The organism is Bradyrhizobium rifense (genome assembly GCF_008123425.1).
GTDB classification, from domain to species: domain Bacteria; phylum Pseudomonadota; class Alphaproteobacteria; order Rhizobiales; family Xanthobacteraceae; genus Bradyrhizobium; species Bradyrhizobium rifense.
Map to the genome: position 1 here is coordinate 55,778 of NZ_VSSS01000032.1, position 223,271 is coordinate 279,048.

Genomic DNA, 223,271 nt, shown 5'->3' on the forward strand with positions numbered 1-223,271 from the left:
GAGCGCATCTGCGTGACCGCAAGCGAGTCCGCGCCGAGCGCAAAGACGTCCTGATCGACGCCTATTCTCGGAAGCTCCAGAAGGTTGGCCCAGATCTCCGCGATCTCGGTCTCCAGCACGTTGCGCGGCAGCTGCGTCTCGTCGTCGTCATCCGACGCCGAAATCAGCTCGGCCAGCGCGTTGCGCTTGACCTTGCCGCTGGCGCCCTTCGGCAGGGCCGCCACACTGCGGATCAGGCTTGGCACCTTGTAGGCGGCGAGACGTTTGTGCGCGAACTGGCGCAACTGGTCGGAGGTCGCCTCGGAATTTTCCCGCAGCACCACGACGGCGGCGACGTTCTCGCCGAGTTTTTCGTGGGGAATGGCGAAGACGCCGGCTTCGAGCACCGCGGGGTGCGCCAACAGCACCTCTTCCACCTCCAGCGGCGACACCTTCTGGCCGCCGCGGTTGATGACGTCCTTGATGCGACCGACGATGAACAAATAGCTGTCGGCATCGAGATAGCCGAGATCGCCGGTCCGGAACCAGCCGTCGCGAAATGCGGCCTGCGTCGCCGCCTCGTCATTATAATAGCCGCGGCTCATGTTCGGCCCGCGCAGCATGATTTCGCCACGCTCGCCGCTTGCAAGCGCGCGGCCGGTCTCGTCCATGATGGCGATCTCAGGGCCTGCGGCGCGGCCGACCGCCCCGATCTTGCGAAGCTCGAACGGATTGGCGGCTATCTGCGAGGCCGCTTCCGTCATGCCGTAGGTTTCCAGCACGGGCACGCCGAACATCGTCTCCAGTCCATTCAGGATCGCGGGCGCAAGCGAGGACGAGGCCGAGCGGATCACGCGCAGCGATGACGCGCGGGCGCGCTCCGGGTTGGCTTCCGCGGCCGTCAGCAGCGCGCGATGAATGGTCGGCACCGCCGTGTACCAGGTCGGCTGCAGATCCCGCATCCAGCCGAAGAAGGACGGTGCGTCGAAACCGCCGGTCACGATCACGCTGGAGCCGGCGGCCAGTGCCGTGAGCAGTCCGGAGATCAAACCATGGGCGTGAAACAACGGCAGGGCATTCAACAGGCGATCCTGCGATCTGAGCGACAGCACCCGGCCGGCATTTTGCGCGGAGAGGCACACATTGCGATGCGTCAGCGGCACCATTTTCGGCCGCGCCGCCGTGCCCGACGTCAGCAGGATGAAGGCATCATCCTCGGCACTCGCGGCGCCGCTCGTGTTCGCCGGACCGACCGTCGGGCCGATGAATTCACAGCCGCCGAGGTCCGTATCCGGCCCCGGCACGAAGTCGATCACCGCGATACCGAGCGTCCTGGCGACGTCACGACTTGGTGAGTTCATGTCGGCCCGGGTGATCAGCGCTGTCAGCTTCAATTCGCTGAAATAGCGTTGCAGTTCATCCGCCGTCAGGTCCGGGTTGACGGGGACGCAGGCACAGCTTGATGCGACCGCGATGAGAGCCAGCGCGCTGTCGGCCCCGCGCGGCAGCGCAACGGCAATCCGGTCGCTAGGTGCAATGCCAAGCCCGCGCAGCGTTTGGATGAGATGCGCCATCCTGGCGCCGAGCGCGCCATAGGTCAGCGGCGGCCGGCCGGGGCCGAGCAGGGCGGGCGCCGCCGGCATCGTGTGCGCGTGGAAGGCGAGAAGGCCGCCGATATCGGCAAACGTCTTGGTTTCGGCGCCCGCGCCTGCCGATCCCTCTCTCGCCCCGGATGCAATCTCCGACAACGCCATTCCCTTTTGATCTGATTGGGCTATTCTTCCCAAGAGTTAGGGAACGCGTCCAGTCTGAGGTGAAGTTTTGGCCCCAAAATCTGTGGTTGAGGGACCTTAAGCCTTTCGGCGGGGGGAGTGTCGGGCGGGATCACCATGCTGGAGAAAGAGCCGGGGACTGAAGTCGGGTTGAAGCGCTGGCTCGAAGGCGTCGGTCTTGGTCACTACACCGACCTGTTCGCGCAGCACCGCCTCGATCTCGACGTCGTGGGAGACCTGACCGAGGCTGATCTTGCCGAGCTCGGATTGCCGCTCGGCGATCGCAAGCGGCTGCAGCGGGCGATGGCCGCGCTATTCCAGGCCGAGACGGCGGAAGTGCCGGTCGCGCCGGCGCACCCGCCGACCCGCACCGAGGTCGGCGCCGAGCGGCGTCAGCTCACCACCATGTTCTGCGACATGGTCGATTCCACTGCGCTTTCTGCCCAGTTCGATCCGGAAGACGTGCGCGATATGATCGCGAGCTTCCGCGAGACCTGCGTGCGCGTGGTGAAGCATTACGAGGGCTTTGCCGCCCGCTTCGTCGGCGACGGCATTCTGGTTTATTTCGGCTACCCGACTGCGCATGAGGACGACGCCGAGCGCTCGGTGCGCGCCGGGCTCGAGATCGTGCGGGTGCTCTCGACGGCGCGGGCGATCGAGCCGCGCGGCGCGCTGAGCCATGCGCCCGCCGTCCGCATCGGGATCGCGACCGGCCTCGTCGTGGTTGGCGACCTCGTCGGCCAGGGCACCGAAGAGCGCGATTCCGCGGTCGGCGAGACCGTCAATCTGGCCGCGCGCCTGCAAGCACTGGCACCCCCCAACGGCGTGGTGATCTCCGCCTCGACGCAGTCGCTACTGAAGGGGAAGTTCGATTATCGCAATCTCGGCGCCCATGCGCTGAAGGGCATCTCTGACAAGGCCCAGGCCTGGCACGTGGTTCGCGCCACGCGCGTGGAGACCCGCTTTGCGGCTGCCATGGGCACGCGGCTGACCCCGCTCGTCAACCGCGAGGAGGAAATCGCGCTGCTGATGGGGCGCTGGCAGCAGGTCAAGGAGGGCGACGGCCAGGTCGTCGTCAAGTTCGGCGAGCCCGGCATCGGCAAGTCGCGCATCATCCAGGAAATCTTCGAGCGGATCGCAGGCGACCGGCACGGACAGGTTTCGTTCCAATGCTCGCCCTACTACACCTCCACCGCGTTCTATCCGTTCTCCGAGCAGCTCAAATTCTCCCTCGGTCTCGACCGCGAAGACACGTCCGCGCTGTCGCTGACCAGCCTGGAGAATGCGATTGCCGCCGCCCAAGGCGATATCGAGCAGGTGGCGCCACTATTTGCCGCGCTGTTGTCGATCCCGACGGGGGAGCGCTATCCGCCGCTCGATTTGTCGCCGCAGCAGCAGAAGGACGCGACGGTCGCGGCGCTGGTCAACCACTTCCTGGGCCTCTCGCGCGAGATGTCGCTGGTGATGGCCTTTGAGGATCTGCACTGGATCGATCCGACCTCCCGCGAGGTGGTCGATCTTCTGGTCGAACGGGTGCAGAACCGGCCGATCCTTGCCATCATCACCGCGCGCACCGAATTCCAGCCGAGCTGGAACGCACATTCACATATCACCACACTGGTGCTGAACCGGCTCAGCCGGCCGTTGCGCACCATGCTGGTCGAGCGCGTCGCGGGGCGCGAGCTACCCAAGGAGGTCGTCGAGGAGATCATCGTCAAGACCGACGGCGTGCCGCTGTTTCTGGAAGAGCTGACCAAGACGGTTCTCGAATCCAACCTCCTGACCGAGCGGCACGGACGGTACGTGCTGTCGGGCCCGTGGCGGCAACTGGCGATCCCGGCGACGCTGACGGACTCGCTGATGGCGCGTCTGGACCGGATGGGGCCGTTCAAGCGGATCGCGCAGATCGGCGCCACGATCGGCCGCGAGTTCTCCTACGAGACCCTGCACGCGGTCGCCAATACGCCGGCGGAGCAGATCGAGGCGGCGCTGACGCATCTGGAGGAGGCGGGCCTGATCATGCGGCGCGGCCATCCGCCCGACGCGCTCTACTCCTTCAAGCACGTGATGATCCAGAACGCGGCGCATGCCAGCCTGTTGCACAGCGAGCGGCGCAAGCTGCATGCCAGCATCGCCCAGGTGCTTGCCGAGATGTATCCGGAGAAGACCGAGCGCGAGCCGGAGCTGCTCGCCCACCATCTCACCGAATCCGGCCAAAGCGAGGGCGCGGCGAGCTTCTGGCTTAAGGCCGGCAAGCAGGCGGCCAAGAGCGGCGCCAATCTCGAGGCGATCGGCCATCTGCGCCGGGGCTTGAGCGTCGTGCAGGCCAATGCCCGCATGCAGGGCGCCGACGAGATGGAGCTCGAGCTGAGGATCGCGCTCGGCAACGCGCTGATCGCCGCCAAGGGCTATGCCGTGCAGGAGGTCGAAGAGAACTACATCCGCGCCCTCGAACTGGGCCAGCAGCTCGACGACGACGAAAAGGCATTTGCCGCGACGCGCGGGCTCTGGGTCTGCCATTTCATCCGCGCCGATCTCACCCGCGCGCATGATCTCAGCGTCGAGCTGCTGAAATTCGCCAAGCGCGAGCGGCTGAACGAGCAGGCGCAGCCTGCGCAGCAGACCGGCTATCTGATCGAGGCGCACCGCTCGATCGCGATGACCATGCTCTATCGCGGGCGCTTCGCCGCCGCGCAGCATCATCTGCACCGCTGCATCAATCTCTACAGCCCCGATCTGCACTCCGACCTGATGGAGCGGCACGGCACCGATCCCGGCGTCGTCTCGCTGTCCTATCTCGGCTATCTCCTCTGGTTCCTCGGCCAGCCCGACGCGGCGCGGCAGCACAGCGAGCAGGCGATCCTGCATGCGGAGAAGATCCGTCATCCTTTCTCGCTCGCCTTCGCGTTGGTGTTCGGCGCCTATCTCTGCCAGCACCTGCGCGATATCGAGGGCACGCGCGACCACGCCAACCGCGCCATGATCATCGCCACCGAGCACAATTTCCTGCACTGGAAGCAGCAGGCGGCGATCCTGCGCGGCTGGGCGCTGGCGCAGCTCGGTGAGGCCGACGAAGGCATCAGCCAGATGCGGTTCGGCCTCGACGAATACGAGGCGATGGATTCCTGGCTCGCCGGCTGCTGGTTCCGCTGCCTGCTCGCGGAGGCCTATGCCAAGGTCGGCATGCGTGATGCCGCCTTGCGCGCGCTGGACGGTGCGCTCGCGACCGCAAGACGGACCGGCGATCACTCCTACCTCGCCGAAGTCTATCGCCTGCAGGGCGAGATCACCTTGTCGGACGGCAATCCGGCCTCGGTGCAGGAGGCGGAGGATCTGTTCGGCCTGTCGCTGGAGACGGCGCGCAAGCAGGGAGCGCTGTCCTGGGAGCTCAGAACTGCCGTCAGCCTCGCAAGGCTGTCGCACGAAACCGGCAAACGTGAACATGCAAGTCTTTTGCTCGTGCCGATCATCGGCAAGTTCAACGAGGGATTTTTGACGCCGGACCTGAAGCAGGCCATGCAGCTGCTGCATGAGATCGGTGGCGACACACCGGCTCGTCCGCAGGTCTATCCGGTGAAATGAGCGATCTGTCCGCCGCGCGTGCGCGCTATGTCGAGTTGATTGCGAAGCGGGAACGCCTCTCCTCGTCGCGCCTGCTTGCAGCGCTCGCGGCGGTGCCGCGCGAAAATTTTCTGGCGAAGGGGCCCTGGCGTATCAAGAACGAGGCGGCGCGCGGCTATCGTCTGACGCCCGACGCCGACCCGGTCCATCTCTACGACAATGTGCTGGTTGCGATCGACGCACGCCGCAAGCTCGACACCGGATTGCCGAGCCTGTGGGCGCATTTCATCGATCTGCTCGGCGTCGGGGAGAAGGACCGCGTGGTCCAGATCGGTTGCGGGCTTGGCTATTTCTCGGCGATCCTGTCGGAGATCGTCGGTCCAAAGGGCAGGGTGCAGGCGATCGAATGCGACGAGCGGCTCGCGGTGCGTGCCGCGGCCTATCTTCGCGCCTATCGGAATGTCGAAATTATCAACGGCGATGGTTGCCTGGATGTCAGCGAGCCGGCTGACGTCATCATCGTGCACGCCGGATTCTCGCATCCGCATCCGCTCTGGCTCGAGTCGCTTCGCCCGCGCGGGCGGCTGCTGGTGCCATTGACGCAGCTGGACCGCGAAGGTGCCGCCCTCAAGATCACGCGCAAGGGCAAGGGGTTCGAGGCCGAGGCTGTGCAGCAGATCCGGATCTTCCCCGGCCGGGGCCGCGGGGTGACGGCGCTCGACGACCGTGTCGCCGATTGGTGGCAGCGGGCGTCGTCGCTCGCGCCGCTGCGCTTCCGCGGCATCGCGCAGGGGCTGCCGTCGGATTAGGGCTCGCCGGCTCAGCCCTCACGCGTCCTTCGTGAACCTGCTGATCACGTCCATGAACGGCTTCGGCTTGAACTCGCCGTCGAGCGGCAGCGGCCGGTTCGGCTGTTTGTCCTTGCGGGCGAAGGTGCCGTTGATCCAGCTGTAACGATCGGAAATGCCCCAGGTCAGGATCGAGCGCACCGGCCCGCTGGTCGCAATCGCCGTCAGCAGGTCGTCGACGCGCTTGGCGACGATGGCATCGCGCTCCGCCGGACTTCCCGTCAACTTCTGATCGTCGACGTCGAGCTCGGTGACGTAGACTTCGAGGCCCCACGCGCGGAGCTCGGTGACGAATTCCGCGAGCCCGTGGGTGTCGATCTCGAGCTCGGCATGCAGATGCGATTGCAGTCCGACCGCGTGCAGCGGCACGCCCTGGTCGAGCAGACTCATGATGAGGTTGCGGTAGGCGGCGCGCTTGGCGATGAACGAGTCCTTCGCCGACTCGATATCGTATTCGTTGATCGCGAGCTTGACGTACGGATCGGCCGCGGCCGCAGTGCGGAAGGCGAGCGGAATCCAGCGGTCGCCGAGATGCTGCGTCCAGAACGTGTCGCGTCGGTCGGTGACGCCTTTGGGATTGTCAGGGATAGGCTCGTTGACGACGTCCCACGAGGTCAGCTTGTCCTTGTAATAGGACACGACGGTGTTGATGTGATCGACATAGGCGCGCTCGACGCCTTTCGAATCCTTGATCTGCTTGGTCCAGTCCGGAATGTCGTGATACCAGGCGAGCGCGTGTCCGCGCATGGTCAGGTCGTTCTTTTCTGCGAAATCATAGATGGCGTCGGCGCGCTCGAAGGCGAAGGTGTGCGCGTCCGGCCGCAGCATCGGCCACTTCAATTCGAGCACCGGCACCACCTGGGTGCAGTAGGTGCTGATGGCCTCGCCGAGCCGCGGCTCGGCCTGCAGGTCCCAGAGCGTGGCGGCGGCGCCAAAGCCCGGACGGCGCTGCGCAAGTTTCGACGCCGGCAGTGCTGACGCCGATGCGCCCGCTGCGAGCGTTGCGGCGCTGCCGAGGAGAAATTCGCGTCTGTCGAGCTTCATCACGTGGCGGCCGTCCTTTCGGAACCAACGCGCCAATGTACCAAGCGGCGCCTTGCGACGCCGCGGTTTCCTGTTGTTGGGTTAACTTTCGCGAACGGCTGTGTCAGCGCGCCTGACGCTGCATCACCGCTTCAGCGATCCCGTAATAGTGAAGCGCGCCCTTTTCGAGCGTGAGATTGTCCATCACATAATCGCGAGGTACGAAGTCGCCCGCGCTGACTTGCGACCAGAAGTCGCTCCAGCCGGAGATGAAGCCGTTCGCGTCGATGAACGTGCGGCCGCAACGTGCGTCGAAATAGGGCACCGAGGACACGCCGCCTTCGTATTTCACCCTATCGGGAAAATACTCCGGATCCTGCCACGGCCCGCCGCGATTCCACGCGAACACGGGCACGCCGCTGGACAGCGCCTGCTGGCAGGCGATGCCCTGGCTCTCGTGCTCGCAGAGGAACACCATGCTGCGGCAGCGCGCCAGCGCCGCCTTGTAGTCGTTTTCCTTGTAATGGCCGTAGCGGATCACTTCGACCGAGCGGCCGCTCGCTTCGAGATGGCGGCGGATCGGTTCGATCAGCTCGCTCGCATAGCGCTCGTGCTCCCAGCGCACCTTGTCGTAGAGCAGCACGTCGACGCTCTTCTGCTCGGCCGGCGTTGGCGTCCACAAATCGGTTTCGATGCCGACCGGCCAGACCTCGACATGCGGCCAGTATGGCCGGCACATCTCCGCATACCAGTTGCAGGGCACCAGGATGGTCTTCTCGTGCAGGTCCTGGAGACGCTCGGGCACTTCAATCGGATGGTTGTACATGACGACGCCGAGCAGGAGCGGGTTCTTCCATGCGAAGCGGTCGAGCACGAACGGGCGCCCGATGATGCAGGCGAGCTCCTCCGGGTGCTTGCGGATGTAGCCGTAATCGTTGACGCGGTAAGGGACGTCGACCCGATCGAGTCCGGCGCAGAGATTGAGGAACACGCGGCGCTGGCCGCTGATCCAGGATTTGCCGAGCAGCATCCGCCGCACCAGCGGCCGGACGTGGCGATCGCCTGGAAACCAGCGGTCGTCACGCTCCTCGAAGAACAAATTGAGCGTCATCCGCTTGCCCCCGTCCGCAGGGGCCGCCGGGACCAGGGGCGCATCGGTCCCGCCATGGGGCAGGGATGCCGGGTTTGCCTGTATTCGCTCGGCAACGTCCATGTCAGTTACGTCCACGCATTAACCGAAGGTCGGGCGACGTCTTGAAATCATGGTTTCTTTTCGGTGATCGCGGCGACCCGTTCAAGGACAGGGCAAATTTAACGCTAACGCGCGAAACCGGTGGGCCCGCCCCATTCGGCGGCCGATCTGCAGACTTAAATGATTATGTTGGGAGATGCTGCGGCGCAGTCCGATCGCCAAGCCTTGAACGTCAAGCCAAGGTCCAACTGATTAACGGCCGTTCGATTTCAAGGCCGCCGGTCCCGTACACGCATGCTGAATCGCCACTTCTCCATCTATCTCGTCGCCCATATCCTGCCTGCGGCGGTGGGCTTCTTCGCGGTCACCGCCTACACGCGGCTGCTGACGCCGGCGGAGTATGGCGTCTATGTCGTCGGCACCAGCATTGCCGGCATTCTGGGGGCGATCTTCTTCGTCTGGATCAAGCTGTCGGTGTCTCGCTACCAGGCGATGTCGTCGGATGTCGATTTTCGCGGCACGGCGATGGTCGCCTTCGCGCTGACGGTCGTGGCCATGTGCGCCGCGACCCCGCTGGTGTTCCTGTTCCGCAGCGACGTCAGTGTCGAGCTGGTGCTCGCCAGCATGTTCGTCGCGATCATGTCGAATGCGGTCGATGTCGGCCAGGAGTTCGAGCGCGCCAAGCTGCGCCCCTATCGCTTCGCGGCGATCTCGATCGTGCGCAGCGTGTCGAGCGTCGGCTTCGGCCTGCTTGGGATCTGGCTCGGCTGGGGCGGCATGGGCCTGCTCGCGGCGTTCGGCCTGGGCTCGCTCACCGGCATCGTTCTCAATCTCGTCGGCGATCGGACCAGGATTGCGCGCTTTTCACGCAGCCAGTTCACGCAACTCGCGCGCTATGGCCTGCCGCTGACGCTGGCAGGCCTTTCCGTCGCGCTCTACTCGACCAGCGATCGGCTCATGGTCGCCTGGCTGCTCGGCAAGGATGCCGCCGGCATTTTCGGCGTCGCCGCCGACCTGCCGCGTCAGTTCATGGTCATGATCGCCGGCAGCGTTGCCGCAGCCACCGTGCCGCTGGTGTTCCGCTCGCTGTCGGAGAAGAACAACGAGACGACGCGGGAGCGGCTGACCGAGAGCCTCGAACTGCTGCTCGTCGTCGTAGCGCCCGTCGCGGTCTGGCTTGCGCTTGCGGCGGATCAGGTCGCCGGCACGCTTGTCGGTGTCGATTTCCGCGCTGGCGTGTCGGCGCTGCTGCCGACGCTGGTGCTCGCCCGCTTCTTCGGCATCGCCAATCAGTTCTACGTGCAGATCAGCTTTCAGCTCGCCGAGCGGCCCTTCATGTTGGCGGCGCAGTCGTTCCTCACGCTGGTCGTGAGCGTGGCGCTGATGTTCGCGCTGGTCGCGGGCTATGGCATCTACGGTGCGGCGCTGGCGACGCTCGCGACCGAGGTGATCGGCTTCGTCGTCGCCGTCGTGCTGATGCACCGTGCCCATCCCGTGCCGTTCGACGTCAACCGGCTCGCCGGCGTTGCCGCATCGGCGGCGGCGATGGCGGGCGCCATCCTTGTCGCGCGGTCGCAAGTCAACGGCACCGGGTTTGTGGCGCTGATCATCGTGAGCATTGCGGGCGGCCTCGCCTATGTCGCTGCCGCGTGGCTGTTGAACGTCGCGAACGTGCGGACGCTGTCGCTGCGCTTCCTGCGGACGTTCAACCGCAAGGCGCTGGGCGTTTAGAGGCGGTTCCCACCTCATTCCGCCCGGAACATCCGGCTGGCGGCAGGCGGAAAAACCGGGGAATCTGTTCCAGTGAGCAATACTGACCAGCAACTTCGGACCTGGAGGCGCATGCTCCCCTCATCACCGTCCTTTATCGGTATCTATCGGTGACTGAGAGCGCGGTAATGCTCCCGCCTGTGATCAGGGTGCATCGCATGCAGTTGCAATATTCTCACTCATCCGGTCGGTCACCTGCGCCAGTCCAGCATCCGCGCTGCCCCAAATGCGGCGCACACATGAGCTTGGTCAGAATCCCCGGCTCATCTGCGTTTGACATCGGAACGTTCGACTGCGCCTGCTGCCATCATATCCGCACTGCCACAGTCGAAACCGATCCGATGAAATCGGGTGCGGTTCTCTGGCTCGCCAGTCATGATTTGAGGCGACCGACCTGAGACAGGGCTCCAATGGAGGACCTGGAAGAATTCGTCCATGGTCAAAACCTGACAATCGTCAGAAGGCAGCTCGATCTGGCCAAAGATGACGTCCGACGGCAATGGCTCTTGGAGCGTCTGGCCGAAGAGGAAGTGAAAGTCCCGGTCGCAATGAGATGGATGACGACCCGCGCACCACCAAAGAGCTCTTGATGCGAGATGTGTCTTGAGCGGGTACATCATCAACAACAAGGGTGTCCGCGCTGGATTGCAGACGGGAACGGCAATCTTCGACCTTGCCGGCAGGAAAGTCTACGATCTCAAGGGAAACAACATCTATCGTCTCTCGGGCGAATTGGTCGGCCATCTGCTCGATGCGTCCGGCTCGGACAAGCGTCTGGATCGCGACAGCGAGCAGCTGCTTTCCGTTCGAGAGCGTCAGGAACCTGACAAGCCGGAGAAGCGTGCCGTCCCGATACGGCAGCCGTCGCCCAGCTTTGCGCAAGCGATACGTCTCCGCCGGATGGTCTCCGACACCCCGTCCGATCGTCGTAAGAGAGATTGATCGCGGAGCGTCAGTGCAGAGGAGATCTTGTCCTGGTCGCAGCGTCGTAGATCAGGACCTGCAACATGGGAAACCTGTCCAGCAGCTCGGCGCCGGCTTCCTGAGCCGCATTTTCGTTGTCGTAATGCGTTTTGAAGTGACCGTCGACCACCAGCGAGAAGCCGTCGGTCGGCGCCACGTCAGCCCTTTGCACGATTCTCGGCTCAATCTCGTCTGCTGGCATGATTGGTTTTTTCATTGAGTGCCTTCACATCGTTACAGAATGGATGTCACCGTTTCCGAGGCCGCTATCTCCGCATCGCGTCGTGAATTCCTCACGAAACTGACCGCGCCGTTGGCAACCGGACAGCGCGCTCGATGTTCCGCAATGCGCTCGAGCCGTTTCGATCCCTGCGCCCGAATGCCTCAGTCGTCGTTCCTCACGATCTCAGGCTTGTCGTACAAGACCGCGTTCAGGAGGGAGTTGTGAACCTCGATCTTGCCGTTGTAGCTAATGAAGCCGAGCTTGCGAAACTTGTTCATGAAGAAGCTGACCCGGGAGCGGGTTGTCCCGATCATCTCGGCGAGCGTCTCTTGGCTGATCTGCACTGCGATCGGCTGAGGGACGCCATCCTTTCCAAAATTTGCCAGGAGCAGCAGGAGACGCGCAAGACGCTTCTCGCTGGAATTGAATAGCTGGTCGATCAGGTCTTCTTCGATCCGGCTGTTTCGACCGAGAAGGTAGCTCATGAACAATTCGGAAAACCTCGGTTCGCTCTTGAGTGCCGCAAGCATCGCGGATTTCGCGATGGAGGTGATCACACATTGCTCCATCGCGACCGTTGTCGAAATTCGCAAGGGATGTCCGTTCAGGCAACCTTCGCCGAAAAATTGTCCGGGCTCCATGATTCCAACCACTGCTTCCTTGCCCTGCTCGGAGACGACGAGAACCTTGATCTTCCCCTTCTGGATATAGAAGACGGTATCTGCGGCGTCGCCCTGCGAAAACACGATTTGGCTCTTGTCGAATTTCAATATGGCCTTGCCGTCGCCGACCTTGGCGAGAAAGACTTTTGGATCAAATTTGCTTTTCGACGCTTTTGGCATGAAGTCGTGAAAGCCTTCTGCAGGATCACCTCAGTTTAGCAGGGCCGGCACCTGGTTGGTTAGCCAAATCTTGCGGCCGGTTTGCAATGCGGCACCCCTCTGCCCAATGCCGTGCGATCGTCCCATGCCGGTCCTTTATGAGTGCGGCATCAAGCTCTGCGATCCGGTTCGTCGTTTCAGATTGTGGGCGCCGTCACCGATTCTATCAGTGAGGTCGCGTCTCCGTTGAGCAGAATTGCTCAGCTTTGTCGGAGGAATGGACCGCAATCGGGGCGAGCCATGCGCCGCTCAAACGACCGGCATCTGAGCGGTTTTGCACATCATGCGCCGTCGCTCAGGTCTATTCTGGACGGTGGCGGAAGTTCCGCTGTTCGTTGGTGAGGACGTGAATATGAACATATCCGGTGAGAGCCTTCTCGTCATATTGGTTGTGGGCGTCGCGGCTGGCTGGCTGGCGGGGCAGATCGTCATGGGTACGGGCTTGGGTCTGGTCGGCGATCTCGTCGTCGGAATAGCGGGAGCTTTCGTTGCGAGCTGGATATTTCCGCAACTTGGATTCCATCTCGGCTCTGGGATCGTTTCGCAGATCGTTGACGCCGCGATCGGCGCAATGTTGCTGCTCCTGATCATCGGGCTCGTCCGCGGACGGAGCCGATGGGGCGGAAGCTGGGGCGGCGTTTGGCGGAAACGCTGGTAAGCGCGATTGGGAGACTAGAGCTTGGGCGCGCAACGACAAAGGGCGTGACTGAGCGGACTATCCACCGTGTCTCGTGTCACGGCCATTTGTGAGACTCTGCCTGGAACGAACGTAGCCGGGGTCGCTTGATGATGGCGACCGGGTATGATGCCCACTCATCATATTCGATGAATGGCGGCCCTGGTTCGCACCCCCGTGCCGGGGCCGCTTCCTTACGCGTTTCGATTCCGCTACTTGGCCGATGTCACCGGATCTTCAGCCGGTCGTCCGCAGACCTGACCGCAATTGGGGCATTCGAAGATTCGCAAGTCTGGGCCGATGCAACTTGATCCGATGCGGACCAGCATCATGCGGCGTTGGCACGTCGGGCAGAGTGGCCGGGGTATCGGAATCAGCGACGGTTCAGGACGAGCGTAGACCTCGGACATCTGAAGCTCCTGCCAATATTGCGGGGTATGCTTTACCCGAAGCCGCCGCCGCGGCCAGCCGATTCGCCGGCTGCGATGGAGTGAGCATGCCGCGCTGCCGTGCCGGCCACTGTTCAATATTGCACATAATCAGGAAAATTGCCTGCAGGTCAGGACGTATCCGACCCGAACCCTGACGACAGGCAGCCAGCAATCAGGGTGTGCCCTGCGGTCCGGGAAGTTCGGAAGTGATCGTTGAATCTTCGACTGTGCAATATTGCTCAGCAAAGCATCCGCATACGGATCAATATGAGAGTCTGCGGGGTGCGACCTCAGAGCCGCTGCCGAAGGCGTGCTTACGAGAGAACCGTGCCTGCTTGTGTGGGCATGTTCGGAAGCAAACCAGATATGAGCCAAAGGTTGGCGGAGATCCGCGCGTTGCCGCAATTGCTCGCGCGCTATCGCGAAGCCGATAGCGCGCGCGGTGCTTTCGAGCTGGTGATCACAGCAGTGCCGTTCCTGGTCATCTGGGCTTTGATCCAAAATGCTCTTGACCACGGCTATTGGCTGGGCCTGCTGCTTGAGGTACCCGCGGCGGGCTTGCTCGTGCGCCTCTTCATGATCCAGCACGATTGCGGACACGGCTCGTTCTTTCGCAGCCGCATTGCGAACGATTGGGTCGGCCGGGCCATCGGTGTCGTGACCCTGACGCCGTACGATTATTGGCGATATAACCATGCACGCCATCATGCGAACTCCGGCAATCTCGATCACAGGGGCCTGGGCGACATCGATACGTTGACCGTGCGGGAGTTTCTCGCGCAGTCGCGATGGCGTCGGATACTCTATCGTCTCTATCGGCATCCCATGGTGATGTTTGGCGTAGGTCCCACGTATTTGTTCGTCTTGAAGCATCGATTGCCGGTCGGGATGATGCGTGATGGCTGGAAGCCCTGGCTGAGTACAATGGGCACAAATGCTGCCATCGCGGCTCTCGTCGCCGCGGTGATCTGGCTGGTCGGCTATCGGCCATTCCTGCTTGTGCATCTGCCGATCACGGTTTTGGCGGCGTCGATTGGTGTCTGGCTGTTCTACGTCCAGCATCAATTCGAGGACACCTACTGGTCCCACGACGGAGACTGGAGTTTTCACGAAGCTGCGCTGCTTGGCAGCTCCCACTACCATTTGCCGGTTGTCCTGCGATGGTTCACGGCCAATATCGGCATCCACCACATCCATCATCTAAGCAGCAGAATTCCCTGCTATCGACTGCCGGATGTGTTGCGGGATCATCCGCGGCTCGCTGGCGTCGGACGAATAACTCTGCTCCGGAGTCTGCGGTCTGTGCCGCTGGTTTTGTGGGATGAGGAGCGCTTGCAGCTTGTCTCCTTTGCAGACGTACGAGCTCGGTCCACGCCCGATCTGCCCGCGACCGCGGACTTTTGTAACCTGTAGCTCGCGCCCACCGGCATGGCCGTACGAGGCCTATTTCTCATCACGGAAATTTCCGCAAACGCGATAGGTCACCGGCCTTTACATTTTGCGGTAGCGGCAGCCGGAGCCATGTCTTGCTGAGCTTGTCAATCAGAGCCCGTTCTGCTCAGTAGGGATTTGAAATTGCGCAATAATATGCGCATGCATCTATCGACTAAAGTTGAAATTCAGCGAGGAAACCAATAATGCGCAAGCTCACATTGGCCATTGCCGTGATCGCCCCGATGCTCGGTCATGCAGCGTCGGCCGAGGACACTCTGAAGATCGGCTACATCGATCCGCTCTCCGGCGGCGGCGCCAGTGTCGGCGAGGGTGGTTTGAAGACCTTCCAGTATCTGGCCGACGAGCTCAACGCCAAGGGCGGCATTCTCGGCCACAAGATCGAGATCCTGCCGCTGGACAACAAGACCAATCCGCAGGAGAGCCTGGTGCAGGCCCAGAAGGCGATCGACGCCGGGGTTCACTACATCACCCAGGGCAACGGCTCGTCGGTCGGCGCTGCGCTGTCGGACTTCGTCACCAAGAACAACTCGCGCAATCCCGGCAAGGAAGTGCTGTACTTCAACTACGCCGCCGTCGATCCGAGCCTGACCAACGAGAAGTGCAGCTACTGGCATTTCCGGTGGGATGCGAGCTCCGACATCAAGATGGAAGCACTCACCAACTACATGAAGGACACCGCCTCCATCAAGAAGGTGTACCTGATCAACCAGGACTATTCGTTCGGCCAGTCCGTTCGCACCGATGCGCGCAAGATGCTGGGAGCCAAGCGGTCCGACATCCAGATCGTCGGCGACGAGCTGCATCCGCTGCTCAAGGTCACGGACTTCTCGCCCTACATCGCCAAGATCAAGGCGTCCGGCGCCGATAGCGTCGTCACCGGCAATTGGGGCCAGGATTTTGCGCTGCTGCTCAAGGCTGCGGCCGATGCCGGGCTGAAGGTCAACTGGTACACTTATTATGCCGGCGGCGCCGGTGGCCCGACCGCGATCAAGCAGACCGGTCTCGATGGGCAGGTCTTCCAGATCACCGAAGGCTTCGCCAACTCCGGCAACAAGGGCGCGATGGACTACGAGAAGGCGTTCCGCGCCAAGGTCAATCTGTCGCTGTGGTATCCGCGTGCGGTCAACGAGATGCGCATGTTCAAGGCTGCGGCCGAGAAGGCCAATTCGATCGACCCCGTGAAGGTGGCGGCGGCGCTCGAGGACCTGAAGTTCGAGGTTCTCGACGGTGGCCAGGGCATCATGCGCAAGGATGATCACCAGTTCCTGCAGCCGATCTACATCTCCTCCTTCGGCAAGCTGACCGAGAGCGAGCCGTTCGACGAGGAGAGCACTGGTTGGGGCTGGCACCTGGTCTCCAGGATCGACACGCCGCAGGCCATGGTTTCCACGACCTGCAAGATGGCGCGGCCGTAATCACGACGTCTGTCGTTGCCCGCGGCCATCATGGGTCGCGGGAGAAGCGGCGACCGGACTATTTTTGATTGGGCGATGTTCACCGGGGCCATCAGGCCCCGGATATCCGTGAGTGCGCTGTGCTTGAACTCATTGTCATTTCGACCCTGAACGGTGTGCTGTTCGGCATGCTGCTCTTCCTGCTGTCGAGCGGGCTGACCGTCATCTTCAGCATGATGGGCGTGCTCAATTTCGCCCATGCCAGCTTCTACATGCTCGGCGCCTTCTTCGGCTTCCAGCTCACCAAGTGGATCGGCTTCTGGCCGGCGCTGGTGCTGGCGCCACTGCTGGTGGGCGCGATCGGCATGGCGGTGGAGCGCTACGGTTTGCGCAACACCCACAAGCACGGCCATGTCGCCGAGCTGCTGCTGACGTTTGGCTTGGCGTTTGCCATCGAAGAGATCGTCTCGATGATCTGGGGCAAGAGCCCGCTCGATTATCGCGTGCCGGCGTTGCTCGATTTCCCGGCCTTCACGATCTTCTCGACCAACTATCCCGCCTACAAGATCTTCATGCTGGCCGTGTCGGTCATCATTTTCGTGGTGCTCCTGATCGTGCTGAAACGTACCCGCGTCGGCCTCATCGTCCAGGCGGCGCTGACGCATCCGCACATGGTCGGGCATCTCGGCCATAATGTCGGGCGTGTCTTCATGGCGGTGTTCGGGGTCGGCAGCGCGCTCGCCGCTCTTGCCGGCGTGATTGCAGGTCCCGCCCTGGTGACCCAGTCCGACATGGCGGCCTCGCTCGGACCCATCCTGTTCGTGGTCATCGTGTTCGGCGGCCTCGGCTCCTTGCCGGGGGCCTTCATCGCGTCGCTCGTTATCGGATTGGTTCAGACCTTCGCGGTTGCGCTCGATGGCTCGCTGGCGAGCGCGTTCGGGCCGCTCGATCCGTCGGCGGGACCGTCGGTCCTCACCGATATCTGGAACGTGACGATCGCGCAGGTCGCGCCGATCGTTCCATACCTCCTGCTGGTGATCATTCTGATCGTACGCCCCATGGGCCTGATGGGGACGCGCGAATGATGAGCACGGCTATGACTTCGACCTCCAAGGTGCCGGCAGAGGCTGCCGGCGGAAGCCTGCGCTTCTATGGCGTCTGGCTGATCGGCATCATCGTGCTGATCGTGCTGCCGATGATCTTCTCGTCGGGCGGCTTGCTGACGTCGTTCAGCCTGATCGGCATCGCGATCGTGTTCGCGCTGTCCTACAACATCCTGCTCGGCCAGACCGGCCTGCTGTCATTCGGGCACGCCGTGCATTACGGTCTCGGCGGCTTCGCGGCCTGCCACATGATGAATGCGGTGGTGTCGCATGGCTGGCCGATCCCGCTGCCGTTCATTCCGCTGTTCGGCGGCATTGGCGGGCTCGTGTTTGCGATGATCATCGGCTGGGTCATGACCAAGCGCGCCGGCACGGTGTTCGCGATGATCTCGCTCGGCATCGGCGAATTGGTGGCGTCCTCGTCGCTGATCCTGCGCTCGGTGTTCGGCGGTGAGTCCGGCATCACCACGGACCGCACCGCCTTGCCGAAGCTGCTGGGCTGGTCGTTCGGGCCGCAGCTTCAGGTCTATTATCTCATCGCCTTCTGGCTGGTGCTGTCGGCGATCGCGATGTACGCACTGACTCGGACGCCGCTGGGACGGATCAGCAATGCCGTCCGCGACAATCCCGAGCGTGTCCAGTTCATCGGCTACGATCCTCACGTCGTCCGTTACATCGCCTATTGCTTTGCCGGGTTTTTCGCCGGCGTCGCCGGTGGCCTGACCGCGATCAATTTTGAGATCGCGAACTCTGCGCTGCTCGGTGCGATCCAGTCCGGTTTGGTGCTGTTCTCCACCTTTATCGGCGGTACCGCGTTTTTCTTCGGCCCGATCCTAGGTGCGATCCTCGTCACTTATCTCCAGCTCGGGCTGACCAATCTCACCACGGCCTGGCAGCTCTATTTCGGCATCATCTTCATCGGCATCGTGATGTATGCGCCGGGCGGCATTGCCGGCCTGTTGATGATGCATCGTCCGCTGATCCGCGCCGGCACGCTGTGGACGGTGATCCCGTCCTATTTCGTCGCGATCGTGCCGACCATTGCCCTGGCCTGCGGTGTGATCCTCGCAATCGAGACCGTCGCGCGTTTCTCCGGCGGCGACGCGATCAACCTGTTCGGCATTGCCTTCAATCCGACATCACCGGTGACATGGATCGCGGCTGCGGTTCTTGTCGTCGGCGGCGCGTTCGTCGCGCGGTTGACCTGGCGGCGGATTGCGGAGGCTTGGGACCGGGCGGCCACGGTGGCGCGTGACCGGGGGTATCTCGCATGACCGCAGCCATCGAAGTCCGCGCCGTCGAGAAACGCTTCGGCAATGTCGGCATCATCCGCGACCTCAATCTCAGCGTCGCCAGGGGTGAGCGCCACGCCATCATCGGCCCGAACGGCGCCGGCAAATCCACGACGTTCAACTTGATCAGCGGCCACATTGCGCCGACCTCGGGCGAGGTGAAGCTGAATGGCGACCTGATCTCGGGCCTGCGGCCATTCGAGATCAACCGTCGCGGCCTGTCGCGCTCGTTCCAGGTCACCAACGTGTTCGCGCGCATGACCGTCTGGGAGAACGTGCGCTGCGCGGTGCTGTGGGCCACGGGACATCGCTACGCGTTCTGGAAGAACGTCGACAGCCTGCCCGAGGTGCGCGAGCGCACGGCGCAGATCCTCGACGACATTCATCTGACGCACCGGCGCGACGTGCCGGCGGGTCTCTTGACCTATGCCGAGCAGCGCGAGCTCGAGATCGGCATCACCATCGCCAGCGGCGCCACGGTTGTCATGCTGGACGAGCCGACCGCGGGCATGAGCAACGCCGAGACCGAGCGCGCCGTAGCGCTGATCCGGCGGTTGACCGAGGGCAAGACGCTCGTGATCGTCGAGCACGACATGAGCGTCGTGTTCGGCCTCGCCGACCGCATCTCGGTGCTGGTCTACGGCCACATCATCGCCTCGGGCACGCCGGAAGAGATCCGGCGCGATCCGAAGGTCAAGGAAGCCTATCTCGGCGAGGAAGCGCACTGATGCTCGAGGTCAGGGATCTCCACGCCTATTACGGCAAGAGCCACATTCTTCAGGGTGTCGATCTCGACGTCGGCGCGGGCGAGGTCGTGAGCCTGCTCGGGCGCAACGGCGTCGGCCGTTCGACCACGGTCAAGGCGATCATGGGCGAGGTCGCCCCGCAAGGCACGATCCGTTTCAAGGGCAAGGACATTGCCGGCCTGCCCAGCTACAAGATCGCGCATCTCGGGCTCGGCTATGTGCCCGAGCATCGCGACATCTTCCCGAGCCTGACGGTGCGGCAGAATTTGCTGCTCGGCATCAAGGACACGCGCCGTCCCGGCAAATGGCGGCTCCAGGACATGCTCGACATGTTCCCAAATCTCGCCGCGCGCGCCGATACGGCCGCGGGCGTGCTATCCGGCGGCGAGAAGCAGATGCTTACGACGTGCCGGACGCTGATGGGCGATCCCGATCTGATCATGATCGACGAGCCCACCGAAGGCCTCGCGCCGCTGATCGTCCAGCAAGTCGGTGACCTCATCGCGCGGATCGCGCAGGCCGGCGTCGCCATCCTCCTCGTCGAGCAGAAACTGTCGATCGCGATGCGCATCTCCAAGCGCGTCTACATCATGGGCCACGGCCGCGTGGTGTTCGAAGGCACGCCGGACGCGCTCAAGGCGAATGCCGCCGTGCGGCAGGAATGGCTCGAGGTCTGACGGCTGCGGCCTGCGCATACGCATCTGTATTCTGCGCTACATCTCACGCCTGATAATCAAGGTATCGTCCCCGCCGCCGACATCGCGAGCGATGCGGCCGACGGTAACCAAGAACAGAAGTGGGGGACGTTGACCGCGGCCTTGCGAGCCCGTGCGTCGATGCGCTCTGCCAGGGAAGGAGATGCCGCACATGCCCGGCCACACATTCAAGTTCATCGGCGGAGCCGTCGCTCTGCTTGGCGTCCTGGGTGCTGCCTCCGCCGCTAAGGCCGGAAACTACGACACCGGCGCGACTGACACAGGCATCAAGCTCGGCCAGACCATGCCCTATTCGGGACCGGCGTCGGCCTATTCCGCGATCGGCCGCGCCGAGATCGCCTATTTCAAGATGCTCAACGACAAGGGCGGCATCAACGGCCGCAAGGTCGATCTTCTCAGCATGGACGACGCCTACTCGCCGGCGAAGACGGTGGAGCAGACGCGCCGGCTCGTCGAGAGCGACGAGGTTTTGGCAATGTTCTCGATGCTCGGCACCGGCCCGAACATCGCCGCGCAGAAATATCTCAACGTCAAGAAGGTCCCGCAGCTGTTCCCGTCGAGCGGCGCCAGCCGCTGGAACGATCCGCAGCATTTTCCCTGGACCACCGGTTCGCAACCGACCTACCGGACTGAAGGGCGAATCTACGCCAGGTGGATTCTGGGGAACAAGCCCGACGCCAAAATCGCGGTGATCACGCCGAACGAGGATCCCGGCCGCGATTATCTCGCCGGTTTCAAGGAAGGACTCGGCGAGCATGTCAAGCAGATCGTGTCGGAAGCGGTGTACGAGACGACGGACGCGACGGTCGACTCCCAGATCGTCAAGTTCAAGGCCGCCGGCGCCGACGTTCTCTTCAACGAATGCACGCCGAAATTCGCGGCGCAAGCGATCAAGAAGGTCGCCGAGCTCGGCTGGAAGCCGCAGATCATCGTTCCCGCCGTCTCCAACTCCGTCGGCTCCGTGCTGGCGCCGGCCGGGCTCGAGAATTCCGTCGGCATCGTCACCGGCGCCTTCCTGAAGGATCCCGGCGATCCGCGCTGGGAGAACGATGCCGGCATGAAAGCCTGGCGCGAATGGATGAAGACCTATAATTCCGGCGCAGATCCCGCCGACATCTTCAACGTCACCGGCTACACCATGGCGCAGATGATGGAGATGGTGCTGCAACGCGCCGGCAATGATCTCACGCGTGCCAATTTGATGAAGCAGGCGCAGTCCTTCAGGGATGTCGAGCTGCCGATGCTGCTGCCCGGCATCAAGCTCAACACCTCGGCCGAGCAGGTGACGCCGATCCGCCAGTTGCAGATGGCGCGGTTCAACGGAAAATCCTGGGAGCTGTTCGGCGACGTCCTCGGCGAATAGGCTCACCGTGATCGCTTCCTCCAACTGCAGTGAAGACATGACGACACCAACCGGCCCCCTCAGCGGCATCCGCGTTCTCGATCTGACGAGCGTGCTGTTCGGACCCTACGCCGCGCAGATGCTCGGCGATTGGGGCGCCGACGTCATCAAGATCGAGCCGCCGTCGGGCGACACCTGGCGCTACACCGGCGTGTTCCGGAACCGCGGCATGAGCGGCCAGTTCATGGCGGTCAACCGCAACAAGCGCAGCCTCGCGCTCGATCTGAAGCATCCGGACGGCAAGGCGGCACTGGCCAGGCTGATTCCGACGGTCGATGCGCTTGTCACCAATGTGCGCCCCGCCGCGATGGCGCGGCTCGGCTTCGGCTATGGGGACTGCGCGAAGCTCAATCCGCGGCTGATCTATGCCGCGGCCACCGGCTTCGGCCAGGACGGCCCGTGGGCGGCGCGGCCTGCCTTTGACGAGATCATCCAGGCGGCGTCGGGCCTGGCATCATCGATCGGATCGGACGAGGAGCCCGAATTCGTTCCGAGCCTGATCGGCGACAAGATCTGCGCCATGGCGATGGTCGGTGCGGTGTCGGCAGCCTTGTTCCGGCGCGAGCGCACCGGTCAGGGCCAGATGGTGGAGGTGCCGATGCTGGAGACGATCGCGGGCTTCAACAGCATCGAGATGCTCGGCGGACATGCGTTCGATCCGCCGATCGGTCCGACCGGCTACAAGCGTATGAAGAACCGGCGTCCGGTGAAGACCAAGGATGGTTGGCTGACGATGCTGCCCTATTCGGGCGACAATTGGTGCGCCTTCTTCGAGGCCGTCGGCCGCCCTGACTTGAGTGACGAGCTCGGCGTCCGCGATCCCGTGCTGCGCTCGCAGAACATCGACAAGGTCTACGACCGCATGAGCGAGATCGGGCCGACCCGCACCACGGCGGAGTGGGAGGAGCTGTTGCTGCGGCTGGACGTGCCGCACACCGCCTTTGCCCGGCTCACCGAGATCGGCGACCAGCCGCATCTTGCGGCCGTCGGCTTGTTCGCGGATATCGATCATCCCACGGAAGGGCGGATCCGCCAGGCCCGCCCCGCGACAAAGTTCTCCGAAAGCCCGGCCGGCATCCATCGTATGGCGCCGCGCCTTGGCGAGCATTCGCGCGAGGTGTTGCGTGAAGCAGGCCTGAGCGACGCGGAAATCGAGTCACTCGTTGCGAACAAGGCCGTCGGCGCGCCGTAAGCCTGGCGCGCCAACTGACGCTGAGCGCTATCGCTTGCCGCCGGCCGACGCGGTCATGGTCGCCGGTCCAAAGCTCTGCTGCCAGTACATTTCGACCTGCTGGACCAGGGTCTGCGGCAGCGGAACATAGTTGAGCGTTTCGGCCTGCATCTTGCCGCTCTCCAACGACCAGCGCACGAAGTCGATGGCCGCAGCCGACCGCTCTGGCGACTTCGGCTGCTTCGGCATCACCACGAACGTCGTGGCCGTGATCGGATAGGCATCCTCGCCCGGCGCGTTGGTGAGGACGAGATGGAAATCCCTGTCCGCCGTCCAGTCCGCGCTCGCCGCCGCCGCCTGGAACGATGCGGCGTCGGGGACGACGAAATTGCCGGCGCTGTTCTGCACCACGCTGAACGAGATCTTGTCGAGCCGTTGCAGCGCGTAGGCATATTCGAGGTAGCCGATCGAGCCGGGCACCAGGCCGACAAGCGAGGCGACACCGTCATTGCCGCGTCCGCCGAGGCCGACCGGCCATTCGATGGCAGTGCCTTCACCGACGGATGTCTTCCATTGCGGGCTGACCTTGGAGAGATAGTTCGACCAGTTGAACGTCGTGCCGGAGCCGTCGATGCGATGCACGACGGTGATCGGCGCGTTCGGCAACCTCACGTCAGGGTTGATGGCGCGAATGGCCGGATCGTTCCAGCTTTTGATCCTGCCGAGATAGATGCCCGCGAGCACCTCGCCCGAAAAATGCATCTGGCCGGGCTTGACACCGTCGATGTTGACGACCGGAACGACGCCCCCGATCACGATCGGAAACTGGATCATGCCGAGCTTCTCGAGTTCCTTGGGATCGAGCGGCATGTCGGTGGCGCCGAAATCGACGGTAGCCTTCTTGATCAAGCCGATGCCGATGCTCGATCCCACCGCCTGATAGGTCACGGTGTTGCCGGTCTTCGCCTTGTAGGCGTCGATCCATTTCGCCATCACGGGCGAAACGAAGGTTGAACCTGCGCCCGTGGTGTCGGCAGCGAAGCTCTGCGTTGCGACGACGAGGGCGGTGAGGACGATCGGCAGCCTGAGATGTTTCATCATGGGCGCGAAGCTAGCAGCGCGCCCGGCGAGCCTCTGTGGTTTATGTCACAAAAATGTAATGGAAATGAAAAGCATCTGGTTCGGCTGCAACGTGATGTGGAGCCCAGACCGCGAGGCTTTTAACCAGACTCCTGGTCGGGTTTTTGGAAAAGACGACGAAGCCGGTGGCGAGGAGCGCCAGCCCGGCCACGATCGCGGCAATCTGCGAGAGACTTGAGGACACCTGTTCATCCTCCGATGCGCTGTTTGGCGAGGATATCGCCGACGTTCCTGCGGCTTGACGCAATTCTCTGTGATTCCGGTCACATCCCGTCCCACCGCCTCCGAGGGCTGACATTCTGCCGCAGCGCGCCGGCCAGCTCCAGGCCAGCCCCGGCGGCGGACCGCCCTTCCGCCCGCGCGGGCCGTCGTATATGAGAGTTTCGTCGCCGGAACGGACCGAATATCGCCGGAAACGGAACAGATGGTGGCTGCGATTTCTTAATCCAAAGATCGCAATCTGATCGATGATCGACGCAAGTGCGGACACGCAACCGGGGAATGGCATGAAAGACCGACTGACGACGGCGCAATCCAAGGGAGTGATGCGGCGTTGGGGGGCTCCCGGAATTGTGATGTTCGCGGCGGCGGTCGCGCTGGCCGCTCCGAGCGTAGCCCTTGCCGCCAAGCAGCCGCGCCAGACCGCCGAGGCGGTGGCGCAGCGCGAAGCCGGCGAGCCGATCATGGCGATCGTGTCGATCAAGAGCCAGCAGGTCACGTTCTACGATTCCGAGGGCTGGATCCTCCGCGCGCCGGTCTCGACCGGCACGACCGGGCGCGAGACGCCCGCCGGCGTCTTCGCCGTCGTCGAAAAGGACAAGGACCACCACTCATCGATGTATGACGATGCCTGGATGCCGAACATGCAGCGCATCACCTGGAACGGCATCGCGCTGCATGGCGGGCCGCTGCCCGGCTATGCCGCCTCGCACGGCTGCGTACGCATGCCCTTCAACTTCGCCGAGGGCCTGTTCGAAAAGACCAATATCGGCATGCGGGTGATCATCTCGCCGAACGACGCCGCTCCGGTCGATTTCTCGCATCCCTCGCTGTTCGTGCCGAGCAAGGAGGCCATTGCGGCGGCGCCGAGCCGTGCCGACAAGCTCTCCGCCGAGGCGGAGGTGGCGGTGAGCGCGGCTGATGAAGCCAAGAAGGCCGCGGCAGCGGCCGCGAAGGACGCGCAATCGCTGCCGGCGTCGCTACGTAAGCTCGAGCAGCAGAAGGCCCGCGCCGACGCCGAGAACGCCTATGCCGACAAGTTGGTGGCGAACGCCAAGACCGATCAGGCCAAGGCAAAGGCCGACGAGCTGAAGCAGAAGGCCGCCACCAAGGCCGCGGATGCGGCAACCCAGTTGGACGCCGCCAAGGCCGCGGCGCAGCCGAAGCGCGACGCTGTTGCCGCGACCAAGGACGCCGCCAAGGCGGCAGTGGCCAAGAAGGCCGAAGCCGTGAAGGCTGCGACCGACGCAAAGCTCGCGTCCGAGCCGGTCTCGGTCTACATCAGCCGGTCGACACAGAAGCTCTATGTCCGGCGCAATACCCACAAGCCGGCGCCCGACGGCGGCGGGGAGGTGTTCGACACCAGCATCGAGGTTCCCGTCACCATCCTCAATCCCGACCAGCCGCTCGGTACGCACATCTTCACGGCGATGGCGAAGAGCGACACCGGCCTGCGCTGGAGCGTGGTCACCATCGACGAGGGCGACAACGCCAAGGACGCGCTCGACCGCGTCACCATCCCGCACGAGGTGTGGGATCGCATCGGGCCGACGGCATTGCCGCGTTCGTCGATCATCATCTCGGACGAGCCGCTGAGCGCCGAGACCAACTACCGCACCGAGTTCGTTGCGGTCCTGAGCAACCATCCGCAAGGCGGCTTCATCACCCGCAAGCCGACCGCGCCGCCGGTGGAAATGGCCAGCGACGATGGCTTTGGCGGCAACGGCTTTGGCGGCAATGGCTTCTTCTTCTTTGGACAGCGCGATCCCGCCCCGCAGCCGGTCAATCCGCGTCGCCGCGGCGGCCAGTACCAGTACTATCAATCGACCCAGCCGGTGCAGCGGAGCTTTTGGTAAGCGCGGGGCGGGAGCTGAGCGCTCCCGCCACTACGGCCGCGCGGTGATCACCAGGGCCTGAATCTTCGCCTCGACCGGTCCTGACCCGTGGCGTTTTCGGATCGCTTCAGCAACGGCGTCGGTCGCGGCCTGAAGCTTGCTCGCATCCCTGGCTTCGATCTCGCCGCGCAGCGGCGTTCCCTGGCAGTACGCGGTCGCCACATAGTCCGCCGAGGGCCCGCGGCTCATCGCTGTCAGCGTCTCGATCGATATGTCAGTGAAGCCCGCGCGTTCGAGGTCGGCCTTGATGACGGACTTGTCGTGATAGCCGTGCGGCGTCCGCGCCATGAACAGTGGCGGATTGTCGGGAAACATCTTGCCGAGCGTGATCGTCGCGTCATTCGCGAATACGTTGTCCTCGATACGGTCCCAGACGCTGAACAGGTACGTGCCATCAGGCTTCAACACCCGCTTCGTTTCCGCATAACCTTGGCTGCGATCCGGAAAGAACATGGCGCCGAACTGGCAGAAGACGACGTCGAAAGCAACGTCGTCGAAGGGCAGCGTCAGCGCATCGGCCTGACGCCAGGTCATGCGCGGGTCTTCGCCCTGATGCTGCTTGGCCACCGCGAGCATCGGCTCGTTGAGGTCGGTCGCGACATAGCGGACACCGGCAGGCAGCAGCGCCGCTACGGCCCGCGTGACGGCGCCGGTGCCTGCGGCGATCTCGAGCAGGTCCGAAGGCGATAGCGCAGCAATGCGCCTGGCAAGGTCGTCGGCATAGACCGAGAAGATCAGCGGCACCAGATATTCGTCGTAGAGCTTCGGGACCGAGCCGGCGAAAACCTTGTCGGTGCTGGACATGCTTGCCTCGCTGAAGGTTTGGCTGTCACGGGCAGGATAGCACGGATCGACCAGCACGGAACTACGTCGTCCAATCGGCGATCCGCAGCCCCGGATGGAGCGCACCTATCGCTCGGATGACAAAGCTCGCCCGATCAGATGGTCGAGCGAGACGCGACCCGGCCCGTAGGCCATAATGCCCAAGGCCATCGCTGCCCAGGTGATATGCACCGGCCAGCCGTCGGGCACTGTGAGTTCGACGATCACCGTCATGAACAGCAGTCCGAGCGCAGCGAACCGCGTGCCGAGGCCCAGCACCAGCAGGATTGGAAACATGATCTCGCCGCACCCGGACAGGAAGGCCATCACTGCCGGTGCGGGATAGTGATAGGGCCCCCCGGGCAGGTGCAACATGAATTCGTCGGTGAACAGGGTCACCGCGGTGTCGTTCAGCTTGAGGAAGCCGCCCCATTTGAGAATGCCGGAGCGCCAGAACGGAACGGCCAGCGCCAGCCGCAGCACGAGCTGGACCAGCGAGTGAGCGGCGATCGTCTGCACCAGCCGACTGGCTTTCTCGACGAGAAGCCCAAGCGGCGGCAGGCTTCCACCTGCCGGCATGCGTTGGTCCGTGATCATCATGCGTCTCCGAAGGCAATTGAGGTGAATGCGCCGGCCCCGATCAAGCCGGCAATGTTGGCGGCGATGTCGAAGTCGGATGATGCGTCCAGCGCGGATGCCGCGGCCTCGCCGAGCGGCCGACCCTCCGTCAGGCAGATCGCGAAGACGGCGCCGCCGGGAGGCAGGTGCTGCACGATGACGTCGAAACCGGGCCGCGTGATCAGCGCGTCTTCCGGCGTCGAGGCGTCGATGCGATTCACGGACGCGCCGTCACGGTTGGCGGCAAAGATCGTCCCCGCGGAAAAGTCGGAGCGCACGATTTGCGCTGCCGGGTGCGGTGTGAAGACCAGATCGGCCAGCCGCTCCGGCCCGATCGCTGCAAGTTGCGCCGGCGCCAGCGGCGCTGCATCGCGCGCGTGGTAGGCGTCGAGCCAGGCTCGCTCCAGCCGGGCGACATCGGCGAGCCATGGCATGGTCTGCGCGTGCTCGTAACGTGCAACGAAATCCGGAAAACCACGGCCATATTCGAACAGCAGCGGCGAGGTCGGCGGGTTCTCGCGAACATGGAAGCGCGCCATCGCGCGGAAGAAGTCAGCGCCGGTGATGCGCTGCACCGCCGGATAGATTGCGGCGAGCGCGTCGATCAGGCTCACCGTAACGTTGTTGCGATAGACATCGTAGCGCTTTCCCGCCGTCCTGCCGTTCGGGCCGGTCACGACCGTCGGCGCCGCACGCAGGGGATCCAGCAGCGCCGGTGCAAAGGCCGCGGCAAAGGAGAGTGGCTCAGGCGGCATGACGGTCCTCCGCAGCCGCGGCGGTTCCGCAGCGATCGAGGATGGCCTGTGCCGCGGCGGCCTCCGCCTGCAGGACCGGCCAATCGGGAATTTTGGAGTCCCATTCGATCAGCGTCGGCACCGGGCCGCGGCGCTGCACCACGATCTCGAACAGCTTCCACACGGCGTCCGCGACCGGGCCGTCATGGCTGTCGATCAGGAGTGGTTCGCCGTCGTCGTCCGCCTGCTCGTCGTGCCCTGCAAGATGAATCTCGCCAATGCGCGACAGCGGAAAATCGGCGAGATAGTCGAGCGCCGAAAAGCCGTGATTGGTCGCGGATACGAAGACATTGTTGACGTCGAGCAGCAAGCCGCATCCCGTGCGCTCCGCAACGCTGCGGATGAAGTCTGTCTCGCTGATCGTCGTTCCGGTGAAAGCCAGATAGGTCGACGGATTCTCCAGCAGGATCGGGCGCCGGATCACCTCCTGCATCTGGTCGATGTGATCGCAGACATGGCGCAGCGTCGCCTCGGTGTAAGGCAGCGGCAAAAGATCGTTGAAGAAGCTCGTCTCATGCGTCGACCAGGCGAGATGCTCGGACACCATGGCCGGCTGATAGCGCGCCACGAGGCTGCGGAAACGCGCCAGATGCGCCTTGTCGAGCGGCTGCGGTCCTCCGATCGACATACAGACGCCGTGTAGCGAGAGCGGATGGTCGCGGCGGATTGCTTCGAGCGCGCGGTGGGGCGGTCCGCCGGCGCCCATGTAATTCTCGGCATGGACCTCGAAGAAGCCTCGTTGCGGACCGGCGGCGAGGATGGCCGCAAGGTGCTCGTGCTTGAAGCTGGTGCCGGCGACGCCGCCGATTGGTAGCGAAAAGCGGAGCGGCACGACCGGCACGGCGGCTGGTTTGGTGGCCGTGATCATGATGCTGCTCCGCTTCCTTGGTGTGGGTGGTGTGTCGGCTCGAGTGCGTTAGACCGGCTTCAGCGAGCCCTTCTTGCCGTTGGGCAGGTCGATGCTGGCGCAGGTGCCGCCCTGCACGAACTTCCAGGCGTTGCCCTGGAAGTCGGTGGTCGAGGTGCCCTGGCAGGTGGTGCCCGGTCCGGCGGCGCAATCGTTCTGGCCCTTCAGCGCGACGCCGAAGCACTTTTCCTTCTTGGCGGCGACTGCGGCATCGGCCTCGGCCTTGGTCAGGGGAGCGGCGGCGGCAAGGGTCGCGAGTGCGGTCGAGAGGGCGCCGGCGAGAGCGAGTGACGTGACGACATGTTTGGCAGACATCGAGTTCTCCTTTTCAAGATTGCATCGCTTGGCAAAGCGAAGGCGCATTGTCCCGTTCGCCTCGCGGGCGGCCCGCGTTACCGATTGGGCGGCTCACGAGTCCGTGAGACAGTTAGGTCAGGCGCATACACTGATGCGCTCGGCCGGGACTAAAAGCGGCAAGAGCCGGCGCAAATCCAATGCCTGGGCGCTATCGAGACGTTAGCCGGAGGGCATTGGAGACGGCAGGCGATCCTTGCAGGCAGTAACGAAAGCGCCCGCGCGCCGTAGAGCTATCAAGCGACCAGCGACCTAGGGCGGAAACCACGATGAAGGGCTTACCCGGGCAGCAGCTTCAGGCGATCGCCAGATTGACGGTCAGCATTCGCCTCGCCGTGTCTGCATTGGTCCTGACGGCGATCCTGCTGACGGCCGCCCTTTCCAGCCTGTTGTGGTGGCGAACGGCGGAGGCGACCAGCCGGCAGCTCGCCTCCACCATCAACGAGCAGATCGTGGCGGCGGTCCGCAAGGAGGTTGCGGCCATCGTCGACGAGGCGCGCGCCGCGCACACCGCAATCCGCACACTGTTCCTCCAGAACGTGCTCGACACCCGCGAAGCGGACAAGCGCGAATTCGTGTTCCTGTCGCAACTGCAATCGCAGGCGACGATCTCCTGGGTGGCCTTTGGCTGGCCCGATGGCTCGTTCTTCGCCGCGCACAAGCTCGGCGACCGGCGCCTGGAGATGATGGAGATTTCTTTGACCGATCATCCGGGCGAGCGCCGCGTCGACGAATATGACGTCGTGCCCGGTGATATCGAATTCGCCAATCGCCGCTTCGAGCCGACGGAATTCCGCGTCGCCGATCAGGCCTGGTTCAAGGCCGGGCTCACCGCGGACGACCCGCAATGGTTCAGGGTCATGGATCATCCGACCGGGCCGCGGCCGTCGATCGCCTTTGCGGGCCCGATCGACGTCTATCAGGAGCGGCAGGGCGTTCTTGCGGTCATCATCGAATACACAAGGCTTGCGCGCTTCCTGTCGCAGCTCGAAGTCGGGCGCACGGGAACGGCTTTCATCATCGACGACAGCGGAGAGCTTGTCGCCGCACCGGACAGGGATGCCGATGAGCTGCATTCCGCCAAGGGCGACATTGCGCTGTTGCCGCTCGCGCGGATGGCGCGCGTGAAAGCAGGTGAGGTCGGCCGCAAGGAAGCCTGGCGAAGCCGGCTCACCTCGCAAGGCGCGGCCTATGAAGTCGCGCTCACGCCATTGCCGTTTCCCGGCTGGTCACTGGCAACGGTGATCCCCGAGGCCGAATTCCTCGGTCCGGTCGAGACCACGCTGCGGCACCTGATCCTCGGCCTTGCCATCGGCGCGGTGCTCGCGGCGCTGGTGTCGGCGGCGCTGGCCCGTTCGGTCATTGCCGCGCCTCTGTCGCGCGTGGTGGGCGAGCTTCGTCATGTCGAAGCCTTCGCGCTGGAGCTGGTCCGTCGTCATCCGTCGCGACTCAAGGAGATCGCGAGCCTGTCGGGCGCGATCGCCGAGATGGCGTCCGGACTGTCCGCCTTCCGCAAGTTCATCCCGGCCGATCTCGTCCGCGCCCTGCTGCGCCAGGGCGTGGAGGCAAAACCCGGCGGAAGCATCCAGGAGCTCAGCGTGATGTTCATCGACATCGCCGGCTTCACCGGATTGTCAGAGCGGCTCGGCGACCGGGTCGTGCCGCTGCTGTCGCGCTATCTCGACATCACCTCGGAGATCATCGTCGCCAATGGCGGCACCATCGACAAGTTCATCGGCGATGCCGTGATGGCGTTCTGGGGGGCGCCGCAGCCGCAGGCGGATCACGCGGTGCGGTGCTGCCGCGCGGCACTCGCCTGCCGCGGGGCGATCGGGCAGTCCGGCCTGGCCGACGATCTCGGCCAGCGGCTGCAGATCCGGATCGGCATCAATTCCGGCCGCATGCTGGTCGGCAATATCGGCTCCGAGCTGCGGCTGAACTACACCGTGATCGGCGATGCCGTGAACGTCGCGAGCCGGCTCGAAGGCGCCAACAAATCCTATGGAACGCAAATCCTGATCGGTGAGACAACCGAACGTCTGGCGCGCGGTGCGGTCGTCACGCGTGAGGTCGACAGTATCGCGGTTTACGGACGGGAGGAGGGGCTCTCCGTCCACGAGCTGATCGGCATCGCGAACGAAAGCGCAATCGACGGTGAGCCGATCGGCTGGATCGCGGACTACGCGCGCGGCCTTGCCAACTATCGCGCCCGCCGGTTTGCTGCCGCACTCGTCGATTTCGAAGCCGTGCTGGAGCAGCGCAGCCACGATCGCCCGGCCGAGCTGATGCGCGACCGTTGCCGGCAGCTCGCTGCGTCCGCGCCCGACGCCGCCTGGCGGCCGGTAGAGGCACTGACATCGAAATAGTGACGGCCCCCGCGTCGCGCATTCGCGCTCGCCGGTCATCCAGCGCGCGGGGGGAATTCCTGTTCGACGAACAAGGCCGTCCCGACGGCCTGATCGTTCTGATGGTCGATGTGACCGAGCAGCGGGCTCAACAGAATCTCATGCACATGAGGACGCAGCATCTACAGGTTGTGGCGAGGCTGGCGAGGGCAACGGTGACGACCGCGGCGGCGGACGGCAGGGTCACGGACGTCGTGCACCTGGGGGCGGCTCGCGCCGCCGGCGCGCACTTCGAGGTCCTGTTGCGTCTGTGCGATACCGAAAACCGGGTCGTGCCTCCCTCGGAATTCATGCCCTCTGCGGAGCGCTACGGCCTGATGCCGCTGGTGGATCGCTGGGTCGTCCGCAATTCGCTCAAGCTGCTTGGCAATCACCTCGCCGGCGGCGGGGCCCGTATCGCGAATTGCAGCATCAATCTCTCCGGCCAGACGCTTGGCGACGAAAGCTTCGTTGATTTCGTGCGCGACCAGATTCGCGCGTGCCGTATTCCGGGCGACATCGTTTGCTTCGAGATCACCGAGACGAACGCCATCGCCAACCTCGATAGTGCGAGACGTTCATCCTGGCGCTGAAATCCCCCGGTTGTCGTTTTGCGCTGGATGACTTTGGCAGCGGAATGTCCTCGTTCTCCTATCTGACGTCTCTCCCGGTCGACTACCTCAAGATCGACGGGGCCTTCGTGAAGGACATGCTCGATAACGACACGGACCGTATCATCGTTGAAATGGTCAACCGTCTCGGCAAGGCCATGGGCATCCGGACGATCGCCGAATTCGTAGGCAGCGAGGCATTGCTGGAGGCGGTGCGTCAGATCGGCGTGGACTACGCGCAGGGATTTGCGGTGGGAAAGCCGCGGCCGCTGTCCGAAGCCCTCCGCTCGCGCGACATGGTGCCTGCCGTGTCCGCCGTCCCGGCATAGGTTCCCAGGCGGAGCGGGGGCATCCATCCGTCGTGTGTCGCGGCTCAGCTGTTTCCGAGATTCACATTGCGCGGGCTAGCCATTCCCTCTAATTGTCTTGGACAAATGACCAAATAACATGGTCGCGCGCCGAAGGGCGCGTGTCAGGGACGGGAATCTCGGTATGTCGCAGGATGGTTTTGGGCTGGCGGGGATCATCGGCATGCCGGTCGCGCATTCGCGCTCGCCGGTCATACACAATTACTGGCTGAAGGCGCACGGCATCCGCGGCTCCTACGTCCCGCTTGCGGTGAAGCCCGAGCGGCTCGAGGATGCGCTCGACGGGCTGATCGCGCTCGGGTTCCGCGGTTGCAACGTCACCATGCCGCACAAGCAGACGGCGATGCCGATGCTCGACCGCGTCAACGAGACCGCCAAGCGCATCGGCGCCGTCAATACCATCGTCGTCGAGGCGGACGGCACGCTGTCCGGCTTCAACAATGACGGCAACGGTTTTGTCCAAAGCCTGCGCGACGCCAAGGCCGACTGGCGCGGTGATGCCGGGCCGATCCTGCTGCTCGGCGCGGGCGGCGCCTCGCGCGCGGTGGTCGTGGCGCTGCTTGAGAACGGCGCGCGCGAGATCCGCATCACCAACCGCACGGCGGAGAAGGCGCAGGCGATCGCGACCGAATTCGGCTCCGCCGTCAGCACCGTTCCGTGGGACGATCGCGCCGCGGCGCTGGGCGATGTCGCGCTGCTCGTCAACTGCACCGATCGCGGCATGGTCGGCAAAAGCGCGCTCGAGATCGACCTGTCGCGCTTGAGGTCCGAAACGCTCACCGCCGATCTCATCTACACGCCGCTCGAGACGCCGTTTCTGGCCGATGCCCGCGCGCGGGGCTGCGTCACCGTGAATGGGCTCGGCCTGTTGCTCAATCAGGCGCGGCTTGCCTTCAAGGCCTGGTTTGGCGTGATGCCCGATGTAACGCCCGAGCTGATCAAGGTCATCGAGGCGACGTTCTGAACCGCGCGGGGAGCTTTGCGCCATGACATTGCCGGCGGGCCCCAAGATCGACTGCCATATTCACGCGCTCGATCCCGTTCGCTTTCCCTACGGCGCCGATACGCCGTACCGGCCGAGCGGGCAGGAAATCGCGCCGGCGGCGCAGCTCATTCGCGTGTTCGACGCCTTTGATGTCCGTCACGGGCTCGTGGTTGCCACCAACACCGGCTATGGCAGCGACAGTCGCATCCTGCTTGATACGCTGAGGCAGGGCGGTGGCCGCTTCAGGGGCGTCGCCGTCGTTGAGAACGACGTCGATATCCGCGAGCTCGAGCGCTTGAAAGCTGCCGGTGTGATCGGCGTCGCCTTCAACGTGCCGTTCCACGGCGCCGACTATTATCGCAACACCGCGCCGCTGTTGGAGAAGCTGACGAGCCTCGACCTGTTCCTTCAGATCCAGATCGAGCAGGATCAATTGCTCGACCTGTTGCCGCTGATCGACAAATCGCCCGTGCGCCTGGTATTCGACCATTGCGGCCGGCCCTCGGTCGCGCAGGGCGTGCAAGGCAAGGCCTTCCAGGCGCTGCTAGCGATCGGTCGCGAACGCGACGCGCACGTAAAGCTCTCCGGCTATTACAAGTTCTCCGGGCTGCCGCACCCGTATGAGGACACCTGGCCCTTCATCGCCGCACTGGTCGAGGCCTTCACGCTCGATCGCTGCGTCTGGGGCTCGGACTATCCGTTCCTGCGCGCACCTGAACGGCTCGACTACGGGCCGCTGCTGGCGGTGCTGACAAAACTGTTTCCGGACTCCAGCGACCGGCATCGCCTGTTGTGGCGAACGCCGGCAAAGCTGCTCGGCTTCGACGGATCATAAAAAAGAAAGTAAGGGGAGGACATCATGAGGCATCTTGCAGGAACGCTCGTCATTGCCTTGGCGGCATCGCTTTCGACAGGCGCGGCCCGCGCGCAGAGCACCGTCTACATCCCCGATGTCATCGAGCTCTCGGGCCCCGGCGCCGTCTCCGGCACCAACTGGCGCGACGGCGTCGCGCTCGCGGTCGACGAGATCAACGCCGCCGGCGGCATTCTGGGCCGCAAAATCCAGACCGAGCATCTGGACACCCAGAGCAACCCCGGCATCTCGCGCGCGCAGGTGCAGAAGGTTTTGGACAAGGATCCCTATGTTGTGCTCGGGCCGATCTATTCCGGTTCGGTCAAGGTCAACATGGCGCTGACCCAACAAGCCGAGATCCCGCAGATCGTCGGCGCCGAAGCCGCCGACATCACGACGCAAGGTAATCCCTGGGTGTTCCGCACCGCCTTCGGCCAGCAATTCTCGATGCCGAAGATCGCCAACTATCTGCACGACAAGCTCAAGGTGAAGAGCGTCGCAGTGGTCTGGGTCAACAATGATTTCGGCAAGGGCGGCCACGACAATTTCGTGAAGGAGATGAAGACGCGCAACATCGAGATCGCGGCCGATATCTCCACCGAGCAGGGGCAGGTCGATTTCGGCTCCGACGTCATCAAGCTCAAGAGCGCTAAGGCGGACGCCGTGTTCGTCTACACCAACGAGGAGGAGAGCGCGCGCTTCCTGATCGAGTCCAAGCGGCAGGGCCTGTCGACGCCGCTGTTCGGCGAGACCACGCTGCTGAGCCAGAAGGTGGTCGAGCTCGCCGGCCCCGCCGCCAACGGCGTACGCGGCCATGTTGGCCTCAGTGCGGACGCGCCGGTGCCGGCGATTGACGCGTTCACCAAAAAGTTCAGCGACCGTTTCAAGTACCGGCCGGATCACAACGGCATCAAGGGCTACACCGCGGTCTATCTCGTCAAATACGTCACCGAAAAAATCGGCAAGTTCGACAGCAAGGCATTTGGCGCGGCGATGAAGGGACTGACACTGACGCCCGACAAGGCGCCGGGCATGCTGATGGAAGCAAGCTGGGACCAGAACGGCGACATCGATCGCGCCAGCTTCCTCGCCGAGATCGTCGACGGCAAGCAGAAGATCGTCGAGACGCTGCCGAAGCTGAACGGGGGCAAGAGCGAGTAAACGTGTAGCCCGGATTGCGCTGCGTTCCATCCGGGCTACGGACTGACGCAAGCCTCGACGTCAAGGGGTGAGGCGATTAATGATGGGCGGGTGAGCCACGACTGGACGCCCGCACCCCATGAAAACCACGCTGCTCAAATCCGAAGACTACACCCGCTCGCCGTGGAAGAACGGCGGCGGCATCTTTACCGATATCGCGGATGCGCATCGCACCGATGCGGCGGTGAAGGACTGGGAAAGCCTGCTGTGGCGCTTCGCCTCCACGCCGATTGTGGCGCCCGGGCCGTTCTCCCACATGCCCGGCATCGACCGCTTGCAGATGGTGATCGGCGGGCGCGGGCTGGTGCTGAAGGCGCCGGGGGAGGAATTCGACGAGCGCGAGCCGTTCACGACCGTGCGCTTCACCGGCGAAATGGAGATCGTCACCGAGCTCCAGGCCGGCCCGGTCGAGGTCGTCAACCTGATGGCGCGGCGCGGTGCGGCGGAGATCAAGCTTGTGGCACTGAAGGAGCCCGGCGATCAGCCATTGGTCACCGGAACGCATCTGGTTTACGCGGTTTCCGGCGATTGCAGCATTCGTCTCAATAGCGAGGAATTTGTCATCCCCCGTGGCAGCACGCTGAAGGTCGAGCTGAGCGGGATGTCCAGGCTGACGTTCGTCTCGGGGCTGGCCGTGTTGGGATCGATCCGGCTCGTCGGCTAGGCGGCGATCGTGCGAATGCGCACAATCCGTGCAACTGGCTAGGTTGACGCGGCCGCGCCGGACCACGATATGTTCGGAGATACAGACCGCGGCCCAGGGCAAGATATGAACGCGCCAGACAAGACACCCGCTGTCACGCAAGCCGACGCCGTCGTCGACTGGCTGACCAACGGCACGCACGACCAGCGCTTCATCGACAACATCTTTGCCGAGATGTGCATCCGCCTCCAGGAGGCCGGCATTCCGCTCAAGCGGTCGACGCTCCACGTCCGGATCCAGCATCCGCAATGGCTGGGGGCGCGTTTCATGTGGTCCGACGGCATGCGTGAGGCCGAGATCGGGCGGGTCGACTTCGATGTCATGGGACGTTCCGAATATATCGGCAGCCCGGCCAACGAAATGTTCGACGGGGCAACCGAAGTGCGTGAGAATCTCGAACGGGATCCTTCGCTCGGTCGCAAGCACGCGCTCTACGACGAGATGCGGGCCAAGGGTCTGACCGACTATGTGGCGTGGCCGCTCTATCATACGCTCGGCAAGCGCCATCTCATCACGTTCTCGACCGACCGCCGCGGCGGCTTCGACGACGCCCATGTCGCCGCGTTGAAGAAAGTGTTGCCGGTGCTGGCGCTGGTCAGCGAGATCCGCATCAAGAACCGCCTGGCGCGAACGCTGCTGGAGACCTATGTCGGCGCCCATGCCGGCGAGCTGATCCTCGCCGGCGCCACGCGTCGCGGCACCGGCACGACGGTGCGCGCCGCGATCATGATCTGCGACTTGCGCGATTTCACGAAAATCTCCGACAACTGGCCGCGCGACGACGTCATCGATCTCCTCAACGATTATTTCGACGCGATGTCCGAGCCGATTGCGCGGCATGGCGGCGAGATCCTGAAATTCATCGGCGACGGATTGCTCGCCATTTTTCCGCTGAGCCAGCCCAACGCCTGCGCCAATCTGCTGCGCGCGGTGACCGAGGCGCGCCAGGCCATGACGGCGCTGAACGAGCGCAACAAGGGCACGGGCCGCGCGCCGCTGAACTACGGCATCGGCGTCCATGTCGGCGATGTCATGTACGGCAATATCGGCTCGACCAGCCGGCTCGACTTCACCGTGATCGGTCCCGCCGTCAACATGGCCTCGCGCCTCGAGACGCTCACCAAGCAGATCGGCAAGCCGGTGCTGCTGTCGCGCGATTTTGCCGAGCTGGTGACTCCGGAGTTCGAGCTCGAACGAGTCGGCCAGCACACCGTGCGCGGCTTCAGCGAGCCGATCGAGTTGTTTGCGTTTCACGGATGAGGCGGATGGGGACTTGCCCCGCGCCTCTGCCGGCTCCGGCGATACATAAAATCCAATCGATCCGATTAGACGGACCTTAAGTCCGTCCCAACGTGACTGGGGAGGTTTTACCGCGCGTTGAAGTCTGTGGTGATGTTATGCGCCATTACTTCGAAGTCCCATTTCTGTCGTTTGATCGTTTTCAAGCTGCGAGCGCATCAATGGCTGTCACGGCGTCTTTTCTGGCTGAGTTGGACGAAGCAGTTGAGAGGGGAAATCCCGAGAGCTGTCTGCGCGCGCTGTGGCATGCGGCAGACATTCTGATCGCCGGCACCTATTCCGAGGAACAGATCTGGACTTTTGGCGAGGTCATCGGTCGTCTCGCGCAAGAGATCGAGACGAGCGCGCGCGCGAAGCTCGCCGGCAAGCTCGCCTGCAGCCCGAACGCCCCCATTGAGCTAACCCGGCAGATGGCCAGCGATGATTGCATCGACGTCGCATGGCCTGTCCTCAGTCAGTCGCAGCGCCTTGACACCGAGACATTGATCGCGTGCGCAAAGAGCAAGAGCCAGCAGCATTTGCTTGCCATCTCCAAACGGCAGGCGGTCCCGGAAGCGGTCACCGATGTGCTGGTGGTGCGCGGATCGCCCGAGGTCGTCACCTCGGTCGCATCGAACATCGGCGCGAATTTTTCAAGATCCGGGTTTCTCCATCTGGTGCGGCGGTCGGAAGGCGATTCGATCCTTGCGGAGTCGGTGGGATTTCGAAAGGACATTCCCCGACACCTGTTCCACCAGCTAATCGCCAAAGCCTCCGAAGAGGTGCGGCAGAAACTCCAGAAGGAACGCCCGGATATCGAAACCCAGATCCATAACGTCGTCGTCGATGTCACCGGGGCCATTCACGCCCGGTTTGGCCCGACATCGAAGGATTATTTTACGGCGAAACGTACGGTCGCGAAGCTGCACGAGAGAGGTGAGCTGACGGAAGACAAGATCTTCGAGCTTGCTCATTCTCTCAAGTTCAACGAGACGACAGTCGCGCTGTCGTTACTCTGCGGGTTGCCGACCGATGTCGCGGAACGGGCATTGATCGAGAAGGATCGCGAGCCGGCGTTGATTCTGGCCAAATCCCTCGATTTCTCGTGGCCGACCACGATGGCGCTACTGTTCCTGGGAGCGGCCAACTTCCGGATCACCGCGGGTGAGCTGGAGCGGTTGAAGCTCGATTTCCACCGGTTGACCGTCAAGGCCTGCCGCGAGGTCCTCACCATCTATCGAACGCGAAAGGAAGAGGCTTTTGGCGGCTCATTTCAACAGTCGCGGCGCTCGATCTAGGATCGGCTAGATAGCCAAGCGTCCGAAGGCGCACTCCTCTGTGGCAAGCCTTCGCTTGAGCAAGTCTTTGCTTGAGCAAGTCTTGGATCGGGAGTCCTGTTGCCAACATGGGAACGTCCAATTACGCTCCATCTCAGGTCCGCCCAGATGGTCCATCGATTGGCCGCTCGTTTCATGTCCAAATTTCTTCGCATCGGCCTGCATCAGTCGAACGTGTCCGGGTACACGTCGAAGGCGTGGTGCGTGCGGCGGGTTGGCTCGGCCGTGTTCCTGAAATGGGGCGCCGTGGAGGTGCAGGGCGTCGGCAAGGGACGCAAGGTCTACTGGACGCATCTGCCGCAGGAGAAAACGATCCGCTGCGGCACGGCCGTGCGTGCCCAAGACTACACTAAATCCGCGATCGCGCGGCGACGCAGCCATGACTACGAGCCGTTGACTGGCGCTATCGCGACCCGCCGCAAATCCACCAATGGCAGCGCCGAGCTCAAGCAGGCGCTGGCTACGATCCTGATCGTCGACATCGTCGGCTCCACGGCAAAGGCCGCAAAGCTCGGTGATGCGCGCTGGACCAAGGTGATGGGCCTCTATTACGCGGCGGTCCGGAAAGAGCTGAAATCTTCGCGCGGCAAGGAGGTCGTGACGACCGGCGACGGCGTGCTCGCGACCTTCAAGGCGCCGGCCGCCGGCATCAATTGCGCGACCGCAATCCGGGAGGCCGTGCGCACACTCGGGCTCGATATCAGGGTGGGCCTGCACGCGGGCGAATACACGATCAGCGGCGGCGAGATGGTCGGTATCGCCTTCCACATCTGCACCCGCGTCGCCGCCAAGGCGCGCGCCGGCGAAGTCCTGGTCTCGCGTGCGGTGAAGGATCTGCTCGCGGCGCAATCCCAGATCAGCCTCAGGGATCACGGCAGCCACCAGCTCAAGGGCGTGCCGGCGCGGTGGCGGCTGTATCGGGTCGAGAGTTAGAGCGCACTTGTTCTGGCGGCTGTCAGCGGTGTTGCCGATGCGGGATTGTGCTTTCTCAAATCGTCGGGCGTGCCGGTGATTGTCCGAGCGCCAGGAGAGCTGCGGCGAGTGCCGCTGCAGCCGTTTCGGGCCGCGCCCTCTCATAGATCGCGAATTCAAGGTCCGGCAGACGAGGCAGCCCTTCTTCCAATCCCAGAACGCGCAGGCCTGTGACGACTGCGCTCACTGGGAGCGGCGTGATCGCAAGACCCGCAAGCGAGGCCGCGCGCACGCCCGTCAGGCTGGGACTCGTATAGATGATGTCCCAGATCAGATCGCTTCGGTCGAGCGCAGCAAGCGCCGCTTCGCGCGAGACTGACTTCTCGCGATAAAGCGCGAGCGGCAATGTTGCGCCGGGAACGAGATCGAAACTCTCGGCCGCGACCCAGACCAGCGGCTCGCGCCACACCAGCCGTCCGCGCGACGTGCCGAGCGGGCGCTTGGCGAACACGACGTCGAGCCGGCCTGCATCGAGCTGCGCGATCAATTCCGCGCTGACCCCGATCTGCACCTCGAGCTTCACGCCGGGATGCAGCGCCGCGAAACGACCGAGTGCCGAAGGCAGCGAGCCGCCGGCAATTTCCTCGACCACGCCGAGACGCACCATTCCGGACAGGCGCGGTGTGGTCAGGCGATGGCGCGCAGCCTCCTCGAGTTGCAGCAGGCGGCGGGCATCGCCGAGCAGCATCTCGCCGTCGTCGGTCAGCGCTACGCTGCGGGTCGTGCGCCGGAACAGGGGACGCTTGGTTTCCTGCTCCAGTCGCTTGATCTGCTGACTGACGGTCGACTGCGTCAGATGCAGTTGCTCGGCGGCGCGATGGAAGCCGCCGCAATCGGCGACGGTGACAAAGGCACGCAGCAGTTCGAAGTCGAGCATTCGATTGATCCTATTTGTCGATCAATCATATTATAAAATATCGCTTATATAATCAATGTGCCGACCCTACCTTCTGTTGCGAAGAGAGCATTCAGGAGAAGGAGGTCGAACATGTCACTGAGGTCACAGGGAACGGATCGTGCGGCCCGGCTGGCACGGTTTCATCCTGGCAACGGCGCGCGGCTCGAGCGGATCAATTGGCTCGGCAACACAACTATTCGTGGGATCGGGAAATCCTTCGGCATCATGGTCAACCATCTCTATGACCACGACGGCATCGAGGCCAACCACGAGGTCTTTGCCCGCGACGTCACCATCGTCCGTTCGCCCGAGGTCGATGCCCTGCTGCAAGCCCATTGAGCCCGCACGCGACCGCACTTCCCATCCATGACCCCTCAACCAGGAGATCAGCCATGACCATCACCAGACGTACCTTTGCCACCATCCTCGCTGCCGGTGCGACAGCTTCGCTGATGTCGACACGCGCGTCCGCAGCCGTCGCCGCTCCCATCAAGGCACGCAACGTCGTGCTGGTGCACGGCTTGTTCGCCGACGGCTCCTGCTGGTCGGAGGTGATCCCCCGCCTGCAGGCGGCCGGGCTCAACGTCACAGCGGTGCAGAATCCGCTGACGACGCTGCCCGAGGCCGTCGCATCCGCCGAGCGCGTGCTGGCGCGGCAGGATGGCCCTACGGTCCTCGTCGGCCATTCCTTCTCCGGCATGATCGTGACCGAGGCCGGCGTGCATCCGAACGTGTCCGCTCTGGTTTATGTTGCGGCACGCGCGCCTGACGCAGGCGAGGATTATACGGCGCTCGCAAAGACCTTTCCGACGCCGCCGGCGAGCGCGGGCATCGTCTTCGACGGCGATGAGGGCCGCCTCTCCGAGGAAGCTTTCCTGCGCGACTTCGCCGGCGATCTGCCGGCCGCGAAAGCCAAGGTGCTCTACGCGGTGCAGGAGCCGTTCCACAAGGCGCTACTGGCGGGCAAGACCACCAATGCCGCCTGGCGGTCGAAGCCGAGCTATTACGCCGTTTCGACCGAAGACCGCACCATCAATCCCGACCTCGAGCGCTTCATGGCCAAGCGCATGGGGGCCAAGACAATCGAGGTAAAGGCGAGCCATCTCGCGCTGATCTCGCACCCCGAAGAGATCGCGGGTCTCATTCTCGAAGCCGCGGGACAATAAGCTACGATCACTCGGCAGGCAGGAGCAAAGACGGCTCCTGCCCCTGCCGCCACGCGGACACCAGAGCGTCCAGTTCGCGCCGAACGTTCTCCACGACACTGGCCCAGTCGCCTCGCTTCGGCTGCCTGAACAGGCGCATCGACTGATACCACGGGCTATCGTCGCGGTTGAGCAGCCAGCGCCAGTCAGGATTGAAGGGCAACATCGTCCAGACCGGTGCCCCGAGCCCGCCTGTGAGGTGAACCACGCTGGTGTCGACTGAGATCACCAGATCGAGACAGGACACCAGCGCCGCGGTGTCGCTGAAATCCGTCAGATGCTCCGTCAGATCGATGATGTCCTTGCGCTCGACGAGGAAAGCGCGGTCCTGATCCCGGACACTCTTTTGCAAGGAGACGAACTGGACGTCGCAATCCAGCAGCGGCGCAAGCGCGCGTAGCGCGATCGACCGGTTGTGATCGTTCTTGTGGCCCGGATCTCCCGACCAGACCAGTCCGACGCGGAAGCGCGTGCGGAGACCAAGCCGGTTCTCCCACGCCATCACGCGCGCCACCGGCGGTGCGGGCAGGAAGCTTTCCGCAAACGGAATCGTATCGAGCCTGGTCCTGAACGCCAGCGGCAGGCTGCCAAGGGGGCAGTGCAGGTCGAACGCCAGCGACGCCGCAGCTTCCCGGGTGGTGCATTCTGCGACCCCGGCGATACCAGCCAAAAGCTGCTGGATCGCAGGCCGGACACCCAGGATGACACGAGCCCCGAGCGCGGCCACCATCGGCACATAGCGCGCAAACTGGATGGAGTCGCCCAGTCCCTCGTCGCAATAGAGCAAGATGGTCTTGCCTTCGATCGGCTGCTCGCCACGCCAAAGCGGTTGGGCAAAGCCGAGATCGGCGAGGCCGAGAGACGACGCCTTCCAGCGGGCCTCGCGTCCCGCCCACCCGCGCTCGAAATCTCCGGTCAGCAGCTGAAGCAACGCGAAACTGAAAATCGTCGACGCACGGTTCGGGTCGATCGCGAGCGATCTGCGAAAGGCCGCGGACGCCTGATCCAGCAATTGCAGATCCAGCAGCATCCAGGCCTTGTTGGCAAAAGCTGCGGCAAAATCCGGACGAAGCGCGAGCGCGCGATCGATGCACGCAAACGCCTGATCGGTTCGGCCAAGCTTCCAATGCAGCAGGCCGAGATTGTTGTGCATTTCCGCGACGTCGGGTGCAAGCGCAATGGACCTCTCGAAGTCGGCCTCCGCCTCCGCGAGCCGGTTCGCCTCCTGGAGGCAAATGCCACGGATCCGATACAGGCTTGCGGAATTCGGATTGAATCTCTCGGCTGCGTCCAGATGGTCCAGGGCTTCTGCTGGCCTGCCGAGATCGAGCAGCAGCCTGCCGCAATTCTCCGCGGCCTCGAAATATCGCGGATTCAATTGCAGCGCTTGCTGGAAGTGCAGCAGAGCCTCGGCCGTGCGCTTGAGTTGCCAGAGCTGATCGCCGAGGTAGTTTGAGACGAGCGCATCCTCTTGCGCGAAGGATAGAGCCTCGCGCTGGTGCAGCCGTGTGTCCGACCGCCATGCGGATACCAGCGCCTCCAGCTCGCTGCGAACGTTGTCCACGACGCTGGCCCAGTCGTCTCGCGTCGGTTGCCTGAACAGCCGCATCGACGAATACCACGGGCTGTCGTCGCGATTGAGCAGCCAGCGCCAATCCGGGTTGAACGGCAGCATGGTCCAGACCGGCACGCCGAGCGCGCCCGTGAGGTGTACGACGCTGGTATCGACCGAAATCACCAGATCGAGCGAGGCAACCAGCGCCGCCGTCTCGCTGAAATCGGTGAGCTGCTCCGTCAGGTCGAGGATGTCCTCGCGTTCGCGGAGGAAGGCCCGGTCCTGATCCCTGATGCCCTTTTGCAAGGAGACGAACTGGACGTCGCAATCCAGCAGCGGCGCAAGCGCGCGTAGTGCTATCGACCGGTTATGATCGTTGTTGTGGCCGGGATCTCCCGACCAGACCAGACCGACGCGCAAGCGCGTGCGGGGACCAAGCCGCTCCTCCCACACTGCCATGCGCTCCGCCGGAGGCGCCGGAAGAAAACCTTGCGCGAACGGGATGGTGTCGAGCCGCGTCCCGAACGCCAGCGGCAGGCTGCCAAGCGGGCAGTGCAGGTCGAACGCCAGCGACGGCGTCGACGATCGATCGACGCAATGTGCGACGCCGGGCACGCCGGCCAGCAGCCGCTGGACCGCAGGCTTGACCTCCAGGATGACCTGGGCGCCAAGCGCGGCCACGAGGGGCACATAGCGTGCAAACTGGATGGAGTCGCCCAGCGCCTCGTCGGCATGAAGCAAAATGGTCTTGCCTTCGAGCGGCTGGTCACGCAGCCAAAGGGCTTGCGAGAATCCGCGATCGACGAGGCCGAGCGACGATGCCTTCCAGCGCGCCTCGCGTCCCGACAAGCCCCGCTCGAAATCTCCGGTCAGCATCTGCAGCAGCGCGAGATTCCAGATCGTGTCGGCATTGCCGGGCTCGAGGGCCTGCGATTGGTGAAGGGCCGCGAAAGCCTCGTCCAGCAATTGCAGGCTCCACAGCGCCCGCGCCTTTTCGTTGAGCGCTGCGGAAAAATTCGGACGAAGCGCGAGCGCGCGATCGAAGCTTGCAAAAGCCTGTTCCATCCGGCCAAACCGCGAATGAAGCGTGCCGAGGTTCTTGTGCGTCTCGGCCTCGCTGGGGTTCAGCGCAATCGACCTCTCGAAATCGGCCTGCGCCTCCTCCAACCGGCCCAGCCGCTGCAGACAAAGCCCGCGTGTCTGATACAGCGGCGCGACGTTCGGGTTGAATTTCGCGAATGCGTTGAAATAGTCCAGGGCTTCGGCATACCGGCCGAGATTGAACAGCGCCTGGCCCTGTTTCGCAGCCTCCAGACTTTTGGCCACCGCCAGATTTTGCGGCGCGACGGTCTGGGATTGTTTGGCCGCGGCCCGGCGTTCTTGGCGGTTCATGAAGGGACCAGAAAGGCTGTGCTTGAGGGGGCCACCGAGCGCGATCGGAGGGTCCCGTTGAGGCAGTTTCTGGTGCGAGGCTGGTGCGAAGCTGGCGCGGGGTGAACATTCCATGCTTCAAGCCGGAGCCCGCGAGCTCGCGTTTGACAAAGCCGACATGGCGCCGCTACCTTCGGTCGCTTGCAAAAAAGAAGCACGTTACGCAACTCGTGCATTGGCAAGCGGTTAACTGGTGTCATCGGCCGGGCCGTCACACGCGCCTTGATCGACACGAGGTCAGGGAGGACAAGTCATGAGCGGCTTTGCGCTTTCGCGTCGTTCATTGATCGGAGCCGGTATCGGCAGTGCAGCACTGGCTGGTCTCGGCGACTTGCCCGCTGTGGCGCGGGAGTTGCGGCTGCGCATGTTCTGGTGGGGCGCCAAGGAACGGGCGGAGCGCACCGACAAGGTCAATCAGCTCTATTTGAGCAGCCATCCGGACATGACGATCGCCGGCGAGTCGCTGGGCTGGACCGACTACTGGGCGCGGCTTGCGACGCAAACCGCCGGTCGCAATGCAGCCGACGTGCTGCAGATGGATTACCGCTACATCTTCGAATACGCCCGCCGGGGCGCCCTGTTGCCGCTCGACAGCTACGTGCCGAAAGCCCTCAACCTGACGGATTTCAGCCCGGCCGCGGTCGACAGCGGCAAGGTCGACGGCAAGATCTACGGCGTCAGCCTCGGCCTCAACTCAACGGCGATGGTCTATGACAAGGCGCTGATCCAGAGTCTTGGCCTGAAAGAGCCGATCTGGAACATGACATGGAGCGAGATTGGCGATCTCGCGGCCGAAATTACCAAGGCTGCCAAGCGCGACGGCTTTACCGGCATGGAGGACGGCGGTAGCAACGAGCCCGTCCTCGAAGTCTGGCTCACCCAACGCGGCAAGTCGCTATACACGGGTGAAGGCAAGGTCGGCTACGACGAAAAGGACATGACCGAGTGGTTTGCGTTCTGGAGTGAACTGCGAAAGCGCGGTGCCAGCGCCGCGCCGGATACCCAGGCGCTCGACCGCGGCGAGATCGACTCGAACCTGTTGTCGCTCGGCAAGGTTGCCATGGCCTTTGCCCACTCCAACCAGTTGGTCGGGTTCCAGGCCATCAACAAGAGCAAGCTCGGCCTCTCCACGTTTCCCGACGGCGGAAAAGGCGCGAAACCCGGGCAGTATCTGAAGCCGGCCATGATGTGGAGCGTCTCGGCGCAGTCGAAACAGGCCGAGGCGGCGGTTCAGCTGGTCAGCTACTTCGTTGCGGATACTGAGGCCGGCAAGCTCCTCGGTGTCGAGCGCGGCGTGCCGCCGTCGTCCGCGGTGCGCAACCTCTTGACGCCGACGCTCGATGACCTCGGCCGTGCCATGGTCGACTACATCAGCCTGATCAGCGACAAGGTTGGGTCATTGCCGCCTCCGCCGCCGCGGGGCGCCGGCGAGATCCAGAGCGTGCTGCGGCGTGTCAATGAGCAGGTCGGGTTCGGCCGCCTGACGCCCGCTGACGGTGCCAGGCAGTTTGTCGCCGATGCTTCCGCCGTGCTGGCCCGCGGATAGAAGCGGTGGCGGATACGCTGATCGACGCTACAACGCCCCGGCAGGCCCGGCCAGACGCACGAGCGCCTGAATTGTCCTGGCGTGAGAGTACGACGGGCTATCTGTTTCTCGCGCCCTGGCTCATCGGGTTTTTCGGGCTCACGCTGGGACCGGCGCTGGTCTCGCTGTATCTGTCGTTCACGGATTACGACCTGTTGAGCAACCCGCGCTGGGTCGGCGCCGCCAACTATGTGCGCATCGCGACCAGCGATCCCAAGTTCAGCGCGGCGATGCGCGTCACCTTCCTCTATGTGGCGCTGGCGGTGCCGCTCAAGCTCGCCTTCGCACTGTTGGTGGCCATGATGCTGAACCGCGGCCTCCGCGGCCTGCCGCTGTACCGGGCGATCTTCTATTTGCCGTCGCTGATCGGTGCCAGCGTTGCCGTCTCGGTGCTGTGGCGCCAGTTGTTCGCCGGCGACGGCCTGCTCAACCAGGCGCTGAAGCTCGTGGGCATTCATGGACCAAGCTGGATCTCCAATCCCGACACCGCCCTCTATACGCTGGTGGCGCTGAGCGTCTGGCAGTTCGGCTCGCCGATGATCATCTTTCTCGCCGGCCTGCGCCAGATTCCGAAGGACGTCTATGAGGCTGCCGAGATCGATGGCGCCAGCCGCAACCAGCAATTCTGGCGGATCACGCTGCCGCTGCTGACGCCGGTGGTGTTCTTCAACGTCGTCGTGCAGACCATCGACGCCTTCAAGGCGTTTACGCCGGCCTTCATCATCAGCGGGGGCACCGGCGGCCCGATCGACTCAACGCTGTTCTATACGCTCTATCTTTACCAGGAGGCCTTTGCCTATTTCCGCATGGGCTATGCCTCCGCGCTGGCCTGGGTGCTGGTGGTGATCATCGCGGCGTTCACCGCGCTGTCCTTCCTGTCATCGCGCTACTGGGTGCACTACGATGGTTGATCTCGCAACATCGGATGAGAGTCCGCCCCCTCGCGATCGAAGCGGCCGCGCGCTGATCTATCATGTCGTGCTGTGCCTCGCCTCGATCGCCATGCTGTATCCGCTGTTGTGGATGCTGGCGAGTTCGTTCAAGCCGGACAGCGATATCTTTGGCAACACCTCGCTGTGGCCACACAATTTCAGCCTCGCCGCCTACTGGCGCGGCTGGTCCGGGCTGCAGGTGACGTTCGGAAAGTTCTTCCTGAACTCGCTCGTGGTGTCGCTGTGCAGCGTGGTCGGCAACGTGATGTCGTGCTCGCTCGCGGCCTACGCGTTCGCCCGACTGAAATTCCGCGGCCAAAAATTCTGGTTCGCGCTGATGCTCGGCACCCTGATGCTGCCCTATCACGTGACGTTGATCCCGCAGTACATCCTGTTCCTCAATCTCGACTGGGTCGACACCTTCCTGCCGCTGATCGTGCCGAAATTCCTGGCAGTGGACGCCTTCTTCATTTTCCTTTTGGTGCAGTTCTTCCGCTCGATCCCGCGCGAGCTTGATGAGGCCGCGATGATCGACGGCTGCGGGCCGTGGCGCATCTACTGGATCGTGATCCTGCCGCTGTCGGTGCCGGCGCTTGCTACCGCCGCGGTCTTCACTTTCATCTGGACCTGGGACGATTTCTTCGGGCCGCTGATCTATCTCAACGACATGAATTCCTACACCGTGCAGCTCGGATTGCGCAGCTTCGTCGATTCCACCGGCAAATCCGACTGGAGCGCCCTGTTCGCCATGTCGACACTGACGCTGCTGCCGCTGTTCGTCTTCTTCCTGCTGTTCCAGCGTTTGCTGATCGACGGCATCGCCACCACCGGGTTGAAGGGCTGACGGCATCAACTGCTAACCAAGGAAGAAAAGTCATGAGCAAACTGCGTTTCGCCGCGATCGGCATCAATCACGCCCACATCTATGGTCAGGTCGATTGCCTGCTGCGCGCCGGCGCCGAGCTGGTCGGCTTTCATGCCGTCGAGGACGATTTGGCCCAGGCTTTCGCGGCGAAATATCCGCTAGTCCCGCGCGTGGCCGAGCGGGCGAGATTGCTCGAGGACAAGACCATCGCACTGATCCTCTCGTCCGGCATCCCCGCCGACCGCGCTCCGCTCGGCGTCGAGGTGATGCGCCACGGCAAGGACTATATGAGTGACAAGCCGGGCATGACCTCGCTGGAGCAATTGGCCGAGGTGCGCCGGGTCCAGGCCGAGACCAGGCGGATCTATTCGGTCTGCTACTCCGAGCATTTCGAGACCCGCTCCACCGTGAAAGCCGGCGAGCTGATTGCGGCCGGTGCCATCGGCAAGGTCATCAACACCGTCGGGCTCGGCCCGCACAAACTGAAAAATCTGCCGCGGCCCGATTGGTTCTATTCGCGCGAGCGCACCGGCGGCGTCTTGACCGACATCGCCTCGCATCAATGCGAACAGTTCCTGTTTTTCGCCGACGCGCTCGATGCCAAGGTCGTCAGCGCGACCGTCGCCAACCGCGCCAATCCGGACCGGCCGGAATTGCAGGATTTCGGCGAGATGCTGCTGCGGACCGGTGATGTCACCGGCTACGTCCGCGTCGATTGGTTCACCCCCGACGGCCTGCCCAATTGGGGCGACGGCCGGATCACCATTCTGGGCACCGAGGGCTACATGGAGCTGCGCAAATATATCGACGTCGCCGGGCAGCCCGGCATCGACCATCTCATCATGGTCGACCGCAAGGGTGTCCACCGGATCGACTGTTCCAATGTCGAATTGCCCTATGGCCGCCAGCTCATCGCCGACGTGCTCGATCGCACTGAGAGTGCAATTCCGCAGGCGCGCTGCTTCAAAGCCATGGAGCTGGCGCTCACCGCGCAGGCGATGGCGGAAGGAAGAGCGTAAGCCATGTCGAAACTCAGGACGGTCGCCGTGATCGGCTGCGGCATCGGCCGCAGCCATATCGCCGAGGGCTATGCGCGCTTGCGCGATCGGTTCGATGTGCAGGTGATCTGCGATCTCAGCGAGGCACGCCTTGCCACTGTCGGCGATGAATTCTCGGTGCCGCGCCGGACCACCTCGTTCGACGAGGTGCTTGCCATGGGCGACATCGACATCGTCGATATCTGCACGCCGCCAACGCTGCACTTTCCGCAAGTCATGGCGGCGCTTGCCGCCGGCAAGCAGGTGATCTGCGAAAAGCCGCTTGTCGGCTCGCTGCATGAGATCGACCAGCTCACCGCCACTGAAGCCGGGGCGCGCGGGCGCATCATGCCGGTGTTCCAATATCGCTTCGGCAACGGCCTGCAGAAGGCGCGGCGCATTATCGAGCTCGGCCTCGCCGGCAAGCCGTATCTCGCGACCGTCGAGACCGCCTGGCTGCGCGGCGCCAAATATTATTCGGTGCCGTGGCGCGGCCGCTTCGAGACCGAATTGGGCGGGGCGCTGCTCACCCATGCCATCCACGCCCACGACATCCTGACCTGGCTGATGGGCGACGTCGCCTCGGTGTTTGCGCGCACCGCAACGCGCGTTAATGAAATCGAAGTCGAAGATTGCGCGGTGGCGAGCCTCGTGATGGAAAGTGGCGCGCTGGCCTCGTTGGCCGCGACGCTGGGTTCGGCCCAGGAGATCAGCCGCCTTCGGCTGTGCTTCGAGCACGTCACCTTTGAGAGCTCGCTTGCGCCTTATGCCCCCGGCGACGATCCCTGGCAGATCATCGCGACCTCGCCGGAAGCCGAGGCGCGTATCGCCAAGGCGCTCGAAGGCTTCACGTTCGTGCCGTCGCGGTTCGAAGGCTTGATGGCGACCTATCATCAGGCGCTGGAAACCAACGGGCCGTTTCCGGTGACGCTCAAGGACGCGCGGCGTTCGCTGGAGCTGATCACCGCGCTCTATCACGCCGCAGAAACCGGCACGGCGGTGGCGCTGCCGATCGGCAAGGAGCATCCGAAATACCGCGGCTGGCGCCCGGGAGCGGCGACCGCGCCGCAGCGATGACGCGAAAGAAGATTCGCTATTTTCTGAGGCGGTCGCAGGCTATCCGTCGTCGCTTCCGCTGCGCGCCATGTATTCGCGCGGCTGCACGCGAGGCAGGGGCCGTCGCTATGGAGAAGCAATCCAATTGCGCAAACCGGCCACCGTCCGAAATCCGTCCGCTGCATAGCAGCGGATGGAGGGAGAGAAAGACTGCATCATCTCGGCCAGCGCATGTCCTGGACCGAGGTCCAGCACGCGATCGACCCCGAGCTCTGCGAGCGCCTCCAGCGTCGCCGCGCAGTCGATCGGGCGCGCGACCTGGCATGCGAGCTTCGCCGTCGCGTGGCTTGCGGAAAAGATGCGCTCGCCGTCGCCTCCGGCGAGCAAGACACGGTTGCTTGCGACGGGCGCGCGCGTGCTCGCCTCGATCGCCTGTTGCAGAGGCTCGCAGGCCGATTCTAGTTGCGACGTGTGCGAGGCGATCTTGACGGCGAGAAGACCGGTGCGCGCGGCGCCTTGTGTTGCCGCCTCATGGCAGAGATCGATGACATCCGGCTCGGCACCTCCGACGACGACAAGACGATCGGGGTTCCTGATTGCGATTTCGCAGCGATGCTTCGCGAGCAGGCGTTCGAGTATGGCCGGGTCGAGCCCGCGGACATAGCCAAGCCGGCCATCGGGCCCAGCCACGCTGTCCATCAGGCGCGCGCGAACAGCCGTCAGTCGCTGGGCTTCATCGGCGGTCCATATCCCAGCGATGCTCCAAGCGGTCATCTCGCCGGCGCTGTAGCCCGTGACGGCTGTCGTCTCGGTGAGGAGATCGGCAATGCAGGCGTAGATCGTGAGGGCCGATGCGACGGTCAGGATCTGGCTGACATGGTTGACGGATAATTCGTCGGCGTTCCGCATTCTGACGAGCTTCCGCGGGTCTTCGCCGAGACACGCGCTCGCCGCGGCAAAAACGGGCTCCGCGGCAGGCTGGTCCGCGACAAGATCGAAGATCTTGTCCGAAAGCGTACCTTGTCCGCCGCAGAGCAGGGCCAGCATCAGACCTCCAGCCGATCGACGAACAGGGTCATCGCGAGCAGATCGGCGGAGCCGCCGGGGCTGAGATTGCGCGCGACGAAGGCGTGATGAATGTCGGCGGCGCGCCTGCGCCATCCCGGGGATCCGACGCCTCCGGTGGCAAGGAATGCTGAGGCGCTGGCTTGCGCGAAGTGCAATCCCTCGGACCCGCCCCGATGCAGGAGATTGGTGTCGTTGACATCGGCGATCAGCGTCATGCAGGTTTGAATACGCACGGCTTCCTCATCATGTGGCGCAAGCTTGCGCGCTGCATGCAGTGCGGGCAGGGCGAGATCATAGACCGACGGAAAGCCATGGGCGGCTTCCCCCCTGGCGCCGCCGGCGCCGTAGCGCCGCGCCGCCACCGCGCCATGGCTGCGAAGCGATACGGGGCCTGACAGGATGTCTTCGCCCCAACGCTCGGAAACCAGCCTGCCGAGAGACTTGCGGATGCCGACGGCGTTGCGATATCCGGCCGCGGCGCAAAGCAGACCCAGTCCGAAGATCGCGCCCCGATGTGTGTTGACGCCAGAGGTCGCAGCCAACATCGCGCGCTCCGCGGCAACGCCGATGGCGCGCAACCGGTTCATGCCGGCGCCTTCGGCACCCGCGGCCGCGAGATCGCAGAAGAACGGCGTCAAGATGTTGGCGCTGCGGCACAAGAGGCCGGCGTCCATGTCGCGATGCGCGCCGTTGTCGACATGGCTGACAAGCCCCGGCTTCGGATAGGTCTCGACCTCGAGCTTCAGGCACAGCGATGCGAGATGACCGAGCTGTTCCGCATCGAGCGCGAGCCCAGGCAGTGATTGCCATCGGAGTGCAATGTTCATGACACGTAACCTGCGAGAAAGGCTGCGCGCGTCGCGCTGGTGACTCCGGTCAGGCCTTTCACAAGGACTTCGTCCTCGTCAGTGCCGGTCAGTTCTCGCCATTGAACGCCTCCTGCCGGACCGACGATCTCACCGTCCAGCCGCATCGGCGCCTGGCTCGCAATCTCTGCGATCCCGGACGGCAGGGCTCTGGCCTGCTCGGCCGACGACAGCGTCCAGAGCAGATCGAGGTCCGAACCATCCGTAAGATAGCGAAGCCCGGTGAGATGCTGCCAGGCCAGACTGCCGAACGTGCGCGTCTCCGGCAGAAGCTGAAGCAGCAGGTCGATCGTCTTCCGCCAGTGCGCAGGCGCCGCCCCGCCGGCATCGGCCAACAACGGCGGCGGGGCGGATGCGACGATATCGGTCGCGGCGAGCGAGACCGCAATGCGCCGTTTGCCATGGCTCGGCGGCAGTGGCAGACCGAGCGGAATCATTCCGGCGACGTCGCTGCATGTTGGCCGGCGAACGATGAGAGGACGGCCGGCCTGCGCCCAGCCTGCGACGATCGGTTCGCTGGCGAGCTCGGGATAGCGGCCCATCGCCGCGGCCCAACCGGCGGTCGAGACCTTCACCATGCTGTGGCGCACGAGAGGCTCAACCATGTTGCGCGTCCTGATGCGAGACCGTCGCGAGCGCGACAACGCGATCGGCGATCTCGGCCGCCTTGCGCCGGCCGCCGCGCTCGGCACCGAGCCGGCCGCGATCGTCCTGTCCTTGCGGCCGTTGCAGCACGGCGGCAAGCTGCGGCGCCAAAGGCGCATTGTTATCCCAGACGACGTGAATGCCGCCGGTCATCACCATGTTGTCGAGCCCGGGCGCGAACACCGGCGTCGCTTCGGCCTTGGCTTTCAGCACATCGATAGACAGCTTGGTGACCCGCGCCATCGACGGCAGATCCATCACCGCCGGCTGGGCGCCGGGCAGCGCGACCAGCGTGCCGGTGGCGAGCGCCGTTGCGATGAATGCGCCGGCCGCGCTGCCGCCGTAGAGGAGACCGACGGTGCGATGCCCTTCGGCCTCGGCCAGCAGCAGCGCCTTGGCGAGATGCGACAGATATTCGCTGAGACCCAGCAGCTCGTCGCGCTTGCTCATGCGCTGGCTGGCGGAATCCACCAATACCAGGATCGGCGTGCGATCGCCCGATTTGACGATCTCGATGACGCGTCCCGCGAGCACGATTGCTTCGTCCACGCCGAGCGGCTGTCCCTGGGTGATGCCGAGCACGTGGATCGGTCCACCGTCAGGCAGGATCGCCTGGCCCGAGATCATCGCGCCGGTGGTTTCGATCCTGCTACCGTTCGGGAACAGGCTGGCCAGAATGTCATCGAGCGTCATCGGCGTTCTCCCTGTCGTTGGCCGCGCGAAGGAATGCGCCCGTCGGAAGTGCGGGAACATCGGACGGATCGGCGATGCCAAGCGTCCGCCAGATATCGACGGCGTCCTCGGCCTCGCCGAAACGCTGAAGCCGTCGCTCCAGGCGCGCCTGCTCGGCTTCGAGAACGGCCATGTCGCATCGTCTGCCGTCCCTGAGCGCGTCGATCGCGGCCCCACGAAAAGCCAGCGCCTCGTCGTCGACGAACGCGTCGGCGCCGCCGATGAGGTAGCGGTGCTTGCCGCCCATGGTGCGCCAGACCAGTGCGCGGTCGCGCGAGTCGAATTCCTCGATGCCCTTGTTGGTCTCGATCACTTCGGGACCGCTGACGCTGAGCCGCCCCTGTTCGGAGATGATCAGGCGCGAGCAGGTGCCGGCGATCAGGCTGCCGCCGCCATAGCAGCCGGCGCGCCCGCCGATCAGGCCGACGACGTTGAGGCCAGCGCACCGCGCCTCGATGATCGCGCGCATGATCTCCGCGATGGCGAGCTCGCCGGCATTGGCTTCCTGAAGCCGCACGCCGCCGGTGTCGAACAGGATCAGAATGTCTTGCTTGAGCGCGAGCGCTGCGCGCAGCAGCCCGGTGAGCTTGGCGCCGTGGATTTCGCCGAAGGCGCCGCCCATGAAGCGTCCCTCCTGTGTGGCAACGAGCACCGGCGAGCCATCCAGCCGGCCGCGGCCGACGACGATGCCGTCGTCAAACTGCTCCGGCAAGTCGAAGATCGCCAGATGCGGGCTCATCTCGCGCAACTCGGGGCCGATGAATTCGGCAAAGCTGCCGGAATCGACCAGCGCGTCGATACGCTGCCGGGCGCTCGCCTCGTACCAGCTCAGCGAGATATTGTTGGCTGCGACCTCTGTCATCTCTCCGGCTCCTCGATCTTGCGGACCCCCTGCGCGAGGCGCAGTGCGACCGTGTCGGGCCGGGCGCCGCCGTCATTGATGGAGATGCGCAGGCCCCCGGCCGAGCGGCGAGCGACGAAGTCGCGGACCACGGCGTCCCACACCATGCCGAAGCCATGGGCCGCCGTTGCGATGTCGATGGTGCAGACATCCGCCGGGAGATTGCGTTCCAGCAGCACTTCAAGATTGCCGGAGGCGACGACGCCGACGATCGCCTGCGCGCGGCTGCCGCCGGCAGACCTGGGTGCGGTCAGTCTGAAGCTGAGCTTTTCCATGCAAGAACTCCTCACCAATTGCGGAAGCGGCTGGGCGGGCGGTAAAGGCCGCCGGAGGCCAGCATGAGATCCTTGATCGAGCGGGCCGCGAGCAGCCGCCGGTCGGCATCGAGCGGATCGATGCCGAGGTCCTCGGGGCGCCGGATCACGCCGCGCTGCCTGAGCTGCTCGACCAGCTTCGCGTCACGCGCGCGGCCGATCTCGGTGTATCCGGCAACGCCGCGGATCGCCTGCTCGCGCTCGTCCTTGCTCCGGCACATCAGGAGGTTGGCGATGCCTTCCTCGGTGACGATGTGGGTGACGTCGTCTGAGTAGACCATCACCGGGGCGAGATCGAGCTTGAGCGCGCGCGCCAGCTCGAGCGCATCGAGCCGCTCGACGAACAGCGGCGCGTTGCGATCGCCAAAGGTCTCGCCGATCTGCACCACCAGCTTGCGGCCGCGGCGCAGCGCCGCGTCCGCGTCGGGTGCGGCCTCGGCGCCGGCCTTGAGCCAGGGCTCGCTTGGATGACGACGGCCGCGTGGATCGGAGCCCATGTTGGGCGCGCCGCCGAAGCCGGCGATGCGGCTGGTCGTCACCGTCGAGCTGTGGCCTTCGAGATCGATCTGGAGCGTCGATCCGATGAACATGTCGCAGGCATAGAGGCCCGCCGTCTGGCAGAAGGCGCGGTTCGATCGCAGCGAGCCGTCGGGGCCGGTGAAGAACACGTCGGAACGCGCCGCGACGTAGTCCTCCATGCCGACTTCCGATCCAAAACAGTGGATCTGCTCGACCCAGCCGGATTCGATCGCGGGAATCATCGTGGGGTGCGGGTTCAGCGCGAAATGGGTGCAGACCTTGCCCTTGAGGCCGAGCTTCTCGCCATAGGTCGGCAGCAGCAGCTCGATCGCGGCCGTATTGAAACCGATGCCATGATTGAGCCGGCGCACGCCGTAGGGCGCGTAGATGCCCTTGATGGCCAGCATCGCCGTAAGGATCTGGGTCTCGGTGATGGCGGCGGGATCGCGCGTGAACAGCGGCTCGACATAGAAGGGGCGGCCGGCCTCGACCACGAAATGCACGAGGTCGCCGGGGATGTCCACGCGCGGCACCTTGTCGACGATCTCGGTGACCTGCGCCACGACGAGGCCGTTCTTGTAGCTCGTCGCCTCGACGACGGTCGGCGTGTCCTCGGTGTTCGGCCCCGTATAGAGATTGCCGTCCTTGTCGGCGCTGACCGCCGCGATCAGTGCGACGTTCGGCGTGAGGTCGATGAAGTAGCGCGCGAACAGCTCGAGATAGGTATGGACCGCCCCGAGCTCGATCTTGCGGCCGAACAGCATCTTCGCGATGCGCGCCGCCTGCGGGCCCGAATAGGAGAAGTCGAGCCGCCGCGCGATGCCCTTCTCGAAGATGTCGAGGTGGGACGGCAGCACCACGCCGGATTGCACCATGTGCAGGTCGTGCACGTCCTGGGGGTCGAGGTTGGCAAGCGCCGACGCGAGGATATCGGCCTGCTTCTGATTGTCGCCCTCCAGGCAGACCCGGTCGCCTGACCGGATCACCGCCGTCAGAAACGCGCCCAGGCTCGGGATCGGGACGACCTTTCCCCTGGCGTGCTGTCGGCCGGCCGCCAGACGCTCGCCGAGTGCGGCCTTTTGCATACCCCAATCGCTCATTCCGGCTCCTTGGCATGCGGAGTTGGCTATTGATCGGCTTAATGTATGCGTATTGCCTTCAAAAGTCAATTAGCGTATACACTAATCCATAAGCGATGGATATTCGCATACACAGGAGGGAATTTACGATGCGAATGCATGCAGATAGTCCAAATCCTGGGGATCGTGCTCCGCTCGCAGAGGGGAGGCGCCCGTGACCATTTCCGGCGTAGCGCTCCTCGCGATCTGCACGCTGCTGGGGAGCCTGCTTGGCGACCTGCTCGGCGTCGCCCTCGGTGTGAAGGCCAATGTCGGCGGCGTCGGCATTGCGATGATGTTCCTGATCGCGGCCCGGCTCTGGCTGGTACGGTGGGGCCTGCTCAGCCGCGGGCTCAATACCGGCGTCGAGTTCTGGGGCAGCTTCTACATTCCGATCGTGGTCGCCATGGCCGCGCAGCAGAACGTCGTCGCCGCGGCAAAAGGCGGTCCGATCGTCGTCATTGCGGGCGCCGGCGCGGTCGCGGTGTGTTTCGCGATGGTGGCTTTGATCGGCCGGTTCAGTGGCCCCGTCGAGACCATGGACGAGATCGAGGCCCGAGAGGCGCTCGAGGCGAGCGTGCCGCACTTCAAGTCCGGGAGGGTCGGGTGACCATGATATCTCACATTCTCGCTGCAAATTCGCTGATCACCGCCTTCGCCGCCGTCGGGATCCTGATGTGGATTTCCGGTGCGATCTCGAAATACCTCACCTTCGGACGCATCCACGGCTCGGCGATCGCGATCATGCTGGGTCTGGTGCTGGCCTTTTTCGGCGGCATCGCCACCGGCGGTGAAAAGGGCGTCGCCGATCTGCCGGCGCTGACCGGGATCGGCCTGATGGGAGGCGCGATGCTGCGGGACTTCGCCATCGTGGCCACGGCTTTCGAGGTCGATGTCGTCCATGCGCGCAAGGCCGGACTGATCGGTGCGGTCGCGCTGGGATTGGGGACGGTGGTCCCGTTCATTCTCGGCGTGTTCGTTGCCGCGGCGTTTGGCTACACTGATGCCGAATCATTGACGACGATCGGTGCCGGCGCGGTCACCTACATCGTGGGGCCGGTCACGGGAGCGGCAATCGGTGCATCCTCACCGGTCATTGCGCTCTCGATCGCGACCGGTGTGTTCAAGGCGGTGATCGTGATGATCGGCACGCCGTTCGTGGCGAAAATGATCGGCCTCGATAATCCGCGCAGCGCCATGGTGTTCGGTGGATTGATGGGGACAGTCAGCGGTGTTTCCGGAGGGCTTGCTGCGACCGACCGGCGGCTGGTGCCTTACGGGGCGTTGACTGCGACATTCCATACGGGATTAGGATGCCTGGTCGCACCATCCATCCTTTACTTCGCAGTGCGTGCGATCACAGGAGGCTAAATGGCGGGTTTGCTCAAGGTCGCAACTGATGCGGAAGATGATGGGGGACTGCTGTCCGATCGCATCCGCAACGCGCTGACCGACGAGATCGCCTCAGGCGCGCGCGTCGCCGGTTCCGCCCTGGAAGAGCAGCAGCTGGCCGATCTTTTCGGCGCTTCCCGCACGCCGGTGCGGGAGGCGCTTCGCCAGCTCGTGGTCAGCGGCCTCGTCGAGGTTCGTGGCCGCCGTGGCCTCGTCGTTGCGCGGATGACGCCGGAGCGGATCATGGACATGTTCGAGACCAGCGCCGAGGTCGAGGCGATGTGCGTCCGGCTCGCGACCTATCGGATGACCCCGCTCGAGCGCAGCCATCTCATCGAACTGCATGACGCTTCGCTGAAGATGGTCGAGGCCAATGACGTCGATGCCTATGATGCCTTCAACCGCCAGTTCCACGAAGGCATCTACAGCGCGACGCACAACTCGTTCATGGCCGAGCAGGCGCAGGATGTTCGCTCGCGGCTGAGCGCCTTCCGCCGCACCCAGTTGCGGCAGGGCGACCGCATTCGCAAATCCCGCGACGAGCATGATGCCATCATGCAGGCAATTGCCGAAGGGGATGGCGATACGGCCGCCCGCAGAATGCGTGCACACATGTTGAATGCCGCTGCGGCGCTCAGGCGCTACATCGATGATCGCGTCGGGGGACCGACCGACGGACCTGCGTCTGACAACGCCCGATAGCTCTGATTGGGTGGATCAGACGATGTGCCTTGCGGCATGCTGAAGTTCGAAAACAATTCGGAAGTAGCGGGCGCATTGTCGGCGTCACGCATCTTGCGGCGCGGCTGCGACGGCGGTCCGTCGGCGTGCCGGCAGGAAAAGCCCCGCAATCGCGCCGGCCAGCGACAGCGTTGCGGCAAGGCTCATCGCCGCGGCAAATCCGCTGTCGAAATGCGCGGCCGAGTAGGCCCCGCCGTGGCCTGAGAAGGTCGCCACCAGCGCGGCGATGCCGAACATGCCGCCGAGGAAGCGTCCCATGTTGAAGATGCCGGACGCCTTGCCCATTTCGGCCACCGCGACCGAGCTCAGGATGGCGTTCTGTGCTGCCGGCATCGCCATCGAGACGCCGACGCCGACCAGCACCAGCGGCGCGACCAGAGCGGAGTAGGCGACAGCGGGGCTCACGATCTCGGCGATCCAGCCGAGGCCGATCGCCTGCATCAGCAATCCCGTCACCACCAGCGGCCGCTCGCCGAACCTGTTGACGACTGAGCCTGCGATCGGGGCGGTGACGAACAGCGTCGCTGTCCAGGGGAGCAGGCGAAGTCCGGCGCCGAAGGCGTCGTAGCCCAGCGTGGTCTGCAGGAACTGCGGCAGCAGGAACAACACGCCATACATCGCGGCGTAGAACAGCACGCTTGCGGACATGCCGGAGGCAAGCGCGCGCGATGCAAACAGCCGCATCGGCACCATCGGCGCGGCCGCGCGCAATTCCCAGAGCACGAAGCCGGCGGTGAACACCAGGCCCGACATCAGCGTGGCCATGACCTCGGCGCTCGCCCACCCCACGGCGTTGCCGCGCAACAGGCTCCAGACCAGCGCAAGCGCCGCAAGCGCCACGAGCGATAGCCCAGGGATGTCCAATGCGGCAGCAGGTCCGAAGCTTTCGCGCAACCGTGCCAGCACCAGGGCGATCGCGATCAGGCCGATCGGCAGGTTGATCCAGAACACAAAGCGCCAGCCGAAATGTTCGGTGATGAAGCCGCCGATGGCGGGGCCGATGATCAGCGCGAAGCCGGTGATGCTGCTGAAAATGCCGAGCGCGCGGGCGCGCTCCTCGCGGCCGAACGTGCCGCTCAGGATCGCCATCGCCAGCGGCATCACCAGCGCGGCGCCGGCGCCCTGGAGCGCGCGGGCGGCGATCAGCGCGGTGGCATTGCCTGCGAGCGCACAGGCCGCCGATGCAACCACGAACAGGGCGATCCCGGCGGCGAACATGCGGCGGCGACCGAAGCGGTCGCCGAGCGCGGCGCCGGTCAGGAGCAGCACCGCGAAGGTCAGGTTGAAGGCGTTGACGGTCCATTGCAGCGTCTCGACCGGGCTGCCGAATTCGGCGCGGATGGCCGCGAATGCCGTCGTGATGATCATGGCGTCCAGCGCCATCATGAAGGATGCCAGCGCGGTGACGCCGAGCACCCAGTTCTGCGCGGCGCGGTTGGTCGGGGTCTGCATCGCCCTGTCTCCGTGTGTCGCGGCCGCCCTGTCGCGGCGCGTTCTACGGGTGAGACGAGGCCGGAGCGGCAAAGGATGCGCCCGAAAATAATTTGTTCCGGGCCGCATCCTTCGCCGGCCGGCGAACGTCCTTGGGTGATGCGGCCGTTTGCGCGACCTTGATCCGGACAAGCGGGGCACCGGTTTTCCGGCCAAGGTCGTGCTAAAATGGAAAGATGGCGCGCGATGTGCGAGCCAGGTCGCGACATGAGCAGGAGCGCGCGATGAGAAGGACGTTGATCAGGTACAAGACCAGGCCGGAGCTGGCCGACCGGAATGCCGAGCTGGTTTCGGCCGTATTTGCCGAATTGAAGGCGGCCGGGCCCGACGGCGTGCGCTATCTGACGCTGCGGCTGGAGGACGACACCTTCATCCATCTCGTCGAGGCCGCGGCCGAGGACGGCTCGAGCCCGATCCCGAAACTCAAGGCGTTTCAGGCGTTCCAGGACGGCATCCGGGACCGCTGCGCGGAGCCGCCGCTGGTTCGTGAAGTGAGGATCGTCGGCAACTATCGTATGCTGGACGAGTCCTGAACAGCCGAGGCGGAGAAGCAATGGCGCCAGACCCGCTGGCCACCGTCGATATCGAGGCCCTGCTGGCGCGGCTGCGACCGAAACTGCATCGCTACTGCGCCCGCATGGTCGGCTCGGCCATCGACGGTGAGGATGTGCTGCAGGATGCGCTGATCAAGGCGATGGAAGCGCTGCAATCGGCCGCGCCCATCGTCAATCCCGAGGGCTGGCTGTTCCGCATCGCGCACAACACCGCGCTGGATTTCCTGCGCCGCCGCAACCGGCAGGAGGCGCTGCATTCGGCTGAGGAGGTGGAGATGATTGCCGACCAGCTCGATGATGTCGAAAGCCGCCAGATCGCCGCGACCAGCCTGCGCACCTTCATGCGGCTGCCGGTGACGCAGCGGTCCAGCGTGATCCTGATGGACGTGCTCGGCTGCTCGCTGGCCGAGGTCTGCGACATCATGGATTTCAGCCTGCCTGCGGTGAAGGCCGCGCTGCATCGCGGGCGCGCGCAGCTGCGTGAGTTCGCCGGAGAGCCCGACGATGTGCCGCAGCCGGGCCTGTCGGACGCCGATCGCACGCGGCTCAACGCCTATGTCGGCCATTTCAATGCCCGCGACTTCGACGCGATCCGCGCCATGATCGCCGACGACGTCAGGCTCGAGCTCGTCAACCGCACCAGGCTGAAAGGCAGGGCCGAGGTGTCGACCTACTTCGGCAATTATTCGAAGATCAGCGACTGGCACCTGGTGACGGGGCAGGTCGAGGGACGTCCCGCGATCCTGGTGTTCGATCCGAATGAGCCAAACGGGCGGGCGAAATATTTCATGCTGCTGAACTGGTCCGCCGACAAGCTCGCCACCATCAGGGATTTTCGTCACGCAGCCTACGTCATCGATGGTGCCGAGTGCGTGGTGGATGGAGGGTGAGTGGGCCTTCCATCAGAGTTCATCAGCTCGACATCACCGCACTCCCGTGCCCTTGCAGCGCTGGCACTTCACCACCTTGTCGCCCTTCTTGAGCAAACCTTTGCCCTCACAATTCTTGCATTTCTGCTTCTTCTTGATGTTCGGGCCTTTTTCACTCACCATGAAATTCTCCTGCCGCGAGAGGGCGGTCAACTGGGGCTTTGTATGGATTGGGTTCGCTCAGCGGAACAACCGAGCGGCGTGGGGTAAGCCCTACACCTAAGCCGGCTTCGGCACCACCAACACCGGCACGCTCCCGTCCACCAGCACCTCGGACGTCTGGCTGCCCAAAAACAGCTTCCTGAGGCCGCGGCGCCCGTGAGAGGCCATGACGATCAAGTCGCATCCTCTCGACTTTGCCGTTTCGATGATCGCAGTGGCCGGGTGCGCATTCGGAACATGCAGGAATTCTGCGGGCGTGCCGATCTGCTCCGACATCGCGCGCGCTTCGTCAAGCACCTTGCCCGCACGGGCCTTGCAGGCGGCGTCAAAGCTGTCGACCTCCTCCTGCGTCGGAATCCATCCCGAGGTGTGTCCGCCCCCATAGTCGACCGGCAGCGCTTCCGTCACGGTGATGATGGTCAGCCTGGCGTTCAGGGCCTTCGCCAAGCCAATGCCATGCTCAACGCCTTTTCGTGCGACGTCCGATCCATCCGTGCTCAAGAGAATGTTGGTGTACATCCGGCGGCTCCTTTGCTCGTCGAACAAAGTGATGCCTGGGGAGTATGGGCTGATACGCACCGTGGGTCCATGCGCATGTGCTGGCCTCGATCGCACTGTCGCAGCCTCGAAAGACTGGCCTCGTGCGAATTGAACATGTTCTCGGCGAATTAAACTTTTCTTCATGTGGTAACAGGCCGCGTGGCAGGCGCGTCTAATTTAGTGGATCGGATCTCTCGCTTCGCGAGGGATCACCCCAACCGAAAGGATCCATGATGACTACATTCAGGAAATCTATCGGGCCAGTCCTGTCCAGGGCCTTGTTGGCCGGACTGGTCGTCACCGCAATCTTTACGACGCCGCTGCAGGCGCACGAGAGCCGCGCCGGCGATCGACAAGCCGAACAGAGCGTGGGGTCGACCATCCCTCGCATCGCGCGCGATCGGTCGATCGCGGCGCCAGCCCACCACGCGTTCGCGCCAGTGCCCTCGGATCAACCGGGTGGCGTTTGCGACCACGGCGATGACCCGATGATATGCTGAAGCGGAGCTCGCTGGGGCGCGATGATAATCCTCACGCGCCCCGCGCGAACGCAACTTCGTAAACGACCTACAGGTCGACCAGACCGCCGTCGACGAACAGTTCGGCGCCGGTGGTGTAGGTCGCATCGGCAGCAAGGTAGAGGGCGGCTGCGGCCACTTCCGCGACCGTACCGGTGCGGCCAAGCGGGATGCGCGTCTTGGCGCCTTCGATGAAGCTGTCCTTCTGGGCGGGGGTGAGGCCACCCTTGTCGAGGATCGGGGTGATGATCGGACCCGGGCTGATGGTGTTGACGCGAATGCCGCGCGGCGTCAGCTCCTTGGCGATGGTGCGACCGAACGAACGCAGCGCCGCCTTGGTCGAGCCGTAGATGGTGCTGCCTCCCAGGCCGCCGTTCGCGCCCGCGACCGATGCGGTCAGAATGATCGCGCCGCCGTTTGGAATGACCGGAATGGCATGCTTAATCAGGAAGAACGCGCCCTTCACATTGATGTTGAACTGGCTGTCGTAAAGCGCCTCGTCGACGTCCGCGATCGGCGCGAACTTGGCGATGCCGGCGTTGACGAACAGGACGTCGATGCGGCCGTGCTTGGCTTTGACCTGATCGACCAGAGCCTTCGTGGCCGCCACGTTGCCGGCGTCCGAGAGCAGCACCTCGATCCCGGGCAGCGCCGCCTTGGCGGCGTCCACCGAGCGCTCGCTGGAGCCGGTGACGACGACCGTCGCGCCCTCGGATTGAAAGAGTTTTGCGGTCTCAGCGCCGATGCCGGTGGTGCCTCCGCTGATGAGTGCGATCTTGCCGTCGAGCTTGGCCATGATGGGGGTCCTGGGTTGGGTGGTTGGTCTGGGCAGAGACATGGGGGCTTCTGTGACACGTGCAAGTGCCGGCACTAGTCCGCGCTTACTCCGCCGAGGTCGCGCTCGGCTGATGACCACGCCGTCTGCGACTGCGTCGATTGCCCGTGCGGCTAACCCGCGCGCGTCGCGAAACGGCAGAAATCCGTCGACTTTCGATCGCAGCAGGAACAGAGTGGCTTGCCATAGCTTGGATGTTATGGCTCAGATGTGCGCAATCCGCCGTGTCGAAGCGAAGGATGGACTAGTTTTTGACGACACCGTGTGATCAGTAAACGGCAATCGGCGCACACGCCAAGCTCGGTTTCATGGGCTCGGCTCGCATGACCGCGCTCTGGTGGCAGACATGCGTGATCTATCAGATCTACCCGCGCTCCTTTCAGGACAGCAACGACGACGGGATCGGCGACCTCAAGGGGATCGCGCAGCGGCTCGACTATCTTGTCGGCCTTGGGGTCGAAGCGATCTGGATCTCGCCGATTTACCCGTCGCCGATGGTCGATTTCGGCTATGACGTTGCCGATTATTGCGACATCGATCCATGCTTCGGCAATCTGGCGGATTTTGACGATTTGCTGATGCAGGCGCATCGGCGGGGGCTGAAGATCCTGCTCGACTTCGTGCCCAACCACACCTCCGACCAGCATCCATGGTTCGTCGAGAGCCGCGCTGCGAAGGACAATCAAAAAAGAGACTGGTACATCTGGCGCGATGCCGCCGCAGACGGCGGACCGCCCAACAACTGGATCAGCGATTTCGGCGGCTCGGCCTGGCAATGGGACGAGATCACCGGGCAATATTACTACCACGCCTTTCTGAAGGAGCAGCCGGACCTCAACTGGCGTCATCCGGATGTGCAGGCGGCGATGTTCGATGTGATGCGGTTCTGGTTCGACCGCGGCGTCGATGGCTTCCGGATCGATGTGCTGTGGCACATGCTGAAGGCGGCGGACTTCCCGGACAATCCACCCAACCCGGACTATCGGCTAGGCATGGGCGAAATGCACCGCCTGCTGCAACGCCATTCGACAGACCAGCCCGAGGTGCACGGCATCGCCGCCGCGATGCGCGACATCGCCGACAGCTACGGCGCCAGAGGACTGGGCGAGCGGGTTCTGATCGGCGAGATCTACCTGCCGGTCGACCGTCTGATGCACTATTACGGCCGGGAACGCCCGGGCGTGCATCTGCCCTTCAATTTCCAGCTCATCGACATGCCGTGGGACGCGCGCACGCTTGCTGCGGCAATTACCTTCTATGAGGCCGCACTTCCGGTCGCCGGCTGGCCAAACTGGGTGCTCGGCAACCACGACCGGCCGCGCGTTGCCACCCGGCTTGGTCAGGCTCAGGCTCGCGTCGCTTCCGTCTTGCTGCTGACGCTGCGCGGCACGCCCACACTCTATTACGGCGACGAGCTGGGTTTGAGCGATGTCATGATCGAACCCTCGCAAGTGAGGGACCCGCGCGAGTTGCGCGAGCCCGGCTTGGCGTTGGGCCGGGATCCCGTGCGCACGCCGATGCCGTGGGATGGCAGCGACAATGCGGGTTTCAGCGCGGCCAGGCCGTGGTTGCCGCTCCATGCCGACTGGCGGACGCGCAACGTGGCGCGGATGACGGAAGATCCTCGATCCATCCTGACACTTTATCGTCGCCTGCTTGCGCTCAGGCGCGATTGTCCGGCCTTGTCGATCGGCGACTTCGCTTTGGTGAATATCGAAGACGAGATCCTGGTCTACGAGCGCCGGCACGAGTCGGAGCGGCTGGTCGTGGCGCTGAACCTCGGGGGACGGCCGCATCGTCTGCAATTGCCGGATTGGGCGCGCGGGAGCCGGCTGCTCCTGTCCACGCACGAGGATACGGCGCTGGCCGAACACGGCGCTCTCCTGCTACGGTCGCATGAAGCCGTCGTGCTCGCGGCTGGATAGTACAAAGCAGAAGGAATCGTCGTTTGCGCATTGCCATGCTGGCGCCGATCTCCTGGCGGACACCGCCGCGCCATTACGGGCCCTGGGAACAGGTCACGAGTCTCCTGACGGAGGCGCTGGCGGCGCGCGGCGTTGACGTCACCCTGTTTGCCACGCTGGATAGCAGGACGTCAGCCCGTCTGGATGGGGTCTGCCCGGCGCCCTATTCCGAAGATCCCGCGATCGACGCGAAAGTGTGGGAGATGCTCCACGTCGCCCATGTCTTCGAACAGGCCGGCGCGTTCGACCTGATTCACAACCAGGCCGATTTCGTCCCGCACGCTTTCTCGCGGCTGGTCGGGACCCCGATCGTGACGACGATCCACGGGTTCTCGTCGGAACGCATTCTGCCTGCCTACAGGCGATACCAGGATCGCGTCCACTATGTCGCCATCAGCGAGGCCAATCGTCATCCAGACCTGCGCTATGCCGCAACGATCCACCACGGTATCCCGCTGGCGGATTTTCCATTTGATCCGCATGGCGGCGAAGACCTGCTGTTCTTCGGCCGCATTCATCCGGACAAGGGGGCCGCCGAGGCGATCATGGCGGCACGTCGTTCGGGACGGAAATTGATCATGGCCGGCATCGTCCAGGACCAGGAGTACCACAATGAGAGGATCGCCCCCGCGCTCGACGACCGGTCCGTGGTCTATCTCGGCCCGGTCGGTGGCGCGGCGCGCGCGAAAACGCTCGGGTCCGCGCGCGCGCTGCTCCACCTCATCAATTTCGATGAGCCGTTCGGCCTGTCGGTGGTCGAAGCGCTGGCGTGCGGAACGCCCGTCATTGCCTGCAACCGGGGATCGATGCCGGAGCTGATCGATGACGGCGTGACCGGGTTTCTGGTCGACAGTCTCGACGCGGCGGTCGATGCGATCGCCCGCATCGACCAGATCGACCGCGCGGCTTGCCGTGCCGCGGTCTCCGCGCGCTTCACGGTCGACCGCATGGCGGATCGATATTTGGGCTTGTACCGGGAGATCCTGGGGTGAGAGGCGACGGGCAATAAGTCTACGGTGATGGCAACCGCACTGTCACTGTAATTATCGTGTCTCACTTCAGGGGTGCAGTCCAGCCCTGTCGCCGTAATCTCCGGCCGTAATCCCCCGTAGTCCCTCGCCAGACTTCAGAACCTCGGCTAGGTCGTCCGGATCACTCCAGGGGGACTCATGTCTGAGTGCTGCTGCCGAGCTGGTGCGCTTGCGGCCGAGGGCGGAACTTGCAGCTCATGGCCGCGCAGGCCCAGGAACGCGATCAACACGACAGCCGTCAGAGCGACACCGCCGGCCGCGACTTCGGGCGCAGCGGCCGAGGACGCCGCCAAAATGCTTGCGCGGAGCGAGAGCTGGCGCGGGACTTGGAGCGGGACTTGGCGCACGAGGTCCCGCCCGCTCTCGTGGCGTATGTTGCCCGGACCTTCCGCGACCCGGCGCTGGCAAAGGAAGACGACGAGGAGCAGCAATGCCGTGCCGCCCGCGAGCGGCTCGATCGGGGTGGTCAAGGATGTGTAGGAGAGCGTGTGAGCGCCGGTATAGAGAAGGAGTGTGGCCGGCAAAGCCATGCTGCCGACAAGCGGTGCGAGCGCGGGACGATACCGGGCAGGCCTGTCGTCCCGATCGGCGAACACCGCGAAAAGTATGGCGATAATCATCAAATGACCTATGCCGTCCACCTTGCCAAAATCGAGAGTTGCGGCGGTCAGCACCAGCACCAGCGCGAGGGCGGCGAGACGCCGGACCAGCGGTGTCCAGAACAGCGCGAAGGCCAGGCCGAATTCCACGACCCCTGCGGCGGTCACGACAGTCGAGACATCGAAGCCCAGGGTCAGCTCTGGATGAGCGACCGCGATCGGCGCGACCCAGGCCGGGTACACAAATTTTTCCATCGCCGGCCATAACAGGGACAGGGCGACAGTCCAGCGCAGGAAATCAGATCGAAAAGCAAGCAGCTTCGCATTGCGCGACAAGGACAGCGCGAACCAGACCCCGAGTCCTGGAAAGACCGGGTAGTCCAGCATGTGGAACAGGCCATAGCTGGCGGCACCATAGACATAGAGCAGCACGATGCCGGCCCCTGCTGCCGGGAGCGTGGCACGCGCGCCCAAGAAAAGCGGGATCAGCAACTGAATGGCCGAGAGCCAGACACTGTTTGCTTCGAGTTCCGGGGTGAGAATGAGCCCTCCATGAGCCCACAGCAAAGCAAAGAACACCGCAGCGGCCGCACGCAAAAGGTCCTCGACGCGATGGCGCAGAGGCTCGGTCAATTGATCCAGAAATTTCGAGACCATGGCGCCGAACCTGGTCTGCTCGGCCGCGCAAGCGAGATAGAACAGCGCAAGGAACAGCGCCAGGAACAGAAAGAACGTCGTCGTCAATACCGCCCGAACGGGCAGCGGATCGTCGGAGACGACGCATGGCACGAACCACTTCACATGAGCCGATGCGACGCCGGTCATCGAGATGAAGTTGACCACCAGACACCCGGAGAAAATCAGCCCTTTCGTGACTCTTGATCCAGCGCGTCCAGCGTTGGAGATGGTCGAAAAGTCATTGCGGTTGGCTACGCGATCGATGCTCATGGGCTCACCAGAATAATTTCGTCCAAGCATTCTTCCCCCTCCGACGAGAGTGGTTGATAGACAGAAGAATACGTTCACCGATTTAGCCGACGCTCGGGCTTTTTGGATGTGAGGTGGCTTACTGGCGTCAGGTCACACGTTCGTTAGGGGAACGTGACGCGCTGTGTGACAGCGCTGCTTCCGCATCGCATTCAGGAACTGAGTCAGATTTGCTTCGCCGGCGGCAAACCGCTCCGACGCGGCGCTTGATTGCGAGAAGTACCGCGGCTCGACTACGGAAGTCCTTTTGTCATCGTAAAGGGATTGAAGCCACGTTCCGCGAGGGCAGCCCACGAAGCTGCGCCAAGATGTGACAATCGGAAATAGAGTCGCGGCTTGGTCGGGTCGGTGTCCAACACGAACCCAGTCGGTAACTCGCGGACAGTCGTGGCATAGAAACCACCATCGGGCGACCTCTGGGATTCGATGACAGCGATCAACGACTCTGCCCTCCCAGTCCTGCCGAGCAATTTCATCAAGAGAGCCATTTGGCCCGTCCCTTCGGTCCACACACCGTCCCGGTCTTCACCGTAAGAAAAGCCCCCGCCGACACTCATTCGCTGTTCGGCGGTCGTCATTGCCGATGCAAATTTCCCGGCCGCTCCGTGAAGCGCTGTTAAAGGCCAGATCTGAGCATCCAGAGCCAAAATCGGATTGTGCGTGATGCCGTCTTCGGCGGTCCCTGCGGCGAAACAGGCGCATGCCGGATCCCACATCGAATTTACGAAGTGCTCCGCAACCGTTGCCTTATCGCCCCAGCGCGAATCGCCTGTACGGATCGCAAGAAGGCCAAACGCGGCGGCGAGGTCAGTATTATGTTCAGTCGATTTCCACGTCCGCACTTCCGGCTTCGGTTCGTGCCCAAACGTACCGCCCGTGAAACCGCCAGTGCCGCGCGTATCGGCCCATTGCGCGACCCAGGCGCCAAGCCGTGCTGCACCATCGCGGAACCGAGAGCCGGCGTTCCCATCATCCATCGACAGCAACGCCAGCACGGCCCACGCCATGTTACCGTTATCGCTGCCCACCTGATATCGATCCTCTAACCATTTGTTCTGCGTATTGTCCCACCACCCTGGAAGTTTGACGAGGCCATTCGCGACCACACCCGTAGCGTAAGCGTTGCGGAGCCGACCATCATGCCAGGTGCGGTCGTTATCGATGGCCAAGAGAAACGCCGAGCCAATCCGATACGCTTTGTCTCGCTCACCGCAACCGACCAATGCGATGGCGGCTACCGCATTGTCATAGAGGTAGGCGGCGCCATGCAGAGGCCCCGATTCGACGGTCGGATAGCTGGGCAGAAACAACGGCCCTGATGGCGGTGCCTTATCAATTAGACCAGCGAGGTATCCGCACGCTGACGTTTTTGGTGTTGTTGAAGCCTGCAGTGGAGCGGAGGCCATCATGATTACGAAAGTCGCGACGACCCAAGTGTGAAGGCAGAGCCCGCGACAACGGTAGAAGCAATAAGTGATTGGTGCCGGTAGCATTTCGCTGCCTCTCGCGTCTTTTCAGCCAAGATAGACTTTAGGACATCGGGAAGAAAGCCGGTCAGGATCGAGTAAAAAAATGTGCCTTCGTCTTCAATGGCAGCTTATGTGTTACGGTGACCGTAATTCCGAAGGCTTTAAACGGCTAACGACGGTCGTGGGATTAGGTCTGTCGCTCCATTTCCTGTCCGAAGCCTTTAGAGCGAAGGTCAATCCCGTTCACTTCAAGGCTAAGACGTTCTATGTCTATTCATCAGCAGATTTGAACCCACTAATCGATGTCAAGAACGACTTGCTGGGGCGGTATCCCTTTCGTCAGCCGGAGGGTCTTGTGCCGGAGGAGGAGGCAAACACTTATAGGATTAAGAAGGCTATCTACGATGCGTTCCTCGCTGACGATACTGGGGCGATCATTGCGATCGCCAATCAGTTGTCATACGTAACAAATTCGGCCAGCGTGTCCTATGACATCTACTTCGATGATTACGTCCATGCGTCTTACACCAATTTTTATGTTGGCGAGATTGTCGACGCTCTCGACACGACCGTCCTACTGACGGCTTATCTGTTCGACCGTCTCAATTTGCGGAGCGCGGCGCGTAAGTACTACTCGACGTACTATCAGGCGATGCGCTTGATCTTGCTGCCCGGAATGAACAGCGAGGCCCGCCTCCTATCGCGCCGTTTGGTTGCAGTCAGAGTGAAGTTGCGGTTGCTGCTTGATAGCCCCCTCTCTAGGGAGCATGCCGACTCTTCCTACGTCGATACTTTAATCGAGATGTTCCTTCAGCAAGTGCTGGCGGAGCATGAATTCACGCGCTACAGGCAGAAACACATTACCTATCCGGTCGTCGGCGCGCTCGGTTATGTGTGCGGGTGACGAGGTACGAGTAGGCTATGCCCCGAATGATTGTGCCGAGGGGGCCCAAGGAACTCCGGTCCTCCAAAGATCCTCTTAGGTAAGAAAAGAGCTCGCGAAACATCCGAAAACTACTGGTGGGCCCGGCAGATACTGCATTTCTCCGATAGTTCAATCGTTTAGCATTTAGGTGGTAACGAAAAAGTCCTATTGAAGTCATTGCGCTTTTTAACGCGTGATTACCACCAGCTAAGGCGTGGCGGACGTCACGGCTGAACTGGCTGGGGGGTGCAATTTCAATAGCTTTTCGAACAGTGTCTGTTGGTCTACGAGCACACCGGCAAACAGAACAGTGGCAACGAACCAACAGAAAAACAAAAGCGCGATTGATTTGTAAAAGAACTCAATCTTCGCGTCGGAGTGCAATCTCTTCTGTTTGACCCATCGTTCGTCCGACACGACTAGGTCAGCGACCTTCCGCGCCAGCCAGTTCTTCAGCTCTACGGGGCTTTGTTCGCTTATCTTGGCACCCAAGGCCAACTCTGGAATCTCATTAGCATACTTCTGTTCGATAGAGCCGCCGTGCAAAATCGAACCCATAAGAAGACGGTGATACCAGTGTCGATCAACGAAATAGAATAGGTAGGTGGCCAATATTCCCAACCACGGCATGACATTCGCATACAGAATCGTACAGCGCCCAATCGAAACAGACAGTTTTTTCTCGATCAGGAAGCCCTGAGCCGCTGCTATCGCAACAACTATCGTGATGAATAAGCCACGAACCTTCATTTCGATTTCGTTGAAGTGCTGCTGTACCCCAACGACGGCTTTCCAAATCTCGATAATGTTTTTACGCTCGTCGTTGTCCATTCCAATCCCCGTAGCGAAAATGGTCGAGCATTTGTCCAAAATCGGTATCAAGAACTGTGCTCGGTTGCACCTCCCGTTCACCAATCTTTTTTTCTCTTTCCACGTCGGCGTCGCTCCAGTGCGTAACTTCACGCAAGAGTTCGTAGGCTTCTGTGTGCTGCGCCCTGCCGTACTTGGCGTAGACATCTGAGATGCCGACGTCTTGTGCCATGGCCACATCTTTAGTCGGGCTGTCCCCCACGTAAACGCATTCAGACTTGTCTACTTTCAACGTCTCGACAATCTGGCTCAACACGCGGCCGTCTGGCTTAAATGAATTCTTTGGCGTGTGCCTTGCTTGGGTGTAGCGAAATTCATAATGGGACGCGGGGTACTTTCGAAGTTCCTCGCGCGAGATCGAGTCCGGGATATCGTGATCCGCCGGTGAGAACATAAAATCGAAAACGCCGTCGAGTCCCAGACGCCGCACTCTATAGTTCGAATAAAAGCCCATGGATTCAGTATAGCCAACGATTGCCGCACCCGATCCTTTGATCTTGAGCAATGTCTCCGCGACCTTTGGATAAAGCATCAGCTTCTGCCGTCGCTGATGACGATATGCTTCGATGGCCGTCTCGAACACCTCCGACGAATTCTTGCCGGATAACTTGGCGGACAGCGATGGGAGTTCTTCCAGCAGAAACGAGTACTCTGAGGTGCCGTGCCGCTGATGAACCTTCCGAATTTCCGGCTTCAGATCATCGAAACTGATTCCGCTAATCTCGACGACCTTGGCCATCATCGCGGTGAAGCAAGCGTGCCATAGGTCAACCCAGTCGAACAGCGTGTTATCTAGGTCGGTAATAACGACGCGTTTGCGGGCTACGTTCATCAGTCTGTCCCGTTTTCAACAATTTTAAGCGGCCCGCACGGGAAGAACTCCCAAACCCGGCCCGATTCGGCTTTTACCTTTACCAGCATAAGCTTGCCCTAGGGAGTCATAGCGAGGGAAGTCGCCGGTGAGCCGTAACAGCTCGGTTCGGAGCGAGATCGAGGCCGGGCGCAGGGGCGGACCACGTAGCGGCGAAAGATTCAGAGTGATCGGCGGATGTCCGCTTTGCCGTAGTCAGCCCTGCTCACTTAGCGGCGGCTCGCCGGCCTTGTCGGCCATTTCCTGGCATACCTTGGCCATCTCGGTGCGCACCTCGAACACGACGCGCTCGATATTGCGCCGGGTCGCAAGGTCGCCACGCGGCGCACAGCGCGCCGCCATGCCGGACAAATGCGTCAGCACCACGCCGCACAACTGGTCGGTCAGTTCGTCGACATCGCTTTGGAGTACCAGCTCGTGCCGCTTTTGCATCAACCGCGTCTGCAACATCTCAGTCTTGACCTTGACGTAGTCGGCGTCGGCCTGCGTGCGCGGCGATTGCTGCCGCTCACGCCGCAAGTATCGCAGGTAGGCAACGCGGCTCTGGTCGAGCGGGAAACCGTCACCTTGCCGCTGGATCACGCCGTCGGCTTCGAGCTTCCCGATGTAGGTCCTGCTGCAATCGAGATGCCGCGCCAGCGCCGATGCGCCGACCGTCGCTGCATTTCTGGATCGCGGTCGAGAGACAGGCTTGGCGACGGACGGGCTATCAATGGGGACGGTCTCAGCCATCTTGTTTGTTCCTGTTGCCTCGCGGCAGGATAGCTCACTTCCGCTTTCAGCGGCATAGCTGATATGGCCGGGCTGTCTGTTGTCTCGACCCGGTCGCGAATGACATCCATTGATCTAGATCAACTACGAGGTGTCCCGTTCCGCCCTTCTGTGCCTAAGCATCAGAAGGGGAGGAACGCGTCGTGAGCAAGGATAGGCATCCGAAAAGCCCTGAGCTCAGCACCGAGCCGACCAGCGCAGGACTGAAACGCCTTGATCTGTTATTGAGCAGCAGTTCGTTATTGGCTGCATCGCTGCTGCCGAGCGCCGTGCTGACGGCATCGGCGCAGGCGCAACAGGCACCCCCGTCAGGCAAACGGCCCAACATTCTCGTCATCATGGGCGATGACATCGGCTGGAACAATCTCGGTTCCTACCATCAGGGGCTGATGCTGAACGCAACGCCGAACCTCGACAAGCTGGCGGCGGAGGGAATGCGATTCACCGACTATTACGCCGAAGCAAGCTGCACCGCCGGCCGGGCCAATTTCATCACCGGCGAATTGCCGATCCGTACCGGCATGACCACCGTCGGCCAGGCGGGCTCGCCCCTGGGGATGCCCGCTGAAGCCCCCACCATTGCCGCCGCGCTGAAGTCGATGGGCTATACCACCGGCCAGTTCGGCAAAAACCACCTCGGCGACCGCAATGAATTCCTGCCGACCATGCACGGCTTCGACGAATATTTCGGCTATCTCTATCACCTGAACGCGATGGAGGATCCATTCTGGTACACCTATCCTCCGGAATGGAAGGCGACCGTTGGCCCGCGCAATATGGTCCATAGCTGGGCGACGGATGTCGACGACCCGACGGTCGAGCCTCGCTGGGGCAAGGTCGGCAAGCAGAAGATCGTGGACGAGGGACCGCTGCCGCCACACCCGATCGACGGCATCAAATACAACATGACCACCTTCGACGAGGTCATCAGCGCGTCCACCATTGCCTTCATGGACAAGGCCAAGAAGGACAACAAGCCGTTCTTCGTGTGGATGAATCCCACGCGGGCGCATGTCAACACCCACCTGTCGCCCAAGTACGACGCGATACAAAACCCCGAGACGGGTTTCGGGATGGAAGAGGCCGCGCTGAAGCAGATGGACGACAACATCGGCGTTGTCCTCACCTGGCTGAAGGACAACGGGCTCGAACAGGACACCATCGTGGTGTTCACCACCGACAATGGCGCCGAGCTTTACACCTGGCCCGACGGCGGCACCACGCCGTTCGCCGGCGGCAAGGGTGAGGTCACGGAGGGTTCGTACCGCTGTCCCTGCCTGATTCGCTGGCCCGGCCGGGTGAAACCCGGTTCCGTCTCGAACGGCATTATCTCGGGTCTCGACTGGTTTCCGACCCTGGTGGCCGCAGCCGGCAATCCCAACATCAAGGAGGAGTTGCTGAAGGGCAAGGAGATGGGTGGCCGGACCTACAAGGTTCATCTCGACGGGTATGACCAGACCGACATGATCACCGGCAAAGGTCCCTCCAATCGGCACGAGGTGTGGTACTTCGCCCAGACCAAGCTCGGCGCCCTGCGCGTCGACAACTACAAATTCCAGTTCATTGAACAGCCGAAAGGCTGGGTCGGCAATATCATTCAACCCAATATGCCAAAACTGACCAATCTTCGGCATGACCCGTTCGAGCGCATGAATTGGCCGAACAATGGCTTCGCCGAAGGTTCGGTCGCCTACTGGGATTCCTTCAAGCACGAGATGTGGCGCTTCCAAATCTCCGCGCAGGTGATCGCGCAGCACATACCCAGCTTTGTCGAATATCCGCCAATGCAGGCGGGTGCGAGCTTCAATGTTGGCGACCTGAAGGAGAAGGTCGAAATGGCGATCAAGGCCTCCCAGGCCCATAGTCAATAAGGCGAGAAGATCAGTGGATCAGCGCGGGCGCTTCAAATTTTGAGCGCCCGTGACTGCTTTGGGCTAGTTAGTCGATTGTCGACAAAGTCCACTATCGGCACATCGCGTCATTGCGCTGCGATGCGGAATTTGGTCGCTATCCGGGCATAGCGGACATCGAGTGTGACGCGCCGCCTCCCTGCAACTGCAACCAAGAATTTTCTCGCTCCGAATATTCTCAACAGGCGCAGTGGCGCGGTCCCGCCAGTTCCTCACACGCTCAGAAGGACCCGGACGCCCGATTGCGCAGGGACCGCCATCCTCTCCCCACCAGCGCGCGCGCCGCATCGCATCGACCTCGACGCGACCGTGTCAGCGTCACGACGACCGCCACCGGCCCGTTACGATGTCCGGACAAATCCGCCAAAGAGGTTCGTTCGACGATCTTGATAAGAATTGCCGGGCGAGATCATCCCAATCAACATCGAGAAGCTGCGTCGATTCAACCACAGGGTCTCGGAGTGCAGCTAGGAAATGTATTCGTAAACGAGGCCGGAAAAGTCGTTTTCCCGTCAGTGCAAGCATTCTCAAAGCTGGCTTTATCGACGTTAAGAGCCGTCCCGAACTGCGCGCCCGACAAGATCGTGCAATCAAAATTTACGCCTCCCACGTCAACCCCTGAGAAATCAGCGTCGATAAGCGTCGATTTATTGAAATGAGCTTTGTCCTTGCCGACACAGTCATCCGTTCCACCCATATTTGCGCCCTGCAGGGATGCTCGCGAGAGATCTACGCTGTAGAACTCGGCACCCTGCAAACAAGCTCCGACAAGAATTGCGCCCCCCATGTTCAAATTCTCAAAGAGCGCCTTTCGCAGCGTGCTGTGAGAAAAGTCGACGACGTGTTCGCGGCGAGTGTTGTCGTATGATTCCCGATTGTCTTTCACTAAATCCCACTCTTTTCCGTAGGCCTCCCAGTCTGCCATATACGAACCACCAAAAGCCGCGCCAGTGAGATCTAAGCCGCCACTCATGTTAGCGCCGTAGAGCTTGGCACCATCAAAGTGTGCGTCGACGAAAGCCTTCGTAGGCTTCTCAATAAATTGAGCGCGAACTAAGTACGATCGACGTAGGTCGACCGGCACCTTACCAGCTCGATTCAGGCGGGCCAGAATGTCGATCGCCGATTGCGTGTCAGCGGAGATCGGATGTTCGATGGGGGGCGGCTCACTAGTGGATGCGCTTTTTGCGTCATCGTGGGAGCTCTTTATAAATCCGATCGCGGCACGAATAGCGGGAGTGAGATACAGATTGTCTCTGGCCGAATCTTTCTTAGTGCCCTCAGAATTCACTTCCGTCGTTTGCGAATACCATCCTGCCGGGTTCGAGCTCGCTATCTGTTCGATCGCATATAGCCCAGCGATGCGAGTGCTCACGGACGATTCCTTCAATAGCTGAGCGGCCGAAATGAATTGTTGGTTGACGAAATGCTTCTGAGCCTCCGCCTGCTGTGTGCTGAATTGGTCACGAGAAAGATCGATCGTCTCTCTATCCTTGTACATGGTCCACGCGAACGTCGCGATGAGGGCGATGGCAGCGAAGCCCTGGCCGATGGTTTTTCGACTATTGTCTATGGTGTCAGCTCGGTCCTTTGGACTAACGATGTTGGGGTCAACGAGGAAGATCGGCACCAACCACCAAATGACGCCGGCTAAGATCAGCACGACTATCCCGAAGAACATCCAGATCAAGATTGCCAACATTGATGTGCTCCGATTTTCCGCGGCAATAGTAGCTGCGCAAATAACGAGGCCTCTTTTCTCGTGTGAATGGGCCGGCTTGAACCGACGAGGATGTTGAGCAGTCGCCGGATTGGCTTGAGGCCTAGCCAGAGGCACTACCCCAAGTAGTAGCTGGCCCAGTTACTGAGCGCAAATGAACTGAACGGTACGACCGGGGGAATCGAACGTCTTTGTGGTACCCTATTAAGGTTGCAGGGGTGTGGCTCAAGTACTCAGCTTACAACGAGCGAACGGCGATAGAGCAAGTCCGAGCGCTGGCGTGGTCCTTCACTCACCAGCCTTCCCGTCAGGATTTGAGGAAGGGCGACTGTAACTTAGCAAGCAATGTCTGCCCGTTCACGCCAGCCGCCGGCGGGCCGGCGCGATCGTCATCGCCGCACCGTGTAAGCTTGCCCCGGCGATGTCGTCGTATCGGCGAGCGGCGCCACGACGTTGGCCACGGCCAGCCAAGCAGCGGGCAGTATGTCGGCGTTAGGCTCTATGGAAAGCCCGCTCTCCCACGCCTGAAGTGTCAGCGTTGCCTGATCCAGTTCGACAGCAAACAGCGCATCCATGGTCTGCGCCGTCTGCTTCTGCCGTTGCTCAAAGGTTAGCGCGCGGGCATCCGAAACCGCACCCGCGGCGGCAAGCTTCTTATCCTGCAACGCGAGCAGGGAATCATGGTTGGCGTAGACCAGCATTGCGACAATGTCCGGGATCTGACCGATCGCAACCGCAGCCGGTTCGGCAACGTTGTACACTTTCAGCGTAACCTGCGCTTCGGGGATGTCGATCTTACCGCCCTCGCGCTGGAGCAACTGATCGACGCTAATCTCGCCGCGGTGTGCGAGAGCGGCGAATTGTTCCTTTAGCCTGGCACGGGCCTGTGCGCTTGGTTGCGGCGCATGTTCGATTTCTACAAGCCTCTGGCGTAGCTCTTTCGCCTGCTGACCCAGCCGATCAATTGCGGCCGTGATCGTTTCGCCTTTCAGCAACTTCGGGACCGGGACCTTGATCGCTTCCATGACGGTGCCGCGCGGCCTGCCGTCTGCGAGCCACGCTTTAACATTTGAGCGCAGCGTGCCGGCGGCGTGCCATGCTTTCGACCGGGTGGCGTCGAGCGCAACCAGCCGCGCCTGCTCTGCCGTGAGGTCTGCCAGTTCCTGGCGCACGGGAATGACCTGCGGTGAGTCGTCCGGTAGCTCAAACCCTCCGGTCGATCTATGGCCGGTCAGTCGTTTCAACCTCGCTTCTACTGTAAGCCGATCGGCACCTACCTGGCGCCTCACATCGCTTTCGGGGATTAATCGGTGCAAATCTTCCGCCCGTTGCACCAATGCGCGGTAACGGTCGGCGGGCGGGCCTTCCGGAAGATAGGTGGCCGAGTCCGGCGGCGCGTAATAGCTGACGGATTGCGGCGCGAAGCCGAAGGCGGGGGCGGGTTCGAAAGTTTCTGACATGTTATGCCTCTCAGGGGCGCAGTAGGCCGGGAGACCGTCCCGACGCGGTCTCATGGCTGCTTCAGCCAGAAGCGTTCGCAGACCGCGTGCAGCCAGACCGCCCGGCCGCTGACCGCGACCAGTCGCTCCGTGCCGTCGATCTCGCCCCTGCACTGGACGCAGGTTCGGTCGGTTGGGATATCGTCGGGCTGGTTGTCTTCGGTGGACGGGGATCGCTCTTTTCTTCCTGTCCCCGAAAATCGGCCCTCAAACCCGACACACCCGACACGATCAATGTATTCAACGGGTTGGCTTGAGTTTGGACCCGCCACAAAGGGGGCTTGTGTCGGGTTCGATTTTGACGAAAAGTCCTTTGTTATCAATGTTGTGTCGGGTGTGTCGGGTAATCCGCCCCGACTTTGAGCCGCGGAAAAATCCGACCTTGTTTCCGCCTCGGTCGCGGGCGGGAGATAACGCTTGAACGCATCCTCGAACCAAGCTCGCAAGTAACCCTTGGGCGTCGTTTCGCCCTCCTTCGGAATCCGGACGCTCCCCGACTTGATGCCATATGGCTTGAGAAGCTTGGTGACCTGGGCGGCGGTAATCGGCTTCTCGTTCTTGCCATAGGTGGCCCAAGGGCTTTCCGGAATGTCGATCAACTCCTGGATCAGGCGAACCGTCATGAGCCGGTCCTTGTCAGCCTGTCCTAGGACCAGCCGGCCGGCCACCATCTCGTCGAAGATGAAGCGGATCGCCGTGAGAAGCTGGATCCCCGTCGACGGATCGGCGGTGATCTGCCGCTGCTCGATCGCGAGCGCCGCGTCCCAGCCGGCCTGCTTCATCTCCATCTGCTCGGCGATCGCCAGCAGCGGGCGCCAATTCGCCCGCCGGCGGTTATGGAAGTCTTGCGGGATCTCGGGCTGCCGTGAAGCCAGCGCCTCGGCGTTGTCCGCGGCCCAACGCAGGATCTGCCGCCGCAACCGGGCAAAGGTCTCGTTGTCCAGGTGGTCGAAGTCGGCAATCCATTCTCCTGCCAGCTTCGGCTTCATGTCGATCGCGAGGGCCCGGCTCAGCGTCGTATCGGGCAGCTTATCGCCCTTCATCCCGAGCACCTTGGGGGCGAAGGTCGAGAAGCTTTCCGGCTCGTGGGTGTCGTGATGGCAGCGAATGACGGTCTGACCGCGAGTCCATCCGGAATTGACGACGCTGCGCAGGTCGCCGTTGTCGACCAGGACGTCGTCGCCCTCGTCAATCACGAAGGTCGGCGCCCATTTGGCAATCGAGCGGAATAGCGCGGCCCCGCTGATCTCGACACTGTTGAGCGCCCGGCGCGTCAGGAAAGTAATGATGCCGAGCAATGTAGTCTTGCCTGAATCCTTCTCTGCCGAGCGCACCAGCAGGACCGGGCTGTGGGTGGCAAACCGCTCGTGCTCGTGGAGCCACGAATAGACCACCCACAAGGCCACGGTGGTGGCCTGGGGCTCCGTCAGGATCACGTAGCGGCGGATGCATTCTGACAGCGCGCGGAACAAGAGCTTGCCCTCGACGGCCTCGTCCCATGGTAAGACCTGCCAGTGGTCGTAGAGCATCTCCATTCCTTCGATCGCCATCTCCGCGCGCTGCTCCGCGACGAAGCGATCGAGGTCGCTCACACTAATGCCGAGCTTGGTCGCTGCGCGTTTGCGCCGCTTCGCGTAGTCGAATGGCGGCAGTGCCGCGAGCTCGGCGAGCAGCGCCGCGTCTTCGGCGGTGGCGGTCGCGCTCGGTTCGGAGGCCGCCTCAAGCTGCCATTCCGGCGCTGCCTCGACAGCCTTGAACAGCTTCGCCGCGACGGCATCGTGCTTGAGCCAGTCGCTGACGTCGTGACCGTCGCTGCGATCGGGATAGAGATCGACGATCTTGATCGACGCCGCGACGTCATAAAGCCCCTTCGCAACCTTCTGCCCGTGCTTGCGGCCGGGTGCATCGGCGTCAGGAAGAATGACGACGCGCCGGTCCTTGAAGTATGGGGTCAGTTCGCGGGCCCATTTCGCGCTGGCGCCTTCGCTCATCGTGGTCGCGACAAGACACGCCTGATTGGCAAGCGCGTCAGCGTCCTTCTCACCCTCGCAGAAATAGACCACGGCCGTGGGCGCCGCGAGCAGCTCGGGAAGCCGATATGGGATCTTCGGCCCCACCGGCTTGTCCTTCAGCCACTGCGTACCATTCCAATGAAACTGCGGGAATTGCTTCCTGCCGTCGCCGTCGAGGTGTTTTCGGACGAGCAGATAAGGCTCGCCGCGCTCGTTGCGGTACACGAATTCCGCGAGTGGCGGCGACCACTTGCCGTTGGCTTTCTTCTTCGTCGCCTCGAACGGCGGCAGTCCCAGCCTGTCGCGGACGTAATCACGACACGCGATCGCATCGTCATCGGCGAAAGAGTGGATCACGAAACCTTCGGGCGCGTTCGCATCAAGCAATACGCTCAGAGATAGATCGTCAGCGCTGTGGCCGGGCCCAGGCGCACTAACCTGATTGCCGCTCACCTCGCCGCCGAGCAGTTCGGCAATCTTATGAATGGTGGGCAAGCTAGCGGTCATTGGCGACAACTTGCTGAAGAGCAGATCGATTTCAGCGCGATGCGGCCGGGAGCCACAAAGCTCCCGATCCGCTGTCCTGCAGAAATCTAGAAGGGGATGTGTTCGTCCATGTCGTCGCGCGGCGGCATCGGCGCCGCGGCGGTCGCGGCCGCTATCTCGTCCGCGGTGAGCGACGGGGAGGCCGGCCTGACGATAACCGCTTCTTGTTGCTTGTTCTGGAACGTGACCTCGCCAAGGACCAGCTCGATCTGCTTTCCGATCCAGGTCTTGCTGGTGGGGCCGTAGGCCCGCATCAAGATCTTCCGGTTGGTCGCGTTCAAACTCAAAACATCGCCACTCTCGAAGTGGAGATTGGGCTTGTCGTACTTACCCTCGCGGGCGTCCGCGATCGTCTCCAGCAGCGGTCCCTCCCGGACGTCGGCAGGGGTGATGAAGGTCTCGCCGTTACTGTATGTGCGCATATCGATCGTCATCTTGCGTTCTCCTCTCTTGATGCTTGTCTTGTCTCTGCCCGCTCGAAGAAATCCGAACACGCGGGCGCGGGCAGCATCGCTCGCGGGTTCGGTAGTGGGGTGAACCGTCCATCAGGACAGACACGGCGCAGAAGGCTCGTGGCCGCGATCTCGATTTCAGGTAGGGATTTCGAGCCCCAGCACGCATCGCAGACGGCACCGATGGCGGCGCTTGAGGGGCGGGGATCTGCGGCCGGGACGGCGATCAAAAATGCACCGGCAAGCCGCGCTCGCGACCGGAAGTGCCACTGGCAGACGAAGCACTGATGCGAGGAAGTCGGCGAATAGCTGCCGGCCTCGTAATAGGCTAACGTGCGCTGTTTCAAACCCACATTTGGACAGCCGTGCAGTGGAGTTCCGGCCTCAAACAAATCAACGATCAAATCGCCAGACGACCGGCGGAAGCGTGCGATATCGGCGCGGAGGCTCATGGCGCGGCCCTGTCGCGATGCAGCCAGGCAAGCTCGGCGCTGCCGACGTAGCCGCGCTCGAAAACTAGCCAAGCGAAGTCGACCTTGCCGCCGCCGGGCTTTTCCCCACGCACGATGACGTGCCCAGGCGGCATCGATGGCCGTGGCGTCAGCAGCCAGACCCTGCGCAGCGGCAGCGCCTTCAGCCATCTGGCGGCGTTCAAGCGAGCGACCGGAAATATCAGCGCGACCCTAATTGCGCCGAGGTTGAGCGCATGACGGGCGAAAGCTTCGACAGCGCCAAACGGTGGATTCCCCACGACGGTCGGCGGCATCGATTTGCGGTCGAGAAAATCTTCGAGATGGCAGCCGGGATACCCACGATCGGCAATGTCGGCGGCAATAACAACGTAGCCGGCTCCCTTGGCGGCGTCGGCGATACGGCCGAAGCCCGTGCAGGGATCGAGCAGGACGTGGCTGCGGTCGAAGTCTTCGACCTCGAACAGTCGCGTCGACACCCACCGCGGCTCGACGTAATGGTCGGAGGCCTCGCGGCGCCAGACGTGTGACAACCGGGGCCGCTTGTCTGTCGCAAGGAGGTCGGCGGCGGCCGGCACTAACGGATCCGCTGCGGTGTGAACACCTTGGAGAGGGCGGGTTATGATCTCCCCTCCTGCGCCGCAGGCGACTTCGCGAGACCGATGTCGCACTTGCGGCGGGGCGGCCTGTTGCCTATAGAGCATGCATGAACTCCATTGCTTGGCGGCGATGGAAACAAAAATTTGAAAAGGGTGGCCCTGCCAGGGGCCGCCCTTTTTGTTGACGTTAGGCTGCGGTGTTATCCGCGCTCGCGGTGCTCTGATTGGCAGATGCGGACCTGTGCCGCGTCGGCGGAAGCGGACCACGCAATAACTGCTTCCTAATGCGATCCCAGCGCTTGCGTGGGACCAGCAGGAGCCTGCCATCCTTTTCAGTTGGTATGTCACCCCGGCCCGCGGCCCGATAGCTCTCGGCTCGGCAGAAGTCGATCTGCGCTCCGGCTTCGGGAACTGTGTAGTAGTGACGCTTCCGAAGTTTGCGGCTCAGTCGCATGGGGACCTCCCGCGATAGCTTGAGACACAATTCGACGATAAACCAATAATGGCATATCGACAAGTCGAATTTGGTACGCTATCGTCGGTGCCGTTTCGTCCCACCAAGTCCCGAGGTTGCTGCATGGCCCCGCCGCGAAAAAAGCGCAGACCAGGAGAGGGACACCCAGTTCATCTGAGGTTTCCAACCGATGTCTTCGAATGGATCGAGGCGGAGACCAAGGAGAAAGGCTGGCCGCTCAACCGTGTGATCATCAATGAGATGGCCGCCATTCCCTATCTGAAGAAGCAGGCCAAGCTCGGGGAGTTGATCAGGGACATGGAGGTCATCCTCGCTGACTATGGCTCGCGGCTTACGCTGGCCGATCTTGGTGAGCCGATGTTGCGCGCCGTCGATCAGTTGCTCGCCGCGAAGACCGATAGCGAGCGACAGATTCAGCTAGACCGGCTCCGCGTTCTTCGCTCTGCAATGCTAAAGAACGGGCGGGCGACGAAGGAATGATCCTTCAAGAATGACCCACATGAGCAAGACAAGCGCCAGATTTAACCTAGCCGATATCAGCCGCGCCACCAAGGCGGCTAAAGCCGAGGGCGCTGCGGCGGTGGAAGTCCTGCCCGACGGCACCATCCGAATCGTCATCTCCGAGCCGCAGTACGGTGAGAAGCCCGAGCCCACAGAACCTAAACACCGTGATTTCAAATTGTGAGACCGATGATGCCGAAACCGAGATTGCCGTTCCTGCACCGCCACGTTAGCCGTCATGGCAAGGTCACGTACTGGGTCAAATTGTCGTCGCGCCAGCGTGGCCGTGGCATTCGCATACACGGACAATATCGCGGCGAAGAATTCATGACCGCGTATCACGCCGCAGTGCAGGGGACGGTCATGCCGACACTGCTGATCGGCAAAGATGGCAAGGGCTCGGTCGGATGGCTGATCGGCTTATACCGTCATTCGCGCGATTGGGGCGAGCTTCTCAGCGCGGGAACGCGGAAGCAACGTGGTCCGATCCTCAAGCAGATCGAGAATGCGGCACGCGATCTTCCCATCACCGCCATTACTCGAAAAAAGATCGAGGAAGGAATTTCGGCTCGCACGTCAAACCAAGGCCGACATTTCAAGAACACCGCAAGTGCTTTGTTCAAATGGGCCGTTGAGCATGAGCTGTACGACAAGAATCCGACCGATGGCATCAAGATTAATCGCGGCGATGGCGAGGGCCATCTCGCGTGGCCAATCGAGCTGATTGAGCAGTTCGAGCAGCATTGGCCACTCGGTAGCAAAGAGCGGCTGATGTTCGACGTGTTCCTGTACATCGGTTTGCGCCGTGGCGATGCGGCGCGGCTTGGCAAACAACATATCCGCAACGGCGTTACGCATTTGATGACTGAAAAGAGCGGCGGCACCATGCCGATCTATGTTCCGGTGCATCCGGCGCTGGCCGCCTCGATCAACGCCTGCCCGTCGTCCGGTCTGGCTATCATCGCGAAAGACGACGGCACGCACTACAGCAAGGAAGGTCTCGGCAACGCCTTTCGTGAGGCAATCGTGGCGGCTGGAATTCCGGTGACGAAGAAAGGTTCAGATGAGAAGGGCTATTCCGCCCACGGTCTGCGCAAGGCGAGCGCGACCATCGCGGCGGAAAGCGGTGCTACCGAATCCGAGTTGAACGCTATGTTCGGCTGGTCCGGCTATCAGATGGCGCAGCTCTACACCAAGAAGGCCGACCGCAAGCGGCTGGCTGCGCGTGCGCTGGCGAAATGGACGCGGCCCTCGCCCGACGATGCGGGGCAAAGCGAACTCGTACATCTTCGCCTGGAAAAAGAACGAGCCTAGAACAACGGTCGTTACCACCTTTGGGGCGGTGGTAATTTCAGGCTCAAAAAATCAATGATATCAATCCGGGCGCGGCGTTGTGGTGGGCCCGGCAGGACTCGAACCTGCAACCAGACCGTTATGAGCGGCCGGCTCTAACCATTGAGCTACAGGCCCCGCCGCGAGACGGCCGCTGAAAGTAGCGGCCGGCAACGGTGCGCGGTTCGTTTACAGGGCCTGAGGCGGGGGTGCAATGCCGGGGCGCGTCGATCGAAACGCCAGCGGCGGCGCAATGCCGGGGTGTTCCGAATAACCGAATTTTGGGATGATGCCCTTATGCGCCTGTTTTGCCCGACGGGTCAAGCGTTTTTCGCAGCGAGCCCGTTTTCGCGTCTGTAACTCGCTGAAATCGCCTGCCTTTTCTACTGTGCATGGGGTTGTTTTCGGGTTTTTGGCAAAAGGGGGTCCCGCAGGTCCCCCCTGTCTTGCGGGCGCATGACCGGCACAGGCGCGCCTAGTCCACCGAGACCCCGGCGAACGCCACGACCTTGCGCCACTTCTCGGTCTCGTCAGCGACGAGCTTGCCGAACTCGGCCGGCGTCATCGGCTTGGGGATGCCGCCGTTCTCGGTCAGCCGCGCGATCACCTTCGGGTCGTTCAGCGCGTCGCCGACGGCCTTGTTGAGGATCTCGACGATCTCGCCAGGCGTGCCCTTCGGCGCGGAGATACCGTAGAAGCCGACCGATTCGAAGCCCGGCACGGTCTCGGCGATCGCCGGCACGTCGGGCACGCTCGGCCAGCGCTGCGGCGAGGTCACGCCAAGTGCGCGGACAGTGCCGCCGCGCGACTGCTCGAGCGCGGAGGGGAGGTTGTCAAAGATCAGCTGCACCTTGTTGGAGATGATGTCGGGGAAGGCGATCGCAGATCCCCGATAGGGCACGTGCACCATGTCGCACTTGGTCATCACCTTGAACAGCTCCGCCGACATATGCACCGAGGTGCCGTTGCCGGACGAGGCGAACGAGATCTTGCCGGGATTGGCCCTGCAATAGTCGATGAACTCCTGAACCGTCTTCACCGGCATCGCATTGGAGACGACCAGCATGTTGGTCAGCTGCATGATGCTCGCGACCGGCACGGTGTCGCGCAGGAAGTCGTACGGCAGCTTCTTGTAGAGCGAGGTCGAGATCGCGTTGTTGGGCGCGACGAACAAGAGCGTGTAGCCGTCGGCCGGCGCGTTGATCGCGGCGGCGGCCGCGATGTTGCCGCCGGAGCCGGCGCGGTTCTCGACGATGAATTGCTGGCCGAGCCGATCCGACAGCGCCTGCGCCATGATGCGCGCGACGATGTCGACCGGGCCGCCGGCGGCAAAGCCGATCATCCAGTGCACGGGGCGGTCGGGGTAGGCGGCGGAGGCGGGAGGCGAGGCTGCGAAAAGACCGAAAAGAAAAACCAGCCCAAAAACAGTGTTACGCAAAATTCGCAACATGACACCTCCCATTGCTTTATTGTTGGCAGGCATGCTTTCACAAAAACCGCCCGCTGCCTACATCGCCTCAAGTCGATGTTGACGCGGGCGCAGTGGGATCGACCATGAATTTCGCGATCACGATTCTTGTCAGTGCGGCACTGCTGTTGAGCCCCGCTGCTGCTCAAACCGGAGGCAACGCTATTTCCAGCTCGACAATCAGCTTGGGCACCGCGACGCCGGGCGGCGGCTTCCCGCTTTATGGCAACGCCTTCGCGGAGGTGATGAATGCGGCAGATAGCACGCTCACCATCGCCCCGCGCAACACCAAGGGCAGCAACGAGAACATTCCGCTGCTGGAGAAAGGCGAGCTCGATCTCGCACTGGTCGCGGGCGAGCCGGCCTATGAGGCCTTCGCCGGCATCGGGCGTGCGCCGGTGCGGCTGAAGATTTTGACCGCGATCTATTCCAACCCCGGCATGTTCGTTGTGCGCGCGGACAGTCCCTACAAGACCATTCACGATCTCCTCAGTCAGCCGGTTGCGTTCGGCGCCAAAGGCTCGGGCCTGCCGATCCTGGCGCGCTATGTGCTCGATGGCCTCGGCCTGAAGCAGGACGATGATTTCAAGGCGATCTATCTCGACCGCGCCGGCGACGGCCCCGCGATGGTCGAGGATGGCCGTGTCGCAGCACTCTGGGGCGCTGGCATCGGCTGGCCCGGATTTGCGGCGGTGGCATCGAGCGCGTCAGGCGCGCGCTTCATCGCGCCCAGCGCGGAAGAGATCACGCGCATCCGCGCCAAGCACGCGTTCCTTAAACCCCTGACCGTGCCGGCCGGCTCCTATCCAAAGCAGTCCGAGCCGATCGCCTCGCTCGGCTCCTGGAGCTTTGTGCTGACGCGCGAGGATCTGCCCGACGATGTCGCCTATCGTCTCGCGAAGACGCTGCATGGCCTTGAGGCGACCTTCTGCAAGAAGCTCGCGCAGGCCTGCGAGACCACGGCCGCAAACACGGTCGCCGCGGCCCCAAAGCCGGAGCTGATTCATCCGGGCGTGATGAAGTACTTTCGCGAGATTGGCGTGGTGAAGTGACGGCCGCCTGAGCGACCGTCACGCTCTCACTTCTTCAGCATCGGACACGCCGGGTCCGGCGGACCAAACGCCTTGTCGCCGGAAATCGTGGTGAGGATCTTGTAATAGTCCCACGGATATTTGCTTTCCTCCGGCGTCTTCACCTGCACCAGCCAGAGGTCGTGCACCATCAGATTGTCTTCGCGCAGTTTGCCGTTGCGGGCGAAGAAATCCTCGACCGGCGTCTCGCGCATTTTCGCCGCGACCTTGAGCGGATCGTCGGTGCCGGTCGCCTTGATGGCGTTGAGATAGTGGATCACCGACGAATAGACGCCGGCCTGCCACATCGTCGGCATCTTGTTCATCTTGGCGAAATAGCGCTTCGACCATTCGCGGGTCTTGTCGTCCATGTCCCAGTAGAAGGAGGTCGTCAGCAACAGGCCTTGGGCGGCCTGCAGGCCGAGGCCGTGGATGTCGGTGATCAGCGCGAGAAGTGCTGCCATCTGCTGGCCGCCCTTGAACACGCCGAACTCCGAGCCGGTCTTGATCTCGTTCATGTTGTTGGGGGGACCTGCCGCAATGCCGATGATCTTGGCCTTGGAGGCCTGCGCTTGCAGCACGAAGGAGGAGAGATCCGGCGTCGCCAGCGGCGGCTTCACCGAGCCCAGCACCTTGCCGCCATTGGCGGTGATGACGCTGGAGGCGTCACGTTCGAGGGAGTGGCCGAAGGCGTAGTCGTCGGTAATGAAGAACCAGCTGTCGCCGCCGCGCTTGACCACGGCATCCGCGGTGCCGACCGCGAGCGCGCGGGTGTCGAACACCCACTGCATCGCATAAGGCGAGCAGAACTTGCCGTGGAAATCCGCGGTGCCGGTGGAGTGGGTGATGAACAGCTTCTTCTTCTCGTTGGCGACGTTCTGCACCGCAAGGCCCACGGCGGAGACCGGCACGTCGACGATCAGATCGACCTGGTCGACGTCGTACCAGCGCCGTGCGATGCCGCCGCCGATATCGGCCTTGAGCTGGTGGTCGCCGATCACGATGCTGATCGGCTTGCCGAGCACGCTGCCGCCGAAATCGTCGATCGCCATCTGCGCCGCCGTCACCGAGCCCTGGCCGGTCGGCGCGGAGGCCGGGCCGTTCATGTCGGTGAGCACGCCGATCTTGACGATGTCGTCGGACACCTGCGCCATTGCCGCGCCCGACAGCAGCGCCGCCGCCAAGGGCATCGCTAAAAAGGCGGCCGCGACCGGCAGTCCAAATCTCGCTGGATTCACGCTTGTCCTCCCCTGATCCGGCTCGTTGGCCGAAAGTTGCTTGTCCCGGGTACGGCCCGGCTGAATTGGTTTCTTTTGCAACTATTTTGGGGCGGGCGTCAATCTCAGGCGGCGAACCGGATCTGGCCGGCGGGCGAGGGATCGTAGCCGGTCAGCTCCTCGGCGCGCTGGCGCAGCCGCCGTTCGCTGAGGAACCGGATCAGCGCCTGCATGGCGGGGCGAAAATAGCTGCGCTGCCGCATCGCCAGGTCAAAATTCTCCCAGACCAGCGGCACGAAATCGAGCCCGGCCGAGCGCGCCGCCGCCCGCGTCGCGACGCCGCAATCGGCCTGTCCGGCGCGGACTAACTCGGTGAGATCCGGCCCGGTGAGGGCCGGCGTCTCCACCCGGCGCAGATCGCGCATCGAGGCGCCCGCGCGTGTCAGCAGCACGTCGAGCAGCATCTGCGCGCCCGTGCCCTGTTGCCTCATCGCCATCCGCGAGCCGAGCGCGAGCACGTCGGCGAGCCCGCGCAGCCGCTTCGGATTGCCCGGCGGCAGCACGAGACCCTGCTCGCGGCGCACGAAGGCAACCAGCAGCGCGTCATGCAGGTCAGGCGCGTCCCGCAGCGCCGTCGCGCTGGCGTCGGGGGCGAGATTGCCCTCGGCATCGAGGCTGTGGAAGTGCACCGCGACCGCCATGACCTCGTCGCGCTGCAGGCGCTCGAGCCCGCGCGCACTGCCTTCGGTCATCGATCCCAGGCCCGAGCCGGATTCACGCAGGCTCCAATCCAGCAACTCGTCCTGGCTGCCGCCCACCACCGGCGGCGGCTCCGCCGTCAGCATGCCGGCCGGACGCGCCATGCCCGACAGCACCCAGAGATCGAGCTCGTGCCGCGGGAACAGCCACTTTCCGGTCACCTTGGAGCAGGGGATCGCGCCGGTGGTGACGAGTTCGTAGAGCTTGCGTTCGCCGAGACGGAGATAGTCCGCGGCTTCGCTGGTCGTCAGGAATTCCATCCTGCATTCCTATGCAAATTCTTGCTTCTTTTTGACGTTCAACGCAGGTGGAATTCTGCACTTCGATTTGTGTCCGCGCGAACCATGCCCGATGATCTCGTTGCTTTGCAACACATCCTGACGCGTGTTTCGATTTTGGTTGACGATCTTGCGAGGCTCGAATGGTGCGGGCCTTGCGCCGTTGCGCTCGTGATTGCAATCAACGTGCCGGTTGATTGATTGCCGAAACTTCCCGAATGACTCGTCTCAGCGGCCGCGGACGCGTCATGAACTTGCCTTTCGGTAGTGGTCAAACCCAGGCTCTATCTCCTGTTGCCGTCGCGACTGGCAAGACCGTCACGAGTGCGGCGCAATCGACCATCATGATCGCGTCGTCTTCAATGGGAACCCGTCATGGCCGTTCGCCGATTGACCGTTGCATTTGCGCTTCTCTGCGGCCTCGCCGGGGGCATGGCGGCCTCGTCTGCCGAGGAGCGCGCAATTGTCCTGGCCTCGACGACATCGACGCAAGCCTCCGGCCTGCTCGACTATCTGCTGCCGATTGTCCGCGACAAGACCGGCATCGAGGTGACGGTGATCGCGCGCCGCAGCGACGAGGTGCTCGATGTTGCACGACGGGGCGAGGTCGACGTGGTGTTGATGCATGCCCGGCCGCAGGAGGAGAAATTCGTCGCCGACGGTTTTGCCACGAAACGCTACGACGTGATGTACAACGATTTCGTGCTGATCGGGCCGAAGAGCGATCCCGCCGGCGTGAAGGGCAAGGATATTGCGACGGCGCTGAAGACGATCGAGGCCAAAGGCGCGCCGTTCATAACGCGCGGCGATCGTTCCGGCACCCATGCGGCGGAGCTTGCACTCTGGATCGTTGCCGGCATCGACATCGCGAGCGTCAAGGGCGCCTGGTATCGCGAGAGCGGGCAGGGCATGACCGCCGCCCTCGACGCCTCGCGCACGGCGAATGCCTATGTGCTCGCGGACCGCGCCAGCTGGATCGCCTTCAGGGAACGCGGCGATCTCGACATCGTCGTCGAGGGCGACAAGCGGCTGCTCAACCAATACGGCGCGATGCTGGTGAACCCGGAGAAGCATCCGAACGTCAAGAAAGAGCTGGGCCAGACCTTCATCGACTGGTTGATCTCGCCGGAAGGACAGGCGGCGATCGCCGGCTACAAGGTCGACGGGCAACAGGTGTTCTTTCCGAACGCGGACAGGCCGGGCGGCTGATTGGTCGAGGCACGAGCGGTTGCCAAACCGCGCGATGCGTGATCCATCATGAGGCATGACCCAGCGCCTGCCGCCCTCGCTGACGCCGCTCGACACTGCGCTCGCTATTTTGCTGCGTGGTGTTGATCCGGTCTCGCCGGTCGAACTGCCGCTGGCTGAAGCGGTCGGCTGTATCGCCGCGGGGATGCCTCAGCTCGCAGCCTATCCGCTGCGCGACATCGCCGCCGCAGATGGCTGGGCGATGCGCGCCAATGATCTCGTCGGTGCGTCCTCCTACTCGCCGTTGCCTCTGACCGAGCTTCCAGTCTGGGTCGATGCTGGCGATGCGATGCCGGCAGGGTGTGACTGCGTGCTCGATGCCGGCGCGGTCGAGGTGTTGGGCCCGCTCGCCCAGGTTCTGGCCGAGGGCGTTCCAGGGCAAGGCGTCGGGCGTGCCGGCGGTGACATTGCCGATCGCTCGGCCGCGGCCACAGCGGGACATCCCATCGATGCAACGGCTCTGTTGCTCGCGCGCGTCGCCGATGTCGAAAGGCTGAGCGTCAGGCGACCGCGGCTGCGCATCGTCAACGTGCCGGGCGCAAGTGCGGCGATGCAGATGATCGCCGACCTCGCGCGCGCGGCGGGACTGGATGTGAGTGCGCATGAGGCCGGAGCTCGCGATGCGACGTCGATCGCGGAGGCGCTCGATGTCTCCGTCTGCGATCTGCTGCTGACGATCGGCGGCAGCGGCGTCGGTCGCGCGGATGCCGCGGTGACGGCGCTGGCTCAGCGCGGGGCGGAGCTCGCCCATGGTCTTGCGCTCCAGCCTGGACGCACCGCAGCCGCTGGGTGGCTCGGAAAGGTTCCCGTCCTTGCCCTGCCCGGGGCGCCCGGTCCGGCGCGCGCTGTCTGGCTCGCGCTGGTGCTTCCGCTCGTCGACAAGATGTCGGTGCGGCAGCCGCGCCGCCAAGTGACCCTGCCGCTCGCGCGAAAAATCGCTTCCAGCGTCGGCATTGCCGAGATCGCCCTGCTGGCCGAGGAACATAGAGCGTGGATGCCGCTTGCAGTCGGTGAATGGCCGCTCCACGCCATTGCCCGCGCGGATGCATGGTTGCTCATTCCGGCCAGCGATGAGGGATTTGCGGCGGGCGAGCCTGTCGATGCTTATTTGATGCGGGAATGATATGGGTTCCGGCATGACGATGATCCCAAAAGCGCCAGATCGCAGCGCGCTCGAACAGGAGCAATTCCTCAAGATCCTCTCGCGTGAGGAGGCGCTCGCGCGCTTCGAGGCGGCCCTGCTTCCGCGCGCGATCCCCAGCGAGCAGCGCAGGCTTGGCGATGCACTCGGCACAGCGCTCGCCGAGGACATCACCGCACCGATCGACGTGCCGCCCTTCGACCGCTCCAATGTTGATGGTTTTGCCGTGCGCTCGGCGGATCTTTCCGCCGCTGGTGAGGGCGCACCCGTACCGCTCGCGCTGAACGGCGAGACCATTCATTGCGGCACCGCGCCTAAGCTGCAGGTCGCAATGGGGACCGCAACGCCAATCGCAACGGGCGGTCCGCTGCCGCGTGGTGCTGACGCGGTCGTCATGGTCGAGCACACCCAGCCTGCCGGTTCGGATGCGATCGATGTCCGTCGCGCGGTCTCGCCCGGCCAATTCGTGTCCTATGCCGGATCCGACATCGCGCGCGGCGAGACGCTGCTGCGCGCCGGCACGATCATAGGCTCGCGTGAGATCGGGATGCTGGCGGCCTGTGGCATCGCCGCGGTGAAAGTCGCGCGGAAGCCGCGCGTCGCGGTGATCTCCACCGGCGACGAACTGGTGCAGCCCGGCGAGGCGCTTGCGCCTGCCGCGATCTACGACACCAATGGCGCCATCGTCGCAGCCGCGATCGACGAGAATGGTGGCGAGGCGACTTTCCTGGGCGCCGTTCCCGACGACGAGGCTAGGCTCGAAGCCGCCATGCGCAGCGCGCTGGCAAATGCCGATATGCTGGTGCTCTCCGGCGGCACGTCGAAGGGGGCGGGCGATCTGTCCCATCGCATCATCGGCCGGCTCGGCCAGCCCGGCATCATCGCGCATGGCGTTGCGCTCAAGCCGGGCAAGCCGCTGTGCCTCGCGGTGTGCGACGGCAAGCCGGTTGTGATCCTGCCGGGCTTTCCGACCTCGGCGATGTTCACCTTCCACGACATGATCGTGCCGGCGCTGCGCAAGATGGCCGGCCTGCCGCCGCGCTCCGATGCCAAGGTGAGTGCCACCGTGCCGGTGCGCATTGCTTCAGAGCTCGGCCGCACCGAATTCGTCATGGTCTCGCTGGTCGAGGGCAAGTACGGCCTGATCGCCTATCCCTCCGGCAAAGGCTCCGGTGCGATCACGTCCTTCGCGCAAGCCGACGGCTTCCTGCGTATCGACGCGCTTGCCGACCAGATGCCGGCGGGGACCGAAGCAGAGGTCACTCTGTTTACGCCGCATGTGCGGGTGCCTGATCTCGTCATCGTCGGCAGCCATTGCACCGGCCTCGATCTCGTCACCGGACCGCTCGCGCGTGCCGGCCTCACCGTGCGCTCGATTGCGGTGGGAAGCCTCGGCGGACTTGCGGCCGCGAAGCGCGGCGAATGCGATCTCGCGCCGATCCATCTGTTCGACGACAAGAGCGAGACCTACAACACGCCTTACCTCACCGAGGGGCTCGAGCTCGTGCCGGGCTGGCGGCGGATGCAGGGCATTGTCTATCGCAATGGCGACAAGCGATTTGAGGGGCTCGGCGCGAAGGAGGCCGTTGCGGCTGCGCTCGCCGACCCCGCCTGCATCATGGTCAACCGAAATCAGGGCGCCGGCACGCGCATCCTGATCGACCGGCTGCTCGGAGGCGCCCGTCCGGACGGCTATTGGAACCAGCCGCGCTCGCACAATGCGGTCGCTGCGGCCGTCGCGCAGCATCGCGCCGATTGGGGCATGACCATTGCGCCGGTCGCCCATGCGGTCGGCCTCGGTTTCATTCCGCTCGCGGAAGAGCATTATGACTTTGCTTTGGTGACGGCGCGCAAGCAACGTCCGGCGGTGCAGGCGTTTCTTGATGCGCTTGGCTCGGACGAGGCCAGAGCGGCATTGGAGCGAGCCGGCTTCCGGCCTGCGTAGACGACAAGCGACGACGCGGCATTCAAGCCGTGCGGAAAACAGGGTGGGGGACGCGATGGCAAGGCCGCTTTCGGTTGCGATTGTTGGTGCCGGCATGGGCGGGCTCGCGACCGCCGCGGCGCTCAGGCGTGTCGGCGTCGACGTGATGGTCTACGAGCAGGCCTCCCAGTTCGCCCGGATCGGTGCCGGCATCCAGATCGGCTGCAACGCGATGAAGGTGCTGCGCGCGCTCGGGCTTGAGCAACGGATGCGCGAGCAATCGTTCTATCCGCGGTCCTGGAATAATCGCGACTGGAAGAGTGGCGACATCAAGTTCGACATGATCTTTGGCGAAAGCGCGGAGGAGAAGTTCGGCGCGCCTTATCTGCTGGCGCATCGCGGCGATCTCCACGCAGCGCTGGCGAGCGCGGTGCCGGATGAGTTTGTGCGGCTCAACCACAAGCTCGTCGGCCTCGACGAGACCGGCGAGGGCGTCCGGCTCAGCTTTGCCGACGGCACCAGCGCTATTGCCGATGCCGTGGTCGGCGCCGACGGCGTGCATTCGGCGGTGCGTGACATTCTGTTCGACACCGCGCCGGTCAAATTCACCGGCCGCATCGCCTACCGCACCACCTATCCTGCCGCAATGCTCGGCGGGAAGATCGATGATTGCACGAAGTGGTGGGGCGAGGACCGCCACATCGTGATCTATTACGTCAAGCCGGACCGTAGCGAGGTCTATCTCGTCACCAGCCAGGCGGAGCCCAATTTCCGCATCGAGTCCTGGTCGGCGAAGGGCGACGTGCGCGATCTGCGCGCCTCGTTCGAAGGCTTTCATCCGCAGGTTGGCCAGGTGCTGGCGGCGTGCCCCGACGTGCACAAATGGGCGATCATGGATCGCGATGCGCTGGAGCGCTGGGCCGATGGCAAAGTGACGCTGCTCGGCGACGCCTGCCATCCGATGACGCCCTATATGGCGCAAGGCGCGGCGATGGCGATCGAGGACGCCGCGGTGCTGTCGCGCTGCTTCGACGGTGTCGACCGCGACGGCGTCGTGGATGCCTTCCGCCGCTTCGAGGCGACGCGCAAGGTGCGGACCACGCGGGTGCAGGAGACCTCGCGTGCCAACATCTGGCTGAAAGAGCGGACCGATACGAGCTGGGTCTACGGCTACGACGCCTGGTCGGTGCCGCTGGCCGCTTGAGCTCGATTAGGACGCCGCACCCAGCGCCGCAAGCCGCTCGGCTTCCGCGATGTCCTCGACCGTATTGGCATTGAAGAACGGATCGAGCGGCTCGGTCGGCCACGTCACCGTCGCGAGCGGATATCGCGCGGTCCAGCGGTCGATTTTGCGGAGATCCTCGACGACCAGCGCGTGACGCAACTCGTTGCGCAAGGCGACGCGCCAGAGGCCGATCACCGGATGCGACTGGTCGCCGGATGCGGCGACCGCAAGCTGCGCGTTTTCCTGCGCCCGCGCCTTATGAAGGCGTGCAACAAGGTCTCGGGGGAGGAAGGGACAGTCGCCGGCGGCGCTGAGCACCCATTCGACCTCCGGCCGGTTCGCAGCGGTCCAGTCGAGCGCGGCCAGAATGCCGGCGAGCGGGCCGGGGAAGCCAGGCACGTCATCGGCAATGACCTGCAAGCCGAACGCGGCGAAGCGCGCTGGATCGCCGTTCGCATTGAGGATCAATCCGTCGCACTGGGGCTTCAGGCGCGCGATCACGCGCTCCAGGATGGTGCGGCCGCCGATGGTCCGCATCGGCTTGTCGCCACCGCCCATGCGGCGCGCGAGGCCGCCGGCGAGCAGCACGCCAAGAGTTGATGGAATGCTCGTTGCCGGAGTACTAGTCGTCACCACGTTCGCCCTTGCGCTTGTGCTTCGCCGATTCCTCTTCGACGTAGTCGAGGTTCTGGTCGTAGACGATCCGCTCCGCGCCGGCGAGCGCGATGAAGCGCTTTCCGCGGGTGCGTCCGACCAGCGTCAGCCCGACTTGCCGGGCGAGATCGACACCCCAGGCGGTGAAGCCGGAGCGCGACACCAGGATCGGGATGCCCATCCGCACGGTCTTGATCACCATCTCCGAGGTGAGACGTCCTGTCGTGTAAAGGATCTTGTCGGAGGCATCGACGCCGTGGCGGTACATCCAGCCCGCGATCTTGTCGACGGCGTTGTGACGGCCGACGTCCTCGGTGTAGCAGAGCGGCTCGCCCTCTTTGCACAGCACGCAGCCGTGGATTGCGCCGGCCTCGAGATAGAGCGAGGGCATGGTGTTGATGGTCTGTGTCATCTGGTAGAGCCAGGAGGTGCGCAGCTCGGCCTTCGGCAGCGCCACACTCTCGACCGCTTCGAGCAGGTCACCGAAGGCGGTGCCTTGCGCGCAGCCCGAGGTCTGCGTGCGCCTCTTCAGCTTGGCTTCGAAATTGGTGTGGTGCTCGGTGCGCACCACCACGACCTGGAGGTCGTCGTCGTATTCGACCTCGGTGACCGCGTCATTATATTTCAGCATGTTCTGGTTCAGCAGGTAGCCGAGTGCCAGATATTCCGGATAGTCGCCGATCGTCATCATGGTGACGATCTCCTGCGCATTCAAATAGAGCGTCAGGGGCCGCTCCATCGGCACCTTGATCTCGACCTTGGCGCCGGTCTGGTCGGTCCCGGTCACGCTCTGGGTCAGGCGCGGATCGTCGGGGTTCGGGACGATCAGGGGTACCGGGGCTTTGTCGATCTTCATCATGGCCGTGACGTTAGCATGACATTCGGGTCAAGCCGATATAAGCATGCCGGGGAATGGGAAAAATGCCGCCTCGACATTGCGAGCGCAGCGAAGCAATCCAGTAATGCACCCGCGGAGACACTCTGGATTGCTTCACTGCGCTGGCAATGACGGGGAGAGCGGTGGTTCCACCAAAAGCGTTGTTGTGCGCGGAGACGGACCCGGAATGAAAGTCATCGGCCTTGCGGGCTGGAGCGGTGCGGGCAAGACCACGCTGTTGACGCGGCTGATCCCGCATTTCAACGCGCAGGGCCTGCGCGTCTCCGTCATCAAGCATGCGCATCACCGATTCGACGTTGATGTACCCGGCAAGGATTCCTGGCGCCATCGCGAGGCCGGTGCGGCCGAGGTGCTGGTGGCCTCTGCGAACCGTTGGGCCCTGATGCACGAATTGCGCGGCGCGGCTGAGCCGCGGCTGCCGGAACTGTTGAGCAAGCTGTCCGCGGCCGATCTCGTGGTGGTCGAAGGTTTCAAGCGCGAGCCGCATCGCAAGATCGAGGTGCATCGCGCCGCCAACGACAAGCCGTTGTTGTTCCCCGACGATCCAGGCATTGTCGGGATTGCGACCGACGCGGCGGTCGAAACCCGGCTGCCGACCGTCCATCTCGATGACATCGAGGCCGCTGCGGCATTGCTGCTGCGGGCGGCGATGCCGGTTGAGGAAGCCGTTGCAAGAAGCGCAGCGATGCGCTGACGAGGCACCATGGCGCAACTGTCGGACGATTGCTTTGCCTTCGGCGGACCGATGATGTCGGTCGACGAGGCCGTTGGCCTGATCACGGCACGCGTCAGCGCGATCGCCGATCTCGAGACCGTGACGCTGGTCGATGCCGACGGTCGTGTGCTGGCGCGCGATATCGCGGCGCCGATGCCGCTGCCGCCCTTCACCAACTCCGCCGTCGACGGCTACGCCGTGGGCAATGCCGACCTTTCGCAGGAAGCGGAACAGTCGTTCCCGCTGGATGGCCGTATCCAGGCCGGCGGCCTTGCGCAAGCACCGATCAAGCCCGGCCACGCCGCGCGCATCTTCACGGGCGCGCCGATGCCGCCGGGGGCCGAGACCGTCTTCATGCAGGAAGACGTCCGCATCGATGAAGCCGGCAAGATCGTGCTGCCACCCGGGCTGAAGCCAGGCGCCAATGTTCGCCCGGCGGGCGAGGACATACCGGTGGGGCACGTCGCGTTACGCGCCGGCCAGCGGCTGCGGCCCCAGCATGTCGCGCTCGCTGCAGCCTTCGGTCTGACCCGGCTTGATGTCGTCAGGCGTATCCGTGTCGCCGTTTTCTCCACCGGCGATGAGCTGGCCTCGCCCGGCGAGCCGCGTGCGGCCTCGCAGCTGTTCGATTCCAATCGCTTCATGCTGATGGCGATGCTGCGCCGGCTCGGCTGCGAGGTCTCGGATATCGGCATTCTGCGCGACGAACGCGCCTCGCTTGCCAGTGGATTGAAGCGGGTTGCAGGCCACCACGATCTGATCCTCACCACCGGCGGCGTCTCGACCGGCGAGGAGGACCACGTCAAGGCGGCGGTCGAGAGCGTCGGCTCACTGGTGCTGTGGCGGATGGCGATCAAGCCGGGCCGGCCCGTGGCGATGGGCGTCGTCGGCGGCACGCCGCTGATCGGGCTGCCCGGCAACCCCGTCGCGAGCTTTGTCACGTTCGTCCATGTGGTGCGGCCGACCGTGCTGGCGCTCGCCGGAAGTCTGCCGGAGCCGCTGTTGCCGATCCCGCTGCGCGCGGCGTTCACCTACAAGAAGAAGCTCGGCCGTCGCGAATATGTGCGGGCATCGTTGCGGCGCGCGCAGGATGGCACGCTGGAGGCAGTGAAGTTTCCGCGCGAAGGCGCTGGACTGCTGTCGTCATTGGTCGAGACCGACGGCCTCATTGAACTGGGCGAAGACATCACGCGGGTCGAACCGGGCGAGAGCGTAGGTTTCCTGTCCTATGCTGATTTGCTCTAGGCCGTTGCATTGACGTCGTCGACCCCTCCCGCCATGTTGCGCCCATGACAAGAGCAACGACCAGAACGACGCTTGATCTCACCGGGCTGAAATGCCCGCTGCCCGCCTTGAAAACGCGCAAGGCGTTGAAACCATTGCAGCCGGGCGATCAGCTCGAAGTGCACTGCACCGACCCATTGTCGGTGATTGACATTCCGAACCTGATCCGCGAGACGGGCGACACGGTGGAGATCACCGAGCGCAATGAAGCGCGCATCGTGTTCTTGATAAAAAAAGCAAATGGTTCGATAGACGCTGCCAATGCTGCGCTGCGTTCTTGAGCGCGTTACCGCGCGGATACCGACCATTTATCTATCGACATCGATCACGGCTTCTGCCCCAATTGACTTTCTCCGTGCAGGCGCGGAGGTTGAGTTTTGTCTGCGAGACGCAGATCAGCGGGCCAGTTGCGAAGCCTGCAAATCGTATCGGGCATAGAGCCCCGATCGAGGGGTTAACTTTTCAGACGCGCGTGACGATCCTGGCGCGTGTCGGGTGATTGTGCGGAGCAGCAGGGACAACAGCTGCACCGCAATGGGCTGAGGACCAGGATGTTAGTGGCAGGCTGCTCAGAAGGGTGGCTGCAGGGGAGGAATGCATGACGACAATCGAAAGCGCTGGGAGGATTTCGGGCGCTGGCGCAGGTTTTCTCGATCGTGAGCGGACCATTGCGACCGCCGGGTTCAATCGCTGGCTGGTGCCGCCGGCAGCGCTCTGCATCCATCTCTGCATCGGCATGGCCTACGGCTTCTCGGTGTTCTGGCTGCCGCTCTCGCGCGCGATCGGACTCACCGCGCCCAAGGCCTGCCCCGACATCTCTCTATGGCAGGAGCTGTTCACCACCACGTGCGACTGGAAGGTCGCGAGCCTCGGCTGGATGTACACGCTGTTCTTCGTCGTGCTCGGCCTCTCTGCTGCGATGTGGGGCGGCTGGCTCGAACGTGCGGGGCCGCGCAAGGCTGGTTTCGTCGCGGCGTGCTGCTGGTGCGGCGGCCTCCTACTCGGTGCCATCGGCATCTATGTCCACCAGCTCTGGATCATGTGGCTCGGCTCCGGCGTGATCGGCGGCATCGGCCTCGGTCTCGGCTACATCTCGCCTGTGTCGACGCTGGTGAAATGGTTCCCCGACCGGCGCGGCATGGCGACCGGCATGGCCATCATGGGCTTTGGCGGCGGCGCCATGATCGGCGCGCCGTTGGCGAACTGGCTGATGGATCAGTTCAAGACCCCGACCTCGGTCGGCGTCTGGGAAACCTTCCTCACCATGGGCGTCATCTATCTCGTCTTCATGATGATCGGCGCATTCCGCTATCGTCTGCCGCCGACCGGCTGGAAGCCCGAGGGCTGGACGGCGCCGAGCGAGAAGAAGACGATGATCTCCGAGCATCACGTCCATCTCGACAACGCGCACAAGACGCCGCAGTTCTGGCTGATCTGGTGGGTGCTGTGCTTGAACGTGTCGGCCGGCATCGGCGTGATCGGCATGGCCTCGCCAATGCTCCAGGAAATCTTCGCGGGCAAGCTGATCGGACTTCCCGACGTCGGCTTCAACGCGCTGAACGCCGCGCAGAAGGCGCAGATCGCCGGTATTGCGGCGGGCTTTGCCGGCCTGCTGTCGCTGTTCAACATCGGTGGCCGCTTCGTCTGGGCCTCGCTGTCGGACTATATCGGCCGCAAGAACACCTATTACACCTTCTTCATTCTCGGCATCGTGCTCTACGCGCTGGCGCCGACCTTCGCGGCGATGGGCTCGAAGCTTCTGTTCGTGCTCGGCTTCGGCATCATCCTGTCGATGTATGGCGGCGGCTTCGCCACCGTGCCGGCCTATCTCGCCGACATGTTCGGAACGCAGTTCGTCGGCGCAATTCACGGACGACTGCTCACGGCCTGGTCGACCGCGGGCATCATCGGCCCCGTCGTGGTCAATTACATCCGCGAGTTTCAGCTCGCCGCCGGCGTGCCGCGCGACCAGCTCTACAACACCACCATGTACATTCTCTGCGCGATGCTGATCGCAGGCCTGATCTGCAACTATCTGATCAAGCCGGTCGATTCGAAGTGGTACATGAGCGAGGCTGAGGTGTCGAAGCTCCAGGCCTCGACCCCCGGTGCAAATGCGGGGCAAAGCGGTTCATTCGGAATCGGCACGGGTGGTCTCGATGGCAAGGCCGCACTGTTCTGGGCATTCGTCGCGATCCCGTTGGCCTGGGGTGTCTACAAGACGCTCCAGAGCGCCTGGAACATCTTCTGATCGCAACACAAGCCGCGGTGGCCGAGCGCATCCCGCGGCTTGCACTTTTTCAAATCATTGAGAATGGGACGTAGGGGAATTTCTATGCTTCGCACCCGCATCTGCCTTGCCGCCATGCTGCTGGCAGCAAGCCTTCACACCGCGTCTGCTCAGACTGCGGCAGCGCCTGCGGCACCGGCACCTGCCGCGACGACCGACGCCAAGCCGCCGGGCAAGATGAAACTCACCATGCAAAAGCTGAAGGACATGAAGGCGAAGTGGACCGCCAACAAGCCGAAGCTGAAGGCGTGCCGCGCCGAGGTGAAGGCCAAGGGACTGATTGGCGACGATCGCTGGTTCTATATCCAGGACTGCATGGACAAGACCTGAGCCAGGTTTCGCGTTGGGTTTGCGTAAGGGGGCATGGCAGGGCTGCCAGCCCCCTAAAGCATTATAGAGGCGTTCTAAATTCTCTCTTGCCTCTGGCATACCAGAGACTAGAGTCTGTTCGATGAGGCTCGATCTGCGGGACGCGGGAGACGCGGTTCCCGGATAATCGTGCCTGGAAATGAGGGTGGATCGCGATGGCGATGCCGCCCTGAGGTCATCGCGCTTTTGAGGAGAACGCGGCGTTTCCATGAGCAGCAACGACGACGTTCACAAGGTCAGGGAATTCGAGCATCCGGGCGAGGGCCGCCGGCGCGCCAAGGCCACGCCCAAGGGCCGGCAGGTCGATCCGACCGCTGCGCATGAGATCGAGCAATTGCTCGGCGATCGCCCGCGGCGGCGAGATCTGCTGATCGAATATCTGCACCTGATCCAGGACACATATCGCCAGATCTCGGCTGCGCGTCTTGCCGCGCTTGCCGACGAGATGAAGCTCGCCTTCGCCGAAGTGTTCGAGACTGCGACCTTCTATGCGCATTTCGACGTGGTGAAGGAAGGCGAGCCTGACATCGCGCCGCTGACGATCCGCGTCTGTGACTCCCTCACCTGCGCGATGCTTGGCGGCGAGAAGCTGCTCGAGGATCTGCAGAGTGCGTCAGGACCCGGCATTCGCGTGGTGCGCGCGCCCTGCGTCGGCCGCTGCGATACGGCGCCGGCCGCGGAAGTCGGCCACAATTTTGTCGATCATGCGACCGTCGCCAATGTGATGGCGGCAGCGAAGGCCGGCGACACCCATGCGCATCTGCCGAAATATATCGGCTACGACGCCTATGTCGCCGATGGCGGCTACAAGCTGCTGGGTCGCCTGCGCTCCGGCGAATTGTCGAAGGACGATCTGCTGAAAGGGCTCGACGACGCCGCGCTACGCGGCCTCGGCGGCGCCGGCTTCCCGACAGGGCGGAAATGGCGCGCGGTGCTGGGCGAGCCCGGTCCGCGGCTGATGGCGATCAACGGCGACGAGGGCGAGCCTGGTACGTTCAAGGACCGCTATTATCTCGAGACCGATCCGCATCGTTTCATCGAGGGCATGCTGATCGGCGCGGATGTGGTGCAGGCCTCCGACGTCTACATCTACCTGCGCGACGAATATCCGGCTTCGCGCGAGATCTTGGAGCGCGAGCTTGCAAAGCTGCCTGCGGGCGGGCCGACGCTGCACATGCGCCGCGGCGCCGGCGCTTACATCTGCGGCGAAGAGTCTTCGCTGCTCGAAAGCATCGAGGGCAAGCGCGGCCTGCCCCGGCACAAGCCGCCTTATCCGTTCCAGGTCGGCCTGTTCGGCCTGCCGACGCTGATCAACAACATCGAGACGTTGTGGTGGGTGCGCGACATCGTCGAGAAGGGCGCCGACTGGTGGAAGAGCAATGGCCGTCATGAACGCCATGGCCTGCGCAGCTTCTCGGTCTCGGGCCGCGTCAAGAACCCCGGCATGAAGCTCGCACCCGCCGGCATCACCGTGCGCGAGCTGATCGACGAATATTGCGGCGGCATGGCCGACGGCCATCAGTTCTATGCGTATCTTCCGGGCGGCGCGTCCGGCGGCATTCTGCCGGCGTCGATGGACGACATCCCGCTCGATTTCGGCACGCTGGAGAAATACGGCTGCTTCATCGGTTCGGCGGCGATCGTGATCCTGTCGCAAAAGGACAGCGTGCGTGCAGCCGCGCTGAACCTGATGAAGTTCTTCGAGGACGAGAGCTGCGGCCAGTGCACGCCGTGTCGCGTCGGAACCCAGAAGGCGGCGCAACTGATGCAGAAGCCGGTCTGGAACCGCGCACTGCTGGAAGAATTAAGTCAGGCGATGCGCGATGCCTCGATCTGCGGGCTCGGTCAGGCGGCATCGAATCCGCTGTCCTCCGTGATCAAATATTTCCCTGACGAGTTCAAGGAAGCGGCCGAATGACGAAGATTACGTTCGAGCTCGACGGCAAGCAAGTCGAAGCCACTCCCGGCGAGACGATCTGGCAGGTGGCGCATCGGCAGGGTCGCGAGATTCCGCACCTCTGCTATTCGCCGGCGCCCGACTATCGCCCCGACGGCAATTGCCGCGCCTGCATGGTCGAGATCGAGGGCGAGCGCGTGCTGGCGGCGTCGTGCAAGCGCACGCCGTCGGTCGGCATGAAGGTGAAGACCGAATCCGCGCGTGCGGTATCTGCCCAGAAGATGGTGATGGAGCTGCTGGTCGCCGACCAGCCGGCGCGCGAGACGTCGCACGATCCGGAGTCGAAGTTCTGGCATTGGGCCGAGACGACGGGCGTGACGGAAAGCCGCTTCCCCGCCGCCGAGCGTTGGGAGACCGATGCCAGCCATCCGGCGATGCGCGTCAACCTCGATGCCTGCATCCAGTGCGGCCTGTGCGTGCGCGCCTGCCGCGAGGTCCAGGTCAACGACGTCATCGGCATGGCCTACCGCAACCACGGCTCGAAGATTGTATTCGATTTCGATGATCCCATGGGCGAGTCGACTTGTGTGGCCTGCGGCGAGTGCGTGCAGGCCTGCCCGACCGGCGCGCTGATGCCGGCCGTGATGCTTGACGACAAGCAGACCCGTGTGACCTATGCCGACAAAAAGGTGGATTCACTCTGCCCGTTCTGCGGCGTCGGCTGCCAGGTGACCTACGAGGTCAAGGACGAGAAGGTGATCTACGCGGAGGGCCGTGATGGCCCGGCCAATCACAATCGTCTTTGCGTCAAGGGCCGCTTCGGCTTCGACTACATCCACCATCCGCATCGCCTGACAAAACCGCTGGTGCGGCTGCCGAATGCGAAGAAGGACTCCAACGACCAGGTCGATCCCGCCAACCCCTTCACGCATTTCCGTGAAGCGAGCTGGGACGAGGCGCTCGACATCGCCGCCAAGGGTCTCGTCAAGATCCGCGACGAGAAGGGCGTGAAGGCGCTCGCCGGCTTCGGCTCGGCCAAGGGCTCGAATGAAGAGGCCTATCTGTTCCAGAAGCTGGTGCGCACCGGCTTCGGCTCAAACAATGTCGATCACTGCACCCGTCTGTGCCACGCCTCGTCGGTGGCGGCGCTGTTCGAAGGCCTGAGCTCGGGCGCGGTGTCGGCGCCGTTCTCGGCCGCGATGGATGCCGAGGTGATCTGGGTGATCGGCGCCAACCCGACGGTGAACCACCCGGTCGCGGCGACGTTCATGAAGAACGCGGTCAAGCAGAACGGTGCAAAGCTGTTCGTGATGGATCCGCGCCGGCAGTCGCTGTCGCGTCACGCGACCAAGCACTTACAGTTCAAGCCGGGCTCCGACGTCGCCATGCTGAACGCGATGATCAACACGATCATCACCGAAGGCCTGACCGACGACCAGTACATCGCCGGCTACACCGAGGGCTTTGAGGATCTCAAGGAGAAGATCAAGGAGTTCACGCCGGAGAAGATGGAAGCGATCTGCGGCATCCCGGCACAGACGTTGCGCGAGGTGGCGCGGACCTATGCGCGGGCAAAATCGTCGATCATCTTCTGGGGCATGGGCATCAGCCAGCACGTCCATGGCACCGACAATGCGCGCTGCCTGATTGCGCTGGCGCTGATCACCGGCCAGGTCGGTCGGCCCGGCACCGGCCTGCATCCGCTGCGCGGCCAGAACAACGTGCAGGGCGCCTCCGACGCCGGCTTGATCCCGATGTTCCTGCCGGACTACCAGCCGGTCGGCCGCGACGATCTGCGCGGCAGTTTCGAGAAGCTGTGGGGACAGGATCTCGATCCCGTGCGCGGCCTGACCGTGGTCGAGATCATGAATGCGATCCACGCAGGCGAAATCACGGGCATGTATATCGAGGGCGAGAACCCCGCGATGTCCGATCCTGATTTGCAGCATGCGCGCCAGGCGCTCGCCATGCTTGATCATCTCGTAGTGCAGGATCTCTTCGTCACCGAGACCGCGTTCCACGCCGACGTCATTCTGCCGGCCTCGGCCTTCGCCGAGAAGGAGGGCTCCTTCACCAACACCGATCGCCGCGTGCAGCTAGCGCGCCAGGTGATCAAGCCGCCCGGCGATGCGCGACAGGATCTCTGGATCATCCAGGAGATAGGCAAGCGCATGGGCCTGCCGTGGAATTATGCCGGCCCGGGCGAGGTCTACACCGAGATGGCGGAGCTGATGCCGTCGCTCAAGAACATCAGCTGGGAGCGGCTGGTGCGCGAGGGCGCCGTCACCTATCCGGCGGACGATCCGAACAAGCCCGGCAACGAGATCATCTTCACCACCGGTTTCCCGACCGCGAGCGGCCGCGGCAAGATCGTGCCGGCCCATGTCATTCCGCCGGACGAGATTCCGGACGATGAGTATCCGATGGTGCTGTCGACCGGCCGCGTGCTGGAGCACTGGCACACCGGCTCGATGACCCGCCGCGCCCAGGTGCTCGACCAGATCGAGCCGGAGGCTGTCGCCTTCATGTCGCCAAAGGACATGCACAGGAAGAAACTCGCCCCCGGCGACTTCATTCGTCTCGAGACCCGCCGCGGCGCGGTCGAGGTCAAGGTTCGTTCCGACCGCGACGTGCCGGAGAACATGGTGTTCATGCCGTTCTGCTACGCGGAAGCGGCGGCGAACCTGCTGACCAACCCGGCGCTCGATCCGTTCGGCAAGATCCCGGAATTCAAGTTCTGCGCGGCGAGGGCCGAACGCGCGGAGATGCGGGACGCGGCGGAGTAGCAATCCACGAAAACAACCCCATGCACAGTAGAACGGCGGTTGAAAGGCTTGAGGAATTTTCGGTCTTGCCGAAATGACTTGCGACGTCGGGCAAAACACCTGTATCAAGGCATGATCACTAACAGCGCCCGGCTTCGCCGCGCGCAACGACGGTGGTAAACATCTCCCATGTCCAAAGTCACCCCAGCCACCCGCGCGCTCACCGCCGCTGCCGTTGGCTTCACTATCCACGCCTACGATTACGATCCCGACGCCGAGAGCATCGGGCTCCAGGCGGCGGCCGCGCTGGCTGAGGACCCCGCGCGCGTGTTGAAGACGCTGATGGCGCTGGTGGACGGCAAGCCGGTCTGCGTGATCGTTCCGTCCGACCAGGAAGTTGCGATGAAAAAGCTCGCCGCAGCCGTGAGCGGCAAGTCGGCGCAGATGATGATGCCGCCGGAGGCCGAGCGCGTCACCGGCTACAAGGTCGGCGGCATCAGCCCGTTCGGGCAGCGCAAGCAGGTCGGCACCGTGATCGAGCAGACCGCGCTTGCCCATGACCTAGTCTATCTCAATGGCGGTCAGCGCGGCCTGCAGGTGCGGATGAAGCCAACCGATGTGCGGGATGTCCTGAAGGCGATTGCCGCGGATGTGGTCGCGTAGGGCTCTTGCCCTACTGTTTCTGCAACAGCTTGAGCCGGCAGCGCAATGCCTCGCGGATATGCGCGCGCGCGAGCTGTTCGGCCTTGTCGCCGTCGCGCGCGGCGATGGCCTCGATGATGGCCTGGTGCTCGCCGTGGCTGGTCGAAGGACGACCCGTCACGGTGAAGGTGGTCGGGCCGAGCAGGGCGATCCAGTCCTGCAATTCGCCCGACGCGTTGTCGAGATAGCGGTTGCGCGCGGCGCGGCAAATGGCTTCGTGAAAGGCGCGGTTAAGCCGCGCCATCCCGGCAGCGTCGGCCTCGGACACCTCGACAAAGGCCTGCTCGATATCCCTGAGCGCGTCGACCTCCGGCGCGGATGCGTGCTCGGCGGCGAGGCGCGCGGCGGCACCTTCCATGATCTCGCGCATGGCGTAAAGCTCGAGTACCTCGGAGATGTCGAGGTTACGGACGATCAGACCGCGACCGCCGGCGGGCTCGACGAAGCCGCGGGCCGCGAGCCGGCCCAGCGCTTCGCGCACCGGCGTACGGCTGACCTTCAGCCGCTGCGCGACTTCCTCCTCACGCAAGCGATCGCCGGCACGATAGCTGCCGGCCTGGAGCGCCTCGCAGAGCGAGCGGAACACCGCTTCGCCCAGCGCCACGCCGCCGCCACGTGCGATTGATCCGCCTGCCTTTGCCGGGCGTCTGGCCATGAATCCTCACGCACGCAATGCGCATCCTGCCCATGCAGAGATGCCGCTTGCACAGCGTCTGTATATCTTTGTATACAATCGTACGCAATGGCGGATCGGCTTGACCAGGGTCGCCTGCGGGCAGAACGTCTCTAACCTCGTCGCATCGGACAGACGGCATGGGAAGCAAATACGATGTGCTGGTGATCGGCGGCGGCAACGCGGCGCTATGCGCGGCGATCGCGGCACGGCTCGGCGGCGCGTCGGTGCTGGTGCTCGAGGGCGCGCCAAAATTCTATCGCGGCGGCAACACCCGTCACACCCGCAACATGCGTTGCGCCCATGACGCCGCCACCGAAATCCTCACCGGTCCCTACACCGAGGAGGAGTTTTGGGAGGATTTGCTGCGCGTCACAGGCGGGCAGACCGACGAGGTGCTCGCCCGCCACATGATCCGGGAGTCCAAGGACATCCTGAACTGGATCGTGGAGCAGGGCGTGCGCTGGCAGCCGTCGCTTGGCGGCACGCTGAGTCTTGGCCGGACCAACTCCTTTTTCCTCGGCGGCGGACGCGCGATGCTGAACGCGCTCTATCTCACTGCGGAGCGGCTCGGCGTCGACGTCGAATACGACGCCGAGGTCACCGACCTCGTGATCGACGACGGCATGTTCCTCGCCGCGCGCCTGAAGCGGCCAATCAACGGCGAGACCGAGATCCGCGCGACCTCGCTGGTTGCTGCCGCCGGCGGGTTTGAGGCCAACATCGAATGGCTGAAGCAATATTGGGGCGAGGCCGCCGACAACTTCCTGATCCGCGGCACGCCCTATAATCGCGGTTCGATCCTGAAGATGCTGCTCGACAAGGGCGTGCAGGAGGTCGGCGATCCCACCCAGTGCCATGCGGTCGCGATCGACGCCCGCGCGCCGAAATTCGACGGCGGCATCATCACGCGCCACGACTCCGTCGTGTTCGGCATCGTCGTCAACAAGCATTCGCAGCGCTTCTACGACGAGGGCGAGGACATCTGGCCGAAGCGTTACGCGATCTGGGGCAGGCTGGTTGCGGCGCAGCCCGACCAGATCGCCTACATCATCTTCGACTCCACTGTCGTCACGAGCTTCATGCCGACGCTGTTCCCGCCGATTGCCGGGCAGACGATCGCCGAGCTTGCCGGCAAGCTGACGCTCGATCCGGCCGCGCTGGAAAAGACCGTCACCGAATTCAACGCCGCGGTGCGGCCCGGCACCTTCGATCACACCATTCTGGACGATTGCCGCACCGAAGGCATCACGCCGCAAAAGACGCATTGGGCGCGCAAAATCGAGACGCCGCCCTATCTCGCCTATCCGGTGCGGCCGGGCATCACCTTCACCTATCTCGGTACGCGCGTGACCAAGGAGGCGCGGATGCTGATGGCGGACGGCAAGCCGTCGGCCAACATGTTCGCGGCCGGCGAGATCATGGCTGGCAATGTGCTCGGCAAGGGTTATGCCGCCGGCATGGGCATGACCATCGGCAGCGTGTTCGGGCGGATCGCAGGACGGGAAGCGGCGAAACATGCACGGAACTAGAATTTTGGACGAAGCCGACCGTCTGATGACGGTCTGCAATTCCTGCCGCTACTGCGAGGGTCTTTGCGCGGTGTTTCCCGCGATGGAGATGCGCCGCGCCTTTTCCGACGGCGATCTCAACTATCTCGCCAACCTCTGCCATTCCTGCGGCGCCTGCTATGTCGACTGCCAGTTCTCGCCGCCGCACGAGTTCAACGTCAATGTTCCCCAAACGCTGGCGGTGGCGCGTGCCGAATCTTATGCTGCCTATGCCTGGCCGCAGGCGCTGTCCGGCGCCTTCGCACGCAATGGCCTCGTCATCAGCATCGTTGCCGCGCTCAGCATGGCCGCCTTCATCCTCGGCTTTGCGGCCCTCAACGACCGCAGCGTATTGTTTGGCGTCCACACCGGTCCCGGCGCCTTCTACAAGCTGATGCCGCATAATGCGATGGCCGCGCTGTTCAGCGCTGCCTTTCTCTATGCGATCCTCGCACTGGTCATGAGCGTTCGCGCATTTTGGCGCGATATCGGCACGCCGATCGGCGGCCGGGCCGACGGCGGCTCAATCTTCCAGGCGATCCGCGATGCCGGCGAGCTGCGCTATCTCCATGGCGGCGGGGTCGGCTGCTACAACGAAGACGACACGCCGACCGACCGGCGCAAGCTTTTCCATCACTTGACCTTCTACGGCTTCCTGCTGTGCTTTGCGGCAACTTCGGTCGCTACGCTGTACCACTATCTGCTCGGCCGCGAGGCGCCGTATCCGTGGTGGGATCTGCCGGTCGTGCTCGGCACGCTCGGCGGTATCGGTCTCGTCGTCGGCCCCATCGGGCTGCTCGTCGCCAAATCGCGCCGCGCGCCCGAGCTGCTCGACGAGACCAGCTACGGGATGGATGTCGGTTTCACCGCCATGCTGTTCCTGACCGGGTTCACGGGAATGCTGCTTCTGCTCTTGCGCGAGACCGCCGCCATGGGTCCGCTGCTGGCACTGCATCTCGGCGCGGTGTTCGCGCTGTTCATCACCATGCCCTATGGCAAGTTCGTGCATGGCATCTACCGCTTCGCGGCGCTGGTGCGTTACGCGCAGGAGCGGCGCAGCGAAGCGGGCTCTTGAGATTCAGGCAGTCTGGAAGCGTCCGTCGTGCAGAAACGCGATCGTTTGCTCGATCGCGGCGCCGTGACGCGGCAATCCGGTGTGCGATGCCTTGACGACGACGTGGTCGACCATGCCGGCCAGCTTCGCGCTCGCAACGGAAACCCGTCCGTCATTCGGCCGTGGCAGGACAAAGGCCGAGGCGATCGGCGCGATGGTGCGACATCCCGCGATGATGCCAATCGCATAATCGGGTGACGGCAGGTCGGCGAGCACCGGGTCTTGGGTGGTGGTCAGCTGCAGGCCGGCCGGGCCGAAAGCGGCGCGGTAGAGCGACAGGTCTTTCAGGAGATCGGCCACCTCGCTGCCGCCATTGGGCGTGCCCAGCAACACGACGCGGCCAAGCCGCGCCGGCCGGTATCGCGCGATGTAAACCCGCGCAAGCAGCCCGCCCATGGAATGGGCGACGAAGTGGATCGCGCCGTCGCATTGTTCGGCGAATGCGGCGATCGGCGTGTGGATCTCCTCCGCGAGTGCCTCGAGCGGCTTCTTGCGGCTGGAATAGTCGAGATTGAGCGTCGCGAAGCCGCGACGCTGCAGCGCTCGATCCAGCTTCTTCAGCGTCCAGGAGCCGACGCCAATGCCATGCAGCAGCACCACACCGTCGCACAGCGCTTGCGCTGGTGCGACGGCCGTGGGTTGGACGTCACGCAACTTCGCGCTCCGACGCTGGCGTCGCCTGCTCTCGGGCCATCGTCGTTGCCGTGACGTAGTCGGTCTTGCCGGTGCCCAGCAGCGGCACCTTGTCGACCACCATGATCGCTGCCGGCACGGTCAGCTCGGAGGCGCCAATCGTCTTGGCCTGGGCCTGTATCGCGCTGCGCTCGGCATTCTTCTGCGTGGTCAGCAGCACGATGCGCTCGCCCTTGCGCTGGTCCGGGATCGACACGGCGACCGATGCGGCCTGCGGCCACAGCGTCGTCGCGATGCTCTCGACCGCCGACAGCGAGACCATTTCGCCTGCGATCTTGGCAAAGCGCTTGGCGCGGCCCTTGATGGTGATGAAGCCGGCCGGGTCGATCGCCACGATGTCGCCGGTGTCGTGCCAGCCCTCGGCGAGCGGCTCGAGCACGCCGGGATTTTCGGCCCGCAAGTAACCGAGCATCACATTCGGTCCGCGCACCGACAGGCGTCCGCCTTCCTTGATGCCGGGGACCGGATCGAGGCGGCTTTCCATCAGCGGCGAGAGGCGGCCGACGGTGCCGGGGCGGTTGGCCATCGGCGTGTTCATCGCCAGCACCGGCGCCGTCTCGGTGACGCCATAGCCTTCGAGGATGCGGATGCCGTAGCGCTCCATGAACACCTGCCGCGTCCGATCCTTGACCGCTTCGGCGCCGGCGATCACCAGCCGCAAGGTGCGGAAGTCGTAGGCGTGCGCCGAGCGTGCATAGCCGGTGAGGAACGTGTCGGTACCGAACAGGATCGTGGCGCCGGTCTGATAGATCAGCTCGGGTACGATGCGGTAGTGCAGCGGCGAGGGGTACATGTAGATCGGAATGCCCGCGAGGATCGGCATCATCATGCCGCCGGTCAACCCGAAGGAGTGGAACACCGGCAGCACGTTGAACACCTTGTCATTGGCGTTGGCATCGACCCGCGCCAGCGCCTGCGCGGCGTTGGCGAGGATGTTGCGGTGGGACAGCACCACGCCCTTGGGCGTGCCTTCCGAACCCGACGTGAACAGCACGACGGCGGGATCGTTGGCCTGGCGGGCGACGCGCGGTGCGGTGCCGGCAAGCAGGCCCTTGATCTTCTCGGCCGTGCCGATCGAGGCGCGGACGTCCTCGAGATAGACGACGCGCACCTCCGCGGAGATCGCGGCCATCAGCTTGTCGAGCTTACCCTTCTCGATGAATGCCTTTGAGGTCAGCACCGTCTTGACCTGCGCAGCCTTCATGGCGGCGAGAACATTGACCGGGCCGGCCGAGAAGTTGAGCATCGCCGGAACCCGGCCGATGCTCTGCAGCGCCATGAAGACGACGGCAACGCCCGCCGAGTTCGGCAGCAGCACGCCGACATTTTCGCCGGCCGAGGTGCCGGCTTCGAGCTTGCGGCTCAGGACCTGCGCGCCGAGGATCAGCTTGCGATAGGTCAGCTTGGTGCCGAGCGCGTCCTCGATGATGACCTTGCCGGTGTCGCGGTCGCGATAGGCGTGGCCGAGCGCTTCGAACAGCGTGTGGTCGAGCATGGCGTTCTTGACCATCGCGTCGATCATCACGTCCTGGAGTGCGGCGCCCGCGGCATTGCGGCGCGCCTTGCCCTTCAGCGCCGGATCGACCGGAAGCTTGACCGGCGGCAGGATCGTCACCGTCACCCGCGGAAACCAGGAGCGCTTGATCTGGCTGCTGTTGAGATAGCTGAGATGCGAGCGCTGGGCGCCCTCGATGCGAACCGGCACGACCACGGCGTCGGCCTTGTCGGCAATCATCGCGGTGCCGTCATAGACCTTCATCAGCGAGCCGGACACGGTGATGCGTCCTTCCGGGAAGATGACGACCGGTTCGCCGGCGGCGACGAGCTTGATCAGGTCGCGTGCGGCCAGCGGCTTGCTCGGGTCCATGGTGTAGTGCTTGACGACGCGCAGGAACGGCTTGGCCCACCACGCCTTGGAGATACCGGTATCGACCGCGAAGCTCGCGTCGATCGGCAGCACGGCGTGCAGCAGCGGGCCGTCGATCAGGCTGACATGGTTGGGCGCGATCAGCATGCGCGTGCCGGCAGGCGGCAGGTTCTCGAGTCCGCGCACCTCGGTGCGGAACAGCGCGCGGAACAAGAGCCCGCCGAAATCACGCACACCTTCCTTGCCCCATTTCGTCAGCACGAACCACACCGCGCCAAAGCTTGCGACACCCAGGCCGAGGAAGATCCAGCCGACATGCAATCCGCCCGCCTGCAGCAGCGCGACGAACAGCGAGCCGGCCACCATGAAGGCGGCCTGCAGCACGTTGCCGGCGGCGATGATGCGGGCGCGCTCGTTCGGAGCCGACCAGGCCTGCACGGCTGCGAAGGACGGAACGACGAACAATCCGCCGCCGAACGCGAAGACGACGAAGTCGATCAGCATGCGAAGGCCTGCAAGCGAGGTTGCGAAATCGACCGCGGCGATGTCGTTGCCCTTGACCGTGACGCCGATGGCCCATGCGAGGTCGATGCCGGCAAATCCCATCATGATGGCGCCGATCGGCACCAGCGCGAGGTTCGGGCGAACGTGGCTCAGGCTGGCGGCGAACAGCGAGCCGATCGCAATGCCGATCGCGAAGATCGCGAGGCACAGCGTCACCACGCCTTCGCTGCCACCGACGACGTCCTTGACCAGCGCCGGCAGCAACGACAGCACGATCGCACCAACCAGCCAGAACCAGGAGACGATCACCGTGCCGTCCCACAGCCGGTGGTCGGCATGCAGTGTCTTGAGCAGGCTGAGCGTCGAGGTCCAGGGATTGGCATCGACGGGCAGATCGGGCGCGGAGGGCGTTGTTTGCGGAATGCGGGAGGCAAAGGCCCACGACAACAGCGCCAGCACGACCACGGCCGATGCGACCCAGCCCATATGAGCGGAGCCGGCGACGAACTGGCCGCCCGCGACGGTGCCGAGCAGGATGGCCATGAAGGTCGCGCCTTCGACCAGCGCGTTGCCCGTCGCGAGCTCACCGAGCTCGAGCTGGTCCGGCAGCATTGAGTATTTTACGGGGCCGAACAGGGCGGCGATGATGCCGAACAGCGCAAGTGCCGTGAACAGCAGCGGCACCGAGTGCAGGAAGAAGCCGGCGGCGGCGAAGGCCGCAGCGAAGATCTCGGCGAACTTCAGCCGCCTTGCGACGACCGACTTGACGTATTTGTCGGCGAGCTGGCCACCGAGCCCGGACAGGATGAAATAGGGGAAGATGAAGACGGCGCCCGCCACCGTCACCAGCGCATCGCCGTGGCCGGTCGCGGCGCTGTAAAGCAGGATGATGACGAGTGCGTTCTTGAGCACGTTGTCATTGAGCGCCGAGAAGAACTGCGCCCAGAACAGCGGCGCAAAGCGGCGTGACGACATCAAATCCCTGATCATGACGAGTCCTGTTGTGGGAAATCAGCCTGAGGTTGTTGCGTTGTCGGTGAAACGGCACAACCGGAAGGGTGTGGATGGACGATTGCAGGGTGACGACGGTCATCGGCCTGCTCTGTCCCCTCGGTCCCTCCGATCCTGTTGGTCTCCAAGTGGTCTTGTTAGGTTCGCAAATATCCGGTCGCGGTCGCAGTTTCGTGCGGAAATGCCGCGCTTACGGGGATATCGCTCCTCGCCGATAAGAAAAAGCTGAACGGCATCTCTGACATCAGCGGAATCGGCCACGAATGTCCGGACATAGTAAGTCCTTTGTTGCGGCCGGTCCTCGCATTCGAGTGGACTCGCAAGCGCACCGGCCTCTCCTCAGGTGAGGTGGGCGAGATGTCGAAAGGGGTTTAAGCGGCCGAGCAGGCTGAAGCGGCTCCGCTCGCGGCGGGCACGGGCGCGGCTGGTCCGCCACATCCGGAAGGTCGCGCGGCGCTCGGCGAGGACGCCGGCAATGTCGCAGGCATTTGCGATCCGATCGATCGGGGCCATGACGACCCGCAGCAGGGCGCGACCGGAGCCGCTCAAGAGGGCCGCGGCGTCATCGACGAAGGTGGAGGCGATATCAACAGCGAGGGTTTGCATTTTGCAGGTCTCCGGGTTAATTTGAACAATGTTCACGTGAGTTTAAAATGAACAATGTTCAAGAAGAATCGCTGCGGGACCAGAAAAAAAATCGACGGCGTCTCCAGATCCTGGAGATCGCCCGCAGCATTATCGCGACTAAAGGCTTGAGATCGTTGAAGGTTCGGGACGTAGCCGAGGCCGCCGGCTGCTCGGTCGGCAGCGTCTATAACGAGTTCGGTGACTTCGACGGGGTGATCCTGACGGTCAACCGGGAGACGGTTCAGGCGCTGACGGAGCGGTTGGGCGGGGTTCCGGCTGAGGATCCGGTCCGCCAGCTCTATGGTCTGGCCGAGACCTATCTCGAATTCTTCGCCGAAAACGCCAATCTGTTGCGCTCGCTGTTCGAGCATCGGATGGAGGACGACCGTCCTTATCCCGACGACATTCTTCAGATGGTGATGGACGCCTTCGCGTTGATGCATCCGCCTCTGGTGCGTGTGCTACCGGATGCGGACGACGTGAAGATCGCACTGCTGTCGCGCACGTTGTTCTCCGCGGTGCATGGGATCATCTCGCTCGGCCTCGAAGAACGCATGATCGCCGTTCCGCCGCAGATGCTGCGCCAGCAGGTCACGCAGTTCCTGGACGCGCATCTCCTGGGGCTCGGGATCTTGCCGGCGCGATAATTGCGACGGTCACGCGCGGGCAGCCTCGCGCGGCCGGGCTGCGACGAGAACGACGTCCGGTCTTCCGTTGTCGACCTGAACGCGGTTGCGTCCCTTTTCCTTGGCGCGGTAGCAGGCCGCATCGGCCTGGCGCATCGCCTCTTCGAGCGTGGTGTTGGCATCGGCAATGCAGGCAACGCCGATGCTGGCGGTTATCGCAAAGCATTGATCGTCCCAGGCGAAGTTGAACAGCTCGAGCGACCGCCGCAGCCGCTCGGCGATGTCGACGGCGTCGTAAGGCGTACATTGCGGCAGGATCAGTCCGAATTCGTCGCCGCCGAGCCGGGCGACCAGATCGTGCGGCCGCCGGTCCTGCTGGAGCAGGCCCGCGACCTGACACAGCAGCCGATCGCCGGCGAGATGGCCGCAACTGTCGTTGACGCTCTTGAACTGGTCGAGGTCGAGCAGGATCAGGCTGAGCGAATTTTCGCCGCGACAATCGAGCTCGTTCTGCAGGCGCGCCTCGAAGGCACGCCGGTTGGCGATGCCGGTCAACCAGTCATGCGAGGCCTGAAAGGCGAGGCGCTCCTTCTCGGCATGCAGCGCATCCTCGAACGCCTGTCGCTGCAGCACCAGTCGCCGCGTGTGCCAGACCAGGAGCAGGATCAGGGTCGCGGCCGTGGCGATGTTGAGCCATGTCAGCGTCAGCTTGATAGCGCGGGAGCCTTCGCCCAGCACGGTCGAGAACCGCTCGGCATGCCCCGTGAACTGCCTGTTCAGCTCTGAGAGCCGCGACGACAGGAATTGCAGACGGTCGTTGTCCCCGACGGGACCGTCTCTTAGTTCACTCTTGATGACTTCGCCGAAGACGCTGAGCTCCAGCAGCATCGGATCGGTGGCAGCCCACTCCCGGATCGCTTCGCGGAGGAAGCTGACCTGGTTGAAATAGCGGAACAGCCAGATCAAGCCGGGAACGTCATCGGGATGGTTGCCGCCTTGCAGGAAGCCGATGCGCGCGAGCTCGACGTCGACCGGATCGCGCTCAAGCGCCCATCTTGCATATTCGTCGCCGATCGGGACGGCGAGCGAGGCCTGGTATTGCGCGAATTGGCGGGCTTTGCCCGAATGCAGATAGAGGTTGAGGAAATAGACGGCGTTCTTCTGCGAGCGCGACCACATCGCCTCGCCCGCGACATAGGCGCGAACCGACGACATCACCTCCAGGCTGAATCCCGCGATCGCCGCCTGAAGCACGACGACCATCACGAAAGGCGAGACGAGCTTGATGACGTGAAGGAAGCTGCGTTCCTTCGTCGATGTCGCTGTTCTGCGAAACACTTTGCGTTCCCCAAATCGCTCAACGACCCCAGCGGAGCGTCGGCTGATAACGCGGATTACGCGAGAACGCTGCTTAACTCGACCTGAAAGAGTCGAGAGATTGTCTTGCAAGGTGAAAGCGTTGTGAAATGGATGCGCGCAGATCGTTGCAAATGCTGCTGAGCCGGAACTCGCGCGCCGATGCCGCGAATCCGACGCTTGCGATTTACTCGATTGAGAGAATTTGGATCGGGGCTAGACCAGCACCGGCTTGCGCACACGGCCGGCATCGCCGAACACGCGCAGATAGCGCTCGATCTCCGAGGGCATGCCGGTCGCCTTCTCCGGATTGTCGGAGAGCTTGACGGCCGGATGTCCGTCGACCGACGACACCTTGCACACGATCGAGATCGGATCGAGATTGAACGAGCCGTCCGGCGCGCAGCCGACGAAGTCGTTGGTGAGGTTGGTGCCCCAGCCGAACGAGAGCCGCGAGCGGCCGGAGAAGTGGTGATAGGTCTCCTCGATCGAGCCGACATCCATCGCGTCGGAGAACACGAGCAGCTTGTCCTTGGGATTGCGGCCCATCTTTTCCCACCAGGCGATGATCTCCTCGCCGGCCTGGATCGGCGGCGCGCTGTCGGGGCGGAAGCCGGTCCAGTCGGCGACCCATTCCGGCGCATCGCGCAGGAAAACCTTGGTGCCGAACGCGTCCGGCAGCGCGATCAGCAAATTGCCGCCATAGGTCTGGCGCCACTGGTCGAGGATGCGATAGGGCGCCCACCGCAACTCCTCGTCGTCCTTGGCGAGCGCGGCCGCGACCATCGGCAGCTCATGCGCGTTGGTGCCGATCGCTTCGAGATCGTTGTCCATCGCGAGCAGCACGTTGGAGGTGCCGATGAAGGACGGACCCAAGCCTTCCTTCACGGCCTCCACGCACCAGCGCTGCCAGAGGAAGCCGTGGCGGCGGCGGGTGCCGAAGTCGGACAACCGCAAATTCTCGAGCTTGCGCAGCCGTTCCACCTTGGTCCACAGCTTGGCCTTGGCACGGGCGAACAGCACATCGAGCTCGAAGCGGCCGCGCCCCTTCATGGCCGCGCGCGAGCGCAATTCGTTGAGGATGGCGAGTGCCGGAATCTCCCACATCGTGGTGTGGGTCCACGGCCCGTGGAAATGCAGCTCGTACTGGCCCTCGACCTTGCGCAGCTCGTATTCGGGAAGGCGGAATTCGGCGAGCCAGCGGATGAAATCCGCCGAGAACATGTGGGTCTTGCCGTAGAAGGTGTTACCGGCCAGCCAGATCAGCTCCTTCTTGGTGAAGCGGATGGTGCGGGCATGATCGAGCTGGGCGCGCAGCTCGCCCTCGTCGATGATCTCGGCAAGCCGCACATGGCGCGAGCGGTTGATGACCGAGAAGGTCACCTGCTGACTCGGGTACGCCTCCCGAATCATCTGTAACATCAATAGCTTATAGAAGTCGGTATCAAGCAGGCTGCGGATGATGGGATCCAGCCGCCAGCTGTGATTGTAGGTCCGGCTCGCAATATCGGTCACTGTCATGGCCGAATTCTAGCGTGGCCGCCCGCGCGCAACCAGTGGGTTTGGCGAGGGGCTGGCCACCGACCGGCACCGGGCGAGCAACGTCGTTACCGACGCTGAAACAAGTGCTTGGTCCAGCGCAGCGGCGCGGTCACCCGCCAGGAGGTCGAGCTGTGGACCGCCGCCAATTGCGCCCGCGCCTGATCCCTCTCCGATACGACCTCGTACCGTTTGGCGAGGGCGGAATCCCGCTCCCCGGTGACCCAGTCGCGCATGGCCGCATCCTCGCGCCACAGGCCGAACTGACGGGCGATCGCCTGGCGCACATCGGCATCGAGCCGTTCGCGCATCGACGCCGACAGCGCATCCGCCTCGACCATCTTGAGCCGCGTCGACGGATTGCTGATCCCGGCATAGTGGTGAACGATCGGGTCTGGCGCGGTGGCGAGCCCAGGGATCGAATTCCAGGCGGTGTCGAGACGCGCGAGATGAGACCGGTTGGGTTCGTCCGGGCGATCCGGTCCAAGTCCCAGGCAGTCATCGTAGCCGAGTGCGTGGAGGATGGTCGCCTGGTCGAACCACGGATGCTCCAACTGGCCGATGTCCCAGACTCGTTCGAAGAACGCGCGCGACCAGTCGCTCACGCGGATCAGCATGACGCCTGAGTTGAAATGCGGAACGAAATCGGCGGCCATGACCTCCGACGTCTCCGGACCGTGCCAGGCCATGTGCAGATGGGCATCATCCACCGCAGCCGTCCTGACGTCGACATCGTTGCGAAGCACGATGGCATCGACGTCCATCCAGAGCACGAAGTCGAAATTGTCTTCGAGAGCGGCGCGGATCGCCTCGATCTTCAGCCATCCACGTGGACGTTTCCAATCGTTGCCGTGAACGAAGCGCTGCTGGTAGCCGTGCGCTGCCGCGAAGGCCTTCATGCGGGGAATCGTGAAATCCGCAAGCGGCCTCTGAACGGAATCGCAGGCAGTCAGAAGGCACACGCTGGACTTCACAAGGCTTCTCCGAACGCCTTCGCGTTGGCGTTGCCTTCGCACGTCCTTTTGGTGCAGCCAATGAACCGTCGTTCGCAATCGGCGCGTCAGATTCAGGCGGCGGCCGTCGCAGCCACGGACTCCAGTTGCGTGCGAATCCAGCGGTGCGCCGGGTCCTTCTGATAACGCTGGTGCCAGACCATGAACATCGGCAGCTCGGCCAGCGTGCGTGTGCGCGAGGCCAGTGGAATCTGCGCATGCGCGAAGCTGCGCATTACCCCGGAGGCCAGCAGGCTCGGCATGCTCGCCAGCATCTGCGTCCCGTGCAGGAACGACGGCACGCCGGAGAAGCTCGGCACGGAGATGGCGATGTCGCGGTGAAAGCCGTTCGCGGCAAGCCGGCGGTCGAAGTCGAGCCGTTCGTTGTCGGTATAGACCACGGTGATGTGGCGTGCCGCGAGATATGCGCTGCGGCTGCTTGGCGCGGTGCGCGCCTTCGGATCATAGTAGCAGACGTAGTGGTCGCTCAGCAGGCGCTTCTGCACGATGTCGATACCGGATGGCGGCAGCGGTGTGATCAGGAGGTCGCAACGATTCTCGCGCAGCATGGCAGGCGAGGGCGATTGCGAGGGGATCACGCGCAGATTGAGGTTCTTCACCTGTGCGGCGACATGTCCGAAGAAGCGCGGCAGCAGCAAGTCGCGCTGAAAGTCGTTGGCGGCGATCGTCAGCGAAAGTTGCGCAAGCGCCGGTTCGAAATTGACGCCGCCGGCGAAGCTGCGCATCTCGTCGATCAGCGCCCGCGCTTTTGCGGCCAGCGCCTGGGCATGGGCGGTCGCGACGATGCCGCGGCCGGACTTGGCAAACAGCGGATCGCCGGCGATCCGCCGCAGCTTGTTCAGGGCGTGACTGACGGCCGACTGCGTCAAGCCGAGCCGGGTTGCGGCGGCCGTCACCGAACCCTCCTCCAGCACGGCGAGGAACAGTTCGAGGGCGTGGCCGTCGAGGGCCAAATGATCGATTTTCTTCATGCAATATATTATAATCGATCTATTTATCTGTGGAATAGGCCGGCCCATGATCTCCGGATAAGCCGCGCGCCCGGACCGAGGCGCTACAGGGAGAGACAACGCCGATGAATGCCCAGGCGCCAGCCTTAAGGGATCCCCGCCTCAACAGCCCCGAGCCGTTCACGCCGCGTGATGGCGGCTTCTTCCAGCGCGACCGCACCATCCATCCGCCGGCCTACGCGCCCGGCTACAAATCCTCGGTGCTGCGCTCGCCGCGTCAGGCGCTGCTGTCGATCGAGAACTCGGTCTCGGAGATCACGGGGCCGGTGTTCGGCCACAACGATCTCGGGCCGCTCGACAACGATCTGATCCGCAACTACGCCAAGGACGGCGATCCCGTCGGCGAGCGCATCATCGTCCACGGCCGCGTGCTGGACGAGACCGGCCGCGGCGTGCCGAACACGCTGGTCGAATTCTGGCAGGCCAATGCCGGCGGCCGCTACCGGCACAGGAAGGACACGTATCTGGCGCCGATCGATCCGAATTTCGGCGGCTGCGGACGCGCGCTGACCGATGACACCGGCTACTACTATTTCCGCACCGTGAAACCCGGCCCCTATCCCTGGCGCAACTTCGTCAACAGCTGGCGTCCCGCCCACATCCACTTCTCGGTGTTTGGCTCGGGCTTTGCGCAGCGGCTGATCACGCAGATGTACTTTGAGGGCGATCCCCTGATCCCGGTCTGTCCGATCCTGACGACGATCCCGGACAAGGACGCGCTCGATTGCCTGGTGGCGCCGCTCGACCTCAACGCCTCGACCCCGTTCGACTCGCTCGCCTACCGCTTCGACATCGTGCTGCGCGGCCAGCGCTCCACCTATTTCGAAAACCGTCCCGAAGGGAACTGAGCCAATGCCGCAGCCGCTCAACTATCTCAAGGAAACCGCCTCGCAGACCGCCGGGCCCTACGTCCATATCGGCCTGATCCCTGCCATGGCCGGCTTCGACATTTTCGAGAAGAACTTTTCCAACGTGCTGGTGACGCCGAACACACAAGGCGAGCGCATCACGTTGGAAGGCAAGGTGTTCGACGGCAGCGGCTCGCTGTTGCGTGACGTGCTCTTGGAAATCTGGCAGGCCAACGCGGCCGGCCGCTACAACCATCCGGCCGATCGTTCGGTCGGCGCTTTGGACGAGGATTTCCGCGGTTGGGGCCGCGCTGGTTCGGATTTCGAGAGCGGGCTCGTGACGTTCGAGACCATCAAGCCGGGTGCGATCATCGACAAGGCCGGTCGGAAGTGTGCGCCGTACGTCAATATCTGGATCGTCGCGCGCGGCATCAATATCGGGCTCAACACGCGACTCTATTTCTCCGATGAAGAGGCTGCGAATGCCGCCGATCCCGTGCTCAACCTGGTCGAGCCCCCGTTGCGTCGCAAGACGCTGATCGCCACCCGCGGCGAACGCGCCGGCAAGGTCGTGTATTCCTTCACGATCAATTTGCAGGGGCCGGACGAGACGGTGTTCTTCGACGTCTGACGATCCGCGGATCGTCCCGCCGGATTATTCCAGCCTGTCGCTTCGACTAGCCGTTCCGCGCGCGATGAATTGCGGCGGTTGCTGACGCACCTCGCGCGATCCCGGCCGTTCCGCCGGATCGCGCCCCACTCTCGGCTTCAGTTCCGCCAGGTCGACGAAGATGTCCGCCTGCCGGCGCAGTTCGTCGGCGATCATCGGTGGCTGGCTGGCCAGCGTGGAGATGACGGTCACCCGGACGCCGCGGCGTTGCACGGCTTCCACCAGCGAACGAAAATCCCCATCGCCCGAGAACAACACGATCTGATCGACGTGCTCGGCGAGCTCCATCGCCGTCACGGCGAGGTCCACGTCCATGCTGCCCTTGACCTTGCGGCGGCCGGTGGTGGCGTCGACGAACTCCTTGGTGAGCTTGGTGACGACGGTATACCCGTTATAGTCGAGCCAATCGATCAACGGGCGGATCGACGAGTATTCCTGATCCTCGATGACGGTCGTGTAGTAGAAGGCCCGAATCAACGCGCCTCGGCCGCGAAATTCGCTGAGCAGACGCCTGTAATCGATGTCGAAGCCGAGCGCCTTGGAGGTGGCATGGAGATTGGAGCCATCGATGAAGAGTGCGATCTTCTCAAACGAAGACATTATGCACGAAGCTCCAGTTTCGCATGGAAGCCGGCAGTTTCGACCGCGAGGGCTCGATGTGGCGGCCGGGAAATACGAAGGTCGCTGACGGCCTGCCGAAAAAGCAGCGCAGACGACCGGACAGGGTGTGGCCGTCTTGCGCCAAGGTTAGGGAGGTCCCATGCCACCAGCGCCAGGGCGCCGAATGCAGCCACGATAAGGCGCGGGCATTCCGGGCTCAATCGTACGGAGGTAAACGAATCTTATCAAAAGGGTTGGTCGTTCTATACGAAGGTAAGTAGAAGCGCCGGGAATAGCGGCGGGCCCGGTCCGAAGTGGCCTGATCCCGGTTATGGCGCCTTCGATTTTCGAGCGACGAGCGCGCCGTCAAGGTCGTGTATTGCTTCGTGATCAACTTGCAGGAGCCGGAGGAGGTCGTCTTCCTCGACGTTTGCTTCACGTGACCAGGAATGAGCCGGCCGCATCCGATGATGAGGCCGGCTCTCTTGTCGTGGAGGAGCCTGTACCGCCGAGTTCCGTCGGCGACGCGCCAGCTAAAATCCTGTCGGTCCGACTGCTCCGACCCGCTTGACCTTGGTGGGATCCTTTTCGTCCATGTAGAAGAAATGGACCATCGTTGGCTTCACGGCGGCGATGTTGGGATCGTCGAAGCGCATCGCGACCTTGCCGTGGAAGATCTTGAGCTCGGGACTATCCCAGAATTCGACGACGTCGTGGAGCGCCGTAAAGCCGCGGTCGATGAATTGCCGCAGATTGCTGCGGATTGCCTCGCGACCGTGCCAATCGGCGACACCGAGATTGCAAACCGCATCTTCGGCGAAACAGTCAAAGCCCTTGCCGAAGGTCTTGTCGTCGATCTCTTTCCACATCGCGAGAAGCCATTCCGGCGGGGCGGTCTTGGTGAAAGTCTTCGTGGTCATGGTCTCTCCTCGAGGCTGGACAGCGGCAACATAACCGGGCACGCTATGGCGCAAATGCCAAAGACCCCTCGTTTCTCGCCAAGCTCCATGTCGCGCGCCACGCGGAACTCCGCGCGCGTGATCGAAGTGCTGGCTTATCCATCGGTGCAGCTGCTCGACGTCACCGGACCGCTTCAGGTGTTCGCGACTGCCAACGAGCAGATCGTGGAGGCGGGCGGAACGCCGCCTTATGTGCTTCGCGTGGTGGCGAAAGATCGCGCGCGTGTGACGGCGTCCTCAGGATTGGGGATTGCAACGGAGCCGCTGCCGCGCGTCGGCAGCGGGCTCGACACGCTGGTGGTTGCCGGAGGCCCGGGCGTTGACGCCGCCGCCTCCGATCCGGTTCTGCTGGACTGGCTGCGGCAGCGCGTGAAGAAAGCGAGGCGTGTGGCGTCGGTCTGCACCGGCGCATTTCTGCTCGGTGCATCCGGCGCGCTCGACGGGCGTCGTGCGGTGACCCATTGGTCGTATTGCGCCGCGCTCGCGCGGCGTTTCCCGGCCGTGCGCGTCGAGCCCGATCCGATCTTCGTGCGCGATGGCGCGATCTGGACCTCGGCAGGCGTGACTGCCGGCATCGATCTGGCGCTGGCGCTGGTGGAGGAAGATCTCGGCCGCACCACCGCGCTTGCCGTGGCGCGTTATCTCGTCGTCTTCCTCAAGCGGCCGGGCGGGCAGGCGCAGTTCAGCGAGGCACTGTCGCTGCAATCCGCCGAAGACGAGTTCGGCGCGCTGCACCAATGGATCAGCAAGCATCTCGCCGGCGATCTCTCTCTGTCCAGACTGGCGGGTGAGGCCGGCATGAGCGAGCGCAGTTTCAGCCGCCACTACGCCAAGGCCACCGGACTGACGCCGCTTCGGGCGATCGAGCGGCTGCGGGTGGAGGCTGCGCGACGGATGCTGTCGGAGACCCGCCTGCCGGTGAAGCGGATATCCCAGCGCTGCGGCTTCGGGTCGGAAGAGACCATGCGTCGCAGTTTTTTGCGCGTGCTGGCCACCGCGCCGCAGGACTATCGACGGAGGTTCGGCGCGTAAATCCGATCGAGCATGGTTGAATGGGGGCCGGTTGACCCGGCCCCCATTCGTTACTCCACGATCGCAGTCACGATGCCGGCACCGACGGTACGGTTGCCCTCACGGATCGCGAAGCGCGACCGCTCTTCGAGCGCGATCGCCTTGTTGAGCTCGATCGTGAGCTCGGCGCTGTCGCCCGGCATCACCATCTCGACGCCGTCGTCGAGTTGGACGGTGCCGGTGACGTCGGCCGTGCGGAAGTAGAACTGCGGACGATAGTTCTTGAAGAAGGGCGTATGGCGCCCGCCTTCGTCCTTCGTCAGCACGTACACCTCCGCCCGGAACGCCCTGTGCGGCTTCGCGGCACCCGGCCGCGAGAGCACCTGGCCCCGCTGCACCGCCTCCCGGTCGACCCCGCGCAGCAGGCAGCCGACATTGTCGCCGGCCTGCCCCTGCTCGAGGATCTTCCGGTAGGTCTCGATGCCCGTCACCACCGACTTGCGCGTCTCGCCGAGGCCGACGATCTCGACCTCGTCGCCGAGCTTGACGGTGCCGCGCTCGATCAGCCCGGTCACGACGGTGCCGCGGCCGGAGATCGACTGGACGCCCTCGATCGGCATCAGGAACGGACGATCCTTCGGCCGATCGGGCACTTCGATGAATGTATCGAGTGCCTCGAACAGCTTCAGGACGGCCTGGTCCGCGAGCGGACCGGTCTCGCCGCGCAGCGCCTGGATGGCCGAGCCGCGAATGACCGGCGCGTTGTCCCCGTCGTAGCTGTACTTCGACAGGAGATCGCGCACCTCGATCTCGACGAGATCGATCAGCTCCGGATCGTCGGCGACATCGCACTTGTTCAGGAACACCACAAGGCGCGGCACGCCGACCTGGCGCGCGAGCAGGATATGTTCGCGCGTCTGGGGCATCGGCCCGTCTACCGCGGAGACGACCAGGATCGCGCCGTCCATCTGGGCCGCACCCGTGATCATGTTCTTCACATAATCGGCGTGGCCTGGACAGTCGACGTGCGAGTAGTGCCGGGCCGCCGTCGAAAATTCGACGTGGCTCGTCGCGATCGTCAGGATCTTGGAATCGTCACGCGTACCTTGCGCAGCCGATGCCTTGGCGACGTCCTGATAGGAGACGAACGCGCCCCAGCCGTAGTCGGCCGAGACCTTCGTCAGCGCCGCCGTCAGCGTCGTCTTGCCATGGTCCACATGGCCGATCGTGCCCACGTTGCAGTTGGGCTTGAGGCGAGTGAACTTCTCTTTGGACATGGGACACCTGTGGTGCTCGAGCTCCCGTGCTGGATTTGCACGACTCGGGGCACCGCGAGAACTCGTTCGGCACCCGGAGCCGTATCCGCTCCGGGCCGCTTCGATTGTCAGGTGTGACGTTCGTTCAGGCGCAAAGCAGATCCACGGCGGACGAGGGCATTAGCCCTCCCGTCATCATCAGCACTGATGCTTGCTGTGACTGCCGCATTGTCGGTTGCCTGATTACAAAGTGAGGCGCGTACATAAGGGATGGCCGCGCCGTTTGCAAGAGGGCGCGAGCCGGCGGGCTATTCGCCGCCATGCAGCTGCTCCCGAAACGCACGCGGTGACAGCCCGGTGGCGGCGGCGTAGACCCGGCTGAAATAGGCGGGGTCCTCGAAGCCGAGCGCGTACGCAATCGTCGAGACCGGCAGATTTGTATAGACGAGGTTGCGGCGTGCCTCGCGGATCAGCCGGTTCAGGATCAGGTGCGAGGCGGTGTCGCCGGTGGCCGCCCGCGTGACGCGGTTGAGATGGGTCGGCGTGATCGCCAGCGCGTTCGCGTAGTCCGCAACGGTCCAACGCTCCAAATGATGCTGTTCTAGCAGGGCTTCGAAGCGGCGGAACAGATTTGATTCAGAGCTGCTGCCGGTGCCGCTCTCGCCGGTCAGCGCGCGTGCCACGAGTCCGATCATGGCGGCCGACAACGAACGCAGCACATGCGCGCGGCCGAAGTCGCGCGCGGCGTGCTCGGCAAAGATCTGCTTCATCGTCGCGCGGATCTGCGGCGTGCCGCGAACCACGGCCGATCGTGACAGCACGCCGCGCAGGCCCTCGGCAGCGAGCAGTGCCTCGTCCAGGATTTCCGCAGCGATGGTGAGAACCCAGCCCTGGGTCCCCGGTACGAAGCGGAAGCCGTGGACATGGCCGACCGGCACGTTGACGATCTGCATCGGCCTGAGCGGCACCACGCGTCCGTCGAGCGTCGCCTCGCCGCCGCCGCGCTCGATCAGCAACACCTGGTGCAGCCGGGCATGACGGTGCACGGCGAGCGTCCAGTCATGCAGCACCGAGCGCGACGCTATCGTCTCGCAATGGACGACGTCCGGCAGGTCGCCGGCTTCGCCGAACAGATTGTAGACCCGGATGGCCGGGGCGGGGGCTGCGGTTCTCATGTTCGAATAGTACAAGACAATGGCGAAACCCTCCATCGGTCCGGGCTGCGGAATCTGCAAAAAAGTGCCGACGGGAGGACGGAAAAATGAAAGTTCAGGTTTGCATCATCGGCGGCGGGCCGTCCGGGCTGCTGCTGTCCCAGCTTTTGCACCTGAAGGGCAGCGACACCGTCGTGCTGGAGAAATACAGCCGCGATCACGTCCTGGCCCGCATCCGAGCCGGCGTGCTCGAGCACGGCTTCGCCCGGCTGATGCGCGAGGCGCAATGCGGCGAGCGGATGGACCGCGAGGGTGAGATCCACAACGGCTTCGAGATCGCCCATGACGGCGTGCTCTCCCATATCGATCTGCACAAGCATTCCGGCGGCAATTCGGTGCTGGTCTACGGCCAGACCGAGCTGACGCGCGACCTCTATGAGGCGCGCGACCGGCTCAGCGGCAAGGTCGTGCACAATGCCGAGGACGTGACGCCGCATGATCTGACCTCCGACCGGCCCTATGTGACGTATCGGTCGAACGGCGAGACGGTCCGCGTCGACTGCGACTACATCGTCGGCGCCGACGGCTTTCACGGCGTCAGCCGCAGATCGATCCCGAACGATGTGCTGCGCGAGTACGAGAAGGTTTATCCGTTCGGCTGGTTAGGGGTGCTGTCGCGCACGAAACCGGTGTCGCCGGAGCTGATCTACGTGAAGCATGCGCGCGGCTTTGCGCTCTGCTCGCTGCGCTCACAGGTGCTGAGCCGCTATTACGTCCAGGTGCCGCTGACTGACAAGGTCGAGGACTGGTCGGACGATGCATTCTGGGCGGAGCTGAAGCGTCGCCTTCCCGATGAGGTTGCCGACCGTTTGATCACCGGCCCCTCGGTCGAAAAGAGCATCGCGCCCTTGCGCAGCTTCGTCGCCGAACCGATGAGCTATGGCCGCCTGTTTCTCGCCGGCGATGCCGCTCATATCGTGCCGCCGACCGGCGCGCGCGGGCTGAACAGCGCCGCCTCCGACATCCATTATCTCTACCACGCCATGCTCGCGCACTATCAGGATGGCGACGATTCCGGGCTGAAGGGCTATTCCGCCAAGGCATTGGCGCGGATCTGGAAGGCGCAGCGCTTCTCGTGGTGGATGACGATGCTGCTGCACCGTTTCCCGGATCGTTCCGAGTATGAAGAGCGGCTCCAGCAGACCGAGCTCGAGTACCTGTTGTCGTCCGAGACGGCGCAGCGCTTGCTCGCGGAGAACTATGTGGGGTTGCCGTTCTAGGCACCCCCACCGGACCATTAGTTCTGCCGCTACTTCCCCTCCAGCGTATTCACCGGCGTCCAGTCGGCCGACGGTGGATTCGCCGCCAGTGTCCGCGCACGCTTGGCAAAATATCGGCACGGCGGATCGTCACCCGAGGCGCTTTCGAACAGCGCGGCCGCTTTGGCGAAGTCGCGCGTACGCCAGCATGCAAGTCCCTTGGCGTAAGTCGCCGCGCGGATGCCCTGCTCCTGCGTCTCCTGGTTCTTCTCGGCGAGCGGCTCATACACCTTGATCGGCTCGTCGCGTCCCTGCACTCGGACCGTGTCCAGCTCGCGCCAAGTGTACGCGTTGCGGCTTTGGCTCACTGTCATTTCCGAGGCCATGATCGTCGTGCCAAAATATTTATTGGCGCCTTCGAGCCGTGAGGCGAGGTTCACGGTATCGCTCATGACGGTGTAGTTGAAGCGCCGGCGCGAGCCGATATTGCCGACCACGGCTTCGCCGCTGTTCAATCCGATACGGTGGGCGAGGCCACGGCCGTGGAATGCGGGATGATTTTCGTTGAGCTCTTCGAGCCGGTCGCGGCATTGCAGCGCGGCGGCGACTGCGTTGCGTGCATGATCGGGATCGTCGGCCGGTGCGCCGAACATCGCGACGATGGAATCGCCGATATATTTGTCGACATAGCCGCCATGCCTTTCGATGATGTCGGTCATGGCGGAGAGATAGTCGTTCATCAATGCGACCAGCTCGCTCGGCGTCATCTTCTCGGCAATCGAGGAGAAGCCGGCCAGGTCCGAGAAGAACATGGTGATGTTGCGCATCTCGCCGCCGAGCGCCGGCATCTTGCCGGAGGCGACCATGCCGTCGATCACCTCGGGCGCGAGGTAGAACGCAAAGCTCTGGCGCAGGAAGCGCTCCTCACGGTCGGCGACCACGAAGCGGTAGCCGATCATCAGCGCGAGCGCCGTGAGGCCCGCGAGCACGGGCTCGGTCAGGGGCAGTGCGATGGCATGCGTGAATGTGCCGACGGCGACAGCAGCGTAAGCGACGGTGAGCCCCAGCCAGGTAACCGCGGCACCGGTCGGAGCGAGCAGGCAGGCGGCTGCGGTAATGATCGCCGCGAACACAATTGTCAGGATGGTCCGCAGCGGAAAGCCGAGCTCGGTGACGGCGTCATGCTCGAGCAGATTTCGCACGACGGTGGCATGGACGAAGACGCCGGCGACCGCGCTGAGGGCTTGTTGCGCGGTGCTCGCAGGCGCGGGCAGGGCACATCGCGACCCCGGTGTTCCGTCATATCCGCCGGCCAGGCGCATCGAGGTGAGCTTGCGGTCGTCGAAATTGAGGATGCTGCCGAGCAGCACGATCTTGCCATCGAAGGCGCGGCGGAAGAACTCGGTGTCTCCCTTTTCGACACAGGCGCGCAAATCGGCGAAGGAATAGGCGGGGATGTCGCGGCCCATGCCGCGGAAGTTGAGCGTGAGCGTGTTGGGAACCGTGTTCGGGATCGCGTAGCCGGACAAATTCGTCACGCCGGTCGGTCCGGTCTCGGGCTTGGCATCGAGCGCGCGCGCGGCGAGTTCGACGGCCATGGTGGGTACCGGCTGGCCCGCGATGGGAAAGCTCAGCGGCATCCGCCGGATCACGTCGTCGGCGTCGGTATGGACGTTGAGCGCGCGGATATTGTTTTTCACTGCGAGTTGCTGCGCGTGATCGGGCCTGTCCGGATGGTCGTTGCTGAGAATTTCACCAAGCACGAGCTTGCCGCTGTCGGAGAGCTTCCGAAGAGCGATCAGATAGTCGCGATCAAATCCTCTCACACGGTTGCCGAACGACGTGTCGCCAAAGGGAATTTCCGACAGCTCGATCGAGCTCGGAAAGATGACGTCAAATCCAATAACCTTAGCGCCGCCCTCGGTGATGCTGCCGAGCACCCGGCCGATCTCGCGCGTCCAGGTCTGGGTCGGCGATCCCTTGAAGGGCGGGGTTTCGTAGGTCTCGCCGTCAATCGCCACGACGACGACCGGCGATGTCGCGGGATCGCGGCGGTCGCCGATCAGCTTCCAGCGTAAGGCCGTGAGAATGTCGAGCGAGAGACCCTGCAGGTTCTGCAATGGCGGAGACGTGAAAGCCGCGCCCGTAACGAGCGCAATCAGGATCGCCGCAACGATGTCCCGCCTGCCGATCCGCCGCATCGTTGCTGTCGCAGGCCGTCTATTCGAGCCGCAGCAGACGGCCGACGATCGGCGTCGGCGACGATGTCGCGCTGGCGTCGACCTGGAAGGCGTAGCGCTTGGCGCCGAGCTTCGCGAGATAGCTGCCGCCCGGCGTCAGCGACTTGCCGGCTTTCGAGAGGTCATAGAATTTTCCGGCGACCATGATGTCGCTCTTGAGCGGAAGGCTGATCGTGGGCTCCTTGCCGTCGGTGCGTTCGATCACCAGCGTGCTGCCGCTCTTGGCCTGAATCAGCGGGGCTGTGCCGTAGATCGTCGGCAGCTTGGCGGGGGCGCTGCCAGCATCGGCTCGCATGGTGCGGAACGTGGTCGCCGCGCTCTGGCTTGCCTCGCGCTCGGAGAGTTGCGCAGCGTTGGCGTCGCAGGGCACCTTGACGCGCTGGACGTTGCCGAGCTGCACGGTGCTTTGCTCGGCGCCGACCAGCACGACGCCTTCGGTGATGGTCTCGCGCAGGCAGGATTTCAGATAGCTGAGCGTGATGCCGGCCTTGGGGCCGAGCTTGATGATCTTGCCAGGCGCCACATAGTCCATGAATTCGATGCCGTCGACCTTGCCCTGCACGTCCTCGACGATGGCGGCGGGCGTCTCGGCAATGGCGGGAGCCGCGAGGCAAAATACGCCGGCGATGGCGCCGATCAGGCTTCTCATGACTTTTTCATCCAGTTCGAACGATACCCGACTGATCCACGTCCCGGCGGGAGCCTAGCAGCGGATGCCCCAGGCAAGTGTGATCAGAATCACTCTTGGTATTGGTGCACCCTGGCAGGAACAGGTTCAAACCCGTGATGGCAGAAAACGGCGCCGCGGCAAACCGTGACTGTCGACGCAATGTCAGACCGCGGCGGCTTCGTCCGTGCGGTCCAGGTCCGGACGGCTCCCGGTCGCTCCTAATATAAAGGGTGCGGGGGTGGCCCCGGATTTCGGCAACGGCGTCGCAACTGGCCCGGCGGCGATCCCCACCACCTCATCCCAGCGCGACAGAAAGGCCTCGACGCAGGCCGGGTCGAACTGCCGTCCCTGGTTCTCGACCAGATAGTCACGCGCCACGTCCAGCGGCATCGGCTCTTTATATGGGCGCCGCGTCGTCAGGGCGTCGAATACGTCGGCGACCGCGACCACGCGTGCGGCGACCGGGATCTCGTCTGCCTTGAGGCCGTTCGGATAGCCGGCGCCATCCCATCGCTCATGATGGCCTGCGGCAATTTGCGCACCGAGCTGGATCAGCTCGCAGCTGGAGTCGGCCAAAATCTTCTCGCCGATCGTGGCATGGGTGCGGATCACCGCCATCTCGTCGTCGGTCAGCCGGCCGGGCTTGAGCAGGATGTTGTCGGGAATGGCGACCTTGCCGACGTCGTGCAGCGGGGCGGCGAGATAGATGTCGCGGCAGAGCCGGGCGGGGAGGCCGAGCTGCTCGGCGATGATCCGGCTGTAGCGGGCGACCCGCAGCGTGTGCTTGCCGGTATCGTTGTCGCGGTATTCGACCGCGAGCGCGAGCCGCAGGATGATCTCCTCCTCGCGCTCACCGAGCTTGCGCGTTGCGGCAGCGACCTCGCTGGCCAGATGCGCAGCGCGATCGTTGAGCTTGCGTACGGCTGCACCAAGCTGAATCAAATTCCGCAGCCGCACCGTCATCTCGACGCTCTGCGGTGCCTTGGGCAGGAAATCGGTTGCACCCGCCTGCAGCGCTTCCATCTTGATGTCGTCGGTCTGCGGCCCGTGCTCGACGGCATCGAGCGCTCCGCCAACGAATTAAAGGAGTTCCGCGTCCAGGGCGATCCCACGCAGCTCGCCGATCTGGAGCCGCAGATCCTCCAGGCGCTGCGCGAGGTCGAAGCCGGCAACGAACGGCTCGGCACGCTGATGAGACGGCTCGTCGATGAAGGCGCCGAGTTCGAAGGCCTGATGAATTCCGCGCAGGGCCTGATGAGCTCGCTCGGTGAGAGCTCTGCGACGCTGCCCACCGTCGCTGCGCGCCTGGAGACGGCAAGCGCCGGCACGCATCGGTCGCAGCCGCAGGACGCGGCGCTGCTCGACGATCTCTTCGCGCGCTACACGATGGAGCGCGAGCGCGACGTCCACCGGGAATTTTTGCAAGCCCTCGGGCTGTCGAGCGCCGCCGCCCGCCGGGTCGCGGCGGTCGAGCCTGCGGATGACGGCATCGAGTTGTTTTGAGTTGCGGCCGGCGTCGCGCATGTGGCACCGGCAATTTGACGAATTGGTTTTGCGAGGTGTTAACCGTGGTGGAATACCCGCCATATCAGTCATTGTCGCGCCCCAGAGTTCGTCGCAAATACGTTTGAATATTACGACGGATGTTTTTCATGCTGAGAGACGGCAAATACGCTGCCTGGTTCAGGACCCCGCGCGGCCAGGGCACAGGCCTTGTCGAATTGGTCGAGGGGCGGATCTCGGGCCGCGACAGCTTCTTCACTTATGGCGGCTCCTATCAGGTCGATCAGCAACGCTTCACGGCTGTCCTGACCGTGAAGCGCCATGCCGAGGGCAATCCCAGCGTGTTTGGTCCTGATGAGGTCGAGGTCAATTTGACCGGCCTGTGCAGCGGCGCGATGGCGACATGCTCGGGCATGGCGCGAGAGGCGCCCGAGGTCGGGTTCGAATGCACGCTGATCTACAGCCAGGAAGAAGCGCTGCCAGCCGACGCCAAATGCGCGGTCCTCAAGCTCAATCCCGACAAGCTGCCCAAGGGGCTCGACAGCCGGTCGCGGTCACGGCCGCCGTTTACGCCCTCCAGGCCCCCCGCGTCCTGATGTGTGCCTTGCGCCTTAGCTTTGCGTTGACGCTGTTAGCGCGAAAGCGCCTGAGGACCGCGCCGCGGCAAGAGTGCTTTTAGAAGTGAAATCTAGGTTGAGGCCATAACAAAAGGCGGACAGGGATATGCCTCAGATCTGGATGACTTATGACGAACTCGCGACGCTTAGCGGCTGCACAGCCGCTGAAGCCAGGGTGCTGGCGCTGCATCTGTCGCTCGATCGCCGCAAGAGCCGCGATGGAAACACCCGCGTCAAGCTGGACTTTGGCTTGATGACCCGGTTCTTCGAGACCATTCGCGAGGGCGAATTCGGCCTCGATGATGCGGTCACGGCGCTGCGCGAAACCCACCGGCAGATGTCCGGCGGCTTCGACTCCGATCAGGACAGCTTCAGGCGCGGCGTGGCGTAAGTCCGTCGCTCCGGCAGCAGTCGGCTCCGTTCGAATCAGGCATAGTCTCCCAGCCGGAATTTGGCGCGACCTCCGGGGTTTCACACCGGAACAGGTCGAAGCCAACGGGATCCAGGCTGGGAGGTTGCCATGATGAGAGCTGTGTGCCTTGCGGGTGCGTTGGTTTTTGCGCTCCCGCCTCTTCTCGTGACGGCCGCCAGCGCCGAAGTGGTCAAACTGCGGGCCGAACTCAAAGGTAGCAACGAGGTGCCGCCCAACACGAGTTCCGGCTCCGGCAAGGCCGAGGCGGCTTTCGACACCGATACCAAGGTCCTGACCTATACGGTCACCTACGCGGATCTGACCGGTCCCGCGCTCGGCGCGCATTTCCACGGACCGAGCGAATCCGGCAAGAATGCCGGCATCGCGCTGCCGTTCAAGTCGACGCAAAGCCCGATCCAGGGCACCGCGACCCTCACCGAGACGCAGGCTGCCGATCTCCTGGCCGGCAAATGGTATGCGAACATCCATACCGCGGCCAATCCAGGCGGTGAGCTGCGCGGGCAGATGGCAAAATAATCTGTCGGACCAAGCTGCACGTCGCGCTCGCGATGTGAGCTGACGCCGCTCGCGTCAGGACGGCGGTCTGGGCAGGAAAGCCAGAATGGTTTGGGCGAGGCTGACGCCGAAGATGCCGCCGGCCGCCTTTTGCAGCACGTCGAGGAACCGCGGATCGCGGTCGGGCACCAGCGTCTGCAGGATCTCGAGTCCAAGGGCGACGGCGATCACGAATGCACAAGCCAGCCTGAAGCGTCCCGGCAGCAGGAAGGACAGCAGGAAGCCCAGTAGGCAATAGGCGCTGAAGCGCTCGATGACGACGACCCAATAGGCCTCTGCATGGCCCATCAGCACCGGCCTGCCCGCAAGCGTAGCCAGCGTGGCATAGACGATCAGCGCAAGGCAGATGGCCGCAGCTGCAATGAGATGATTTCGGCGCATTGCAGCATCATAGCCGGTCGACCGGCGTGCCGCTCTCGAAAGCGGAAAATATCGTTAAGGGGCGTATGTCGTCGATTGTGTGTTCATGACGGGTGGTTCGCACCGGGACATGTTCGGGCTGGCAACTGTTCGAATTCGGGCCAGCCGGGCAGGGTTACGCCACCAGTGCGCTGTCGCGGGCCGGAGCCGCGGCTGCGCTCGCCGCACGCCGCGACACCATCAATTCGCTGAATTTCGCGAAGGGCAGGGGCGCGGCGACGAGATAGCCCTGGCCCTCCTCGACGCCGCACGAGATCAGCGCGCGAACCTGCTCCTCGGTTTCGACGCCTTCTGCAACCACGGTCATGTGGAAGTCCCTGGCGAGCGCCACCAGCATCTCCACGATCGTCGTGGTCGAGGCGTCCACCGTGATGGTGTCGACGAAGAACTTGTCGATCTTGATCGTGTTGGCGCCGAGCCCCTTCAGCCGCGACAGCCCGCTATGGCCGACACCGACGTCGTCGATGGCCACGCGAAAGCCGTAGTCGCGCAACTCACCCACCACGGCCGCGGCGCGCGCCAGATCGTCGAGCTCGTCGCGCTCGGTCACCTCGAGCACGATCTGCCGCGCGGACACGCGTGCCGCAGCGACGGTGCTGCGGAGCGTTTCGACGAACCCTGCGCCGAGCATGTGCTTGGGCACGACATTGAACGAGAGCTTGAAATCCTTGTCGGCCTTGAGATGCGGCTGGAGGTCGGCCAGCGCGCGGCCGAGCAGCTGCCAGGTCATGGCCTCGATCCGTCCGCTGGATTCCGCAAGCGGAATGAAGTTCATCGGCGGCACCACCGTGCCGTCTTCGCGCAGCCAGCGCGCCAGGATCTCGCAGCCCCTGATCTCGCCGGTGTGAAGATCGAAGATCGGCTGGAAGTAAGGCTTGAATTCACCCCGCGCCAGCGCACGATCGAGATCGGCGACCGGTCCCTCCATCCGCCGCGTTCGCGACAGCAGAACGCCGAACAGCGCGCCGAGCGCAAGCGCGACCGCCATCGCCGGCCAGTAGACGTCGCTGTTCCATGTCGACAGCACGGATCTGTCGATGCGAATGACCGCGCGCAACGGATAGCGCGCTGAGCTTTTCTCAAAATCAATCGGATGCGCCAGCGTCTTGTCGGCGTCGAGCGCGAACTCGCCGAGCTGTGCGCCGTTCTTGAGTGCAAGCAGCACCTCGCCATGGGCGCGCAGCTCGGCCGGCATGATGTCGAACAGGCTGGAGTTGATGCCGAGAATGGCGACCAGTGCCTTGTCGTCGCCGATGTCCCTGAGCACGCCGAGCGCGTCGCCGCCGAACTGCTCGACACGAAACAGCATCAGCTTCGAATCGCGCGACGCAAGCATGTCGGCCCGATCGACCCAGCCCTTGTCGAATTCGAGCGTCTCCGAATAGGCCGAGCAGATCACCGAGCCGTCGGAATTGACGAGACGGACATCCTTCACGGCGGAGCGTTGGTAGACGTGGAGGCGGATCGCCTGGAGCGAGGCGGGGGCGCATGTGGCGAGCCCGCGGCTGGCCAGCTCGTCAAGGCTTGCGGTCGCGAAGTCGACGGCGAATTCGGACCGGCGCAGCACGACTTCGGTCAGCTCGTCGAGCTGGCGCGTCTGCTGATCCCGAATGAACCGCGTCGCCGCGATGTGACCGGCAAGGGCGAACGCAGCCATGCCCGCAAGCACGAGCACCACCAGTGAGAGTTTCGGCCGTGCTGCTTTCATCCGGCCCGCAAAGGTTAAGAGAATGTGACGAGAACTCTAACCTCGGAGGCGCTAAGATAGGGTTTAAGGCGACCGCATGCGGCTGCGTGAACCTCAGTTCACGGATCAACCGACGGGGCAGCTCCCGAAGGTCTCCCGCCGCGATGGATGGTGTCGGCGGCGTAAGGCGTGGCGGCGCAAATGCGATTTCACACTGACGGGACTGAGATGGCGAGCGCCGGTACCAGTTTCCCAGCTTTCCGGCCTAGTCACCCACAATCGCCACGCCACGAACAAGATATTAACGGCGAACCAAATCGACATCGCAATTAGGAAAGAGTTTGCCGTGATGGGCTCCGCCTCCCGCATTCCTTTAGGGCACAATGCTGAGGCGGCCCGAGAGTTCCCCTCGTCGAGGATTGGGCAAGCGATCGGCGCCGCCCAAATTCTCGTCATCCGCGGTTCTCGCCCGTCGGGGCAAGCGCGACGACGATCGTCTCACTGCAAGACGATGGTGCCGGCGGGGCGCGCGCTGTTCAACGCCGATTGTAGGACCAGCCCTTGTCGACGTTGGTCGGCCAGCGCGCCGCGAAGTAGGGATTCTTGAGGCAGTTATGCGCGGGATCATAGATCCGGTCCGCACATTCGTGGAAATTCAGGAATCGGCAATCGAAACCAAACGCACACCAGGGGGCCCCATTCGGGAATCCGAACCCCACGGGAACTTGCGCCGACGCCACGGAAGGCAGACCCAGGAGCAACGCTACGACGAGTGCGCGGGACAACATGGTGCAATCCTCCAACAAATTATCGATCGGGTACCGAGGCCGTCGAGCAATTGCCTCGGCGACAAACAGCCGACTTTCAGTTGGAGAGCCTAACATCCGCGCGCGGACAGATCGAGAGCGCTGCGGCGTCCGGAATGCGTCGTTTTGCGACTTGCATCCGGCTGCTGCCGACGGCAGTGGCCCGCATCCACGAATTGTCGCTCGCGCGGCGTGCGCCCGCTAGCTCTTCTTGGCGGCCTTTGACTTGAGCGCCAGGCCGAGACGCAAGGCCATGCGCTTGATCGCGTCGGGTGATCGCCCGAGCTGCTTTGCGGCCTCCTCCAACGACGTCGAAGATTTGGCCAGCTCCATGAGCCGGCGGTCTTCCTTGAACGACCAGGGCTTCCGCGCCATAACCGAAATGATCCTCTTGCATCGACACAACGACAAAGCCGCCAAGCGGACCCATGTCGCTCGACGGCTTTGCTTGGGTGGGGCCGGGCTCTTGGGGAAGCCCGGTGCGGAGATGGATATGCGATTGGCGAGACTTCGCAACAAACAACGGGGATTAAGCTAACCCCTCAACCTTACCGCGAGGAAATCGGCGCCTGGCGCTCCGTACAACTCCGGGGTTTTCCTTGTCTCGCGCCGATCAGCGACGGTCGCGGCCATCCGGCCTGACGCCCCGCGACCACGTCCGATTGCCGCCGAACCGGTCTCCGCTCTCCCCGCAAGACCGCTTGCGAGATTTTCACATGCGGTCGGACGATCTCGCGTGAAAGTTGCAAACTCTGATTCGTTGAAATTCCTCCAGGCGCGCCATCGGAAAAATTGTTCCGTCACCCGATGCTGCGCGCCGCATCGATTCAAAATTCGTTGAAGATCGATGTCGTGCAGGAGTCCGCGCGCGTATCAGCCGTTTCTCGTCTGCATCCGTCACGAGATCGTCGAATTCGTTCGGCTATGATCGTGTGAGCGATACGAATAACAAGAAGATCGAGATGATTCAAAAAACGCTATCTGCAAAGCCTCTGGCGAAGATGAGAGAACGGGCATTCGAAGGTGCGTTTCTCGGCATTGCGCTGATCGCAATGGCGGGATGGGCCTATTTCATCATTCTGCTGTCGGTGAAATTCTTCTTCTGGCTGTTTGGTTGATGCGAACGGCCAGGAAGCAAGCACGCTGCTGCCCAAAAATTCCCGCCTGTGACGACAAAATCAGCGACCGCGATCACGATCTCGACACAACTCGAAGATGAGAATGTTCGCTCGCCGAATGGAGGCGACGGATACGCGGCCAAAGTGAGAGACGTTCGGATGAGCTGGGTTTCGATTCTGATTTCGACCTTCGTTGGCTTCTGCATCGGCTATGCGATGCGCGCGCGGCGGGCGCACAGGGAACAACGACCGATCCACGCTGCCTGGGAGCGCCAGCACGTGTCCTTTGCCAGGGCGCGTCGTGCGTTCTGAGTGGATTCAGCCGAAACCACATCCCGCGAAGGTAACCATGCGAGGCAGGTTAGGCCGTGCCCGATATCGTTCCCCTCGCATGCCCTCATTAAGTTGCGCACGGTTCTTGCAGGCCTGTTGGTCTGAACGGCCCGTGGATCGCGAAAAAGGTGCGCCATGACGAGCGTCAGGAACAACAATGCGCCGCGGCGATATTTTGTTGATGCGGTCGGCAGGCGCGTTCTGATCGGTCTGACGCTCGAGGAGACCTTTGAGTTCGAGCGGCTCGACAGCGAGCCGGATGGCGGCCGAACCGGAGCAATCTGGATCGAGCGGAGCGCTCAGCCTGCTCCCGGCGAGCAGCGGTGGCTGGAGCTATATGCCAAGCATGAAGACGCATGGAAAGTCTGGATGGCGCAGAGCCGCGTCGATCAGCCTTACCTCTAGTCTTACAGGCCGGAATTTCAGGTCGATTCGTCCGGGAAGGGCGGCGCGGGAAAAAGCTTCGCGAGGCGGTCCAGCCCGATCCCGCGTACTCCAGCGTCCAGAGCATGCCGGGCCATGACGTGCCTGAACTTCCATTCAGGGCCCGAAAACTGGTCCGCGTCCCAGATCTGCGGCTTCGGACGACCATCCAGGCCGCGAATCCAGACGAAGTAGGATGCGTCCATCCTCGTGTGAGTCCCTCTTGCAGATCGACGCGGTCAGCCTGCCGTCACATCTTGCGGGACGGCAGCTGCCACGAAGGGGTGGGTCGATCCGCTAGCCGAGGCCGATGCGCTTCTGCTGATAGCCGCGATCGAGAATGGTTTGCCACCAGTTGCGGTTGTCGAAGAACCAGCGAACCGTCTTGGCCAGGCCACTTTCGAAATTCTCGTCAGCGCGCCATCCGAGCTCGCGCTCGAGCTTCGAAGCATCGATCGCGTAGCGGCGATCATGACCGGGGCGGTCGGCGACGAACGAAATGAGGCCGCGCCGGGGGCCCGCCGTGCGCGGCGACATTTCGTCCAGCATGTCGCAAATACTTTCCACGACGTGCAAATTGGTGCGCTCGTTTCGGCCGCCGACATTGTACGTCTCGCCGATTGCGCCGCGCTCGAGCACGAGCGTGAGCGCCTTGGCGTGGTCCTCGACGTAGAGCCAGTCGCGAATGTTCTGGCCGTCGCCGTAAACCGGCAGCGGCTCGCCGGCGAGCCCTTTGATGATGATGTGGGGAATGAGCTTCTCGGGAAAGTGATACGGCCCGTAATTGTTCGAGCAGTTCGTCACCATCGTCGGAAGGTCGTAGGTCTCGCGCCAGGCGCGAACCAGATGATCGGAGGATGCCTTGCTCGCCGAATAGGGCGAGTTGGGCGAATAGGACGTGGTCTCGGTGAAGTAGCCATCCTTGCCGAGCGACCCGAACACCTCGTCGGTGGAGATGTGGAGAAAGCGGAACTGCGAACGGCGGTCCGGGCTCAGCCCCCTCCAGTATCGCAGCGCTTCCTGCAGCAGCGTGAAGGTGCCGACGATGTTGGTCTGGATGAATTCGCCGGGGCCGTCGATCGAACGGTCGACATGGCTCTCCGCCGCCAGGTTCATCACCGCGGCGGGCTGGTACTTCTCGAACAGCTTGCGAAGCGAGGCCGCCTCGCAAATGCATTGCTTCTCGAACGCATAACGCGGGTTTGCCTCGGCGTCAGGAATCGACTCGAGGTTGGCCGCATAAGTCAGCTTGTCGATGTTGACGATGCGCGCGTGCGTGTCGCGGAGGAGATGACGGACGACTGCGGAGCCGATGAAACCCGCACCGCCCGTGACGAAAATCGTGGAGCCTTCGAAACGCATGTGTGATCTGCCTCAGTCTTGAGCGGCGAAGGAACGGGCAACCGATTGCAGATACTCGCCGTAGCTGCTCTTGGCGGTCCTCTCTGCAACCTTCTTGAAGGCTTCGAGAGAAATGTAGCCGCGCCGCAAGGCGATTTCCTCGGGGCAGGCGATGCGCAGGCCCTGGCGCTGTTCCAGGATCTGAACGAAGTGGCTGGCTTCGACCAGCGAGGCGTGCGTGCCGGTGTCGAGCCAGGCAAACCCGCGCCCGAGCACTTCGACGAACAGGTCGCCGCGCGCGAGGTAGGCGTTGTTCACGTCGGTGATCTCGATCTCGCCCCGCGCCGAAGGTTTGATCCCTGCAGCGATCTCGACCACGCTGTTGTCGTAGAAATAGAGGCCGGTCACGGCCACATTCGACTTCGGCTGCTTGGGTTTCTCTTCGATCGAGCGCGCACGTCCGTCACTATCGAGCTCGACCACGCCGTATTGCTCGGGTGAGTTGACGACGTAGCCGAAGATCGTGGCGCCGCTCTTGCGAGTTGCCGCCCTGGCGAGCATCTCCGGAAGTCCGTGGCCGTAGAAGATATTGTCGCCGAGAACCAGCGCGACGGAATCCGATCCCACGAATTCGCGGCCTACGATGAAGGCGTCGGCAAGACCGCGCGGGGTGTCCTGCGTGGCGTAAGAGAAGTTGACGCCGATCTCCGATCCATCGCCGAGCAAGCGCTGGAACAGCGGCTTGTCCTGCGGCGTCGAGATGATGAGAATGTCGCGGATCCCAGCGAGCATCAATGTCGACAGCGGATAGTAGATCATCGGTTTGTCGAAAACCGGAAGCAGCTGCTTCGATACCACTGTCGTGACGGGAAAAAGGCGCGAGCCTGTTCCGCCAGCGAGTATAATTCCCTTCATAGGTCCCTCTGGTTTACCAATTCGAAAATATCAGATAGTGTGCGCTGCACAAGATTGTTGTATGTGCGGAGCTGAAGTCGCTGGAATGAACGTTATCAAGACAGATCTGCCCGAGGTTTTGATCATCGAGCCGAAGCTATTCGGCGATCAACGCGGCTTTTTCTTGGAGACCTACCAATTCGAGCGCTACGCGCAGAGCGGGGTTGCGCAGCCGTTCGTTCAGGACAATCTGTCACGCTCACGTCATGGAGTGTTGCGTGGGCTGCACCTACAGAATCCAGGCACGCAGGGCAAGCTGGTCACGGCGCTCCGCGGCCGGGTTCTGGATGTTGCTGTCGATGTTCGCGTTGGTAGCCCAAATTTTGGGCGTCATGTCGCTGTCGAGCTGAATGAGGAGAATCGGCGGCAATTGTGGGTTCCTCGCGGCTTCGCGCATGGCTTTGCCGTTCTCTCCGAGACGGCCGATTTCTTCTACAAATGCGACGCGCTCTACAGCCCGAAGGATGAGATCTCGGTTCGATGGAACGACCCGGCGATCGGTATCGACTGGGGCCTCGCAGATCCCTCACTGTCGCCCAAGGATGCCGATGCGCCCTTGCTCGCAGATGTGAAGAATCTCCCGCGTTACGGAGAGATCTGACATGAGGATCCTGCTGACGGGCTCTGCGGGGCAGGTGGGCGGAGCTTTGCTTCCGCTGCTTCGGGAGCGAGCTGATATCGTTACGCCGCCGCGGGAACAGTTTGATCTGTCGCGGCCGGACGAGCTTGCCGGCAGGCTGGATTCGATCAAGCCGGATCTGATCATCAATCCCGCGGCCTATACGGCTGTCGATCGTGCGGAAGACGAGCGAGAGCTCGCGTTCCGGGTCAACGCGGAATCTCCCAGGGCCATCGCCCAATGGGCGGCGCCCCGTGGCGTGCCGCTGGTGCATTTTTCGACGGACTATGTCTTCGACGGCTCCGGCGAAAGTCCCTGGCGCGAGGACAGCACGCCGGCGCCGCTCTCGGTGTACGGCCAAAGCAAGCTTGCTGGCGACCAGGCCATTGCCGAGGCCGGTGCTTTGCATGTGATCGCGCGCACGTCCTGGGTGTACGCTGCAACCGGTGCGAATTTCCTCAAGACAATCGTGCGCCTCGCCGGAGAGCGCGAGCAGTTGCGGATCGTCGCCGACCAGATCGGCGCGCCGACGACAGCCAATGCGATTTCGCAAGCGGTGGTTGCGATGCTGCCGCGGAGTGACGACGACCTTCGCAAGACGTTCGAGCAGCGAAGCGGCGTCGTCAATCTGGTCTGCGCCGGCGAGACCAGCTGGCACGGCTTTGCGACTGCGATCGTTGCCGGGTTGCAGTCGAGGGGCGCGAAATTCGCCGTGAAGGAAATCGTTCCGATCCGATCGGACGAATTTCCGGTCAAGGCGAAGCGGCCCTCCAATTCTCGCCTTGATCTCACGCGGCTGCGCGAGCGGTTCGGCATTACGCCGCCGAGCTGGCAGGAGGCGCTCGATCGCGAGCTGGATGCCCTCAAGGCGACGATCTGAACGCTGGTTCACGGGGCCGCATCAGAGCACAACGTTCCGCGGCCTTTAAACTTTGTTAACCATCCAGGGCCCATTTTCCGGTTTGGTGCCTCGAACCGGAAAGTGCACGCATGTTTCAGCTCTTCTTGCGGGCCCGCACACACAATTTCCTGAGAGACCGCTTCGGCGGAGAGCAGACGTTCCGTGCCCGCTCGCCCGAGCGCGACGCCGACACCGATCGCACGCGCATCGAAGCCATCATGGTCGCGATCGAGGACGCGCTGCATGCGGCGGAGCGTGAGCAATCGGGTCTGAACCGCCGGGTGGAAGACGTGCTGGCGCGCGCGGCAGTGACCATCGGCAACGGCAATGACGAATATCTCGAGCGCGAAGCGCTGGACAATCACCATCAGGATCTGTTCGACAAGGAAATCCTGAACGGCCAGCGCAGGCTCAAGGAGCTCAGCGCCTCGATCGCCCATTTCAAATTCCTGAAGGCCGCGATGCTCAGCCGGTTTCCGGAATACCGGCCGTCGGCCAGCCAGACCAATTGACGCTTCGCGCCGCGTGCGGGCGCGTCGCTAGATCGCGAGCATGCTGTTGCCCTGAATCGACAGCAAGGTCAGATTGCCGGTCGCATACGCTCCGGTGTCGATATTGGCACGGTTCTCGAGCAGCTCGGCCTGGCGCACCGGCGTATGGCCGTGCACGACGTATTTGCCGAAACGCTTCTTGCTCTGCAGAAATTCGTCCCTGATCCACAGCAGATCCTGCTCGCGCTGCTCGGACAGCGGGACTCCCGGACGTACGCCGGCATGCACGAAGAAAAAGTCGCCGCATATGAATGTCGGCCGCAACTGGCGCAGGAACGCGATGTGCTGCGGCGGCATTACGGAGGTGAGCTCGCGCACGAGATCGGACTGTTCGTCCTTGCTGAGATCGGGCGTTGCCGAGATTCCGTAGGACATCAGGGTCTGGAGGCCGCCGAACTGAAACCAGTCGGCGGTGCGCGAGGGATCATCCAGCACCGAGGTGAAATAGGCCTCGTGATTGCCCTTGAGAAAGACCGTGTTGCGGCGGCGGCTGCGGTCGATCAAGAGATCGAGGGTGTGACGCGAGTCCGGTCCGCGATCGATGTAGTCGCCGAGAAAGACCTCGATCGCGCGAAAGGGCCGGCTGTTCGCCATGTCCGCATCGATGACGGCGAACATCTGTTCGAGCAGATGCGCGCAGCCGTGGATGTCGCTGAGGGCGTAGATCCGCACGCCGTTCGGCAACTTCGGCCGGGGCGAGTTTTGAGTCGGGGTCGTGACCATGGGGTCCAACTCTTGGAGAGAGCTTCGCCCGAGATGTCAATATGCTATCGACGAATTCGGGTCGGCACGAGCCGCTTTTTTCGTCCACGTCATGTGAACGACGGTTCGTGCGGCTGTCTTATCACCCGCGTCGTTTGATGAGGCGTCGATTTGCCGCGCTTGGTGCGCTCAGCCGAAGGTGCGGCTGTCGAACGACGGAGCAGCCTTGCCGCGGTACGCTGTTGCACGCGTGCGGAGCAGAAGCGCGCCGCAGAGATAGCCAAGCTGGAGCATGGCCGCAAAGACAACGATCATGACGACAATGTGGGCTGCGCCTTGTCCCTGCCAGGCGGAGACGGCGCCAATCATCGCTCCGCCAAGCACGATCGTCGGAGGCAGAATGAAAACCCGGAATCGGCCTCCAAGCAACGATCCGATCAGCAGACTGAAAATGGCGACGGCACTCACGGCACAACTCCCTCGAAACTGCCATGAGTGTTAATGGCGCCGGCCTAAGGTCGGCTTAAGCAACAGGGTTGAACAACCGTTCAAATGTGCGCGCAATTATGTGTAAAATTAGAATGATTTGATGCGAAACGCAGCGCGATGCTCAGTTAAATGTCAGGCTTGTGACAACACTTTGAGCATGCACGTATGCAGTCGCCGCATTGCAGAAAATAGATTTGATTTTTTGGGTGCGGTGCCGCATTGTTGCTTTGTTTAGTTAAGACATTGTCCAAGACGCACCGCATATTTAATCGACTGCTTGCAATTCGGCGGTTGCGAGTGCGTGACGAGGCAGCGCGAGGTTCGGATGGCTGTAGCAACTTATGGTTCGGAAAACTATTATTCGGTTGTATCGAACCGTCGCGGTGCTCTCCAACGTCCCCTCCAGGTCGCTCTGATCGCTGGTGACTTTCTTGCGCTCCTGCTGAGCTATTTCGCGGCGAGCGGTTTGTATCGTCTGCTTGTTGCCGAGCAGGATTCGTCGGTCGGCGCGGGTCTCGTGGTCGCCGCGGTGTTCGTGATGATCTCCTACTTCCAGGGCATCTACGATCATCATCGTCTTCTCAACACGGTCTGGCAGCTCCGCAAGACGCTGGCGATCTGGGTCATCTCGCTGACCATTCTCGCGGTCGAGGCGTTCCTGCTCAAATCGTCGGCGGATCTGTCGCGCGGAACCACGCTGCTGTTTGCTGCGACCGGTGGTGTTGCGCTCGGTGGGCTGCGGGTGCTGTGGCGCGTCGCGCTGAACTCGAGCTATGCCAGAGGCCGTCTGGTCGATCGCAAGGTCGTGCTGCTCAGCCTGAAGCCGCTCGATTTCACGTCGAGCCGTTTCAAGGATCTGCGCAAGCACGGCTTCAACGTCGTGCGTCATTTCGTTCTCGGGCCGTCCGAAGATGGCTCGGGCTGGGATCACGAGATTCGCGACGTCGTCCATCAGGCGCGCGCGGCCGATGTCGAGGAATATCTCCTGGTCATCGATTGGGACGAGATGCCGCTGCTCCAGAGACTGAGCCAGCACCTGCGCATGGTCCCCCAGCCGATTCGCCTGTTGCCGGACTTTCCGATCGCCGATCTCGTCTCGCGGCCGTTCCAGCCGGTCAGCGGCACGGTTGCCATCGAGATCCAGCGTGCGCCGCTCACCGTATTCGAGCGGGCGCAGAAGCGCTGCCTGGATATCGGCCTTGCCTCGTTCGCCCTGCTGCTGCTGGCACCGCTGCTGATGACGGCGGCGATCATGATCAAGCTCGACTCGATGGGCCATGTGATCTTCAAGCAGTCCCGGCGCGGGTTCAACGGCAAGCCGTTCCAGATCTGGAAGTTCCGTTCCATGACGGTGGCGGAGAATGGCCACACCGTGACGCAGGCGACGAAGTCTGACGTCCGGGTCACTCGCGTCGGTCGCGTGCTGCGACGGACCAGCATCGACGAGTTGCCGCAGCTCTGGAACGTCCTGCGCGGTGAGATGTCGCTGGTCGGACCGCGGCCGCATGCGCTCGCGCATGACAATTATTACGACCAGCTGATCAGCAACTACGTGTATCGGCACCACATGAAGCCGGGCCTGACCGGTTGGGCCCAGGTCAACGGTTTCCGCGGCGAGACGCCGACCATCGACCTGATGGAGAAGCGGGTCGAGTACGATGTCTGGTACGTCAGCAATTGGAGTATCTGGCTGGACATCAGGATCATCCTGAAGACCGCTCTGGCCCTGATCCATCAGGAAGCCTACTGAGAAGCGCGGGCCTCTGCCCGTCGTCGGCAGAGCATTCTCTGCGACGTTCGATCATCAGCTAATAAGGCGCTCCGGTCCCGCGCGCTGTCGATGCAGCCGGGAGCGGCCGGCTAATTCTCGATCAGGTAGCGCGGACGGTCGTCCGCCGGATAGCACCGATGCTGGATCTTTCCTCCGGCGTCGCGGACGAGATACCAGAAAGCCAATTTCTCCCGTTCGGACACGTCGCAGGTCAGATCGAGAAGTCTGCCGCGTGCCGACGCCGGGGATTTGACGTAGAGCGCGGCGGCGCTGGGGTACAGCCGGTCGTGGAAGACGTCGTTGAAATCCTGTACCGCAGCGTCCGTCAACGCGGTGGGCAGCGCGTCGAATGCCCGGAAGGCGAGGGGCACGCGCATCATTTGCAGCCAGACCTCATGCGGTGCCAGGCGGTAGGATTGGTCGAGAAGCGCGACGGTTCTGGCCGTTAGCCCGTCCTGGCGCGAGCCGGCCCAGAACGCCGCCAGCCATCCGAGCGACTCGGTCGGAGCGCATCCCAGCAGGATCTTGCTCATCCGCTGGACGGCCTCAACATCCGCATCCGCCTGTGGCAGGTCGGTGCCGCGGACGGTCATGTCGGCGGCCGACAATTGCAGGACGAGCAATTCCCGAAGCGCCTTTGGTTCGCACTGCTGCTGAGCCGCGGGCAGGTTCGCCGCCACGATGCGCCTCAGCAACGGCGCGTCGTAGCTCTCGCCGGCGGCGATTTGCCGGGCAACCCGCGATACCGTGGGATCGGTCAGATTGGGGAGGGTCGATACTGCCCACGCCAACGCGGAGGCCGCCAGCAAGCAATTGGCGCCGCGCGCGAGCCAGCGCGGGCGAGATGTGCCGGCTTCGGTCTTAGGCTCCCTCGACATAGTACGCGTTGTAGTGCGAGCCTTTGTAGCCCTCGATGCGCTTCAGCATCTTCGGGTTGGCACCGTTGAGAACGGCGCCCAGCACCTTCTTCTGGATGCCTTCGGAGCTCGACATCGATTCCTGCAGGGCCGTACGCGTGGTGCGGCCCCATTCGATGACATAGACATAGGCGTCAATGAGGTGGCTGATGGCCTTGGCGTCGGTCACCGGCATCACCGGCGCCAGATCGATGACGATGTAGTCGTATTCGTTGCGCAGCAGCGCCAACAAATCGGCCATCGCCTTCGAGGCCATGATGTCGGCGGAGTTCACCATGCGCGTGACGGCAAAGGAGGGCAGGAAATCCAGCCCGGTCTCTGCGCTGCGCCGGATGTGGTGTCCGACCGATTGCGGATTCTTGAGAGCCTCGAGCAACCCGCTCTTGGCGGTCGGATCGAGCTCCTTGGTCAGCGAGCGCGTATGGAGGTCGCCGTCGATCAGCAGGACGCGCTTGCCGGTGAATGCGGTGAGGTGCGCGAAGTTGGCTGAAACCGTGGTTTTGCCTTCCTTCGGAAGCGACGACACGATGCCGATGATCTTCACCTCCCGCGACAGGCGGGCGAGATCGATCGAAACCTTGATGTTGCGCATGGTCTCGGCGTAGCGCGAGAAGGGATGGTCAATGACATAGCGGGAGAGCGGGCCGCTGGCGTCGACGCCGCCATCGGGCGATCGCGATCCGCGTACCCTAGGCAAGCCCATCGCCTTGGCGCCGATGGCCGGAAGCACCCCGAGACATTTGACGCCGATCTCGTCCTCGACATCGCCCGGAGAGCGCAGCACGTCGCTCAACATCTCCCGGGCAAAAGCGGCGCCCAGGCCGAAGCACAGACCACCGAACAGGGCTCCGACCAGAGAGAGCACCGTCTTCGGAGAGCTCTTGCGGTCCGGCTTGACGGCGGTGCTGATGATGCGGGATTCGCTGATCGGGAAGCTCTGGTTCTGCAATGCCTGCTGCTGCTTCTCCAGGAAGCTGTTGTACAGGTTGCGGTAGGTGTCGGCAGCGCTCTCGAGGTCGCGCAGCTTCACCTGCGCCTGTCCGGTGTTGCCGGCCTGACTGACCAGGTTCTTGAGGTTTTCCTCGAGCGAAGTCTCGCGGCTTTTGGCGATTTCGTACTCGCTGCGATAGGCATCGCCGATACGCTTGACTTCGTCTGCGATCGACTTGCGCAGCTCGTCCATGCGATTGGCGAGATTGACGGACGCCTGATGGGTCTTGCCGTACCGGGTCGACCAGTCCGAATACTGCGCCGAGAGATCGAGATATTGCGCGCGCAGCCGGGTGATCACGGGATTGTTCAGCGCGTCGGTGACCGTCGGCTGGGCGAGATCCTTGTCGCTGATCCCATCGATGCGGTCCAGCCGTGCCTTGGCCTCGGAGGTGGCGGCGCGCGCCTGAATGAGCTGCGTGTTCACGTCGGTGAGTTGCTGCTCGTTCATCAAGCCGCGGCTGGTGCCGACGATGTTGTTCTGGCTCTTGAAGGTCTGCACGGCGCGGTCGCTGGCGGTGGCCTGCTCACGCAACTCGGCGCTGCGCTGCTGCAGCCATTCGCTGGCGCGCTTGGTGGATTGGTACTTCGCGTCGAGAGCGCCGACGATATAGGCATCCGCGATCTCGTTGGTGATCTGGGCTGCCTTGTCGGGGTCTCGTGAACGAAAGCTTGCCGACAACACGTATGTCGTCAGCAGGCGCTCCACCTTCAGGTTGGCCTGCACGGCGCCAACCGTTCCACGCTCGATGCGCTCTTTCGATGCAGGTCCATCTGATCCGAAAAGTCCAATCACCCTGCCGATGATCGCCGGAATGAGGCCCGGATCCGAGCCGTTGAACTCGGGGTCTTCCGTTAGTTTCATGCGCCGGACAACATACCGGATCAGATCGTCCGAGGTGATGATCTCGACCTGGCTGTCGACGAAGCCGGGATCGATCAGCGCATTGGAGACGCCGGTGTCCTTGTCGAGCACCTGGGTTTGGCGGGTATCCATCAGGATTCGCGTATTCGCCGTATACATTGGCGTCGCGGTCAACAGGTAAACGAGGACGAGCGCGAAAGCGCCGCCGACGATCGCTGCGATCAGCGGCCACTGCCGCCGCAGGATGCCCAATATGCGCTCGATGCTCAGCGTCGCTCCCGCCAGATCTAGAGCGGACCTCTCTTGCAGGTGAAACTGCTCTCTGGGCTGGTACATTTGAATATTCATCGACCTGACGTGAGGTTATTGGGGAGTTGGTGTAGGGGCAAACGGATCGGCGATGTCCGTACTCCACTCGCCGGTCATTAAGCTGTTCGCGGCATCAGAAGGTTTTTTGGTTGATGACGATCGCGCACTTCCGACCGACTGGGAAGCCACTGAATTCGGATTGAATTCCACCGCCTCCAGCTCCGCTGAGTACCCGGAACTCACGGCCGAATCTGCCAGCTTTTGTACAAACTCACTGATCTTCTGGGCGGTTTCAGGCTTGCTGGAAACACAGATCAGCTGCGCTCGGCGCAACGCCGCGCCGATTGTGTTGCGATCGACGTTGGCAGATTCGCTGACGAGGGCCCGCACCGTGGGCAGGACGGAGATATCGGTCACGATGTAGGCAGCAAGCCGGCCGGCAAGCTTGCTTCGATCATTGCGGACCTCCCGCAATAGCGAAGCAGGCTCAAGCTGAAAGGCTTGCAGGACGGCAGCAGGCACGCGGTTCGCTTGCTCGACGCATTGGGCTTCGCAGCGGCCGGCGGCGCACGCAGCGATCATCAGCGTCAACGCGATCGCCAAGCGGTTACCGCCTGTGTCGCGATCGGCAAATTGTCGTCGTCGAGGCAGGGCCAAACCATTCATCGCGTTCATTCAAACAAACCGGCGCAACACTTCGCTCAAACCGAGTGTCGCGCTTAACTATGTCAAATTCTTGTGCGGTGCAAAATATAGTCTGAAACCTCGGCAATTCATAGCAAATTTCGCAGTGCGCGGATGCCGCGTTGCGAACAGAGTATACGGTAACGCCCGCGGCGTAGGCCGCGGGCGTTGCCCTTGAGGAGTGGTTTGGAAGTGCGGTCGATCAGAGCGACGAGCCGGAAAGGGCAGCGAAGCGCTTCTCGCGAAGCTTGCGTCCATGATCGCCGATGTTCACCCAGAAGTGTGGGTTGGCACCGGATTGCATCGAGATCCATTCGTAGCCGAGCGAATTCCAGGGGCGAACGCTCGAGGACAGATTGTCCAGCACCATGTCGCCATCCGAAAGCCGTGCCACCAGCACCAGGTGACCCTGTCCGCCGTCGATCCGCACAACCGCAAGACGCAGGGCGGCTTGCGGCCATCCCATCGCGATCAATTGGTGGCGCTTGGTGACCGCGTAGTCGTTGCAGTCACCCGCTGACGGCGAGACCGTCCAGTTTGCAGTCATCGGATCCGTCGGCTTGCGCATCGGCGCAATGGATCCGTTGACCGAGAGGTTCACCTGACGAAGCATCGCCATGGCGGTGTCCGCAGGCGGTAGTGTGCGCTCACTGGTATCGGTGCCGCATTCCGCATCGTTCTTCATGCAGAACTTGACGAAGTTCATCGGCGCAAGTGCGTTGTCGAATTCTTCGATGAACGAAGCTCCGGCCGGACGCTGAGCGCTATCCGATTCGGCCTTCGCAGTGTTGCCGGCGCAGGCGATGAGGGCTGCGAGCAACGGCGCGTACAACAGTTTCATGTCATCCCCCGTTATCCGTCTTCTTGACGCAACAGGTGTCGCACAAAGCTTTTAGAGCGGAGTTCCCCGAACCTCTAAAATTGAATGCAAATGACCGGCCACGTGTGCGCGTGGCCGGCTTGGTTAATCAATACGCTGAGTTTGAATTCGTTCCGGGAACTAGCGCGACGGGCTAGTAGCCGTGAGCGACGAGGTCCCCGTCGACGCCGCGAACAGGGTGGTCGTGGTTGTCTGGGTGACCGGGGATGCGCCGGAGGAAGGCTGGTTCGTGGGGGTCGAATTGGCCGCTCCACCAGCGCGCTGGTCCGGCGTCGTCCCCTGCCCGCCGCCTGCCGTGGTATCGCCGTTGGCGTCCGCGCCTGTGATTGCCTCGGTCGGGATGTCGCCGGTGATGCTCGTGAAGGACTGGATCAGTCCGGCCTTTTCCGTCTTCAGCGCGGCGGCCTGGATGTCCTGGGCGAACTGGGGCTGTGTCAGCACGCAGACCGCGGCGGCAGTGCCCATTCCGGCGCCAATTGCGCGGCCCTGGTCATCCGAGCTCGCCTTGGCGAGTGAGCCCATGCCTTCCAGCGTCTCGGGCCGATTGGTCAGCATATCCCGGACCTGAGAGGCGAGGCCGCCCTGACCGTCCTTGAACTTGTCGAGAAGAGCCTCGGGATTGCCGAGAAATTGAATTGCCCGCTCAGAGGTCACTGCGTCCGGATTTGGCACGCAGCCATTCTGTGCTGCAAAAGTCGACGTCGCTGCTGTCATTACGAGCAAGGCAGCCCCAAGCCCCACTGATTTACGCATTCGACTCCCCAGCCATGCAATCGAGTAAGTTTGACTTAACATATTGCCAAAACCGCAATTACGCTACTTTTTTTGCTCGGATGAGGGCCTGCTTTGTGCCAGTCCGCACCCGGTGATCGCCGCAAAAAACACGCCGAAACCTGGAATCTGCAACGAGAAATCGATGCTCGTATGCAGGAAGCCAAGCGTCGCCACACTTGCGCCGATAATCGGTATGTAGCGGTCACGCCGCCGATGCAAGCTTCCATTTAACAAATGGTAAAGATACCAGAGACATGTGACCACAATTAAACAAGCAGCCGGGAGCCCGAGCTCGACTGCAAGCTCGAGCGGCGTGCTGTGCGCGCGGTCCCAAACTCCGAGACTGCCGAGCGAATCCGGCCTGTAGGCCGGAAATGCGCTTTCGAAGTTTCCGTAGCCGATCCCAAGCAAAGGATGCTCCTGGATCATGGTCAGCACGGTTCGATACATCGTGAACCGCTGTTCATCCACCAGGCCATAAGTCAGGATTCGCCCCGCGACCGCGCCGCCGACGAGCTGAACCAGCAACAGCGCTGCCACTGCGATTCCCGCGAGCCAGCCCCAGCGGCGAAGCTTGCCGATGCGCAGCGGTGCGAAGAAAAGCGCGGTCGCCATAAAGACGGTCAGGATCAGCAGCAGGAGCCCTGCGCGCGAGCCTGTCATCGCCGTTGCAACCATGCAGACGACAAAGCCGCCTCCCAGCGCGACGGGGGAGGACAGATAGTGCGCAATCAGTGCGGTCATTTGTCGCGAAGGCGGTCGACTTGGTCGATCCTGGCGATAGATGAAGCGCAGCAATGGCAGTAGAAACAGCAAGGCGCAGCTCGCGAAGAAGGTCGCAGCCGTGTTTCTGTTGACGAATGTGCCCGTGACGAAGCCGATATAGGCCTCCTTGCGCCGGAACAGGAGCGAGGTCGGATCGCCGGTCCCCGCGAGGATTCCGTAGAGAGCGTAGGCAAGCCCCGTCCAGGCGAGGATACGCAGCAGTTGCCGCGCATCCTCAGCGTCGGTGGCGATGTAGACGGCGCGCGTGAAGGCAAGCACAAACAACAGAGGATAGCCGAATGCGAGCCATGGGCCGTTGGCGGTGACCGAGACGCGGCCGGACAGATCTCCTCCCACCGCGCCTCGCGCAACCGCCCATGCCGCATCGACCTCGTGAAGGGGTGAATTCGGCCATAACTGAACCGTGATCACGGCCGCGACAACGACGAGTACGGCGAACAGCGGCAGTAACAGGTAGAAATCATCGAGTGTCGCGCTGCGCAGGTCGGCGGTGGCAAGGCTGAACGCGAGCAGCGCCGTCCAGATGCAGATCCAGACCGTCTCGGCGGACCCGAACGGCAGCGGGGCCAGCATGAACACCCCGATCGCCGCAAACCGCGAAGCCTTGTACAAGATCAACTCCCAAAGAGCCGCACCACGGCTCCGCGTTTCAATTCCCAATCTCGGTGCCCTTTTGCCACATTCATGCCGAATGAATAGGCTATTTGCACGGTTTCGCGAGCAAGCGAGACGTACAACATTAACGCGAACCGTGCGTCGCGCGGGAAGTCAGGCGCCTTCTGCAGTTCGCTGCTCATCTTCGATGCAAACAGCTGTTCATCACGCGTCAGGCGAGTCGCCTGCGGCAAATTAATTGTCGCGCTGTTTCATCCGACGGACACAACTCCTTCAACGGAAATGCATGCGACAACTGCTGGGCCGGACGTTGTATTCGCCTCGAATGCCCAGTAGAAATGCTGCACTGCAAAGTGCAAGGGAATTGCCGTGACGGTGACCGTTCATCGCGAGAAAGCGCATGTCCTCACTCTGGACAGCATTCGAGGAATTGCCGCGGTCACCGTGGTGATTCACCATGTGATCCTGATGCCGACCTTTCTTGCGGCGTTTCCGAATCGTGCGTGGATCGACTGTGCGTTCTTCCGCAGCGGCGGATTTCTCGTCGACCTGTTTTTCGTACTCAGCGGCATGGTGATGTCGTTGAGCTATGTGCAGTCGGATTTCGGTCGTTTTTCCTTGCGCGACTTCATGGTCCGGCGCTTCGCGCGTGTTTATCCGCTGCATATCGTGATGCTTTTCGTCACGCTTCTGTTTCGGCTGGTCCGGATCGGGCTTGTCATGGCCGGGATTATCGTTGCGGTCCCAACGGTGTTCGAAGTCAACAATGCATATTCGTTCTTCCTGAACGTCTTCCTGCTCCATTCGTTGGGTTTCGTTCACTACTTGAACTGGAATGCGCCGAGCTGGAGCATCAGCGTCGAGTTTTACACCTACCTGGTTTTCGGTGTCGTCGTGCTGATTGCGCAGAGGCTCGGTTCGCTTCGCTGGCTGTATGTTCTGGCGTTGCTTCTGGCTGCCGCGAGCTGGTTCACGCTTGCGGTGATCCTCGACAAGCGCGATCTCGGAGCACAGTACGATTTTGGTCTGTTGCGCTGCTTTACGAGCTTCTTCCTCGGTGTGCTCACGGTGAAGATCGTCTCGCTGTTGCCAAGCTCTATCCGTGGCGCCAACGTGTATCTGCTTGGCGCGTTTCAGTTGGCGTCGATGGTCGCGACTGTCGGGAATGTCTGGCTTGTGGAGGCCTATCCCTGGATCTCCTTCGCCGCGCCTCTGACCTTTGCGGTGTTCCTTGGCTCCCTTCTCGCATTTCCCAATGCTGCCGTTGTGCCTCCGATGCTTGTTGCCAGGCCGCTGGTTTGGCTCGGCGCGCGGTCATATTCGATCTATATGGTCCACGCCTTTGTCGTTCTGCTCGCGGAGTATTTCGTCCGGGCGTTGGGAGCTCGGCCGGTGGCGGCCCTTGATGCGGTGTATCCCGGGCTGTCCACGACCCTGAACCTGGTTGTCGTTCTCGCCGCCGTTCTGGTCCTGTCGAATCTGACTTTCCGCTACATCGAGCTTCCAGGCGGCAGGTGGACCAAGAATATCCTCGGCAGGATTCCCAATGTGTCGTCGTCCAGCGCCGTGCCGTCCGCACGGCCATCGAATTAGGGAGTTCGGTGCAGATGATGGTCCATACGGTCGCGCCCCAAAACAAGTTGAAGTTTGATTTCGGCTTCAATCTCGAAGCCGTGGCGCTCACGCTTTACATATTCCGCGATGCTTTTGGCGGCGCGGCGCGATATTATACGAGTATCCTTCACGTCGGCGCACTCTGGTTTCTGCCGGACGTTGTCGCGATGCTGTGCATCGGCCTGTTTTTTCAGCGCTGTATTATACGAAACAGAAGTATCGTCGCCGCGCTCGTTCTGCTCCAGATCGTGCTCTCGCTCGGCATCGGGTATTTTTTTCTGGGCACGATCAACGCTCTTTCATCATCCTTCAAGATGATGCTTCCTGTGTTCGTCGGCTTCTCCTTCTGCGACAGCAATTTTGGCTCCTACAAGAAATTGCTGATGATCTTCACGGGTGTGTTCTACGCCTCCATCATTGGCGTGTTCCTGTCCAAATATACGACCATGCCGTGGACTGGCTTCAAATACGAATCGTTCGGCGCGGTTCGAGAGGCGGGGCGGTTGTGGTGGGCCGCCGCGGAGCAGCGTCTCTCGGGCTTTGCAGCCGACAACACGATGGCGGCGTTCTTCATCCTGATCACCTTTGTCGTGACCTCGATCCGGAAGAGCACCTTGTGGTGCCTCATATTCGGTTCGATCGCGGTCTACGCGATCAAGCTGACGACGAGCAAGACAACGATGCTCGTGCTCCTGCTTTACATGGTGCTGATGTTGCTGGTCCGGAGCCTGCCGGAGCGCATGAAATTCACGGCGGTGCGGACGATCGCATTATGGTCGTTCGCCTCGATGTTCGCGCCATTGATTCTCATCCTGCTCGCCTCGGGGGCGTCGGTTGGCAACAAGGATCTGCTGTTCAGCATGATGGACCGGATCAACAACAGCTGGCAGCTCCCTTTCGTGTACATGAGCGAGCTGATGCCGGTTGGCTTCATCACCGGGTGTGGCGCCGGTTGTTTCAACTATCCGCAGCAATTGTTCTCGAACCTGGTTTCGTATTGGGTGCCGGTCGACAACTTCTATATCGGTACGTACCTGATGTTCGGGTTGCCGTTCGTCCTCTTCATGTGGATGGTGTTCCGGACGACTTTTCTGGTCACCGATATCTACAAACTGTCCCTGATATTCACGGTCAATCTCTTCACGATCACGGTTCTGAACTATGGTCCCTCGACGGGGCTGCTGATGATCGCGCTGAGCTTCAGTGAGGTGTTCTCACGTCGCGCGTCTGTTGCTCTGCAGGTGCCTTCTCGACGGCCGGATTCGGGGCGCGCAGGTCTGTCGGAAGAAGAACATCCTACCATCGGAGCGAACGTGCCGCGGCCCGCTTCGTAGGTCGAGCCAGGGAAGAATTGTGATGCATAAACGATTGGCTTTCGTCGACACGCTTCGCGGCATCGCCGTGCTGTCGGTCGTGCTACAGCACGCGCTGGAGCAGATTGTGCTCAACCAGCAGACCGGAAGCTACTATTGGGTGTTTCACCATGCGCTCGGAGAGTATTTCAACTTCGGCCGCTTTGGCGTGGTGCTGTTCTTCTTCGTCAGCGGCTTCGTGATTCCCTACAGCTTTCCGAAGAGTGCCGCGCCGGTTCGGGATTTCGTCGTCAGTCGCTTTTTTCGCCTTTATCCGGCGTACTGGCTCTCGATCGTCGTCCTGCTGGTTCTGTCCCCGACCATTGAAGGAAAGACCTTCCCGCTGTCGCACGTTGCGGCCAACGCGACCATGTTTCAGATGTTCATGGGCATTCCCAATATCAGGATTGCCTATTGGACGCTTGCGGTCGAGCTCATGTTCTACGTCAGCTGTATAGGCTTGTTCGCGACCGGCTTTCTCACGCGCCGCTTGACCGCGTTTCAGATTGTCGTCGCGACGTGCGTCGTCGGCATCGTTGCTTTCCCGTTCGTCAAAGTTCACGCCGTGTGGGGCGTGCTTGAACTGGCTCTTGACCTGACGGCGATGTTCTTCGGCAAGGTGATCCGCGATACCGTCATGGAAGACAAGCTCAGCTGGCGCCATGTCGCGATCTGCGCCGTTTTGTATGTAATCTTTGCCGCGGGCGTTGCGTACAGGCGTTACGGCATCGACTACCAGGAGAATTTCTTCTGTGCTTACGGGATGGGCGGCGCCTATATTCTGGCCGCCTTCGTGTTCGTTGGTTTCGCGGCCCTCGGTGAGAAGGCTGCCTGGCGCTTCATGTCGTTCGTCGGGACGATCAGTTATTCGATCTACCTGATGGGGTCGTTCGCCATGATCGTCATCTTCTACTTTTTTGGCGGCGGCAGCGGCCCCCTGCAGTGGTTTCTCTTCACTGCCGCCGTGATCGCCGCGTCCATTCTCGTCAGCTGGCTGACCTATCTGACGATCGAGAAGCCATCCATCAACTTCGGGCATCGATTCCGATCCCCGCGCGCGTTTGCTTCGGTGCCGCTCCAGCCGACCCTGCGAAGCCAGGGGGCAGAGTGACGATGCCGGCGCGCGCATCCTATGCCGAGGCCGGCGGCGGTTTCGTGCCGTCCATTCAGGGCCTTCGCGGCGTCGCGGCGATGAGCGTGCTGATTGACCATTTTTGTGACATGCCGAAAGGCGGCGTCTACGACATCCCCAATCCCGGGTTTCTGCCGCCGATCTGGCCGTGGCTGCAATCGGTGATCAACTCCGGCGGGCATGGCGTCGAGCTGTTCTTCATGATCAGCGGCTTTCTGATCCCCGCGAGCCTGGTGCGGCACGGGTCGATCGGAAAGTTCATGTATGATCGCATGCTGCGCATCATGCCGGTGTTCGTCGTGCTGCATCTGGCGTTGTTCGTGGCCGGCCCCATTGTTGGATACAAGTTCTTCCGGGGCATCGATCTGCCGACCTATCTTCAGGTGTTTTTCGCCAACCTGTTCTTCGTCCAAGACGCGATCGGGCTTCCGATCGCCCAGCAAAACGCCTGGACGCTGACCTACGAATGGGCGTTCTATATCCTGTTCGCTTTGTGCTTCGGTGCCGTGGTGCGGCTGAAGAGCTGGTGGCTTGCCGCGCCGCTGATCCTTCTCGGATTCCTCTGCATCCTGCATTGGCCGATTACTGCCTTCTTCGTGATCGGCATGCTTTTCAGCGCGAGCAATCTGCGCTTTCGGATTACGGGGGCCGTGGGCGTCGTTGCGGGGCTCACCTGTTTTGCCGCCATGTATGCCGCACTCGACGTGTTGCATCCTTTTGCCGCGCTGGTCCCGGGCTTTCTGCTGTTCGGAATGGTGCTGGCGACGGGATCGGGAATGGCCGGCCTGTTGAGTTTGGCGCCGCTGCAATACATCGGCAAGATCAGTTACAGCCTCTATCTCGTTCACCCCTTCGTGCTGTTCCCGTTGCAGGTCATCGGGTTGAAGCTGGTCGATCGCGGCGTCGATCGCTGGCTGCTATGGAGCGGGTTCGTGATTTTCGGGCTGGTGCTCGCCTTGATCGCAAGCGCGCTGAGCTATGAGATCATCGAGGTGCGCCTGCGCCGGTTCATCGATGGGACGCTCCGGCACATTCTCGCGCGGAAAATGGCGCAGAGCCCGGCGGCCTGATCGCGTCAGGCAGGCCTCTGGTAGAACCGGCGCAGCCGCAGCGCCGGTTTTTCAATGACGTTCCAGGAGAAGGCCGCAAAGCCGAGCGTCAACACGATGACAATCGGCAGGATCATCGCCAGCGAGAGGCGATGATCCGGCCCCAGCACGCGCTGGAAGATGTCGATCGTCGCCTGCGTGATCGGGAAGCCGTAGAGGTAGATGCCGTAGGAGAGATCCTGGCTGAACAGTCGATCGAATGTTTTGAAGCTCTGCATGCCGATATAGACCGTGCAATAGGTCAGGAAGATCCCGGCAAGCGGCAGCAGGACGTTGAGCCACATGATCGCCGCGTAGCAGAGCGCCGAGGCCGCGAAGATCGCCCAGTGGATCGGCAGGTATTTCGCGTTCAGGCGGAACACCATGCCGAAGAAGAACATGTAAACCAGATACCAGCCGGCCAACCTCGTCGAATCGGACCGGACGTTGAAGGTCGCGGGATCGATGAAGTAAGCGATCAGTTCGGCGAGGAGCGCGGCGCCCACCAGCAGCGTGATCCAATGGATCTTTCGCGGCTCATTCGAGATCATGCGCACGAGCAGGAGCGCGAAGGCGAAGACGTAGCACCAGAGTTCCCAGGGCAGGGTCCAGAGATTGGCATTGACCATCTCCGGCCAGGGATTGTGCAGGAACAGGCCGGGCAGCTCGAACGTGACGTGACCGACGATATTGCCGAAATAGCGGTAGAACTGGTACTCGGACAAATATTGCGACAGCGTCAATTGCGTCAGGAGCGGCCCGACCACGAGTGCGCAGAGCGTCACCTCGACGCTGAGCGCCGGGACGATCCGCAGCACGCGGTTGATGAAGAACGTCTTGAGATCAGGGTTCTTCATGGCGCTGCCGGTGACCAGGAAGCCGCTGAGCGCGAAGAACATCCCGACGAGCGCGATCAACCCGGGTCGGAGCAGTTCCTGGATGATTTCGGACGCATGGAGGTGGCTGAAGGACAGCGCGGTCAGTCCGCCCATCTTGTCAAAGGCGGCGGCGCCGGGATCCCTGAGAACGTAGACGGCCATTCCCGGTTCATCGAGCCTCTTGACGAAAGCGGCCCCGGCGAACAGGCCGGCAACGGCGACACGACAGTGATGCGACACGATGACCAGCGACAGCAGGTGCCGCATCATGTTGAAGCCCGGTCCGAGGCCCCCGTTCCTCGCCAAAATGCTTTCCGCGGTTTCCTGCCGCGAAAGGCCAGACTGGATGGTGTCGGGCAGCCGCCAGAGGCGCGTCGGTGCGGAGGGGCGCTCGCGGCCGAGTGCGCCCGGCAACGAAACGGTTGCGAGCTCTGCGTCTCGATCCGGTTGCGACATTCTCGTCAGCCTTTCATGCGCCTGTTTTGGCGGCATCAGCGGATGCCACGGAGTTGGAGCCAATTCATGGCCGTGCGGCCGGCTTGGCATAGGCTTGGCATAGCATCGAATTGCGGCGTTCGCCCAACCGATCGCCGCTAGGCGACGATCGAACGGCGGCGTCCGAGTCTGCGGCAAAAGGCAATGAGCGGTTGCTCGACATACCAATGGATCAGGATCCCGGCGAGGACCGACGCGACCACCGCTGCGATGACGAACGGCGCGGTCGGCAATGGATTGTGGAGACGCGCGGAGATCTGAATCAGCACGACCGCAGTCGCGGCGTGGGTGAGGTAGATTGAATAGGACGCGTCGCCGAGCAGCATGCCGAGGGAATGCAGCGGTCCCGGCTTCTCGGTCGAGACGACGCCCAGCCAGACCACGATCGTCGCGAACAGCGTCCACCAGAGGGCGCGGAGCCCGTTGTCCTCCGACAGTGTCGCCCCGACAAGGGCGGTTGCCAGGATGCTCGCAGCGAGCGTGAGCAGGAATGCTGCGGGATAGCGGCTCTGCACGATGGGATGCCCCTTCAGCCACAGCAGACCCAACGCAAAACCCATGCCGAACTGAAGGTTGGGCATCATGATGTTGCCGTAACCGACCACGGTCGCAAGCGCGAGTCCTGAACTCTCGGGTTGCAGCAGTTCCGGCCACGCCAGCAAGCGAGACGCCGCGTACCACGCCAGCGGCGCAAGGAACCAGGCGGCCAGCACATATGAAAGCGGGCGCGGCCGCAACATGGTGACTGCGAACAGGATGTAGAAAATGAACTCGTGCCTGAGCGTCCAGACCACGTGGGGCCGCAGCTCTCCGATCGGCCAGAGCGCCATGGCGCGCAGGCCGGGCAGAAGATCGATCTTCGCCGTGCCGGCCATCGACAGCAGGTTGTATCCGATCACGCATACCCACATGAAGGGAATGATGCGCACGAAGCGCCGGACGAAGAATTCCGCGCGCGTGCTGCGGATGGTCTCGAATGAAACAATCGTGATGATAAAGCCGCTGATGACGAAGAAGATTGCGACACCGAACAGGCCGGTTTCGGCGAGTGCAAACGGACTCTCGCCGTAAGACGGCGGCAGGCTGACCAGCCAGTTGACGTGCCAGATCACCACCAGAATGGCTGCAAAACCGCGCAGGTATTGAATTCCCGGTACGATCCCGCCCTTGGGGGACCGCGCACCCTCGATATCCGTCAATGTCGCCTCAATGCCGCGCTGGTGCTCGATTTTACCGATCGCATCAGTGATCGGTCAAATCCTGATTTTTTGGCGCGATGATGATGAATGAGGCAATGCCGCAGCGACAAGGCGGCCGCATGCGGGCGCGCCGGCGATCCCGGATGCGTGCGGCGAGGGGGCCCGCCGCACGCTATCCCGGCTCGATCAGACGAACAGGAAGTCGCTGCTGGTCACGTTCGCGGCAACGACGTTCTTCAGCAGGATGGTGTCGTTCGCCGTGACGTGGATCACGGTGTCGGCACCGGACTGGCTGAGCTGGAGCTGCGTGTAGTCGGTGGCCATCAGCTTGGCGATCGCGACCGTGTCGTGGCCCGTGGCCGATCCGGCGTGGAAGCCGTTCACCGTGTCATTGCCGCCGCCGAACGAGATCGTGGTCGATCCGACCCCGGCCGCCGCAAAGGTGTCGTTTCCGGCGCTGCCGGCAAGCGAGATGCCCGCGACCTTGGCCGACGCATTGTGCGTGCCGTCCGAGTTCAGGATGTCGACATAGGCCAGATTGCCGGCCGTGTTGTAGGAGTCGTGCTCCGTGTTGGTCGCGTTGAAGTAGAAATTGTCGTGCGACCCGTCGGCGTTGTTGACGTACATCTTCGCCTTGACGCCGTCCGTGTAAACGGTCGTCGCGTTCGAGCCGTCCGTATTCTGAACGTAGTCGCTGGCGATCTTGCCGGTCGAATAGGTCTGGGTATCCTTCGAGCCGTCGGCATTGGTGACGTAGACCGACGTCTTCACGCCGCTGCTGAAGTTGGTGGTCGTGGTGTTGCCGCTGGCTTTCGCCACCGTTTGGGTCACGCTGCCGGTCGTATCGTAGGTGGACGACAGGGTCGAGCCGTCGGTGTAGTTCTGCACCTCGGTCGTCTTGTGGCCCGTGCTGTCGTAAAGATCCGTCGTGATGCTGCCGTCCGAGTTGACGGCCTTGGTGTATTGCAGGGTGCCGTCGGCGTGCAGATCGGTGATCGACGTGACGGTGCCGTCCGCCTTGCTCTGCTGGATCTCGGTCGTATAGGCCTTGCCGGTCACATTGTAGGCGGTGTTGGTGTGCGTCCCGTCGGCATGGGTTTCATAGGTCGCTGTCTTGATGTCGTTGCTGTAGACCGTCGTCGATGACGAGCCGTCGGTTTTCTGGATCAGCGCGCTGGTCAGGTGGCCGGCGGTGTAGAGGTCGGACTCCTTCGAGCCGTCCGCGTTCGTGATGTAGACCGACGTCTTGACGCCGCTGCTGAAGTTGGTCGTCGTGGAATCGCCGTCGGCCTTCGCGACCGTCTGGGTCACCGCGCCTGCCGCATTGTAGGTGGACGTCAGCGTCGAGCCGTCCGCATGGTTGACGATCTCAGTCGTCTTGTGGCCCGTGCTGTCATACTGGTCGGTCGTTGTGCTGCCGTCGGCGTTGGCGACCTTGGTGTACTGCAAGGTGCCGTCCGCATGAAGATCGGTGATCGCGGTGATGGTGCCGTCAGCCTTGGTGTTCTGGATCTCGGTCGTGTAGGCCTGGCCGGTGATGTTGTAGAACGTGTTGGTGTGGGTGCCGTCTGCGTTGGTGGCGTACACCTTGGATTTCACGCCATTGGCGAAGGTCGTCATCGTCGACGAGCCGTCGGTCTTCTGGACGAGATCGCTGGCGATCACGCCGGCCGTGTACAGCTTGGTTTCCTTGGTGCCGTCGGCGCTGGCGATGATGATCGAGGTCTGGACGCCGGCGCTGAGGTTCGTCGTCGTGGTGGTGCCGTTGGTCGCCTTGGCCACGGTCTGTGTCACGACGCCGGACGTGTTGAAGGTCGTGGTGACGCTCGAGCTGTCGGCGTAGTTGCGCACCTCCGTGATCTTCTGGCCGGCGCTGTTGTAGAGGCCGGTGGTGGTGCTGCCGTCCCCGTTCAGAACCTTTGTGTATTGCGTCGTGCCGTCGGCGTGCAGATTCGTGAAGGCGGTCACCGTTCCGTCGGCCTTGGTGGTCTGGATCTGCGTCGTGTAGGGCTGGCCGGTGACGTTGTAGAAGGTGTTGGTGTGGGTGCCGTTGGCGTTGGTGACATACACCTTGGACTTCACGCCGCTGGCATAGACCGTCATCGACGACGATCCGTCGGTCTTCTGGACGAGATCGCTGGTGATCACGCCGGCCGCGAACAGCTTGGTTTCCTTCGTGCCGTCGGCGCCGACGATGTAGATCGATGCCTGAAGGCCCGCGCCGCTGAGGTTCGTCGTCGTGGTCGCGCCGTTGGCGGCCTTGGCAATCGTCTGTGTCGTCGTCCCGGCCGCGGTGTAGTTCGTGGTGAGGCTCGAACCGTCGGTGTAGTTCTGGACGACGGAGGTCTTCTGGCCGGCGGTGTTGTAGAGGCCGGTGGTGGTGCTGCCGTCCGCGTTCAGGACCTTGGTGTACTGCGTCGTGCCGTCGGCGTGCAGCTGGGTGAGAGCGGTCACCGTTCCGTCGGCCTTGGTGGTCTGGATCTGCGTCGTGTAAGCCTGGCCGGTGACGTTGTAGAATGTGTTGGTGTGGGTGCCGTCGGCGTTGGTGACATACACCTTGGATTTGACGCCGTTGGCATAGACCGTCGTCGTCGACGATCCGTCAGTCTTCTGGATGAGATCGCTGGCGATCACGCCGGCCGTGAACAGCTTGGTTTCCTTGGTGCCGTCGGCGCTTGTAATGTAGATCGACGTCTGCAAGCCGGCGCTGAGGTTGGTCGTGGTCGTGGCGCCGTTGGCAGCCTTGGCGATGGTCTGGGTCACGACGCCTGAAGTGTTGTAGTTCGTCGTCAGGCTCGAGCCGTCGGCATAGTTGCGTACTTCCGACGTCTGCTGGCCGGCGGCATTGTAGAGGCCGGTGATGGAGCTGCCGTCGGCGTTGACCACCTTCGTGTACTGGGTCGTACCGTCAGCGTGCAGGTCGGTGATCGACGTGACCGTTCCGTCGGCCTTCGTCGTCAGAACCTGAGTGGCGTAGGCCTGGCCGGTGATGCCGTAGAACGTGTTGGTGTGCGTTCCATCGGCATTGGTCACATAGATCTTGGATTTCAAGCCATTGGCGTAAACGGTGGTCGTGACCGTCTTGTCGGAGCCGACAACTGTTTCGCTCGAGATGCTGCCGTCCGAATTGTAGTTGATGGTCTGCTTCGCGCCGTTTGCGCTGACGATCATCTCCTGCGTCTTAACGCCGGCCGCGTACAGGATCGTGTCGCTGCTCGAATCGACGTTGACGAGCGATTTGCTGGTGATGACGCCGTTAGAGAAGTTCGACGTCTGCGTTCCCGTCTGCGTGCCGGACGCGTCGAAGAACTTCGTCTCGCTCCAGCTCGACGTGGACGTCGTGACCGAGAACGAGTAGCCGCCCTGGATCGCCGCGAGCGCGTTTCCGTAATGCGAGATGATATAGTTCATCGTCGACACGGAGGCGACGGCAAGCACGTGGGTGTCCGTCAGCGTGATCGAATGCAGGGTGGTGGATGCGGAGAGATCGGCAAGCTCCGCGACGATCGTGGCGGCGGTGCCGGTGACGTCGGTGGCCTGGGCTGGATTCGAGGGTGCGCGGGCCACGCCGTCGATCTCGATGATGATGGGATGATCGCTCACGGGAATCGTGAACGAGCTCACATTGGTGAAGGTCTCGATCGGGTCGGTTCCGCCGGTCGGATCGTAGACCTTGATGGACTGGTGCACGCCGTCGAGCTGAACCGTGACGGTCTGGCTCGGATTGCTGATCTCGGTGTTCGTTTTGGGATCCCAGACCTTCGGCTCGGCCCAGACGACCAGATCGTAGGCGCCGTTGCTCTTGCCGAGCACCATGCTGTTGCCGGAGTCCGGCATGTTGCTGAGCGTATAGCTCAGCGGGCTGGTCGGCTGACCGCTGCCGGTTCCGTCGTCGTTGAGGATCGTCGTGAGATTGTGGACCGCGGTCGCGGCGAGCTTCGGGGTACCGTCGTCGTAGAACAGCCCGAAATGGCTCTGCGCATTGGTATCGCTGCTGGACGAGTTGCGGTCGAGCAGTTCGTAGAGATAGGTCGTGCCGACGCCGTCCTTGAAAGCGTCCATCAAGGTGTTGAGGATCGATTTTGCCTGAACCGACTCGTTCACACCGAGATACGGCGTGCTGCTCAACGTGGTGTAGCCGGTTTCCGTGATGACCGAGGGATCGCCGGGAGACACCGAGCTCGCGAGATTCAACGCTGACGCCAGCGCGGCGGCCGGCGTAGTGCCGGTGCTGACATAGGCGTGGGAGTTGGCGTAGTCCGAGGACGAGCCGAGATTGCCGAGCTTGGCGAAATCGCTGGGATCGTCGTAGCCGAGGGTCAGATTGTAGACCGGAAGCTTCGAAAGATTCGCATCGGCCTTGATCGCGGTGTAGAGCGCCTGCTGAAATTGCGCGGCCGCTTCGATCGTCGAGCTGCCGTTGTAGCTGAAGGCCTGGAGATTGGCCTCGTTCAAGCCTTCGAGCGCGATGATGCTGCCCGGGTGTGCCGCCTGGAACGCGTCGAGCGCGGCGACATATTGCTGCAGGCCGGCTGCGCCCGTCGCCGGGATCGACGATGAGACGCCGAGATCGAACTTGTATCCATCGTTCGCCAGACCGTCGAGCACCGGCTGTGCTGCCGGAATGTTCGTCAAACTGTCACGAAGCGTAGTGACGCCGAGATATTTCAGGTCGGCTTCGACGAGTGCGAGATTGTTGTAACTACCCCACGCATATGAGACGTGCGTGTTGACGCCGATTGAACTTGTGAACGCGCTTGCCGAGAGAACAGTTTGATCGCTGCTGGTGATGGTCGCCATGATTTACTCTGGTGATGCCCGCTATGTTGCTTCATGCGTAGCGGCAGAGTTTGTCAGTGACGTTAGAAAGAAGGCTAAAGATGTAGGTATCCGCGGCCTTTTCGCGGAACGAACTGCAAGTATTTTCAGCACATTGCGCGACACTGCTTGTTCCTCACAGGAACTGGCCGCGATTGCCTAATTACGATTCACAATTGGCCCGTTGTTCTACGGAATGTTCCATGACAGCCACGTGAATCGTTTGCGCAAACGAAAATGATTCGTCGCGCGCTAATGCGCGGACGCGGTGTTCGACGGTGACGCGCCAGGCAATTGATACTCGGTTCGCCACCCGAGTCGCTGTGCGTCGCCGTCGGCGATGGCTTCGAGCAGCGGACGCAACGCCTTTCTGGCACCATTAAGACTGCGGTAAGCCAGGATTGCCTCGATCGCGAGCAGGCCGAGGTAGCTCGTTCGGTTGATACGATAGACAATCGGGGAGGTTGTATACCGTTTCTCAATCAAGATCCGGTTCCGGCAGGCATAATAGAGTCGCCACGCCGGTGCGTCGGGGCTGACGAGCGCGCTGCGTGCGCTGGCGCTCGGCTTCTTGTCCCAGGATTCTTCCGCGTCGTTGATGCAGCCGACATCCGTCAGATAGATGGCAATGCCTGCGTCCATCAGGCGCAGCGAGTAGTCGTGGTCGTCACTATAAAGGACGAACTCCTTGTTCGGAGGCGAGACCTTCCGGACAGCGCCAATCGGCAGCAGGAGTCCGCCATAGGGAGCGGTCTCGATCCGGCGCAGATGAAACTCCCCGTGATTCTCCGGATCTCGCCGCGCGGATCGCGCCAACCGTCGCCATAGTTTTGACGGAAGCGAGGCGAGATGAAAGTTCAGGAACGAGTTGGCGCGGATGGCCACGGCGTTCTGATCGGCGAGCAACGTCGGATAGATGCCCCGATGCCTGCGCAATGCGCACAGCCCGATATCGTCCGTCGCGCCGAGCGCCGTATGCAGTGCGAGCAAGCGGTCCAGGAAACCGTCTTCGCCGACATTATCGTCGTCCAGAATGAGGACGAACCCCAAATCGTCTTCGAGCCGCTGGGCAGCGGTGATGCCGGCGTGAAAGCCGCCGGCCGATCCCAGATTTGAATCGAGCCTGATGACGTCGACGGGAGATATGGTTGCGAAATCGTCAACCGTCACGGGTCGGTTGCATCCATTGTCGACCACGATCACGCGTTTGACCGCGGGGCTGGCCTGAACGGCGGCAACGGTCCGCCGCACCAGCTGCTCGCGTCGCCCGTAAGTCACGATGACACATGCGACCGAGCGCCCTGCTTCGGTCGAGCGATTGAGGACGATCGGTGGCTTCGATTCGAGGGGAGCGTTCGACAATTTACTCTCGCTTGGCGTTAAGTCGTTCCATTCGGGCGACATTATAGATACTCAGTCGAATTGGAACGGCAATTTCTCCGGCAAATTTTGCCACAAAAGCGTGCAAACGTGTTGTTCGCTCCGACAGCGGCTGCGCTTTGCCGGTGAGAGCCTATTGTGATCATATTGTGAAGGTCGGTCGCGCAGATGCAGGTGATGATGGATCGGAAACGGATGCATGCAGTTTCTCGGGCGCACGGAGGCGCAATGTTCCTGGCAATGAAGAGAGTGTTTTTGTCCGCGCTGTTGCTGGCACTCGGTCTGGTGGCATCCGTCGGGCATGCCAGTGCGGGTCCGCTCACTTGGGGGGTCGACGGCCCCGACGCACGGCGCACAGACCTGAAGGCGGTCTTCGAGGTCATGCGAGCCCGCGGCCTCACGCAGTACAGGGTCGGTGCAAATCTCGCGCGGGACACTGATCCCTACGAGGTCCAGATGTACCGGGACATGATTGCGCTGGCCAAGACCTATGGCATCACGCTCAAGCCGATATTGGCGACCCCGTTTGCCTGGGGCGATCGCACCGATGGCGGCAAGTATCCGGCTGGCGACTGGAATGCGCTGTATCAGCAGGCCTATTCGAGAACTTACACCTTCGTGATCAATTTTAAGGATCAGATCAACGACTGGGAGATGGGCAACGAGATCAACCTTCTGGCGCTGGATTCGGGCGGCAAGAAGCTCTACGGCCACGGCTGGACCGCCGAGGAATTCGACATGCCGGTCATGAACGACTGGGTCGCGATCCTCAAGGGCATGTCGGATGCGATCGACAAGATCAATCGTGAACACGGGACGCATTTGCGACGCGTGCTCAACACCACCTCGACGATGTTCGGCTTCCTCGACTTCATGGCGTCGAAGGGCGTTGGATTCGATGTCATCTCCTATCACTACTATGAGGTCCTGAATCAGAATCCGAACCGCGCGTGGGGCGGCAGCAGGCAGTCCTACAATCTGTTCAAGAAGCTCGCGACGTACGGCAAGCCGGTCGTCTTCAATGAAGTCAATTGCGCGGAGATCTACAAGCCGGCTTACGAGAACGAAGCCGGCAAGCCTCTCACCGAGGCGTGCTACAAGAGCCTGCACGCCACTTTGAGCTTCATCGCCAATCAGGTCGATGCCGACATCGAGAGCGTGCTGATCTATGAGTTATTTGACGAGCCGAAGAAGGCCCCGCCGGAAAACCGCTTCGGCCTGATGTATGACCTCAAAACACCGAAGGTGCCACTCTACATGCTATCGCGCTTTGCCGGAAAGGAACTCGCGCCGCACGAGGCGGAGGAGCTGACCAAGCGGGGCATGTAGGCGCGGCACGTGCCGCGCCTGCGGCAACATTCGGCCTAGATCCAGAGCCACGGACAAACGGTGTCCAGTGCGACCCGGATGTAGAACTTCCAGATGTTGTCGGTTGCATATCCCTTGTTGTCGAGGCCGCGGATGCCGCTGACGAGCGGCACCGTTCGGAACCGTGGAATGAATTTCGACGTTTTCGGCGCGGCCTCGAAATCGTCACGCAGCGCCTTTTCGGGGAACGCGGCGGCGGACGTCTCCTCGTAGAGCTTGCACTTGCCCTGGAGGTATTGGCGATAGCCGGCTTTGGTCCACGCCATCATGTACATGTCGACCACCCTTTTGGGGTAGTTCCGCATGTTGACGTAGAAAGCGAACCCTTTCGGGGTCTTCTGGATCAGCTTGGCAAGATTCAGGACGATGTAGCGGCCGGTCATCTTCCAGATCGGGGTGTCGGCATCGCAATCCCTGATGAAGCGCGAATTCGCCATCGCGTGATCGAGCAGGAACAGCTCGCCGTAGCCGCGGCCGTACATCTGAGGATAGTCGAGCCCCGCAAAGGAAATAAACTCGATCTTGTCGACGATGTTCAACTGCTCGGCGATGGCCTTGAGACTGGTCAGGTCGGATTCCGAGTTCTCGACGAAGACAATCTGGTCGATGCACTGGCCGACCAGCCGGCCGTAGAACCAGAGCGCGTCTTCATAGTCCTTGCGGCGGAGGGCGGGATCCTTCCGCCCAAGGCTTCGCACGTCGGCTTTCGGCGTGATGGTCGCCGTCAAAATCAGAATATTCATGGGTCCTTTCGATGTCATCTCATCAATCCCTCGCGGCGGCATGGCTAGGTGGCAGCGACGCGCTCCTTGTTGAGTTCGAGATCGCGCAGGCCGAGCAGGCTTCGTGCCAGTTGGCGATGAAACAGCAGGTAGCTGATCGCGATCGTCAGGACGTATGCGGTCGTGCCAAGCATCCAGGCCGACTTCGGCGTGGCGGCCATCTCCATGACGCGATTTGCGGCAACGAGGCCGAGCATCGTGGCGACCGTTGCGGGCGCAAGCGCCTTGACCAGATCAAGCACCGGCAGCTTGGTTTCCCACGAGGTGATCAGCATTGTGGCGACGGACACGATGAGCGTCACCGCAAGATAGATCTTGATGATCCCGATCAGCCCGAATCTCAGGCCGATGACGAACGCCACGATGGTCGAGATGCTGTTCGCGGTCGAAACCCAGAATTGCAGCTGAGCCTTGCCCCGCGACAGCAGCATGGCGCCGCTATAGGCGGTGATCGACTGCGCTGCGCCGGCAATCGACATCAGCCCGACCAGCGGAATGATGCCGGTCCACTTGGCCGGAAAGAACGCGGTGAAAAGATAGTCTGCGCCGAACGTGAGATAGAGCATGCCGGGAAAGACCACCGCGGCCGTCAGCGACAGCACACCGCAAATGATCTGGTTGCGCTCCTGCAGCGATCCCTTTGCGGCCTGACGACTGAGTGTCGCCATGAGCACGCCGCTGCCGGGCCAGGTGATCACCATCAGCGGAAGGATCATGATCTGGTAAGCCAGACCGTACAGACCGACAGCGGCCGCGCCCACGGCACCGCCGATCAGGACGTTGCCGACCGCGCGACCGGCAAAGTTGAGCAGATTGCTCGCCAGCACCCAACCGCCGAAGGTCAGGATCGAGCGCACGCGGCCCCATTGAAAGTTGAGCTGCACATCCTTTCGCGCGATGATGGCGAAGGCCGCGGCGCGAACGATCTGCACGACGACATAGTAGGCGACCAGCGACCAGACGCCCCAGCCCAGGAAGGCGCCCAGAACGCATGTGAGCACCGACACGATGACGGCGATGATCTCGACGCTCGCCACGACCTGGTAGCGCAGATGCCGCTCGAGCACGGCGCGCGGGCCGAGGGCGGCAATGGAGAGCACCACCGAAATCGACAGCGTGGCGAGGACGCTTCCCAATCCCTCCATCTCGAGACCGGCGGCGAGAGGCGCGGAGATCACCGCCAGGATCACGGCGCAGAGCAAGCCGATGGCGCAGATCAGTGTGATCGCGGCGCCCGCGTCGTTCCGATCGAGCGTCGGCCGCTGCACCATGGCGCTCGACATGCCCAGATCGGTCAACAGCGCGATGAATCCGACGAACGGCAGTGAAAAGGTGACCAGGCCGAATTCGGCCGGCGCCGCGAAATACGTCATCATGACGGTCATCGCGAACTGCAGGCCGGACTTGAGAACGTTCATGCCGGACATCGACAGCAGATTTTTCAGCATTACGTCGATCTCCGGGCGCCACGCGATGACGCCCACTCAGGTTCCATGCGGCCCAGCCCTGCACCCGCGCGTTTATCTCGCACATGCACAACTGGCAAGACAAGCAATCGGGCAGCAGGCATTGCCAAGTTGTTGGGCAGGCCATTTTTCATTGCGAACAGCATCGCGGCGTCACGCTGTCGTTACACATCCGATCGGGATGCGCCGGCAGCCTCGAGGAAGCGCCCCTTCCAGGCGAGGAGTGCGACGATGGCGGTTGCGACCACGATCTTCGCAACCAGCGCAATCGGCGACGCCGAGGGCACGGCCGAAAATGCGCCGATGAAGGCCGAGCCCGCGACGGATGCCGCGACCAGCCCCCATCGCGGCGTTGCGCCGAACCGCACCATGGGGCCCGCCGCGAGCACGATGATGATCGCGGTTGCGACGATCGCACCGACCAGGACATAGGTCGGCGCTCCCGTGATCGCCTGCGTTGGCACCGCGACGGCCAGGACGAGCAGCAATTGGCACAGCGCGACGACGACGAGACGCGTGGCGGACTTCGTCAAATGAGGGGCGATCGCGAGCGTGGATTGCAGATGGCAGTGCATGAAATAGAAGCCCGCTGCGGCGGCCGAGGTCTGGAGAAAGCTTGCCAGAATGGGCGCCGGAACGAACAATTGTCCCGCGTCCGGCAGAAAGCCGATCAGGCCTCCGAGCATCACCAGCGTGGCGCATATGATAAAATCGAGCAGATGCGCGACGGCCGCGCGGGAGTCGTCGGCACTGCCGCGCTCGTATTGATGGACGACTTCGGGATAGTTGACGGTGTGGATGGCCGCGACCAGCACTGCAAACGGCCGCTGCAGCAGGTCGATCGCCATCGAGAAGCCTGCGGTGACCGCTGGAGCGCTCGCACCCAGCGCTGAAACGACGACGAAGCGTATCGAGACCGGGACCGAGAGGTGGAGCACCGAGGCGCCGGCGGCGAGCATCCCGTAGCGGGCGAAGCCGCTCCAATCCTCCAGCAGGGCCGGACGCGTCACTTTCTGAAGTTTGTGGGGATGCAGCAGCTGCCCGGCGATCAGGCTGGCGATCTGGGCGCCCAGCATACCGAGCAGCGCCGCGTGCGCCGTGCCGTGGAGCCACGCGCCGGCCGCCGCGCCGCCCACCATCAGCGTGGCTCTCAGAATGAGGAGAAACGCGGCTGCGCCAAGCCGGTGCGAGACGCGGACAACCATGAAGTGGAGATCCGTCGCGCCCTGCGCCACGGCCAGTGCAAGGCCGACCAGACCTACGCTTGTGGCGATCGGACTAGCGATCGAAACGGCGAGGCCCCCGATCACCAGAAGCGCGAGCGCGCTGGCTAGCGCGGCGCCGAACAGGGACGTTCTCAGTCGCGCCGCGTCGTCATGCATGGCGGCGGCCAGGAAGCGCACGCCGGCCAATTGCAGCCATTCGAACATCAGCACGCTGAGCAGCTGACTGGAAGCGAGCGTGAGCGAGAAATTGGCGTAAGCGAGCGGCGAGAGGATACGGCCGAGCAGAAAGATGAGGATGATCGCCGCCGCACTCTGATAGACGACCCCGACAAGCGCGAACAGACGGGTCATGGCAGCTTCAGGCTGCGGGCTGAAGCGCAGGACGGAGCGGGCTTGTTGCGCAAACCGGTCATCCCAGGGCTATTGCTTGTGCCGGCTCAGGAGCTCGAAGGCGTCGCGATATTCGGCGATGACGTCGGTGAATGTCCGATGGTCGTTCTTCTCGGCGAGCTTGTCGACCATCGCCGCCAGCTCCTCGGGATTCGACATGATGCGCAGAATGCTGTCCGCGAGCGACTTCGGATCCGGCGCGGTCAACCAGCCGACGGCACCGCGCTTGACGGCCTCGGGAATCCCGCCGAATTGGGTCCCGAGGAAAGGCTTTCGTGCGGCTTGCGCGTCGGCAACGACGAGCGGACCCGGCTCCTCCCAGATCGGCGGAATCACGACGACGTCGATCTGACGGTAGAATGTCTCGGGCTCGACGAAGCCAAGAAATTCGATGCTCGCCTTCGGCGCGATGGCCCTGAGCTCGTCCTGTATCTCCGCGTCTGCGACGCCCGCGATGACGAGGCGCACCCGGTCATGGGGAAGATAGGCCAACGCCTTGACGAGATTGTAGATGCCTTTTTCTTCGGTCACACGGCCGATGAATCCGAGGGTCAGGACGGGACCCGCGGAATATTTCGAAGGCGCGGCGACCGGCACCGTCGATGCGTGAGGGATGACCTTGCGCAGCTCTGTATCGGCGAACAGGCCCGTCTCCAGATGGATGTCGAGGATGCGCTCGCTCACGCCGACGACGCCGCGCAGATATCGGGTTGCGCTTCGGCGGTTGATGGTCAGCAGCCTGCAGCTCATGCAGGTATGCTCGCAGGCCTTCCCCTTCGAGAAGCGCGAGCACCGCGGGCAGGTCAGGTAGTAGTCGTGCAGGGTGTGAAGCACCGGCACATTGAGCTCGGCCGCCGTTTTCCATACCGCCGTGGTGAGGCCCGAGAGGTTGTTCGAGTGCAGCACGTCGGGCTTGAATGCCTTGATTCTGCCGGCAACAAGTTCGGCGCTTTGACGCCAGTCCTCCGTCGCGTGCCACAATCCGCGCGCAGGCGCGCTTCGCTGTCCGGTGAAGGGCCGGTAGATGTTATGGACCGGTGCCGAGTACACGTCGATGCCGTTGCTCGTCTCCATCGCCTGTTCAGGCAGCGAGGCGGCGCGAACGACTTCGACTTCATCGCCATTTTTCAGAAGGCCTTCGGCAACGCGGCGCACGAATATCTCGGCCCCGCCGACCACCTTCGGTGCGCCCGGTGTCGGGTACAGTGACGATGTGATCAATATCCTCATGGAAAGGATCTCATCCAATAATCGTATGTGAACGAACCCTGGGAGTCCTTCTCATCTGTCTCCATCGGTGTTCGAGCTGCCTTCTAAATAGACGTCGAGATATTGTCCGGTGACAGCTTCCGGTGTGAAGCTGGCTGCAAAGTCAGGCCGAGGCGGAAAAGTCTGCTTCCATTTCGGTGCCTCACTGATTGCCTGCTTCATCAGTTCGGCGAGTTTGTGGAAGTCACTTGGCTCATAAGAGCCGAGTGAGGTCGAGAAATGAGAGATTTCAGGTATTCCGCCGGCGGTAGAGCAAATGGTCGCACGTCCGGCATTGATGCTTTCTATCAGTGTCCGCGGCAATGGCTCCGGCCAAACCGAGCTAATTAGGCAAACATCCACGGCGGAGTAAAATTCCGCCGACTTTACAAAGCCAAGCCATTTGATCCTCGGATTATCATACCGTCCTTTCAGCTCTCGCTCGTAAACTTCCAAGCCCTTTCCGGCGATTTTGAGTTGCCAGCCGGAATCGGGGAGCAGAGAGACCGCTTTAAGGACGACATCGATGCCCTTTTCGGGCTCAACCCGGCCGATAAAGCCGAAAGTCAGGTCGGCGTCCGGGGACGGCGGGGCAAGTCCCGCGCTGGAGTCCGCGATGTTGTAGATCACCTTGTGAGGTACGCCCGGGAAGAAACCGGGTTTCAGGTGCCGGTCCAGCACATACTGGCTGTTGGAGACCACCGCATCGACCATGCGCGAGGCGTAGAGATATGGCATGGTCATCGTCTTGCATGCCAGGCAGCGCTCCTTGCACGTGTCGCCCTTGCTGAACAGCGTCGACCGTTTGCAGATGAGCGAGTAGTCGCGCAGCGTATGGACGACGCGCATATTGCGACGCTTGGCCTCCGCCCACAGCGACACGGAGAATCCGGTCAGATTGTTGGTGTGAACGACATCCGGCTTCTCGGTGTCGAGAATCGCGGCAAAGCGCTTGGCAGCACGCCTATTCCAGGTATCTCGCAAGTGCCATCGCAGTCGGTCGAGCCGTGGCGGCTTTCGCGTCTGTCCAAACGGCCAATAGGTGTTGTCGATCTGCACGCGGTAGGTGCGGATGCCGTTGCGATCTCCGACCGCGACGTCGCCCTCCTTCTGCAGGGAGACGACGGCGACCTGGTGGCCGTTGCGCATGAAGGCTTCTGCGAGCAGCGATACCGATACCTCTGCTCCGCCCATGATGTCGGGAGGATAGAGGGTGTTCACGATAAGTATCTTCAACGATCGCCTCATGCGTTGATCGTAGATGGGGGCGCACCTCGCTTGCCACGCAATAGCTGGCTCTGCAATCGCATTCGATCCCAAAACGACGTGAACGATCACGTCGGAATGAGGCCGAAATAGTCACCCGATATTCAAGAAGCGGGCCATGACATCCTGCCCGGACCTTCGCGCGTGGCGAGATCCGGGCAAGAGAGAGTCTCGAGCGTGGCCGTTACTTGGAGTTGACCACGACGCTGGAGATGTTCGACGCGTTCGTTGAAGCTGCGTCCAGCGGGGCCATGAGCTTGATAAACTCGGTCGAGGGCGATTCCGCGACCGAAATCACGTCGTGATCGCGCATCCTGAAGGTATCCGCCTGGAACCAGCCGTCAGGCTTGCTCATGTCAAACTTGTAAACGGCCGGGATGGTCTTGGTCGGGAATTGCGAGACATTGATACCGATACGCTCGAGCAGCGGCTTCGGCTCGAAACGATAGACGTAGATCGACTTGGAATCGGCGCGGACGCTATCGAGACCGCCGGCTTTCGCGAGCGCCTCGGCGAGCGACATGTTGTCGTTCTCGAAGGTGAAGCGGCGGTTGTTGGTTCCGCCGATCGATCCCGGCGATGGCGTCGATCCGAACGCCATGTAGACCCTGGGAATGCGGGTCAGGAAGACGACGTCGCCCGGAGCGAGCAGCGTGTCCTCGTTGGGATTATGCACGACCGAGGACATCGACTCGTTGTAGGTGCGTCCTTCGCGCTTGATCGTGATCGTGCTCTCGTAGGACGGGTACTTGGGGCCGCCGGCGCGCGCGATCGCGCCCATCAGGCGGATGCCGCCCGGGTCGACGGGAAAGCGCTGCGGCGAATTGACTTCGCCGAGCACGCTGATCTGGTTGCCGCGCTGTTCTGCGACGCTCACGACCGCCTGCGGATCGATGGCGCGATCCTTGAGGCGTTCGCGGATGATGTTCGAGACGGCGCGCGGCGTCAGACCGGAAACCTTGATCGATCCGGCGTAGGGGATGTTGATGTTGCCGGACTGGTCGACCTGCTGGCGCGGGATGTCGACGAAGTTGCCCGGCCGCACGCCGGCTTCACGCGGAATGAACAGACCGCCCGCCTGCGCTTCATAAACGGTCACGGTGACGATGTCGCCGACGCCGATGGTGATGTCGCGATAATTGCCGCCGGGGAGGCGGGAGAAGATCAATCCGGCGCTGTCGGTAAACCCGTTGGTCGCCTGCAGCACAGCCGGATTGACCGGCATCAGCGCATAGGCGAGCGGCGCGGTCGGTTCGGTGATCAGCGCGGCATTTGTTTGCGTGGAGACGGCATCGGGAGCGTCTAACGGAATGAAGCCCGCGCAGCCGGTCAGCGAAATGCTGATCGCCGCAACGGCCAGAATCCGGCTAATCCCGAAATCCGAATGAGCTTGTTCGGTCCTAGCCAATGTCTTTCCCTCGCGCACACTTAAAATCTGAATTACCGTAGCAACTGTTCAGCTACTGAGTCACTGCTGCGTCTTCGTGATTATGGTAAAGCACTTATGGCTGTGACCTTATTGCCACTTGTGAACATACGTACACGTGCATTCGACTGGTCAAATCTTGTGCGAGATGTGCTCTTTTCCAAGCAACTCGCGAATTTTTCTAAGCAGCTCGCAAATTAGACATACCAGTGTCAGATCGATGTCACGATCGAGGCCTCGGTTCATCCAGCGAGCAGCGCGCAAGCGCGACCGGCGCATTCGACAGCATCTCCGCGAGACGGCGCTGCCGTAAACTTCAGGTGTTGAATTCGAATCAGCGCGCACTCTGCGTTGTATTTTCGCGGGTCTTGCGGTGAGCTTGGCTGTCGCCCGTCAGCATCTGCATCGATATTTCGGTGACGGGATTCCGCCTCCGTTAACCCCTGGATTTGGAAGCTGGCGTCACGCTGGCGTCCCTAAGGTCTTCCTAATCCCGATCCGGCTAGGTGTCGGGCAAACAAAAGGGAAGACGAAGACAATGTTGCAAACCGGGCTGTTCGCGGCGGGCTTTCTCATCTGTGCGATGGCCGTCATGTTCGCGATCGCGTGGTCGTTCTCCGATCAACGCGTCATCGATGCCGATCTGGCGCAGGGCGACGTCCACCGGATGGCCTGATCGACAGGTCTCTACGGTCGCAGATTGTTCGAGAAATCGGACTGCAGCTTTGCCTCGCCGGCCTCGCTTTCGCCCCATTGCAGGACGTCGGCATAGACCTGGCTCAGGTTGCGATGGGTCTGCTCGATGTCGTAGAGGCGGGTGAAACGCTCATACCCGGCCCGGCCGACCGCAGGCAGATCGAGTGTGGTTGCGCGCTTGAATCCTTCAACCAGCTTTTCGGGCGAGGCTTCGTCGCACAACACGCCCGTGGTGCCGTCTTCGACGATTTCCGGCAAGGCGCCGATGCGGAATGCGATGATCGGCTTGGCCGCCCGCATCGCCTCGATGGCGACGAGGCCGAATGCCTCCCAGCGCGACGGAATCGCCACCATGTCGGCCTGATCCAGTTCGGCCTCGATCTGGTTGCGGTCCATCCAGCCCAGCAGCGAGACGTTGGAGGGCAGGTCGCTTCTCCGGAATTTGCTGACGACAGAGGCGCCGATGAGGCGCACATCCAGCGCGTCTCCGAGCGTGCGGGCCGCCTCGATCAGGAGGTCATATCCCTTCTGGCGGTCGAGGCGTCCGATAAAAAGGACCTTGATCTTCGCTGACTGCCATGGCGCTGCGCCGCGCGTGTCGAGCGCGGGGCGCTGCTTGGAAATCCCGTTATGCACAAGGACGAGGCGTTTTGCCGCGATTCCGACCCGCCTGGCGTCGACCTGCTCGCTGTGCGAGATGCAGACGATGCGATGGGTCAGCTTCGACAGCAGAAGTTCGGTGAACTCGGTGACGGCGCGGCTGAGACGGCCGGTCTCGCGGCCGAAGGCCCATCCGTGCGGGCAATAGACGATGCGCGAGCGCCGGTAGGTCAGCCACAGCACCGGACGCACCACGAGCCCGGCGAACGACGAATGCAGGTGAATGATGTCCGGCCGCTGCTGCCGGACCGCGCGCATGGTCGCGGACAGCATGGCAAACAGGCCGACAGCGTTGCGGCCGTCGCGCGGGAACGTGGTGACGGCCTCATCCTCGATGTTGACCAGGTCGTCGCGATGGTCGGACGGAACGACATAGCTGACGTTGCCGCGTCCGAAGCTCGCGCTCTGATGCGGATGAAGCTCGTTGAGATAGGTTGCGATGCCGCCTCTCACCGTTTCGGCGACATGCAGAACCTTCAGGCCGCTGGACAACGGTCGATCCTTCCTTGTCTTGCAGAGACCACGTCTAGCGTCTCCAAGCAGCAATATTTGGGCCGCCTCATCGTACCGCTCCGCCGGATGCGGCCTGCGGAGCCGATTTGGCCAGCACATCGAGCATGGCGGCGGCCGATTTGGTCCACGAATATGTCGCGAGCCGCTCCCGCTGCTTCTCCTGTTCCGCCGGCGAAATCCTGCCGAGATCGATTCTTTCGTGCATTCGCGCCGACAGCTCGCCGGGGTTGAGTGGGTCGAAGTAGACGGCGGCGTCGGCGCAGGTCTCGCGAACGGCTTCCGCGGAACTCGCAATGACCGGGCAGGCGAAGTACATCGCCTCCAGGGGTGGGATGCCGAAACCCTCGTAGAGACTCGGAAACACGAAAGCTGCAGCCCGGGCGAAAAGTGCGGCGACTTCCTCGTCCTTGAGACGGCCGGCGATGACGATTCCGGCTTTCGACTCGGTCGCGCCGTCGCCAAAGACCTTGCTGTTGTCGCCTCCGACCACGACCAGCGGAACATCCGCGCGGCCGAGCCGCTCGGCCGCACGGATTGCGGTGTCGACATTCTTGTTCTTCGTCATCGAGCCGACAAAGAGGAAGAAGCGGTAAGGTTCGAGGCGCAGGGACTCGATGATCGAGAAATCGGGTTCGACCGACGCGAAGTGCTCCGCGCTGTTTGGAACGATCGGGATCGATCCGGGATCCAGTGAGAGCACGTCGGCAAGTTCGTTGCGCGAAAACGTCGAAACTGTTGCAATGGTTGCTGTGCGCGCCAGCAAATGGCCGAGCGATCGATGCAAGGCGAGGTATTGCCAGCTGAAGAAGTCCGGCCGCTTGAACACTTGCGCATCGTGAAGCACGACGAGATGGTCGCGATGGAGCACCGGACCGGAATTGGCGAGGCTGACGAGGCGCGTGCCGGCGGCCGCCCGCGCCAGATCGATCTGGTCCCAGGCGTGCCCGCGCAAAGTTCCAACTTGCTTGACCTTGATGCGGCCAAGACCGGCAAGCGTCTGTGCATCCGGCGGCACCAGAATCTGCCACTCCGCATCCAGGAGTTGCTGTGCTGCCTTGCCGCTCGTGAGCAGGCGGTCCATCGCTTTGACGATCTCGGCGGCATAGCGTTGCACGCCTGTCAGCGATTGTGTCAGGAACCTGCCGTTGATGGAGAGTTTCAAAGCCGATCTTTTTCTTTGCGCGTGTCTTGCGCGAACAATGCCTCAAGACTGGGCATCCGCGCGGAATGGACGGTCGATATGATCTCTAGCACATGCAGCGCTATCGTCCGAGCTTCCTCGCAGGCGGATAGCATGCGTGGATGCATGATGCCATCATGTTTCCTACACATTTCGATGCGCTTACATGGACAAGCCTCAATCGATGATGTCGTCATCGTCGAAACCTTGCCTCTCATGTCCTGGTCTGGCATTGCATTCGCGGAATGAACGAGATGACAACTTTGCGACCAGTGATCGTGACCGGCGCTGCCGGCTTTATCGGAATGCACGTTTGTGAACGGCTGTTGGCGCGTGGCGAACAGGTCGTTGGTATCGATGCGTTCACGCCGTATTACGATCCGGCACTGAAGCGCGCGCGCCTCGAAAAGCTCAAGCAGCTTCCGGGCTTCAGCTTCCACGAGATCGACCTTGCCGATTTTGCCGCGGTGATCCGCGTATTCGATGAAGTCGCGCCCGATCGGGTCGTCCACCTTGCGGCGCAGCCGGGCGTCCGTGCCTCGATCGACGATCCCATCACCAGCATCCGTGCCAATTGTGACGGCTTTGTCACCGTGCTCGAGGCCGGCCGGCGCCATGGTCTGGCGCATCTCGTCTACGCCTCGTCGAGCTCGGTCTATGGTGCCAATCGCACCCTGCCGTATTCGACCGAGCAATCGGTGAACCATCCGGTCAGCCTTTACGCCGCGAGCAAGAAGGCCAACGAGCTGATGGCGCACACTTTTGCGCATGTTCACAAGTTGCCGGTGACCGGTCTTCGCTTCTTCACCGTCTACGGTCCGTGGGGCCGGCCCGACATGGCTGCCTATCTGTTCACGCGCGCGATCTTCGCGAATGAGCCGATCAAGATTTTCAATCATGGCGACATGTGGCGCGACTTCACCTATGTCGACGACATCGTCGAGGGCGTGATCCGCACGCTTGATCGGCCCGCAGCTCCGAATCCCGCGTGGAATGCGGAGCGGCCTGAAAATTCGTCGAGCTATGCGCCGTATCGCGTCTACAACATCGGCAACAACAGATCGGTCAAGCTGCTCGAGTTCGTCGAGACGCTCGAGAAGATCATCGGCAAGCCTGCGATCCGCAATCTGCTGCCGATGCAGGCCGGCGATGTCCTGGAGACGCGCGCCGACATTTCCGCGCTCCAGCGCGACGTCGGTTTCGCGCCGTCGACGCCAATCGCGGAAGGTCTCGCGCGTTTCGTCGAATGGTATCGAAAGTACCACGGCGTGTGATCGCCGAAGCGAACGGCAAGACACAAAAAAATCGGGTGGCGACGGTTAAGGTTTGTTCGGCTCGCGAAGCAGCTTGCCCTAATGTTGGGCGTGCGGCCGGATAGAGAAATGGTCTAGGGTGTTCGGTGGAACATCCGTCGTCAACGGAAAGAGTTTTTCATGCGAATCGCGATGATCGGCACGGGTTATGTGGGACTGGTGTCCGGAGCCTGCTTTGCGGATTTCGGTCACGACGTTACCTGTGTCGACAAGGACGAGAAGAAGATCGCTAGCCTTCATCGCGGCGAGATTCCGATCTACGAGCCGGGCCTCGACGAGCTGGTCGCGACCAACGTCAAGGCCAAGCGCCTCGACTTCACCACCGACCTGTCGAAGCCGGTCGCGGACGCCGACGCCGTGTTCATCGCGGTCGGCACACCCTCGCGTCGCGGCGATGGCCATGCCGATCTCTCCTACGTCTACGCTGCGGCGAAAGAGATCGCGCAGTCGTTGTCCGGCTTCACCGTCGTGGTGACGAAGTCGACGGTTCCTGTCGGCACCGGCGACGAGGTCGAGCGCATCATCCGCGAGGCCAATCCCAAGGCCGACGTGGTGGTCGCCTCCAATCCGGAGTTCCTGCGCGAGGGCGCTGCGATCCGCGACTTCAAATTCCCCGATCGCGTCGTCGTCGGCACCTCCGACGAGCGCGGCCGCAAGGTGATGGGCGACATCTATCGCCCGCTGTCGCTGAATCAGGCGCCGCTGATGTTCACGGAACGTCGCACTGCCGAGATGATCAAATACGCCGCCAACGCGTTCCTCGCGACCAAGATCACCTTCATCAACGAGATCGCCGACCTCTCGGAAAAGGTCGGCGCCAACGTGCAGGAAGTCGCGCGTGGCATCGGTCTGGACAACCGCATCGGCACAAAATTCCTGCATGCTGGTCCTGGCTTCGGCGGTTCCTGCTTCCCGAAGGACACCAAGGCGCTGATCAAGATTGCGCAGGATTACGACGTGAGCTTGCGCATCGTCGAATCCGTGCTGGCGGTCAACGAGAACCGCAAGCGTGCGATGGCGCGGAAAGTAAGCCAGGCGCTCGGCGGTTCCTTGCGCGGCAAGACCATTGCCGTGCTTGGCCTCACCTTCAAGCCCGACACCGACGACATGCGCGATGCGCCGTCGATTCCGCTCGTGACCGGCCTGATCGACATGGGCGCAAAGGTGAAGGCGTTCGATCCCGTCGGCATGGAGCAGGCCAAAAGCGAGCTGCCGAACATCACTTATTCCGAGGATGCGTATTCTTGCGCAGAAGGCGCCGATGCAATCGTCATCGTCACCGAATGGGTGCAGTTCCGCGCGCTCGATCTCGACCGGCTGAAGAGCGTCATGGCGCAGCCCGTCGTCGTCGACCTCCGCAACATCTACCGCCCCGAAGAGATGGCCGAAGCCGGCTTCGTCTATGAGAGCATCGGACGGTCGTCCAAAGCCTAGCACGGCTGAGCGTTGCGGCGTTTCGCTCGCCTCGTCCCGAGGCGAGCGAAATCGTTTCCAATGCGGTATGGTCCGCTCGCATGAGGCCTGCCCTTCGGGCCGTTGGCCTTCGCCGTGATGGAGATTGCCATGACCGACGACACCCACACGATCCGCAGGGGCGGGCTCACCGCGACCATCAAGGCGCATGGCGCCGAGATGTGCTCGCTCAAGCACAAGGACGGTACTGAATTCGTCTGGCAGGCAGGTCCCGCCTGGACCCGCCACGCACCGTTGTTGTTTCCGATCGTCGGGCGTCTCGCGGATGACGAAATGCGGCACCGGGGCAAGACCTACCGGATGACCCAGCATGGCTTTGCGCGCGACAGCCGTTTTGCCTGGGTGGAGCGTGGCGAGAGCCGTTGCGCGCTCGTGCTCGAAGACAACGAGGCGACGCGCGCGCTCTATCCGTTCGCGTTTCGGTTGACGGCGGCCTATGCGCTCGACGAGTCCGGTCTCGATCTCTCGCTCACGGTCGCCAACACCGGCAAGGAGACATTGCCGGCGTCGCTCGGAGGCCATCCCGCTTTCAACTGGCCGCTTCAGGCAGGCGTGCCGAAGGAGAGCTACGCGCTGACGTTCACGAACGAGGAGCCGTCGCCGGTTCGCCGTGTCGAGGGCGGACTCCTGCTCGCAGCAACGGATCCGAGCCCCGTCCGAGGCACTGTGCTTCCCCTGTCGGAAGCCCTGTTCAGCAACGACGCCGTCATCCTCGATCCCGTCAACAGCCATGCGGTCCGCTATGCCGCCACGGATGGCACCGGGCCCTGGCTCAAAATGTCATGGCGTGGCTTTCGCGAACTCGGTGTCTGGTCGAAACCGTCAGGCGCGCCGTTCCTTTGCATCGAACCCTGGCGCGGCTATGCCAGCCCCCAAGATTTCGACGGCGAATTCAGCGACAAGCCGGGCCTCATGCACATCGCGCCCGGGGCAGAGGAACAGTTGTCGTTCCGGGTCGATGTGGGATCGCCCTGAGTTGATCACACGCTGGCGCTGCGGCTGTTCAGTGCAACGCGTGCGGCGGTGACGGACTCTGCGGGTGCCGGCCAAACCGAAGCGGAAGCCCCTTCTTGACGTGAACCAGCGGTTGAATCCGAATTCGGATGAACGGGATTGTTGGTGCTGGCGCCGCCGAAGCCGATCGCGCGAGCCAAGGTCCGCACATCGATGCGCTCAGTGAGAAGTGTGGGCCAATTCATACTTAATACTTCAATACCGTGACCTATATTGTTTGGGCGACACAAGACGCCTAGTATTCCGGCAGGCAATTTCGGGGGCTCGAATTAGCCGTGAATGTACGTTCGCAGGGCAGCGCATCGCGCGGCGACCTGAATCTTCAGGTCGGGTCAAACGCACACAGGACATCCAACATCGTGGCTGATTCCGCACTTCAGGAATTGCGTCCTATTGGGCGCGAGCGATTGATCGTGGTCGAAGACGATCCGGTGACCCGGACGATGCTGGTCGGTTATTTCAGCGAGAACAATTTCGACGTGGTCGGCGCCGGCACCTGCGTGGAATGTCGCCAGGCGCTGCGCGCGCGCACCGACCTCGTCTTCCTCGACGTGCAGTTGCCCGACGGCGACGGCTTCGAGCTCGCCAAGGAGATCCAGGCGACCAGCAATGCGGGCATTATCTTCGTGACCCGCCGCGATACCGACGTCGATCGCATCCTCGGTCTCGAGATCGCCGGCGATCATTACGTCACCAAGCCGATCAATCTGCGCGAGCTGCTGGCGCGTGCGCGCAGCGTGCTGCGGCGGCGCTCGATCGACCGCAAGGCGGCGCGCAACCACAATTCGATCGCCTTCGGCGACTGGATCATCGACCTGACGCGGCGCGAGCTGCTCGGCAGCGACGGCAAGCCGGTGGCGCTGACGCGCGCCGAGTTCGATCTGCTCGCCGCGCTCGTCGGTGCGGACGGACGGCCGCTCAGCCGCGACTATCTGATCGAGGTCGTCAGCAACCGCCAGGCCGAGGTCGACATCCGCACGGTCGATGCGCTGGTGGCGCGGCTGCGCCGCAAGCTCGTCGGCAGCGGCACGCCCGTCATCGCGACCGTCACCGGTGTCGGCTACAAGCTCGCGCTCAGCGAGCGGCTCTAGCCTCATCAGCTCTGCGCAAGGCGAAGTTCCGCACGCAGCCATACGCATCGGCGTACGGGTTGTTCTCAACTATTCTTGAAATGTAAGGTAGCTCACACGCCTCGCTCCGCCATCGGATCATCGTTCGCGCCGTCGCTGCTGGTCGCGTCCCGCGTCCAGATCGATCCACCGATGTGCAGGAGGCAACATGAGCCACGATACAAGCAGGGAAGAGATCGTCCGCAAGTTCCTGGGGTCGAAGGTGTTCGACTTCAATGCCTTCGGGAAGTTCGTCGCCGAGAACGGCGCCAGCATTGCGAGTGCCAGCGAAAGCGAGTTCGGCTTCGTCGTCGGCAACCGCTTCATCCGCTACTGCATCCCGCCGGTGCTGGAAGTGGAGCAGGCGGGCAACCCTGCCGCTATCCGCACCGAGGTCACCGGTCGCTGACACTGCCCTGAGTAGCGCTCCGGCGCGGCCACGATCTCGCTTTGGTCCATCAGCTCCCTCCCTCTCCATCTCGTGAGGCGCCTATGCCAAATCCACAGGATCGGACCGCCGCGCCGGGTTGCGACCGCATTGCGGCTACCGCCGCGATCGCCGCGGAGGCCGGTCAAGATCTCCGACGACGGCTGCACCTCGCCTTGCGCATCGCCGAGCGGACGCTCCAGTTTCTCGGCAAGGACGGGTTCGACGGTGCAGAGGTTCCGGATGGAAATTTTGCCGCGGAAAAGCCGCTCGCCGAGACTGCGATGCTGCTCTATGTGGCCGCGCGCCACGCGCCCGATGCGGGCACGGAGGCGCTGCTGCGAGATCTCGTGCCCTATGCGCGTTCGCAACAGATGCGCTGGGACGTCGTACGCTATCCGTCGGTCTGCCTCCAGCTTGCGACGCCACACATCCTGCTGAGTGCGCTCGGCCATCCCGACCCGGACTTCGACGACCTGCTGGCGCGAAGCTGGTCGGCGTCCGCGCGGGCCGGGCACGAAGCGGTGCCGTACCGCGAGCTCGAGCTGCTCTGGCTGCATTCGCTGTGGCGCAACGAGGAGCCGGGCCTTGCATGCGAGCAGATCGCGCGCAAGACGGCGCTCGGAAACCCGATCGATCTGTTGAACGGCACACGCGATGACGCCTACGCGCACACCCATGCCGCGATGTATGCCACTAATTTCGGGGACTGGCAGGTGAGGTTGCCGCGGCCGCGCGACGAAGTTCTCGACGAGGCGGGGTCCGTGCTCGCCCGCGCGCTCGTCATCGAGGACTATGACCTCGCGGCTGAGGCGCTGATGGCGTGGCCGCTATTGTCGTCGAGCTGGAGTCCGGGCGCTGCCTTCGGCTTTCGCGTCGTCGCCTCGCTGGAGGACAAGGTTGGATTTCTTCCCGCCGGCCGCTCGGCGTCGAGCCAGATCCAGCGGCTGAACGGGCACGATAAAACCAGATGTGCGCTCGCGACATCCTATCACACGGCTTACGTCATGGGCATGTTGTGCGCGGTGTCGCTCAAGGACGGCATGGCGTCGCCCTTCGAGATCGCCGGCGTCACGTACCCGATGGACCTCGTCGAGATGTTGCATGCCCTGATACCGAGGACGGGCGCGCATTGGGAGGACGTCTTCCAATTGCTGGACCCGTGCGAGCAGACGGCGCTCGCGCCGTTTCTGCTCGACGTCGCACTGATGCGCTCGAGCCGGAGCGGCGACGCCGCACGGATGATGCATCTGCTGCAAACGGCCGTCACCCACGGCATGGCGAACACCACGCTGTGCAGCCAGGCCGCCGAGTATCTCTCGAGACTGGGCGCGCTGGCGAGGTGACCGCGCGCGGGCTTATCGAGGACCGCTCAGCTGGTCGTCGACCGCGTAGAGCGTGCAGGCCGGCGACCATTTCATGCAGGCTGCTAGCGAATCGCGCTCCGCATCGTCCACGGTGGTACGCCCCGAGCGCCAGCCGTAACCGCCATTGGGCGACACCGCAAAAGCCTTGTGCGGCGTGGTGCTGGCGAGATAGCGCGCGAACTCGGCTTTCGCCGCGTCACTGAAATGGCCCAGTGGCGGTAGCGGATCGGGCGGGCTGAGAATGTCGTGGGCGAGCCCGCGCTCGCGCAGGAACGCGTCGAGATAGGGCGTCCATTGCAGGCGGCCCGCCACGGAATAGAGATAGTGACCGTCGTCGCCGTAAGGCGGTGCCGAGACGAATTTCGCGTTGCCGCCGCCGGCGCGAAAACCTGCATAGAGGCGGCGCGCCAGATCAGGGCCGAAGTACAGATCGTTGGTCGCGTAGACCCACAGCATCGGTATCCGCGAGGTCTTGCCGAAGCTGGCGAAGGCCTGCACCAGCCCCTCCTCGTTGCAGACGTCCTCGTCCTCGTCGCGCGAGCCGCGGCCGCCGGCGAAGCTGATCGCGGCGACGAGACCGGCCGGAGGCTGTGCGGTCAGCGCGACGGTGGCGAGCCCGCCGGCAGAATGGCCGGCCGCGATCATGCCCGTCGTGGTGACGTCGGCCCGGTGCGCCATCGCGTCGATCGCCGCGCGCAAATCCGCGACCGCAACGGCGGCCGCCGGCAGATAGGCGGCGTTGGCGCAGCCGCCGACGCTGTCGACGCGCCCGCCGGGCGAGGTGCCGTAGCCGCGCCGCATCACGATCAGGGCGGCGAAACCGCGGCGCGCATATTCCAGTGCGATGCCGTAATATCCGTGCGCATTCATCGTCGCGCGATCGGCAAAGCTGCGCGGCGTGCCGTGGCTGAGCAGCGCGAGCGGATAGCGCTTGGTCCCGGCCGGACGGACCAGGAACGCCTCCAGCCCCTGCGGCCCGGCCTCCGCCATCGGGATGCGCAGGTCCTCGGTGTAGAACTGGCCTGCGCGCGCCGGCGTAAAGGCCATGGCAAGTGAGCCGATCAGCAAAACCAAGAGCCTGTGAAACAGCGCCATGAGCCGACTCGAAAAGATTGGTCAAAAGAAGACCATAGCACGATCTCAGGAACAGCTCGCCCATCGCGCGTGTTGTGGTTTGGCGCTAGCCCAGCCGATGCTATGGTGTGGCGCAATCTCTACGACAGGACGAGGATATTTCAGTGGCTGATGTTCATCCCGCGGCGGGCAAGCTGGCTTCGCCGGACACGCTCGCCAACATTCCGCGGCTCGTGACGGCCTATTTCGCCAACAAACCAGATGCGGCGGACCCGGCGCAGCGGGTGGCGTTCGGCACATCCGGCCATCGCGGCACCTCGTTCAAGAACTCGTTCAACGAGGGCCACATCCTCGCGACCACGCAGGCCATCTGCGACTACAGACAGGAAAAGGCGCTGACCGGTCCGCTTTTCATCGGCATCGACACCCATGCGCTGGCCGAGCCGGCGCTCGCCAGTGCGGTGGAGGTGTTCGCGGCCAACGGCGTCGAGGTGATGATCGACAAGGACGGCGGTTACACGCCGACGCCTGTCATCTCGCACGCGATCCTCACCTACAACAAGGGCCGCACGTCGGGTCTGGCCGACGGCGTCGTCGTCACGCCCTCGCACAATCCCCCCGAAGACGGCGGCTACAAATACAATCCGCCGCATGGCGGCCCGGCTGACACCGACGTCACGGGCGTCGTCGAGAAGCGCGCCAACGCCTATCTCGCCGACGGGCTGAAGGGCGTGAAGCGCATCGATTATGCCAGGGCGCTGAAGTCGTCGAACGTTCACGCCTACGATTACATCACGCCTTACGTCGCCGACCTCGGCAATGTCGTCGATCTCGAGCTGGTCAAATCCGCCGGCATCAATATTGGCATCGACCCGCTCGGTGGCGCCGCCGTGCATTACTGGCATCCGATCATCGAGCGCTACGGCCTCAAGGCTACCGTTGTGAACGAGGCGATCGACCCGACCTTCCGTTTCATGACCGTGGACTGGGACGGCAAGATCCGCATGGACTGCTCCTCGCCATACGCCATGGCGAGCCTGATCGCGATGCGCGATCGTTTCGATGTTGCCTTTGCCAACGACACCGACGCCGATCGCCATGGCATCGTGACGCGCACCGGTGGCCTGATGAATCCGAACCATTATCTGGCGACCGCGATCTCCTATCTGTTCGCGCATCGGCCGAACTGGGGCAAGGACGCAGCGATCGGCAAGACCGTGGTGTCGAGCTCGATCATCGATCGCGTCGCCAAGAAACTCGGCCGCAAGCTGGTCGAGACGCCGGTCGGCTTCAAATGGTTTGTCGACGGGCTCGTCACGGGCAGCTTCGGCTTCGGCGGCGAGGAGAGTGCAGGGGCCTCGTTCCTGCGCCGCGACGGCCAGGTGTGGACCACCGACAAGGACGGCATCATCCTCGGCCTGCTCGCCGCCGAGATCATGGCCAAGACCGGCCGCGATCCGAGCCAACTGTTCAATGATCTCACGGCCGAGCTCGGCGTGCCGCACTATGCGCGTATCGACGTCGCCGCCACGACGCCGCAGAAGAACATCCTGAAATCCGTCACGCCCGAGCAACTCGGCCTGAAGGATCTCGCCGGCGATCCGGTTCGCTCGACGCTGAGCAAGGCGCCCGGCAACGGCCAGCCTTTCGGCGGCATCAAGGTCGAAACCGATTTCGGCTGGTTCGCAGCAAGGCCGTCGGGCACCGAGGACGTCTACAAGATCTACGCCGAGAGTTTCCGCAGCACCGAGCACCTGAAGCGGATTCAGCAGGAAGCGCAGGCGGGGCTGGCGAAGGTGTTCGGGGCGTAAGGCGAGCAACGCTCTAGCCACAGCGAAGGTGCGCTCCCTCTCCCGCTTGCGGGGGAGGGCCGGGGTGGGGATGTCTCCGCGTCGGGATTTTCCGAAGTTTCCGGAAACAGTCTTTACGCGGAGAGAGCCCCCACCCGGCGCTCCGCTCCCCCGCAAGCGGGAGAGGTGACTGAGATCCACAACGGCGATCTCATCATCTGAAAATTGTATACACGAAGTAGTATTAAGGTATTATAGTACGCCAATTTTGGCCTTGAGCGATTCTGCCTTTCCTATATTGTATACATAACGCATACATAAGTCTTGGGAGATCGCCGGTGACAAAACCCTTCCCCATGAACGCCTGGTACGCCGCCGCCTGGGACGCCGACGTCAAGCCGGCGCTGTTGCCGCGGACGATCTGCGGCAAGCACATCGTGATGTACCGCAAGGCCGACGGTTCGGTGGCAGCTCTTGAGGATGCCTGCTGGCATCGCCTGGTGCCGCTCTCGAAGGGCCGGCTCGAAGGCGATACCGTCGTCTGCGGCTATCACGGCCTGAAATACAATGCGCAGGGCCGCTGCACCTTCATGCCCTCGCAGGAGACCATCAATCCGTCGGCCTGCGTGCGCGCCTATCCCGTGGTCGAACGCCATCGCTACATCTGGCTCTGGATGGGCGATCCCGCGCTGGCCGATCCCGCGCTGGTGCCCGACATGCACTGGAATCACGATCCGGCCTGGGCCGGCGACGGCAAGACCATCCGCGTCAATTGCGACTACCGCCTCGTGCTCGACAATCTCATGGACCTCACCCACGAGACCTTTGTGCACGGCTCCTCCATCGGCAACGATGCGGTTGCGGAAGCGCCGTTCGACGTCACCCATGGCGAGAAGACGGTGACGGTGACGCGCTGGATGCGCGGCATCGAGGCGCCGCCGTTCTGGGCCAAGCAACTCGGCAAGCCCGGCCTGGTCGATCGCTGGCAGATCATCCGCTTCGAGGCGCCCTGCACCATCGCCATCGACGTCGGCGTGGCGCCGACCGGTACCGGCGCGCCCGAAGGCGACCGCTCGCAGGGCGTCAACGGCTTCGTGCTCAACACCATCACGCCTGAGACCGACAAGACCTGCCACTATTTCTGGGCGTTCGTGCGCAACTATCAGATCGGGGAGCAGCGCATCACCACCGAGATCCGCGACGGCGTCTCCGGCATTTTTCACGAGGACGAACTGATCCTCGAAGCGCAGCAGCGCGCGATGGACGAGAATCCGGATCGCATCTTCTACAATCTCAACATCGACGCGGGCGCGATGTGGATGCGCAAGCTGATCGACAGGATGGTGGCGAAGGAAAACGCGCCGCAGCATCTTCAGGCCGCGGAGTAATCCAAGTGAAAGCAGCGCCCGAGCGTGAGGTCGACCGCTCCGTCTCGCAGACCGTGAAGGCGCAGCTCGCGTTGCGCGACCAGATCCTGTCGGGCGCGTTACGCCCGGGCGAGCGCATCTCCGAGCTTCAGGCGGTGGAGACCACCGGCGCCTCGCGCACGCCGGTGCGCATGGCGCTGGTGCGGCTGGAGGAGGAGGGCCTGCTGGAGGCGATCCCCTCCGGCGGCTTCATGGTGAAGGCGTTTTCCGAGCGCGACATCTCCGATTCCATCGAGCTGCGCGGCACGCTGGAAGGCCTCGCCGCGCGCTTTGCTGCCGAGCGCGGCGTCTCGGCGCGCGAGCTCGAGCCGCTGAAAGAGTGTCTTGCCGCGATCGACGAGCTGCTGCGGCAGGTCCCGATCTCGATCGAATCCTTCTCGTCCTATGTCGCGCTGAACGCGCGCTTCCACGCGCTGCTCACCGAATTGTCGCGCAGCCCGCCGCTGGTCCGGCAGATCGACCGTGCCTCGGCGCTGCCGTTCGCCTCGCCCAGCGGTTTTGTGATGGCGCAATCGGCACTGCCCGAGGCGCAGCAGATTCTGATCATCGGGCAGGAGCACCACCGCGTCGTGATCGACGCCATCGAGAACCGCGAGGGCGCACGCGCCGAAGCCGTGATGCGCGAGCACGCGCGGCTCGCCGTGCGAAACCTGCGACTGGCGTTGCGCAACCGCACCCATCTCGATCTCTTGCCGGCGCTCGCGCTGATCAAGACCGCAACCGATTGAGGGCACCATGCGCTTCGTCGAAACCTGGATTCCGGCCACGCTCGTCTCGACCCGCGATCTTTCGCCCGGCATCCGCGAATTCCTGATTCGGCCCGACCAGTTCGATGGCGCCGCCTATCCGGTCGGCAGCCACATCAATGTCAGCGTGACCATCGACGGCTTGCCGGAGACGCGCGCCTACTCGCTGGTCGGCGAGGCTTCGTCAGCTGGCTTCAGAATCGCGGTGCGCCGCGCCGAGGATTCCCGAGGCGGCTCGCGCTACATGTGGCAGCTCGCGCCGGGCGCGCGGCTCGACATCACGCGGCCGGCCTCGCTCGTCGCGGTCGACTGGACGCGTGAAAACTATTGCCTGATCGCCGGCGGCATTGGCATCACCCCGATCCTCGGCGCCGCGCAGGCGCTGGCGCGGCGCGGCGCCGATATGAAGCTGCACTACGCCGTGCGCGGGCGCGCTGACGCCGCCTATCTCGATGATCTCTCCGGCCTGCTCGGTGACCGCCTGGCCGTCCATGCCAGCGATGAAGGCAAACGGCTAGATCTCGACAGTCTGTTCGCTTCATTGCCGAAGGGCACGCTGACGCTGTTCTGTGGCCCGATGCGGATGCTCGATGCCGCCCGCCATGCCTGGATCGGCGCCGGCCATCCGCTTCCCGATCTCCGCTACGAGACCTTCGGCTCCAGCGGCACGCTGCCAACCGAGACGTTCCGCGTGCGCCTGAAGGGCTCCGATGTCGAGCTGGAAATTCCACGCGAGCGCTCGATGCTGGATGTCCTCAACGCCAGCGGACACGAGGTGATGTACGACTGCAAGCGCGGCGAATGCGGCCTCTGCGCCATCGACGTCGTCGCGGTCGACGGCGAGATCGACCACCGCGACGTCTTCTTCAGCGATCACCAGAAGCAAAGTAACGAAAAGATCTGCGCCTGCGTCTCGCGTGCGCGGGGGACCATCACGGTGGACACGCTGCTGCGAGCGGATGCGATTTGAGGCGGCCTACGCCGCAAAAATCGCCCGCAGTTTCTTCGAGTTGAGCAGCGCCTGCACGGCATCGGCCGATACCGGCCGGCCGATCAGATAGCCCTGCACTTCGTCGCAAGCGATCTGCCTGAGATATTCCAGCTGGTCGGCGGTCTCGACGCCTTCGGCGACCACGTCGATGTTGAGGTCGCGCGCCAGCGAGATCACCGATTTCACGATCGCGGCGCAGTCCGGCTGCACCAGCATGTCGCGGATGAAGGATTGGTCGATCTTGATGCGGCTGAACGGCAGCTTGCGCAGATAAGTCAGCGACGAGAAGCCGGTGCCGAAATCATCCAGCGCCACCGTGGCACCTAACTCCAGCAGCGCATTCAGGATCGATGCCGCCGAGCCATATTTCGACAGCAGCATCGATTCCGTGATCTCGATCTCGAGCCGGTGCGGGGCGACCTTGGCGTCGGCCAGCGCCTGCACGATGGTCTGGAGAATGCTCGCGTTGTGAAACTGCGCCACCGAGAAATTCACGGCGACCCTGATGTCCTCCGGCCAGTCGGACAGCGTCGCGCAGGCGCGCCTGATCACCCATTCGCCGATCTCGTGGATCAGGCCGGTCTCTTCGGCGATCGGGATGAACTCGCTCGGCGGCACCAGTCCGCGCGAGGGATGCTGCCAACGCAGCAGCGCCTCGAAGCCGGTGATGCGGTTGGTGCCGAGATCGAGGAACGGCTGGAACACCAGAAACAGCTCGTCGCGCGCAATGGCGCCTGCGAGATCCACCTGCAACGCCTTGCGGTCGCGCGAGGCCTTGTCGTCGACTTCCTCGAAGAAGCAGATCGTGCCGGGTCCGGCCTTCTTGGCGCGATAGAGCGCGGCATCCGCATTCTTCATGATGTCGAGCGGCGTGTTACCGTCGCGCGGCGCCAGCACGATGCCGACGCTGGTGGCGCCAACGATCTCGCAGTTCTCGATCAGGAACGGCTCAGAGAAGGCCGCGACGAAGCGCTCGGCGATCTCGAGCGCATCTTCGGGGCGTGCCAGATTGGCCATTACCAGCGCGAACTCGTCGCCGCCGATGCGGGCGACGTGCTCGGCCGCGCGGGTGCAGCGCTGCAGCCGGCTTGCGACCTGGACCAGAACTTCGTCGCCGGCGGGATGGCCGAAGCGGTCGTTGACCTCCTTGAAGTGATCGAGGTCGAGCAGCAGCACGGCGAATTCTTCGCCGGACAAAGCGACGCGCTTCAACGCGCCATCGAGCGTCTCGTTGAAGGCGACGCGGTTGGGCAAATGGGTGAGGGGATCCTGCCGGACGATGCGCTCGGCTTCGATCTGCCGGATCACGCGCCGCGCGAAGGCAAAGGAATTGACGAACACGGCGCGCAGCAACACGGTCCCGTAGACCAACACCAGCACGGCCACCAGCACATAGGCGGGATCGCCGTCCCGGCCGAGGCAGATCGCGATGCCGATGAAGATCGGCGTCGTGAACGCGATCGCCGCGATCGGGATGGTGGCGAAGGCCAGCGCGCCGCCGGCCAGCATGCCGGAGCAGAGGCACGTGATGACGAGCTGGCCGCCGGTGGAGGCGTTGGCGAAGAACGCGACCGGCACGATGCCCCAGGCGGCGCCGAGCATGAAGGCGTTGCGCACCAGCCGGTGCATGGCGCGGCGCGAGACGAATTGCGGCTTTGTGATCCGGCGCGACAGATGCGATTGCAGGCCGAAGGCGATCGCAGCACCCGCGACGACCACGGCCCAGGCCAGCGCAAACGTCCAGTCGGGCGAGTGCCGCAGCGCGACCGCGAGCACGGCGGCGTTGCAGGCATTGGCGAGCATGATGCCGACCGAATAACCGAGCACCAGCGACATCTGTTCGGCGCGGATATGTCCGGCGACGGCTTCGTCGGTTGAGGGACCGCCAAAGGCCGACAGATCGCCGGCAAACAACCGCACGACATAGTTGGTCAGGTGAGTCCGCATTCCAGCGCCTGCAGCAGCATGGGCCGTTTGTCCGGCTCGATCGGAAGAATTCGCCGTAAACCTTTGACGAACTATGAATTATCCCCGATTGCCGCAGTTGCCGCGACCACTTCTGCGTGTTCCATCGCGAGTATCGATAACAAATCGATACAAATACGGCGCGTCGGGTTACGGCTGTAACGGTGGCGCATGTTCGCCACCATCTCCGCCGTCATGCCCTGCGAAACGCCGCGGCCAATCGGATGACATCAGCGTCCACCAGCCCCTGCTCAGCCAGAAAACGCGCGAGCGCATCGGTCTGCTCAGAGCCGACGAAGGCGCCAATGTACCCGTCGGGACGCACCAGCACCCAATCCCCTGATGACACGGTGTAGGCGCTGCGGAAGTGCTCGCTGTCGTCGATGAGCTCTGCGCCCGGGCCGATGCAATGGATGTGCAGTCCAGCGCGCGCCGGCACGGCGTCACGTTTCACCTGGTAGCCGAGCAGCGTCCAGTGCGTCCCCCTAAGCAACTTGAACAGGCGGATGGGCTGCCCGGCGGCACCGCGGAGCGGCGCATCCGGCGCACGATCTCCTGCGAATAGACCTGCCGTGCGCCCCGGCTTTTCCAGCGCCAGCGGTGATCCGGGATAGCCGATGTCGAGTTGCTGCACCTCGCGGCCGCGTCTGATGTCGCCGCGTTTGGCGGCGTCCAGAAGATTTGTGGAAAGTCCGAGCATGCCGGCAGCGACCGGGCGGCGTTCTGCCTCATAGCTGTTGAGCAGAGTTGCCGACGCACCGCCGATCACGGCTGCGAGTTTCCAGCCGAGATTGTAGGCATCCTGCACGCTGGTATTGAGGCCTTGTCCACCGGTCGGCGGATGAATGTGAGCCGCATCGCCAATCAGGAATGCGCGGCCGTCCTTGTAACGATCGGCCAGCCGTGCGTTCATCTGATAGGCCGATGCCCAAAGCACGGAGTGAATGCGGATGTCGTCGCGCCCGCTGCGCTCGGCGATCATCGTCGAAAGCCCTTCGGCCGACAGGTCGACCTCGCCTTCGAGCGGGACCGGCGCCTGCAACTGGAAGAGCGCCGTTCCGGCCAGCGGACACAGCGCCATCTGGCGGTCCATCGCGCCGTCGTTGAAGCGGTGCCACGCCGTGCGGTCGAGCCCGGTCAGGACAACATCGGCCACCACGGCGCGCACGCCGAGGGTCTTGCCCGGAAAGCCGATATCGAGTGCGTGACGCACGAAGCTGCGCCCGCCGTCGGCACCGACGAGGTAACGCACCGATATCGCTTCCTCGCCGGCCTCGCCTGAAAGACGCGCCGTCACGCCGTCCTGGTCCTGCTCCAGGGCGACCAGTTCGCAGTCGAACTCCACCCTCTGGCCGAGTTCGAGCAGTCGCTCGCGCATCACGCCCTCGGTCAGGAATTGCGGGATCATCAGCGGCGTGTGGTAGGGCTCGGCGGGCGTCGGACTGATGTGCTCCACGACCTCGGACTCGATGAAGCTGCCGTCGCTACGATATTCGCGCTGCGGCGGGTAGGGACCGCCGGCCGCAACGATGCGGTCGAGGATGCCGAGATCCTCGAAAATCTCCTGGGTTCGCGGCTGGATTCCCTTGCCGCGAGACCCGTGGAACGGACCCTCTCTCTTCTCGACCAGCCGAAAGGAGACGCCCCGCCGGGCGAGATCGATGGCGAGCGTCAGGCCGGCCGCACCCGCGCCGCAGATCAGCACATCCGCCGTGAATTGCTTTGTCATGGGACCCTCAATATGTGTAATATGCACACATTAAGGTGAGGGTCGTCGGGATGTCAAGAAGGGTGCAAAATACACATATTAAAAAACAGGTGCGCTCGCTTCACGAGGCGTTGATCGACATCATCGGCGTCATCAACCGCCGGCAGGGCGACGAGATGATGATCCGCGAGGCGGGGATATCGCTCGATCGCGCGCTGTTTCCGCTGCTCGTCGGCATCGAGCGGCGTGGTCCGATCGGAGTCGTCGACCTCGCCGATCGCATGGGGCGGGACTACACCACAGTCAGCCGGCAGGTCGCGAAACTGGAAAGCCTGGGCCTCGTCAGGCGCCATGCCAGCGAAGCGGACCGCCGCGTCAGCGAAGCCACCGTCACCCCGAGTGGACAAGCGATGACGGACGCGGTCGACAGGGCGCGCGAACGAATTGTCGGGGGAATGTTTGCGACCTGGGACGATCGGGAGATCGAGGATCTCGTGCGCTTGATGCGCAAGCTCGCCGACGCGATGACCGCGCCGGGCGAGCCCGGTTGAAATCGATCACGAGCGCGCGGCTTGTCAGCGTCTGAGCTGCTTCGGATCGTATTGAAACCGCTCCTCGATCAGCTGATCGCCGCGCCACGCCTATCCGTTCGCGGACGGCGCCTGATCACCGATCGCCTCCAGCCGCGCGTGACGCCGCAGCACCTGGGGCGGCTGCCCGAAAGCTCTCAAGAAGGCGCGGCGCATGTGGTCGCGGTCGCTGAAGCCGGTCTGGCGCGCGACCACGTCGATCGAATGCCGGCTCTGCTCCATGAGATTGCGCGCGGCCTCGACTCTCAGATTCTCGATTGCCTTGGCTGGCGACTGACCGGTCTCGGCGTGAAACGCCCGGCTGAACTGCCGCGGGCTGAGATGGGCCGCATCGGCGAGCTCGGGGACGGTCAGAGGCTTGTGCAGATTGTCCCGCGCGTAGGCGAGCGCGGTTTGAATGCGATCCGTTTTGGGAGACAGCTCGAGCAGAGCAGAGAACTGCGACTGCCCGCCGCCGCGGCGGTGATAGACAACCAGCTTGCGGGCAACGGACTTTGCGAGGTCGGGACCCAGGTCGTTTTCGATCAGCGCGAGGCCAAGGTCGATGCCGGCCGTCATCCCCGCCGACGTCCAGATCGGGCCGTCATTGATGAAGATGCGGTCTTCATCCACCTTCACCTCTGGATATTGCCGCTGCATATCCCGCGCATGCATCCAGTGCGTCGTGGCCCGCCGTCCGTCCAAGAGACCGGCTTCCGCGAGCACGAATGCTCCGGTGCAGACCGCGGCGATACGACGGTGCCGTTTGGGTGCGTCTCTCGTGAATGCGGTCAATCCAGGTGACGGCGGGACGAGGGTCGTCGCACCGCCGATCACCAGCGTGTCGAACGGCTTGTCGGTGAAGGCCTCGCTGTCGAGCATCATGCCGGACGAGGTTTTGACCTTGCCCCCACGTTCCGACACGAAGTGGAGGTCGTAGGGCGGCTCGTCCGCCAGCATGTTGGCGACCTCGAACGCCGTGACGACGGCCAGCGCCATCACGGAATAGCCGGGGTACACAACGAACGCGATATCGCGCATGACCGATCCTCGATGTCCTAAATCGCCGTATATATGACATTTGAGACGCGCAGACGCAAGCGTATCCCTTTGCCGCAACGCTCAATCCCGAGCGGCTACCGAAGGAATACATCCATGAGCAGTCCCTCCCAGAAGGGTACCGCCCTCGTGACCGGGGCGTCGTCCGGCATCGGCGCGGTCTATGCCGATCGTCTCGCCAGGCGCGGCTACGATTTGATCCTGGTTGCGCGAAACCAGCAGCGGCTGAACGCGGTCGCCGACCGGCTTCGCGGCGAAACCCGCCGCAAGATCGCGGTGTTGCAGGCGGATCTCAACGAAAAGGCCGGCGTCGCGAAGGTCGAGGCGGTGCTGCGCGACAACGCCGACATCACCATGCTCGTCAACAATGCCGGCGTCGGCTCCGTCGCGTCGATCCTGCAGGCCGACGTCGACACGATGGAGGCGATGATTGCTCTGAACGTCACTGCGCTCACCCGCCTCACTTATGCAGCTGCGCCGGCATTCGTGGCGCGTGGTGCAGGCACAATCGTCAACATCTCCTCGGTGGTCGGCATCGCGGTGGAGGCGCTGAACGGCGTCTACAGTGCGTCGAAGTCCTATGTGCTGAGCTTCGGCCATTCGCTGCAGAAGGATCTGGCCGACAAGGGCGTGCGGGTGCAGACGGTGCTGCCCGGCGCGACAGCGACCGAGTTCTGGGATGTTGCCGGCTATCCGCCGCAGAAGACGTCGGAGGTCACCATGTCGGCGGAAGACTGCGTCGACGCGGCGCTGGCCGGCCTCGACGCAGGCGAGCTGGTCACGATTCCCGGTCTGCACGACGAGCAATTGTGGACGCGCTGGGAAGCGGATCGTCGGGAGATCTCGCCGAAGTTTCGAAATGCGAAGCCTGCGCTGCGTTACGGTGTCGGATCGCGCTAGCTCCGAAAGGATTGGCCCGCAAGCAATTGCGGCCATCACGATCAGCGATCCTTGTCACCGCCCCATCTGCTTCGGGTCGTAATAAAACCGCTCCTCGATGAGCTGATCGCCTTGCCAGGTCTGCCAGGCGATCTCGTCGAGTGTCCGCGTCACGCCTTCCGCATTCGTGAAGCTGAACGTCCAGCGCGTCGCGACATGGTCGCCCTCGATCAGGCTCGGCCCGACGCGAACGGCCTTGACCTCCTTGAAGGCCGCCAGCACGCCGCGCTCCTTGGCGACGAGCTTGTCGCGGCCGACCATCGGCGCGGCGTTGTTCTCGTAGGTCGCGGCATCGGGCGTGTAGTATTGCTCGATCGCTTCGACAAATTTCCCGTTCTCCAGTCGCTTTGCAAAGGCTTCGACGATGTCACGGCTCGGCATGGATCACCTCATCACGATTAAAACCGACTGTTGGTCGGTAAATACCGACTGATAGTCGAAAAGTCAACTGGCCGCGTCCCCAGAATTCGATTAGACGAGACGACATGGCAAAACAGGCGGAGCGGCGGGCGGCGACGATTGAGGCGATCCTGACGGCGGCGCGCCGGTTGTTCGGGACGCAGGGCTTTGCCGCGACGACCATGGACGAGATCGCGGAAGGCGCCCGCATCGCCAAGGGCGCGGTCTATCATCACTTCAAGACCAAGGAGGCGGTGTTCGAAGCCGTGTTCGATCTGGTCTCGCGCGATCTCGTGGTCGAGATCGACGGCGCCGCGCGCGCCGAGAAGGACGTGCTGGCCGCGATGGTCGCGGGCACCCAGCATTATTTTGCCGCCACTGCCAAAGGCCCGACCGGCCAGATCATTTTGCGCGACGGTCCGGCCGTGCTCGGCTGGGAGCGCTGGCGCGAGATCGACGCGAAACATTTTGGCGGCAAGATGCCGCGCGCGCTGTCGGTAGCGATGGAAGCCGGGCTGATCGCCAAGCAACCGGTCGAGCCGCTGGCACGGCTGCTGCTCGGCGCGGTGACGGAGGCCGCGGTCGCCTGCGCCGGACGCGCCGAGATCGCAAGGGCGGGCGCGGAATATGCCCGTGCGTTCAAGTCGCTGGTCGAGGCGCTGCGCGCTAAGCCATGATCGTGCTAGTGACGAACCGGAAACGCCCACACCGACAAGAAGAACAGTAGCGCATGAACGCAAATTCCGCCCTCGCGCCCTCCGATCCCGAGTTCGACTACATCATCGTCGGCGCCGGCTCCGCCGGCTGCGTGCTCGCCAACCGCCTGTCGGCGAACGGCAAGCACAGCGTGCTGCTGCTCGAGGCGGGACCTAAGGATTCCAACATCTGGATCCACGTGCCGCTTGGCTACGGAAAGCTGTTCAAGGAAAAGACCGTCAACTGGATGTATCAAACCGAGCCGGAGCCCGAGCTGAAGGGCCGCCAGGTCTTCCAGCCGCGTGGAAAAACGCTGGGTGGATCGAGCTCGATCAACGGTCTGCTCTATGTGCGCGGCCAGCACGAGGATTACGACCGCTGGCGCCAGCACGGTAATGCCGGCTGGGGCTACGACGACGTGCTGCCCTATTTCAAGAAGGCGGAGAACCAGACGCGCGGCGCCGACCAATATCACGGCACCGGCGGGCCGCTACCGGTCTCCAACATGGTCGTGACCGATCCGCTGTCGAAAGGTTTCATCGACGCCGCGGTCGAGACCGGTTTGCCCTACAATCCCGATTTCAACGGCGCCACGCAGGAAGGCGTCGGCCTGTTCCAGACCACGACGCGCAACGGCCGTCGCGCCTCGACAGCGGTGGCCTATCTTGGCCCCGCGAAGACGCGCAGCAATCTCAAGATCGAAACCGAGGCGCTCGGCCAGCGCGTGCTGTTCGAGGGACGCCGTGCGGTCGGCGTCGAATACCGGCAAGGCGCGACCGTGCGGCGCGCGCGGGCGCGAAAGGAGATCGTGCTGTCGAGCGGCGCCTACAACTCGCCGCAGCTGTTGCAGCTCTCCGGCGTTGGTCCTGCCGATCTCCTGCGCAAGCACGGCATCGATGTCGTGCTGGACGCAGCTGGCGTCGGCCACGATCTCCAGGACCATATGCAGGTCCGCATCGTGATGCGCTGCTCGCAAAAGATCACGCTGAACGACACCGTCAACAATCCGCTCCGCCGCACGCTCGCCGGTGCGCGCTACGCGCTGTTCCGGAAAGGCTGGCTGACGATTGCAGCGGGCACGGCGGGGGCGTTCTTCAAGACCAATCCGCGGTTGGCTTCGCCCGACATCCAGGTGCACTTCCTGCCGTTCTCGACCGACAAGATGGGCGAAAGGCTGCATGATTTTTCCGGTTTTACGGCGTCGGTGTGCCAGCTCCGGCCCGAGAGCCGCGGGTCACTGCGCATCAAAAGCGCGGACCCGACCGTGCCGCCGGAGATCCGCATCAACTACATGTCGACCGAGACCGACCGCACCACCAATGTCGAGGGCCTCAAGATCCTGCGCAAGATCCTGAACGCGCCGGCGCTGAAGTCGTTCGTGGTCAGCGAGTACGATCCCGGCGCGAAGGTATCCATGGACGCCGAGCTGCTGGATTATTGCCGCGAGCGTGGCAGCACCATCTACCATCCGACCTCGACCTGTCGTATGGGCAATGACGCGCTCGCGGTGGTCGACCAGCGGCTGAAGGTGAGGGGCCTCGAAGGCTTGCGCGTCGTCGACGGCTCGATCATGCCCGACCTCGTCTCGGGGAACACCAACGCACCGATCATCATGATCGCGGAGAAGGCGTCCGATATGATATTGCAGGACGCACAGGCATGATCCGGAAAAGTGTGCAGCGGTTTTCCGAATAGATCATGCCTAGCTTGAAGGAGCATTCGGACTTGGCTACGCGATTCAAGATCGGCACCCGCAAGAGCGCGATGGCGCTGGCCCAGACGGAAGAGATTGCGCGCCGCCTGACCGCCGCCATGCCCGATCTCGATGTCGAGATCGTCAAGTTCGACACCACCGGCGATCTCGACCAGACCAGCAAGCTCCTGCCTCATGGCGGCAAGGGCGGCGCCTTCGTGGCGCAGATCCGGGCCGCGGTGCTGGCAGGCGAATTGCAGGCGGCGATGCATTCGCTAAAGGACATGCCGGGCAACGAGGACACACCGGGCCTCGTCATCGGCGCCACGCTGTCGCGCGATCCCGCGAGCGATGCGCTGGTGCTGCGCGACGGCGTTACGTTGGCGGCGCTGCGCCAGTCGCGCGGCAAGGGTTTTAAAATTGGCACCAACGCCGTTCGCCGCGCCGCCTATGCGCGGCGGCTGTTTCCGGAAATCGAGGTCATCCATTTCCGCGGCGCGGCCGACACCCGCGTGCGAAAACTCGACAATGGCGAGAAGCAGAAGCTGCCGGATGGTGGTGCGGTGGGACCAGCGGATGCGCTGATCATGGCGCGCTCGGGTCTCGATCGCGTTGGTCTGTCTCATCGTGTCGCCTACGAATTCTCCGCGACAGAGATGTTGCCGGCGGCAGGGCAGGGCATCGTCGCGGTCGAATGCGCCGCACTGGACTGGCAAACGCGAAGAATCCTGTCATCGATCGACGACCCCGCTGCGCACGCGTCTGCCGATGCCGAGCGCGAGGTGCTCTGGGTGCTGAACGGCCACTGTAATTCCCCGGTCGCGGGTTTTTCGACCATCGCCGGCGATCAGATGTCGCTCACGGCGTCCGTACTCGATCTCTCCGGCAACACCATCATCGAAGCCGCGCGCACAGGCCCCGCCAATCGCCCGCGCGAGCTTGGCCGTGCGGTCGGTCTGGATCTGCTGGACAAGGGCGCCGCCGAGATCATCGAGCGCAGCCGGCCGCGCTAGCCTGGCTGCGAAGTCACGATGAACGGGATCATGCCATCGTGCGCCTGTTTTGCCCGACCGTGTCAAACGTCGTTGCGAAAGGCGCTCAACCCGCGCGGAGCGAAATCCCTCAATGATTTCTACTGTGTATGGGGTTGTTTTCGCGGTTTTTGTTTCCGCCCCCTGAGGCGGTGGGATTTTTTAGCCCCGCACGCGCTTGAGCATCTGCTCGACATGGGCGATCGGCGTCTCCGGCTGGATGCCGTGGCCGAGATTGAAGATGAAGCGCCCATGCGCAAAATTCGCCAGCACATTGTCGACTGCGCGGTCGAGCGCGGCACCACCGGTGATGAGCACCAGCGGATCGAGATTGCCCTGCACGGCGACACGTGACTGCACGCGCTCGCGGATGAAGGCCGGCTCGGCAGTCCAGTCGATGCTGACGGCGTTGATGCCGGTCGCCTCGACATAGCCAGGCAATTGCGCGCCGGCGCCGCGGGGGAAGCCGATGATCTTCGCATCCGGCACTTTGGCACGCACGCCTTCGACGATGCGCCGCGTCGGCTCGACCGACCAGCGCGCGAATTCGGCCGGCGGCAGCACGCCGGCCCAGGTGTCGAAAATCTGCAAGGCGTTGGCGCCGGCTTCGAGTTGCGCCAGCAGATAGTGAATCGAGTTCTCGACCAGCACGTCGATGATTTTCGTGAACGCCTCGGGATGCCGGTAGGCCATCATCCGCGCCGGTGCCTGGTCGGGCGTGCCGTGGCCTGCGACCATGTAGGTCGCAACCGTCCATGGCGCGCCGCAGAAGCCGATCAGCGCAATCTTCGGATCGAGCGCGCCGCGCACGAGCTTGAGCGCCTCGAACACCGGTGTGAGCTTGCCGAAGTCGGCCTGCGCGGCGAGCGTGGCGACCTTCGCCGGATCATCCAGCGGCTCGAGCCGCGGACCTTCGCCGACCTCGAAGCGCACGGAGCGGCCGAGCGCATAGGGGATCACCAGGATGTCGGAGAAGATGATCGCCGCATCGAAGCCGAACCGGCGGATCGGTTGCAGCGTGACTTCGGCGGCAAGCTCCGGATTGAAGCAGAGATCAAGGAAGCCGCCGGCCTTGGCGCGCACCTCGCGGTACTCAGGCAGATAGCGGCCGGCCTGCCGCATCATCCATAGGGGCGGGACGGCTTGCCGCTGGCCGGAGAGCACGTCGATGAAGGGCTTTGTCGCAGACTGGGGCACAAACGTTCCTGATGCAGAGTTGAGGTTCCTGATACACCGTGCGCGGCCCGAGCGGAACAGGGGAACCAGCGCAATTGCGCCGCGTTGACCCCACCAATGGAGGAGGAATTCCATGACTCAGATCTTCAATCCCGCACCGCACGACAAGCACGCCGACAATCTACACGAGGCGCTCGCGGTCGACCGCCACGCCAAGCTCGATACCGGGTTGGAAGACAGCTTCCCCGCCTCCGATCCCGTGAGCGCCACGCAGCCGACGCCGTCGAAGGCCGATGCGGACGCCGACAATCCCTCGCTCTGTGCCAAGGTTAAGTCGATCTTCAGCTAGCGGCCGCCGGTTTCCGATAGGCTTGCTAAGACCTTGTTAGTGATCTGCGGAAGCCCCGGTCCGTAGGAGTACGGAAAAACCCGTAGATGAATGCGAATCCGCGCAGGCGCTTCAGGGTTCAATAAGAGAAGCGGCAGAGTTTTCCACTATTGGAGAATTCTGCCGCATGAACCTCGCCTCACAGAGAGCCGGATGGAGCCGCCTGCCGTTGCGCGCGGCGGCGTTCGTCGTGCTCACCTGCGTGGCGATCCTCGGCGTCAGCGGCTGGCGCGAATGGGCTGCGCGCGATCAGGTGCTCAAGGGCGCCGAAACCGAAATGGCGAACGTCGCCCGTTCGCTGACCCAGCATGCCGAGGACAGCCTCGATCTGCTCGACTCCGGCGTCGTCGGCGTCGTCAGCCGGCTGGAGATGGATGGCGCCGATCCCGCCACCATCGCAAAGCTGCGCAACCTGCTGGAGGCGCGCAAGAAGGCGATGGAGCGCGTCCACAGCCTCGCCATCATCGACGACCAGGGCAACTGGCTGACCTCGCCAGGCACGATCGCCTCGACGCTCAGCGACGACGCGTTCTTCCGTCACCACCAGCTCTCGCCCAAGCGCGAGGCTTTCATCGGCCACCCCGTGAAGAGCCTGTTGGACGGCGAATGGGTCGTCACCCTGTCGCGCCGCTTCAACAAGCCGGACGGCAGCTTCGGCGGCGTGGTGCTCGCGGCCATCGGCTCCAAATATCTGTCGCATTTCTACGAGCAGTTCGAGATCGGCCGCAACAGCTCCGTGACGCTGATGTACGGCGACGGCATGATCATCGCGCGCAACCCGAGCAATGAAAAATTCGTCGGCCGCAATGTCGGCGACACCCCCCTGTTCCGCGACGCCAGCCTGCAGCGGCCGTTTGGCGCCTATCATTTCACGTCGCCGCTGGACGGCGCCGAGCGCGTCAGCTTCTTCAAGCGCAGCGCCCGCTACCCGCTCGTGCTGCTCGCAACCGTCGACAGGGACGAGCTGCTCGCGCCGTGGCGGGCCGCTGCGATCTCCCGCATGCTGTACGTGGTCGCGCTGGTGATGCTGATCGCGGTGATCGGCGCGGTGCTGGTCCGTCAATTGCAGCGCGGCCAGCGCATGGCGGCGGCCCTGATCGAGAAGGAGGCGCATTTCCGCCTGCTCGCCGAAGGCTCCAGCGACATGGTCACCCGCATCGGGCTCGACGAGCGGCTGCGCTACGTTTCGCCGTCGTCCAACCAAGTCGTCGGCTGGCGCGCCAATCAGCTGATCGGCACCGACGCGCTCGCCGGAATCCATCCGGAGGACCGGCCGCAGGTGCAGGCCATCGTCGACGCCATGAAGCGCGGCGACACGGACGAAGCGCGCGTCACCTATCGCAACGTGCACCGGCAGAAGTCCGAGGTCTGGCTGGAATCGACCATGCGCGTCACGCGCAAGGACAACGGCAATGTCGAGGGTGTGGTCGCGATCTCGCGCGACATCTCCGAACAGAAGAAACTGGAGACCCGGCTCGAGACGCTCGCGATCGAAGACAGCCTCACCGGGCTTGCCAACCGCCGCCGCTTCGATGACCGGTTGAAGGAAGAATGGGCGCGGGCCTATCGCGACCGCTCCAGCCTCGGCCTGCTGATGATCGACGTCGATCACTTCAAGGCCTACAACGACGAATATGGCCATCCCGCCGGCGATGCCTGCTTGCGCGTGGTCGCCAAGATCATCGCGACCGAGATGCAGCGGGTCGGCGATCTGGCGGCGCGTTACGGCGGCGAGGAATTCGCCATGCTGCTGCCGAACACCGATGCCGCCGGCTGTGCCCGGATCGGCGAGCGGATTCGCAGTGCGGTCCACGATGCAGGCCTCATTCATGCCTCCAGTGCGGTGGCGCCCTGCGTCACCGTTTCCGTCGGCGGCGCGGCCTGCCGGCCCTCATTCGAGCGCACCGCGGGTGCGGGATCGCTGGTGGAATCCGCCGACCGCGCGCTCTACGGCGCCAAGGCGGCCGGCCGCGATCGTCTGATGATGTCGGGCGAGGTCATGAGCCTGCTGAAGGCATCTGGTCAATAATATCACTCAATAATGTGGTGGGCGCTCATTGCCAAGGCCCGGCTCATTCGCCTCGGTCTCCTGCAGTCGCTCGTTGAGCTGCGCCAGCTGTCGCGTCAGCACATCGATCTGCTTCCACTGTGCGGTGATGGTCTGGTTCAGCGTCTCGATGGTGTCGTCCTGATAGGCAAGACGCGTCTCCAGCGTGTCGATGCGCTCGGCGAGCGTCTTGATGTCATTCGTCACGTGCGTGCCCCAATTCCTGTTCGCGCAAGCCACGTTCGCGCAATCCGTGACCGAGAGCCACGCGCTCGTCGAACACAAAACATTCGCCGCGCCAGCGGCTCTGCGCCTCCGGCACCTGCTCCAGATACTTCAAAATGCCGCCCTTGAGGTGATAGACCTCGGCAAAGCCGCGCGCCAGCAGATGCGCGCTCGCCTTCTCGCAGCGGATGCCGCCGGTGCAGAACATCGCAATGCGCCGGTGCTTCGCGGGATCGAGCTTCTCGGCGGCGAACTCCTTGAACTGGCCAAAGCTCTTGATTCGGGGATCGACCGCTCCCTCGAACGTCCCCATCGCCACCTCGAAGGCGTTGCGGGTGTCGAGCACCAGCGTGTCGGGCGAGGCGATCAGCGCGTTCCATTCGGCGGCCTCGACATAGGTACCGACCTGCCGGGTCGGATCGGCGGCCGCATCGCCAAGCGTGACGATCTCCTTCTTCAGCCGCACCTTGAGGCGGCCGAACGGCATCGCTTCCGCGGTCGAGCATTTCAGTTCGAGATTGTTCAGCCGGCCGCCGAACATGTCGCCGTGTGCGAGTTCGTGGGCGAAGGCGTCGATCGCCTCGGGCGCGCCCGCGATCGTGCCGTTGATTCCCTCCTGGGCCAGCAGCAGGCTGCCCTTCAGGGACAGGTCGTCACAGAACGCGCGTAGGGGCTCGCGCAGCTCGCGGTAATCGGGCAGGGCGGCGAATTGGTAGAAGGCGCAGACCTTGTAAATCATGCGCCCGTTTAGCAGGCGGCCGGCGCCCGGAAAACCCGCAACCGACAGCTCTATTCCCAGCGAATGGCAGCCATTTCCCTGGTATGCCAGCATTGCCCGGGCGGCCCTGAATGTGTCATGAAGGCCCGGTTTTTCCGAGACGGCGCCGCACGCGCCGCAAGACTTCGCCCAGACGCCCCTGAGAGAGCAAAACTTCGATGAGAAACTTCCATTTCCCCGGCAGGTCCACGGTCCACGCCACCAACGCGATGGTCGCGACCTCGCATCCGCAGGCATCTCTTGCCGCGATCGAGGTGCTGCGCGAGGGCGGCACGGCGGTGGACGCGGCGGTGGCGGGGTCTGCCGTGCTCGGCGTGATCGAGCCGCAATCGACCGGCATCGGCGGCGATTGCTTTGCGCTGATCCAGCCGCGCGGCGAGGGCAAGATCATCGCCTATAACGGCTCCGGCCGGGCGCCGAAGGCGGCCAATGTCGATTGGTATCTCGAGCGCAAGATCAATTCCGTGCCGCTGACCTCGGCGCATGCGGTCTCGATCCCCGGCGTGATCGATGCGTTTGCCACCGTGCTGCGCGACCACGGCAAGTTCGGCTTCGACCGGCTGCTGCAGCCCGCGATCAAGGCGGCCGAGGAAGGCTATGTCGTAGCGCCTCGCATCGCGTTCGACTGGAAGAACCAGTTCGAGAAACTGAAGGGTGGCACCAACACCGTGCGTTACCTGCTGCCGGGCGGCAAACCGCCGGTCGCCGGCGACGTCATTCGCCAGGCCGAGCTCGGCAAGACGCTGCGCGCCATCGCCAAGGACGGCCGTGATGCCTTCTACAAGGGCGCGATCGCAGAGGATATGGTCGAGACCCTGCGCGGCATCGGCGGCCTGCACACGCTCGACGATTTCGCCGCGCACACCACCGAGACGACGACGCCGATCGGCACCATGTACAAGGGCTATGACGTCTGGCAGTGCCCGCCGAACGGCCCGGGCGTCACCGCGCTCTTGATGCTCAACATCCTGTCGCGCTTCGACCTGACGAAATATGCGCCGCTCAGCGTCGAGCGCTTCCATCTCGAGGCCGAAGCCGCGCGCATCGCCTACATGAACCGCGAGATGCATGTCGCCGACCCCGAGCACATGAAGATCGATGTCGCCGAGATGCTCGCGAAGGGTTTTGCCGACGAGTACATCAGCAAGATCCGCATGGACGGCATGCTCGACCTGCCGAACGTCGCGCCGCCGATGAATCCCTCGACCATCTACATCACGGTCGTGGACAAGGATCGCAACGTCTGCTCGTTCATCAACTCGATCGCACATTCCTTCGGCTCGGCGATCGTCTCGAACAAGACCGGCGTGCTGTTGCAGAACCGCGCCGGCGGCTTCCGCATCCAGCCCGGCCATCCCAACTGCATCGCCGGCGGCAAGCGTCCGCTGCACACGATCATGCCGAGCTTGCTCACCAAGGGTGGCCGCTCGGTGATGCCGTTCGCGGTGATGGGCGGCCAGTATCAGCCGGTCGGCCAGACCCACGTCGTGACCAACATCCTCGACTACGGTTGTGACGTGCAGGAGGCCATCGATATGCCGCGCGGCCTGCACTACGAGGGCCAGTATCAGCTTGAGGACAGCGTGCCGGCCGATATCGTCGAGGGCCTCAAGAAGCTCGGCCACAAGACCACCAGCGTGGTCGGCCCGCTCGGCGGTGCCCAGGCGATCTGGATCGACTGGGACAAGGGCACGCTCACCGGCGGTTCCGATCCGCGCAAGGACGGCTGTGCGCTCGGCTACTGATCGAAAGACCCGAGGGCTGGAAACGACCAACGCATTGCGCTAGACACCTTCCGCCTCAAACGGAAGGTGTTCTATGCAGCGTTTTCAGCGCGCACTCCTCGCCATCATGTCGGCCCTCGCGATCACTGTGATCGTCGGCGTGTCGACATTCGTCTCCACCACGGCATCGGCCCAGACCGCAGGAAAACCCATGACCACAGCTTCAGGCTTGCAGACTATCGACAGCGTCGTCGGCACCGGCGCTTCGCCGAAGCCCGGCCAGATTTGCGTGATGCACTACACCGGCTGGCTCTATGAGAATGGACAGAAGGGCAAGAAGTTCGACTCGTCCGTCGATCGCAACGAGCCGTTCGAATTCCCGATTGGCAAGGGCCGCGTCATCGCCGGCTGGGACGAGGGCGTCTCCACGATGAAGGTTGGCGGCAAGCGCACGTTGATCATCCCGCCGCAGCTCGGCTACGGCGCGCGCGGCGCCGGCGGCGTGATCCCGCCGAACGCGACACTGATGTTCGATGTGGAACTGCTCGCGGTGAAGTGAGCGGCAAACAAAAAGACCGGCCTTTCGGCCGGTCTTTTCATTTCTACCTTGCGCGCGTTACTCCGCCGCGCGACGTGCCGCCGCAGCGGCGCGATCGATCGCTTCCTTCGTGGCATCCTTGGCGTCGCCCATGGCCTTCTGGCCCTTGCCCTTCACCTCCTGGACAACGCCTTCGCCCTGCAGGCGTTCGGAACCTGTGGCCTCACCGATACCCTGCTTGGCCTTGCCGATGGCTTCGTTGGCGGTGCCCTTGATCTTGTCGCTCGTGCTACCCATGAAACTCTCCTTCCGGTTTGCTCGCCGGGACAACACCTGACGCGTGCGAGCGTTCCTTTTGGTATGGCTTGATGTCGCGGCTTTGGTTAGTTTGCCGCGCACGGAACCAACAGAAAGCAAGTCCCATGACCGGCCATGACCACACGCATTCGCACCATGACCACGATCATCATGATGATCGCTGGAAACATGACGGCGTGCGCGTCATTCCCGGCAACCAGCTCGATACCAACGTGCCGTCGACGGCCGGTATGGATCGCGCGGCCGCGATCAATTTCGCGCGCGTCGGCGCACAGAAATTGTGGGCGGGCACCGTCAGCATAAAGCCGGATGCGAAGACCGGCGCGCATCACCACGGCCATCTCGAAAGCGTGATCTATGTGGTGAAGGGCAAGGCGCGGATGCGCTGGGGCGAGAGCCTGCAATTCACCGCCGAAGCGGGTCCCGGCGATTTCATTTTCGTGCCGCCCTACGTGCCGCACCAGGAGATCAACGCCAGCCGCGACGAGGTGCTTGAATGCGTGCTGGTGCGCAGCGACGGCGAGGCGGTCGCGATCAATCTCGACATCGAGCCGATCGAGAAGCCCGAGACCGTGCTGTGGATCGATCCGGTCCATCGGGATCCGAACGAGGAGAAGTAAGGCCGAAGACCGCGCGGGGTTCGGTGCGACAGAACCCCGCAGGTTATAGGGCACAAAATATTTCGGAAGCCGTGTCGGATGGCAGCTGAGCCATCCGTCCTTGGGCAGAACCCCGCCCAAGGAGCTTCCGATGCCCAGGATGATCTTCCTCAATCTACCGGTGACCGACCTCAGCGCGCGACCGCCTTTTACGAGGCGATCGGTGCGACCAGGAACCCGCAATTCAGTGACGACACGGCGAGCTGCATGGTCTTTTCCGAGACCATCTACGTGATGCTGACGACCCACGACAAATTCCGTCATTTCACGCCGAAGCCGATCTCTGACGCAAAGACCTCGAACCAGGCGTTGTTCTGCCTGTCCGCAGACAGCCGCAACGAGGTCGACGATATCGTCGGCAAGGCCGAGGCCGCGGGCGGGGTGGCCGATCCCAGCCCGAAGGACGAATACAGCTTCATGTACGGCCGCAGTTTCGAGGATCCGGATGGTCATATGTGGGGCGTGAACTGGCTCGACATGGCAGCGGTCCCCCCGAAGCCCGCCATGGCGAACGCCTGATTGAAAGCTGAAGAGGAGCATTCACGATGTCCAAGCTCGTGCCTTGCATGTGGTTCAACGGCGATGCCGAGGAAGCCGCGAAGTTCTACGTCTCGCTGGTGCCGAACTCCGAGATCACGCACGTTCAGCAGAACGTTTCGGACGGCCCGTCCGGCAAGACGGGCTCTGTTCTGGTCGTCGAGTTCACGGTGGCCGGGCAGCCACTCGTCGCGCTCAACGGCGGCATGAAGATGGAGTACACGCATGCGATCTCGTTGATGATCCATTGCGACGACCAGGCGCAGGTGGACGGCGTCTGGAACGCATTCCTCGCCCATGGCGGCAAGGAAGAGCAGTGCGGCTGGCTGAGGGATCGCTGGGGCGTGGCCTGGCAGGTGGTGCCGAAGGTGATGTTCGAGTTCCTGACGAGCCCTGACAAGGCCGCCGCGGCCCGCGCGATGCAGGCCATGATGAAGATGGTGAAGCTCGATGTGGCGGTGCTGCGCCGCGCGTTCGAGGGCAAGTCGGCGGCGTGAGGCCTACATAGGTGCCGGGTGGGCAAAGGCGCGATAGCGCCGTGCCCACCGTCCGTCCGCGATCGAGAGAGTGGTGGGCACGCTTGCGCTTTGCCCACCCGAGACTGTGCTCGCCGCTAATAATTGATCCTCAGCCCCACGCCGCCATGGATGGTGTTGCCGACCGGCTGCGGGCCGAGCGTGCCGTTGGCGAAGAGGTCCACGATCCAGCCCTTCTGCACGCGGAAGCCGAGGCGGCCGCCATATTCGAACCAGCCCTGGTTGCCCATCGTCGGTACCACCGTGCCGTCGCCGGTCACGGTGGCGACGATGCCGCTGTGGCTGGCGAACGACTGCACCCAGCCGCCATTGATGTTGGTCTCGATGTTGCCGGCGAAGAGATGGGTCCACTGGCCGCCGATCTTGACGAGGCCGGTGCGGTCGGTGCCGGTCGCGATGCTGGCGTCGAACGGATTGAACGCGACCGGGCTGTCTGCATAACCCGATACGCGCTGCCAGAGCTGCCAGACCTCGACGGAGGCCGCGACCTCGTCGCGCGGTGACACTCGGCTCATCCAGCCGGCGCGGCCGTAGACCGCGTAGTTCGCGGCGTTAGTCGAACTGGTCACGCTCACTGGACCGAGGCTGGTGTTGTAGCTGCGGGTGTAGCGCGCCTTCTCCCACGGTGTCAGGATCGTGCCGATGTCGAAGAACGGACGCGACGAGCCCCAATCGGTGAAATCATAGCGCAGCGCGAAGGCGCCGATCGGCGCGCTGGTGATGTTGTAGCCGCCCTCGCTGTATTGCGTGTAGGCAAGGCCGGCGAGCAGCGACAGATTGGGCGTCAGCTCCTTGCGGCCGTGGATGCCGGCCGAGAACGAGCCGGCCGAACCAAACGCGCTGATGCAGTCGCTGCAATTGACCTGTTCGTTGACGCCAAGCAGCACCGTGCCAAGCACCCGGTTGGTGATCATCTGGTTGAAGCGCTGGTTGGCGATGCCACCGATCGAGTTTCCGCTCGAATCCGAGCCGGTCGGCGTCGGGCTCGGCGATGGAGACGGGCTGGGTGCCGGCGATGGAGACGGAGACGGACTTGGTGCGGGGGAGGGCGAGTATGTGGGTGATGGGTAGGGTTGCGGTTCGCCGCATTCGAACTCGCAGGTACTTGCGGCCGTGGCCGGGCGGGTATCGAAAGCAAATAGCGCAAGCGCTGCGCCCGCAGTTAATGCGCCGGCCAGGACAAGCCTCGTGAAGCCGAGCTGCGTCATCGTCAGCGCCCGCACAGCATGCCGTCGTCATGGACGGCCGGCGTGATGGTCGGTGAGGCGTCGGCATATTGGTTGACAGCGCACAACCCCGCATTCGCGGCGCAGTTGGCGGCGAAATTCCAGGGCGGCGTGTTGGTCTTGGTGATGGAGACCTTGCCGCCGGTCGAGGTGATGACCGCGGTGTCGCCCGGCTGGGTGAGCTGGATGCACTGGAAGTTCAGCGTGCAGACGCTGGCCGCGCCCTCCTCGAGCACGACGACCGAGCGGGCGCGCTGCGACAGGATATCGAGCGTGGTGCCGCGAACGCCGATGGTCGCGAGCGGTGTCGTGATCTTGTAGGCGGACTTCTCCGAATGTCCGGTGACGAAGCGGAAGGCGCCGGTGGCCATGCGGATCGCGACGTCGCGATAGCTGTGCTCGTCGTTGAAGACGGTGCGGTCGAGCTTCAGCGTGGCGCTCGGTCCGAGCGACAGATTGGTGCTGTCGGCCATGACGAAGCGCGCTGCGCTGTCGGCGCCGGTGCGTACGGTCTCGTCGCGCATCATGCTGTCGCCGACGCTGATCGGCGACGTGGTCGTGGCGACGCGGACCACGTCGTTCTGAACCAGGACGGCTTCGCCGACGCGCGTCTGGGCCTGCGCGCAAGTCGCTGCGCACAGTGTGGCCGATAGCAGTGCAGGGAAAAGCAGAAGACGCAAATTCATATCGTACCCGATCGAAGTCCCTGATCGCGCACGCCCGTGTTGTGGTAGAATTATCACAAGCGGCGCGAGACGAGCGTTAGCTTAGTGACAGTTGCGGCAGAATGCGTTCAATGGATCGGCTGAGTTATTTTTTATTCGCGGTGACGCACATTTGCCACGCAAAATAGCCCCACAGCAGTCGCTTGAAGCACAGGCGGTTCCGAGATTGTCGCGAAGCGCAGTGATCGCTGTCGCGATCTTCCTAGCTGCGCATCTCGCGCTGCTGATCGGGCTCGTGACGCCGGATAAATTCGTCTTCGACGAGGTGCATTACGTGCCGGCGGCGCGGCAGATGCTGGGCTCCACGCCGTCGCAGCCGATGCTCAATCCGATGCATCCGCCGCTGGCGAAAGAGCTGATCGCAGCATCGATCGCAGCCTTCGGCGACAATGCGCTGGGCTGGCGCTATCCGGCGACGCTGTTCGGTGCGCTCGCGATCGTCGCGATCTATCTCTGCGGTCTCGCGCTGTTCGGATCGCAAGGGCCTGCGATCGCAGCAGCACTGATCGCCGCGTTCAACCAGATGCTCTATGTGCAGGCGCGCATCGCGATGCTCGACATCTTTGCACTCGGCTTCGGTCTGCTCGCCATCGCCGCTTTCATGCACGGCTTTCGACGAGAGCGACCGCAGGCGCTGTTCGCGCTCGCCGGTGCGTTGTTCGGTCTCGCCGCCGCCTGCAAATGGAGCGGCCTGTTTCCGCTCGGTGTCTGCATCGTCATCGTGGCGGTGATCCGTCTGATGCAGGGCTGGCACACGCTGTTTGCCGACGCCAAGCCAAGCGATTGGTACCGGCCCGATCTCTGGCCGGCCTTCAGGGCGCATCATGCCGCGCTCTGCTTCGCGCTGCTGCCGGCCGTGACCTATCTCGCCGCTTTCGTTCCGCTCTACGGGGCGTCGTTGCCAGATCTGATCGAGGCGCAACGTCGCATCTTTGCCGACAACACCACCACCGCGATCGCCGGCCACACTTATATGAGCTCGTGGCCGTCCTGGCCGTTGCTCGCGCGCCCGGTTTGGTTCTTGTTCGACAAGACCCCGGACGACAACGTCGCGGCGGTGGTTTTTCTCGGCAATCCGCTTGTGCTGTGGCCGGCGCTGCTTGCGCTCGTCGTGGTGTTGCGCGACTTCATCGTCGCGCGTCGCTGGGATGCTCTCCTGATCGCGGCGTTCTATTTCGGCCCCTGGCTCGCCTGGGCGCTGCTGCCGCGCACGCTGGGCTTCATCTATTATTATCTGCCGGCCGCAACCGCGGCCTCGCTCGCGCTGGTCTATGCTCTGCGCAGGGAAGGCCTGCCGCGCTGGCTGTTGTGGGCCTATGTCGGAATCGCCGCGATCGGCTTTGCGGTGATGCTGCCGATCTCAGCCGCCTTCATCGGTACGTCGATGCAGACCTTCAACCGGCTGATGCTGTTCCAGAGCTGGATCTGACAACAGAAAACCGCCTGCCACTCTCGCGGCAGGCGGTTTGTCGATTGCTGCAATTGCGTCTCAGATCATTTGGACGCGGTCTTGGTGTCCATGTTCACGACCTGGACGCGACGGTTGATCGGGTCGGCGCCGTTGGCGGTGTCCTTCAGCTTGGTCTTGCCATAGCCGACGGTGACGAGATCGCCGTTGTTGAGGCCGTAGTTCTGCACCAGGTACTTCTTGATGGTGTCGGCGCGACGCTCCGACAGGCCCTGATTGTACTCTTCGGTGCCAATCGCATCGGTGTGGCCAGCGACCACGAAGGTCGAGCCCTTCAGCGACGGATCGGACAGCGCCTTGCCGAGTGCCTGCACCGACGGCACCGAGGTCTTGGCGATGTCGGCCGAGTTGTAGTCGAACTGGATCTCCAGATCGATGTTCGGCTTGGTCGACGCGAGCTCGGCGATCTGATCGCGCTCGCCCATCGACAGCGAACGGGTCTGCCGGTTGCGCACGGTGTTGAGGAAGGTCGCTTCCTTGGCTTGCGCCGTCGGATCGACCTGCGGGCCGGCGGACAGGCCGCGGGTAATCGGCTTGGGCTTCAACGCATCCAGGATCTGGTTGGTGGAGACGTTGGTGTCGCCGGCGAAAGCCAGGCCCGCCGTCAACGACAGCGCGGCCGTGAGCGTGATCGCCCTCAGTCCAAAAAACTTATTGAAATGGGTCATTGTCGTATCCTCGCTGTGACGCCTGATGGCGATTTGATGCTGCGAGCATAGGGAAGGTTCAAAGGCTCATATGTGATGCGAGTCACATTCAGAGCCGGCCACAATTCCATGCGCATCTTAGCGCCAGTGCCGGTCGGCATCCATGGCATCCAGCCAGCGGCAGCGGCCTACCGCCGGTGCTGCACAAGGCCCGCGTCAGGAAGTAACGCTGTCTCATTCGATCCTCGAAAGCAGCGTGCAAATCCTGTTCGTCTTTTCGAGATCGTTTCCTGCGAACTGCTGGACTCACGGCCGATGCGGGTACAATCTGCCGTTATTGCTCGTCACCAGCCGTTGTTGCCTGCTGCGTTAGCAGCCTGAAACGCAACCGTCGCAGCGTCTCTCAGCTCGGTTCGAGCAGCAGAAATCCCCGGGTGATCCAGATCACAGTACTTCGTCGTGAACTGGATCAGGTTGCTCTCATCGGATCGGCTCAAGCTGATCCGAGAGCATCGAAGAAGTTTGGATCAGGGGAGAATGATCATGCGCTTCTTGATCGCAGCAATTTCAATCGTCGCATTCATTGTCAGCGGCAACGCGGCTCTCGCGGACAAGCGCGTCGCCTTTGTGGTCGGCAACGCCGCCTACAAGAATGTCCCGCAGCTCCCTAACCCTGCAATCGATTCCAAGTCTATCGCCAGGGTGCTGCGCAACGTCGGTTTCGATGTGGTCGAGGGCGCCAACCTCACCCGCGACGCCATGACCGCAAAGCTCCTGGAGTTCGGCAAGAAGAGCGAGGGTGCGGATGTCGCCGTATTCTTCTATGCCGGCCACGGCATTGCCGTGAATGGCGTCAACTACCTGTTGCCGATCGACGCCGACCTGAAGTCAGAGATGGATGTCAAGCTCGGCGCGGCGATCAATGTCGATCTCACGCTCGACCAGACCATGTCGGATGCGAAGGTGAAACTCGTGTTCCTGGACGCCTGCCGTGACAATCCGTTCGCGGCAAAGATCCGCTCGGCCAAGGCGACACGTTCAGTCAACGTGCAGACCGGCCTTGCCGAGATGAAGTCGGGCGAAGGCACGCTGATTGCCTTTGCCACCGGCCCCGGCCAGACCGCGCTCGACGGCGAGGCTGGCACCAACAGCCCGTTCACCCGCGCGCTGGTCGCCAACATTGCCCAGCCCGGGATCGAGATCCAGCAGGCGATGACCAAGGTCCGCGCCCAGGTCAGCGACGAGACCAACAAGGGGCAATTGCCCTGGGGGCACACCAACCTCACCGGCAACGTCTATCTCAATCCGGTTGACACGCCCGCTGTGACCACGACCGGCACATCGAACGCGCCGGTGTCGTCCGCGACCAGGCAAGGCTCCGATGTCGAGCTCGAGTTCTGGCGCTCGATCAAGGACACCAACAAGGTGGAAGAGCTCAACGCCTATCTCACCAACTATCCGAACGGCACGTTCAAATCGATCGCGCTCGCCCGCATCGCGGCGTTGCAGGATGGACCGTCCAACACCACCCGCAACCTCTCGGCCGGGATCGATCCTGCGACGTTTACCGACGAAGCCAATCAGGTGTCCGAAGACCAGATCGGTCTGGACAAGAGCCAGCGTCGAGACGTGCAGCGCCGCCTCACCGGGCTCGGCTTCGACGTCAAGACGACGGGCAAATTCGACGACGAGACCCGTTCGGTGCTCAAACGATGGCAGGCGGCACGCGCCTATCCCGCGACCGGCTATCTGAACAAGCTCCAGCACAAGGCGCTGTTGTCGGAAATCATCTCGACCCGCGCGGCCTCCTCCGAGGAGCAGGCGGACGATGAGCCGGCGCGTCGCCGGTCCTCCGGTGGTGGCGGCCGGCGCCATTATAGCGGCGGTGGTGGCGGTGGCGGTCCGATGGGCGGCCCCGGCGGTCTGTTCGGTGGTATGATGGGCGGCTTGTTCGGCCGCCGCTGAGCGGCAGCCAAGCAAAAGGCGGCCCGGTTCGGGCCGCCTTTTCGTTATGGAAACCCTTGCTCACCGATCGTCGCAAAGCCGTCGCGTGATGGCCTGCCTGCGAACAAGAATTCGGCCAGATGCGCGCCTAGCAGGACTCACCATCAGACAACCGCCAGCAAGGGGAGCCGAGTTCCGTCCAGTGGCCAGGCCGAGTGATTATCAGTTCTATCGTGGCGGCCCGCCGGATCGGACAGTCTTCCTGGGCTCCATGCCGATCTATATCGGCGCGGCGATGATTGCGGTGGCGATCCTGCTCTCGACGCTGATCACGGGCTTGACCTCCCGCTATGTCGGCCTCGGAGCTCCGACCGACGAGAACATGTGGCTGGTCGACCGCCTCACCGGCAGCGTCTATCGCTGCCAGGCGGAGGGCCGGGGCAGGGCCGCATGCGAGCCCGACATTGCCACCGGGAGCGTAGGGGAGCGCCCAAAAGCCGCACGCTAGATCGAACGAAACTCTCTTCCTCCGCGAGACGCTATCCCGGAAAGATAGATGTCGCGTAGGCTGGCATCACGCTGGTTTCGTTTTCCGGAGGAGGAAATTTGATGAAGACCCTGTTGCTCGCGGCGGCATTCGCTGCACTTGCTCTGTCTCCCGCATCGGCTGCCAAGATGGCCTGCACCAGCGCGAACATGGCCAAGCTCGTTGTCGGGATGGGCGGTGAAGACACGCCCGGCAAGATCGCGGCTCGGAAGTCGATGGCTTCGGCCAATTCCGACATGAGCAAAGGCAACATGCGCGGCGCCTGCAAGCACTACGTGAACGCCGAGAAGGCGATGGCAATGAAGTAAGCTTCGCGCCAATCTGGCGTGACCGGGCCGCGCTGTCAGCAGATGGCAGCGCGGCTTTTCCTTGCCGCGTCCCTTCACCAGTTCTTTTTCCTGGCGCGAATCCCGCTACATTGCCTCTCGCAATGTCCCGCGCACCAAAACCCCTTCCGCTCCCGACGACACAGGCCCGGCAGATCTGGCTGCGCGCCCAGCGGCTCGACACGCGCGCGCCGTTCGGGGAGGGCGCCCAGGCCGTGGCTGATGCGATCGCCCATCTTGGCTATGTTCAGATCGACACCATCAACGTGATCGAGCGCTGTCATCACCACATCCTGTTCAGCCGCATCCCTTCCTATCTCCGCGCCGATCTGCGGCATGCCCAGAGCGTCGACAGAAGCGTGTTCGAATACTGGACCCATGCGCTGTCCTACGTGCCGTCAAACGATTTTCGCTTCTTCCTGCCGGCGATGCGCGAGCACAAGCGCGAGGGGCATAGATGGTATGCCTCGGTGACGCCGGCCGACACGCGCAAGGTGATGCGGCTGTTGCGGGCCGGCCCGCTGACGATCCGCGACATCGAGGACGACGTGCTCACCGAGAAGGAGCATCTGTGGCAGAGCCGCAAGCCATCGAAGCGGGCGCTTCAGCTTGCCTTCTATACCGGCGTCGCGACCGTCAGCGCGCGCCAGGGCATGCTCAAAACCTATGATCTGATGACGCGGCATTTCGGCTGGGACAAGCTGCCGAAGCCGGCGTCGGCCAGGGAAATCACGGCCTATCTGCTCGACCGCGCGCTGCGCTCGCAAGGTGTCGTCAGCCTCGATTCGATTTGCCATCTCGATGCGCCGAGCAAGAAGGCGGTAGCTCACCTGATCGCTGCGCGCGTCCGCCGCGGCGAGCTCTTGCCTGTCGCGATCGAGGGCGCCGGCAAGCAGGAGCATTGGGCCGCGCCTCCGGCCCTTGAGCAGCATGAGGTGTCGCCAGATCTCGTCCACATCCTGTCGCCGTTCGATCCGCTGATCATCCAGCGCAAGCGCACCAATCTCATCTTCGGCTACAACCATCTGTTCGAGGCCTATGTGCCGAAGGCCAAGCGTAAGCTCGGCTATTTCGCGCTGCCCGTGCTGGTCGGCGACGAGATCGTTGCCGCGCTCGATCTCAAGACCGATCGGCAAGCCAAGAAGGTCTTGATGCAGAAATGGACCTGGCTCGGGCAGGGCAAGAAGACGGCGGCGCGGAAGGAGCTCAAGCAGAAGATCGAGGATGAGCTCGATCGTTTTGAGCGGTTCCAGCTCGCGGAGTGAATGTCATCGCCGCCCTTTCTACGGCCTTTCCTTCTCGCGCGTGGCTCGCCTCAAGGACCGGACAGCACATCAGCATATCTATCCAGCACGTCGTCGGCCGAATAGCCCGAGCGTCGTGCAAATTCCTCCCGCAAGCCCAGCCGGGCGGAGACTTTCAATCGTTCCGCCGTGGCGGCCGTCATCAGGGGATCGAAACCCAATTCCCGCAGACCCGCAGCCACGCCGTCCATTTCCACGGCGCGGCGCTCGGCATGCAGCACGTCGGAGCGGACGCACATGTCCAGGAATTTGCTGAACGTGGTGGCATCCATCGACGCGCAAAGCCCGCGCATGGTTTCCTCGCGCACGCCGGCAAGCGTCGCGGCGGTCAGGGCCTCGACCAGCAGCGCTTCCATGCCCTTCGTCACCACGCTCCGCAGCATCTTCACGGCCGCTGCTGTTCCAGCTTCGGGACCCGCTACCTCGATGCGAAAACCGAGTGGCCTGAAAATGTCTGCGAAGCGCTCGGCGCCGCTGCCGGACGTATAAAGCGGGACCGCGGCGCCATAGAGGTCGACCGAACCCATCAGATTCGTATCCGCGAACACGCCGCCGCGTGCCTCCACGGCTTCGGCGACATGCTTTTTGGTTCGCGGGCTCGCGGCGTTGATGTCCACCACGAGACAGCCGGGACGTACGATCCTGGATATCGCTTCGCCGGTGGTGGCTGCGACCGCAACGACGACCGCGGAAAAGATCACGTCCGCGTCCGACAGATCGTCAAGCCGCTCGACCAGCGTGACGCCACAACCGGCCGCCATGGCGCGAAAGGCCTGCGAGTAGGGCGGTGCATTCGTCTTGCCCTGGCAGAACGCGACCATCGGCGCACCGGTCTGCGCCGCGAGATGTTCTGCAAAGCATTGGGCGGCCTCGCCAAATCCAACAAAGGCGACCTTTGGCTGCTGCATGGCTCTTCTCCGGATGCGTCCGATCGAGAGGATGAGGTCTCCTCGTGCGGCTCTCACCGCTGCCGGCATTGTGCCGAGTCCGGCGCTAGAGTCAATGAACCGGTTCATTAATAGCTTAATCGTGGAAAACTGCTTGTTACGCTTGTGCCCAGTTTAGTGGCGCTAGTAACCGTAAAAGCTTGCTCGAGTTGGTGAACCGGTTCATAAAGCGGCAATGTCATCACAGCCGCTCCGATCGCAGACTGTAAAGGTCAAGGACGTCGCCCGTGCGGCCGGCGTCGCGGTCGGCACGGTATCCCGCGTGCTCAATGGTCATCCCACGGTGACCCCAGGGCTGCGCGAGCGCGTCGAAAAGGCCATGGCTCATCTCGGCTATGAGGTCGATGTTACGGCGCAGAGCATGCGCGCGGGACGCTCGCGCCTCGTGGCCTGCGCGATTCGCGATTTCGACATCCCGCGCTTCGCGCTGTTCATCAAGGAGGCCGAGGCGGTGCTGCGCGAGGCTGGATACACCTTGCTTCTGGCCAGCACGACCAACCGCCCCGACGTCGAGATCGCCTTGCTGGGCGCCTTTCGCAGGCGCCGGGTGGATGGCGTGATGATGACGCTGAGCGACGAGCAGCACCGGGACGTGCGCGAAGCGCTGTCGGAGGCGCCGATGCCGGTCCTGCTCATCGACCGCGACAGCATCGCGGCGCTCGATCGCGTCATGGCCGATCATCGCGAGGGTGCGCGCCTTGCGACGAGCCATCTGATTGGCCTTGGGCACCGGCGGATCGCCATGCTTGTCGGCGACATCAAGGCCTTCCCGTCGCGAAGCCGCCTCGACGGATTTCGCGAGGCGTATTCGGCTGCGGGGATCGCGCCGGATCCGAAACTGTTGCGCGATAATGTGCTCTCGAGCGAAGATGCCTATCGAGCGACGGCGTCGCTCATGAGTCTCGCGAATCCCCCGACGGCGCTCTTCGTCGCGGCGATGGACATGCTCGGCGGCTGCTTGAGAGCCCTGCGGACGATGGGCATTGCCGTCGGGGACGGGATTTCGGTGGTGGCTGGCAGCGACTCCGACCTGGCCGAATTGCACACGCCGCCTATCACGGCGATCGCGTGGGATCTTGCGGCCATGGGCCGCCACGCCGCGACCATGCTGCTGGAGCGGATGCGCGGCGACGAGATCGAGCGCGGCCGTGGTCTCACCGTGCCGACGGAGCTGATCATTCGCGGGTCGAGCCGGCCTCTTGTGAATTGAGCTTGCTGCGTCGGGGCAGGATGCGGTCTTGGCCGAAGCTCGCGACATGGCTGTCGAGCCAGACGCCGGCCACGATACCGATGAGGCAGGCGACCAAATTCCACAGCGAGAAGATGCGCCCCAACAACAGCGCGCCGGCGGTGGTGAGCCGAAACGCATCGAGCCAAGGCGCATGCACCAGCCGCGAGAACTCGACCACGATGGCAATTGCTGCCGCGATGGCCGCGATCTGCGTCCGCGACAGCCGTGGCGCCAACGCCCCGACCAGCAGGAACACCATCGTCGCCCACAACAGCGAGCCGCCATACTTCACGACGAAGGCAGGAAGGCCGAGCGGAAAGCCGTACCAGCGCAAGGACAGCCCGCAGACGATCACGACCAGCGCGAGGGCGGCGCGGATCAGCGACCTCTGTCGCGGCACGACAGGTTCATCGGGCTGCGCCCCGTGCATTGCTCGCTCCATTGACTCTTTGCCCGCGATGCTGAAAACCGCCGTTCAGTCCATAAAAGCAACAACCCCGGGGGGAAACCATGAGCCAGACCACAACCTTTGCCGGTTCGGCCGGCAGCGCCAAGAGCGCAATCGAGACTTCGACCATCCGCGCCATTTCCTGGCACCTGATCCCGTTCCTGGTGCTGGCCTATTTCTTCTCCTATCTCGACCGCGTCAATCTCGGCTTCGCCGCGCTGACCATGAACGCGGAGTTGAAGTTCACGCCGCTGATCTTCTCCTGGGGCGCCGGCATCTTCTTCATCGGCTATTTCATCTTCGAAGTGCCGAGCAATCTGGCACTGGAGAAATTCGGCGCCAGCCGCTGGATCGCCCGCATCATGGTGACCTGGGGCATCATCTCGGCGCTGATGGCGCTGGTGAACGGCGTGACCAGCTTCTACGTTCTGCGCTTCCTGCTCGGCGTCGCCGAGGCCGGCTTCTTCCCCGGCATCATCCTCTATCTCACCTATTGGTATCCGGCCGAATATCGCGGCCGCTTCATTGCGGCCTTCGCCATCGCCGTGCCGGTCTCGACCGTGATCGGCGCGCCGATCTCGGGCCTGCTGCTCGGGCTTGACGGCACCATGGGTCTGAAGGGCTGGCAGTGGTTGTTCATTCTCGAGGGCATCCCCTCGGTGCTGCTCGGAATCGTCACCTGGTTCTATCTCACCGACAAGCCGGAGAAGGCGGATTGGCTCTCGGCCGAGCAGAAGGCCTGGCTGAAGGGCCGGCTCGATTCCGAGATCGCGGTCAAGCAGGCGGCGAAGCATATGACGCTCGGTGAAGCGCTGTCTTCGCCGAAGGTCATCACGCTGAGCCTGATCTATTTCGGCTTCGTCGCCGCACTCTATGGCATGCAGTTCTGGCTGCCGCAGATCGTCAAGGCGTTCGGCCTCACCAACGCCCAGACCGGCTTCGTCACCGCGATCCCCTATGTGTTCGGCACGATCGCCATGATCCTGTGGGCGCGGCATTCGGATGCGACGCGCGAACGCGTGATGCATGTCGGCGCGCCCATGATCCTGATCGCGGTCGCGCTCGCCATCTCCAGCTACATCACCGATCCCACCATGACGATGGTGGCGCTGACCTTCGCCGCGATCGGCGTGTTCTGCGTCTTCGGCGTGTTCTGGACCTTGCCGACCTCCTGGCTGTCAGGCACGGCGGCAGCCGGCGCCATCGCGCTGATCAACTCGATCGGCAACCTCGCCGGCTTCGGCGGCCCGTATCTGATCGGCTGGGTCAAGGAAGCCACCGGCCAGACCTCGACAGGCCTGCTGGTGCTCGCCGTGCTGCCGCTGCTCGCCGGCATTTTGGTCTTTGTCGGCGGCCACGAGACCAAGCACGAGTTCGCCGAACAGGGGCGGTGAGCCCCAACTGAACGGCTCCGTATGGTGGGCAAAGGCGCTCTTGC

202 protein-coding genes, 1 tRNA gene and 3 pseudogenes (1 of these 206 cut by a window edge) are annotated in these 223,271 nt (G+C 63.2%); 108 read left to right on the forward strand and 98 right to left on the reverse strand.

Annotation, left to right across the window (positions count from 1 at the left end):
• A protein-coding gene (locus FXB40_RS21270) for a non-ribosomal peptide synthetase (protein WP_148774129.1) crosses the window boundary here: on the reverse strand, positions 1–1,733 show its 5' end (the start). 4,705 nt of this gene lie to the left of the window's left edge; the window shows 1,733 of its 6,438 coding nt (coding positions 1–1,733); it begins with the start codon at positions 1,731–1,733; the stop codon falls past the left edge of the window.
• A gap of 135 nt (positions 1,734–1,868) precedes the next feature.
• Between FXB40_RS21270 and FXB40_RS21275 the strand changes: the two genes are divergently transcribed.
• Both FXB40_RS21275 and FXB40_RS21280 read left to right on the forward strand, forming a co-directional pair.
• On the forward strand, positions 1,869–5,333 hold the full coding sequence (locus FXB40_RS21275; RefSeq protein ID WP_148774130.1) for an ATP-binding protein: 3,465 nt from the start codon (positions 1,869–1,871) through the stop codon (positions 5,331–5,333).
• Positions 5,330–6,121: a protein-L-isoaspartate O-methyltransferase family protein gene (locus tag FXB40_RS21280; protein WP_148774131.1), complete on the forward strand. Its 792-nt coding sequence runs from the start codon at positions 5,330–5,332 to the stop codon at positions 6,119–6,121. The genes FXB40_RS21275 and FXB40_RS21280 overlap by 4 nt, the downstream gene beginning before the upstream one ends.
• An 18-nt stretch (positions 6,122–6,139) precedes the next feature.
• On the opposite strand, the gene FXB40_RS21285 is transcribed toward FXB40_RS21280, so the two are convergent.
• Positions 6,140–7,207, reverse strand: coding sequence for an endo-1,4-beta-xylanase (locus tag FXB40_RS21285; RefSeq protein ID WP_148774132.1), 1,068 nt, complete (start codon positions 7,205–7,207; stop codon positions 6,140–6,142).
• 100 nt (positions 7,208–7,307) lie between these two features.
• Positions 7,308–8,396 carry a glycosyltransferase gene (locus tag FXB40_RS21290; RefSeq protein ID WP_148774133.1) on the reverse strand — a complete coding sequence of 363 codons (1,089 nt, stop codon included), beginning with the start codon at positions 8,394–8,396 and terminating at the stop codon, positions 7,308–7,310.
• 273 nt (positions 8,397–8,669) lie between these two features.
• Between FXB40_RS21290 and FXB40_RS21295 the strand changes: the two genes are divergently transcribed.
• Positions 8,670–10,106: an oligosaccharide flippase family protein gene (locus tag FXB40_RS21295; RefSeq protein ID WP_148774134.1), complete on the forward strand. Its 1,437-nt coding sequence runs from the start codon at positions 8,670–8,672 to the stop codon at positions 10,104–10,106.
• 642 nt (positions 10,107–10,748) lie between these two features.
• Entirely contained in the window at positions 10,749–11,087 is a 339-nt protein-coding gene (locus FXB40_RS21300) for a hypothetical protein (protein WP_148774135.1), read from the forward strand.
• Positions 11,088–11,097: 10 nt separating this feature from the next.
• Here the strand turns inward: FXB40_RS21300 and FXB40_RS21305 are convergent, their stop codons facing one another.
• Together FXB40_RS21305 and FXB40_RS21310 are read right to left on the reverse strand one after the other, a co-directional pair.
• On the reverse strand, positions 11,098–11,280 hold the full coding sequence (locus tag FXB40_RS21305) for a hypothetical protein (protein WP_246207792.1): 183 nt from the start codon (positions 11,278–11,280) through the stop codon (positions 11,098–11,100).
• 212 nt (positions 11,281–11,492) lie between these two features.
• Complete coding sequence (locus FXB40_RS21310; protein ID WP_148774137.1) at positions 11,493–12,173, reverse strand: Crp/Fnr family transcriptional regulator; 681 nt, start codon at positions 12,171–12,173, stop codon at positions 11,493–11,495.
• A 391-nt stretch (positions 12,174–12,564) separates the two neighbouring features.
• Between FXB40_RS21310 and FXB40_RS21315 the strand changes: the two genes are divergently transcribed.
• The 9 genes from FXB40_RS21315 (at position 12,565) to FXB40_RS21360 (ending at position 22,619) form a co-directional block, all read left to right on the forward strand.
• Positions 12,565–12,870 (forward strand): GlsB/YeaQ/YmgE family stress response membrane protein, encoded by a 306-nt coding sequence (locus tag FXB40_RS21315; protein ID WP_187437063.1) that lies wholly within the window; start codon positions 12,565–12,567, stop codon positions 12,868–12,870.
• An 815-nt stretch (positions 12,871–13,685) separates the two neighbouring features.
• Positions 13,686–14,732: a fatty acid desaturase gene (locus FXB40_RS21325; protein WP_148774338.1), complete on the forward strand. Its 1,047-nt coding sequence runs from the start codon at positions 13,686–13,688 to the stop codon at positions 14,730–14,732.
• A gap of 224 nt (positions 14,733–14,956) precedes the next feature.
• Positions 14,957–16,189, forward strand: a complete 1,233-nt coding sequence (locus FXB40_RS21330; protein WP_148774139.1) for a branched-chain amino acid ABC transporter substrate-binding protein — start codon at positions 14,957–14,959, stop codon at positions 16,187–16,189.
• A gap of 119 nt (positions 16,190–16,308) precedes the next feature.
• The gene (locus tag FXB40_RS21335) at positions 16,309–17,253 is read left to right on the forward strand and encodes a branched-chain amino acid ABC transporter permease (RefSeq protein WP_148774140.1); all 945 of its coding nucleotides are present in this window, start codon (positions 16,309–16,311) and stop codon (positions 17,251–17,253) included.
• Entirely contained in the window at positions 17,253–18,545 is a 1,293-nt protein-coding gene (locus tag FXB40_RS21340) for a branched-chain amino acid ABC transporter permease (protein WP_148774339.1), read from the forward strand. Before FXB40_RS21335 ends, FXB40_RS21340 begins: the two co-directional genes overlap by 1 nt.
• Positions 18,542–19,291, forward strand: a complete 750-nt coding sequence (locus tag FXB40_RS21345) for an ABC transporter ATP-binding protein (protein WP_148774141.1) — start codon at positions 18,542–18,544, stop codon at positions 19,289–19,291. Before FXB40_RS21340 ends, FXB40_RS21345 begins: the two co-directional genes overlap by 4 nt.
• Positions 19,291–19,986 (forward strand): ABC transporter ATP-binding protein, encoded by a 696-nt coding sequence (locus tag FXB40_RS21350; protein ID WP_148774142.1) that lies wholly within the window; start codon positions 19,291–19,293, stop codon positions 19,984–19,986. The genes FXB40_RS21345 and FXB40_RS21350 overlap by 1 nt, the downstream gene beginning before the upstream one ends.
• A 190-nt stretch (positions 19,987–20,176) precedes the next feature.
• Positions 20,177–21,388: an ABC transporter substrate-binding protein gene (locus FXB40_RS21355; RefSeq protein ID WP_148774143.1), complete on the forward strand. Its 1,212-nt coding sequence runs from the start codon at positions 20,177–20,179 to the stop codon at positions 21,386–21,388.
• 37 nt (positions 21,389–21,425) lie between these two features.
• Positions 21,426–22,619: a CaiB/BaiF CoA transferase family protein gene (locus FXB40_RS21360; RefSeq protein WP_148774144.1), complete on the forward strand. Its 1,194-nt coding sequence runs from the start codon at positions 21,426–21,428 to the stop codon at positions 22,617–22,619.
• 27 nt (positions 22,620–22,646) lie between these two features.
• On the opposite strand, the gene pstS is transcribed toward FXB40_RS21360, so the two are convergent.
• Both pstS and FXB40_RS21370 read right to left on the reverse strand, forming a co-directional pair.
• Entirely contained in the window at positions 22,647–23,699 is a 1,053-nt protein-coding gene (gene pstS / locus FXB40_RS21365; protein ID WP_148774145.1) for a phosphate ABC transporter substrate-binding protein PstS, read from the reverse strand.
• Positions 23,700–23,739: 40 nt separating this feature from the next.
• Complete coding sequence (locus FXB40_RS21370; RefSeq protein WP_148774146.1) at positions 23,740–23,922, reverse strand: hypothetical protein; 183 nt, start codon at positions 23,920–23,922, stop codon at positions 23,740–23,742.
• A 322-nt stretch (positions 23,923–24,244) separates the two neighbouring features.
• Here FXB40_RS21370 and FXB40_RS21375 point away from each other — a divergent pair, with 322 nt between their 5' ends.
• Positions 24,245–25,813, forward strand: a complete 1,569-nt coding sequence (locus FXB40_RS21375; RefSeq protein WP_148774147.1) for a L,D-transpeptidase — start codon at positions 24,245–24,247, stop codon at positions 25,811–25,813.
• Positions 25,814–25,843: 30 nt separating this feature from the next.
• On the opposite strand, the gene FXB40_RS21380 is transcribed toward FXB40_RS21375, so the two are convergent.
• From FXB40_RS21380 to FXB40_RS21400, 5 genes are all read right to left on the reverse strand, one after another.
• Positions 25,844–26,656 carry a class I SAM-dependent methyltransferase gene (locus tag FXB40_RS21380; protein WP_148774148.1) on the reverse strand — a complete coding sequence of 271 codons (813 nt, stop codon included), beginning with the start codon at positions 26,654–26,656 and terminating at the stop codon, positions 25,844–25,846.
• A 105-nt stretch (positions 26,657–26,761) separates the two neighbouring features.
• On the reverse strand, positions 26,762–27,271 hold the full coding sequence (locus tag FXB40_RS21385) for a DoxX family protein (protein WP_148774149.1): 510 nt from the start codon (positions 27,269–27,271) through the stop codon (positions 26,762–26,764).
• On the reverse strand, positions 27,271–28,047 hold the full coding sequence (locus tag FXB40_RS21390; RefSeq protein ID WP_148774150.1) for an HvfC/BufC N-terminal domain-containing protein: 777 nt from the start codon (positions 28,045–28,047) through the stop codon (positions 27,271–27,273). Before FXB40_RS21390 ends, FXB40_RS21385 begins: the two co-directional genes overlap by 1 nt.
• Positions 28,037–28,954 carry an MNIO family bufferin maturase gene (gene bufB, locus FXB40_RS21395; RefSeq protein WP_148774151.1) on the reverse strand — a complete coding sequence of 306 codons (918 nt, stop codon included), beginning with the start codon at positions 28,952–28,954 and terminating at the stop codon, positions 28,037–28,039. Before bufB ends, FXB40_RS21390 begins: the two co-directional genes overlap by 11 nt.
• 48 nt (positions 28,955–29,002) lie before the next feature.
• Complete coding sequence (locus FXB40_RS21400) at positions 29,003–29,308, reverse strand: BufA1 family periplasmic bufferin-type metallophore (RefSeq protein WP_148774152.1); 306 nt, start codon at positions 29,306–29,308, stop codon at positions 29,003–29,005.
• Positions 29,309–29,616: 308 nt separating this feature from the next.
• Between FXB40_RS21400 and FXB40_RS21405 the strand changes: the two genes are divergently transcribed.
• The 10 genes from FXB40_RS21405 (at position 29,617) to FXB40_RS21450 (ending at position 39,999) form a co-directional block, all read left to right on the forward strand.
• Positions 29,617–31,713: an adenylate/guanylate cyclase domain-containing protein gene (locus FXB40_RS21405; protein WP_148774153.1), complete on the forward strand. Its 2,097-nt coding sequence runs from the start codon at positions 29,617–29,619 to the stop codon at positions 31,711–31,713.
• Positions 31,713–32,324 (forward strand): EAL domain-containing protein, encoded by a 612-nt coding sequence (locus tag FXB40_RS49905; protein WP_148774154.1) that lies wholly within the window; start codon positions 31,713–31,715, stop codon positions 32,322–32,324. Before FXB40_RS21405 ends, FXB40_RS49905 begins: the two co-directional genes overlap by 1 nt.
• Before the next feature lie 44 nt (positions 32,325–32,368).
• On the forward strand, positions 32,369–32,671 hold the full coding sequence (locus tag FXB40_RS49910; protein WP_283812936.1) for an EAL domain-containing protein: 303 nt from the start codon (positions 32,369–32,371) through the stop codon (positions 32,669–32,671).
• Between the two features lie 163 nt (positions 32,672–32,834).
• Positions 32,835–33,674, forward strand: a complete 840-nt coding sequence (locus tag FXB40_RS21420) for a shikimate dehydrogenase (RefSeq protein WP_148774156.1) — start codon at positions 32,835–32,837, stop codon at positions 33,672–33,674.
• A 22-nt stretch (positions 33,675–33,696) separates the two neighbouring features.
• A complete protein-coding gene (locus FXB40_RS21425) occupies positions 33,697–34,530 on the forward strand; it encodes an amidohydrolase family protein (protein WP_148774157.1) in 834 nt (277 codons plus the stop codon).
• Between the two features lie 24 nt (positions 34,531–34,554).
• On the forward strand, positions 34,555–35,709 hold the full coding sequence (locus tag FXB40_RS21430; protein ID WP_148774158.1) for an ABC transporter substrate-binding protein: 1,155 nt from the start codon (positions 34,555–34,557) through the stop codon (positions 35,707–35,709).
• A gap of 118 nt (positions 35,710–35,827) precedes the next feature.
• On the forward strand, positions 35,828–36,412 hold the full coding sequence (locus tag FXB40_RS21435) for a HutD/Ves family protein (RefSeq protein WP_148774159.1): 585 nt from the start codon (positions 35,828–35,830) through the stop codon (positions 36,410–36,412).
• A 105-nt stretch (positions 36,413–36,517) separates the two neighbouring features.
• Positions 36,518–37,711 (forward strand): adenylate/guanylate cyclase domain-containing protein, encoded by a 1,194-nt coding sequence (locus FXB40_RS21440; RefSeq protein ID WP_148774160.1) that lies wholly within the window; start codon positions 36,518–36,520, stop codon positions 37,709–37,711.
• Positions 37,712–37,911: 200 nt separating this feature from the next.
• Complete coding sequence (locus FXB40_RS21445) at positions 37,912–39,027, forward strand: DUF2336 domain-containing protein (RefSeq protein ID WP_187437064.1); 1,116 nt, start codon at positions 37,912–37,914, stop codon at positions 39,025–39,027.
• Between the two features lie 174 nt (positions 39,028–39,201).
• Positions 39,202–39,999 carry an adenylate/guanylate cyclase domain-containing protein gene (locus FXB40_RS21450; protein ID WP_148774161.1) on the forward strand — a complete coding sequence of 266 codons (798 nt, stop codon included), beginning with the start codon at positions 39,202–39,204 and terminating at the stop codon, positions 39,997–39,999.
• Positions 40,000–40,054: 55 nt separating this feature from the next.
• Here FXB40_RS21450 and FXB40_RS21455 read toward each other — a convergent pair whose 3' ends face one another.
• Positions 40,055–40,915 (reverse strand): LysR substrate-binding domain-containing protein, encoded by an 861-nt coding sequence (locus tag FXB40_RS21455; RefSeq protein ID WP_148774162.1) that lies wholly within the window; start codon positions 40,913–40,915, stop codon positions 40,055–40,057.
• Between the two features lie 111 nt (positions 40,916–41,026).
• On the opposite strand from FXB40_RS21455, the gene FXB40_RS21460 reads away from it, so the two are divergent.
• Both FXB40_RS21460 and FXB40_RS21465 read left to right on the forward strand, forming a co-directional pair.
• Complete coding sequence (locus FXB40_RS21460) at positions 41,027–41,275, forward strand: malonyl-CoA decarboxylase domain-containing protein (RefSeq protein ID WP_148774163.1); 249 nt, start codon at positions 41,027–41,029, stop codon at positions 41,273–41,275.
• A gap of 53 nt (positions 41,276–41,328) precedes the next feature.
• Positions 41,329–42,102: an alpha/beta fold hydrolase gene (locus tag FXB40_RS21465; RefSeq protein ID WP_148774164.1), complete on the forward strand. Its 774-nt coding sequence runs from the start codon at positions 41,329–41,331 to the stop codon at positions 42,100–42,102.
• Between the two features lie 7 nt (positions 42,103–42,109).
• On the opposite strand, the gene FXB40_RS21470 is transcribed toward FXB40_RS21465, so the two are convergent.
• A complete protein-coding gene (locus tag FXB40_RS21470; RefSeq protein ID WP_187437040.1) occupies positions 42,110–45,088 on the reverse strand; it encodes a tetratricopeptide repeat protein in 2,979 nt (992 codons plus the stop codon).
• 292 nt (positions 45,089–45,380) lie between these two features.
• Here FXB40_RS21470 and FXB40_RS21475 point away from each other — a divergent pair, with 292 nt between their 5' ends.
• The 5 genes and pseudogenes from FXB40_RS21475 to FXB40_RS21495 all read left to right on the forward strand — a co-directional run bounded on the left by FXB40_RS21475 (position 45,381) and on the right by FXB40_RS21495 (position 50,623).
• Positions 45,381–46,673, forward strand: coding sequence for an ABC transporter substrate-binding protein (locus FXB40_RS21475; RefSeq protein ID WP_148774166.1), 1,293 nt, complete (start codon positions 45,381–45,383; stop codon positions 46,671–46,673).
• Positions 46,674–46,765: 92 nt separating this feature from the next.
• Positions 46,766–47,623, forward strand: a pseudogene (locus tag FXB40_RS21480) (carbohydrate ABC transporter permease); the annotation flags it as partial.
• Entirely contained in the window at positions 47,616–48,488 is an 873-nt protein-coding gene (locus FXB40_RS21485) for a carbohydrate ABC transporter permease (RefSeq protein WP_148774168.1), read from the forward strand. The pseudogene FXB40_RS21480 and the gene FXB40_RS21485, both read left to right, overlap by 8 nt.
• Before the next feature lie 32 nt (positions 48,489–48,520).
• Positions 48,521–49,528 carry a Gfo/Idh/MocA family protein gene (locus tag FXB40_RS21490; protein WP_148774169.1) on the forward strand — a complete coding sequence of 336 codons (1,008 nt, stop codon included), beginning with the start codon at positions 48,521–48,523 and terminating at the stop codon, positions 49,526–49,528.
• Between the two features lie 3 nt (positions 49,529–49,531).
• Positions 49,532–50,623, forward strand: a complete 1,092-nt coding sequence (locus tag FXB40_RS21495) for a Gfo/Idh/MocA family protein (protein WP_148774170.1) — start codon at positions 49,532–49,534, stop codon at positions 50,621–50,623.
• Positions 50,624–50,728: 105 nt separating this feature from the next.
• On the opposite strand, the gene FXB40_RS21500 is transcribed toward FXB40_RS21495, so the two are convergent.
• From FXB40_RS21500 to mdcA, 7 genes are read right to left on the reverse strand one after another with little or no spacing between them, the layout of a single operon-like run.
• Positions 50,729–51,649: an acyltransferase domain-containing protein gene (locus FXB40_RS21500; RefSeq protein ID WP_148774171.1), complete on the reverse strand. Its 921-nt coding sequence runs from the start codon at positions 51,647–51,649 to the stop codon at positions 50,729–50,731.
• Positions 51,649–52,497, reverse strand: a complete 849-nt coding sequence (mdcB, locus tag FXB40_RS21505) for a triphosphoribosyl-dephospho-CoA synthase MdcB (protein ID WP_148774172.1) — start codon at positions 52,495–52,497, stop codon at positions 51,649–51,651. Before mdcB ends, FXB40_RS21500 begins: the two co-directional genes overlap by 1 nt.
• The gene (mdcG, locus tag FXB40_RS21510; protein ID WP_148774173.1) at positions 52,494–53,141 is read right to left on the reverse strand and encodes a malonate decarboxylase holo-[acyl-carrier-protein] synthase; all 648 of its coding nucleotides are present in this window, start codon (positions 53,139–53,141) and stop codon (positions 52,494–52,496) included. Before mdcG ends, mdcB begins: the two co-directional genes overlap by 4 nt.
• Positions 53,134–53,874, reverse strand: coding sequence for a biotin-independent malonate decarboxylase subunit gamma (gene mdcE / locus FXB40_RS21515; RefSeq protein WP_148774174.1), 741 nt, complete (start codon positions 53,872–53,874; stop codon positions 53,134–53,136). The genes mdcG and mdcE overlap by 8 nt, the downstream gene beginning before the upstream one ends.
• Complete coding sequence (locus FXB40_RS21520) at positions 53,861–54,775, reverse strand: biotin-independent malonate decarboxylase subunit beta (RefSeq protein WP_148774175.1); 915 nt, start codon at positions 54,773–54,775, stop codon at positions 53,861–53,863. The genes mdcE and FXB40_RS21520 overlap by 14 nt, the downstream gene beginning before the upstream one ends.
• Complete coding sequence (gene mdcC, locus FXB40_RS21525) at positions 54,772–55,089, reverse strand: malonate decarboxylase acyl carrier protein (protein WP_148774176.1); 318 nt, start codon at positions 55,087–55,089, stop codon at positions 54,772–54,774. Before mdcC ends, FXB40_RS21520 begins: the two co-directional genes overlap by 4 nt.
• Positions 55,090–55,100: 11 nt before the next feature.
• The gene (gene mdcA, locus FXB40_RS21530; RefSeq protein ID WP_148774177.1) at positions 55,101–56,747 is read right to left on the reverse strand and encodes a malonate decarboxylase subunit alpha; all 1,647 of its coding nucleotides are present in this window, start codon (positions 56,745–56,747) and stop codon (positions 55,101–55,103) included.
• A 193-nt stretch (positions 56,748–56,940) separates the two neighbouring features.
• Between mdcA and madL the strand changes: the two genes are divergently transcribed.
• From madL to FXB40_RS21545, 3 genes are read left to right on the forward strand one after another with little or no spacing between them, the layout of a single operon-like run.
• Positions 56,941–57,375: a malonate transporter subunit MadL gene (madL, locus tag FXB40_RS21535; protein WP_148774178.1), complete on the forward strand. Its 435-nt coding sequence runs from the start codon at positions 56,941–56,943 to the stop codon at positions 57,373–57,375.
• 2 nt (positions 57,376–57,377) lie between these two features.
• Positions 57,378–58,136, forward strand: coding sequence for a malonate transporter subunit MadM (gene madM / locus FXB40_RS21540; RefSeq protein ID WP_210352176.1), 759 nt, complete (start codon positions 57,378–57,380; stop codon positions 58,134–58,136).
• Positions 58,137–58,859 (forward strand): GntR family transcriptional regulator, encoded by a 723-nt coding sequence (locus tag FXB40_RS21545; protein WP_148774180.1) that lies wholly within the window; start codon positions 58,137–58,139, stop codon positions 58,857–58,859.
• A gap of 84 nt (positions 58,860–58,943) precedes the next feature.
• On the opposite strand, the gene FXB40_RS21550 is transcribed toward FXB40_RS21545, so the two are convergent.
• Positions 58,944–60,350 (reverse strand): DHA2 family efflux MFS transporter permease subunit, encoded by a 1,407-nt coding sequence (locus FXB40_RS21550; protein ID WP_148774181.1) that lies wholly within the window; start codon positions 60,348–60,350, stop codon positions 58,944–58,946.
• 263 nt (positions 60,351–60,613) lie between these two features.
• Here FXB40_RS21550 and FXB40_RS21555 point away from each other — a divergent pair, with 263 nt between their 5' ends.
• Together FXB40_RS21555 and FXB40_RS21560 are read left to right on the forward strand one after the other, a co-directional pair.
• Positions 60,614–60,922, forward strand: coding sequence for a hypothetical protein (locus FXB40_RS21555; protein ID WP_148774182.1), 309 nt, complete (start codon positions 60,614–60,616; stop codon positions 60,920–60,922).
• A 20-nt stretch (positions 60,923–60,942) separates the two neighbouring features.
• A complete protein-coding gene (locus FXB40_RS21560) occupies positions 60,943–61,833 on the forward strand; it encodes a sigma-70 family RNA polymerase sigma factor (protein WP_148774183.1) in 891 nt (296 codons plus the stop codon).
• Between the two features lie 33 nt (positions 61,834–61,866).
• On the opposite strand, the gene FXB40_RS49915 is transcribed toward FXB40_RS21560, so the two are convergent.
• The 3 genes from FXB40_RS49915 to FXB40_RS21570 all read right to left on the reverse strand — a co-directional run bounded on the left by FXB40_RS49915 (position 61,867) and on the right by FXB40_RS21570 (position 63,888).
• Entirely contained in the window at positions 61,867–61,995 is a 129-nt protein-coding gene (locus FXB40_RS49915; RefSeq protein ID WP_256374932.1) for a hypothetical protein, read from the reverse strand.
• 96 nt (positions 61,996–62,091) lie between these two features.
• The gene (locus FXB40_RS21565; RefSeq protein ID WP_148774341.1) at positions 62,092–62,553 is read right to left on the reverse strand and encodes a universal stress protein; all 462 of its coding nucleotides are present in this window, start codon (positions 62,551–62,553) and stop codon (positions 62,092–62,094) included.
• 588 nt (positions 62,554–63,141) lie between these two features.
• Complete coding sequence (locus FXB40_RS21570) at positions 63,142–63,888, reverse strand: SDR family oxidoreductase (RefSeq protein ID WP_187437041.1); 747 nt, start codon at positions 63,886–63,888, stop codon at positions 63,142–63,144.
• Positions 63,889–64,250: 362 nt separating this feature from the next.
• Here FXB40_RS21570 and FXB40_RS21575 point away from each other — a divergent pair, with 362 nt between their 5' ends.
• Positions 64,251–65,852: an alpha-amylase family glycosyl hydrolase gene (locus tag FXB40_RS21575; RefSeq protein ID WP_148774185.1), complete on the forward strand. Its 1,602-nt coding sequence runs from the start codon at positions 64,251–64,253 to the stop codon at positions 65,850–65,852.
• 23 nt (positions 65,853–65,875) lie between these two features.
• Positions 65,876–66,883, forward strand: coding sequence for a glycosyltransferase family 4 protein (locus FXB40_RS21580; protein WP_148774186.1), 1,008 nt, complete (start codon positions 65,876–65,878; stop codon positions 66,881–66,883).
• Positions 66,884–67,029: 146 nt separating this feature from the next.
• Here the strand turns inward: FXB40_RS21580 and FXB40_RS21585 are convergent, their stop codons facing one another.
• Complete coding sequence (locus FXB40_RS21585) at positions 67,030–68,469, reverse strand: hypothetical protein (RefSeq protein ID WP_148774187.1); 1,440 nt, start codon at positions 68,467–68,469, stop codon at positions 67,030–67,032.
• A 272-nt stretch (positions 68,470–68,741) separates the two neighbouring features.
• On the reverse strand, positions 68,742–69,917 hold the full coding sequence (locus FXB40_RS21590; RefSeq protein WP_246207796.1) for a hypothetical protein: 1,176 nt from the start codon (positions 69,915–69,917) through the stop codon (positions 68,742–68,744).
• A 163-nt stretch (positions 69,918–70,080) separates the two neighbouring features.
• Between FXB40_RS21590 and FXB40_RS21595 the strand changes: the two genes are divergently transcribed.
• Complete coding sequence (locus tag FXB40_RS21595) at positions 70,081–70,881, forward strand: hypothetical protein (protein ID WP_148774188.1); 801 nt, start codon at positions 70,081–70,083, stop codon at positions 70,879–70,881.
• Between the two features lie 228 nt (positions 70,882–71,109).
• Here FXB40_RS21595 and FXB40_RS21600 read toward each other — a convergent pair whose 3' ends face one another.
• The 3 genes from FXB40_RS21600 to FXB40_RS21610 form a co-directional block, all read right to left on the reverse strand.
• Entirely contained in the window at positions 71,110–71,733 is a 624-nt protein-coding gene (locus FXB40_RS21600; protein ID WP_148774189.1) for a hypothetical protein, read from the reverse strand.
• Positions 71,714–72,604, reverse strand: a complete 891-nt coding sequence (locus FXB40_RS21605) for an HAD family hydrolase (protein ID WP_148774190.1) — start codon at positions 72,602–72,604, stop codon at positions 71,714–71,716. The genes FXB40_RS21600 and FXB40_RS21605 overlap by 20 nt, the downstream gene beginning before the upstream one ends.
• 234 nt (positions 72,605–72,838) lie before the next feature.
• Positions 72,839–73,375 carry a hypothetical protein gene (locus FXB40_RS21610; protein WP_148774191.1) on the reverse strand — a complete coding sequence of 179 codons (537 nt, stop codon included), beginning with the start codon at positions 73,373–73,375 and terminating at the stop codon, positions 72,839–72,841.
• Between the two features lie 242 nt (positions 73,376–73,617).
• On the opposite strand from FXB40_RS21610, the gene FXB40_RS21615 reads away from it, so the two are divergent.
• Positions 73,618–75,285: an arylsulfatase gene (locus tag FXB40_RS21615; RefSeq protein WP_246207825.1), complete on the forward strand. Its 1,668-nt coding sequence runs from the start codon at positions 73,618–73,620 to the stop codon at positions 75,283–75,285.
• A gap of 481 nt (positions 75,286–75,766) precedes the next feature.
• On the opposite strand, the gene FXB40_RS21620 is transcribed toward FXB40_RS21615, so the two are convergent.
• The 6 genes from FXB40_RS21620 to FXB40_RS21645 all read right to left on the reverse strand — a co-directional run bounded on the left by FXB40_RS21620 (position 75,767) and on the right by FXB40_RS21645 (position 82,601).
• Positions 75,767–77,026 (reverse strand): pentapeptide repeat-containing protein, encoded by a 1,260-nt coding sequence (locus FXB40_RS21620; RefSeq protein WP_148774193.1) that lies wholly within the window; start codon positions 77,024–77,026, stop codon positions 75,767–75,769.
• 407 nt (positions 77,027–77,433) lie between these two features.
• Positions 77,434–78,504, reverse strand: a complete 1,071-nt coding sequence (locus FXB40_RS21625) for a hypothetical protein (RefSeq protein WP_148774194.1) — start codon at positions 78,502–78,504, stop codon at positions 77,434–77,436.
• A 50-nt stretch (positions 78,505–78,554) separates the two neighbouring features.
• Complete coding sequence (locus FXB40_RS21630; protein ID WP_187437042.1) at positions 78,555–81,050, reverse strand: DUF3631 domain-containing protein; 2,496 nt, start codon at positions 81,048–81,050, stop codon at positions 78,555–78,557.
• A gap of 98 nt (positions 81,051–81,148) precedes the next feature.
• Complete coding sequence (locus tag FXB40_RS21635; protein WP_148774196.1) at positions 81,149–81,535, reverse strand: hypothetical protein; 387 nt, start codon at positions 81,533–81,535, stop codon at positions 81,149–81,151.
• Positions 81,532–82,005, reverse strand: a complete 474-nt coding sequence (locus tag FXB40_RS21640; protein ID WP_148774197.1) for a hypothetical protein — start codon at positions 82,003–82,005, stop codon at positions 81,532–81,534. Before FXB40_RS21640 ends, FXB40_RS21635 begins: the two co-directional genes overlap by 4 nt.
• Complete coding sequence (locus FXB40_RS21645) at positions 82,002–82,601, reverse strand: hypothetical protein (RefSeq protein ID WP_148774198.1); 600 nt, start codon at positions 82,599–82,601, stop codon at positions 82,002–82,004. Before FXB40_RS21645 ends, FXB40_RS21640 begins: the two co-directional genes overlap by 4 nt.
• A 598-nt stretch (positions 82,602–83,199) precedes the next feature.
• Here FXB40_RS21645 and FXB40_RS21650 point away from each other — a divergent pair.
• From FXB40_RS21650 to FXB40_RS21660, 3 genes are read left to right on the forward strand one after another with little or no spacing between them, the layout of a single operon-like run.
• Entirely contained in the window at positions 83,200–83,577 is a 378-nt protein-coding gene (locus tag FXB40_RS21650) for a hypothetical protein (protein WP_148774199.1), read from the forward strand.
• Between the two features lie 19 nt (positions 83,578–83,596).
• Positions 83,597–83,782 carry a hypothetical protein gene (locus tag FXB40_RS21655; protein ID WP_148774200.1) on the forward strand — a complete coding sequence of 62 codons (186 nt, stop codon included), beginning with the start codon at positions 83,597–83,599 and terminating at the stop codon, positions 83,780–83,782.
• 8 nt (positions 83,783–83,790) lie between these two features.
• On the forward strand, positions 83,791–84,912 hold the full coding sequence (locus FXB40_RS21660; RefSeq protein WP_187437043.1) for a tyrosine-type recombinase/integrase: 1,122 nt from the start codon (positions 83,791–83,793) through the stop codon (positions 84,910–84,912).
• An 80-nt stretch (positions 84,913–84,992) separates the two neighbouring features.
• On the opposite strand, the gene FXB40_RS21665 is transcribed toward FXB40_RS21660, so the two are convergent.
• Together FXB40_RS21665 and FXB40_RS21670 are read right to left on the reverse strand one after the other, a co-directional pair.
• Positions 84,993–85,068: transfer RNA gene (locus tag FXB40_RS21665), tRNA-Ile, on the reverse strand.
• 337 nt (positions 85,069–85,405) lie between these two features.
• Positions 85,406–86,380: a Bug family tripartite tricarboxylate transporter substrate binding protein gene (locus FXB40_RS21670; protein WP_187437044.1), complete on the reverse strand. Its 975-nt coding sequence runs from the start codon at positions 86,378–86,380 to the stop codon at positions 85,406–85,408.
• Between the two features lie 104 nt (positions 86,381–86,484).
• On the opposite strand from FXB40_RS21670, the gene FXB40_RS21675 reads away from it, so the two are divergent.
• Positions 86,485–87,450, forward strand: coding sequence for a TAXI family TRAP transporter solute-binding subunit (locus FXB40_RS21675; protein WP_148774203.1), 966 nt, complete (start codon positions 86,485–86,487; stop codon positions 87,448–87,450).
• Positions 87,451–87,476: 26 nt separating this feature from the next.
• Here the strand turns inward: FXB40_RS21675 and FXB40_RS21680 are convergent, their stop codons facing one another.
• Together FXB40_RS21680 and FXB40_RS21685 are read right to left on the reverse strand one after the other, a co-directional pair.
• Positions 87,477–88,706, reverse strand: coding sequence for an ABC transporter substrate-binding protein (locus FXB40_RS21680; protein WP_148774204.1), 1,230 nt, complete (start codon positions 88,704–88,706; stop codon positions 87,477–87,479).
• Positions 88,707–88,810: 104 nt separating this feature from the next.
• Positions 88,811–89,704: a substrate-binding domain-containing protein gene (locus tag FXB40_RS21685; protein WP_148774205.1), complete on the reverse strand. Its 894-nt coding sequence runs from the start codon at positions 89,702–89,704 to the stop codon at positions 88,811–88,813.
• A gap of 393 nt (positions 89,705–90,097) precedes the next feature.
• Between FXB40_RS21685 and FXB40_RS21690 the strand changes: the two genes are divergently transcribed.
• From FXB40_RS21690 to FXB40_RS21705, 4 genes are read left to right on the forward strand one after another with little or no spacing between them, the layout of a single operon-like run.
• Positions 90,098–90,931 carry an ABC transporter substrate-binding protein gene (locus FXB40_RS21690; RefSeq protein WP_148774206.1) on the forward strand — a complete coding sequence of 278 codons (834 nt, stop codon included), beginning with the start codon at positions 90,098–90,100 and terminating at the stop codon, positions 90,929–90,931.
• 55 nt (positions 90,932–90,986) lie between these two features.
• The gene (locus FXB40_RS21695; protein WP_148774207.1) at positions 90,987–92,093 is read left to right on the forward strand and encodes a molybdopterin-binding protein; all 1,107 of its coding nucleotides are present in this window, start codon (positions 90,987–90,989) and stop codon (positions 92,091–92,093) included.
• 13 nt (positions 92,094–92,106) lie between these two features.
• The gene (locus tag FXB40_RS21700; protein WP_187437045.1) at positions 92,107–94,056 is read left to right on the forward strand and encodes a molybdopterin biosynthesis protein; all 1,950 of its coding nucleotides are present in this window, start codon (positions 92,107–92,109) and stop codon (positions 94,054–94,056) included.
• Positions 94,057–94,111: 55 nt separating this feature from the next.
• On the forward strand, positions 94,112–95,239 hold the full coding sequence (locus FXB40_RS21705; protein ID WP_148774209.1) for an FAD-dependent monooxygenase: 1,128 nt from the start codon (positions 94,112–94,114) through the stop codon (positions 95,237–95,239).
• Positions 95,240–95,245: 6 nt separating this feature from the next.
• Here the strand turns inward: FXB40_RS21705 and mobA are convergent, their stop codons facing one another.
• Positions 95,246–95,893: a molybdenum cofactor guanylyltransferase MobA gene (mobA, locus tag FXB40_RS21710; RefSeq protein ID WP_187437046.1), complete on the reverse strand. Its 648-nt coding sequence runs from the start codon at positions 95,891–95,893 to the stop codon at positions 95,246–95,248.
• The gene (fdhD, locus tag FXB40_RS21715; RefSeq protein ID WP_148774210.1) at positions 95,883–96,773 is read right to left on the reverse strand and encodes a formate dehydrogenase accessory sulfurtransferase FdhD; all 891 of its coding nucleotides are present in this window, start codon (positions 96,771–96,773) and stop codon (positions 95,883–95,885) included. Before fdhD ends, mobA begins: the two co-directional genes overlap by 11 nt.
• Positions 96,774–96,978: 205 nt before the next feature.
• Here fdhD and mobB point away from each other — a divergent pair, with 205 nt between their 5' ends.
• From mobB to ybaK, 8 genes are all read left to right on the forward strand, one after another.
• Positions 96,979–97,506 carry a molybdopterin-guanine dinucleotide biosynthesis protein B gene (gene mobB, locus FXB40_RS21720; RefSeq protein WP_148774211.1) on the forward strand — a complete coding sequence of 176 codons (528 nt, stop codon included), beginning with the start codon at positions 96,979–96,981 and terminating at the stop codon, positions 97,504–97,506.
• A 9-nt stretch (positions 97,507–97,515) separates the two neighbouring features.
• Positions 97,516–98,772: a molybdopterin molybdotransferase MoeA gene (locus tag FXB40_RS21725; RefSeq protein ID WP_148774212.1), complete on the forward strand. Its 1,257-nt coding sequence runs from the start codon at positions 97,516–97,518 to the stop codon at positions 98,770–98,772.
• A 44-nt stretch (positions 98,773–98,816) separates the two neighbouring features.
• Positions 98,817–99,092: a sulfurtransferase TusA family protein gene (locus FXB40_RS21730; RefSeq protein ID WP_148774213.1), complete on the forward strand. Its 276-nt coding sequence runs from the start codon at positions 98,817–98,819 to the stop codon at positions 99,090–99,092.
• Between the two features lie 317 nt (positions 99,093–99,409).
• Positions 99,410–101,062 (forward strand): OFA family MFS transporter, encoded by a 1,653-nt coding sequence (locus FXB40_RS21735; RefSeq protein WP_148774214.1) that lies wholly within the window; start codon positions 99,410–99,412, stop codon positions 101,060–101,062.
• Between the two features lie 84 nt (positions 101,063–101,146).
• Complete coding sequence (locus FXB40_RS21740; protein WP_148774215.1) at positions 101,147–101,431, forward strand: hypothetical protein; 285 nt, start codon at positions 101,147–101,149, stop codon at positions 101,429–101,431.
• A 247-nt stretch (positions 101,432–101,678) separates the two neighbouring features.
• Positions 101,679–103,388, forward strand: coding sequence for an NADH-ubiquinone oxidoreductase-F iron-sulfur binding region domain-containing protein (locus FXB40_RS21745; RefSeq protein ID WP_148774216.1), 1,710 nt, complete (start codon positions 101,679–101,681; stop codon positions 103,386–103,388).
• A complete protein-coding gene (fdhF, locus tag FXB40_RS21750) occupies positions 103,385–106,153 on the forward strand; it encodes a formate dehydrogenase subunit alpha (protein WP_148774217.1) in 2,769 nt (922 codons plus the stop codon). Before FXB40_RS21745 ends, fdhF begins: the two co-directional genes overlap by 4 nt.
• Before the next feature lie 168 nt (positions 106,154–106,321).
• Entirely contained in the window at positions 106,322–106,795 is a 474-nt protein-coding gene (ybaK, locus tag FXB40_RS21755; protein ID WP_148774218.1) for a Cys-tRNA(Pro) deacylase, read from the forward strand.
• 10 nt (positions 106,796–106,805) lie between these two features.
• Here the strand turns inward: ybaK and FXB40_RS21760 are convergent, their stop codons facing one another.
• Positions 106,806–107,489: a GntR family transcriptional regulator gene (locus tag FXB40_RS21760; protein ID WP_148774219.1), complete on the reverse strand. Its 684-nt coding sequence runs from the start codon at positions 107,487–107,489 to the stop codon at positions 106,806–106,808.
• A 158-nt stretch (positions 107,490–107,647) separates the two neighbouring features.
• Between FXB40_RS21760 and tcuA the strand changes: the two genes are divergently transcribed.
• Together tcuA and tcuB are read left to right on the forward strand one after the other, a co-directional pair.
• Positions 107,648–109,039, forward strand: a complete 1,392-nt coding sequence (tcuA, locus tag FXB40_RS21765; protein ID WP_148774220.1) for an FAD-dependent tricarballylate dehydrogenase TcuA — start codon at positions 107,648–107,650, stop codon at positions 109,037–109,039.
• A complete protein-coding gene (tcuB, locus tag FXB40_RS21770) occupies positions 109,026–110,132 on the forward strand; it encodes a tricarballylate utilization 4Fe-4S protein TcuB (protein WP_148774221.1) in 1,107 nt (368 codons plus the stop codon). Before tcuA ends, tcuB begins: the two co-directional genes overlap by 14 nt.
• 3 nt (positions 110,133–110,135) lie before the next feature.
• On the opposite strand, the gene FXB40_RS21775 is transcribed toward tcuB, so the two are convergent.
• From FXB40_RS21775 to FXB40_RS21785, 3 genes are all read right to left on the reverse strand, one after another.
• Positions 110,136–110,825: an esterase/lipase family protein gene (locus tag FXB40_RS21775; protein WP_148774222.1), complete on the reverse strand. Its 690-nt coding sequence runs from the start codon at positions 110,823–110,825 to the stop codon at positions 110,136–110,138.
• Entirely contained in the window at positions 110,818–114,225 is a 3,408-nt protein-coding gene (locus tag FXB40_RS21780; RefSeq protein ID WP_148774223.1) for an acyl-[ACP]--phospholipid O-acyltransferase, read from the reverse strand. Before FXB40_RS21780 ends, FXB40_RS21775 begins: the two co-directional genes overlap by 8 nt.
• A 360-nt stretch (positions 114,226–114,585) precedes the next feature.
• Positions 114,586–114,852 (reverse strand): hypothetical protein, encoded by a 267-nt coding sequence (locus FXB40_RS21785; protein WP_148774224.1) that lies wholly within the window; start codon positions 114,850–114,852, stop codon positions 114,586–114,588.
• 47 nt (positions 114,853–114,899) lie between these two features.
• Here FXB40_RS21785 and FXB40_RS21790 point away from each other — a divergent pair, with 47 nt between their 5' ends.
• Positions 114,900–115,520 carry a TetR/AcrR family transcriptional regulator gene (locus FXB40_RS21790; RefSeq protein ID WP_148774225.1) on the forward strand — a complete coding sequence of 207 codons (621 nt, stop codon included), beginning with the start codon at positions 114,900–114,902 and terminating at the stop codon, positions 115,518–115,520.
• 9 nt (positions 115,521–115,529) lie between these two features.
• On the opposite strand, the gene FXB40_RS21795 is transcribed toward FXB40_RS21790, so the two are convergent.
• The 4 genes from FXB40_RS21795 to FXB40_RS21810 form a co-directional block, all read right to left on the reverse strand.
• Entirely contained in the window at positions 115,530–116,837 is a 1,308-nt protein-coding gene (locus tag FXB40_RS21795; protein WP_148774226.1) for a GGDEF domain-containing protein, read from the reverse strand.
• 234 nt (positions 116,838–117,071) lie between these two features.
• Positions 117,072–118,376 carry a nicotinate phosphoribosyltransferase gene (gene pncB / locus FXB40_RS21800; RefSeq protein ID WP_148774227.1) on the reverse strand — a complete coding sequence of 435 codons (1,305 nt, stop codon included), beginning with the start codon at positions 118,374–118,376 and terminating at the stop codon, positions 117,072–117,074.
• An 86-nt stretch (positions 118,377–118,462) separates the two neighbouring features.
• The gene (locus FXB40_RS21805; protein ID WP_148774228.1) at positions 118,463–119,293 is read right to left on the reverse strand and encodes a putative nucleotide-diphospho-sugar transferase; all 831 of its coding nucleotides are present in this window, start codon (positions 119,291–119,293) and stop codon (positions 118,463–118,465) included.
• Positions 119,294–119,460: 167 nt separating this feature from the next.
• A complete protein-coding gene (locus tag FXB40_RS21810; RefSeq protein WP_187437047.1) occupies positions 119,461–120,378 on the reverse strand; it encodes a LysR family transcriptional regulator in 918 nt (305 codons plus the stop codon).
• Positions 120,379–120,482: 104 nt separating this feature from the next.
• On the opposite strand from FXB40_RS21810, the gene pcaH reads away from it, so the two are divergent.
• Together pcaH and pcaG are read left to right on the forward strand one after the other, a co-directional pair.
• The gene (pcaH, locus tag FXB40_RS21815; RefSeq protein WP_148774230.1) at positions 120,483–121,265 is read left to right on the forward strand and encodes a protocatechuate 3,4-dioxygenase subunit beta; all 783 of its coding nucleotides are present in this window, start codon (positions 120,483–120,485) and stop codon (positions 121,263–121,265) included.
• 4 nt (positions 121,266–121,269) lie between these two features.
• Positions 121,270–121,896: a protocatechuate 3,4-dioxygenase subunit alpha gene (pcaG, locus tag FXB40_RS21820; RefSeq protein WP_148774231.1), complete on the forward strand. Its 627-nt coding sequence runs from the start codon at positions 121,270–121,272 to the stop codon at positions 121,894–121,896.
• 24 nt (positions 121,897–121,920) lie between these two features.
• Here pcaG and FXB40_RS21825 read toward each other — a convergent pair whose 3' ends face one another.
• Together FXB40_RS21825 and FXB40_RS21830 are read right to left on the reverse strand one after the other, a co-directional pair.
• A complete protein-coding gene (locus FXB40_RS21825; protein WP_148774232.1) occupies positions 121,921–122,535 on the reverse strand; it encodes a LabA-like NYN domain-containing protein in 615 nt (204 codons plus the stop codon).
• Between the two features lie 533 nt (positions 122,536–123,068).
• A complete protein-coding gene (locus FXB40_RS21830) occupies positions 123,069–123,455 on the reverse strand; it encodes a nuclear transport factor 2 family protein (RefSeq protein WP_148774233.1) in 387 nt (128 codons plus the stop codon).
• A gap of 87 nt (positions 123,456–123,542) precedes the next feature.
• On the opposite strand from FXB40_RS21830, the gene FXB40_RS21835 reads away from it, so the two are divergent.
• Entirely contained in the window at positions 123,543–124,526 is a 984-nt protein-coding gene (locus FXB40_RS21835; protein WP_430647813.1) for a GlxA family transcriptional regulator, read from the forward strand.
• Between the two features lie 50 nt (positions 124,527–124,576).
• Here FXB40_RS21835 and tuf read toward each other — a convergent pair whose 3' ends face one another.
• Together tuf and FXB40_RS21845 are read right to left on the reverse strand one after the other, a co-directional pair.
• A complete protein-coding gene (gene tuf, locus FXB40_RS21840; RefSeq protein WP_148774235.1) occupies positions 124,577–125,782 on the reverse strand; it encodes an elongation factor Tu in 1,206 nt (401 codons plus the stop codon).
• A 287-nt stretch (positions 125,783–126,069) separates the two neighbouring features.
• Positions 126,070–126,972: a helix-turn-helix domain-containing protein gene (locus FXB40_RS21845; RefSeq protein ID WP_148774236.1), complete on the reverse strand. Its 903-nt coding sequence runs from the start codon at positions 126,970–126,972 to the stop codon at positions 126,070–126,072.
• A 50-nt stretch (positions 126,973–127,022) separates the two neighbouring features.
• On the opposite strand from FXB40_RS21845, the gene pobA reads away from it, so the two are divergent.
• Positions 127,023–128,195, forward strand: a complete 1,173-nt coding sequence (gene pobA, locus FXB40_RS21850) for a 4-hydroxybenzoate 3-monooxygenase (protein ID WP_148774237.1) — start codon at positions 127,023–127,025, stop codon at positions 128,193–128,195.
• Positions 128,196–128,224: 29 nt separating this feature from the next.
• On the opposite strand, the gene FXB40_RS21855 is transcribed toward pobA, so the two are convergent.
• The 3 genes and pseudogenes from FXB40_RS21855 to FXB40_RS21865 form a co-directional block, all read right to left on the reverse strand.
• The gene (locus tag FXB40_RS21855; protein ID WP_148774238.1) at positions 128,225–130,375 is read right to left on the reverse strand and encodes an adenylate/guanylate cyclase domain-containing protein; all 2,151 of its coding nucleotides are present in this window, start codon (positions 130,373–130,375) and stop codon (positions 128,225–128,227) included.
• A gap of 19 nt (positions 130,376–130,394) precedes the next feature.
• A complete protein-coding gene (locus FXB40_RS21860; protein WP_148774239.1) occupies positions 130,395–131,063 on the reverse strand; it encodes a hypothetical protein in 669 nt (222 codons plus the stop codon).
• 183 nt (positions 131,064–131,246) lie between these two features.
• Positions 131,247–132,125: pseudogene (locus FXB40_RS21865) on the reverse strand (HD-GYP domain-containing protein); the annotation flags it as partial.
• A gap of 611 nt (positions 132,126–132,736) precedes the next feature.
• Between FXB40_RS21865 and FXB40_RS21875 the strand changes: the two are divergent.
• The 3 genes from FXB40_RS21875 to FXB40_RS21885 all read left to right on the forward strand — a co-directional run bounded on the left by FXB40_RS21875 (position 132,737) and on the right by FXB40_RS21885 (position 134,153).
• Positions 132,737–133,183 carry a hypothetical protein gene (locus FXB40_RS21875; RefSeq protein ID WP_148774240.1) on the forward strand — a complete coding sequence of 149 codons (447 nt, stop codon included), beginning with the start codon at positions 132,737–132,739 and terminating at the stop codon, positions 133,181–133,183.
• Positions 133,184–133,310: 127 nt separating this feature from the next.
• Positions 133,311–133,595: a hypothetical protein gene (locus FXB40_RS48040; protein ID WP_187437048.1), complete on the forward strand. Its 285-nt coding sequence runs from the start codon at positions 133,311–133,313 to the stop codon at positions 133,593–133,595.
• Between the two features lie 129 nt (positions 133,596–133,724).
• Positions 133,725–134,153 carry a CHRD domain-containing protein gene (locus FXB40_RS21885; RefSeq protein ID WP_148774242.1) on the forward strand — a complete coding sequence of 143 codons (429 nt, stop codon included), beginning with the start codon at positions 133,725–133,727 and terminating at the stop codon, positions 134,151–134,153.
• A gap of 54 nt (positions 134,154–134,207) precedes the next feature.
• Here the strand turns inward: FXB40_RS21885 and FXB40_RS21890 are convergent, their stop codons facing one another.
• The 3 genes from FXB40_RS21890 to FXB40_RS48045 form a co-directional block, all read right to left on the reverse strand.
• Positions 134,208–134,573, reverse strand: coding sequence for a VanZ family protein (locus FXB40_RS21890; RefSeq protein ID WP_148774243.1), 366 nt, complete (start codon positions 134,571–134,573; stop codon positions 134,208–134,210).
• Between the two features lie 154 nt (positions 134,574–134,727).
• Entirely contained in the window at positions 134,728–136,320 is a 1,593-nt protein-coding gene (locus FXB40_RS21895; protein ID WP_148774244.1) for an EAL domain-containing protein, read from the reverse strand.
• Between the two features lie 986 nt (positions 136,321–137,306).
• On the reverse strand, positions 137,307–137,480 hold the full coding sequence (locus tag FXB40_RS48045; RefSeq protein WP_187437049.1) for a hypothetical protein: 174 nt from the start codon (positions 137,478–137,480) through the stop codon (positions 137,307–137,309).
• 557 nt (positions 137,481–138,037) lie between these two features.
• Between FXB40_RS48045 and FXB40_RS21905 the strand changes: the two genes are divergently transcribed.
• The 3 genes from FXB40_RS21905 to FXB40_RS21910 all read left to right on the forward strand — a co-directional run bounded on the left by FXB40_RS21905 (position 138,038) and on the right by FXB40_RS21910 (position 138,961).
• Positions 138,038–138,223 (forward strand): hypothetical protein, encoded by a 186-nt coding sequence (locus FXB40_RS21905; protein ID WP_148774246.1) that lies wholly within the window; start codon positions 138,038–138,040, stop codon positions 138,221–138,223.
• Between the two features lie 159 nt (positions 138,224–138,382).
• Positions 138,383–138,535: a hypothetical protein gene (locus FXB40_RS48050; RefSeq protein WP_187437050.1), complete on the forward strand. Its 153-nt coding sequence runs from the start codon at positions 138,383–138,385 to the stop codon at positions 138,533–138,535.
• 156 nt (positions 138,536–138,691) lie between these two features.
• Complete coding sequence (locus FXB40_RS21910) at positions 138,692–138,961, forward strand: hypothetical protein (RefSeq protein WP_148774247.1); 270 nt, start codon at positions 138,692–138,694, stop codon at positions 138,959–138,961.
• 17 nt (positions 138,962–138,978) lie between these two features.
• Here FXB40_RS21910 and FXB40_RS21915 read toward each other — a convergent pair whose 3' ends face one another.
• The 3 genes from FXB40_RS21915 to rfbA form a co-directional block, all read right to left on the reverse strand.
• Positions 138,979–139,185, reverse strand: coding sequence for a hypothetical protein (locus tag FXB40_RS21915; protein ID WP_148774248.1), 207 nt, complete (start codon positions 139,183–139,185; stop codon positions 138,979–138,981).
• A gap of 91 nt (positions 139,186–139,276) precedes the next feature.
• Entirely contained in the window at positions 139,277–140,341 is a 1,065-nt protein-coding gene (gene rfbB, locus FXB40_RS21920; RefSeq protein WP_148774249.1) for a dTDP-glucose 4,6-dehydratase, read from the reverse strand.
• Positions 140,342–140,353: 12 nt separating this feature from the next.
• Positions 140,354–141,235, reverse strand: coding sequence for a glucose-1-phosphate thymidylyltransferase RfbA (gene rfbA, locus FXB40_RS21925; protein WP_148774250.1), 882 nt, complete (start codon positions 141,233–141,235; stop codon positions 140,354–140,356).
• An 85-nt stretch (positions 141,236–141,320) separates the two neighbouring features.
• Here rfbA and rfbC point away from each other — a divergent pair, with 85 nt between their 5' ends.
• The 3 genes from rfbC to FXB40_RS21945 all read left to right on the forward strand — a co-directional run bounded on the left by rfbC (position 141,321) and on the right by FXB40_RS21945 (position 143,306).
• Positions 141,321–141,875, forward strand: a complete 555-nt coding sequence (gene rfbC / locus FXB40_RS21930) for a dTDP-4-dehydrorhamnose 3,5-epimerase (RefSeq protein WP_148774344.1) — start codon at positions 141,321–141,323, stop codon at positions 141,873–141,875.
• A 1-nt stretch (position 141,876) separates the two neighbouring features.
• Positions 141,877–142,773 (forward strand): dTDP-4-dehydrorhamnose reductase, encoded by an 897-nt coding sequence (gene rfbD, locus FXB40_RS21935; protein WP_148774251.1) that lies wholly within the window; start codon positions 141,877–141,879, stop codon positions 142,771–142,773.
• Between the two features lie 110 nt (positions 142,774–142,883).
• Positions 142,884–143,306 (forward strand): hypothetical protein, encoded by a 423-nt coding sequence (locus tag FXB40_RS21945; protein ID WP_187437051.1) that lies wholly within the window; start codon positions 142,884–142,886, stop codon positions 143,304–143,306.
• A 27-nt stretch (positions 143,307–143,333) separates the two neighbouring features.
• On the opposite strand, the gene FXB40_RS21950 is transcribed toward FXB40_RS21945, so the two are convergent.
• Entirely contained in the window at positions 143,334–144,068 is a 735-nt protein-coding gene (locus FXB40_RS21950; RefSeq protein ID WP_148774252.1) for a metallophosphoesterase family protein, read from the reverse strand.
• A gap of 168 nt (positions 144,069–144,236) precedes the next feature.
• Positions 144,237–144,515, reverse strand: a complete 279-nt coding sequence (locus FXB40_RS21955) for a hypothetical protein (protein ID WP_148774253.1) — start codon at positions 144,513–144,515, stop codon at positions 144,237–144,239.
• Between the two features lie 346 nt (positions 144,516–144,861).
• Between FXB40_RS21955 and FXB40_RS21960 the strand changes: the two genes are divergently transcribed.
• Positions 144,862–146,286: an undecaprenyl-phosphate glucose phosphotransferase gene (locus FXB40_RS21960; protein WP_148774254.1), complete on the forward strand. Its 1,425-nt coding sequence runs from the start codon at positions 144,862–144,864 to the stop codon at positions 146,284–146,286.
• A 110-nt stretch (positions 146,287–146,396) separates the two neighbouring features.
• On the opposite strand, the gene FXB40_RS21965 is transcribed toward FXB40_RS21960, so the two are convergent.
• The 7 genes from FXB40_RS21965 to FXB40_RS21995 form a co-directional block, all read right to left on the reverse strand.
• Positions 146,397–147,116, reverse strand: coding sequence for a hypothetical protein (locus tag FXB40_RS21965; RefSeq protein ID WP_246207801.1), 720 nt, complete (start codon positions 147,114–147,116; stop codon positions 146,397–146,399).
• Between the two features lie 52 nt (positions 147,117–147,168).
• Positions 147,169–149,415 (reverse strand): polysaccharide biosynthesis tyrosine autokinase, encoded by a 2,247-nt coding sequence (locus FXB40_RS21970; protein ID WP_148774256.1) that lies wholly within the window; start codon positions 149,413–149,415, stop codon positions 147,169–147,171.
• Positions 149,416–149,442: 27 nt separating this feature from the next.
• On the reverse strand, positions 149,443–150,063 hold the full coding sequence (locus FXB40_RS21975; RefSeq protein ID WP_148774257.1) for a hypothetical protein: 621 nt from the start codon (positions 150,061–150,063) through the stop codon (positions 149,443–149,445).
• A gap of 211 nt (positions 150,064–150,274) precedes the next feature.
• A complete protein-coding gene (locus FXB40_RS21980) occupies positions 150,275–150,913 on the reverse strand; it encodes a transglutaminase-like cysteine peptidase (RefSeq protein ID WP_148774258.1) in 639 nt (212 codons plus the stop codon).
• Between the two features lie 159 nt (positions 150,914–151,072).
• Positions 151,073–151,624 carry a hypothetical protein gene (locus FXB40_RS21985; protein WP_246207804.1) on the reverse strand — a complete coding sequence of 184 codons (552 nt, stop codon included), beginning with the start codon at positions 151,622–151,624 and terminating at the stop codon, positions 151,073–151,075.
• A gap of 144 nt (positions 151,625–151,768) precedes the next feature.
• Entirely contained in the window at positions 151,769–153,124 is a 1,356-nt protein-coding gene (locus tag FXB40_RS21990; protein ID WP_148774260.1) for an O-antigen ligase family protein, read from the reverse strand.
• A gap of 2 nt (positions 153,125–153,126) precedes the next feature.
• Positions 153,127–153,360 carry a hypothetical protein gene (locus tag FXB40_RS21995; RefSeq protein ID WP_148774261.1) on the reverse strand — a complete coding sequence of 78 codons (234 nt, stop codon included), beginning with the start codon at positions 153,358–153,360 and terminating at the stop codon, positions 153,127–153,129.
• A gap of 136 nt (positions 153,361–153,496) precedes the next feature.
• Between FXB40_RS21995 and FXB40_RS22000 the strand changes: the two genes are divergently transcribed.
• From FXB40_RS22000 to FXB40_RS22015, 4 genes are read left to right on the forward strand one after another with little or no spacing between them, the layout of a single operon-like run.
• The gene (locus tag FXB40_RS22000) at positions 153,497–154,720 is read left to right on the forward strand and encodes an acyltransferase family protein (protein WP_246207807.1); all 1,224 of its coding nucleotides are present in this window, start codon (positions 153,497–153,499) and stop codon (positions 154,718–154,720) included.
• A 14-nt stretch (positions 154,721–154,734) separates the two neighbouring features.
• On the forward strand, positions 154,735–156,075 hold the full coding sequence (locus FXB40_RS22005) for a hypothetical protein (protein WP_187437052.1): 1,341 nt from the start codon (positions 154,735–154,737) through the stop codon (positions 156,073–156,075).
• Positions 156,076–156,097: 22 nt separating this feature from the next.
• The gene (locus FXB40_RS22010; protein WP_148774262.1) at positions 156,098–157,204 is read left to right on the forward strand and encodes an acyltransferase family protein; all 1,107 of its coding nucleotides are present in this window, start codon (positions 156,098–156,100) and stop codon (positions 157,202–157,204) included.
• A 2-nt stretch (positions 157,205–157,206) separates the two neighbouring features.
• Positions 157,207–158,295 (forward strand): acyltransferase family protein, encoded by a 1,089-nt coding sequence (locus FXB40_RS22015; protein WP_148774263.1) that lies wholly within the window; start codon positions 157,207–157,209, stop codon positions 158,293–158,295.
• A 5-nt stretch (positions 158,296–158,300) separates the two neighbouring features.
• Here FXB40_RS22015 and FXB40_RS22020 read toward each other — a convergent pair whose 3' ends face one another.
• From FXB40_RS22020 to FXB40_RS22035, 4 genes are all read right to left on the reverse strand, one after another.
• Positions 158,301–159,647 carry an acyltransferase family protein gene (locus FXB40_RS22020; RefSeq protein ID WP_148774264.1) on the reverse strand — a complete coding sequence of 449 codons (1,347 nt, stop codon included), beginning with the start codon at positions 159,645–159,647 and terminating at the stop codon, positions 158,301–158,303.
• 137 nt (positions 159,648–159,784) lie between these two features.
• Complete coding sequence (locus tag FXB40_RS22025) at positions 159,785–160,885, reverse strand: acyltransferase family protein (protein ID WP_187437053.1); 1,101 nt, start codon at positions 160,883–160,885, stop codon at positions 159,785–159,787.
• A gap of 186 nt (positions 160,886–161,071) precedes the next feature.
• Positions 161,072–165,685: a beta strand repeat-containing protein gene (locus FXB40_RS22030; protein WP_148774266.1), complete on the reverse strand. Its 4,614-nt coding sequence runs from the start codon at positions 165,683–165,685 to the stop codon at positions 161,072–161,074.
• Between the two features lie 270 nt (positions 165,686–165,955).
• Positions 165,956–167,107 (reverse strand): glycosyltransferase, encoded by a 1,152-nt coding sequence (locus FXB40_RS22035; RefSeq protein ID WP_148774267.1) that lies wholly within the window; start codon positions 167,105–167,107, stop codon positions 165,956–165,958.
• 225 nt (positions 167,108–167,332) lie between these two features.
• Between FXB40_RS22035 and FXB40_RS22040 the strand changes: the two genes are divergently transcribed.
• Positions 167,333–168,412 carry a glycosyl hydrolase 53 family protein gene (locus FXB40_RS22040; protein WP_246207828.1) on the forward strand — a complete coding sequence of 360 codons (1,080 nt, stop codon included), beginning with the start codon at positions 167,333–167,335 and terminating at the stop codon, positions 168,410–168,412.
• A gap of 35 nt (positions 168,413–168,447) precedes the next feature.
• On the opposite strand, the gene FXB40_RS22045 is transcribed toward FXB40_RS22040, so the two are convergent.
• From FXB40_RS22045 to FXB40_RS22070, 6 genes are all read right to left on the reverse strand, one after another.
• Entirely contained in the window at positions 168,448–169,194 is a 747-nt protein-coding gene (locus tag FXB40_RS22045; RefSeq protein WP_148774268.1) for a hypothetical protein, read from the reverse strand.
• Positions 169,195–169,238: 44 nt separating this feature from the next.
• Positions 169,239–170,681 (reverse strand): oligosaccharide flippase family protein, encoded by a 1,443-nt coding sequence (locus FXB40_RS22050; protein ID WP_148774269.1) that lies wholly within the window; start codon positions 170,679–170,681, stop codon positions 169,239–169,241.
• A 182-nt stretch (positions 170,682–170,863) separates the two neighbouring features.
• On the reverse strand, positions 170,864–172,276 hold the full coding sequence (locus tag FXB40_RS22055; protein WP_148774270.1) for a polysaccharide biosynthesis protein: 1,413 nt from the start codon (positions 172,274–172,276) through the stop codon (positions 170,864–170,866).
• Positions 172,277–172,345: 69 nt separating this feature from the next.
• Entirely contained in the window at positions 172,346–173,545 is a 1,200-nt protein-coding gene (locus tag FXB40_RS22060; protein WP_148774271.1) for a glycosyltransferase family 4 protein, read from the reverse strand.
• A gap of 51 nt (positions 173,546–173,596) precedes the next feature.
• Positions 173,597–174,784 carry a glycosyltransferase family 4 protein gene (locus tag FXB40_RS22065; protein ID WP_246207813.1) on the reverse strand — a complete coding sequence of 396 codons (1,188 nt, stop codon included), beginning with the start codon at positions 174,782–174,784 and terminating at the stop codon, positions 173,597–173,599.
• Between the two features lie 229 nt (positions 174,785–175,013).
• Complete coding sequence (locus FXB40_RS22070) at positions 175,014–176,237, reverse strand: polysaccharide biosynthesis/export family protein (protein WP_187437055.1); 1,224 nt, start codon at positions 176,235–176,237, stop codon at positions 175,014–175,016.
• A gap of 556 nt (positions 176,238–176,793) precedes the next feature.
• Between FXB40_RS22070 and FXB40_RS48055 the strand changes: the two genes are divergently transcribed.
• Positions 176,794–176,931 carry a hypothetical protein gene (locus FXB40_RS48055; protein WP_187437056.1) on the forward strand — a complete coding sequence of 46 codons (138 nt, stop codon included), beginning with the start codon at positions 176,794–176,796 and terminating at the stop codon, positions 176,929–176,931.
• Positions 176,932–176,942: 11 nt separating this feature from the next.
• Here FXB40_RS48055 and FXB40_RS22075 read toward each other — a convergent pair whose 3' ends face one another.
• Together FXB40_RS22075 and FXB40_RS22080 are read right to left on the reverse strand one after the other, a co-directional pair.
• Entirely contained in the window at positions 176,943–178,103 is a 1,161-nt protein-coding gene (locus tag FXB40_RS22075; protein WP_148774274.1) for a glycosyltransferase family 4 protein, read from the reverse strand.
• Positions 178,104–178,170: 67 nt separating this feature from the next.
• The gene (locus FXB40_RS22080; RefSeq protein ID WP_246207816.1) at positions 178,171–179,286 is read right to left on the reverse strand and encodes a glycosyltransferase family 4 protein; all 1,116 of its coding nucleotides are present in this window, start codon (positions 179,284–179,286) and stop codon (positions 178,171–178,173) included.
• A 272-nt stretch (positions 179,287–179,558) separates the two neighbouring features.
• On the opposite strand from FXB40_RS22080, the gene FXB40_RS22085 reads away from it, so the two are divergent.
• From FXB40_RS22085 to FXB40_RS22110, 6 genes are all read left to right on the forward strand, one after another.
• Positions 179,559–180,578, forward strand: coding sequence for an NAD-dependent epimerase (locus FXB40_RS22085; RefSeq protein WP_148774275.1), 1,020 nt, complete (start codon positions 179,559–179,561; stop codon positions 180,576–180,578).
• A 159-nt stretch (positions 180,579–180,737) separates the two neighbouring features.
• Positions 180,738–182,051, forward strand: a complete 1,314-nt coding sequence (locus FXB40_RS22090) for a UDP-glucose dehydrogenase family protein (protein WP_148774277.1) — start codon at positions 180,738–180,740, stop codon at positions 182,049–182,051.
• Positions 182,052–182,180: 129 nt separating this feature from the next.
• Positions 182,181–183,065, forward strand: a complete 885-nt coding sequence (locus FXB40_RS22095; RefSeq protein WP_187437057.1) for an aldose 1-epimerase family protein — start codon at positions 182,181–182,183, stop codon at positions 183,063–183,065.
• A gap of 314 nt (positions 183,066–183,379) precedes the next feature.
• Positions 183,380–184,195 carry a response regulator transcription factor gene (locus tag FXB40_RS22100; RefSeq protein ID WP_148774278.1) on the forward strand — a complete coding sequence of 272 codons (816 nt, stop codon included), beginning with the start codon at positions 183,380–183,382 and terminating at the stop codon, positions 184,193–184,195.
• A gap of 187 nt (positions 184,196–184,382) precedes the next feature.
• Positions 184,383–184,622, forward strand: a complete 240-nt coding sequence (locus FXB40_RS22105; protein WP_148774280.1) for a hypothetical protein — start codon at positions 184,383–184,385, stop codon at positions 184,620–184,622.
• Between the two features lie 83 nt (positions 184,623–184,705).
• On the forward strand, positions 184,706–185,986 hold the full coding sequence (locus FXB40_RS22110; RefSeq protein WP_148774282.1) for a DUF6895 family protein: 1,281 nt from the start codon (positions 184,706–184,708) through the stop codon (positions 185,984–185,986).
• Positions 185,987–185,998: 12 nt separating this feature from the next.
• On the opposite strand, the gene FXB40_RS22115 is transcribed toward FXB40_RS22110, so the two are convergent.
• Positions 185,999–187,102 carry an alpha/beta hydrolase family protein gene (locus tag FXB40_RS22115; protein ID WP_148774284.1) on the reverse strand — a complete coding sequence of 368 codons (1,104 nt, stop codon included), beginning with the start codon at positions 187,100–187,102 and terminating at the stop codon, positions 185,999–186,001.
• Between the two features lie 143 nt (positions 187,103–187,245).
• Here FXB40_RS22115 and pgm point away from each other — a divergent pair, with 143 nt between their 5' ends.
• From pgm to FXB40_RS22135, 4 genes are all read left to right on the forward strand, one after another.
• Entirely contained in the window at positions 187,246–188,892 is a 1,647-nt protein-coding gene (gene pgm / locus FXB40_RS22120) for a phosphoglucomutase (alpha-D-glucose-1,6-bisphosphate-dependent) (protein ID WP_148774286.1), read from the forward strand.
• Positions 188,893–189,209: 317 nt separating this feature from the next.
• Positions 189,210–190,259 carry an aromatic ring-hydroxylating dioxygenase subunit alpha gene (locus FXB40_RS22125; RefSeq protein ID WP_187437058.1) on the forward strand — a complete coding sequence of 350 codons (1,050 nt, stop codon included), beginning with the start codon at positions 189,210–189,212 and terminating at the stop codon, positions 190,257–190,259.
• Between the two features lie 5 nt (positions 190,260–190,264).
• Positions 190,265–191,026, forward strand: a complete 762-nt coding sequence (locus FXB40_RS22130) for a GntR family transcriptional regulator (protein ID WP_148774287.1) — start codon at positions 190,265–190,267, stop codon at positions 191,024–191,026.
• 7 nt (positions 191,027–191,033) lie between these two features.
• On the forward strand, positions 191,034–192,014 hold the full coding sequence (locus FXB40_RS22135; protein ID WP_148774289.1) for a PDR/VanB family oxidoreductase: 981 nt from the start codon (positions 191,034–191,036) through the stop codon (positions 192,012–192,014).
• A 6-nt stretch (positions 192,015–192,020) separates the two neighbouring features.
• On the opposite strand, the gene FXB40_RS22140 is transcribed toward FXB40_RS22135, so the two are convergent.
• Both FXB40_RS22140 and FXB40_RS22145 read right to left on the reverse strand, forming a co-directional pair.
• Entirely contained in the window at positions 192,021–193,982 is a 1,962-nt protein-coding gene (locus FXB40_RS22140; RefSeq protein ID WP_148774290.1) for a putative bifunctional diguanylate cyclase/phosphodiesterase, read from the reverse strand.
• Positions 193,983–194,193: 211 nt separating this feature from the next.
• Positions 194,194–195,729, reverse strand: a complete 1,536-nt coding sequence (locus FXB40_RS22145) for an FAD-dependent oxidoreductase (protein WP_148774292.1) — start codon at positions 195,727–195,729, stop codon at positions 194,194–194,196.
• 50 nt (positions 195,730–195,779) lie between these two features.
• On the opposite strand from FXB40_RS22145, the gene FXB40_RS22150 reads away from it, so the two are divergent.
• Complete coding sequence (locus FXB40_RS22150; RefSeq protein ID WP_148774293.1) at positions 195,780–196,259, forward strand: MarR family winged helix-turn-helix transcriptional regulator; 480 nt, start codon at positions 195,780–195,782, stop codon at positions 196,257–196,259.
• A 90-nt stretch (positions 196,260–196,349) separates the two neighbouring features.
• On the opposite strand, the gene FXB40_RS22155 is transcribed toward FXB40_RS22150, so the two are convergent.
• A complete protein-coding gene (locus FXB40_RS22155) occupies positions 196,350–197,318 on the reverse strand; it encodes a GlxA family transcriptional regulator (RefSeq protein ID WP_148774295.1) in 969 nt (322 codons plus the stop codon).
• Between the two features lie 114 nt (positions 197,319–197,432).
• On the opposite strand from FXB40_RS22155, the gene FXB40_RS22160 reads away from it, so the two are divergent.
• Positions 197,433–198,236 carry an SDR family NAD(P)-dependent oxidoreductase gene (locus tag FXB40_RS22160; RefSeq protein WP_148774296.1) on the forward strand — a complete coding sequence of 268 codons (804 nt, stop codon included), beginning with the start codon at positions 197,433–197,435 and terminating at the stop codon, positions 198,234–198,236.
• Positions 198,237–198,290: 54 nt separating this feature from the next.
• Here the strand turns inward: FXB40_RS22160 and FXB40_RS22165 are convergent, their stop codons facing one another.
• A complete protein-coding gene (locus FXB40_RS22165) occupies positions 198,291–198,656 on the reverse strand; it encodes a nuclear transport factor 2 family protein (RefSeq protein ID WP_148774297.1) in 366 nt (121 codons plus the stop codon).
• 104 nt (positions 198,657–198,760) lie between these two features.
• Here FXB40_RS22165 and FXB40_RS22170 point away from each other — a divergent pair, with 104 nt between their 5' ends.
• From FXB40_RS22170 to hemC, 3 genes are all read left to right on the forward strand, one after another.
• Positions 198,761–199,351 carry a TetR/AcrR family transcriptional regulator gene (locus FXB40_RS22170; protein ID WP_148774298.1) on the forward strand — a complete coding sequence of 197 codons (591 nt, stop codon included), beginning with the start codon at positions 198,761–198,763 and terminating at the stop codon, positions 199,349–199,351.
• Positions 199,352–199,404: 53 nt separating this feature from the next.
• Positions 199,405–201,033, forward strand: coding sequence for a GMC family oxidoreductase (locus FXB40_RS22175; protein ID WP_148774300.1), 1,629 nt, complete (start codon positions 199,405–199,407; stop codon positions 201,031–201,033).
• A gap of 62 nt (positions 201,034–201,095) precedes the next feature.
• Complete coding sequence (hemC, locus tag FXB40_RS22180; protein WP_148774301.1) at positions 201,096–202,076, forward strand: hydroxymethylbilane synthase; 981 nt, start codon at positions 201,096–201,098, stop codon at positions 202,074–202,076.
• A 180-nt stretch (positions 202,077–202,256) separates the two neighbouring features.
• Here hemC and hemE read toward each other — a convergent pair whose 3' ends face one another.
• Complete coding sequence (hemE, locus tag FXB40_RS22185) at positions 202,257–203,291, reverse strand: uroporphyrinogen decarboxylase (RefSeq protein ID WP_148774303.1); 1,035 nt, start codon at positions 203,289–203,291, stop codon at positions 202,257–202,259.
• Between the two features lie 112 nt (positions 203,292–203,403).
• Between hemE and FXB40_RS22190 the strand changes: the two genes are divergently transcribed.
• Both FXB40_RS22190 and FXB40_RS22195 read left to right on the forward strand, forming a co-directional pair.
• Positions 203,404–203,619, forward strand: a complete 216-nt coding sequence (locus tag FXB40_RS22190; RefSeq protein ID WP_148774305.1) for a hypothetical protein — start codon at positions 203,404–203,406, stop codon at positions 203,617–203,619.
• Between the two features lie 166 nt (positions 203,620–203,785).
• Complete coding sequence (locus FXB40_RS22195) at positions 203,786–205,687, forward strand: diguanylate cyclase (RefSeq protein WP_148774306.1); 1,902 nt, start codon at positions 203,786–203,788, stop codon at positions 205,685–205,687.
• Positions 205,688–205,693: 6 nt separating this feature from the next.
• Here the strand turns inward: FXB40_RS22195 and FXB40_RS22200 are convergent, their stop codons facing one another.
• Together FXB40_RS22200 and trhO are read right to left on the reverse strand one after the other, a co-directional pair.
• Positions 205,694–205,912 (reverse strand): SlyX family protein, encoded by a 219-nt coding sequence (locus FXB40_RS22200; RefSeq protein WP_148774308.1) that lies wholly within the window; start codon positions 205,910–205,912, stop codon positions 205,694–205,696.
• Positions 205,902–206,669: an oxygen-dependent tRNA uridine(34) hydroxylase TrhO gene (trhO, locus tag FXB40_RS22205; protein ID WP_148774351.1), complete on the reverse strand. Its 768-nt coding sequence runs from the start codon at positions 206,667–206,669 to the stop codon at positions 205,902–205,904. The genes FXB40_RS22200 and trhO overlap by 11 nt, the downstream gene beginning before the upstream one ends.
• A gap of 197 nt (positions 206,670–206,866) precedes the next feature.
• Here trhO and ggt point away from each other — a divergent pair, with 197 nt between their 5' ends.
• Positions 206,867–208,453 (forward strand): gamma-glutamyltransferase, encoded by a 1,587-nt coding sequence (gene ggt / locus FXB40_RS22210; protein WP_148774310.1) that lies wholly within the window; start codon positions 206,867–206,869, stop codon positions 208,451–208,453.
• A 73-nt stretch (positions 208,454–208,526) separates the two neighbouring features.
• Positions 208,527–208,991: an FKBP-type peptidyl-prolyl cis-trans isomerase gene (locus FXB40_RS22215; RefSeq protein ID WP_148774311.1), complete on the forward strand. Its 465-nt coding sequence runs from the start codon at positions 208,527–208,529 to the stop codon at positions 208,989–208,991.
• A 57-nt stretch (positions 208,992–209,048) separates the two neighbouring features.
• Here FXB40_RS22215 and FXB40_RS22220 read toward each other — a convergent pair whose 3' ends face one another.
• The gene (locus FXB40_RS22220; protein ID WP_148774313.1) at positions 209,049–209,267 is read right to left on the reverse strand and encodes a CsbD family protein; all 219 of its coding nucleotides are present in this window, start codon (positions 209,265–209,267) and stop codon (positions 209,049–209,051) included.
• Positions 209,268–209,392: 125 nt separating this feature from the next.
• Between FXB40_RS22220 and FXB40_RS22225 the strand changes: the two genes are divergently transcribed.
• The 3 genes and pseudogenes from FXB40_RS22225 to FXB40_RS22235 all read left to right on the forward strand — a co-directional run bounded on the left by FXB40_RS22225 (position 209,393) and on the right by FXB40_RS22235 (position 210,981).
• Positions 209,393–209,908 carry a cupin domain-containing protein gene (locus FXB40_RS22225; RefSeq protein WP_148774315.1) on the forward strand — a complete coding sequence of 172 codons (516 nt, stop codon included), beginning with the start codon at positions 209,393–209,395 and terminating at the stop codon, positions 209,906–209,908.
• A 130-nt stretch (positions 209,909–210,038) separates the two neighbouring features.
• A pseudogene (locus tag FXB40_RS22230) lies at positions 210,039–210,466 on the forward strand (VOC family protein).
• Positions 210,467–210,492: 26 nt separating this feature from the next.
• Positions 210,493–210,981: a VOC family protein gene (locus FXB40_RS22235; RefSeq protein ID WP_148774316.1), complete on the forward strand. Its 489-nt coding sequence runs from the start codon at positions 210,493–210,495 to the stop codon at positions 210,979–210,981.
• 116 nt (positions 210,982–211,097) lie between these two features.
• On the opposite strand, the gene FXB40_RS22240 is transcribed toward FXB40_RS22235, so the two are convergent.
• Together FXB40_RS22240 and FXB40_RS22245 are read right to left on the reverse strand one after the other, a co-directional pair.
• Positions 211,098–212,228, reverse strand: coding sequence for a hypothetical protein (locus FXB40_RS22240; protein ID WP_187437059.1), 1,131 nt, complete (start codon positions 212,226–212,228; stop codon positions 211,098–211,100).
• Between the two features lie 2 nt (positions 212,229–212,230).
• Complete coding sequence (locus FXB40_RS22245) at positions 212,231–212,932, reverse strand: FecR family protein (protein ID WP_187437060.1); 702 nt, start codon at positions 212,930–212,932, stop codon at positions 212,231–212,233.
• A 205-nt stretch (positions 212,933–213,137) separates the two neighbouring features.
• Here FXB40_RS22245 and FXB40_RS22250 point away from each other — a divergent pair, with 205 nt between their 5' ends.
• Positions 213,138–214,400, forward strand: coding sequence for a phospholipid carrier-dependent glycosyltransferase (locus tag FXB40_RS22250; protein ID WP_246207819.1), 1,263 nt, complete (start codon positions 213,138–213,140; stop codon positions 214,398–214,400).
• Between the two features lie 65 nt (positions 214,401–214,465).
• Here the strand turns inward: FXB40_RS22250 and FXB40_RS22255 are convergent, their stop codons facing one another.
• Positions 214,466–215,107, reverse strand: coding sequence for an OmpA family protein (locus FXB40_RS22255; RefSeq protein ID WP_148774322.1), 642 nt, complete (start codon positions 215,105–215,107; stop codon positions 214,466–214,468).
• A gap of 522 nt (positions 215,108–215,629) precedes the next feature.
• Here FXB40_RS22255 and FXB40_RS22260 point away from each other — a divergent pair.
• The 4 genes from FXB40_RS22260 (at position 215,630) to FXB40_RS22275 (ending at position 219,168) form a co-directional block, all read left to right on the forward strand.
• Entirely contained in the window at positions 215,630–217,051 is a 1,422-nt protein-coding gene (locus FXB40_RS22260; protein WP_187437061.1) for a caspase family protein, read from the forward strand.
• 250 nt (positions 217,052–217,301) lie between these two features.
• Positions 217,302–217,538: a hypothetical protein gene (locus FXB40_RS22265; RefSeq protein ID WP_148774353.1), complete on the forward strand. Its 237-nt coding sequence runs from the start codon at positions 217,302–217,304 to the stop codon at positions 217,536–217,538.
• Positions 217,539–217,639: 101 nt separating this feature from the next.
• Positions 217,640–217,885, forward strand: coding sequence for a hypothetical protein (locus FXB40_RS22270; RefSeq protein WP_148774326.1), 246 nt, complete (start codon positions 217,640–217,642; stop codon positions 217,883–217,885).
• A gap of 122 nt (positions 217,886–218,007) precedes the next feature.
• Positions 218,008–219,168: a winged helix-turn-helix domain-containing protein gene (locus tag FXB40_RS22275; protein ID WP_148774328.1), complete on the forward strand. Its 1,161-nt coding sequence runs from the start codon at positions 218,008–218,010 to the stop codon at positions 219,166–219,168.
• Between the two features lie 50 nt (positions 219,169–219,218).
• On the opposite strand, the gene FXB40_RS22280 is transcribed toward FXB40_RS22275, so the two are convergent.
• On the reverse strand, positions 219,219–220,115 hold the full coding sequence (locus tag FXB40_RS22280) for an NAD(P)-dependent oxidoreductase (protein WP_148774330.1): 897 nt from the start codon (positions 220,113–220,115) through the stop codon (positions 219,219–219,221).
• A gap of 214 nt (positions 220,116–220,329) precedes the next feature.
• On the opposite strand from FXB40_RS22280, the gene FXB40_RS22285 reads away from it, so the two are divergent.
• Positions 220,330–221,364, forward strand: coding sequence for a LacI family DNA-binding transcriptional regulator (locus FXB40_RS22285; RefSeq protein WP_148774331.1), 1,035 nt, complete (start codon positions 220,330–220,332; stop codon positions 221,362–221,364).
• Here the strand turns inward: FXB40_RS22285 and FXB40_RS22290 are convergent.
• Positions 221,330–221,815, reverse strand: coding sequence for a ribosomal maturation YjgA family protein (locus FXB40_RS22290; RefSeq protein WP_187437062.1), 486 nt, complete (start codon positions 221,813–221,815; stop codon positions 221,330–221,332). The genes FXB40_RS22285 and FXB40_RS22290 overlap by 35 nt on opposite strands.
• Positions 221,816–221,895: 80 nt before the next feature.
• Here FXB40_RS22290 and FXB40_RS22295 point away from each other — a divergent pair, with 80 nt between their 5' ends.
• Positions 221,896–223,227: an MFS transporter gene (locus FXB40_RS22295; RefSeq protein ID WP_148774334.1), complete on the forward strand. Its 1,332-nt coding sequence runs from the start codon at positions 221,896–221,898 to the stop codon at positions 223,225–223,227.
• Positions 223,228–223,271 lie beyond the last annotated feature (44 nt).

Excerpts from the sequence above, each read along its gene's own strand:
- FXB40_RS21275 (WP_148774130.1), top strand. The coding sequence starts at position 1,869 with ATGCTGGAGAAAGAGCCGGGGACTGAAGTCGGGTTGAAGCGCTGGCTC.
- FXB40_RS21280 (WP_148774131.1), top strand. The coding sequence starts at position 5,330 with ATGAGCGATCTGTCCGCCGCGCGTGCGCGCTATGTCGAGTTGATTGCG.
- FXB40_RS21290 (WP_148774133.1), bottom strand. The coding sequence starts at position 8,396 with ATGGACGTTGCCGAGCGAATACAGGCAAACCCGGCATCCCTGCCCCAT.
- FXB40_RS21295 (WP_148774134.1), top strand. The coding sequence starts at position 8,670 with ATGCTGAATCGCCACTTCTCCATCTATCTCGTCGCCCATATCCTGCCT.
- FXB40_RS21310 (WP_148774137.1), bottom strand. The coding sequence starts at position 12,173 with ATGCCAAAAGCGTCGAAAAGCAAATTTGATCCAAAAGTCTTTCTCGCC.
- FXB40_RS21315 (WP_187437063.1), top strand. The coding sequence starts at position 12,565 with ATGAACATATCCGGTGAGAGCCTTCTCGTCATATTGGTTGTGGGCGTC.
- FXB40_RS21325 (WP_148774338.1), top strand. The coding sequence starts at position 13,686 with ATGAGCCAAAGGTTGGCGGAGATCCGCGCGTTGCCGCAATTGCTCGCG.
- FXB40_RS21330 (WP_148774139.1), top strand. The coding sequence starts at position 14,957 with ATGCGCAAGCTCACATTGGCCATTGCCGTGATCGCCCCGATGCTCGGT.
- FXB40_RS21340 (WP_148774339.1), top strand. The coding sequence starts at position 17,253 with ATGAGCACGGCTATGACTTCGACCTCCAAGGTGCCGGCAGAGGCTGCC.
- FXB40_RS21345 (WP_148774141.1), top strand. The coding sequence starts at position 18,542 with ATGACCGCAGCCATCGAAGTCCGCGCCGTCGAGAAACGCTTCGGCAAT.
- FXB40_RS21350 (WP_148774142.1), top strand. The coding sequence starts at position 19,291 with ATGCTCGAGGTCAGGGATCTCCACGCCTATTACGGCAAGAGCCACATT.
- FXB40_RS21355 (WP_148774143.1), top strand. The coding sequence starts at position 20,177 with ATGCCCGGCCACACATTCAAGTTCATCGGCGGAGCCGTCGCTCTGCTT.
- FXB40_RS21360 (WP_148774144.1), top strand. The coding sequence starts at position 21,426 with ATGACGACACCAACCGGCCCCCTCAGCGGCATCCGCGTTCTCGATCTG.
- pstS (WP_148774145.1), bottom strand. The coding sequence starts at position 23,699 with ATGATGAAACATCTCAGGCTGCCGATCGTCCTCACCGCCCTCGTCGTC.
- FXB40_RS21375 (WP_148774147.1), top strand. The coding sequence starts at position 24,245 with ATGAAAGACCGACTGACGACGGCGCAATCCAAGGGAGTGATGCGGCGT.
- FXB40_RS21380 (WP_148774148.1), bottom strand. The coding sequence starts at position 26,656 with ATGTCCAGCACCGACAAGGTTTTCGCCGGCTCGGTCCCGAAGCTCTAC.
- FXB40_RS21385 (WP_148774149.1), bottom strand. The coding sequence starts at position 27,271 with ATGATCACGGACCAACGCATGCCGGCAGGTGGAAGCCTGCCGCCGCTT.
- FXB40_RS21390 (WP_148774150.1), bottom strand. The coding sequence starts at position 28,047 with ATGCCGCCTGAGCCACTCTCCTTTGCCGCGGCCTTTGCACCGGCGCTG.
- bufB (WP_148774151.1), bottom strand. The coding sequence starts at position 28,954 with ATGATCACGGCCACCAAACCAGCCGCCGTGCCGGTCGTGCCGCTCCGC.
- FXB40_RS21400 (WP_148774152.1), bottom strand. The coding sequence starts at position 29,308 with ATGTCTGCCAAACATGTCGTCACGTCACTCGCTCTCGCCGGCGCCCTC.
- FXB40_RS21405 (WP_148774153.1), top strand. The coding sequence starts at position 29,617 with ATGAAGGGCTTACCCGGGCAGCAGCTTCAGGCGATCGCCAGATTGACG.
- FXB40_RS49910 (WP_283812936.1), top strand. The coding sequence starts at position 32,369 with ATGTCCTCGTTCTCCTATCTGACGTCTCTCCCGGTCGACTACCTCAAG.
- FXB40_RS21420 (WP_148774156.1), top strand. The coding sequence starts at position 32,835 with ATGTCGCAGGATGGTTTTGGGCTGGCGGGGATCATCGGCATGCCGGTC.
- FXB40_RS21425 (WP_148774157.1), top strand. The coding sequence starts at position 33,697 with ATGACATTGCCGGCGGGCCCCAAGATCGACTGCCATATTCACGCGCTC.
- FXB40_RS21430 (WP_148774158.1), top strand. The coding sequence starts at position 34,555 with ATGAGGCATCTTGCAGGAACGCTCGTCATTGCCTTGGCGGCATCGCTT.
- FXB40_RS21435 (WP_148774159.1), top strand. The coding sequence starts at position 35,828 with ATGAAAACCACGCTGCTCAAATCCGAAGACTACACCCGCTCGCCGTGG.
- FXB40_RS21440 (WP_148774160.1), top strand. The coding sequence starts at position 36,518 with ATGAACGCGCCAGACAAGACACCCGCTGTCACGCAAGCCGACGCCGTC.
- FXB40_RS21445 (WP_187437064.1), top strand. The coding sequence starts at position 37,912 with ATGGCTGTCACGGCGTCTTTTCTGGCTGAGTTGGACGAAGCAGTTGAG.
- FXB40_RS21450 (WP_148774161.1), top strand. The coding sequence starts at position 39,202 with ATGTCCAAATTTCTTCGCATCGGCCTGCATCAGTCGAACGTGTCCGGG.
- FXB40_RS21455 (WP_148774162.1), bottom strand. The coding sequence starts at position 40,915 with ATGCTCGACTTCGAACTGCTGCGTGCCTTTGTCACCGTCGCCGATTGC.
- FXB40_RS21460 (WP_148774163.1), top strand. The coding sequence starts at position 41,027 with ATGTCACTGAGGTCACAGGGAACGGATCGTGCGGCCCGGCTGGCACGG.
- FXB40_RS21465 (WP_148774164.1), top strand. The coding sequence starts at position 41,329 with ATGACCATCACCAGACGTACCTTTGCCACCATCCTCGCTGCCGGTGCG.
- FXB40_RS21470 (WP_187437040.1), bottom strand. The coding sequence starts at position 45,088 with ATGAACCGCCAAGAACGCCGGGCCGCGGCCAAACAATCCCAGACCGTC.
- FXB40_RS21475 (WP_148774166.1), top strand. The coding sequence starts at position 45,381 with ATGAGCGGCTTTGCGCTTTCGCGTCGTTCATTGATCGGAGCCGGTATC.
- FXB40_RS21485 (WP_148774168.1), top strand. The coding sequence starts at position 47,616 with ATGGTTGATCTCGCAACATCGGATGAGAGTCCGCCCCCTCGCGATCGA.
- FXB40_RS21490 (WP_148774169.1), top strand. The coding sequence starts at position 48,521 with ATGAGCAAACTGCGTTTCGCCGCGATCGGCATCAATCACGCCCACATC.
- FXB40_RS21495 (WP_148774170.1), top strand. The coding sequence starts at position 49,532 with ATGTCGAAACTCAGGACGGTCGCCGTGATCGGCTGCGGCATCGGCCGC.
- FXB40_RS21500 (WP_148774171.1), bottom strand. The coding sequence starts at position 51,649 with ATGCTGGCCCTGCTCTGCGGCGGACAAGGTACGCTTTCGGACAAGATC.
- mdcB (WP_148774172.1), bottom strand. The coding sequence starts at position 52,497 with ATGAACATTGCACTCCGATGGCAATCACTGCCTGGGCTCGCGCTCGAT.
- mdcG (WP_148774173.1), bottom strand. The coding sequence starts at position 53,141 with ATGGTTGAGCCTCTCGTGCGCCACAGCATGGTGAAGGTCTCGACCGCC.
- mdcE (WP_148774174.1), bottom strand. The coding sequence starts at position 53,874 with ATGACGCTCGATGACATTCTGGCCAGCCTGTTCCCGAACGGTAGCAGG.
- FXB40_RS21520 (WP_148774175.1), bottom strand. The coding sequence starts at position 54,775 with ATGACAGAGGTCGCAGCCAACAATATCTCGCTGAGCTGGTACGAGGCG.
- mdcC (WP_148774176.1), bottom strand. The coding sequence starts at position 55,089 with ATGGAAAAGCTCAGCTTCAGACTGACCGCACCCAGGTCTGCCGGCGGC.
- mdcA (WP_148774177.1), bottom strand. The coding sequence starts at position 56,747 with ATGAGCGATTGGGGTATGCAAAAGGCCGCACTCGGCGAGCGTCTGGCG.
- madM (WP_210352176.1), top strand. The coding sequence starts at position 57,378 with ATGATATCTCACATTCTCGCTGCAAATTCGCTGATCACCGCCTTCGCC.
- FXB40_RS21545 (WP_148774180.1), top strand. The coding sequence starts at position 58,137 with ATGGCGGGTTTGCTCAAGGTCGCAACTGATGCGGAAGATGATGGGGGA.
- FXB40_RS21550 (WP_148774181.1), bottom strand. The coding sequence starts at position 60,350 with ATGCAGACCCCGACCAACCGCGCCGCGCAGAACTGGGTGCTCGGCGTC.
- FXB40_RS21555 (WP_148774182.1), top strand. The coding sequence starts at position 60,614 with ATGAGAAGGACGTTGATCAGGTACAAGACCAGGCCGGAGCTGGCCGAC.
- FXB40_RS21560 (WP_148774183.1), top strand. The coding sequence starts at position 60,943 with ATGGCGCCAGACCCGCTGGCCACCGTCGATATCGAGGCCCTGCTGGCG.
- FXB40_RS49915 (WP_256374932.1), bottom strand. The coding sequence starts at position 61,995 with ATGGTGAGTGAAAAAGGCCCGAACATCAAGAAGAAGCAGAAATGCAAG.
- FXB40_RS21565 (WP_148774341.1), bottom strand. The coding sequence starts at position 62,553 with ATGTACACCAACATTCTCTTGAGCACGGATGGATCGGACGTCGCACGA.
- FXB40_RS21570 (WP_187437041.1), bottom strand. The coding sequence starts at position 63,888 with ATGGCCAAGCTCGACGGCAAGATCGCACTCATCAGCGGAGGCACCACC.
- FXB40_RS21575 (WP_148774185.1), top strand. The coding sequence starts at position 64,251 with ATGACCGCGCTCTGGTGGCAGACATGCGTGATCTATCAGATCTACCCG.
- FXB40_RS21585 (WP_148774187.1), bottom strand. The coding sequence starts at position 68,469 with ATGAGCATCGATCGCGTAGCCAACCGCAATGACTTTTCGACCATCTCC.
- FXB40_RS21590 (WP_246207796.1), bottom strand. The coding sequence starts at position 69,917 with ATGATGGCCTCCGCTCCACTGCAGGCTTCAACAACACCAAAAACGTCA.
- FXB40_RS21595 (WP_148774188.1), top strand. The coding sequence starts at position 70,081 with ATGTGCCTTCGTCTTCAATGGCAGCTTATGTGTTACGGTGACCGTAAT.
- FXB40_RS21600 (WP_148774189.1), bottom strand. The coding sequence starts at position 71,733 with ATGGACAACGACGAGCGTAAAAACATTATCGAGATTTGGAAAGCCGTC.
- FXB40_RS21605 (WP_148774190.1), bottom strand. The coding sequence starts at position 72,604 with ATGAACGTAGCCCGCAAACGCGTCGTTATTACCGACCTAGATAACACG.
- FXB40_RS21610 (WP_148774191.1), bottom strand. The coding sequence starts at position 73,375 with ATGGCTGAGACCGTCCCCATTGATAGCCCGTCCGTCGCCAAGCCTGTC.
- FXB40_RS21620 (WP_148774193.1), bottom strand. The coding sequence starts at position 77,026 with ATGTTGGCAATCTTGATCTGGATGTTCTTCGGGATAGTCGTGCTGATC.
- FXB40_RS21625 (WP_148774194.1), bottom strand. The coding sequence starts at position 78,504 with ATGTCAGAAACTTTCGAACCCGCCCCCGCCTTCGGCTTCGCGCCGCAA.
- FXB40_RS21635 (WP_148774196.1), bottom strand. The coding sequence starts at position 81,535 with ATGACGATCGATATGCGCACATACAGTAACGGCGAGACCTTCATCACC.
- FXB40_RS21640 (WP_148774197.1), bottom strand. The coding sequence starts at position 82,005 with ATGAGCCTCCGCGCCGATATCGCACGCTTCCGCCGGTCGTCTGGCGAT.
- FXB40_RS21650 (WP_148774199.1), top strand. The coding sequence starts at position 83,200 with ATGGCCCCGCCGCGAAAAAAGCGCAGACCAGGAGAGGGACACCCAGTT.
- FXB40_RS21655 (WP_148774200.1), top strand. The coding sequence starts at position 83,597 with ATGAGCAAGACAAGCGCCAGATTTAACCTAGCCGATATCAGCCGCGCC.
- FXB40_RS21660 (WP_187437043.1), top strand. The coding sequence starts at position 83,791 with ATGCCGAAACCGAGATTGCCGTTCCTGCACCGCCACGTTAGCCGTCAT.
- FXB40_RS21670 (WP_187437044.1), bottom strand. The coding sequence starts at position 86,380 with ATGTTGCGAATTTTGCGTAACACTGTTTTTGGGCTGGTTTTTCTTTTC.
- FXB40_RS21675 (WP_148774203.1), top strand. The coding sequence starts at position 86,485 with ATGAATTTCGCGATCACGATTCTTGTCAGTGCGGCACTGCTGTTGAGC.
- FXB40_RS21685 (WP_148774205.1), bottom strand. The coding sequence starts at position 89,704 with ATGGAATTCCTGACGACCAGCGAAGCCGCGGACTATCTCCGTCTCGGC.
- FXB40_RS21690 (WP_148774206.1), top strand. The coding sequence starts at position 90,098 with ATGGCCGTTCGCCGATTGACCGTTGCATTTGCGCTTCTCTGCGGCCTC.
- FXB40_RS21695 (WP_148774207.1), top strand. The coding sequence starts at position 90,987 with ATGACCCAGCGCCTGCCGCCCTCGCTGACGCCGCTCGACACTGCGCTC.
- FXB40_RS21700 (WP_187437045.1), top strand. The coding sequence starts at position 92,107 with ATGACGATGATCCCAAAAGCGCCAGATCGCAGCGCGCTCGAACAGGAG.
- FXB40_RS21705 (WP_148774209.1), top strand. The coding sequence starts at position 94,112 with ATGGCAAGGCCGCTTTCGGTTGCGATTGTTGGTGCCGGCATGGGCGGG.
- fdhD (WP_148774210.1), bottom strand. The coding sequence starts at position 96,773 with ATGATGAAGATCGACAAAGCCCCGGTACCCCTGATCGTCCCGAACCCC.
- mobB (WP_148774211.1), top strand. The coding sequence starts at position 96,979 with ATGAAAGTCATCGGCCTTGCGGGCTGGAGCGGTGCGGGCAAGACCACG.
- FXB40_RS21725 (WP_148774212.1), top strand. The coding sequence starts at position 97,516 with ATGGCGCAACTGTCGGACGATTGCTTTGCCTTCGGCGGACCGATGATG.
- FXB40_RS21730 (WP_148774213.1), top strand. The coding sequence starts at position 98,817 with ATGACAAGAGCAACGACCAGAACGACGCTTGATCTCACCGGGCTGAAA.
- FXB40_RS21735 (WP_148774214.1), top strand. The coding sequence starts at position 99,410 with ATGACGACAATCGAAAGCGCTGGGAGGATTTCGGGCGCTGGCGCAGGT.
- FXB40_RS21740 (WP_148774215.1), top strand. The coding sequence starts at position 101,147 with ATGCTTCGCACCCGCATCTGCCTTGCCGCCATGCTGCTGGCAGCAAGC.
- FXB40_RS21745 (WP_148774216.1), top strand. The coding sequence starts at position 101,679 with ATGAGCAGCAACGACGACGTTCACAAGGTCAGGGAATTCGAGCATCCG.
- fdhF (WP_148774217.1), top strand. The coding sequence starts at position 103,385 with ATGACGAAGATTACGTTCGAGCTCGACGGCAAGCAAGTCGAAGCCACT.
- ybaK (WP_148774218.1), top strand. The coding sequence starts at position 106,322 with ATGTCCAAAGTCACCCCAGCCACCCGCGCGCTCACCGCCGCTGCCGTT.
- FXB40_RS21760 (WP_148774219.1), bottom strand. The coding sequence starts at position 107,489 with ATGGCCAGACGCCCGGCAAAGGCAGGCGGATCAATCGCACGTGGCGGC.
- tcuA (WP_148774220.1), top strand. The coding sequence starts at position 107,648 with ATGGGAAGCAAATACGATGTGCTGGTGATCGGCGGCGGCAACGCGGCG.
- tcuB (WP_148774221.1), top strand. The coding sequence starts at position 109,026 with ATGCACGGAACTAGAATTTTGGACGAAGCCGACCGTCTGATGACGGTC.
- FXB40_RS21780 (WP_148774223.1), bottom strand. The coding sequence starts at position 114,225 with ATGATCAGGGATTTGATGTCGTCACGCCGCTTTGCGCCGCTGTTCTGG.
- FXB40_RS21785 (WP_148774224.1), bottom strand. The coding sequence starts at position 114,852 with ATGCAAACCCTCGCTGTTGATATCGCCTCCACCTTCGTCGATGACGCC.
- FXB40_RS21790 (WP_148774225.1), top strand. The coding sequence starts at position 114,900 with ATGAACAATGTTCAAGAAGAATCGCTGCGGGACCAGAAAAAAAATCGA.
- pncB (WP_148774227.1), bottom strand. The coding sequence starts at position 118,376 with ATGACAGTGACCGATATTGCGAGCCGGACCTACAATCACAGCTGGCGG.
- FXB40_RS21805 (WP_148774228.1), bottom strand. The coding sequence starts at position 119,293 with ATGAAGGCCTTCGCGGCAGCGCACGGCTACCAGCAGCGCTTCGTTCAC.
- FXB40_RS21810 (WP_187437047.1), bottom strand. The coding sequence starts at position 120,378 with ATGAAGAAAATCGATCATTTGGCCCTCGACGGCCACGCCCTCGAACTG.
- pcaH (WP_148774230.1), top strand. The coding sequence starts at position 120,483 with ATGAATGCCCAGGCGCCAGCCTTAAGGGATCCCCGCCTCAACAGCCCC.
- pcaG (WP_148774231.1), top strand. The coding sequence starts at position 121,270 with ATGCCGCAGCCGCTCAACTATCTCAAGGAAACCGCCTCGCAGACCGCC.
- FXB40_RS21825 (WP_148774232.1), bottom strand. The coding sequence starts at position 122,535 with ATGTCTTCGTTTGAGAAGATCGCACTCTTCATCGATGGCTCCAATCTC.
- FXB40_RS21830 (WP_148774233.1), bottom strand. The coding sequence starts at position 123,455 with ATGACCACGAAGACTTTCACCAAGACCGCCCCGCCGGAATGGCTTCTC.
- FXB40_RS21835 (WP_430647813.1), top strand. The coding sequence starts at position 123,543 with ATGTCGCGCGCCACGCGGAACTCCGCGCGCGTGATCGAAGTGCTGGCT.
- tuf (WP_148774235.1), bottom strand. The coding sequence starts at position 125,782 with ATGTCCAAAGAGAAGTTCACTCGCCTCAAGCCCAACTGCAACGTGGGC.
- FXB40_RS21845 (WP_148774236.1), bottom strand. The coding sequence starts at position 126,972 with ATGGAGGGTTTCGCCATTGTCTTGTACTATTCGAACATGAGAACCGCA.
- pobA (WP_148774237.1), top strand. The coding sequence starts at position 127,023 with ATGAAAGTTCAGGTTTGCATCATCGGCGGCGGGCCGTCCGGGCTGCTG.
- FXB40_RS21855 (WP_148774238.1), bottom strand. The coding sequence starts at position 130,375 with ATGCGGCGGATCGGCAGGCGGGACATCGTTGCGGCGATCCTGATTGCG.
- FXB40_RS21860 (WP_148774239.1), bottom strand. The coding sequence starts at position 131,063 with ATGAGAAGCCTGATCGGCGCCATCGCCGGCGTATTTTGCCTCGCGGCT.
- FXB40_RS21875 (WP_148774240.1), top strand. The coding sequence starts at position 132,737 with ATGCTGAGAGACGGCAAATACGCTGCCTGGTTCAGGACCCCGCGCGGC.
- FXB40_RS48040 (WP_187437048.1), top strand. The coding sequence starts at position 133,311 with ATGCCTCAGATCTGGATGACTTATGACGAACTCGCGACGCTTAGCGGC.
- FXB40_RS21885 (WP_148774242.1), top strand. The coding sequence starts at position 133,725 with ATGATGAGAGCTGTGTGCCTTGCGGGTGCGTTGGTTTTTGCGCTCCCG.
- FXB40_RS21890 (WP_148774243.1), bottom strand. The coding sequence starts at position 134,573 with ATGCGCCGAAATCATCTCATTGCAGCTGCGGCCATCTGCCTTGCGCTG.
- FXB40_RS21895 (WP_148774244.1), bottom strand. The coding sequence starts at position 136,320 with ATGAAAGCAGCACGGCCGAAACTCTCACTGGTGGTGCTCGTGCTTGCG.
- FXB40_RS48045 (WP_187437049.1), bottom strand. The coding sequence starts at position 137,480 with ATGGCGCGGAAGCCCTGGTCGTTCAAGGAAGACCGCCGGCTCATGGAG.
- FXB40_RS48050 (WP_187437050.1), top strand. The coding sequence starts at position 138,383 with ATGAGCTGGGTTTCGATTCTGATTTCGACCTTCGTTGGCTTCTGCATC.
- FXB40_RS21910 (WP_148774247.1), top strand. The coding sequence starts at position 138,692 with ATGACGAGCGTCAGGAACAACAATGCGCCGCGGCGATATTTTGTTGAT.
- FXB40_RS21915 (WP_148774248.1), bottom strand. The coding sequence starts at position 139,185 with ATGGACGCATCCTACTTCGTCTGGATTCGCGGCCTGGATGGTCGTCCG.
- rfbB (WP_148774249.1), bottom strand. The coding sequence starts at position 140,341 with ATGCGTTTCGAAGGCTCCACGATTTTCGTCACGGGCGGTGCGGGTTTC.
- rfbA (WP_148774250.1), bottom strand. The coding sequence starts at position 141,235 with ATGAAGGGAATTATACTCGCTGGCGGAACAGGCTCGCGCCTTTTTCCC.
- rfbC (WP_148774344.1), top strand. The coding sequence starts at position 141,321 with ATGAACGTTATCAAGACAGATCTGCCCGAGGTTTTGATCATCGAGCCG.
- rfbD (WP_148774251.1), top strand. The coding sequence starts at position 141,877 with ATGAGGATCCTGCTGACGGGCTCTGCGGGGCAGGTGGGCGGAGCTTTG.
- FXB40_RS21945 (WP_187437051.1), top strand. The coding sequence starts at position 142,884 with ATGTTTCAGCTCTTCTTGCGGGCCCGCACACACAATTTCCTGAGAGAC.
- FXB40_RS21950 (WP_148774252.1), bottom strand. The coding sequence starts at position 144,068 with ATGGTCACGACCCCGACTCAAAACTCGCCCCGGCCGAAGTTGCCGAAC.
- FXB40_RS21960 (WP_148774254.1), top strand. The coding sequence starts at position 144,862 with ATGGCTGTAGCAACTTATGGTTCGGAAAACTATTATTCGGTTGTATCG.
- FXB40_RS21970 (WP_148774256.1), bottom strand. The coding sequence starts at position 149,415 with ATGTACCAGCCCAGAGAGCAGTTTCACCTGCAAGAGAGGTCCGCTCTA.
- FXB40_RS21975 (WP_148774257.1), bottom strand. The coding sequence starts at position 150,063 with ATGAACGCGATGAATGGTTTGGCCCTGCCTCGACGACGACAATTTGCC.
- FXB40_RS21980 (WP_148774258.1), bottom strand. The coding sequence starts at position 150,913 with ATGAAACTGTTGTACGCGCCGTTGCTCGCAGCCCTCATCGCCTGCGCC.
- FXB40_RS22005 (WP_187437052.1), top strand. The coding sequence starts at position 154,735 with ATGATGGTCCATACGGTCGCGCCCCAAAACAAGTTGAAGTTTGATTTC.
- FXB40_RS22010 (WP_148774262.1), top strand. The coding sequence starts at position 156,098 with ATGCATAAACGATTGGCTTTCGTCGACACGCTTCGCGGCATCGCCGTG.
- FXB40_RS22015 (WP_148774263.1), top strand. The coding sequence starts at position 157,207 with ATGCCGGCGCGCGCATCCTATGCCGAGGCCGGCGGCGGTTTCGTGCCG.
- FXB40_RS22020 (WP_148774264.1), bottom strand. The coding sequence starts at position 159,647 with ATGTCGCAACCGGATCGAGACGCAGAGCTCGCAACCGTTTCGTTGCCG.
- FXB40_RS22030 (WP_148774266.1), bottom strand. The coding sequence starts at position 165,685 with ATGGCGACCATCACCAGCAGCGATCAAACTGTTCTCTCGGCAAGCGCG.
- FXB40_RS22035 (WP_148774267.1), bottom strand. The coding sequence starts at position 167,107 with ATGTCGCCCGAATGGAACGACTTAACGCCAAGCGAGAGTAAATTGTCG.
- FXB40_RS22045 (WP_148774268.1), bottom strand. The coding sequence starts at position 169,194 with ATGAATATTCTGATTTTGACGGCGACCATCACGCCGAAAGCCGACGTG.
- FXB40_RS22050 (WP_148774269.1), bottom strand. The coding sequence starts at position 170,681 with ATGCTGAAAAATCTGCTGTCGATGTCCGGCATGAACGTTCTCAAGTCC.
- FXB40_RS22055 (WP_148774270.1), bottom strand. The coding sequence starts at position 172,276 with ATGACCCGTCTGTTCGCGCTTGTCGGGGTCGTCTATCAGAGTGCGGCG.
- FXB40_RS22060 (WP_148774271.1), bottom strand. The coding sequence starts at position 173,545 with ATGAGGATATTGATCACATCGTCACTGTACCCGACACCGGGCGCACCG.
- FXB40_RS48055 (WP_187437056.1), top strand. The coding sequence starts at position 176,794 with ATGTTGCAAACCGGGCTGTTCGCGGCGGGCTTTCTCATCTGTGCGATG.
- FXB40_RS22085 (WP_148774275.1), top strand. The coding sequence starts at position 179,559 with ATGACAACTTTGCGACCAGTGATCGTGACCGGCGCTGCCGGCTTTATC.
- FXB40_RS22090 (WP_148774277.1), top strand. The coding sequence starts at position 180,738 with ATGCGAATCGCGATGATCGGCACGGGTTATGTGGGACTGGTGTCCGGA.
- FXB40_RS22095 (WP_187437057.1), top strand. The coding sequence starts at position 182,181 with ATGACCGACGACACCCACACGATCCGCAGGGGCGGGCTCACCGCGACC.
- FXB40_RS22105 (WP_148774280.1), top strand. The coding sequence starts at position 184,383 with ATGAGCCACGATACAAGCAGGGAAGAGATCGTCCGCAAGTTCCTGGGG.
- FXB40_RS22110 (WP_148774282.1), top strand. The coding sequence starts at position 184,706 with ATGCCAAATCCACAGGATCGGACCGCCGCGCCGGGTTGCGACCGCATT.
- FXB40_RS22115 (WP_148774284.1), bottom strand. The coding sequence starts at position 187,102 with ATGGCGCTGTTTCACAGGCTCTTGGTTTTGCTGATCGGCTCACTTGCC.
- FXB40_RS22135 (WP_148774289.1), top strand. The coding sequence starts at position 191,034 with ATGCGCTTCGTCGAAACCTGGATTCCGGCCACGCTCGTCTCGACCCGC.
- FXB40_RS22140 (WP_148774290.1), bottom strand. The coding sequence starts at position 193,982 with ATGCGGACTCACCTGACCAACTATGTCGTGCGGTTGTTTGCCGGCGAT.
- FXB40_RS22145 (WP_148774292.1), bottom strand. The coding sequence starts at position 195,729 with ATGACAAAGCAATTCACGGCGGATGTGCTGATCTGCGGCGCGGGTGCG.
- FXB40_RS22150 (WP_148774293.1), top strand. The coding sequence starts at position 195,780 with ATGTCAAGAAGGGTGCAAAATACACATATTAAAAAACAGGTGCGCTCG.
- FXB40_RS22155 (WP_148774295.1), bottom strand. The coding sequence starts at position 197,318 with ATGCGCGATATCGCGTTCGTTGTGTACCCCGGCTATTCCGTGATGGCG.
- FXB40_RS22160 (WP_148774296.1), top strand. The coding sequence starts at position 197,433 with ATGAGCAGTCCCTCCCAGAAGGGTACCGCCCTCGTGACCGGGGCGTCG.
- FXB40_RS22165 (WP_148774297.1), bottom strand. The coding sequence starts at position 198,656 with ATGCCGAGCCGTGACATCGTCGAAGCCTTTGCAAAGCGACTGGAGAAC.
- FXB40_RS22170 (WP_148774298.1), top strand. The coding sequence starts at position 198,761 with ATGGCAAAACAGGCGGAGCGGCGGGCGGCGACGATTGAGGCGATCCTG.
- FXB40_RS22175 (WP_148774300.1), top strand. The coding sequence starts at position 199,405 with ATGAACGCAAATTCCGCCCTCGCGCCCTCCGATCCCGAGTTCGACTAC.
- FXB40_RS22190 (WP_148774305.1), top strand. The coding sequence starts at position 203,404 with ATGACTCAGATCTTCAATCCCGCACCGCACGACAAGCACGCCGACAAT.
- FXB40_RS22195 (WP_148774306.1), top strand. The coding sequence starts at position 203,786 with ATGAACCTCGCCTCACAGAGAGCCGGATGGAGCCGCCTGCCGTTGCGC.
- trhO (WP_148774351.1), bottom strand. The coding sequence starts at position 206,669 with ATGATTTACAAGGTCTGCGCCTTCTACCAATTCGCCGCCCTGCCCGAT.
- ggt (WP_148774310.1), top strand. The coding sequence starts at position 206,867 with ATGAGAAACTTCCATTTCCCCGGCAGGTCCACGGTCCACGCCACCAAC.
- FXB40_RS22215 (WP_148774311.1), top strand. The coding sequence starts at position 208,527 with ATGCAGCGTTTTCAGCGCGCACTCCTCGCCATCATGTCGGCCCTCGCG.
- FXB40_RS22220 (WP_148774313.1), bottom strand. The coding sequence starts at position 209,267 with ATGGGTAGCACGAGCGACAAGATCAAGGGCACCGCCAACGAAGCCATC.
- FXB40_RS22225 (WP_148774315.1), top strand. The coding sequence starts at position 209,393 with ATGACCGGCCATGACCACACGCATTCGCACCATGACCACGATCATCAT.
- FXB40_RS22235 (WP_148774316.1), top strand. The coding sequence starts at position 210,493 with ATGTCCAAGCTCGTGCCTTGCATGTGGTTCAACGGCGATGCCGAGGAA.
- FXB40_RS22240 (WP_187437059.1), bottom strand. The coding sequence starts at position 212,228 with ATGACGCAGCTCGGCTTCACGAGGCTTGTCCTGGCCGGCGCATTAACT.
- FXB40_RS22245 (WP_187437060.1), bottom strand. The coding sequence starts at position 212,932 with ATGAATTTGCGTCTTCTGCTTTTCCCTGCACTGCTATCGGCCACACTG.
- FXB40_RS22255 (WP_148774322.1), bottom strand. The coding sequence starts at position 215,107 with ATGACCCATTTCAATAAGTTTTTTGGACTGAGGGCGATCACGCTCACG.
- FXB40_RS22260 (WP_187437061.1), top strand. The coding sequence starts at position 215,630 with ATGCGCTTCTTGATCGCAGCAATTTCAATCGTCGCATTCATTGTCAGC.
- FXB40_RS22265 (WP_148774353.1), top strand. The coding sequence starts at position 217,302 with ATGCCGATCTATATCGGCGCGGCGATGATTGCGGTGGCGATCCTGCTC.
- FXB40_RS22270 (WP_148774326.1), top strand. The coding sequence starts at position 217,640 with ATGAAGACCCTGTTGCTCGCGGCGGCATTCGCTGCACTTGCTCTGTCT.
- FXB40_RS22275 (WP_148774328.1), top strand. The coding sequence starts at position 218,008 with ATGTCCCGCGCACCAAAACCCCTTCCGCTCCCGACGACACAGGCCCGG.
- FXB40_RS22280 (WP_148774330.1), bottom strand. The coding sequence starts at position 220,115 with ATGCAGCAGCCAAAGGTCGCCTTTGTTGGATTTGGCGAGGCCGCCCAA.
- FXB40_RS22285 (WP_148774331.1), top strand. The coding sequence starts at position 220,330 with ATGTCATCACAGCCGCTCCGATCGCAGACTGTAAAGGTCAAGGACGTC.
- FXB40_RS22290 (WP_187437062.1), bottom strand. The coding sequence starts at position 221,815 with ATGCACGGGGCGCAGCCCGATGAACCTGTCGTGCCGCGACAGAGGTCG.
- FXB40_RS22295 (WP_148774334.1), top strand. The coding sequence starts at position 221,896 with ATGAGCCAGACCACAACCTTTGCCGGTTCGGCCGGCAGCGCCAAGAGC.